This is a genomic window from Oscillospiraceae bacterium, from assembly GCA_025757985.1.
GTDB lineage: Bacteria > Bacillota > Clostridia > Oscillospirales > Ruminococcaceae > Gemmiger.
Genome location: CP107210.1, coordinates 2,643,442 through 2,874,127, shown reverse-complemented (window position 1 = coordinate 2,874,127; position 230,686 = coordinate 2,643,442). Strand labels below are relative to the sequence as shown.

At 60.5% G+C, this 230,686-nt stretch carries 187 protein-coding genes, 7 tRNA genes, 5 rRNA genes and 8 pseudogenes (2 of these 207 running past the window's edge); 68 read left to right on the top strand and 139 right to left on the bottom strand.

The window, feature by feature from the left end; genetic code table 11:
- The 4 genes from dnaK (OGM67_13565) to OGM67_13550 all read right to left on the bottom strand — a co-directional run.
- Positions 1–1,747, bottom strand: the 5' portion of a protein-coding gene (gene dnaK, locus OGM67_13565) for a molecular chaperone DnaK (protein UYJ34566.1). It extends 86 nt beyond the left edge of the window; 1,747 of the gene's 1,833 nt are visible here — the first part of the coding sequence; the start codon lies at positions 1,745–1,747; the stop codon falls past the left edge of the window.
- 81 nt (positions 1,748–1,828) lie between these two features.
- Positions 1,829–2,422 carry a nucleotide exchange factor GrpE gene (locus OGM67_13560; GenBank protein UYJ34565.1) on the bottom strand — a complete coding sequence of 198 codons (594 nt, stop codon included), beginning with the start codon at positions 2,420–2,422 and terminating at the stop codon, positions 1,829–1,831.
- Between the two features lie 21 nt (positions 2,423–2,443).
- Complete coding sequence (gene hrcA / locus OGM67_13555) at positions 2,444–3,457, bottom strand: heat-inducible transcriptional repressor HrcA (protein ID UYJ34564.1); 1,014 nt, start codon at positions 3,455–3,457, stop codon at positions 2,444–2,446.
- 277 nt (positions 3,458–3,734) lie between these two features.
- A complete protein-coding gene (locus OGM67_13550; protein ID UYJ34563.1) occupies positions 3,735–4,268 on the bottom strand; it encodes a stage V sporulation protein T in 534 nt (177 codons plus the stop codon).
- A 75-nt stretch (positions 4,269–4,343) separates the two neighbouring features.
- Here OGM67_13550 and OGM67_13545 point away from each other — a divergent pair, with 75 nt between their 5' ends.
- Entirely contained in the window at positions 4,344–4,817 is a 474-nt protein-coding gene (locus OGM67_13545; GenBank protein ID UYJ34562.1) for an 8-oxo-dGTP diphosphatase, read from the top strand.
- 189 nt (positions 4,818–5,006) lie between these two features.
- Here the strand turns inward: OGM67_13545 and OGM67_13540 are convergent, their stop codons facing one another.
- The 13 genes from OGM67_13540 to OGM67_13480 form a co-directional block, all read right to left on the bottom strand.
- Complete coding sequence (locus tag OGM67_13540; GenBank protein ID UYJ34561.1) at positions 5,007–8,453, bottom strand: SpoIID/LytB domain-containing protein; 3,447 nt, start codon at positions 8,451–8,453, stop codon at positions 5,007–5,009.
- A 179-nt stretch (positions 8,454–8,632) separates the two neighbouring features.
- A complete protein-coding gene (locus OGM67_13535) occupies positions 8,633–9,934 on the bottom strand; it encodes a competence/damage-inducible protein A (protein UYJ34560.1) in 1,302 nt (433 codons plus the stop codon).
- A complete protein-coding gene (gene thiI, locus OGM67_13530; protein UYJ34559.1) occupies positions 9,931–11,124 on the bottom strand; it encodes a tRNA 4-thiouridine(8) synthase ThiI in 1,194 nt (397 codons plus the stop codon). The genes OGM67_13535 and thiI overlap by 4 nt, the downstream gene beginning before the upstream one ends.
- Positions 11,125–11,370: 246 nt before the next feature.
- Positions 11,371–12,528, bottom strand: a complete 1,158-nt coding sequence (locus OGM67_13525) for a cysteine desulfurase (protein ID UYJ34558.1) — start codon at positions 12,526–12,528, stop codon at positions 11,371–11,373.
- Positions 12,529–12,648: 120 nt separating this feature from the next.
- The gene (locus OGM67_13520) at positions 12,649–13,098 is read right to left on the bottom strand and encodes a threonine/serine exporter family protein (protein ID UYJ34557.1); all 450 of its coding nucleotides are present in this window, start codon (positions 13,096–13,098) and stop codon (positions 12,649–12,651) included.
- Positions 13,098–13,871, bottom strand: coding sequence for a threonine/serine exporter family protein (locus OGM67_13515; protein ID UYJ34556.1), 774 nt, complete (start codon positions 13,869–13,871; stop codon positions 13,098–13,100). Before OGM67_13515 ends, OGM67_13520 begins: the two co-directional genes overlap by 1 nt.
- Entirely contained in the window at positions 13,864–14,625 is a 762-nt protein-coding gene (locus OGM67_13510; GenBank protein UYJ34555.1) for an acylneuraminate cytidylyltransferase family protein, read from the bottom strand. The genes OGM67_13515 and OGM67_13510 overlap by 8 nt, the downstream gene beginning before the upstream one ends.
- Complete coding sequence (locus OGM67_13505) at positions 14,622–15,575, bottom strand: Gfo/Idh/MocA family oxidoreductase (GenBank protein ID UYJ34554.1); 954 nt, start codon at positions 15,573–15,575, stop codon at positions 14,622–14,624. The genes OGM67_13510 and OGM67_13505 overlap by 4 nt, the downstream gene beginning before the upstream one ends.
- 236 nt (positions 15,576–15,811) lie before the next feature.
- Entirely contained in the window at positions 15,812–16,789 is a 978-nt protein-coding gene (locus tag OGM67_13500) for a Gfo/Idh/MocA family oxidoreductase (protein ID UYJ34553.1), read from the bottom strand.
- Entirely contained in the window at positions 16,786–17,973 is a 1,188-nt protein-coding gene (gene neuC, locus OGM67_13495) for a UDP-N-acetylglucosamine 2-epimerase (protein ID UYJ34552.1), read from the bottom strand. Before neuC ends, OGM67_13500 begins: the two co-directional genes overlap by 4 nt.
- Before the next feature lie 99 nt (positions 17,974–18,072).
- On the bottom strand, positions 18,073–19,068 hold the full coding sequence (neuB, locus tag OGM67_13490) for an N-acetylneuraminate synthase (GenBank protein UYJ34551.1): 996 nt from the start codon (positions 19,066–19,068) through the stop codon (positions 18,073–18,075).
- Between the two features lie 160 nt (positions 19,069–19,228).
- Positions 19,229–20,278: a nucleotidyltransferase family protein gene (locus OGM67_13485; GenBank protein UYJ34550.1), complete on the bottom strand. Its 1,050-nt coding sequence runs from the start codon at positions 20,276–20,278 to the stop codon at positions 19,229–19,231.
- A 343-nt stretch (positions 20,279–20,621) separates the two neighbouring features.
- On the bottom strand, positions 20,622–21,791 hold the full coding sequence (locus OGM67_13480) for a LegC family aminotransferase (GenBank protein ID UYJ34549.1): 1,170 nt from the start codon (positions 21,789–21,791) through the stop codon (positions 20,622–20,624).
- A 204-nt stretch (positions 21,792–21,995) separates the two neighbouring features.
- Between OGM67_13480 and OGM67_13475 the strand changes: the two genes are divergently transcribed.
- Together OGM67_13475 and OGM67_13470 are read left to right on the top strand one after the other, a co-directional pair.
- Positions 21,996–23,084 (top strand): DUF3810 domain-containing protein, encoded by a 1,089-nt coding sequence (locus OGM67_13475; protein UYJ34548.1) that lies wholly within the window; start codon positions 21,996–21,998, stop codon positions 23,082–23,084.
- 228 nt (positions 23,085–23,312) lie between these two features.
- Positions 23,313–25,331 (top strand): GH25 family lysozyme, encoded by a 2,019-nt coding sequence (locus OGM67_13470; GenBank protein UYJ34547.1) that lies wholly within the window; start codon positions 23,313–23,315, stop codon positions 25,329–25,331.
- A 202-nt stretch (positions 25,332–25,533) separates the two neighbouring features.
- On the opposite strand, the gene OGM67_13465 is transcribed toward OGM67_13470, so the two are convergent.
- The 3 genes from OGM67_13465 to proC all read right to left on the bottom strand — a co-directional run bounded on the left by OGM67_13465 (position 25,534) and on the right by proC (position 28,577).
- Complete coding sequence (locus OGM67_13465; GenBank protein UYJ34546.1) at positions 25,534–26,829, bottom strand: glutamate-5-semialdehyde dehydrogenase; 1,296 nt, start codon at positions 26,827–26,829, stop codon at positions 25,534–25,536.
- 15 nt (positions 26,830–26,844) lie between these two features.
- Positions 26,845–27,612 carry a glutamate 5-kinase gene (gene proB, locus OGM67_13460; protein UYJ34545.1) on the bottom strand — a complete coding sequence of 256 codons (768 nt, stop codon included), beginning with the start codon at positions 27,610–27,612 and terminating at the stop codon, positions 26,845–26,847.
- Positions 27,613–27,770: 158 nt separating this feature from the next.
- Positions 27,771–28,577 carry a pyrroline-5-carboxylate reductase gene (gene proC, locus OGM67_13455; GenBank protein UYJ34544.1) on the bottom strand — a complete coding sequence of 269 codons (807 nt, stop codon included), beginning with the start codon at positions 28,575–28,577 and terminating at the stop codon, positions 27,771–27,773.
- A 375-nt stretch (positions 28,578–28,952) separates the two neighbouring features.
- Here proC and OGM67_13450 point away from each other — a divergent pair, with 375 nt between their 5' ends.
- Complete coding sequence (locus OGM67_13450; GenBank protein UYJ34543.1) at positions 28,953–29,966, top strand: aldo/keto reductase; 1,014 nt, start codon at positions 28,953–28,955, stop codon at positions 29,964–29,966.
- 53 nt (positions 29,967–30,019) lie between these two features.
- Here OGM67_13450 and OGM67_13445 read toward each other — a convergent pair whose 3' ends face one another.
- From OGM67_13445 to OGM67_13410, 8 genes are all read right to left on the bottom strand, one after another.
- Entirely contained in the window at positions 30,020–31,219 is a 1,200-nt protein-coding gene (locus tag OGM67_13445; GenBank protein UYJ34542.1) for a hypothetical protein, read from the bottom strand.
- A complete protein-coding gene (locus tag OGM67_13440) occupies positions 31,216–32,439 on the bottom strand; it encodes a hypothetical protein (GenBank protein ID UYJ34541.1) in 1,224 nt (407 codons plus the stop codon). Before OGM67_13440 ends, OGM67_13445 begins: the two co-directional genes overlap by 4 nt.
- A 50-nt stretch (positions 32,440–32,489) precedes the next feature.
- Positions 32,490–34,250 (bottom strand): hypothetical protein, encoded by a 1,761-nt coding sequence (locus OGM67_13435; protein ID UYJ34540.1) that lies wholly within the window; start codon positions 34,248–34,250, stop codon positions 32,490–32,492.
- Positions 34,251–34,253: 3 nt separating this feature from the next.
- Positions 34,254–36,038: a hypothetical protein gene (locus OGM67_13430; GenBank protein UYJ34539.1), complete on the bottom strand. Its 1,785-nt coding sequence runs from the start codon at positions 36,036–36,038 to the stop codon at positions 34,254–34,256.
- Between the two features lie 159 nt (positions 36,039–36,197).
- Positions 36,198–36,938 (bottom strand): ABC transporter ATP-binding protein, encoded by a 741-nt coding sequence (locus OGM67_13425; GenBank protein UYJ34538.1) that lies wholly within the window; start codon positions 36,936–36,938, stop codon positions 36,198–36,200.
- Between the two features lie 12 nt (positions 36,939–36,950).
- Complete coding sequence (locus OGM67_13420) at positions 36,951–37,751, bottom strand: ABC transporter permease (GenBank protein ID UYJ34537.1); 801 nt, start codon at positions 37,749–37,751, stop codon at positions 36,951–36,953.
- A 21-nt stretch (positions 37,752–37,772) separates the two neighbouring features.
- Entirely contained in the window at positions 37,773–39,041 is a 1,269-nt protein-coding gene (locus tag OGM67_13415; protein ID UYJ34536.1) for a 5-bromo-4-chloroindolyl phosphate hydrolysis family protein, read from the bottom strand.
- 34 nt (positions 39,042–39,075) lie between these two features.
- On the bottom strand, positions 39,076–40,221 hold the full coding sequence (locus tag OGM67_13410) for a GDSL-type esterase/lipase family protein (GenBank protein ID UYJ34535.1): 1,146 nt from the start codon (positions 40,219–40,221) through the stop codon (positions 39,076–39,078).
- A gap of 217 nt (positions 40,222–40,438) precedes the next feature.
- Here OGM67_13410 and OGM67_13405 point away from each other — a divergent pair, with 217 nt between their 5' ends.
- Positions 40,439–42,100, top strand: coding sequence for a glutamine--tRNA ligase/YqeY domain fusion protein (locus tag OGM67_13405; protein UYJ34534.1), 1,662 nt, complete (start codon positions 40,439–40,441; stop codon positions 42,098–42,100).
- Positions 42,101–42,267: 167 nt separating this feature from the next.
- On the top strand, positions 42,268–43,434 hold the full coding sequence (locus tag OGM67_13400; GenBank protein ID UYJ34533.1) for a S8/S53 family peptidase: 1,167 nt from the start codon (positions 42,268–42,270) through the stop codon (positions 43,432–43,434).
- 36 nt (positions 43,435–43,470) lie between these two features.
- On the opposite strand, the gene OGM67_13395 is transcribed toward OGM67_13400, so the two are convergent.
- The gene (locus tag OGM67_13395; protein ID UYJ34532.1) at positions 43,471–44,835 is read right to left on the bottom strand and encodes an MATE family efflux transporter; all 1,365 of its coding nucleotides are present in this window, start codon (positions 44,833–44,835) and stop codon (positions 43,471–43,473) included.
- 36 nt (positions 44,836–44,871) lie between these two features.
- Complete coding sequence (locus tag OGM67_13390) at positions 44,872–45,126, bottom strand: hypothetical protein (protein UYJ34531.1); 255 nt, start codon at positions 45,124–45,126, stop codon at positions 44,872–44,874.
- 65 nt (positions 45,127–45,191) lie between these two features.
- On the opposite strand from OGM67_13390, the gene OGM67_13385 reads away from it, so the two are divergent.
- The 9 genes from OGM67_13385 to OGM67_13345 all read left to right on the top strand — a co-directional run bounded on the left by OGM67_13385 (position 45,192) and on the right by OGM67_13345 (position 52,687).
- On the top strand, positions 45,192–45,686 hold the full coding sequence (locus OGM67_13385; protein ID UYJ34530.1) for a prepilin-type N-terminal cleavage/methylation domain-containing protein: 495 nt from the start codon (positions 45,192–45,194) through the stop codon (positions 45,684–45,686).
- 274 nt (positions 45,687–45,960) lie between these two features.
- Positions 45,961–46,458, top strand: a complete 498-nt coding sequence (locus tag OGM67_13380; protein ID UYJ34529.1) for a prepilin-type N-terminal cleavage/methylation domain-containing protein — start codon at positions 45,961–45,963, stop codon at positions 46,456–46,458.
- 148 nt (positions 46,459–46,606) lie between these two features.
- Positions 46,607–47,038: a leucine-rich repeat domain-containing protein gene (locus tag OGM67_13375; protein ID UYJ34528.1), complete on the top strand. Its 432-nt coding sequence runs from the start codon at positions 46,607–46,609 to the stop codon at positions 47,036–47,038.
- On the top strand, positions 47,035–47,508 hold the full coding sequence (locus OGM67_13370; protein ID UYJ34527.1) for a hypothetical protein: 474 nt from the start codon (positions 47,035–47,037) through the stop codon (positions 47,506–47,508). Before OGM67_13375 ends, OGM67_13370 begins: the two co-directional genes overlap by 4 nt.
- 275 nt (positions 47,509–47,783) lie before the next feature.
- A complete protein-coding gene (locus tag OGM67_13365) occupies positions 47,784–48,521 on the top strand; it encodes a hypothetical protein (GenBank protein UYJ34526.1) in 738 nt (245 codons plus the stop codon).
- A gap of 416 nt (positions 48,522–48,937) precedes the next feature.
- The gene (locus tag OGM67_13360) at positions 48,938–49,111 is read left to right on the top strand and encodes a hypothetical protein (GenBank protein UYJ34525.1); all 174 of its coding nucleotides are present in this window, start codon (positions 48,938–48,940) and stop codon (positions 49,109–49,111) included.
- Positions 49,112–49,114: 3 nt separating this feature from the next.
- The gene (locus tag OGM67_13355; GenBank protein UYJ34524.1) at positions 49,115–50,650 is read left to right on the top strand and encodes an ATP-binding protein; all 1,536 of its coding nucleotides are present in this window, start codon (positions 49,115–49,117) and stop codon (positions 50,648–50,650) included.
- Positions 50,651–51,037: 387 nt separating this feature from the next.
- Positions 51,038–51,307: an ACT domain-containing protein gene (locus OGM67_13350; GenBank protein ID UYJ34523.1), complete on the top strand. Its 270-nt coding sequence runs from the start codon at positions 51,038–51,040 to the stop codon at positions 51,305–51,307.
- A 12-nt stretch (positions 51,308–51,319) separates the two neighbouring features.
- Positions 51,320–52,687, top strand: a complete 1,368-nt coding sequence (locus OGM67_13345) for a PFL family protein (protein UYJ34522.1) — start codon at positions 51,320–51,322, stop codon at positions 52,685–52,687.
- A 269-nt stretch (positions 52,688–52,956) separates the two neighbouring features.
- Here the strand turns inward: OGM67_13345 and OGM67_13340 are convergent, their stop codons facing one another.
- The 3 genes from OGM67_13340 to OGM67_13330 form a co-directional block, all read right to left on the bottom strand.
- Entirely contained in the window at positions 52,957–53,454 is a 498-nt protein-coding gene (locus OGM67_13340) for a hypothetical protein (GenBank protein UYJ34521.1), read from the bottom strand.
- Positions 53,455–53,584: 130 nt separating this feature from the next.
- Positions 53,585–54,286, bottom strand: coding sequence for a DUF4367 domain-containing protein (locus OGM67_13335; protein ID UYJ34520.1), 702 nt, complete (start codon positions 54,284–54,286; stop codon positions 53,585–53,587).
- Positions 54,273–54,815 (bottom strand): sigma-70 family RNA polymerase sigma factor, encoded by a 543-nt coding sequence (locus tag OGM67_13330; protein UYJ34519.1) that lies wholly within the window; start codon positions 54,813–54,815, stop codon positions 54,273–54,275. Before OGM67_13330 ends, OGM67_13335 begins: the two co-directional genes overlap by 14 nt.
- 210 nt (positions 54,816–55,025) lie before the next feature.
- On the opposite strand from OGM67_13330, the gene OGM67_13325 reads away from it, so the two are divergent.
- Positions 55,026–55,235, top strand: coding sequence for a DUF378 domain-containing protein (locus OGM67_13325; GenBank protein ID UYJ34518.1), 210 nt, complete (start codon positions 55,026–55,028; stop codon positions 55,233–55,235).
- A 34-nt stretch (positions 55,236–55,269) separates the two neighbouring features.
- Here the strand turns inward: OGM67_13325 and OGM67_13320 are convergent, their stop codons facing one another.
- Genes OGM67_13320 through OGM67_13310 form a run of 3 tightly spaced genes read right to left on the bottom strand, consistent with a single transcriptional unit; the run spans position 55,270 to position 56,085 of the window.
- Positions 55,270–55,695, bottom strand: a complete 426-nt coding sequence (locus OGM67_13320) for an FtsW/RodA/SpoVE family cell cycle protein (protein UYJ34517.1) — start codon at positions 55,693–55,695, stop codon at positions 55,270–55,272.
- The gene (locus OGM67_13315) at positions 55,671–55,886 is read right to left on the bottom strand and encodes a hypothetical protein (GenBank protein UYJ34516.1); all 216 of its coding nucleotides are present in this window, start codon (positions 55,884–55,886) and stop codon (positions 55,671–55,673) included. The genes OGM67_13320 and OGM67_13315 overlap by 25 nt, the downstream gene beginning before the upstream one ends.
- 37 nt (positions 55,887–55,923) lie before the next feature.
- A complete protein-coding gene (locus OGM67_13310) occupies positions 55,924–56,085 on the bottom strand; it encodes a hypothetical protein (protein ID UYJ34515.1) in 162 nt (53 codons plus the stop codon).
- 164 nt (positions 56,086–56,249) lie between these two features.
- Here OGM67_13310 and OGM67_13305 point away from each other — a divergent pair, with 164 nt between their 5' ends.
- The 6 genes and pseudogenes from OGM67_13305 (at position 56,250) to upp (ending at position 59,118) form a co-directional block, all read left to right on the top strand.
- Positions 56,250–56,399 (top strand): hypothetical protein, encoded by a 150-nt coding sequence (locus tag OGM67_13305; protein UYJ34514.1) that lies wholly within the window; start codon positions 56,250–56,252, stop codon positions 56,397–56,399.
- Between the two features lie 208 nt (positions 56,400–56,607).
- Positions 56,608–57,022: pseudogene (tsaE, locus tag OGM67_13300) on the top strand (tRNA (adenosine(37)-N6)-threonylcarbamoyltransferase complex ATPase subunit type 1 TsaE).
- A 243-nt stretch (positions 57,023–57,265) separates the two neighbouring features.
- The gene (locus OGM67_13295) at positions 57,266–57,496 is read left to right on the top strand and encodes a hypothetical protein (protein UYJ34513.1); all 231 of its coding nucleotides are present in this window, start codon (positions 57,266–57,268) and stop codon (positions 57,494–57,496) included.
- 263 nt (positions 57,497–57,759) lie between these two features.
- Entirely contained in the window at positions 57,760–57,978 is a 219-nt protein-coding gene (locus OGM67_13290; GenBank protein UYJ34512.1) for a hypothetical protein, read from the top strand.
- Between the two features lie 24 nt (positions 57,979–58,002).
- Positions 58,003–58,431: pseudogene (gene rpiB / locus OGM67_13285) on the top strand (ribose 5-phosphate isomerase B).
- A 57-nt stretch (positions 58,432–58,488) separates the two neighbouring features.
- Positions 58,489–59,118, top strand: a pseudogene (gene upp / locus OGM67_13280) (uracil phosphoribosyltransferase).
- A gap of 538 nt (positions 59,119–59,656) precedes the next feature.
- Here the strand turns inward: upp and OGM67_13275 are convergent.
- Positions 59,657–59,929 carry a hypothetical protein gene (locus OGM67_13275; protein ID UYJ34511.1) on the bottom strand — a complete coding sequence of 91 codons (273 nt, stop codon included), beginning with the start codon at positions 59,927–59,929 and terminating at the stop codon, positions 59,657–59,659.
- A gap of 44 nt (positions 59,930–59,973) precedes the next feature.
- Here OGM67_13275 and OGM67_13270 point away from each other — a divergent pair, with 44 nt between their 5' ends.
- Entirely contained in the window at positions 59,974–60,312 is a 339-nt protein-coding gene (locus OGM67_13270; GenBank protein ID UYJ34510.1) for a hypothetical protein, read from the top strand.
- Between the two features lie 105 nt (positions 60,313–60,417).
- Here the strand turns inward: OGM67_13270 and rpsI are convergent.
- The 5 genes and pseudogenes from rpsI to OGM67_13245 form a co-directional block, all read right to left on the bottom strand.
- Positions 60,418–60,817, bottom strand: a pseudogene (gene rpsI / locus OGM67_13265) (30S ribosomal protein S9).
- A gap of 19 nt (positions 60,818–60,836) precedes the next feature.
- A complete protein-coding gene (gene rplM / locus OGM67_13260) occupies positions 60,837–61,268 on the bottom strand; it encodes a 50S ribosomal protein L13 (protein UYJ34509.1) in 432 nt (143 codons plus the stop codon).
- Positions 61,269–61,591: 323 nt separating this feature from the next.
- Complete coding sequence (locus OGM67_13255; protein ID UYJ34508.1) at positions 61,592–61,813, bottom strand: HPr family phosphocarrier protein; 222 nt, start codon at positions 61,811–61,813, stop codon at positions 61,592–61,594.
- A 419-nt stretch (positions 61,814–62,232) separates the two neighbouring features.
- A pseudogene (locus tag OGM67_13250) lies at positions 62,233–64,403 on the bottom strand (RNA-binding transcriptional accessory protein).
- Between the two features lie 196 nt (positions 64,404–64,599).
- On the bottom strand, positions 64,600–66,945 hold the full coding sequence (locus tag OGM67_13245; GenBank protein ID UYJ34507.1) for a YfhO family protein: 2,346 nt from the start codon (positions 66,943–66,945) through the stop codon (positions 64,600–64,602).
- Positions 66,946–67,032: 87 nt separating this feature from the next.
- Between OGM67_13245 and yfbR the strand changes: the two genes are divergently transcribed.
- A complete protein-coding gene (gene yfbR / locus OGM67_13240; GenBank protein ID UYJ34506.1) occupies positions 67,033–67,635 on the top strand; it encodes a 5'-deoxynucleotidase in 603 nt (200 codons plus the stop codon).
- Positions 67,636–67,753: 118 nt separating this feature from the next.
- On the opposite strand, the gene dusB is transcribed toward yfbR, so the two are convergent.
- Positions 67,754–68,728: a tRNA dihydrouridine synthase DusB gene (gene dusB, locus OGM67_13235; GenBank protein ID UYJ34505.1), complete on the bottom strand. Its 975-nt coding sequence runs from the start codon at positions 68,726–68,728 to the stop codon at positions 67,754–67,756.
- Between the two features lie 312 nt (positions 68,729–69,040).
- On the opposite strand from dusB, the gene polA reads away from it, so the two are divergent.
- Positions 69,041–71,566, top strand: coding sequence for a DNA polymerase I (polA, locus tag OGM67_13230; GenBank protein UYJ34504.1), 2,526 nt, complete (start codon positions 69,041–69,043; stop codon positions 71,564–71,566).
- A 132-nt stretch (positions 71,567–71,698) separates the two neighbouring features.
- Entirely contained in the window at positions 71,699–72,706 is a 1,008-nt protein-coding gene (gene tsaD, locus OGM67_13225) for a tRNA (adenosine(37)-N6)-threonylcarbamoyltransferase complex transferase subunit TsaD (GenBank protein UYJ34503.1), read from the top strand.
- 52 nt (positions 72,707–72,758) lie between these two features.
- Here the strand turns inward: tsaD and OGM67_13220 are convergent, their stop codons facing one another.
- From OGM67_13220 to OGM67_13120, 21 genes are all read right to left on the bottom strand, one after another.
- Positions 72,759–73,727 carry a hypothetical protein gene (locus OGM67_13220; protein UYJ34502.1) on the bottom strand — a complete coding sequence of 323 codons (969 nt, stop codon included), beginning with the start codon at positions 73,725–73,727 and terminating at the stop codon, positions 72,759–72,761.
- A 2-nt stretch (positions 73,728–73,729) separates the two neighbouring features.
- Positions 73,730–74,560: a glycosyl transferase family 6 gene (locus OGM67_13215; protein ID UYJ34501.1), complete on the bottom strand. Its 831-nt coding sequence runs from the start codon at positions 74,558–74,560 to the stop codon at positions 73,730–73,732.
- Complete coding sequence (locus OGM67_13210; GenBank protein UYJ34500.1) at positions 74,553–75,833, bottom strand: ABC transporter ATP-binding protein; 1,281 nt, start codon at positions 75,831–75,833, stop codon at positions 74,553–74,555. The genes OGM67_13215 and OGM67_13210 overlap by 8 nt, the downstream gene beginning before the upstream one ends.
- A gap of 13 nt (positions 75,834–75,846) precedes the next feature.
- The gene (locus OGM67_13205; protein UYJ34499.1) at positions 75,847–76,704 is read right to left on the bottom strand and encodes an ABC transporter permease; all 858 of its coding nucleotides are present in this window, start codon (positions 76,702–76,704) and stop codon (positions 75,847–75,849) included.
- 14 nt (positions 76,705–76,718) lie between these two features.
- The gene (locus OGM67_13200) at positions 76,719–77,708 is read right to left on the bottom strand and encodes a glycosyltransferase (protein ID UYJ34498.1); all 990 of its coding nucleotides are present in this window, start codon (positions 77,706–77,708) and stop codon (positions 76,719–76,721) included.
- Between the two features lie 27 nt (positions 77,709–77,735).
- A complete protein-coding gene (locus tag OGM67_13195) occupies positions 77,736–78,710 on the bottom strand; it encodes a glycosyltransferase (GenBank protein UYJ34497.1) in 975 nt (324 codons plus the stop codon).
- Positions 78,711–79,817: a glycosyl transferase gene (locus OGM67_13190; GenBank protein ID UYJ34496.1), complete on the bottom strand. Its 1,107-nt coding sequence runs from the start codon at positions 79,815–79,817 to the stop codon at positions 78,711–78,713.
- A gap of 3 nt (positions 79,818–79,820) precedes the next feature.
- Positions 79,821–80,882, bottom strand: coding sequence for a glycosyltransferase (locus OGM67_13185; GenBank protein ID UYJ34495.1), 1,062 nt, complete (start codon positions 80,880–80,882; stop codon positions 79,821–79,823).
- 10 nt (positions 80,883–80,892) lie between these two features.
- A complete protein-coding gene (locus OGM67_13180) occupies positions 80,893–81,324 on the bottom strand; it encodes a GNAT family N-acetyltransferase (protein ID UYJ34494.1) in 432 nt (143 codons plus the stop codon).
- A 38-nt stretch (positions 81,325–81,362) separates the two neighbouring features.
- Positions 81,363–81,767 (bottom strand): FdtA/QdtA family cupin domain-containing protein, encoded by a 405-nt coding sequence (locus OGM67_13175; protein ID UYJ34493.1) that lies wholly within the window; start codon positions 81,765–81,767, stop codon positions 81,363–81,365.
- 14 nt (positions 81,768–81,781) lie between these two features.
- Positions 81,782–82,726 (bottom strand): glycosyltransferase, encoded by a 945-nt coding sequence (locus tag OGM67_13170; protein UYJ34492.1) that lies wholly within the window; start codon positions 82,724–82,726, stop codon positions 81,782–81,784.
- A 66-nt stretch (positions 82,727–82,792) separates the two neighbouring features.
- Positions 82,793–83,680: a glycosyltransferase family 2 protein gene (locus OGM67_13165; GenBank protein UYJ34491.1), complete on the bottom strand. Its 888-nt coding sequence runs from the start codon at positions 83,678–83,680 to the stop codon at positions 82,793–82,795.
- Positions 83,681–83,683: 3 nt separating this feature from the next.
- The gene (locus OGM67_13160) at positions 83,684–84,799 is read right to left on the bottom strand and encodes a DegT/DnrJ/EryC1/StrS family aminotransferase (protein UYJ34490.1); all 1,116 of its coding nucleotides are present in this window, start codon (positions 84,797–84,799) and stop codon (positions 83,684–83,686) included.
- Between the two features lie 248 nt (positions 84,800–85,047).
- Positions 85,048–85,356 (bottom strand): hypothetical protein, encoded by a 309-nt coding sequence (locus tag OGM67_13155; GenBank protein ID UYJ34489.1) that lies wholly within the window; start codon positions 85,354–85,356, stop codon positions 85,048–85,050.
- Positions 85,357–85,436: 80 nt separating this feature from the next.
- Complete coding sequence (locus OGM67_13150) at positions 85,437–86,999, bottom strand: FGGY-family carbohydrate kinase (protein ID UYJ34488.1); 1,563 nt, start codon at positions 86,997–86,999, stop codon at positions 85,437–85,439.
- 311 nt (positions 87,000–87,310) lie between these two features.
- Positions 87,311–87,385: transfer RNA gene (locus OGM67_13145), tRNA-Gln, on the bottom strand.
- 47 nt (positions 87,386–87,432) lie between these two features.
- A tRNA-His gene (locus OGM67_13140) sits at positions 87,433–87,509 on the bottom strand.
- A gap of 7 nt (positions 87,510–87,516) precedes the next feature.
- A tRNA-Arg gene (locus OGM67_13135) sits at positions 87,517–87,590 on the bottom strand.
- Between the two features lie 88 nt (positions 87,591–87,678).
- Positions 87,679–89,526: an asparagine synthase (glutamine-hydrolyzing) gene (asnB, locus tag OGM67_13130; GenBank protein UYJ34487.1), complete on the bottom strand. Its 1,848-nt coding sequence runs from the start codon at positions 89,524–89,526 to the stop codon at positions 87,679–87,681.
- A gap of 8 nt (positions 89,527–89,534) precedes the next feature.
- Entirely contained in the window at positions 89,535–90,749 is a 1,215-nt protein-coding gene (locus tag OGM67_13125) for a hypothetical protein (protein ID UYJ34486.1), read from the bottom strand.
- A 205-nt stretch (positions 90,750–90,954) separates the two neighbouring features.
- Complete coding sequence (locus OGM67_13120; protein UYJ34485.1) at positions 90,955–92,136, bottom strand: helix-turn-helix domain-containing protein; 1,182 nt, start codon at positions 92,134–92,136, stop codon at positions 90,955–90,957.
- Between the two features lie 123 nt (positions 92,137–92,259).
- Here OGM67_13120 and asnB (OGM67_13115) point away from each other — a divergent pair, with 123 nt between their 5' ends.
- Both asnB (OGM67_13115) and OGM67_13110 read left to right on the top strand, forming a co-directional pair.
- Positions 92,260–94,077: an asparagine synthase (glutamine-hydrolyzing) gene (gene asnB, locus OGM67_13115; protein UYJ34484.1), complete on the top strand. Its 1,818-nt coding sequence runs from the start codon at positions 92,260–92,262 to the stop codon at positions 94,075–94,077.
- Positions 94,078–94,083: 6 nt separating this feature from the next.
- Positions 94,084–95,556, top strand: coding sequence for a UDP-N-acetylmuramoyl-L-alanyl-D-glutamate--2,6-diaminopimelate ligase (locus OGM67_13110; protein ID UYJ34483.1), 1,473 nt, complete (start codon positions 94,084–94,086; stop codon positions 95,554–95,556).
- Positions 95,557–95,783: 227 nt separating this feature from the next.
- Here the strand turns inward: OGM67_13110 and glgB are convergent, their stop codons facing one another.
- The 6 genes from glgB to OGM67_13080 form a co-directional block, all read right to left on the bottom strand.
- Positions 95,784–97,553, bottom strand: coding sequence for a 1,4-alpha-glucan branching protein GlgB (gene glgB / locus OGM67_13105; protein UYJ34482.1), 1,770 nt, complete (start codon positions 97,551–97,553; stop codon positions 95,784–95,786).
- A 205-nt stretch (positions 97,554–97,758) separates the two neighbouring features.
- Entirely contained in the window at positions 97,759–99,123 is a 1,365-nt protein-coding gene (mgtE, locus tag OGM67_13100) for a magnesium transporter (protein UYJ34481.1), read from the bottom strand.
- A gap of 395 nt (positions 99,124–99,518) precedes the next feature.
- The gene (locus OGM67_13095) at positions 99,519–100,157 is read right to left on the bottom strand and encodes an RpiB/LacA/LacB family sugar-phosphate isomerase (GenBank protein ID UYJ34480.1); all 639 of its coding nucleotides are present in this window, start codon (positions 100,155–100,157) and stop codon (positions 99,519–99,521) included.
- 27 nt (positions 100,158–100,184) lie between these two features.
- The gene (locus OGM67_13090) at positions 100,185–100,766 is read right to left on the bottom strand and encodes a hypothetical protein (protein UYJ34479.1); all 582 of its coding nucleotides are present in this window, start codon (positions 100,764–100,766) and stop codon (positions 100,185–100,187) included.
- A 626-nt stretch (positions 100,767–101,392) separates the two neighbouring features.
- The gene (locus OGM67_13085; protein UYJ34478.1) at positions 101,393–103,639 is read right to left on the bottom strand and encodes a hydratase; all 2,247 of its coding nucleotides are present in this window, start codon (positions 103,637–103,639) and stop codon (positions 101,393–101,395) included.
- A 178-nt stretch (positions 103,640–103,817) separates the two neighbouring features.
- Positions 103,818–104,810 (bottom strand): isocitrate/isopropylmalate dehydrogenase family protein, encoded by a 993-nt coding sequence (locus OGM67_13080; GenBank protein ID UYJ34477.1) that lies wholly within the window; start codon positions 104,808–104,810, stop codon positions 103,818–103,820.
- Between the two features lie 283 nt (positions 104,811–105,093).
- On the opposite strand from OGM67_13080, the gene OGM67_13075 reads away from it, so the two are divergent.
- Together OGM67_13075 and OGM67_13070 are read left to right on the top strand one after the other, a co-directional pair.
- Positions 105,094–106,467 (top strand): citrate synthase, encoded by a 1,374-nt coding sequence (locus tag OGM67_13075; GenBank protein ID UYJ34476.1) that lies wholly within the window; start codon positions 105,094–105,096, stop codon positions 106,465–106,467.
- 395 nt (positions 106,468–106,862) lie between these two features.
- The gene (locus OGM67_13070; GenBank protein UYJ34475.1) at positions 106,863–107,606 is read left to right on the top strand and encodes a VTT domain-containing protein; all 744 of its coding nucleotides are present in this window, start codon (positions 106,863–106,865) and stop codon (positions 107,604–107,606) included.
- A gap of 44 nt (positions 107,607–107,650) precedes the next feature.
- On the opposite strand, the gene dnaK (OGM67_13065) is transcribed toward OGM67_13070, so the two are convergent.
- Positions 107,651–109,426, bottom strand: a complete 1,776-nt coding sequence (gene dnaK / locus OGM67_13065; GenBank protein ID UYJ34474.1) for a molecular chaperone DnaK — start codon at positions 109,424–109,426, stop codon at positions 107,651–107,653.
- A 395-nt stretch (positions 109,427–109,821) separates the two neighbouring features.
- Here dnaK (OGM67_13065) and hisB point away from each other — a divergent pair, with 395 nt between their 5' ends.
- Entirely contained in the window at positions 109,822–110,409 is a 588-nt protein-coding gene (gene hisB / locus OGM67_13060; GenBank protein ID UYJ34473.1) for an imidazoleglycerol-phosphate dehydratase HisB, read from the top strand.
- A 208-nt stretch (positions 110,410–110,617) separates the two neighbouring features.
- Entirely contained in the window at positions 110,618–111,850 is a 1,233-nt protein-coding gene (locus OGM67_13055; GenBank protein ID UYJ36239.1) for a serine hydroxymethyltransferase, read from the top strand.
- 171 nt (positions 111,851–112,021) lie between these two features.
- Here the strand turns inward: OGM67_13055 and OGM67_13050 are convergent, their stop codons facing one another.
- The gene (locus OGM67_13050) at positions 112,022–113,428 is read right to left on the bottom strand and encodes a PLP-dependent aminotransferase family protein (GenBank protein ID UYJ34472.1); all 1,407 of its coding nucleotides are present in this window, start codon (positions 113,426–113,428) and stop codon (positions 112,022–112,024) included.
- Between the two features lie 123 nt (positions 113,429–113,551).
- On the opposite strand from OGM67_13050, the gene OGM67_13045 reads away from it, so the two are divergent.
- Entirely contained in the window at positions 113,552–114,205 is a 654-nt protein-coding gene (locus tag OGM67_13045) for an ECF transporter S component (GenBank protein UYJ34471.1), read from the top strand.
- 359 nt (positions 114,206–114,564) lie between these two features.
- Complete coding sequence (locus OGM67_13040) at positions 114,565–115,839, top strand: GDSL-type esterase/lipase family protein (protein ID UYJ34470.1); 1,275 nt, start codon at positions 114,565–114,567, stop codon at positions 115,837–115,839.
- 43 nt (positions 115,840–115,882) lie between these two features.
- Here the strand turns inward: OGM67_13040 and OGM67_13035 are convergent, their stop codons facing one another.
- From OGM67_13035 to OGM67_12905, 27 genes are all read right to left on the bottom strand, one after another.
- Positions 115,883–116,422: a DUF5662 family protein gene (locus tag OGM67_13035; GenBank protein UYJ34469.1), complete on the bottom strand. Its 540-nt coding sequence runs from the start codon at positions 116,420–116,422 to the stop codon at positions 115,883–115,885.
- Positions 116,406–117,737 (bottom strand): hypothetical protein, encoded by a 1,332-nt coding sequence (locus tag OGM67_13030; GenBank protein UYJ34468.1) that lies wholly within the window; start codon positions 117,735–117,737, stop codon positions 116,406–116,408. The genes OGM67_13035 and OGM67_13030 overlap by 17 nt, the downstream gene beginning before the upstream one ends.
- Positions 117,734–119,356 (bottom strand): MBL fold metallo-hydrolase, encoded by a 1,623-nt coding sequence (locus OGM67_13025; GenBank protein ID UYJ34467.1) that lies wholly within the window; start codon positions 119,354–119,356, stop codon positions 117,734–117,736. Before OGM67_13025 ends, OGM67_13030 begins: the two co-directional genes overlap by 4 nt.
- Before the next feature lie 339 nt (positions 119,357–119,695).
- Entirely contained in the window at positions 119,696–122,458 is a 2,763-nt protein-coding gene (locus tag OGM67_13020; GenBank protein ID UYJ34466.1) for a GH25 family lysozyme, read from the bottom strand.
- Positions 122,459–122,671: 213 nt separating this feature from the next.
- Positions 122,672–124,048 carry an MATE family efflux transporter gene (locus OGM67_13015; GenBank protein UYJ36238.1) on the bottom strand — a complete coding sequence of 459 codons (1,377 nt, stop codon included), beginning with the start codon at positions 124,046–124,048 and terminating at the stop codon, positions 122,672–122,674.
- A gap of 6 nt (positions 124,049–124,054) precedes the next feature.
- The gene (locus tag OGM67_13010) at positions 124,055–125,620 is read right to left on the bottom strand and encodes a glucosyltransferase domain-containing protein (protein ID UYJ34465.1); all 1,566 of its coding nucleotides are present in this window, start codon (positions 125,618–125,620) and stop codon (positions 124,055–124,057) included.
- A 3-nt stretch (positions 125,621–125,623) separates the two neighbouring features.
- Complete coding sequence (locus OGM67_13005) at positions 125,624–126,568, bottom strand: glycosyltransferase family 2 protein (GenBank protein ID UYJ34464.1); 945 nt, start codon at positions 126,566–126,568, stop codon at positions 125,624–125,626.
- Between the two features lie 292 nt (positions 126,569–126,860).
- Positions 126,861–129,404 (bottom strand): leucine--tRNA ligase, encoded by a 2,544-nt coding sequence (leuS, locus tag OGM67_13000; protein UYJ34463.1) that lies wholly within the window; start codon positions 129,402–129,404, stop codon positions 126,861–126,863.
- Positions 129,405–129,610: 206 nt separating this feature from the next.
- On the bottom strand, positions 129,611–129,985 hold the full coding sequence (gene rsfS / locus OGM67_12995) for a ribosome silencing factor (GenBank protein UYJ34462.1): 375 nt from the start codon (positions 129,983–129,985) through the stop codon (positions 129,611–129,613).
- A 22-nt stretch (positions 129,986–130,007) separates the two neighbouring features.
- Entirely contained in the window at positions 130,008–131,930 is a 1,923-nt protein-coding gene (locus OGM67_12990; GenBank protein ID UYJ34461.1) for an LCP family protein, read from the bottom strand.
- Positions 131,931–131,956: 26 nt separating this feature from the next.
- Positions 131,957–132,523 carry a bis(5'-nucleosyl)-tetraphosphatase (symmetrical) YqeK gene (gene yqeK, locus OGM67_12985; protein UYJ34460.1) on the bottom strand — a complete coding sequence of 189 codons (567 nt, stop codon included), beginning with the start codon at positions 132,521–132,523 and terminating at the stop codon, positions 131,957–131,959.
- A gap of 129 nt (positions 132,524–132,652) precedes the next feature.
- Positions 132,653–133,252, bottom strand: coding sequence for a nicotinate (nicotinamide) nucleotide adenylyltransferase (gene nadD / locus OGM67_12980; protein UYJ34459.1), 600 nt, complete (start codon positions 133,250–133,252; stop codon positions 132,653–132,655).
- Positions 133,249–133,551: a YhbY family RNA-binding protein gene (locus OGM67_12975; GenBank protein UYJ34458.1), complete on the bottom strand. Its 303-nt coding sequence runs from the start codon at positions 133,549–133,551 to the stop codon at positions 133,249–133,251. The genes nadD and OGM67_12975 overlap by 4 nt, the downstream gene beginning before the upstream one ends.
- Before the next feature lie 331 nt (positions 133,552–133,882).
- Positions 133,883–134,512, bottom strand: coding sequence for an RdgB/HAM1 family non-canonical purine NTP pyrophosphatase (rdgB, locus tag OGM67_12970; GenBank protein UYJ34457.1), 630 nt, complete (start codon positions 134,510–134,512; stop codon positions 133,883–133,885).
- Positions 134,509–135,510, bottom strand: a complete 1,002-nt coding sequence (gene ftsY, locus OGM67_12965) for a signal recognition particle-docking protein FtsY (protein ID UYJ34456.1) — start codon at positions 135,508–135,510, stop codon at positions 134,509–134,511. Before ftsY ends, rdgB begins: the two co-directional genes overlap by 4 nt.
- A gap of 134 nt (positions 135,511–135,644) precedes the next feature.
- Positions 135,645–139,202 (bottom strand): chromosome segregation protein SMC, encoded by a 3,558-nt coding sequence (gene smc, locus OGM67_12960; GenBank protein UYJ34455.1) that lies wholly within the window; start codon positions 139,200–139,202, stop codon positions 135,645–135,647.
- A 150-nt stretch (positions 139,203–139,352) separates the two neighbouring features.
- A complete protein-coding gene (gene rnc / locus OGM67_12955; protein ID UYJ34454.1) occupies positions 139,353–140,018 on the bottom strand; it encodes a ribonuclease III in 666 nt (221 codons plus the stop codon).
- Positions 140,019–140,154: 136 nt separating this feature from the next.
- Positions 140,155–141,180 carry a phosphate acyltransferase PlsX gene (gene plsX / locus OGM67_12950; GenBank protein UYJ34453.1) on the bottom strand — a complete coding sequence of 342 codons (1,026 nt, stop codon included), beginning with the start codon at positions 141,178–141,180 and terminating at the stop codon, positions 140,155–140,157.
- Positions 141,177–142,490: a methylenetetrahydrofolate--tRNA-(uracil(54)-C(5))-methyltransferase (FADH(2)-oxidizing) TrmFO gene (gene trmFO / locus OGM67_12945; GenBank protein UYJ34452.1), complete on the bottom strand. Its 1,314-nt coding sequence runs from the start codon at positions 142,488–142,490 to the stop codon at positions 141,177–141,179. The genes plsX and trmFO overlap by 4 nt, the downstream gene beginning before the upstream one ends.
- A 46-nt stretch (positions 142,491–142,536) precedes the next feature.
- The gene (gene topA / locus OGM67_12940) at positions 142,537–144,621 is read right to left on the bottom strand and encodes a type I DNA topoisomerase (protein ID UYJ34451.1); all 2,085 of its coding nucleotides are present in this window, start codon (positions 144,619–144,621) and stop codon (positions 142,537–142,539) included.
- 142 nt (positions 144,622–144,763) lie between these two features.
- Positions 144,764–145,864 carry a DNA-processing protein DprA gene (dprA, locus tag OGM67_12935; GenBank protein ID UYJ34450.1) on the bottom strand — a complete coding sequence of 367 codons (1,101 nt, stop codon included), beginning with the start codon at positions 145,862–145,864 and terminating at the stop codon, positions 144,764–144,766.
- Positions 145,865–145,991: 127 nt separating this feature from the next.
- Complete coding sequence (locus tag OGM67_12930; GenBank protein ID UYJ34449.1) at positions 145,992–146,759, bottom strand: RNA methyltransferase; 768 nt, start codon at positions 146,757–146,759, stop codon at positions 145,992–145,994.
- Positions 146,760–147,047: 288 nt separating this feature from the next.
- Positions 147,048–147,401, bottom strand: a complete 354-nt coding sequence (gene rplT / locus OGM67_12925; protein ID UYJ34448.1) for a 50S ribosomal protein L20 — start codon at positions 147,399–147,401, stop codon at positions 147,048–147,050.
- 60 nt (positions 147,402–147,461) lie between these two features.
- Complete coding sequence (gene rpmI / locus OGM67_12920) at positions 147,462–147,668, bottom strand: 50S ribosomal protein L35 (protein UYJ34447.1); 207 nt, start codon at positions 147,666–147,668, stop codon at positions 147,462–147,464.
- 28 nt (positions 147,669–147,696) lie between these two features.
- The gene (gene infC / locus OGM67_12915; protein ID UYJ36237.1) at positions 147,697–148,227 is read right to left on the bottom strand and encodes a translation initiation factor IF-3; all 531 of its coding nucleotides are present in this window, start codon (positions 148,225–148,227) and stop codon (positions 147,697–147,699) included.
- Positions 148,228–148,484: 257 nt separating this feature from the next.
- Complete coding sequence (locus tag OGM67_12910) at positions 148,485–149,363, bottom strand: transposase (GenBank protein UYJ34446.1); 879 nt, start codon at positions 149,361–149,363, stop codon at positions 148,485–148,487.
- Between the two features lie 570 nt (positions 149,364–149,933).
- Positions 149,934–150,545 (bottom strand): type II secretion system GspH family protein, encoded by a 612-nt coding sequence (locus OGM67_12905; protein UYJ34445.1) that lies wholly within the window; start codon positions 150,543–150,545, stop codon positions 149,934–149,936.
- 107 nt (positions 150,546–150,652) lie between these two features.
- On the opposite strand from OGM67_12905, the gene OGM67_12900 reads away from it, so the two are divergent.
- From OGM67_12900 to argS, 5 genes are all read left to right on the top strand, one after another.
- Positions 150,653–150,973 carry a helix-turn-helix domain-containing protein gene (locus OGM67_12900; protein ID UYJ34444.1) on the top strand — a complete coding sequence of 107 codons (321 nt, stop codon included), beginning with the start codon at positions 150,653–150,655 and terminating at the stop codon, positions 150,971–150,973.
- Positions 150,974–151,573: 600 nt separating this feature from the next.
- Positions 151,574–152,683, top strand: a complete 1,110-nt coding sequence (locus tag OGM67_12895) for a D-alanine--D-alanine ligase (GenBank protein ID UYJ34443.1) — start codon at positions 151,574–151,576, stop codon at positions 152,681–152,683.
- On the top strand, positions 152,683–153,498 hold the full coding sequence (murI, locus tag OGM67_12890) for a glutamate racemase (GenBank protein ID UYJ34442.1): 816 nt from the start codon (positions 152,683–152,685) through the stop codon (positions 153,496–153,498). The genes OGM67_12895 and murI overlap by 1 nt, the downstream gene beginning before the upstream one ends.
- A gap of 185 nt (positions 153,499–153,683) precedes the next feature.
- On the top strand, positions 153,684–154,121 hold the full coding sequence (locus OGM67_12885; GenBank protein UYJ34441.1) for a DUF1934 domain-containing protein: 438 nt from the start codon (positions 153,684–153,686) through the stop codon (positions 154,119–154,121).
- A 138-nt stretch (positions 154,122–154,259) separates the two neighbouring features.
- Positions 154,260–156,017: an arginine--tRNA ligase gene (argS, locus tag OGM67_12880; protein ID UYJ34440.1), complete on the top strand. Its 1,758-nt coding sequence runs from the start codon at positions 154,260–154,262 to the stop codon at positions 156,015–156,017.
- Between the two features lie 1,456 nt (positions 156,018–157,473).
- On the opposite strand, the gene OGM67_12875 is transcribed toward argS, so the two are convergent.
- The 7 genes from OGM67_12875 to OGM67_12845 form a co-directional block, all read right to left on the bottom strand.
- On the bottom strand, positions 157,474–157,947 hold the full coding sequence (locus OGM67_12875; protein UYJ34439.1) for a GNAT family N-acetyltransferase: 474 nt from the start codon (positions 157,945–157,947) through the stop codon (positions 157,474–157,476).
- Positions 157,948–158,015: 68 nt separating this feature from the next.
- Positions 158,016–158,249 (bottom strand): methylenetetrahydrofolate dehydrogenase, encoded by a 234-nt coding sequence (locus tag OGM67_12870; protein UYJ34438.1) that lies wholly within the window; start codon positions 158,247–158,249, stop codon positions 158,016–158,018.
- Between the two features lie 98 nt (positions 158,250–158,347).
- Positions 158,348–159,139 (bottom strand): TatD family hydrolase, encoded by a 792-nt coding sequence (locus tag OGM67_12865; protein UYJ34437.1) that lies wholly within the window; start codon positions 159,137–159,139, stop codon positions 158,348–158,350.
- On the bottom strand, positions 159,136–160,074 hold the full coding sequence (locus OGM67_12860; protein ID UYJ34436.1) for a DMT family transporter: 939 nt from the start codon (positions 160,072–160,074) through the stop codon (positions 159,136–159,138). Before OGM67_12860 ends, OGM67_12865 begins: the two co-directional genes overlap by 4 nt.
- A gap of 9 nt (positions 160,075–160,083) precedes the next feature.
- A complete protein-coding gene (gene metG / locus OGM67_12855) occupies positions 160,084–162,099 on the bottom strand; it encodes a methionine--tRNA ligase (protein ID UYJ34435.1) in 2,016 nt (671 codons plus the stop codon).
- Positions 162,100–162,327: 228 nt separating this feature from the next.
- A complete protein-coding gene (locus OGM67_12850; protein UYJ34434.1) occupies positions 162,328–163,020 on the bottom strand; it encodes an amino acid racemase in 693 nt (230 codons plus the stop codon).
- Between the two features lie 703 nt (positions 163,021–163,723).
- The gene (locus OGM67_12845; GenBank protein UYJ34433.1) at positions 163,724–165,406 is read right to left on the bottom strand and encodes a recombinase family protein; all 1,683 of its coding nucleotides are present in this window, start codon (positions 165,404–165,406) and stop codon (positions 163,724–163,726) included.
- Between the two features lie 435 nt (positions 165,407–165,841).
- Between OGM67_12845 and OGM67_12840 the strand changes: the two genes are divergently transcribed.
- From OGM67_12840 to OGM67_12820, 5 genes are all read left to right on the top strand, one after another.
- The gene (locus OGM67_12840) at positions 165,842–166,768 is read left to right on the top strand and encodes a hypothetical protein (protein ID UYJ34432.1); all 927 of its coding nucleotides are present in this window, start codon (positions 165,842–165,844) and stop codon (positions 166,766–166,768) included.
- A gap of 342 nt (positions 166,769–167,110) precedes the next feature.
- On the top strand, positions 167,111–168,025 hold the full coding sequence (locus OGM67_12835) for a ParM/StbA family protein (protein ID UYJ34431.1): 915 nt from the start codon (positions 167,111–167,113) through the stop codon (positions 168,023–168,025).
- 4 nt (positions 168,026–168,029) lie between these two features.
- Positions 168,030–168,401: an adenylate cyclase gene (locus OGM67_12830; GenBank protein UYJ34430.1), complete on the top strand. Its 372-nt coding sequence runs from the start codon at positions 168,030–168,032 to the stop codon at positions 168,399–168,401.
- A 304-nt stretch (positions 168,402–168,705) separates the two neighbouring features.
- A complete protein-coding gene (locus OGM67_12825) occupies positions 168,706–168,912 on the top strand; it encodes a DUF3847 domain-containing protein (protein UYJ34429.1) in 207 nt (68 codons plus the stop codon).
- A 199-nt stretch (positions 168,913–169,111) separates the two neighbouring features.
- On the top strand, positions 169,112–170,680 hold the full coding sequence (locus tag OGM67_12820) for a MobA/MobL family protein (protein UYJ36236.1): 1,569 nt from the start codon (positions 169,112–169,114) through the stop codon (positions 170,678–170,680).
- A gap of 595 nt (positions 170,681–171,275) precedes the next feature.
- On the opposite strand, the gene OGM67_12815 is transcribed toward OGM67_12820, so the two are convergent.
- From OGM67_12815 to OGM67_12805, 3 genes are read right to left on the bottom strand one after another with little or no spacing between them, the layout of a single operon-like run.
- Entirely contained in the window at positions 171,276–171,728 is a 453-nt protein-coding gene (locus OGM67_12815; protein ID UYJ34428.1) for a hypothetical protein, read from the bottom strand.
- Positions 171,712–172,179 (bottom strand): hypothetical protein, encoded by a 468-nt coding sequence (locus tag OGM67_12810; protein ID UYJ34427.1) that lies wholly within the window; start codon positions 172,177–172,179, stop codon positions 171,712–171,714. Before OGM67_12810 ends, OGM67_12815 begins: the two co-directional genes overlap by 17 nt.
- Positions 172,172–172,561, bottom strand: a complete 390-nt coding sequence (locus OGM67_12805; GenBank protein UYJ34426.1) for a PadR family transcriptional regulator — start codon at positions 172,559–172,561, stop codon at positions 172,172–172,174. The genes OGM67_12810 and OGM67_12805 overlap by 8 nt, the downstream gene beginning before the upstream one ends.
- Positions 172,562–172,779: 218 nt before the next feature.
- On the opposite strand from OGM67_12805, the gene OGM67_12800 reads away from it, so the two are divergent.
- Both OGM67_12800 and OGM67_12795 read left to right on the top strand, forming a co-directional pair.
- A complete protein-coding gene (locus OGM67_12800) occupies positions 172,780–173,103 on the top strand; it encodes a hypothetical protein (GenBank protein UYJ34425.1) in 324 nt (107 codons plus the stop codon).
- Positions 173,104–173,106: 3 nt separating this feature from the next.
- The gene (locus tag OGM67_12795; protein ID UYJ34424.1) at positions 173,107–173,550 is read left to right on the top strand and encodes a hypothetical protein; all 444 of its coding nucleotides are present in this window, start codon (positions 173,107–173,109) and stop codon (positions 173,548–173,550) included.
- A 126-nt stretch (positions 173,551–173,676) separates the two neighbouring features.
- Here the strand turns inward: OGM67_12795 and OGM67_12790 are convergent, their stop codons facing one another.
- Positions 173,677–174,402, bottom strand: coding sequence for a hypothetical protein (locus tag OGM67_12790; protein UYJ34423.1), 726 nt, complete (start codon positions 174,400–174,402; stop codon positions 173,677–173,679).
- A gap of 63 nt (positions 174,403–174,465) precedes the next feature.
- Between OGM67_12790 and OGM67_12785 the strand changes: the two genes are divergently transcribed.
- From OGM67_12785 to OGM67_12740, 10 genes are all read left to right on the top strand, one after another.
- Entirely contained in the window at positions 174,466–174,885 is a 420-nt protein-coding gene (locus OGM67_12785; protein UYJ34422.1) for a hypothetical protein, read from the top strand.
- Between the two features lie 7 nt (positions 174,886–174,892).
- A complete protein-coding gene (locus tag OGM67_12780) occupies positions 174,893–175,267 on the top strand; it encodes a hypothetical protein (GenBank protein UYJ34421.1) in 375 nt (124 codons plus the stop codon).
- 3 nt (positions 175,268–175,270) lie between these two features.
- The gene (locus OGM67_12775; GenBank protein ID UYJ34420.1) at positions 175,271–175,873 is read left to right on the top strand and encodes a hypothetical protein; all 603 of its coding nucleotides are present in this window, start codon (positions 175,271–175,273) and stop codon (positions 175,871–175,873) included.
- A 3-nt stretch (positions 175,874–175,876) separates the two neighbouring features.
- The gene (locus tag OGM67_12770; protein ID UYJ34419.1) at positions 175,877–176,221 is read left to right on the top strand and encodes a hypothetical protein; all 345 of its coding nucleotides are present in this window, start codon (positions 175,877–175,879) and stop codon (positions 176,219–176,221) included.
- Positions 176,222–176,279: 58 nt separating this feature from the next.
- The gene (locus tag OGM67_12765; protein ID UYJ34418.1) at positions 176,280–176,540 is read left to right on the top strand and encodes a hypothetical protein; all 261 of its coding nucleotides are present in this window, start codon (positions 176,280–176,282) and stop codon (positions 176,538–176,540) included.
- Positions 176,541–176,922: 382 nt separating this feature from the next.
- Complete coding sequence (locus OGM67_12760; GenBank protein ID UYJ34417.1) at positions 176,923–178,116, top strand: reverse transcriptase domain-containing protein; 1,194 nt, start codon at positions 176,923–176,925, stop codon at positions 178,114–178,116.
- Between the two features lie 13 nt (positions 178,117–178,129).
- On the top strand, positions 178,130–178,483 hold the full coding sequence (locus OGM67_12755; GenBank protein ID UYJ34416.1) for a hypothetical protein: 354 nt from the start codon (positions 178,130–178,132) through the stop codon (positions 178,481–178,483).
- A gap of 1 nt (position 178,484) precedes the next feature.
- Positions 178,485–178,643 carry an XkdX family protein gene (locus OGM67_12750; GenBank protein UYJ34415.1) on the top strand — a complete coding sequence of 53 codons (159 nt, stop codon included), beginning with the start codon at positions 178,485–178,487 and terminating at the stop codon, positions 178,641–178,643.
- A gap of 3 nt (positions 178,644–178,646) precedes the next feature.
- Positions 178,647–179,456, top strand: a complete 810-nt coding sequence (locus OGM67_12745) for a GH25 family lysozyme (protein UYJ34414.1) — start codon at positions 178,647–178,649, stop codon at positions 179,454–179,456.
- Between the two features lies 1 nt (position 179,457).
- Positions 179,458–179,922, top strand: coding sequence for a phage holin family protein (locus OGM67_12740; GenBank protein ID UYJ34413.1), 465 nt, complete (start codon positions 179,458–179,460; stop codon positions 179,920–179,922).
- A 134-nt stretch (positions 179,923–180,056) separates the two neighbouring features.
- Here the strand turns inward: OGM67_12740 and OGM67_12735 are convergent.
- The 6 genes from OGM67_12735 to OGM67_12710 form a co-directional block, all read right to left on the bottom strand.
- A tRNA-Glu gene (locus OGM67_12735) sits at positions 180,057–180,131 on the bottom strand.
- A gap of 13 nt (positions 180,132–180,144) precedes the next feature.
- Positions 180,145–180,261, bottom strand: a 5S ribosomal RNA gene (gene rrf, locus OGM67_12730).
- A 100-nt stretch (positions 180,262–180,361) separates the two neighbouring features.
- Positions 180,362–183,193, bottom strand: a 23S ribosomal RNA gene (locus OGM67_12725).
- A 260-nt stretch (positions 183,194–183,453) separates the two neighbouring features.
- Positions 183,454–183,530, bottom strand: a tRNA-Ile gene (locus OGM67_12720).
- A 3-nt stretch (positions 183,531–183,533) separates the two neighbouring features.
- Positions 183,534–183,609: transfer RNA gene (locus tag OGM67_12715), tRNA-Ala, on the bottom strand.
- Positions 183,610–183,843: 234 nt separating this feature from the next.
- Positions 183,844–185,470 (bottom strand): 16S ribosomal RNA (locus OGM67_12710).
- Together the 16S, 23S and 5S rRNA genes with 3 tRNA genes alongside form the textbook arrangement of a ribosomal RNA operon.
- Positions 185,471–186,478: 1,008 nt before the next feature.
- On the opposite strand from OGM67_12710, the gene OGM67_12705 reads away from it, so the two are divergent.
- From OGM67_12705 to OGM67_12695, 3 genes are all read left to right on the top strand, one after another.
- Positions 186,479–186,607, top strand: a complete 129-nt coding sequence (locus tag OGM67_12705; GenBank protein ID UYJ34412.1) for a hypothetical protein — start codon at positions 186,479–186,481, stop codon at positions 186,605–186,607.
- A 68-nt stretch (positions 186,608–186,675) separates the two neighbouring features.
- The gene (locus OGM67_12700; GenBank protein ID UYJ34411.1) at positions 186,676–187,086 is read left to right on the top strand and encodes a peptide deformylase; all 411 of its coding nucleotides are present in this window, start codon (positions 186,676–186,678) and stop codon (positions 187,084–187,086) included.
- Between the two features lie 295 nt (positions 187,087–187,381).
- On the top strand, positions 187,382–187,630 hold the full coding sequence (locus OGM67_12695) for an AbrB/MazE/SpoVT family DNA-binding domain-containing protein (protein UYJ34410.1): 249 nt from the start codon (positions 187,382–187,384) through the stop codon (positions 187,628–187,630).
- Positions 187,631–187,710: 80 nt separating this feature from the next.
- Here OGM67_12695 and OGM67_12690 read toward each other — a convergent pair whose 3' ends face one another.
- The gene (locus OGM67_12690) at positions 187,711–188,409 is read right to left on the bottom strand and encodes a helix-turn-helix transcriptional regulator (protein ID UYJ34409.1); all 699 of its coding nucleotides are present in this window, start codon (positions 188,407–188,409) and stop codon (positions 187,711–187,713) included.
- Between the two features lie 380 nt (positions 188,410–188,789).
- Between OGM67_12690 and OGM67_12685 the strand changes: the two genes are divergently transcribed.
- Positions 188,790–189,425, top strand: a complete 636-nt coding sequence (locus tag OGM67_12685; GenBank protein UYJ34408.1) for a histidine phosphatase family protein — start codon at positions 188,790–188,792, stop codon at positions 189,423–189,425.
- 155 nt (positions 189,426–189,580) lie between these two features.
- On the opposite strand, the gene OGM67_12680 is transcribed toward OGM67_12685, so the two are convergent.
- From OGM67_12680 to OGM67_12670, 3 genes are all read right to left on the bottom strand, one after another.
- Positions 189,581–191,011, bottom strand: a complete 1,431-nt coding sequence (locus OGM67_12680; protein ID UYJ34407.1) for a DUF3048 C-terminal domain-containing protein — start codon at positions 191,009–191,011, stop codon at positions 189,581–189,583.
- A 303-nt stretch (positions 191,012–191,314) separates the two neighbouring features.
- Positions 191,315–192,799 carry a DUF3048 domain-containing protein gene (locus OGM67_12675; protein UYJ34406.1) on the bottom strand — a complete coding sequence of 495 codons (1,485 nt, stop codon included), beginning with the start codon at positions 192,797–192,799 and terminating at the stop codon, positions 191,315–191,317.
- Between the two features lie 199 nt (positions 192,800–192,998).
- Entirely contained in the window at positions 192,999–193,484 is a 486-nt protein-coding gene (locus tag OGM67_12670) for a CYTH domain-containing protein (GenBank protein UYJ34405.1), read from the bottom strand.
- Positions 193,485–193,727: 243 nt separating this feature from the next.
- Between OGM67_12670 and OGM67_12665 the strand changes: the two genes are divergently transcribed.
- The 3 genes from OGM67_12665 (at position 193,728) to OGM67_12655 (ending at position 198,401) form a co-directional block, all read left to right on the top strand.
- Positions 193,728–195,818: a glutamine synthetase III gene (locus OGM67_12665; protein UYJ34404.1), complete on the top strand. Its 2,091-nt coding sequence runs from the start codon at positions 193,728–193,730 to the stop codon at positions 195,816–195,818.
- Between the two features lie 509 nt (positions 195,819–196,327).
- The gene (locus OGM67_12660) at positions 196,328–197,638 is read left to right on the top strand and encodes a glutamine synthetase family protein (GenBank protein UYJ34403.1); all 1,311 of its coding nucleotides are present in this window, start codon (positions 196,328–196,330) and stop codon (positions 197,636–197,638) included.
- Positions 197,639–197,828: 190 nt separating this feature from the next.
- Positions 197,829–198,401, top strand: coding sequence for an ANTAR domain-containing protein (locus OGM67_12655; GenBank protein ID UYJ34402.1), 573 nt, complete (start codon positions 197,829–197,831; stop codon positions 198,399–198,401).
- 190 nt (positions 198,402–198,591) lie between these two features.
- Here OGM67_12655 and OGM67_12650 read toward each other — a convergent pair whose 3' ends face one another.
- Both OGM67_12650 and OGM67_12645 read right to left on the bottom strand, forming a co-directional pair.
- Positions 198,592–199,938 (bottom strand): MATE family efflux transporter, encoded by a 1,347-nt coding sequence (locus OGM67_12650; GenBank protein ID UYJ34401.1) that lies wholly within the window; start codon positions 199,936–199,938, stop codon positions 198,592–198,594.
- A 113-nt stretch (positions 199,939–200,051) separates the two neighbouring features.
- Positions 200,052–200,510, bottom strand: a complete 459-nt coding sequence (locus OGM67_12645) for a MarR family transcriptional regulator (protein ID UYJ34400.1) — start codon at positions 200,508–200,510, stop codon at positions 200,052–200,054.
- A gap of 185 nt (positions 200,511–200,695) precedes the next feature.
- Here OGM67_12645 and OGM67_12640 point away from each other — a divergent pair, with 185 nt between their 5' ends.
- Positions 200,696–201,685: an aldo/keto reductase gene (locus OGM67_12640; GenBank protein ID UYJ34399.1), complete on the top strand. Its 990-nt coding sequence runs from the start codon at positions 200,696–200,698 to the stop codon at positions 201,683–201,685.
- Between the two features lie 644 nt (positions 201,686–202,329).
- Here the strand turns inward: OGM67_12640 and pflA are convergent.
- The 3 genes from pflA to eno form a co-directional block, all read right to left on the bottom strand.
- Positions 202,330–203,091, bottom strand: coding sequence for a pyruvate formate-lyase-activating protein (gene pflA, locus OGM67_12635; GenBank protein UYJ34398.1), 762 nt, complete (start codon positions 203,089–203,091; stop codon positions 202,330–202,332).
- 329 nt (positions 203,092–203,420) lie between these two features.
- Positions 203,421–205,673, bottom strand: coding sequence for a formate C-acetyltransferase (gene pflB, locus OGM67_12630; protein UYJ34397.1), 2,253 nt, complete (start codon positions 205,671–205,673; stop codon positions 203,421–203,423).
- A gap of 222 nt (positions 205,674–205,895) precedes the next feature.
- Positions 205,896–207,191, bottom strand: coding sequence for a phosphopyruvate hydratase (gene eno / locus OGM67_12625; protein ID UYJ34396.1), 1,296 nt, complete (start codon positions 207,189–207,191; stop codon positions 205,896–205,898).
- A 423-nt stretch (positions 207,192–207,614) separates the two neighbouring features.
- On the opposite strand from eno, the gene OGM67_12620 reads away from it, so the two are divergent.
- The gene (locus tag OGM67_12620) at positions 207,615–208,094 is read left to right on the top strand and encodes a small multi-drug export protein (protein UYJ34395.1); all 480 of its coding nucleotides are present in this window, start codon (positions 207,615–207,617) and stop codon (positions 208,092–208,094) included.
- A gap of 1 nt (position 208,095) precedes the next feature.
- Positions 208,096–209,094: an acyltransferase gene (locus tag OGM67_12615; GenBank protein UYJ34394.1), complete on the top strand. Its 999-nt coding sequence runs from the start codon at positions 208,096–208,098 to the stop codon at positions 209,092–209,094.
- 663 nt (positions 209,095–209,757) lie between these two features.
- Here the strand turns inward: OGM67_12615 and OGM67_12610 are convergent.
- On the bottom strand, positions 209,758–211,413 hold the full coding sequence (locus OGM67_12610) for a putative manganese-dependent inorganic diphosphatase (protein ID UYJ34393.1): 1,656 nt from the start codon (positions 211,411–211,413) through the stop codon (positions 209,758–209,760).
- A gap of 273 nt (positions 211,414–211,686) precedes the next feature.
- On the opposite strand from OGM67_12610, the gene typA reads away from it, so the two are divergent.
- Positions 211,687–213,516, top strand: coding sequence for a translational GTPase TypA (gene typA / locus OGM67_12605; protein UYJ34392.1), 1,830 nt, complete (start codon positions 211,687–211,689; stop codon positions 213,514–213,516).
- Between the two features lie 299 nt (positions 213,517–213,815).
- On the opposite strand, the gene OGM67_12600 is transcribed toward typA, so the two are convergent.
- Entirely contained in the window at positions 213,816–215,042 is a 1,227-nt protein-coding gene (locus tag OGM67_12600) for a hypothetical protein (GenBank protein ID UYJ34391.1), read from the bottom strand.
- 225 nt (positions 215,043–215,267) lie between these two features.
- Between OGM67_12600 and OGM67_12595 the strand changes: the two genes are divergently transcribed.
- Positions 215,268–216,602: a sodium:alanine symporter family protein gene (locus OGM67_12595; GenBank protein ID UYJ34390.1), complete on the top strand. Its 1,335-nt coding sequence runs from the start codon at positions 215,268–215,270 to the stop codon at positions 216,600–216,602.
- Between the two features lie 751 nt (positions 216,603–217,353).
- Here OGM67_12595 and nagA read toward each other — a convergent pair.
- From nagA to OGM67_12535, 12 genes and pseudogenes are all read right to left on the bottom strand, one after another.
- A complete protein-coding gene (nagA, locus tag OGM67_12590; GenBank protein ID UYJ34389.1) occupies positions 217,354–218,481 on the bottom strand; it encodes an N-acetylglucosamine-6-phosphate deacetylase in 1,128 nt (375 codons plus the stop codon).
- A 19-nt stretch (positions 218,482–218,500) separates the two neighbouring features.
- On the bottom strand, positions 218,501–219,229 hold the full coding sequence (gene nagB / locus OGM67_12585) for a glucosamine-6-phosphate deaminase (protein UYJ34388.1): 729 nt from the start codon (positions 219,227–219,229) through the stop codon (positions 218,501–218,503).
- A 205-nt stretch (positions 219,230–219,434) separates the two neighbouring features.
- Positions 219,435–220,910, bottom strand: coding sequence for a PTS transporter subunit EIIC (locus tag OGM67_12580; protein UYJ34387.1), 1,476 nt, complete (start codon positions 220,908–220,910; stop codon positions 219,435–219,437).
- 304 nt (positions 220,911–221,214) lie between these two features.
- Positions 221,215–221,581, bottom strand: a pseudogene (locus tag OGM67_12575) (DUF1667 domain-containing protein).
- 2 nt (positions 221,582–221,583) lie between these two features.
- A pseudogene (locus OGM67_12570) lies at positions 221,584–222,840 on the bottom strand (FAD-dependent oxidoreductase).
- A gap of 15 nt (positions 222,841–222,855) precedes the next feature.
- Positions 222,856–224,294, bottom strand: a pseudogene (locus tag OGM67_12565) (NAD(P)/FAD-dependent oxidoreductase).
- A 252-nt stretch (positions 224,295–224,546) separates the two neighbouring features.
- Complete coding sequence (gene glpK, locus OGM67_12560) at positions 224,547–226,049, bottom strand: glycerol kinase GlpK (protein ID UYJ34386.1); 1,503 nt, start codon at positions 226,047–226,049, stop codon at positions 224,547–224,549.
- 204 nt (positions 226,050–226,253) lie between these two features.
- The gene (locus tag OGM67_12555) at positions 226,254–227,024 is read right to left on the bottom strand and encodes a phosphoribosyltransferase family protein (GenBank protein UYJ34385.1); all 771 of its coding nucleotides are present in this window, start codon (positions 227,022–227,024) and stop codon (positions 226,254–226,256) included.
- Complete coding sequence (locus OGM67_12550; protein ID UYJ34384.1) at positions 227,011–228,345, bottom strand: GGDEF domain-containing protein; 1,335 nt, start codon at positions 228,343–228,345, stop codon at positions 227,011–227,013. Before OGM67_12550 ends, OGM67_12555 begins: the two co-directional genes overlap by 14 nt.
- Positions 228,346–228,904: 559 nt before the next feature.
- Positions 228,905–228,979, bottom strand: a tRNA-Glu gene (locus OGM67_12545).
- A gap of 15 nt (positions 228,980–228,994) precedes the next feature.
- Positions 228,995–229,111, bottom strand: a 5S ribosomal RNA gene (rrf, locus tag OGM67_12540).
- Between the two features lie 97 nt (positions 229,112–229,208).
- A 23S ribosomal RNA gene (locus tag OGM67_12535) occupies positions 229,209–230,686 on the bottom strand (it continues 1,354 nt past the right edge of the window).

Here is a 230,686-nt window from a genome sequence, read left to right as displayed (position 1 = left end):
GGCCCTGTGCCTGAGCGGCCTGCTGGTAGACCTTCTCGCTGATGGCGTAGAAAGCCTTCTGCAGGTCATCCTGCTTTGCCTTGATGTCGTCAATGCTGCCTGACTTCAGGGCTTCCTTCAGGGCGGAGAGCTTGGTCTCGACCTCGCTCTTCTCCTCAGCGGAGACCTTGTCGCCAAACTCGCCCAGCGCCTTCTCGGTCTGGAAGACCATCTGGTCGGCGTTGTTGCGCACATCGACTTCCTCGCGGCGCTTCTTATCCTCGGCGGCATACTGCTCGGCGTCCTTGACAGCCTTGTCGATGTCGTCCTTGCTCATGTTGGTGGAGGCAGTGATCGTGATGCTCTGCTCCTTGCCGGTGCCCAGATCCTTTGCGCTTACATGCACGATGCCGTTGGCATCAATATCGAAGGTGACTTCGATCTGAGGCACACCGCGGGGAGCCGGAGCGATGCCGTCCAGATGGAAGGTTCCGAGGCTCTTGTTGTCGCGGGCAAACTCACGCTCGCCCTGCAGGACATTGACCTCAACGCTGGGCTGGTTGTCCGCAGCGGTGGAGAAGATCTGGCTCTTCTTGGTGGGGATGGTGGTGTTGCGGTCGATGATCTTGGTGCAGACACCGCCCAGCGTCTCGATGCCGAGGCTCAGCGGGGTGACATCCAGCAGCAGCAGGCCCTTGACATCGCCCTGCAGAACGCCGCCCTGAATGGAAGCGCCGACAGCAACGCACTCATCGGGGTTGATGCCCTTGAACGGCTCGCAGCCCAGCTCCTTCTTGACAGCGTCATAGACGGCGGGGATACGGGTGGAGCCGCCGACCATCAGCACCTTGGCGAGGTCGGAGGCCTTCAGGCCGGCATCAGCCAGAGCCTTGCGGACGGGGGTCATCGTGCGCTCGACCAGATCAGCGGTCAGCTCATTGAACTTTGCGCGGGTCAGGGTCATATCCAGATGCTTGGGGCCGTTGGCGTCAGCCGTGATGAACGGCAGGTTGATGTTGGTGGTGGTGGCGCTGGACAGCTCGATCTTAGCCTTCTCAGCGGCCTCCTTCAGGCGCTGGGCAGCCATCTTATCCTTGCGCAGGTCGATGTTGTTCTCGCGCTGGAAGTCCTCAGCCATCCAGTTGATGATGCGCTCATCGAAGTCATCGCCGCCCAGATGGGTATCACCGTTGGTGGCCAGAACCTCGGTAACGCCGTCGCCCATCTCGATGATGGAGACATCGAAGGTGCCGCCGCCCAAGTCGTAGACCATGATCTTCTGGTCGGCTTCCTTATCAATGCCGTAGGCCAGAGAAGCGGCCGTAGGCTCGTTGATGATACGCTTTACATTCAGGCCGGCAATGGTGCCTGCGTTCTTGGTGGCCTGACGCTGGCTGTCGTTGAAGTATGCAGGGACGGTGATGACGGCCTCGGTGACAGGCTCGCCCAGATAAGCCTCGGCGTCAGCCTTCAGCTTGCTCAGGATCATAGCACTGATCTCCTCGGGGGTGTAGTCCTTGCCGCCGGCGTGAACCTTCTCGGCGGTGCCCATCTTACGCTTGATAGAGGAGATGGTATTCTCGGGGTTGGTGATGGCCTGACGCTTTGCGACCTGACCGACCAGACGCTCGCCGGTCTTGGTGAAGCCGACGACAGACGGGGTGGTGCGGGCGCCCTCGGCGTTCGCGATGACAACGGGCTCGCCGCCTTCCATGACAGCGACGCAGCTATTGGTAGTACCAAGGTCAATACCGATAATCTTACTCATAAATAAAACTCCCTTCAAATTTGCTTTGAACAGTAGTGAATGTCAATGTATGTGGAAACGGATCTTGCGATCCGGTTCGCCTTATTCTGCGACAACGACCATTGCGTGGCGGATGATCTTGTCACCGATCTTGTAGCCCTTCTGGAAAACCTGCACAACGCTGCCGCTCTCCTGCCCGTCAGCGGCGGGGGCCTGCGAAACGGCGTTCATGAGGTTGGGGTCAAACGGCTGGTTCAGCGCTTCGATCTCGGTGATGTGCAGCGCCTCCAGCGCCTTGGCGGCCTTGTCGAGCGTCATCGTGACGCCCTTCTTATAATTTTCATCGGCACAGGCGGCGTTGGCGGCCATATCCAGCGTATCCAAAATACCCAAGATCTGGGTCACGGCGTGGGACACACCGTCATTGAATTTCTGGTCGGCCTCGCGCTGGCTACGCTTGCGGTAGTTATCATACTCGGCGGCGGTGCGCAGCAGCTGGTTCTTCAGCTCCTCGTTCTTTTTCTCCGCCTCGTCCAGCTTAGCCTGCAAGGCCGCTGTCTCGTGGTGATGCTTACCCTCGTGCTTTTCCTCGGGCTTCTCGGCCTTGGGGGTCTCCTGCTCAGGGGCCTTGGCCTCGGTCTCAGGCGCCTTGGTCTCTGCGGCGGGCGTCTGCTTGGTTTCTTTTTCGTGGCTCATTGCGGGTCTCCTTCTTTCCAATTATTGGCCCTGCCCGGCCATGCTCTGTCCCAGCTTTGCGGCAAAGTAGTCGAGGATTGGCAGCAGCCGCTGATATTCCATGCGGGTGGAGCCGATCAGCGCTACCGAGCCGGTCAGGCCGCCGCCGGCAAGATACCGCTTGCTGACGATGCAGGCGCCCGGCATCTCGGGGTCAAGGTCGCTGCCGAGCGTGGCCGTGATGCGGTTGCCCTCGGGGCGGATCAATTCGGTCGCAGTTGCATTGTCGGAGAAGATCTCGAGCAGTGTGCCGAGATTCTGGCGCACATCGGGCATCTTTGCCAGATATTGCGCGCCCTCCAGACAGGCCTGCGGGCCGGTGGTGACAAGTGCCTGCGCGGCCATGACCACGGGGGCCAGCCGTTCACCCGCTGCCAGCACCATGCTGGCCATCAGCATCGGGCTGAGGTCCTGCGGGGCCACAAAGGTCAGCCCCCGGTTGAGCAGCTGGGCAAGGTTGGCGGCATCGTCGCGGGTCAGGCCGGTATCAACGCGGGCCACACGGGTCCGCACGCCGCCTGCGCTGGTCACAGCCAGCACAGCGGCGCTGTAGCGGCCTACCTGCACGACCTCAAAGTGTGCGATGCAGAGATCCGGTGCCTGCGGTGTTGTTGCAGCGGCGGCGCAGCCTGTCAAATCTGCCAGACTGCGGGCGGCGGCGGGCACCAGCTTTTCCGGCTCGGCGTCCATGGCGGCGAAAAGCTCGTCAATGTGGCGGCGGTCTGCCTCCGGCAGGGCGCAGGCCTTCGGTGCATCGATCAGGTGGTCGAGGTAGTACCGGTAGCCTTGGGCGCTGGGTACGCGGCCCGCACTGGTGTGGGGCTGCTCCAGCAGGCCGAGCTTTGTCAGCGCGGCCATCTCATTGCGCAGCGTCGCACTGGACAGTGCCATGTCAAAGTAGTTCGCCAGCAGGCCGGAGCCGACCGGCTCACCGCCGTTGGCGTACAGGGCAACAATGGCTTCCAATATACGCTGCTTGCGCGCATCCATCGCCATGCTGCTCATCTCCTTTGGTTTGCTTTCGGTTTGTTTAGCACTCCTTATCTCCGAGTGCTAAGTTTATTATAGTACCGTTTTGCGAACTGTCAAGAGGTTTTCCCGATTTTTCTGTAAGTTTAACAGTTTCGTCACAATCGGCTTGTGCAGTTTCCCTATTATATAATATGTAGGGGCCGGGCATGCCCGGCCCGCAGCATTACGGGGGCAACCCGTTCACGGGCAATCGCACCAACCCCCGGGCCGGGCATGCCCGGCCCCTACAGCGCTCTGCCCCTCACTCCTCCATCCACCGCGCCAGAAATTCCGCAGCGGTGGCCGCCGCGCGGATGACCTCGGCCTCGGGCAGCGGGTCCCGGGCGCTGCCGGGCAGCAGCACACCGCCCTCAATATCGCCGTGTACCAGAATCGGCGCGGCGCACAGCAGCCACCGCCCGCCCAGCCTGATCCGCCGGTCGGGGTTTGCGGGGGCGGTGTAGAGCCGCCGCTTTTTCAAAAGACGGTCCAGCTCGGGCGGCAGCTCACGGTGGAGCAGCTCATTCTTGCCCGCACCGGCTGCCGCCACGATATGCTCCCGGTCGCAGACCAGCACACCACAGCCGAGCCGCCGTGCCAGCACATCGGCGTAGACGGCGGCCGGTTCGCCCAGCTCCGCCAGCGGAGAGTATTTTTTAAAGACGACCTCGCCGTTTTCCTCCATAAAAATTTCAAGCGAATCGCCCGAGCGGATATGCTGCACGCGGCGGATCTCCTTCGGGATGACCACGCGCCCCAGCTCGTCGATCCTGCGCACGATGCCAGTGGCCTTCATACCAATTCCTCCCTGGTTTTTTATGGTAGTATCTGCGGCGGGCGGTATAAATATGTAGTAAGTAAGGAGCCAGCCATGGAATTTCTGCAGACGACCCTGTGTTATCTTGAAAAGGACGGTGCCTATCTGATGCTGCACCGCATCAAAAAGAAAAACGATGTCAACCACGACAAATGGGTCGGGGTCGGCGGCAAGTTTGAACCGGGCGAGGACGCGCTGGCCTGTGCCCTGCGCGAGGTGCGGGAGGAGACCGGCCTGACGATGCGCACGCCGCAGTACCGCGGCATTGTGGACTTTTACTGCGCCCCGTGGCCGGCCGAGCGGATGCACCTGTACACCTGCACGGATTTTTGCGGCGAGATGACCGACTGTGACGAGGGCTGTCTGGAATGGGTGGACAAGGCCGCCGTGCAGGACCTGCCGATCTGGCAGGGGGATAAAATTTTCTTTAAGCTGCTGGCTGAGGACGCGCCGTTTTTTCATCTGGAGTTGACGTATGAGGGGGACGTGCTGGTGAAAGCGGTGCTGGATGGGGAGGAGTTGCTATAACCACCGCGCGGCGGAATCCCCCAGTCACCTCCGGTGACAGCCCCCTTTAACAAGGGGGCCTTTAAAGCCTCCCTTGTCAAAGGGAGGTGGCCGAGCGAAGCGAGGTCGGAGGGATTCCCGCCGTGCGGTGGATGTTACTGCCAAAAAAGAGCGTGTGCCATTTCTTGCACACGCTCTTTTTCTGTACTATCAATAGGTCGTAATTGTCGTACCCACGAAATAATGCGTCAAAATATCCTGATAGCCCCAGCCGTTGCGGGCGTAGCCGATGGCACCCCACTGGGACATGCCGCAGCCGTGGCCGTAGCCGTAGACATCAAAGATAAAGCAGTCCAGCTCCGCATTGTAGCTGACCGTGAAGCACTGGCTGCGCAAGCTGCGCCCGTCAACGCTCTGGCGGGCCAGCAGATTCTCGCGGAACCAGCGGCCGCTGACGGTGCCGACGCCCGCATCCGGGCCGACCTGGATCTTGGCGACCCAGCCGTACTGGTTGGCGGACTGGATCGTGAACCAGCTGTTGGGGTCCACGCCGGACAGGTCAATGTCCATCACATCGCGGATGCGGTCCTGCAGTGTCTGGCGGGAGAAGCGGGCTGTGCCGCTGGAATTGCCGTTCGTGTTCCAGTTGGTGGCCACCTGCTGGTCGTAGGGGCTGTCCACCGCCTGCAGCCATGCGCGCTCATTGCCCCAGACCTCGGCTGCGGAGGCCGTGCCCGTGCTGGCCGACGCAAAGTACGGGGTGAAACAGACCTGCCCGTTGTAGGTCACCAGCACATGGGCGACCTCCTGCGCAGCGGCCAGCGCCGCAGCGCCCGGCTCTGCGCCCAGCACGGACGGGTAGCCAGATTGGCTGAGTATCCAGCAGTGGGTTGCCACGCACTGCGCCTTGTAGGCCTCGGCGGGGGCGTTGGAGCCAAGCTCATTCTGTGCGACCATGGCAAGGCAGCGCACCAGATCCATCGTCTGGGCCGTACCATTCATCGTCACATTGATGGTCTCACCGGCGGCACCGCCGTTGTCAGGCTGCGGGGCCTCGGTCGGCGCGGGGGTGCTGTCACCCTCCGGCGCGGATTCGGGCGCGGGGGGCGCGGTCTGCTCCGGTGCGGGGGTGGGCGTTGCCTTGAGCTGCTCCACCGTCACCGTCTGCTCAGGCAGGCTGCCCTCGGCACCCTTGTTCAAGTCCGCCTCGGCTGCAGTGGTGGAGCCTGCCACATCGGTCAGGCCCGCCAGCATCTTGTCGGTGCTGGCCAGCAGGCTGTTTGTGAGTGCCTGCAGGTCGCTGGCCTGCTGGGCCAGATCCGCCGCGTTGGCGGCAAGATCACCGGTCGTGCTGCCGCTCTTTTTGGCAGCCTGAATGGCGGCGCTCTGCTGCGCGTAATGCTCCACGCTGGCTTGAACGAGCGCCTGCACGGTCGGCATCGGCTGGCCCTTGCTCTGGTACTGCGCCGCCGTCAGCAGCGGTTCCTCCGCTGCCGCGATGGCCGAGGTGTTCAGGATCTCCGCCTCGCCCTCCTCGATCAGACGGCCCGTGATGCAGAGCAGCGCACCGCCCTCATCGCTGTGGCTCGTTACCGTCAGGAAACGGGAGCCCTCCCCCGCCTCCACGCCGGTATCATACAGGCTGCGGGCACGGATGCCCGCCACAAAGGTCAGGTAGTCGTAGTAGTCGGACAGGTCGGTGCTGCCGTAAAGGTTGAACGCGCCCTCGCCCTGCTCCTCGGGGTCGTAATAGTAGACCGCGATCGTCTTGACGCGGTAGGTCTTTTCTGCGGTGTAAAGGGTGAACCCGCCGTTGCTGCGGAGCGTCTCCTCCTCGGCGAGGGTCTTGTAGGTATCGCCGGTACATTCCAGCACGGTGTTGCCGGGGGCGGCGGCGTCCAGCGCGCTCGGGGTCGCAAACCGCACCAGCGGCTGCGGGGCCTCGCCCGATTCCGGCGTTTCCGGCGCGGGGGTGTCGGCGGCGTAGACCAGTGTGCCGTCCATACCGGGCCAGCCGAGGTATCCCACCACACCGGGGCGGCGCACAAGCGCCTTGCCCAGATAGCTCTGCGCGGTGCTGTCGTAGAGGGCGGTGCCGTAGCTCTTGGCGGCGGGACGCGCCCCAAGGTCGCTGCGCAGGAAGATCCACACCCCGCCGCCGACCAGCAGCAGAAGCAGCGCCAGCGCGGCCAGCACCAGTGCGACCGTGCGCCGGCGGCGGCGCTCGCTCTTTTCGATCATTTCAAGGCTGCGGTTGCGGATGCTGCCGGGCACCGGCTGGCGCGGAGGCAGCTCGTCGGGCGGTGCGGCGTTCTTTTTCTGCTTTTTCCGGGTGCGCTCCTGCGCGGCCTCCTCCATGGCGCTGGTGTCAAACAGCTGGGTGGCGGCGCGGGTAAACTCCTCGACATCGGCGCTTTTGCCGGCAGCCTCGGCGGCATCATCGGCCGCCTGCGCAGCCGCAAGGGCGGCGGGGTCGATCTCGGCAGAGAAGTCCGGGATGTCACCGTCCAGCACGCTGCGGGCAGGGGGTTCCTGCTCGTCCGGCGCTGCTGCAGGCGGCTCGGCCGTGACGGGTCTTGCGCGGCGGATGCGGGCGCGGCGGGCACCCTCGGCCCCCATCGTCTGTATATCGGCGGGGGCGGCGTCCTGCGGCGCCGGGTCCTCCGTCTCAAACCGGATAACTCCGGTCGGCTCCGATGTCTCGGGCGGCAGGGTCGGCGCGGCGTCATGGCGGCGCAGTGTGCGGTGCTGCCCCGCCTCACCCGCCGCAGGCAGAGTGGCCGGGGGCGGTGCCACCGGCGCAGGGGCGTCAAAGTCCAGCATCGGCTCAAAATCAGCCGTGTGGTCTGCATCTCTGGTGGGCGGTGTGCGGCGGCGCAGTGAGAACCGCACCGTGTTTCCGCGGCTCTTGGCGGCCTCCGACACAACAAGCAGCGGGCGGTCATGCCCCGGGCGGAAGGTGATGCAGGAGTCGGTCAGCTGCAGGCCGAACAAACGGCGGCGCAGCAGATCCAGGATCTGGTTGCCGATGAAGGTGTCGTTCATATCGGGCGGCAGGGCGCAGGCCACCGCCCCGCGGCGGTCGCAGACCAGCACAAAGGGGCATTGGCCGACGCTGGCGGGCATGTAGGCGGCGGCGTAGTCCGCACCGGTCACCTGCATGGCGGCCAGCGCGCGGCCTGCCGTGGCCTGCACGACATCACCGGGGAAGCGCTTGAGCAGCTGCTCCGGCACGGCGATGCGGCGGGCCTTCTGGGCATCGGCATAGCTCTCAGTGCCGAAGTCAAAGACGGCCTCGCTGTGGGGCAGGGGCTGCAGCAGCGCGCCCAGCAGGCGGCCGGTCGTTTCGTCCACAGCCACCAGCAGCCTGCGCTTTTCCAGCAGGGCGTCCAGCGTGGCCTGCGCAAGGCTCGTCTCGCCCTCGGCAAAGACATCATCGCCGAACTTGGTGCGCAGCCGCGCGGCCCATTTTTCACAGTATTGCTCCGCCATGGCGCGGTTGGGGGCGCTGACCTGCACACAGATGGCAAATTCGCCGTCCCGCTCCAGCAGACGCAGGCCGGGGCAGCCGTCATCCCGGATGCCCCGCAGCACAGAGGATACCTCCGCGCCCGTAGGCCCGAAAACACGCAGGATTTTCAGTTGAGTGTTGACCATGGTGGAACCTTTCTTATGTTGAATTGCCTTCCCCCTTGGGGGGAAGGTGTCTGCGGCCCCGACCGCAGACGGATGAGGGGCAGCCTTGCCGTTATATCCCGCAAACAAGCGGCGGCAGAAACCCGCACCTCATCCGCCGCTGCGGCGGCACCTTCCCCTCAAGGGGAAGGCTTGGGGTTTTAGATATCCAGTTCGTTGTTCGCCGTCTCCGGGGTAAATTGTACACTCTCCGGCACCTCCAGCCCCAGCGCCATGCGGCGCAGAAGGTCGAGTGCATAGAGCGCGGCGCGGGTGCGGATGATCTGGCGGTCCTGATAGCCGCCCAAAGTAAGGCGCATCAGGTACCCGCGGTTCGTGCGGGTGTCGGCACCGGCCAGATAGACCGTGCCCACCGGCTTGCCGGGCAGCGCCCCGCCGGGGCCGGCCAGACCCGTAATGCCCACGGCCAGCTCCGCGCCGGAGCCGCGCGCCGCACCAAAGGCCATGGCGGCTGCGACCGGGCCGGACACGACATTGTACTGTGCAATGACAGCGGCGTCCACGCCCAGCAGCTTTTGCTTGGCGGCCTCGGCGTAGGTGACATAGCCGAAGCCGAACACCTCGCTTGCGCCGGGGACATTCGTCAGCCGCTCGGCAATCATGCCGCCGGTGCAGCTTTCCGCCGTGGCGGCGTGGAGATGATGCTCGCGCAAAGCGCGTACCACGGTGTATTCCAGTGCAGGCACATCGACATCGTAGGCGGCTGCGCCCAGAATCTCTTTGAACTCCGCAATGCGGGCGCTGCAGGCGGCCTCGGCAGCCTGCTCGGTGGCCTCGCGGGCGGTCACGCGGATCTCGCACTCGCCGGTCTTGCAGTAGATGGCTGCCGTAGGGTTTTCGGCCGCAAAGAGCGGCGCGACCTTGCTGGCGATGGCGCTCTCGCCGCCCAGTACCCGCAGCGTGCGGCTGTGGATCGTGCAGTTCTGGCGGCGCAGCAAAATCGGACGCACCTGCTCGGCCCACATTGCCTTCATCTCACGCGGGACACCGGGCATCAGTGCGGCGCAGCGGCCCTGCTCATCCTCAAACCACGCACCGGGCGCGGTGCCGTGGTCGTTGATAAGCTTGTGGCCCTTGGTCGGGCACATAGCCTGCTTGCGGTTGTTGTCGGTCGGGCGGCGATTGGTGCGGGCGAAAAAGTCCAGTATCTTTTGCCACTCGCCCTCATCAAAGGCCAGCGTATCGCCGAAGGCCTCGGCGACCGTCTCCTTGGTCAGATCGTCCTCGGTAGGGCCGAGGCCGCCCGAAAAGACAAGCAGATCGCTGCGGCCTTTGGCCTGCAGGACCAGTTCCTTCAGCCGGGTGGGGTTATCGCCGATGACATGCTGGTGCAGCACGCTGATGCCCAGCTCGGCCAGCTCGCGGCTTAAGAACTGCGCGTTGGTGTTTACGATGTCCCCCAGCAAAAGCTCTGTTCCTACGCAGATAATTTCAGCAGTCACAGCAGTTCGTCCTCTCCCATGCGGATGTAGATCTTCTCAACATTCTCGGCGGCCTCAGCTTCCAGCGCAGCCAGCTCGGGCATGGCGGCCTCGGCGGCAAGGATCTCGTCCAGCGTCGGGTTCGTCTTGGGGTGCGGCGGGGTAAAGATCGTGCAGCAATCCTCATACGGCTCGATGGATGTCTCAAAGGTGCCGATCTTGCGGGAGATATTGATGATCTCGATCTTGTCCATGCCGATGCAGGGGCGCAGCACCGGCAGATCCTGCGCCTGATCGGTGCAGGCCAGCGCCGCCATCGTCTGGCTGGCCACCTGCGCCAGACTCTCGCCGGTGATAAGCGCCTGCAGCTCGAGCTTTTTGGCCACCTGATTTGCGATGCGCAGCATGCTGCGGCGCATCAAAACCGTGAACAGCACATCGGGCGCATGGTCGCGGATATACTCCTGCGGCTTGGTGTACGGCACGACGAACAGTGTGCAGTTGCCGGTGTACTCCACGATTTCCCGCGCCAGATCGCGCACCTTCAGCTTGGCACGCAGGCTGGTGTAGGGCGGGCTGGCAAAGTGGATGTGGTGCAGCGCCAGACCGCGCCGCGCCATGCACCACGCCGCCACGGGGCTGTCGATGCCGCCGGACAGCAAATTCAGCGCACGGCCGCTGGTGCCGACGGGCAGACCGCCCGCAGCCTCGACCTTGGGGCCGTGGACATAGGCGGCATGGTCACGGATCTCGACCATGATCTCCAGCTGGGGGTTGTGGACATCGACCCGCAGGTGATGGTGTTTATCCAGCAGGTAGGCGCCCAGCTCGCGGCAGATCTCGGGGCTTTTCATCGGGTAAGCCTTGTCGGCGCGCTTGGCCTCGACCTTAAAGGTGCGCACGCCGCGCAGCGCCTCGCCAAGGTAGGCCTCGGCAGTCTCGCAGACGGCGTCAAAATCCTTGGGACACTCGACCGCACGGCTGAGCTTGACGATGCCGAACACATGGGAAACGCGGCGGAACGCCTCGTCCATGTCAAGGCCCTCCTCCTTCGGCTCGATGAAAACGGTGCTTTGCGCCTGATAGACCTTGAACTTGCCCAGAGGCTCCAGCCGCCAGCGGATGATCTTGGCGAGCCGTGCCTCAAACTTGGCGCGGTTCAGCCCCTTCAATGTCATTTCGCCCTGATAGGCGAGGATGATTTCTTTCATAGGAATATTCCTTTCCTTATAGCTCTTGGCTTCCCCCCGAGGGGCTGCGCCCGCAGGCGCGTGTCGGAGCGCAACCGCCGAAGGCGGCTCTTAGCGCGGAGACTGAAGCTGCCGCCCGCAGGCGGCTGATGAGGGAAAAGTTTACTGCGGCAACCCGTTCACAGGTCACACCAGCAAGGCCGCCCCTCATCCGGCTGTGGTCGGGGCCACAGCCACCTTCCCCCCTCGGGGGAAGGCTTTTCTATTTCAAATATGCTGCAGTTCCTTCAAGCCATCTCTTACCCCCGCCAGCAGCGCGTCCACATCCTCGGCGGTGTTATCCGCGCAAAGGCTGACGCGCAGGGCGGTGCGGACGGTCAGATCGCTGCAGCCCATGGCCAGCAGCGTGTGGCTCGGCTCGCCCTTATCACAGGCAGAGCCGCCCGAAACATAGACCGCGCGGGTGTTCAGATAATTGATAAAGGTCTGGCTGTTGATGCAGTTGGTCGAGAAGTTGACGATCTCCCCCACTGCATCGGCGGGTGAGTTGAGGGTGATGCCGTCCAGCGCGGCCAGCCCCGCGCGGAGCTTGGCGTTCAGCTCCGCAATGCGGGTCATGCGGGTGCGCAGCTTTTGCTGCCCCAGCGCCGCGGCCATGCCAAGCCCCACGATATAGGGCGTGTTCTCGGTGCCGGGGCGCAGGCCGCGCTCCTGATGGCCGCCGATGTAGGGCGGCTTGAGGGTCTGGCGCTGGCTGTCCCGGATAAAGAGCGCGCCCACACCCTTTGGCGCGTGGACCTTGTGGCCCGACACGGAAAGGCTGTCCACCTCGCGCCATTTTTGCAGGTCGATCGGCATACGCAGCCACGCCTGCACGGCGTCCACATGGAAGTGGGTGCGGCTGTTACGCGCCTTGATGCCCTTGCCCAAAGCTGCAATGTCCTGCACCGCGCCGGTCTCATTGTTGACGGCCATGCAGGCGGCCAGCACGGTGTTTTTGTCGATCTCCTGCAGGAATTTCTGTGTGTCGATGCGGCCGTCCGGACCGGGCAGGATCTCCACCACCGTGAAGCCCTCGTCCTTTAAGGCGCGGATGGGCCGCTGCACGCTGGGATGCTCAAAGCCGGTGACGACAATTTTGCTGCCCCACGCCCTGCGCGGGCGGGCCGCGCCGTAGACGGCCATATTGTTGCTCTCGCTGCCGCAGGCGGTGAAGTAGATCTCATCGCTGCGGCAGTGCAGCGTTTTGGCAACGCGGGCGCGGGCCGTCTGGATGGCGTCCTGTGCGGCCACGGCCGGGTCGTACAGGCTGCTGGGGTTCGCCCAAAGCTCCGTCAGGGCCGTGCCGATGGCCTGTGCCACCGCCGGGTCCACCCGGGAGGTGGCGGCGTTATCGAGATAATGCAGCTGGGGGTCGGAAAGCATACCACTCATTCCTCACATTTTACACAAAGTTATACAGGTTAAATTATACTCGTTTGCCCTGCAAAAAACAATATTTTCACGCAAAAAAGTACCCCGTCCTTTGCAGAACGGGGTATGGGGCTACTTTTTGGGTTCGTGGCTTCCCGGCAGGGGCAGGCTGCAGACCAGCGCAATACCGAGTGCCAGCGCCAGCGCGACCTTGAAGGTCTCGGCACCCTTGCTGGCGAAAAGGACCTCCTCGCCCTGCAGGAAATAGTAGGCGGTGTAATAGATGCCCGCCCCCGGCACCAGCGGGAAGATGCCCGGCAGCAGAAAGATCGTGACCGGGGCCTTGTGGCGGATGGCAAAGAACCGCGCGCAGCCGGTCAGCGGCAGCGTGGCGACCAGCGTTGCAATCGCCGGGCTTAACGCGAACAGCTCCACGCCGAAGATGTAGACCATCCAGCCCACCGCGCCGGTCAGGCCGCAGGCCAGGTAGTGCCGCCGCGGCATCTGGAATGTGATGCCAAAGCTGATCGTTGCAATGACGGCCACCACAAAATGGGCAAAATAATGTGTCCAGACCGGCATCACGCCACCCCCAATCCACGGGCCATGATCCAGCCAAGCACAACGCCGCCCGCAATGCTGCCCGCGATGAGCAGCGCGTCCAGCAGGCGGATTGAGCCGGACAGATAGTCGCCGTTCAGAATATCCCGCACGCCCATCGTCAGGGCAACGCCGGGGGTCAGCACCATCAGCGCGCCGATGATGGCCGCGTTGGCGCTGACAAGGGGGAAAGCCGCCTGTGCGGCGGCGGCCCAGAAGGTGCAGCAGAACGCCGCCACAATGTCGGTGAATATCCGGTTGATGCCGTGCCTCGCAAACTGCTGGCAGACAAGCGCCTCCAGCAGGCCCGCCACCGCGGCCACCGGCATGTCTGCCAGCGTGCCGCCGAACAGGTACGCGAACCCCGCTGCCCCGACAACGCAGGCCAGAATTTCCAGCTGCGGTGTGCTGCGCGGCAGCGTGCGGGCCGTGTTCAGCCGTGCTTCGGCCTCGACGACGCCCAGCCTCCCGGCGGCCAGCTCACGGGAAAGCTCGTTCACGGCCTCGACCCGGCCCAGATGGACCGACACGGTGGGCACGTGCCGCACCAGCGAGACGGCATCCCGCCCCGGCAGGTGCGCCGACGCAAAGATGCCGTTGGTCAGAACATAAACGTGGAAGTCCCGCACGCCGAGGCTGGCGGCCATGATCTCCATAGTCTGCTGCGCGCGGAACACCTCGCCGCCGTTTTCCAGCAGCGTCTGGCCCGCGTCCATGACCAGCTCCAGCGCCCGGTCAAAGATATCCTCAGCCACGAATATTCTCCCGCACTGCGTTAAATTCCGGATAATGCGCGTAGAGATGCTGCGCGATTGCCTCCATGAGCAGGTAGTCATGCTCCGAATCGATGTCGATGATGCCGGTGTCCATCATCACGCTGACGCCGATTTTGCCGCGCCAGAGCATGCCGTCGGTGTTCTCAGCCAGAAAATCCCGTTTGAAGACGTAAATTGACGCATTGACGTCATACACATCGGGTGCCTGCTGGCGGCCGGTGAACTCGCTGCGGCAGACCTGCTCGACGTGGTCGTCCACGGTCTTCACCATGTTGAACCACGGGTTGCGGCGCGCCTCGCAGACGCTGAACACGAGGTCGAGGTCAGCGCGCTTCTGCTTTACGGCAAAGGCGTTCTCGATGTCGGCGGCGGTGCGCAGCGGGCTGGTGATGTCCAAGTCCATATGCCAGTCGTAGGGCTGTCCGGCGCGCGCCTCCATGCGGCGCAGGCTGTCCTGATAGACGGCCATCTTCGGCACGCGGTCGCCGCCCAGCTCTGCGCCGCGCGGCAGGTAGACGACCTCCGGGTACTCGGCGGCTACCAGCTTTGCGAGGTCTTCGCTGTCGGTGTTCAGCGCGATGTCGACGGTCAGCTCCGGGTGGTTCTTGATAAACAGCTCGGCGGCACTGAGCGAATAGTAAACCAACGGCTTACCGCAGAAAACCTTCAGATTTTTGTTTTTGAAGCCCTTGCTGCCGGCGCGGCCGCAAATCGTGATGAGCAGACGATTCATTGTACATTCTCCCCCAAAGTCAGTTTCAGCACCTTCAGTGCCAGTGCGGGCGGGTTGCAGCTTTCGCCGCAGCCGGTCAGTGCGTAGTCAACAAAATACTCCATCTCCCGCTCATAGCGGCGGTTCACATCCTCCTCATAGTGCTGCACCGTGCCGTCCGGCAGGGTCAGCGTGCCCTTGCCGAAGTCGGCCAGATAGCTGCCGTCCCGGCAGAAAAGCTCGATGCTGCGCCGGTAGCCGCGGCCGAAGTAGTCCAGATGCACCTCCGCCAGCAGCGTGGAATATTTTGCGATGTAAACAGAAAGATCGTCGGAATCGATCTCCAGCTCGGAGTAGGTCCCCTTGAAATTGTACAGCTTTTCCGGCACACCGAAAAGCTCGACCAGATAATCCCACTCATGGATCAGGTCGATGGTGACGCCGCCGCCCAGCGCCTTGCGGGCACTGTAGACCGTGCGGTAGTCCACGCCGGGCCGCCAGTCGGGCAGATAGCTTGAGCAGATGACCCGCGCGCAGTAGGGGTGCAGCGCGGGCAGCCGATCCTTGAGGGCCAGCATGGCACCGCACCACCGCATCGGCGCTGCCACATAGGCCTTTTGGCCGGCGGGCAGCAGCTCGTCCAGCGCAAGGCCGGTCTGCTCGGCCGAGAAGATCGGTTTTTCGATAAAAAGCGCCTCGCCGCGGCCCTTGACCTGCCGCAATGCCTCGGCGTGCAGGCTGGTGGGGTTCGTGATGAACGCCATATCATAGTGTGCCGGGGCGGCGGTCAGGTCGGTGTACTGGGCGTGCAGCAGCTCCGCCGCGCCGGGGCGCAGCGGGCGGGTCAGGTCACTGCGCAGAGCATCGGCCTGCAGGGTCCAGCCGCGGTCGGCGCAGAGGTTGGCAAGGTTTTTCAAATGGCGCGTCCCGATGGAGCCAAGCCCCACGAACAGCGCGGTGATGGTACGCATAGGTGTCCCCCTATTGCATAAATTTTTCTGGGGCTCTGTAGGGGCGAACATCGTTCGCCCGAGGGCGTGTGCGGCAAAGGCAAAGTGCCCGGGCGGATATGGAATCCGCCCCTACGCGCAGGGGGCGATGCCTGCATCGCTCCGGGAACCCGGCAGCCGCCGCACAGTGGACGGGCGAACAATGTTCGCCCCTACAGTCTCAGCAAGGCAAAAAGCAGTTTTGATAGGAAAAAAGCTTACGAATTTTCAATTTTGTCCATCAGCTCAATCGCTTTCAGGTCTTTTTCAAAGCTCCAGCGGGGCTGCTCCTCGCCCTTCAGCACGGCGAAGAAGTTCGTCAGCTCGTCCACATAGGCGTTCTCCACAATGTTGTCGCTGTAGCGGCTGTCGTGCTCAAAGCTGGCGTAGGTGTCCACCGGCTGCTTATCCCCATCGCGGAATTCATACAGCGCCTTGGGGTTGCCCTCCCAGAAAAGGTGGATGCCGTCACCGAAGCACTCAAAGCTGCGCACGGCCTTGCGGCTGACAACATCGGCTGCCAGCACGCCCTGCGCACCGCCCTTGTGGCGCAGCAGCAGGGTCACGCAATCGGGGTACGGCAGACCGAGATCGCTGATCGTGTCCTTCTGCACCGTGACCGACTCCACATCGCCGAAGGCATCGAGCAGCCAGGGCAGATCAATGCCGAAGATCTCGCGCACGCCGCCGGTGCGGGCGTTGCCGACAAAGAAATTCTTATAGTTCTCCCACGGGTGCCAGTCGGGCAGATACTGCCCGATGTGATAGATATAATGCACCGGCTTGCCGAACGCTGCGACCTGCTGCTTGATATACTGCGTCTCGCGCCGGTAGAGCATGGTGGAGGAAAGGAAGAGCGGCAGCTGCTTTTCGGCAGCCTTGGCCATATTCTCGGCGTAGCCGTCCCGGACAAGGTTCAGCTCGGTAAAGACCGGCAGGCCGTTGTCCAGCAGTTCGCCGATGACGGCAGCGTGGGACAGCGGCGCCGTGCAGACCAGCGCGGCGTCCGGGTGCGCGGCGGCCACAGCCTCGGCGATGGACGGGTAGGCCTCGTCCGCCAGCGCCAGCTGCTTTGCCTCGGCGCGGCGGTTCTCGGCTGTGTCAACGCCGACGATCTGTATGGCGGCATCAATGCCCTTGGCCAGCCGGGCGCGGCGTTTGCCCATGCTGCCTAAGCCAACGATGAGAAGTTTCATACCAAAACGCTCCTTTGGGGGTCAAATTCAGGCACAGGGCCGTCATAAAATATTTTAGGTCTTGCAAAGTCAAAATTTTGCAGCACTGTGCAGATCTTTTCGCTTGTATTGCCGCCGTTGTAGGGGCTGCGCGCCGATGCCGCCACAGGGGCGAACGCCTTGGACAGCGCCTTGCGCAGTGCAGCCTCGATGGCCGCGCGGTCAGCATCGCAGCAAAGCACATTGGCGCAGACGGTGCGCCCTGCCTGCCGCCTGCCGATGTTGACGGTCGGCACCCGGAAGGTCGGCGTTTCGACCACGCCTGACGAGGAATTGCCCGCGACCAGCGCGGCGTACTCCATCGCGGAGAGATAGCGCCTGAGGCCAAGGCTCTGCACAAAGCCGGCGCGGTCCGGGTGGGCAGCGGCGAAATCCTGCATCATGCGGGTGCAGACCTCGCCGCCTGCATCGGCGTTGGAGCCGGTGATAAGCCAGAACACACCGTCCACGGCGGCCATAGCCGCGCACAGGGCCTGCACCTGCGCCGCCGGGCTGCCCGCATCGGGGGCGGTCTCGGGGTGGTAGGTCACGAGTGCAAAGGGCTGCATCAGGGGGAATCCTGTCGAATCGCACAATTCCCGGCGGCCCATTTTGGGCATTGTGCGGATATTTTCATCCCCCAGCCCGCCTACGCAGAACACTGTGCCGGGGGCCTCGCCCATACGGACGAGCCGCGCAGCGCTGTCGGCGCAGGACGGAAAATGCACCGCCGCCATCTTGGAGATGCAGTGGCGGTAGTATTCATCGGCCGCGCCCAGCGTAACATCCCCGCCCGAGATATGGGCGATCGGGATATGCCGCGCGGCGGCCGCAGCCGCCACAGCGAAAATTTCAAACCGGTCGCCCAGCAGCAGCACAGCATCGGGCCGGTGGGCGGCAAAGTAATCGTCAAAGACGGTCAATGTGCGGGCGATAGTTTTTGCAACAGGCTCCCCGGCGTCCTCGGTGAAGATGGGGAGCCTTGCCGCAATGGGAAAGCTGTCCCGTTCGATCTCCTGCACAGTCTCACCCAGACGCGGGCAGAGGTGCGCGCCAGTCACAACAAGCTGCAACGCCAGCATGTCCGACTTCGAGATTTTCTGTACCACCGGCCGCAGCAGGCCGTATTCCGCCCGCGTGGCGGTGACGATGCAGATGGTGCGCATAGAAATCTCACTTTCTCGGGGGACTGCCCGTATGGTTTTTTGCCGCCGCAAGCGGGCACGGCGGCCAGAGGGCTGGCCGCCCTACAGAACGGCGCTGCATCAAACTTCTATTTTTTCATCCTCCGCAAAATCGCGTTTTGCGGTTTGGCCCAAAATCTCATGCCAGCGCATGGGGGAGATGCCGTCACCGGGGCGCTTGGTGGTGAGGTTTTCCTCGGTAAAGACCTCGCCTGCTTTGATCTGCCGTGCGGCCACGATGCTCTTGCGCGCAATAGCCTTGTTGGGGGCCTCGCTCTCGGTCAGGTGCTTGTGGCCGTCCCCGAGCGCCGCCTCGACATGGCGCACGGCCTCGACCATCGCCTTGAACTCGGTGGGGTCGAGGCTGGCCTTCTGGTCAGGGCCGGGCAGGGATTTATCGAGCGTGAAGTGCTTTTCAATGACCTGCGCGCCCAGCACGGCGGCGGCCACATCGCACTCCCACCCGGAGGTGTGATCGGACAGGCCGACCGGCAGGCCGAACTGCTCATACAGCTCAATCATCGCAGTCAGGTTGGCGTCCTCATACGGGGTGGGATATTGGGTGTTGCAGTGCAGGATCGTAACCTCAGGGCAGCCGCCGTCATCCAGCACGCCAAGTGCATCGGTGATCTCGTCAAGGCTGCTCATGCCGGTGGAGAGCAGGACCGGCGTTTTCAGCGCGGCCATTGCCTCCAGATACGGCAGGTTCGTGATCTCGCCCGAGGGGATCTTGAGCAGCGGCAGCCCCAGCGTGCCGAGGAACCGGACGCTGGGCAGATCGAACGGTGCCGAGAGATACTGGATGCCGATGGAGTCGCAGTATTCCTTCAGCTCCCGGTGGGCATCGAATGAGAAATGCAGCCGGCGGATCATCTCCAACTGGCTCTCGGCGGCATCGGTGGTCTGCTTCTGGTACTCTGCCTTTTGGGCAAACTTACTCACAACCAGCTCCGGCACGGCAGTCTGGTATTTTACAATATCCGCGCCGCACGCCTTGGCCACGCGGGCCATCTCCTTGGCCATCTCAAGGCTGCCGTTATGGTTGACCCCGGCCTCCGCAATGATCGTTACAGGCATTTTCAATCTCCTTCCGCTTTGGCTTCTCCCTCTGGGAGAAGCTGTCCGCGAAGCGGACTGATGAGGGGGGCCTTTCCACCGCAGACCGTTCACGGGCGGTTGTGGCCAGCTCGTCCCTCATCCGGCGCTTCGCGCCGCCTTCCCCCGCAGGGGAAGGCTTTTACTGCTGGTTTCCCAGCTTTCTGCGCATCTTTTCCAGCTCCTCCAGCTGGCCCATATCCATCCAGCTGCTCTCGCTGATGGGATAGACGCCGACCTTCTCACCGGCCTGGCGGTACCGCTCGATCACATCGGGGAAGCCGATGAACTCGCCGTCGCGCATCTCCTCAACAACGCGGGGCTCCACAACATAGACGCCGGTGTTCGTCAGGAAATCCAGCTCTGGCTTTTCGCGCATGGCGGCAATGCCGCCGTCCTCGCCCAGCTCCACCACGCCGTAGGGCACCGTGTAGTGCTTGAAGGCGCAGATCATCGTGACAAGGTTGCCGTGGGCGCGGTGATACTCATAAATATCGCCGAAGTCCACATCCAGCAGCGTGTCGCAGTTTGTAAAAAAGAACGGCGTACCGATTTTTCCCTTCAGCAGGCAAAGCCCGCCGCCGGTACCCATAAAGACATCCTCATCGGCGAAATCGACATGGTAGTCCTTTTCCAGCTCGTTGAAATAGGACTTGATCATCCCCTTTTTGTAGTTGACGATCATCGTAAAATCATGGCAGCCGAAATCCCGGAACCGGTCCATGATCATCTCGGCGATGGGCTGCTCCCCCACCGGGATCAGCGGCTTGGGCAGGATCTTGGTGTAGGGGTACAGCCGGGTGCCCAGACCGCCCGCCATCATGACAACGGGGATATCGACCTGCTTGCGGTTGTCCACATCAAGGCCGTGGGCAAAGATAATATCGGTGATGATGCCGCGCTTGTTCAGCACCGGCAGCGCGTCAATGCAGTATTTCTGCAAGATGCCGCGCGCCTTGCCGCGCTCCGCCACCGAGACGCTGAGCGGGTGGTAGTTCGCCGCATTGTCAACGGTCTGGTCGGGCGTGCCGCCCCGCAGAAAAAACTTGCGGATGTCGCCATCGGTGATGACGGCCTTCAGCTTGCCCTCCGGCGCGATAAACAGAATGCGCTGGCCGGTCTCATCCAGCTTGCGCAGTGTTTCCAGCACCGTGGCGGTAGGTTCAATGAAGAGTTCTTCAACTTTGATCAAGGGTGATCCCCCTTTGACGTTTAGTAAAGGCAATACCGCATAATTCTAAGTGCCGATACGGCGAGCGAGGTGCGGCAGCTGCTAAGCCAAAAGCGCAGATAATACTTTGTGTATTATCGAGCATTTTGGCAACGCAGATGTCGTGCCGCAGCCGCCGGAGCGGTGCTTAAGCCGTTAGGCGGGAATTGTGCGGTGTTGCCTATAGCCTTCCCCTGAGGGGGAAGGTGGCGCGCAAGCGCCGGATGAGGGGCGGCGCTTGCGCGATTGCCCGTTCACGGACTGCTGCGGAAAGTCCGCCCCTCATCAGTCCGCTTCGCGGACAGCTTCCCCCTCGGGGGAAGCCTTATTTCAGCAGCCCCAGCACCGCTTCGATCACGCGGTCGCAGTCCTCCATGCTCAGATTGGTCGAGCAGGGCAGGTTGACAATATACTTGCGGTAGTCCAGCGCCTTGTCCAGACCGTAGGCCTCGTTGCGGGGGTAATCGGCCTGCTCATGGATGAGCGCCCACACCGGGCGGGTCTGGATCTGCTGCGCCTGCAGCTTTTCAATCACGGTGTCGCAGTCGAGGCCGGCATCCTTCACATACAGGCTGAAGAACCAGTGGTTGGAGCGGCACGCCTCCTCACGGAAGGGCAGGATGCGCAGCCCCTTGACGCCGTCCAGCGCCGCCACATAGCGGTCATACAGCGCTTTTTTGTGGGCGATGAATCCCTCAAGCCGCTCCAGCTGGGCAATGCCGAGGCTGGCCTGCACATTGGTCATGCGGTAGTTGTAGCCGACCTCATCATGCAGGAACTGCAGCATATCGGCCTTGGCCTGGGTGGAGAGGTGCTTGGCATGCTCGGCCCAGTCGGCGTGGTTGGATACCACCGCGCCGCCCGCGCCGGTCGTGATGATCTTGTTGCCGTTGAAGCTGTAGCAGCCGATGTCGCCGATGGTGCCTGCAAACCGGCCCTCATAGGGACCGTCGGTGCAGCGGGTGCCGAGGGCCTCGGTCGCGTCCTCGATCACAATAAGGCCGTACCGCTCGGCAATGGCCATCAGGCGGGGCATGTCGGCCAGATTGCCAAAGACATGCACGACCTCCAGCGCCTTGACATGCGCGCCGGTCTTTTTATTGTACAACTTGCCGTCCCGCAGCGTGCAGTGCTCCGCGCAGAAGCGCTCCACGGCGTCGGGGTCGATGCACAGGCTGTCGTCGCAGCCAATGAAAATCGGCTCGGCCCCCACATAGCGGGTCAACGGGTTGACGGCGGCGATAAAGGTCAGCGTCGGGACGATGACCTCATCCCCGCGGGTAATGCCGGCAGCCATGGCCGCCAGATGCAGCGCGCTGGTACCGGCGTTGCAGGCCACGGCGCGGGGCATACCCACATAGGCGGCGAGCTTTTCCTCAAACTCGGTGACCTTGCCGCCGCTGGTCGATACCCAGCCGGAAGTGATGGCCAGCCCGGCGAGCTCGGCCTCACGCGCGCCGAAATTCGGGACAGAAAGCGGGATAAATCCAGACATAGCAAATGCCTCCATACTATAGCAGTCCGGCCGGACAGCCCGGCGGACACAATTTTACAAATATTCTATTGTATTATACCGCTTTTTGGGCAATAGGGCAAGAAAAAGATATGTCTGCCCTCTGCAAAACGGCAATGCGCGTTTTTTGACAGCGGGGCCCGCTTCCCTGTATAATGGTACAAAAACCAACGGGGGCTTTGCCTTATGAAAAAACTTTCTGGCTGGTGCCGCGCCCACCGGGGCGGGCTGGCCGCGCTGGCGGGCGGCGGCGCTGCGCTGGGGGTATTTGCGGCGGCACGCAGCAGCCGTACTGCCATGGACTGGTGGCTTGCGCATATTTCGATGCCCGTCAAGCGGGGCATCTCGTTTGCGGTGGACCCGCTGCCCTTCAGCGCCTGCGAGCTGGGCGCCACGGTGCTCTGCCTCGGTGCGCTGGCCCTGCTGGTGCGGGCGGTGCGCCGCCGCAGGCTGGCCGACTGGGCGCTGCACACCGCTGTGCTGCTGGTCTGGGGCTATGCCGGGGTCTGCGCCCTGTGGGGCACCCAGTACTACGGCACCGGCTTTGCCGAGAAGGCCGGTATGACCGCGCCGCCCGTCAGCACCGAGACACTGGCCGCCGTGACCGACTGGTTTGCCGAAAGGGTCAACGAAACAGCCCCCTTGACCGAGCGGGACGCAGACGGCCTGTTTGCCGTTAACAAGGCTGAGATCTTTGCCGGCTGCAGCGGCCTGTATGACCCGCTGACGGAGCGCTGGCCCTTTCTCTCCGGGCCGGAGCGCCACCCTAAGCCTGCTGTCTACTCCAAGCTGATGAGCGCATGGGGCTTCACCGGCTATCTCTGCCCGCTGGTCGGCGAAAGCACGCTGAATGTCGATTGCCCGGCGGTCTTTCTGCCGGTGACGATCGCCCATGAGCTGGCGCATCAGCGCGGTGTCGCGCCCGAGCAGGAGGCAAATTTTGTCGGCGTGATGGCGGCCACCGCCAGCGGCAGGGCCGCGTATCGGTATTCCGGGTGGCTGTTCGGCTATCTGCATCTGTCCAACGCGCTCTACACGGCCGACCCGGCGCGCGCCGCTGAAAGCTACCGCCTTTTGTGCGCCGAGGCCCAAGCAGACCTTGCCGCCAACAACGCCTACTGGAAGCAGTGGGAGGGTCCCGTGCGCGAGACCGGCGAAAAGGTATACACCACCTTTTTGCAGGGCTACGGCCAGACGCTGGGCATGCGCAGCTACGGTGCCTGTGTGGACCTGTTGGTCGAAGAATTTTTGCCCAACACAACCACTGGTGACTGACCGGCACCCCAACCGCAATATGACTGAAGAAATGTTTCCGGCGTGTCACATTTTCAACATCCGTTCCGCTTCTTTGTGGAAAATTTCGGCGTTTTTCTGTACAGCTTTTTCCCCCTGCCCCCTTGCGGCGGGGGGATTTTTCATGGTATGATGCACTATGTAAAGTTTTATCCAAAAACAGCGCCGCAGGATGCGGCCATACCACGATGACCACTGTGAGGAACAGGAATGTTTAATAAAAAGAACCCGATGCGGTATTTCTCCGGCAGCACCTTTGTGCGGCTGCCGCTGTACAAGCTGGCGGCCGGCGGCACGGCGGTGGCGCTGACGGCCAGCATTGGCCTGGGCGCATTTGCCGCAGGCTTTACGCCCTTCACCACCCCCGAGCCGAGCCCGACACCCGTTGTGACCGCCACGCCCGAGACTGCGGCCACGCCGACCCCTTCCCCCTCGCCAAGCCCAACACCGGAGCCGGACAAGCCGCTGACGCTCGAGGCCAGCGTGATCCAGCAGGATGTCGGCGTGACGCTGTTTGTTGAGCCGGTCACCGATGAGGCAGCCCCCGCACAGACCGCCGCCCCCGACCCGGATGCTGAAGAAGAACCGGACAAGACCCCGCTGCTGGGTGTGGAGGCCACCGTCACCCTGACCGATGCCAAGGGTCAGGCCACCGACTACCCGCTGGACACCGAGACCGGCACAGCGCTGGCCGAGGATGTGACCCCCGGCGACTACACCGTGGCGGTGCAGCCCATTGAGGGGTACATAATGCCTGAGGCGCAGGCCGTGACCGTCAAGGAGAAGGTCGTCTACAAGGCCGATGTGCAGGCCGTCAAGGAGAAGATCGTGCAGGCCAGTCAGGTCAACGAGAGCGCCGAGGACTCCGGCGTCAGCAACGCCGGGTCAGCCCCCATCGCCAACGAGGTGACCGACACCGTCACCTACGCCGACAGCGCCCGGACGGAGGTCGGCACCAAGACCACCTACACCGCAAAGCTGAGCAGCAGCGGACATCTGCTGCTGGCTGACGGCAGCGAGGCCCCCTACTGGCCCGTCTACCGGGACGGCACCAAGGAGCTGATCGGCGCGACCCGCGACACAAGCTACGCCGCAAACAGCAACACCGCCGCCTGGGCAGCAGGCGCAAGGGATTCCATCACACTGCTGGGCGCTGCCAGCCAGCGCATGGCGTGGGTCCACCGCGAGGACGCCCCCGGCGAGAGCACGGCCCTGAACGAGAGCGCCACCACAACCCCCGCCGCCGAAACGACCCCGGAGCCGACCACCGAGCCGACTGCGACCCCCGAGCCCACACCGGAGCCGAGCAATGAGCCTACTGCCACGCCCGAGCCGACCGCAGCACCGACCCCGGAGCCGACCGCGACACCCGAGCCGACTGTTACCCCCACACCGGAACCGACCGCAGCGCCGGCCCCCGTTGACCCCACCGCCGGCTGGCCCAGCGACATCGAGGCCAAGGATCTGGCCGGGTACGGCTTTGCCGTGACAAGCACCGACACCACCCAGTATGAGTACACCGGCTGGCAGGATATAGACGGTGTGACCTACTATTACGACCCCGCGACCCACCAGCCGGTCACCGGCCAGCAGGTCATTCAGGGCAACATCTACACTTTCGGTGCGGACGGCGCGCTGAACCGCACGGCGCGCGGCATTGATGTCTCGAAGTTCCAAGGCAGCATCGACTGGAACGCCGTCAAAAATGACGGCATCACCTTCGCCATCATCCGCTGCGGCTACCGCGGCTACGGCAGCGGCGCACTGGTCGAGGATTCGACCTACCGCCGCAACATTCAGGGCGCCATCAACGCCGGGCTCAAGGTCGGCGTCTACTTCTACAGTCAGGCCGTCAATGAGCAGGAGGCCGTCGAGGAGGCCAGCATGGTGCTGAGCCTTGTCAGCGGCTACAGCCTGCCGCTCGGCGTCTATTACGACACCGAGAGCGTGAGCGGCGGCCGCGCCAACGCGCTGAGCGCGGCTGAGCGCACCGCCTGTGCGGTCGCCTTCTGCGAGACGATCCGCGGCGCAGGCTACCGCGCCGGCGTCTACTCCTACGCAAGCTGGTTCTACAACGCATTGAATTTTGCGAACATCAGCAAGTACAACATCTGGATCGCCCAGTACCGCGACAAGCTGAGCTTCAGCTACAAGTACAACATCTGGCAGTACACCGGCTCCGGCCGCGTCAACGGCATCTCCAAGCCCGTGGATATGAATATCGGATAAAATAAAAGCACCTGCGTTTTCGGACGCAGGTGTTTTTACGTTATGGAAGCCTTCTCCCTCGGGAGAAGATGGCCGAGGCTCCGACCGAGGCCGGATGAGGGCAAAGCCCGCCATAGCGGCCGGTGAACGGACTACAGCGGTAAGGTCTACCCTCATCAGTCAGCGGACGGGGCCGCTGACAGCTTCCCCCAAGGGGGAAGCCTTATTTGTTTGTATAGCAGCTCATCTTGGCGCTTGCACCGCCGCGGATCTGGCCGCTGCCGCGGATGATGTACTTGTAGGTACACAGCTCCGCCAGACCCATGGGGCCGCGGGCGTGGAGCTTCTGGGTGCTGATGCCCATCTCGCAGCCGAGGCCGAACTCTCCGCCGTCGGTAAAGCGGGTGCTGGCGTTGACATAGACCGCCGCGCTGTCCACACAGGCCGTGAACCGCTGGGCTGCAGCGGCATCGGCCGTGATGATGGCCTCGCTGTGGTGGGTGGAGTGTCTGGCAATGTGGGCGATCGCCGCATCGACATCCTCCACGACCGCCACGCTCAGCTTGTAGTCGAGATACTCGGTGTCAAAATCCTCGGCCGCAGCGGGTACGCCATCGATGATGGCGGCGGCCTGCGCGTCCAGATGCAGCTCCACCGGGGTCAGCCCCGCCGCAATGCGGTCCGCGACAAGGCGCTGCGCAAGCATTGGCAGAAACTCGGCCGCCACATCCCGGTGTACCAGCAGTGCCTCCTCGGCGTTGCAGACGCTGGGGCGGCTCGTCTTGGCGTTTTCCACAATATCGACCGCCATCGCAAGGTCGGCGGCCTTGTCCACATAGACATGGCAGATGCCGGTGCCGGTCTGGATGCAGGGCACGGTGGCATTCTCGACACAGGCGCGGATCAGCCCGGCACCGCCGCGGGGGATCAGCAGATCCACCAGCCCGTTGGCGGTCATCAGCTCGTTGGCACTGGCGTGGGATGTATCTTCAATCAGGCTCACGGCGCACTCCGGCAGGCGGGCCTTGCGCAAACCCGCGCGCAGTGCCTCCACAATGGCGTGGCAGCTGGCCCAGGCATCGCGGCCGCAGCGCAGCACGCAGACGCTGCCCGCCTTGAGGGCAAGCGCGGCGGCATCGCTGGTGACATTGGGGCGGCTCTCATAGATGATGGCGATGACCCCCATCGGCACAGCGGTCTTTTCAATGACAAGGCCGTTGGGGCGCACAATTTTGCGCAGTACATCGCCCACCGGGTCCGGCAGCGCCGCGACCTCCCGCATGCCCTTGGCCATGTCGGTCAGGCGGCTGCGGGTCAGGGCCAGACGGTCCAGCATTACATCGCTGACACGGCCCCGGGCGTTTTCTACATCCTGCTGGTTGGCAGCCAGAATCGCATCCGATGCGGCAATCAGCGCGACCGCCATCGCCTCCAGCGCGGCATTTTTGGTGTCGGTGTCGGCCAGCGCCAGCGGCATACGGGCTGCCTGCGCAGCTTGCAGAATTTCCTGTGTAGTCATGGGGTCAGACCTCCCTTATGCTTTACGGCCCACAAAGCGGGTGCCCACGGGCTTGCCCTCCACAATATCGTAGAGCACCTCGGCGTGGGCGCCGTTGGTGATGATCATATCCACACCCGCAGCGGTCGCGCGCTTGGCGGCCGTGACCTTCGTCAGCATGCCGCCGGTGCCCAGCGAGGAGCCTGCGCCGCCCGCCAGCAGCTCGATCTCCGGCGTGATCTCCTCGACCACCGGGATCAGCTCTGCCTCGGGGTGGGTGTGCGGGTCGGCGGTGTACAGCCCGTCAATGTCGGACAGCAGCACGACCAGATCGGCGTGGATGCAGGTGGCCACCAGCGCGGCCAGCGTGTCATTGTCACCCAGAGAGTATTCCTCGCAGGCGACCGGGTCATTTTCGTTGATGATGGGGATGGCACGCAGCTGCAGCAGCCGCTCCAGCGTGTTCTGCAGGTTGCGGCGGCGCTGCTCATGGTCAAAATCCTCCCATGTCAGCAGCATCTGGGCCACGGTATGGTTGTACTGGCCGAACAGCCGGTCATAGGTGTACATCAGCTCGCACTGGCCCACAGCGGCCGCCGCCTGCTTGGTCGTGATGTCGGACGGCTTTTCGATCTGCAGCTTGCCGACACCCAGTCCGGTCGCCGCCGAGGATACCACGATCAGTTGGTGACCGGCATTCTGAATATCGCTCCACACCTTGACAAGATCCTCGGTATGGCGGATGTTGAGCAGCCCGCCGGGGTGTGCCAGCGTGCTTGTGCCTACTTTAACGACGATACGCATAAAAGTTCTCTTTCTATTCCCGCTTGGCAAACGCTTTGTAGGGGCGAGCATTGCTCGCCCGTCAGGGCGTCTGCCGTGCGGGGTATTTTCCCGGAAAAGCGCTGCTTTCCGTCAGGTCTGCGGGTGAGCAATGCTCGCCCCTACATTCTCGGAAGGGTTTATTTCTTTCCCAGATCCTTTGTTTTCTCATAGGCGGCCAGCACGGCATCCGTGACAGCCCCGCGGAAGGCGCGCTCCTCCAGCAGGCGCACGCCCTGAATGGTCGAGCCGCCGGGGCTGCAGACGGCGTCCTTCAGCTCGCCGGGGTGCTTGCCGGTCTCCAGCACCATGCGGGCGCTGCCCAGCAGCATCTGGGCGGCATACTCCTGCGCCTTGGCGCGGGGCAGGCCGGCCGCCACGCCGCCGTCAGCCAGTGCCTCGATAAACTGGTACGCCCACGCGGGGCCGCAGCCGGACACGGCGCTGGCCGCGTCCATCATGCCCTCAGGCACGGCGTCCAGACGGCCGGCGGGGGCCATTGCGGCAAGCCACTCGGCCATTTTTTCAGGCTCCACATCATCGGAGCAGTACTGGATCATGCCATCGCCCAGCGCCACGGGGGTGTTGGGCATCATGCGGATGATCGGATAGCCGCTGCCCGCCATCATCCGGATCTGCTGCATCGAGAGACCGGCCGCCATCGTGACCAGCACAAAGGGGCGGCTCTCGGCGCGGGACTCCAGCGTGGCAGAAAGCTCGTCCAGCATGTCGGCCATCATCTGGGGCTTGACGCCCAGAAAGATAAAGTCACAGATGCCCGCGACCTGCTCATTCGTACCGCAGGCGCAGCCCAGCTCACCGGCCAGCTTCTCCGCCTTGGCGGGTGTGCGGTTGGCCAGCAGCACATCCCCTGCTCCGGCGCCCTTGCAGACTGCGCGCGCCACGGCACTTCCCATATTGCCGCAGCCGATAAAACCGTATTTCATCGTGAACCCCCTATACCTTATTCTTATACAGTATAATGGTAGTACAGCGGGGCCGTTTTGTCAACGGAAAAAAGGCTTCTCCCTTGGGGCAGCGATGCAGGGGCTGCTTTGCCGTACACACGCCCGGCTTCCCCCTCGGGGGAAGCTGTCAGCGGCCCCGACCGCTGACTGATGAGGGGCGGACTTGCCGTTATGACCCATACATGGGTTGCCGCGGCGAACTCTCCCCCTCATCCGGCCCTGCGGGGCCACCTTCCCCCTCCGGGGAAGGCTTTGGGTCTGGATTTTTGCGGTGGATTTGCTATAATGTGGGTAACGGACAATTTGTAGGGGGCGCGTCCCCGACGCCCCGCAGCAGAGCAAAAGGAGCACACTATGCAATATGTCAACTTTGGTCAGACCGGCCTGAAAATTTCCCGTCTGGGGTTCGGCGGCATCCCGATCCAGCGCATCGACCAGCCCGGCACGCGGGAGCTGCTGATTGCCGCCCACAAGGCCGGCGTCAACTACATCGACACTGCGCGCGCCTACACAGTCAGCGAGGCGTGGATCGGCCAGTCCCTCGAGGAGGCCGGCCTGCGGGATGACTTTATCCTTGCTACAAAATGCCGCGCCCTGACAAAGGCCGACATGGAGGCCGAGCTTGCCACCAGCCTGAAGAACCTGCGCACCGACCACATCGAGGTGTTCCAGTTCCACAACCCCAGCATGGAGGGGCTCAAGACCATCCTCGCGCCCGGCGGTGCGATGGAGGCCCTGCTGGAGGCAAAGGCACGCGGCGTTGTCGGGCACATCGGCATCACGGCGCATCTGGCCGCTGTGTTTGAGGCCGCGCTCGACATTCCCGAGATCGAAACGATCATGTTCCCCTACAACATCGTGGAGCAGCAGGGCAAGGCGCTTATCGACCGCTGCGCCGCAGCAGGCAAGGCGTTCATCGACATGAAGCCGCTGGCCGGCGGTGCGATCGAGGACGGCCGTCTGGCGCTGCGGTATGTGCTGTCCAACCCGGCGGTGACGGTTGCCATCCCGGGCATGGCAACGGTGGAGGAGCTGGAAAACAACGCCGCGGGCGCGGCCAACATTGCCCCGCTTACCGCTGCGGAGGAGGCCGCCTGCCAGTCCGTCCGCGATGCGCTGGGCACCCAGTTCTGCCGCCGCTGCAACTACTGTGCCCCCTGCACGGTGGGTATCTCGATCCCCAGCGTCTTTCTGTTTCAGGGGTACTTAAACCGGTACGGCCTGCAGCAGTGGGGCCGCGAGCGGTACGCCACCCTGCAGACCAAGGCCGGGGCCTGCATCCAGTGCGGCGCCTGTGAGCCGCGCTGCCCGTACAACCTGCCGATCCGCAAAATGATGAAAAAAGCCGCCGAGGATTTTGGGGAATAAGCAGCCAAACTGCATATACGCAAAAGAGCATGCCGCAGCGGCATGCTCTTTTTTTACCACAAATTATAGGTCAGGATCGGCACATTGTAGGACACGCCGCACAGCAGCATGACAAGGAAGCAGATGCCGCTTGCCAGATGCCAGACCAGCGCCAGCCCGCAGAGGACCAGCCGCCACCGCGGTGCTTTGGCGCGGCACTGCGCAAGGAAAACGCTGACCGATTCCAGCCAGAATGCCCAGAAGCAGATGAACGGCCCCCACCAGAGATTGGCGTGGTAGAGCCTCTCGCCGCTCTCAACCAGCAGCAGGGCCTCGGCCATCGAGACCGCAAAGGTGAACAGGCTGAACCGGTAGCGAAAGCTTTTCCACGCCGCACGGCCCAGCAGCAGCCCCACAGCCGCCGCAAAGACGAAGGAACGGGCCAGCCCCAGCACACCGGCCTCGTTGAAGGGGCCCCACAGCATACGGTGATGGTCAAACGGCACCGTGAAGATAAGCCGGATGCCCGAATCCTCCGCCGCAAACAGCACCCTTGCCTGCACAAAGCAGAGCGCCACACCGGGGAAAACGCTGCAGCCCATAAGGATCTCGTTTTTCAGGTTTTTAGCACGGCTGTGCACAAAATCCGCAATCAAAAGCACAAGCAGTGCCGGGGCAAACGCAAAGATCAGGTTGGCCTTAAAGCTGGTGGCCACCGTCAGCAGCACGGTGTACACCGCATAGCTGCGCAGATCCAGCCGGCCGCGCACCGTGGGCCAGACGCGGTAAAACGCCAGCATCGTCAGCAGCGCAAAGGGGGCCAGCATGATGTAGGTCGTGTTATGGTAGATCGTACCGCCCACCGTGCCCTGATACCAGTAGCCGCCCCGGGGCATCCAGACCGCCGTGGCCAGATTGACCGCAAGGCTGACGAGCAGCCGTACCGGGCGGGGGCTTTCCGGCAGGGCCGCCCGCAGCCCCCACGCAAACACCGCGACCGCCGCCAGATGGAACACCGCCAACAGCACGGCAATGCCGATGCGCCCGGCGACATTGTAGGCCGGGCCGATGAGCAGCGACACGGTGGAGTAGATCATGCCCTGCTGCGCAAAGTACAGATGCTGCCCCAGATCGGAGGTGTACGGGTCATCGCCGCCGCCGGGGCTGCACAGCTGTTGGTAATGCAGCCAAACCATCGCCGCGCCGAACACCGCTAGCGCCAGCACGCATAAAATCGTCAGCAGGGCGTTTTTCTGTTGCTTGTTCTTCGTCACAGTACAATGCCCCACATTTCTTGCAGCAGGTAGCTTTCGGTGCCGATCATGACCGCATAAGAGATACCGGCCAGCATCAGCCCCAGGAACACAATGCCGCTGGCAATATGCCAGGCCAGCGCCCCGCAGCACAAAACCGACGTGCCGGTCTCCACCGGGGTGCGCGGCTTTTTGTGCAGGCGGCGCAGCAGCTGAATCAGCGATTCCAGCAGCAGAATGTCATAGCAGATGAACGCGCCCCACCACAGGTTGCCGTCGTACATACGGCTGCCTGTCTCGGTCAGGCAGATGCCCTCGGTCAGCGAGATGGCAAACAGAAGCAGGCTGAACTTATAGGCGTAAGCGCCGCGCCACTGCCGGAACAACAGCAAAACCACCGCACCCACGAACACCAGTGAGCGCATCAGGCCGTGCCTGGCGCTGTAATTAAAGACACCCCACAGCACTTTTTCGGGATCGAAGTCGGTGGTGAAGATCAGTGCCATGCCGGAATCATCCCCGCCGGTGAACAGCACCTTGGCCTGAATGATGCAGAGCAGAATGCCCGGCAGCACCGTACAGCCGAGCCAGACTTCCCATGGGAGGGCCTTGCCGCGGGTACGGATCAGGTCAACGACCAGCGCCACAAGCAGGGCCGGGGCAAAGGCGAAAAGGTAGCTGGGCTTGATAGCCGTTGCCACCGTAAGCAGCACCGTCAACGCGGCCCAACTGCGCCATTGCAGCTGACCATGGTGCTCTGCCAGCGAGAGGAAGAGGAAAAACGCGATAAGCGCCAGCGGTTGCAGCATAATGTAGGTAGTGTTGTGGTAGATCGTGCCGGTGATGGCACCAAAGTACCAGTAGCCGCCGTTTGGCATCCAAACCGCCTGACAGAGGTTCGCAGCCAGCGACCAGAGCAGCGCTGCGCCAGGGCAGACCTGCGGCACAGCCTTACGGATGGCCCAGGCAAATATCAGCAGCGTCAGCAGGTTGACAGCTCCCAGAAACACCGCTGTACCCAGATTACCTCCGATACCAAATACAAACCGCAGCAAAATTGTGACCAGCGAAAAGCCTGTGTTGCCCATGGCACGCCCCGCCATGTGGGCCGGAATATCCGAGTAATAGTATCCGGTGGAAATCAGCTGTTGGTAGTGCAACCAAACCATCAGCAAGGAAAATACCGCTGTACCCAGCAGCCCCAGCCCCCACAACAGCCGTTCTTTTTTGTTCTGTGCCAAAGGTAGAACCTCCTTGCGTTTTAGGATTCAGCATGTCCAGAAGCTGCACTTTATTCCAGCCGGATGCTGTCGGCCAGGATCGTCTCGCCGGTAAGCGTGAGCAGCGTGGCTTCCTTGGCGGGGTAGACCTCGGTGCGCTTCTGCTCGCCGTCCGCTGTTGTGTAGTACAGCACGGCATACTGCGCTGTACCGGCGGGCAGGCAGACCGTCACATCGGTCAGTGCATCGGGGTTTGCGCCATAGCCCAGACCGCACCACGCAATGTCGTAGTGCTTGTCCTGCCCCAGCGTAAAGCCCAGCCGGTAGACCTCCTCATCGTCGGCGTGATCCTCGGTACGCCAGACCTGCAGCGCATGGGCATCGGCGTCCTGATCGTGATACCGCAGGAAGAAGGCGTTTTCCGCCACGGGATGGCCGCCCCAGATCATGAAATCGGTCACGACCGGCGTGTCGGTACCGGCGGCATCGGCCAGACCGGCGGCGACACCCTCGCCAAAAACCGTGTAGGCACGGCCGCCCGCCTCATAGGCCGAGCGGGTCGCGGCGCGCTGCCAGACGACCGAGCCCGCCATGCAGACAGCCAGCAAAGCATACAGCACTGCGCGGTGCTTCGGCCACCAGGCCTTGCCGCGCGCCCAGCGCAGCAGTGCGGCCAGCACAGCCAGCGCCATCAGGCCGACGCCGTAGCTTTCGACCGTCTGGGGGATGTAGCCGTGCCGCCAGTCCACCTGACCGGGCTGCTGGTATTTGGGCGAAAGTCCGATCAGCAGCGCCGGGGCGGAGAGCATGGCAAAGCCGGTAAGGAACAGCAAAAGGTTCTGCTTTTTGTTCGGCAGCGTATCCAGTGCGGCCAGCGCGGCCACGGCGGCCCCTGCGACCATAACGCCGCAGAGGACATCCGCCGGATGGATGCTGCCCGGGCGGACGCGGCCCGCCAGCATCGCGTTGAGCGGGAAGCCCGCCGACATCTGCATCAGCCAGGTGCGCAGCAGCGCGGGAATGTCAAAGTTCGGCGATATGCCGTCAATACCCTGCACATCACCCGCAAGGATGCCTGCGGCCCGCAGCGTGTTGGCAAGCCGCGCCCCCATGTTGAAGGCCAGCGTCACGCACTCGCCCAGGAACACCGGCACCGTCAGCCGCAGCGCGTCGCGCGCCTTATCGGTGTACAGCCACGCAAGGCCGAAGATCGGCACGATATAGGTAAAGCCGATTTCAAAGGTGGCACAGCACTGGAAGGCGCAGTACCCTGCCAGCACGGCCCAACGCTTGTGCCCGGTGTCCTGCCAGCGCAGCACGGCCAGCCCTGCCACAAGGGCGGGCAGCAGCGTGCTTTGCACCAGCGCACCGTAAGAATACAGACTGTTGCCCGTAGAGTCCTGCCAGACGCTGAACATCATCGGCAGCAGGCAAAGGCAGGCGATGCCCAGCTTTTTGCTGCGGGACGCCTTGCCGACCAGCCATGCGGTCAGTACAATGTCCGCGTAGGTCCACGCCAGAATGTACAGGCGGTAGCCGACCAGATCCCCCAGAAACCAGCTTGTCAGCCCGCGCACCGGCGGCGAGGAGAACGGCCGGAACCGCCCGTTCTGCAGCGTGAACTGCACCCACAGATCGCCGAGGTAATCCAGCACACTCTGCCCAAAGGAGGTATGGGTAATATAGTAGTAGTTCTGCAGGTTGATCAGCTCATCATCGCCGCCGAGCGGGGCGCAGGTCGTGATGCTGAGATACCACCAGCCGAACACAACCGACACTGCGCAGAGGGCAGGCCAGAACCATCGCTTTTCCGTCAGTTTTTGCAGTTTCATCCGTCACTCCTGCCCGAGCGGGATATAGCAGAGCATCCCGCTCTCACTTGTGATGACATCGCCCGGCGCACAGCCTGCGGCGGCGGTCAGCCCCGCCAGCGTGGCCTGCTGGTCCTCCACGGCATAGCCGTCCAGATCCAGATAGATGCCGGTCATGCCCTGTGCGCGCAGCTCGGCAACCATTGCCTCAGGCTCGAGCGCGCTGGTCTCCTTGTACCAGAGATCATTTTGGGTGCCGTAGCCCGCACCGTAGGTGAATTTGAGGGTCCTGCTGTGCAGCGGGCCGCGCAGCAGCGTGTAGTCCCACATATTGTTGAGCGAGCCGTTCTCAAAATTTTTCATATACGGCAGCGTAAAAAGCATCGCGCCCTCCCCCGCTGCGTCCTCGACCTCCGCCATAAAGGCAGCGTCCTGATACCAGATCTGCTGGACCTTTTCGTAATCCGGGGTGAAAAGCCCCTGCTGCTCCCAATAGCCGTAGCCCAGCAGCAGCACCGCTGCCGCCAGCAGCGCCCCGCGGCGGCGGCCAGTAAACTGCGTCAGCAGCTTTTCCGCCGTCAGGCCCACGGCCAGCAGCGCAAAAAACGCAATATAGGGGCTGATGCGGTTATAGCCGCGGATGAACCGCACAAGGATGCCGATGATGCCGCCGAAGCCCGCAATGGTCGCCAGCAGCAGCGCCATGACATTCAGACGGCTCAGCAGCCAAAGACGGTCGCCAAGGCGCGGCGTCCCGGTTTTGCCGGCCTGCCAGTCCCAGTTGCGCAGCAGCAGGACAAGCAGCGCCAGAAAGCCCAGCACACCCACAATGCCGAGGTAGCCGTAGGCATTCTCGTTGTACATGGGGCCTTCATCAGTGGTCAGGATACGGAAGTAACGCCCCAGCCAGTTTGCAAGCTTCTGCACGCCGTACCCGTTGGGGGAGAGCAGCAGCGAGCTGATGCGCAGGCTGTAGATGTCCGCGCCGACCGGGCTGCGGTAGACGCCGTTGGTCAGCGTGCTGCCCTGCCCGTTGAGGATGCCCAGCACCATCGGGAAGAAGTCGGGGATCATCCAGCCGACGATCTCGGCGATCGTCACAAGGCAGGGCAGGCCCACGCGCCAGCTGCGTTCCCGCAGCATCAGGCAAAGCGCCGTGACGCAGAGGAAAAAGCAGGTGAAATACGGGTAGTAGGCCGCGCCGTTGTTGGCAATGCCCCACGCCATGGCCAGGGCCAGCCAGTTGCGCTTGTTCCTGAAAAAGCCCCTGCCCGGGCGGTTGAAGGCGGGGTCCTCGGCACACCAGAGGCAGAGCAGCACCGAGAACGGCACGAACTCGCAGGCGGCCAGCATCATATGGCCCGCCATCCGCTGCTGCACATAGGGCGTCATGCCGAAGGTGAGGCCGAACGCGAAGCTGAGCCACCGCCGCAGCCCCACCATCCGGAACACCGCATAGGCCGCCAGCGCGTTGGCAAAGGGGATGACCAGCACATAGAGGTTGAACACCGTGCCAGTGTCCTTTGTGAACAGGCCGACAAACCAGACAAAGATATCGTAGATCAGGTCGTAGTTCGGGTTATACTTGCCCGCGACCTCATAGAACGGCCAGCCGAGCGAGCCGGTCAGCTCGCCATAGCTGCGCTGCACCTGCCCGACCCAGTAGATGCCGTCACCGCCGTAAAGCATCGGTGCGTGCCAGTCCAGACGCCACAGCTGGAAGAACCAGTATTCACTCAGGGCCACCGCCGCCAGCAGCAGCGCGATGGTCAGAATTTCCCGGGTCAGGTTTTGTTTTGATTTTGGCATGGGGTCTCCTTTAAAAGTTCTGCCTTCCCCCTTGGGGGAAGGTGGCCCGCAGGGCCGGATGAGGGGCGGGTGTATCGTTATTGCCCTGTAATGGGTGCCGCGGAAAGCTTGCCCCTCATCAGTCCGCTTCGCGGACAGCTTCCCCCTTGGGGGAAGCCTTTATTCTCCCCGCTCCATCGCCTCCACATAGGCGTCGCAGACCTCCGCCGCCGGGCCGTCGCCGCGGATGCGGCCGCGGTCGATCCAGATGGCGCGCTTGCAGAGCTGCTTGACCTGCTCGATGCTGTGGCTCACAAAAAGCAGCGTTGTACCGCCGGAGAGCATCTGCTCCATCCGCTCATGGCATTTGTGCTGGAACATAAAGTCGCCGACCGACAAAATCTCATCACAGACAAGGATGTCGGCCTTAACCTCGGTCGCAATGGCAAAGCCAAGGCGCGCGATCATGCCGCTGGAATAGTTTTTGACCGGCACATCGACAAAATCCCACAGCTCGGCAAAGTCGATGATGCTGTTGAAATGCTCCTGCATATAGGCACGGTCATGGCCCAGCACCGCGCCGTTCAAAAAGACATTTTCCCGCGCGGTCAGGTCCAGATCAAAGCCCGCGCCCAGCTCGATAAGCGGCGCGATCTCACCGTTGACGGTGACCGAGCCGGTCGTGGGGTACATAACGCCCGCAATCAGCTTGAGCATCGTGCTTTTGCCGCTGCCGTTGCGGCCGATAAGCGCCACCGACTCGCCCGGCTCCACGCGGAACGAGACATTCTGCAGCGCATAAAACTCATTGAAAAAGAGCTGATGCTTCATCAGCTTGACGGCATATTCCTTGAGGGTCTCGGTTTTCTCCTGCGCAAGGTTAAAGCGCATCGAGACATCCTCCACCTGAATGATGGACATGGGGGAAACTCCTTACAGATACAGAATAAAATTGCGCTGCAGCTTGCGGAAGGCCGCAAGCCCCACGCCCATCATGACGAGCGCACTGCCGATGCAGGCAAACCATGTGTTGGGGCCGGGCACCGTGCCGTACATGACGAGGCACCGCATACAGTTGATATAATGGTACAGCGGGTTGAGCTTGATGACCGGCACCATGAACGGCGGCAGCGCCGAGATGGGGTAAAACAGCGGCGTGGCGTACATCCATGCCATTGTCAGGATGCCGTACAGGTATTGCAGATCCCGGAAGTAGACCGCCAGCGCACTGAGCAGCACCGCCATGCCGGCGCAGAACACCAGCAGCAGCAAAAGCGGCGCCCAGACGAGCAGGATCGTCCAGTAAAACGGCGAGCGGGTGATCACCATGACCAGCACGATCGCCGCAAGGCTGAACAGCAGGTTGACAAAGCTGGACATGACGCGGCTGATGGGGAAGATGAATTTGGGAATGTACACCTTTTTGATCAGGGACGCATTGCCCAGCACGCTGCCCATGCCCATGTTGGTGCTTTCGTTAAAAAAGTTGAACAGGGTATTGCCGCAGATCAGGTACAGCGGGAAGTTCGGGATGTCGAACCGGAACATATAGGAGAACACAAGCGTCTGCAGCAGCATCATAAGCAGCGGGTTTAGGATGCTCCACACATAGCCCAGCACGCTGCGGCGGTATTTGACCTTGAGGTCACGGGTCACCAGCTCGCGGATCAGCGGGCGGTATTTCGAGAAATTGTGCCAGCTGTTATGCAGCTGACCCTGGGTGGATTTCGACATGGGGTAATTGGCTCCTTAACATTACAACTTAAACGGGGTATCGTCCGTCAGGCCGTCGGCGCGCAGCATGTTCTGCATGACATCAATGTCGGTGCTGACATCCAGCGCATCGCTGGCAAACAGGCGGTCAAGCTGGTTCTCAAACGCCTTGACCAGCGTGTCCATCGTCTGCTCAATGCGGCGCTTTGACTCCGAAATGTTCTCCCCTTCCACGCCCTGATTATCCAGCTCGGCGTAGGTGTTCAACAACTTGAGCGAGGTGGGCAGGTAGTAATCCATGAACTTGCGCATCTGGGGCAGCTTGTCGGGGTCGGACTTGGCCTGCTCAAAAATTTTGGCCGAGACCGCTTCCAGCCGGCTGATCTTGTCGCTCATCTCCTCATCGGGGATGGCATCGTTGACCCGGCGCAGCTCGTCCAATATCTTCTTGTACTGGTCCCGCTCGGGCATATCGGTCTGCTTTTCAGGCTGCTTTTCGGGCTTCGGGGCGGGGGCGGGCGTCGGCTCGGGCGGGCGCTGGCTGACCACCAGACATTTGCAGCGCATGTCCAGATAGGCATCGGGGCCGAACAGCCCCTCGTCAATGCAGTTTTCCAGATGCTTGCAGCACTTGTCATAGCTGCAGGGCAGTGCATCGGCAATGTCCTGAATGTACATATACTTTGCATCGCCGACGATCTTGTCGATCTTGCGGCGCATCCGGCGGGAGGTGCGGATGTGCCAGCCGCCGAACAGGCAGCCGATGCCGCCGGTCAGCGACATCAGCATCGGCATCGAATCCTCGACCAGCCAGGTCCAATAGCTGCCGCCCTCCGTCAGGGCCTCGGGCAGCCAGTAGATGGCATCGGGCAGCGCCGCCAGCGCGCAGATAAGCAGCAGCACGCCCGCCACCGTCAGGCCGGTGGCCAGCGCCGCGCCCTTCAGCCTTTTGGCGGCCGGCTGCGCGCCGGGGTCGGCGCTGCGGCGCAGCGCGCTGTCGTTGAGGGGGCGCACCTCGGCATCATAGACCGGTGTTGTGTTGACACGGCCAAAGCTCTGTGTGCGCACCCGGGCCTTTTCCTCAAAGCCGCCGAGCTTGCCGTTCTTCATGGCGCTATTCAGTCCGATGAAGATGAATCCCAGCGGCCACCATACCACAAAGCCGATGACAATGGCCCACCACGGGAACTGGAACGGGCCGTCCCCGGCGTGGTATTCGCTGCGGTTGTAGTTGTTCTGGTAGCGCGGGCCGCTGCCGGAGTAGGGGTGATCCGGGTCCGTGTACTTGGGTCGTTCGTTTTGGTTGGGCATGAATGGCTCCTTCGGCGATCCTATCGCCTGTGCATTACGGGATGTCCGCCAGCAGGTTTTTCATATCCTCGCTCAGATAGTAGGTGCTGCCGGCCTGATAGGGATTGTTTTTGCTGTAGGGCAGATGGGTGCAGAGGTAGCTGACCCACCGGCTGTAGCCCGACACTGTAAGGTGTACGCCGTCAGGCTGGGCAAAGTCTGTCATCAGGCAGCCTGCAGCATCGGCAAACTCGGCGTTCAGGTCAAGGTAATAGCAGCCGCGCTCGGCACAGAGCTGCTGGATGGCCGCGTTGATGACCGCCAGCCGGTCAGGCGCAAGGCCGGGCAGCGTATCGCCGATCTTCTCCTGCGTGGCGGGCAGGACCGACTGCACATAGAATGCCGTGTTGGGCAGCGCCGTGCGCAGCTCGTCCAGCATTTTGCCGTAGTAGGCCAGAAAGCTGTCATCATTGCCGGGCTGGACCAGCGCGTTTGTGCCGATTAGGATATACAGCTTGGCGGGCTGGGCGGCAGTCAGCACATCCAGCGGGACCTCCTCGCCGCGGTCGGGGCTTGAGACGGTCGTGCGGTTGACGATGGTGTTGGGGCTGATGCCCTCATACCCGCAGACGAGCGCGCCGCCCACATCAATATTGTACTCATTGACGCAGAAGCCCGCTGTCAGCGAATCGCCCAAAAATGCAGCGTCCGCAAACCAGCTGGTATCCACCCGGCCAAACTCCGGCAGGGCGGCCGGCTTTTGCGGCAGCGCCGTGTAGGTGTAGCCGCCGTCCGCCGTCTGGCGCTGCGGGCCTACGGTACCCCAGTTCAATGCCGGGGCAGCGGCGCTGCTCTCCCCTGCGCCGCCGTAGGGCACGGGGGCCACCAGCCGGGTGCTGCTCGGCTCCGCCGTGGCGGCGGGGGTCTCCGGCTCCCCCTTGGCGCTCTTGGGCAGCACCGCCGTGATGACACCGGACAGCACAAGGATACCGCACACCGTCCCCGCAAAGGCAAGGCGGCGGCGTCTGCGGCGCAGCTCTCTGCGGCTGCGGGCGGCGGCCCGGCGCTGCTCCTGCGTGGGGGTGCGGCGCTGCGGTGGCGGCGCTGCCTGCTCCCGGTCGGGGACGGCCCAGTCCCCTTCCATGTGATAGCTTGTATTCGTGCGCGGACGGCGCGGTCCGCGGTCATTCGGGGTCGGCATAGGGATGCCCCCTTTCGTGGCTAAGGCTTGTAGTAGGGACAGCAGTCCCCTAGGCATTGTAAATCAGTATTGATTATAGCACAAAGCTTTTATAAATAACAGTAGGTGAGAGCAAGTTTTTGGCTCTTGCTAAATAGGAAACGGCATTGTATAATAGGAAAATAAATAAAAAGCGCCGCCGTCTGCGGGGGTCGCTTACAATTTTTGGGGTGTAATCATGGCAGAAGAGAAATTTTCCAACTTTTTGACGGATATTATCGACGCCGACCTCGCCGAGGGCAAGGTCGATGTTGTGCATACCCGTTTCCCGCCGGAGCCGAACGGCTACCTGCATATCGGCTCCGCCAAGGCGATCTTCATCAACTACACGATCGCCAAGCACTACGACGGCCTGTTCAACCTGCGGTTTGACGACACGAACCCCGCCCGCGAGGGTGACGAGTATGTGCAGAGCATCCTGCAGGACCTGAAGTGGCTGGGTGCCGAGCCGAACGGCGGCATTTTCTACGGCAGCGATTATTTTGAGCGCTGCTATGAGTACGCCGAGCAGCTCATCAAAGAGGGCAAGGCCTATGTCGATGACCTGACCCGCGAGCAGATGCAGGAGTACCGCGGCAACGACGCCGGCAAGCCCAGCCGCCCCAGCCCCTACCGCGACCGCACGCCCGAGGAAAACCTCGACCTGTTCCGCCGTATGCGCGCTGGTGAGTTTGCGGACGGCGAAAAAACGCTGCGCGCCAAGATCGACCTTGCCAGCTCGAACATGAACATGCGCGACCCGACTATCTACCGCATCAAGCATGTCGAGCATCACCGTCAGGGCGACAAGTGGTGCATCTACCCGATGTACGACTTTGCGCACCCCATTCAGGACGCCATCGAGGGCATCACCTTCAGCCTGTGCAGCCTTGAGTTTGAGAACCACCGCCCGCTGTACGACTGGGTCATCACGAACCTGTTCGGCAAAGAGTTTCCCAAGCAGCGCGAGTTTGCCCGCCTGAATGTGACGAACACCGTCATGAGCAAGCGCTACCTGCGCGAGCTGGTCGAGAAGAACATCGTGGACGGCTGGGATGACCCCCGTATGCCGACCCTGTCCGGTCTGCGCCGCCGCGGCTACACGCCGACGAGCATCTTCAAGTTCGTTAAGGACGCCGGCATCTCCAAGGCGGATAACCTTGTGGATATGCGCCAGCTGGAGGCCGTGCTGCGCGCCGAGCTGGAGCTGAACGCCCAGCGCCGTGTGGCCGTGCTGGAGCCTGTCAAGCTCATCATCGACAACTACCCCGCCGACCAGTGCGAGTATTTTGACCTGCCCAACAACCCGAACCGCGATGCGAACGATACCACCACCCGCCCCGTGGCCTTTACCAAGGAGCTGTGGATCGAGAACAGCGACTTCTTTGAGGTACCGCCGCCGAAGTTCAAGCGCCTGACGCTGGGCAGCGAGGTCCGCCTGATGGGTGCGTACCTTGTCCGCTGCACCGGCGTGGACAAGGACGAGAACGGCAAGGTCGTGGCCATCCACGCCGAGGCCGACCTTGAGACCCGCAACGGCAACCCCGCCGACGGCCGCAAGGTGCGCGGCACGATCCACTGGGTCAGTTGCGCCCACTGCATCGAGGCTGAAGCCGAGCTGTATGATAAGCTGTTCACCGAGGCCAACATGAACGGCATCCCCGATGATGCCGACTTCAAGGATTATCTGAACCCCGACAGCGTCAAGGTGCTGCAGGGTGCCAAGCTGGAGGAGAGCCTGAAGGACGCCAAGCCCGGCGACCGCTTCCAGTTCGTGCGCAACGGCTACTTTACGCCGGACAGCAAGCACGAGGGCGTCTACAACCGCATCGTCACACTGAAGGACAGCTTCAAGCTGTAAGCCCTGTAATAAAGCCCGATCTACCCCCGCTTTCCGGGGGACAGACCGGGCTTTTTGCAACAAACAGAACTTGTAGGGGCGACTAATGGCCGCCCGCCAACTTAGCGCAACAACGCATTTTCCGGGAAAGCTTTTTGATAGCCTAAATATAGAGAAGGAGGTCCACCATGAACCGCACCGCAATGCTGCCGCTCTGCCTGCTGGCGCTGTGGCTGACGGCCTGCGGCACTGCCGAGTCCGCAGCCCCTGCCGCCGCGCCCACCGCTGCGCCGGAGCCGACACCCGCCGAAACCCCCGCCCCGCCCGCCGAACCGGCTGCGCCGTACAGCGACCTGCGCTATCTGCCCTGGCTGGACGAGTACGCCCAACAGACCTACCAGCCGGGCGAATACACGGCCGAGGACCTGTATACCTACACCTACAACACCGGCACCGTCTTTGCGGGGGCCGAGGACGAGGCCGCCGCACTTCTGGAGGAAGATAAGGACCCCGGGCTGGGGGTGCGCGGCCTGCAGGCGCAGGGCATCACCGGCAAGGGCGTGCGCGCCGCCATTATCGACCAGCCGCTGCTGACCGACCACCCCGAATTGTCCGGGCGCATCGCCGCCTACTATGATACCGGCTGCGAGGGGGAGACCTCCTCGATGCATGGCCCGGCCGTGGCCAGCCTGTTTGCGGGCGAATCCATCGGCATTGCGCCGGATGCAACCCTTTACTATGCGGCCTGGCCCTCTTGGCTGATGGACAGCCGCTATGCCGCCGAGGCGCTGGACTGGGTGGTTGCGCAGAACGAAGCACTGCCAGATGGCGAGAAGATCCGGGTCGTTTCGGTTTCCGCCGCACCGGGCAACGCAGAGATGTTCCAAAACGCCGACCTCTGGGATGCCGCCGTGGCGCGTGCCGAGCAGGCCGGGCTTCTGGTCCTGACCGCGGAGGGCGCAGGCGTGGAAAAAACCCGCCTTGTACCTTACCCTGCCGTCCTTGCCCGGAATGACCGGGACAATCCCGCCGCCTGCCGGACCGGCTTTGCGGACAGTGACGAACGCGCAGAAACCGGCAGCAACACCCTTGCGCTGCCCTGCTCCTACCGCACGGTGGCCGAGGAATACACCGCCGGGCAGTACAGCTACACCCACGATGGGCACGGTGGCCTGAGCTGGGGCATCCCCTATTGCGCCGGGGTCATGGCGCTGGGCTGGCAGGTGGACCCCACCCTGACGGGCGAGGAAATGATGCAGTACCTGCTCTCCACCGCCGCCACCGGCACCGATGGCAGCCGCATCATTGACCCGGTGCAGTTTATCCAAACGCTGCAGACCGAGCGCGGCGCATAACAACAGCCGACCCCGCAAAGGGGTCGGCTGTTTTACTTACTCCAGTCCCTTCGCTGCCTTGCAGCGGTTGAGCCAGCCGCCGCGCTTGTAGTAAAGGATAAAAAGCAGCGAGGCCAGCGTCCATGTCAGCGGGTAGCTAAGCTCCACCGCGGCGATGGTATGATACCGCGGCACCATCAGGGTCAGCCACAGCACACGCAGGCCGCAGACGAAGAACACCGTGATCAGCGTCGGCACCCGCACATCGCCGCAGCCGCGCAGCGCACCGGAAAGCACCTCGATGCTGATATAGGTAATGTAGACCGGCGTCAGCACATGCATCATGCCCACGCCCACCGCAATGACCGCATCGTCCTGACTGAACAGCCGGAACAGCGGCTCGGCCGCGTTGTAGAATACCGCGCTGATGACCAGCGTGACACCCGCCGCCATCGCCATGCAGACCCGCACGCCGTTGCGCACGCGGTCGTACTGTCGCGCACCGAAGTTCTGCCCCGCAAAGGTCGTGATCGCAATGCCCAGCGAGTTGATCGTCATCCAGAATACAAAGTCGATTTTGCCGTAGACGCCCCACGCCGCGATGGTGCTGGTGCCGAAGCTGTTCATGCTGCTCTGGATCAGCATATTGCTGACATTGTACATGGCGCTCTGGGCCGCCGCCGGGATGCCGATCATGCAGATGGCGGCCAGCACCTCGGTGTGCAGGCGCAGCTTTTCCGCCCGGATATGCCACGGCGTGCCCTCGGACCCGGCGATGCAGCGCAGCGTCAGCACCGCGCTGGCGACCTGACTTAGCACAGTGGCCAGCGCCGCGCCCGCCACGCCCCAGCCGAACACCGCAATAAACACGACATCCAGCACGATATTGACGAGTGAGGCCGCGATCAAAAAGTAGAGCGGCCGCTTGGAATCGCCGATGGCACGCAGGATATTGGTACCCATGTTGTAGAGCATCTGGGGGATCATGCCAAGGGAATAGATGCGCAGATACAGCGCCGAATCCGCAAGGATCTCCTCCGGGGTTCCCATCAGGCGCATCATCGGCGTGGCGCTTGCAAAGCCAAGCACCGTCAGCAGTGCGCCCAGCCCCACGCTGAGCACAAGCGCCGTGTGTACCTGCCGGTCCACAGCCTCGGGGTCATGCGCGCCCCAGCTTTGGGCAATGACAACGCCCGCGCCGCTGCACAGGCCGACAAACAGCCCCACCAGCAAATTGACGAAAGCGCCCGTGGCCCCCACCGCCGCCAGCGCGTTTGTGCCCACAAAGTTGCCGACGATCAGCGTATCCGCTGTGTTGTACAGCTGCTGGAACAGCGTGCCGAACCAGATCGGCAAAAAGAAGAGCAGCAGCTGCTTGGGGATGCTGCCGGTCAGAATATCCGTTTGTTTTAGACTTCTCATAGCACACTCGCTTTCTCACACTTCCCCTATTCTATGCTATTTCCCCGCACAATGCAACCCCGCCCCGCCGGGGCACGGTTTTGTGTGAATTTGCAACAAATCAGGCAATATACATGCGATTTTATGCGAAAATTTTGCCGCACCGGGCAGTTTTTTTTGCACAAAAGCAACGGCACAGCGTTGTGCAGCGCCGCAACTTGTTATTTCGCCCAACAATGCTATGGGATTACGGCAAATTTCGTGCATTTTTTGCATTGTTTTGCTGCAGCGATTGAAAAAAATAAATACCATGGTAAACTAGAAGTAAGACAATTAGGGGTGGAGTGCCCCCAAAAATGAATTGTGGAGGATTTATTATGTTCGAGAAAATTCGTAACCTCAAGAACAAGAAGGGCTTCACGCTGGTGGAGCTGATCGTTGTTCTGGTTATTCTGGCCATTCTGGCTGCCCTGCTCATTCCCGCTCTAACCGGATATATTGACAAGGCAAACAAAGAGAAGGTTGTTGCCGAAACTCGTATGATTGTTATGGCCGTACAGACTGAAGCAAGCACCTATTACGGTGCTAAAGGCAGCACCGGTGCTATTCCCACTGGTACAATTGCAAACAAAGATGGTACTGCCAACACCGCCGAGAAAGCCATGTACGATGAAATTGTTAAACTTGCGGAGGTGAAGGGCCTTACCGGTACAGCAAGTTTTCAGGCAGAGGTAGGCACTAACGGAGCTGTAAAAAGTGTCAGCTATTGCAATGGCACTTATACTTGTGTTTACACTGCATCCAGCTCTACCTACACGGTGGAAAAGCCTGATACTGCACCTACTTATGCGGGCACTGTTGTAGTCAACTAATTAGAAATCTGTTAAATCCCGCTACTGTATCCGGTGGCGGGATTTTTTATGCTCTCCAAGCCTTCCCCCTTTGGGGGAAGGTGGCCCCGCAGGGCCGGATGAGGGGGAAGTTTTCCCAGCCTCCCCCTGCCCAAATCACGGCTTGCATACACACCCAACATCACATAACCTGCTGTGTTTTCGCCGCACGGTTGACAAAGTATGACACATATTATAAAATAACGATACATAACCCGTCCGCTGAAAAATCCCGCGGAAAAACGGAGGAAATAGTGTGTTTGCAAAAGTAAAAAACAAAAAAGGTTTTACGCTTGTTGAGTTAATCGTAGTATTGGTCATTCTGGCCATACTGGCCGCCCTGCTGATCCCGGCGCTGACAGGGTACATCGACAAGGCAAAAGAGAAAAAGATTGTTGCCGAGACTCGCATGGTCGTTATGGCTGTCCAAACTGAACTAGCCACCGCACATGGCGAGGGTTGGGAGAAGCAACTACCAGCCGATTGGTTCTCTATACCCAGTATTTCCTCTAGTTCACCCTCCTATGAAGGCAAGCATATTACCGAAATCAAAAAGCTGGCAGAGGTGTTTGATACAAATCCGAAAGCGACATTTACTGCGAAATTTGACGAGAATGGTAAACTAGTCTTTGTAAAATTCAATGACGGTGTATACACCTGCACCTATACGGCAGAAAATGGAACTTATGAGATCGAAGAAAGCAAGAAACCTTTAAACAATTCTATTGATGACGGTAGCTCCTCAACCCCCTAAACTCGCACCATCTTCCCCGCCACCCTTACCCGGTGGCGGGATTTTTTTTTACCAGCCACCGCCTCCGCAATTCCTGTGCGGCGGCGGTGGTTTTTCTTTTGCGTTTAAGGGGGTTCTATGCTATAATGCCCTGTAAAGGAGTGATTTCATGTCGATCATATGGGAGCCGTGCGCTGCGGGGGCCCGGGTGCTGCGGGTGCTGGGGGACAGCCCCTGCCCTGCCGTGCCGGAAACCGTGGAGGGTCTGCCTGTCACCGAAATTGGGCCGTACTGCTTTGCCGACAAGCCGGTCAAGGCCGGGGCGCGGCGCAGCGGGGCCGACACCCATGAGATCACCGGCAATTTTGTGGAGGAGGTCACCCTGCCCGACACGGTGCGCACCCTGCACAGCGCGGCGTTTTACAACTGCCGCCGCCTGCGCCGCCTCAGCCTTGGGGCCGGGGTCGAGGGGCTGGGCAGCGACCTGTTCACGAACTGCCGCAGCCTTGCGCGGCTGTGCCTGCGCGCCGCGCCCGATGCCCCCCACCGGCCTGAAAAAGCTGCTGGGGGCCATCAGCGCCGACATCACCGCAGAATTTGACGGCGCACGGCTGTTTTACCCCCGAATATTCCGAATTTCTTGATGAGAACACGCCCGCGCACATCTTCAACCATAACATTGAGGGCGAGGGTTACCGGATGCGGCAATGCTTTACGGCGGCCGGTGCGGTGGACTACGCCGCGTTCGATGCGTCCTTTGCGCAGGCCTGTGTCGGCGAGGGCGAGGGTGCGCTCTGCCGGCTGGCGCTGGGGCGGCTGGTGCTGCCGTTTGCGCTGGGCGGGCAGGCCCGCGCCGACTATGAATTTTACCTGCGTGCCCACCCGGCGGCCGCGTTCCGCCTTGCCATCGACACCCGGGACGAGGCCGCCCTGCGGCTGCTGGTCGGCTTAGGGCTGCCCACCGCCGAGGCCGCCGCCTACTGCGCCCGCGCCGGTTGGAGCGCCGGGGCCGCGATTTTGTTGGGCCGCGCCAAACGAGCGAAAAAATCATACAGCTTTGATGACCTGTAGCGCCGTTGCAGGGGTCGGCGGGGATGAATCCCTCCCCTACGGATTGATTGTAAAAGGGATATGGCGGTAAGCTGCGGGCCGGGCATGCCCGGCCCCTACAGGGCGGCGATGGGGAAACGGGATATGGCGGTAAGCTTCGGCGGGGTGAGGGCACCCCGCCCTACACACGGATTTGATGTGGGGTCGTAGGGCGGCCAGCCCTCTGGCCGCCGCGGCCGTTTGCGGCGGCGGAAGGTGCCCGGCCCCTACATTCAGCAGTGAAAGAAGGTGTCTTAATGTCCAAGCATATCCAGACCCAGACCGAGTGGGAGCAGACCATGGCACGACGGGTGATGGAACAGCTGCGCGGTGAGCTGTATCTGGACCAGCGCTACCTGACTGCGGCGCTGGGTGCGCTGCCCCCTGCCCCGCAGCAGGGCGGCAGCAGCTTTGCCACGGACGGCGGGCGGCTGTACTACCCCACCGCATGGCTGCTGGACACCTACCGCAAAAACCGCCGCTACCTGCCGCGCGCCTACCTGCACAGCCTGTTCCACTGCATCTTCCGCCATCTCTGGCTGCGGGATAAGCGCGACCCCGACCTGTGGGGCCTCGCCTGTGATATTGCGGTGGAAAGCACGCTGGACGCCCTGAACACCCCCGCTGCAAAGCGCCCCGTTGGCTGGGTGCGGCAGCAATGCTATGCGCAGCTGCGCACACAATGCCGGTTTTTGGCCGCCGGGCCGATCTACCGCGTGCTGGCAAAAACCGATGCCGACACCCTGAACAAATGGCAGCGGGAATTTTATACCGACAGCCACCGCCTGTGGCCTGCCGACCCCGACAGCCCCGAAGCCCAGATGCAGGGCAGGCAGTGGGAGGATCTGGGGCCGCCAGACAGAGCTAAGCATGGAGGAAAACGGCCGCCGCGCCGGGCAGGACACCACCGCCCAGGCACTGCAGGCACAGCTGCAGGCCGGACGCAGCCGCCGCACCTACAAGGATTTTTTGCGCCGGTTCGCCGTCTGGCATGAGGAGCCGCACCTTGACCCCGATGAGTTTGACCTTGGCTTTTACAGCTACGGCCTGCGCACCTACGGCAAGCTGCCGCTGATTGAGCCGCTGGAAAGCCGCGAGGTAAAAAAGATACGCGACTTCGTCATTGTTGTGGACACCAGTGAGTCCACAGCCGGTGAGCTGGTGAAGTCCTTCCTGAAGGAGACCTTTGCCCTGCTGACCAGTCAGGACAGCTTTTTCCGCAAATGCCGCATCCTTGTCATGCAGGCGGACAACGCCGTGCGCGAGGAAACATGGCTCACCGATCTGGACGCGCTGGGACCGCTACACTGCCCGGTTCACGCTGGTGGGCGGCGGCGGAACGGACTTCCGCCCCGCGTTTGCCCGCATTGCCGCGCTGCGCCGCGAGGGGTCGCTGCGCGACCTGCAGGGCGTGCTTTACTTTACCGACGGCAAGGGCATCTACCCGGCCAAGCGCCCGCCGTTTGAGGTTGCTTTTCTGTTTTTGGAGGACGGCACCCCGCCGCCCGATGTGCCCCCCTGGGCCATGCGCCTGGTTTTGCAGCCGGAGGAGTTTACCCCCGACACCGACCCGAAAGGACGATGAACTATGGATATTCAACGCGCCAAAGAGGAAATCAAACGCGCCGTGCAGGCGTATCTGGCAGCGGATGACATCGGCCGCCCGCTGATACCGCCCGTGCGGCAGCGCCCTATACTGCTGATGGGCCCGCCGGGTGTCGGCAAGACCCAGATCATGGAGCAGATCGCGCAGGAGTGCGATATTGCGCTGGTGGCTTACACCATCACCCACCACACGCGGCAGAGCGCTGTCGGCCTGCCCTTTATCCGGGAGCGGAATTTCGGCGGCAAGACCCGCAGCGTGACCGAGTACACGATGAGCGAGATCATCGCCAGCGTGTACGCTGCGATGGAGCGCACCGGCAAGCAGCACGGCATCCTGTTTATTGATGAGATCAACTGCGTCAGCGAGACGCTGGCCCCCACAATGCTGCAGTTCCTGCAGTGCAAGACCTTCGGCAATCAGGCCGTGCCGGAGGGGTGGGTCATCGTGGCCGCCGGCAACCCGCCGGAGTACAACAAGAGCGTGCGGGAGTTTGACCTTGTAACGCTCGACCGTGTGCGGCGCATCGACATTGAGCCGAAGCTGAGCGTCTGGCAGGACTATGCCCGCGCCCACCGGCTGCACCCCGCCGTGACCGCCTATCTGGAGCTGCGCCCCCAGCACTTTTACAAGATCGAGACCGATGTGGACGGCGTGCAGTTCGTGACCGCGCGCGGCTGGGAGGATCTTTCTGCCTATCTGCAGGCAGCCGACACGCTGGGGCTGCCCGTGGACGAGGGCGTGATCGCCCAATACCTGCGCCACCCCGAGGTATCGCGGGATTTTGCCGCCTACTGGGTGCTGTACCGCAAGTATCATCAGGACTACGGTGTCGAGGATATTCTGCAGGGCAAGCCGTTTGACGCCGTGGTTGCCCGCGCGATGGATGCCGGCTTCGATGAGCGCATCAGTCTGGTAAGCCTGCTGCTGGCGGGGCTGAACACCCGCTTTGCCGCCGCACGCGCCGCAGGTGCCGTAACAGACGCCTGCTACCAGCAGCTGCGCAGCTTTAAGCGGGCGCTGGGCCAGCAGGCCGAGGCGGACCCCGCCGACCTGTTTGCCGAGCAGCGCGACCGCTACCGCGAGCGGCTGGAGGCCGACAAGCGTGCCGGCAGCCTGCTGCCCGATGAGGCTGCCGCCCGCACCCGCACCGCTGCCCTGCTGACAGCGTGGGGCCACCAGCTTGACAACGGGCTGGACCCGGACGATGCGTTCGACACGGTGCGCAGCGGCTTCAACAGTCAGGTGCAGCGCCGCGAGGAGGCTGTTTCCGCCGCCGCGAACGCGCTGGAATTTGCCTTTGACTTTATGGAGCAGGCGTTCGAGGACGGGCAGGAGATGGTCGTCTTTGTCAACGAGCTGGCTCTTGGCCCCGACTCGGCCCCGTTTTTGGCCGAGAACGACTGCGAGCGCTTTGAGCAGTACAGCCAAAAGCTGCTTTTGCAGGGCGGCGAGGACGAGCTGCTGGCCGAGCTGCAGCGGGACGATGTACGCGCCGGGGAACATTCGGCGGAGTTTTGACATTTCCGACGCCCTGTAGGGGCCGGGCATGCCCGGCCCGCGCGTGAAAGGCAAGCGGTCGCCCGCCGTACAGTTGCGGGCCGCACATGTGCGGCCCCTACAAAGCGGCAGCTTGTTGACTGTTCGCCTAAAAGCCGCGGACATAACCGCCGCCGTCAGGTCCCGCGGGCGGATATGGAATCCGCCCCTACGGAACTACGGTAGGGGGCGGCGTCCCCGACGCCCCGCAGGCAGCTGCCCGCTCAAAAAGTATTACTTTTCGTTATATTCTTTACTCCTACTGCAAACTTTGTTATAATAACTCTAATCCGGTTGAACACTGGGGCGGGGCGTCGAGGACGCCGCCCCCTGCATCCCTGCCGGACAGTATTCAGAGGGGGTCATATTATGAAAGCTGTTATCACCGTTATCGGCCGGGACACCGTGGGTGTCGTTGCCAAAGTCAGCGCGGTCTGCGCCGAACTGAACATCAACATCGAGGATGTCTCCCAGTCCATCATGCAGGATATGTTCTGCATGATCATGCTGGTGGACCTGAGCAAGGCCACTGCCGAGGCCGCCGCTGTGCGCGACCGCTTTACTGCGCTGGGCAAGGAGATGGGTATGCAGGTCACTGTGACCCGTCAGGAAGTCTTTGACGCCATGCACACGATTTAAGGGGGCTGCGCTATGAGGATCATCAACAGCCGCGACATTATGGAAACGATCGAGATGCTCACCGCCGAGAATCTCGATGTCCGCACCGTCACGATGGGTATCAGCCTGCTGGACTGCATCGACCCGGACCCTGACAAGGCATGTGAGAAGATCTACAACAAGATCACCCGCTTGGCGGGCAATCTCGTCCCTGTTGTGAACGGCATCAGCGAGGAGTACGGCATCCCCATCGTCAACAAGCGCATCAGCGTAACGCCCATTGCCATGCTGCTGGGCGCCGCGCCCGACGCCGACCCTGTGCAGTACGCCAAAACGCTGGACCGCGCAGCCAAGGCTGTGGGGGTCAACTTCATCGGCGGCTTCGGCGCGCTGGTGCATAAGGGCTTTTCTGCGGGCGACAAGCGGCTGATTGCCGCAATCCCCCGCGCGCTGGCAGAGACCGATATTGTATGCTCCAGCGTCAATATTGGCTCCACCAAGTCCGGCATCAACATGGACGCCGTCAAACTGATGGGCGAGGTCGTGCGCGAGACCGCCGAGCTGACGAAGGACAACATGTGCATGGGCGATGCCAAGCTGGTCGTCTTCTGCAATGCGCCCGAGGACAACCCGTTTATGGCGGGCGCGTTCCACGGCGCGGGCGAGCCGGACTGCGAGATCCATGTCGGCGTTTCCGGCCCGGGTGCCGTGCGCGCCGCGCTGGCCAAGCTGCCGAAGGACGCCCCGATGGACGAGGTAGCCGAGCTGGTCAAGCGCACCGCCTTCAAGATCACCCGTCTGGGCCAGCTGGTGGCAAGCCTTGCCAGCGAGCGGCTGGGTGTGCCGGCCGGTATCATTGACCTGTCGCTGGCACCCACGCCCGCCATCGGCGACAGCGTGGCGAACATTCTGGAGGAGATGGGCCTTGAAAGCTGCGGCTGCTGCGGCACCACGGCATGCCTGGCCCTGCTGAACGATGCCGTCAAGAAGGGCGGCGTCATGGCGTCCAACCATGTAGGCGGCCTGTCCGGCGCGTTCATCCCCGTGTCGGAGGATGACGGCATGATCAACGCCGCCAACTGCGGCAGCCTGACGCTGGAAAAGCTCGAAGCCATGACGGCCGTCTGCTCGGTCGGCATCGACATGGTGGTCATCCCCGGCGACACGAGCGCCGAGGTCATCAGCGGCCTGATTGCGGATGAGGCCGCCATCGGCATGGTGAACAGCAAGACCACTGCTGTGCGCGTTATCCCCGCCATCGGCCACAAGGCCGGCGATGTGCTGGACTTCGGCGGTCTGCTGGGTCACGCGCCCATCATGCCGATCAGCCAGTACAGCCCTGCGGTCATGATCCACCGCGGCGGCCGCATCCCCGCCCCGATGCAGGCGCTGAAGAACTAATTGCAATACAAACACCGCCCATGCCGGGATTGGCATGGGCGGTGCTTTTTTGTGTACTCGGAGGGGGCAAGCTCCCTACAAAATGTCGTTCACGGGTGCTCTGTAGGGAGCGGTCTTGACCGCTCCGGGGAAGTTTCCGGCTGCCGCAGGGTGCCACGGGACGCATATGCGTCCCCTACAAACCGTCCGTTCACGGCATACTGTAGGGGCGGCATATATGCCGCCCGGCAACATTGCGGCAGACGCCCGTTCAAAATTCACCGCCCGTTTCAGCCGCAATCTTCAATGCCCAGCCGTTCTACCAGCCCGCCTGTCGTCCCTTCGTCCAGCTCGCGTTCCAGCTGCGCTTTAAAGGCCGCCTTGTCCAACTGCAATGTGTCAAGGTAATCCGCCCGCGCGGCAAATTTCCCCGCACCCAACTGAAAATTTTTGTACCGCTCAGCGTTAATTTTCTGCAGTACGGCCATAGCTTCCCCAGCGGTGTTGACAAACTCGTCGGCGGTGCGGGCGTCGTTCAGGGCTTTGCGCTCGGGGGCATCGGCAAAGTCCGCCGCGAACCACGCTTTCAGCTGGCGCGCCGTCAAGCCCTGCGCCTGCGTTTCTTGCCAGACGTAGGCTTTGTAGTCGGCTGTGTCTGGCACCTCGATGCCGTATTCCGCCACCGCACGGTCGACAATGCGGTCGCACTGCCACTGTGTACACGGCGCGCGCCAAACCGCAACGCCCAACACCGCCGCAAGACACACCCCTGCAAGGATCTTCTTCATATGCGCTTCACGCTCCCTTCTGCCTGTACAACGCAACTGCCCGGTTTTGTGTGACAGGATTTTATTGCTTTCTCTCTTTTTACCAAAAAAACAAAGGGCGTTTTGTCAAAAACAGACAAACGCCCTTTGCTCAGTTTATATTCTCTGCCACACGCTGTAATTCTTCACGTAACACATTTCCTACCACCGTACACGCAACACCATCTTGCTCCCAAAAAAGATAATAAGTTGTCGAACCGTCAAAGTTTGAACTTGTCCCCAACGTTGCGGGCTTGTCGTTGACGGTTGTTTCAGTGTAGACCGTGTGTTCGTTGTCCATGATCTCCTCCGACGCAACTGGTCCGATGGCATAGCAACTCACGATGTAATTCTGCCCATTTTCGGCATCGTACCCATGGAAAAACATTTCCGGCGTGTCGATATACTGCACCTCGTCCAGTACAAAGCCCGGCGGCGTGTAGCGGTCAGTGAACCCCTCCGGCAAAGCTGTCAGCGTATCGCCATCCGTCTCATAAGTCAGGTGCATTTCGGTCGGCAGCCATTGTATAACGGCTGTGTAAATTGCGTGGCGCAGTTCGGCGTTTGCGGCAAAAACGCCCGCCGCAAGCAGCGCTGTCACCAGCAAAACCATCACAAGCCGCTTGCGCATATGGCTGTGCCGTGTCTGCCTTTTCAGGGCGGCGTACAAGCGCGCGTCCCAGCGCGACGTATCGGGGTACTTCCGTTTCAGTTCCGCCGGGGATGGTGTCTGCGCTAGTTCATGGTCGATCTCGGCGCGCAACGCCATTTCCAGAGCCGCGTCGAAGAAAATTTTTGTTTCATTTGTTTCCATCGTGCAGTTCCTTCCACAAAATTTTCCGCCCACGCACAAGGCGCTGACGCACGGTGCTTTCCGTTAAACACAGCGCTGACGCGATTTCACTGTTCGTATAGCCAAGCGCCTTCAACTGCAATGGTGCTTTGTAAATTGGCGCAAGTTTTTCCAGCAGTGCTGTCAACTGCGCAGCGCTCTCCGCGTCAATGACAGCGTCCTCCGGCAGCGGAGCATTATCCGCAACGGTGTCAAGTGCTGTATCTTCTTCGCCTACGGTCTCCTGCTGCGCACGCAGCAGGTCAATGGCGCGGCTTTTGGCGCAGATGGCAAGATACGCCGCCATTTTATGTGCATCATCCCGATAGACCCGTGTAAAATTTTTCGCCAGCTGCAAGAAAACCTCCTGCAACACATCCTCAGCTAAATAGCTGTCCTGCACGACCTTGTACGCCGTGTGATATACCAGCCGCTTACAACGCTCATATACTTGGGTAAACAGCTCTTCGTCAGAGCTGTTTTCCAGTGCTTCCAGATAAAGCCCCAGCATCTCGGCCCCACCTTCCTTTATGTCGATTATACACGTCCTGTGCTTGCTTTTGCAAGACGCACCACCCGGCAGTTTCTACGGAGGGCATGTCGCCTTGCGGGGCGACGGGGACGCCCCCCTACAAAGGCATACGGCGAATTTGCGATAACGGGGGATGTGCATAACTTTCCCGTTATCCGCACATACTCTCCCACAGAGGAGGGATCATCCATGTCTTGTTTTAAAAAGGTTTTGCTGCTGCTTGCCATCATCGGCGGCATCAACTGGGGCATTTACGGCATCTGGGGTTTCAACGCCGTGGGCTGGCTGCTGGGCGGCAGTATGAGCTGGCTGTCCCGCACAGTGTTCATCGTTGTCGGCGCAGCGGCACTCTGCCTTATCCCCGGTTTGTTCGCGCCTGACCCCAAAGCTGCTGAATAACACAAAAGCGGGTGCCGCACAGCACCCGCTTTACTTATATGATCCGCTGCATATCCAGATCCAGCTTGCTGCGCCTTGTGTTCATGCCCACGCTCAGCACAATGCCGATGCAGAGATACATCATGACAACGCTCGACCCGCCTGCCGAGAAGAACGGCAGCGTCACGCCGATGACCGGCAGCACCTGTAAATTCATGCCAAGATTGATGACGCACTGCATAAACAGCGCCGCAAAGATGCCGACACAGATATTGCAGCCAGCGCATCGGGGCAGCGCAGCCCGGGTCTGCAGCGTGCGCAGGCAGAGCGCCAGCAGCAGCACCAGCACCGCCGCCGCGCCGAGGAACCCCAGCACATTGGCAAGATACGCAAAGATAAAATCGTTCCATGCGTTCGGCACAAAGATATGCTCGCCGGAGAACAGCCCCTGCCCCGTCAGCCCGCCGGTGCCAATGGCCATTGCACCCTTGTTCTGCTGGTAGGTGATGTCCGCCAGCGCGGGATCGTCCGCGTCAGCACCGCCAGAATCCGCTTGAACTGGTAACCCTTTAAAAGCCCGGGGCGCAGCGCCAGCAGCGCCGCACCGCCCACGATGCCCGCCGCCAGCCCGCCGGCCGCCAGCCAGTGGGACAGCCCGCCCGCATACAGCATAATAAACCCGATGCCCAGAAATACCAGCGCCGTGCCGTCATCCCCCCTGTATGTGGATGGCCGCAGCGGGCAGCAGTATGTGCAGCAGCACAAGCAGCAGGTTCCGCGGCCGGTTCACCTGCCCGCGCACCCTGCTCAAATGCAGCGCCAGCGTCAGGATAAAGCTGATTTTCGCCAGCTCGGCGGGCTGAAAGGTCATGCCGCCCACACGGTACCAGCTGTAGTTGGAGGTGCCGCCCGCGTCGTAGCCCGACCGTCAGAAGCCCGGTGTTGACATTGTGCAGAAAGAGGGTGGGCAGCACCAGCCCCCACGCCACCACGCCATGCAGCGGCCAGGCCCGCGCCAGCGCATGGTAGTCTGCCGTGGAAAAGACAGCGGCAAGCATCATCCCCAGCAGGCTGGCAATAAGCTGGACCGAGGCCTTGTTGTTGGAGCCCAAGCTGCGTCTGGCCGATGGACATCAGCACCACAACGCTGAGCACCGAGCAGGCCGCACAGAGCAGCAAGCATAAACAAATCTACCCGGCGCAGATACCGGCGTATAAGCGGATACATAGGCGGCCTCCCTCCCCTGCAGATACTTTGTAACTGTAAGTATTATACCGCATCGCGGCAGATCTTGCCAAGTTACAGATTAAATTTTACAAATCGGGATTTCTGTACTATAATATATATGAGTGCGGCCATCGCTTTATTCGGCCGCAGACAGGGAGCGTACCTATGCAGGAATTTGTGACCCATTCGCGGGAGGAAACCGTTGCCGCCGGCCGCGCGCTTGCCGGGGACACTGCCCCCGGGCGCGCTGATCGCGTTCACCGGCGGCTGGGGCGCGGGCAAAACCGCGTTCTGTCAGGGCATTGCCGAGGGGCTTGGCTGCACCGACCCGGTGTCCAGCCCGACCTTTGCCATCGTCAACTATTACCGCGGCCCGCGGCCCTTCGCGCATTTTGACCTCTACCGCATCCATACCGAGAATGATCTGGCCGCCGCCGGGTTCTATGACTACCTTGACATGGGTGCCGTGGTCGCCTGCGAGTGGAGCGAGAACTGCGCCGAGCTGCTGGCGCTGGAAAATCCCATCAAGATCCACATTGAACGGGTGGACGAAACGACGCGGAAGATTACGATACAATAAAGGCTTCCCCCGAGGGGCTGCGCCCGCAGGCGCGTGTCGGAGTGCAACCGCCGTAGGCGGCACTTGGCACGGAGACTGAAGCTGTCACCGAAGGTGACGGATGAGGGCGGAGCTTGCCTCTGTAGCCCATTTACGGGCAATCCCGGCGCACTCGCCCCTCATCCGCCCTCGGGCGGGGCCTCGGGCACCTTCCCCCAAGGGGGAAGGCTTTATACTCTATTACATTTTTAAACAGGTGATCCTATGAATATCCTAGCTGTAGATACCGCTGGCAAAACAGCGGCCGTGGCCGTGCTGCGGGATGACACCCTGCTGTATGAGGCACAGTGCAACAACGGCCTGACCCACAGCGAGACGCTGCTGCCGATGATCGACACGGCGCTGAAAGCCAGCGGCCTGACGATGGACGAACTGGATGTGCTGGGCGTCACGAACGGCCCCCGGCAGCTTTACCGGACTGCGCATCGGGGCTGACCGTCATCAAGGGGCTGGCACTGCCGCGTCAGCTGCCCTGCGCAGGGGTGTCCACCATGGCCGCACTGGCCTGGGGCCTTGCGGGCGAGGGGACGGTCATCGGCGCGCAGGACGCCCGCCGCCGGGCAGGTCTATTGGGGGCGCGTTTGACCTTGCAAGCCACCGCCGCCTGACCGAGGGACGCCGCCGCACCGGTCACAGAGCTGGAAAATTTTGTCCAAAGCTGTAAAAAACCGCTCTTTTTTGTTGGCGATGGCGCAACTTTGTGTTACAATACATATAAGAGTGTTCCGGGCGTGGTCATGCACGCCCCCCTGCCCTGCAGGTTTTTGCGGGGTGCGGGCGTGGCGCTGGCCGCCAAGGCCCTTTGGGAGAACGGCGAATGTGTGCCGCCTGCGGCGCTGCTGCCGGACTACCACCGGCTGAGTCAGGCCGAGCGTGAGCGCGCGGAACGGGAAAAAACAAAAGGGGCATCAGAATGAAATTTGACAAACCGATCGCACTGGCTGCCGACCCACGGCGGCTATGAGCTGAAAGAGGCCATCAAGGCCCATCTGGACGAGCTGGGCATCGGCCTATACGGATTTCGGCACCGACTCCACCGCCAGCGTGGACTACCCTGACTATGCCGTCAAGGGCTGCCGGGCCGTGCAGGACGGCAGCTGTGCGCTGGCGATCCTCTGCTGCGGCACCGGCGTGGGCATCTCGATGTGTGCCAATAAGATGAAGGGCATCCGCGCATGCTGCTGCAGCGATACCTTCAGCGCGGAGCTGACCCCGCCGCCACAACAATGCCAACGCCCTGTGCATGGGCGGGCCGCGTTGTGGGCGCAGGCCTTGCCTGCAAGATCGTGGACGCCTTCCTGAACGCTGAGTTTGAGGGCGGCCGCCACCAGACGCGCATCGACAAGATGATGGCGCTGGAGAACCTCTAAGTTTCACATTGCCTGCCCTGCAGGCTGAATAATTTTGAATTGCAAGGAGATCCTACCATGAGCGTTGTTGAAATTGTTGACCATCCCCTGATCCAGCACAAATCAGCCTGCTGCGTGACCGCAACACCGGCACCAAGGAGTTCCGTGATCTGGTAAGCGAGGATTGCGATGCTGCTCTGCTATGAGGCCACCCGCGACCTGCCGACCGAGGAGGTCGAGGTCGAAACTCCCGTGGCGCTGGCCCGCACCAAGGTTCTGGCCGGCCCGCAAGCTGGCGCTGGTCCCCATCCTGCGCGCCGGTCTCGGCATGGTGGACGGCATGCTGAACCTGATTCCCGCTGCCAAGGTCGGCCACATCGGCATGTACCGCAACGAGGAGACGCTGGTGCCGGTCGAGTACTACTGCAAGCTGCCCAGCGACATCAATGAGCGCGAGGTCTTTGTTCTGGACCCGATGCTGGCCACCGGCGCAGCGCCTGCGACGCCATCGGGCCAGATCAAGAAGCGCGGTGCCAAGCACATCAAGTTCATCGGTCTGGTCGCTGCCCGCAGGGTCTGAAGGCTCTGCATGAGGCCCACCCCGATGTGGACATCTATGTCGGCGCACTGGACGAGAAGCTGAACGAGAACGGCTACATCGTCCCCGGTCTGGGCGATGCCGGTGACCGTATCTTCGGCACGAAGTAAGATCGTACAAAAACAGGGTCGTGAACCGCAACGGTTCACGACCCTGTTTTTTTGTCTGATGCTTTTATCTGCCGACCACCGTGTCGGCCTCCAAAATCGCATCGTTCTGCTCCTTGTACTTGGCGGCGGTCTCCTCATCGAGCAGATAGACCGTGACCGGGATGACCGCGCTTGCGACCGACTCATCGTAGGTCTCATAGTACAGGTCAACGAAGGCCTGCCCTGCAGCATGGCGGTGCCGGTGTCCGCCGCGTAGGCGTAGCCGTAGACAAAGCGGCCGTCATCGCTGGTGATGTACATCAGCGAGCCATAGGGAATGACGGCAGGGTTGACTGCGACCGTGCCGTAGGTCAGGCGGCGGCCGCTGGCCCCCTTGGCCGTGGCGGACGCCGAATAGCCTGTCGAGCGCTGCCCCGTGTAGACCTCGGCAACGCCCTCTGCCGGGGCGCCGTCCACGATCTCGGGGCCGACAAACGGCGACACCGGCGCCTGCTCGCCGTAGATCTTCTGCACGGTAGGCACCATGCCGATCTGCGTCTCACGGCCGGTCTCCTCGGTGCCGGGTCCATGCACCGTCCACCCAGGTTTCCCGGTATTGACTACGGTGTCCCAGACCGTCACTGCCCTGCTGCACGGTGACGGTATTCTCCGGCTGACGGTAGAACAGGCTGGAGGGGATCTCCTCCAGCTCGGTGGGGATGACCTCGTTCTCTGCGTGTAGTCCACATAGCTGACCCGCTGCAGCGTCAGGGTCTCTCCCTCGGGGACCTGCTCCCCCGGCGCGCAGCTGAGGATATCGTCCTCCGTCCATGTCAGCCCCGGCCTGCGCCAGCAGCTCTGCCGCCGTTGCGCCGGGTGGTAATGATCTCCTGCGTGGTGCCGTCCGCCCGTGACCGGCACGGTGTAGGCGCGCAGGATGTCAAGCCGGGTGCCGTCATCCGTCTGGGACCAGATCGCCTTGTCATTCTCGCCCAGCGGCGGCGTTTCCGCCTGCCGCAGCACAGTGGCAAGGTCGGTGGCCGCTGTCAGGATGCGCACACGGCCGCCGTGGGTGTCGGTGACCGTCGTGAAATGCAGCGCCGACCCGGTAAACCCGATCGAGAGCGCCAGCGCCGCACCACCGCCCAGCAACGCCCCCCATTTGGGGACGAGCAGCGCCGCCGCGCGGAGGATATGCTCTTTGGTTTTCAGTGATAAAGCCATAGAAACTCCTTGCAGAATCACACAAAAAGTGCCGACCCGGCCAGCGGATCGGCACCATAAATGCTGGGGTAAAAGCTTTTGCTGCGCAGCAAGAAATCAGCGCTTGCTGAACTGGGGAGCGCGGCGGGCAGCCTTCAGACCGTACTTCTTACGTTCCTTCATACGAGGATCGCGGGTCAGGAAGCCAGCCTTCTTCAGGGTGGAGACGCAGCTCAGGGTTGAACTGCAGCAGGGCACGGGACAGGCCGTGGCGGATAGCGCCAGCCTGGCCTGCGCAGCCGCCGCCAACCACGTTGACGACGACATCGAACTTGCCCTCGTTCTCGGTCAGGACCAGGGGGCTGTTAGCGAGCAGCTTCAGGGTCTCCAGACCGAAGTAATCGTTGATGTCACGACCGTTGATGGTCATTTTGCCGGTGCCGTTGTAAACGCGAACGCGGGCAACGGAATGCTTACGACGGCCGGTGCCGTAGAAATAAGGTTTGGTTTCGTACATCTTCTATTGCACTCCTCACTCAAATCTCAACAGCTTCGGGCTTCTGAGCAGCATGGGCATGGTCAGCAGCCTTGTAGCAGTGCAGGCGGGTCATAGCCTTGGCGCCGATGGTGTTAGAGGGGATCATGCCCTTGACAGCGTAGGTCATGGCCTTGTCGCTGTTCTCAGCCATCAGGGTCTTGTACTGGGTCTCCTTCAGGCCGCCGATCCAGCCGGAATGAGTGCGATGGAACTTCTTCTCCAGCTTCTTGCCGGTCAGGACAGCCTCATCGCAGTTGATGATGATGACATTGTCACCGCAGTCAACATTGGGGGTGAAAGTGGTCTTGTTCTTGCCGCGCAGGATGACAGCAGCCTTGGCAGCAACGCGGCCGAGGGGCTTGCCGGCGGCGTCGATCACATACCACTTGCGGTCAGCCATTTCAGCGGGCTTAGCGAGAGTCGTGCTCATAGTAGGAACCTCCATTGAGAAATTAACACGTCCGTCTTGTAACGGTATTTAACAGCGCCCGGCGGGGCGCTTTTTCGCGCAAGTGTGATTATAGCAGAAAAGCCGTGCAGAGTCAACGGTTTTTGGCAAGAATTTTAATTTATTCCGTGCTTACTCTCAAATACTCTTAAATGCTCTTGTTTTCTCTCGTTTTCAAAGTTCCTATTTCAGAAAATTTTACGCAGCGGCGTGATGCGCTCCTTGCCTTCCCCCGCGGGGGAAGCCTTTTTGCACCAACAAAAAACCGCCCTGCGGCGTTTTGCTGCAGGGCGGTTGGTTTGCTTTTACTGCTTGATCGCATTGACGATGCGATTCAGGTCATGCTCGTCCTCGCAGACGATCTTGACGGGGTGGCTGTAATCCAGGCTCATCATGCCCAGAATGCTCTTGGCATCGGCGATGCTGCCCTTCATGTCATGCACGCCGACATCGTTATAGCACTTGGCGGCAGCAGACACGATTCCCTTGACCTCAGTAAAATTGGAAACCTTGACTTGTTTCACCATAATAAATGACCTCCGAAATAATCCCACGCAATCTGCCGCATCTTCAGCACCGGTGTCCGGGGCGGAACCGGGCGTGCAGCCCTGCGGTAAGGAGGTGAGCCACCATGCTCTATCCGCTCCTTACATTGTGCATTATAGCACAATTATGTGCCGTTTCTTTGTTCACAATGCACAAATCCGATTTTTTCCATTTCCTGCACAAAAGAGAAAATCCTTCATTTTGGCTTTTGGTCAGAATGACAGCTTTTGGCTGGGTCGGGGGTCGTTTGTTCACACCATTTATGTTTTTAAAGTTGTTTTTTTATGTTTTTTGAAAGTATTTGTCGTTTTTCGATGCCATTGTATGACATGTCCCTCAAAAATTCATACCCCGTGTAAATTCGCGTGCAACAATTGTATATGTTCGTGCCGGTTTAGTATCAGTTTTGCTGCGGCACACCCTTCATGGTCAGGGCAATGCGCTTTTTGCCGGTATCCACGCTCAGCACCTTGACGCGCACGATGTCGCCCACCTTGAGCAGCTCGCGCGGGTGCTTGATGAATTTATCACTGATCTGGGACACATGGACGAGGCCGTCCTGATGCACGCCGAGATCGACAAAGGCACCGAAGTCGATGACATTGCGCACGGTGCCGGTCAGCTCCATGCCGGGCTTGAGGTCGTCCAGCCCCATGACATCGCTGCGCAGCAGCGGCTTGGGCAGGCTGTCGCGGACATCGCGGCCCGGCTTGCAGAGCTCGGCCACAATGTCGTTCAGGGTCGGCTCGCCCACGCCCAGCAGCGCACAGAGGGTCCCGGCGCCCTTGGCCTTGACGGCGCCGGGCAGCCCCGCCAGCCGGTCAGTGCCGATCTCAGCGGCCGTGTAGCCGCAGGCGTCCAGCAGCGCCTTGGCGGCCGCGTAGCTTTCGGGGTGGACGGCGGTCGCATCCAGACGGTTCTTTGCCTCAGGCAGCCGCAGGAAGCCCGCGCACTGCTCATACGCCTTGGGGCCGAGGCCCTTGACCTTTTTCAGCTGCGCGCGGGAGGTGAACGCCCCCTCCTCCTCACGCCATGCCACGATGTTTTTGGCCGTGGCCGCGCTGACGCCCGCCACGCGGCGCAGCAGCGGCGCAGAGGCGGTGTTCAGGTCCACGCCGACACTGTTCACGCAGTCCTCGACCACGCCGTCCAGCGTCTCGTTCAGCCGTTTCTGGGGCATGTCGTGCTGGTACTGGCCGACGCCGACCGCCTTGGGGTCGATCTTGACCAGCTCGGCCAGCGGGTCCTGCAGGCGGCGGGCAATCGACACGGCGCTGCGCAGGTTGACATCATACTGCGGGAACTCCTCAGCGGCCAGCTTGGACGCCGAATAGACCGAGGCACCGGCCTCGCTGACGACCATATACTGCAGGTGCAGGTTCTTTTCCTCGGCCAGCTCGCGGATGACCTCGGCGGCAAATTCTTCCGTCTCGTGGCCGGCCGTGCCGTTGCCGATGGCCATGACCTCGACACCGTTCTTCAAAACCATCGCCTTGATGGTCTTTTTTGCCTGATCCACCCGCTTGAACTCAGGCACAGGGTAGACGACATTCGTGTCCAGCACCTTGCCGGTGGGGTCAACGACCGCCACCTTGCAGCCCATGCGGTAGCCGGGGTCCAGCCCCATGACCGTTTTGCCGCGGATGGGCGGCTGCAGCAGCAGCTGGCGCAGGTTGTCGCCAAAGACCTTGATCGCACCCTCAGCGGCGGCGGCCGACAGCTCGCTGCGCAGCTCGTTTTCAAGGCTGGGGTGGATCAGGCGGCTGTAGGCATCGCGGGCGGCGGCATCCACAACCGCCGCGCTGGCACCGCCGGTCTTTTTGCGGGCAAACATCCAGCTGACAATGCCCGCTGCGCGCTCGGCATCGACCTGAATGCCGACCTTCAAAAGCCCTCGCGCTCACCGCGGTCCAGTGCCAGCACACGGTGACCGGGGATCTTGTTCAGCGGCTCGGCAAAGTCGTAATACTGGGCGTAGACGCTGTCCTCGTCCTTGGCCTTGGCGCTGGCGATGCGGCCAAACGCGCGGTAGTAGCGGCGCAGCTCGGCGCGGCAGGCAGCATCATCGGAGACAGCCTCGGCAATGATGTCCTGCGCACCCGCCAGCGCGGCGGCGGCATCGGGCACCTCCTCGTTCAGGTAGTCGGCAGCGGCCTTTTCGGGGTCGAACGCGGCGTCCTGCTTCAAAATCGCATCGGCCAGCGGCTGCAGGCCGCGCGCCTTGGCAATGCTGGCGCGGGTCTTGCGCTTGGGCTTGTAGGGGCGGTAAAGATCCTCGACCTCGGCCAGCGTTTTTGCCTTGGTCAGGGCAGCGGTCAGCTCGGGCGTCATGGCACCCTGCTCGGTGATGGAGGAGGTGACCTCGTCCTTGCGCTTATCAAGGCCGCGCAGATATTCCAGACGGTCGCCCAGATCGCGCAGCACCTGATCGTCCATCGAGCCGGTGGCCTCCTTGCGGTAGCGGGCGATGAACGGAATGGTATTGCCCTGATCGATCAGCTCGATCGCGCCCTGCACATTTTTGACGCTCAGGTTCAGTTCTTGTGCTAATTGTTCAGCATGGTTTGGCATGGGTGGGTTCCTCTCTTGTCAGGTTTAAAATATATCTATTATCACGCTTTTATTTTGCTCTGTAGGGAGGGGTCTTGACCCCTCCGTTGAAACTTGGCGGCTACCGCCGCACTGCCCGGAGCGGTCAAGACCGCTCCCTACAAATCGCACCGTAAGGTTCAGTGCTATGAAAAAGCGGCAAAGTCCCTCTGGCAGCTTACGCCTGCTGCCGCTTTGCCCTCTTTCTCAAAATCAGCAGGTATATTCCATGCGCCGCGATCCCCGCCACACTCACAATGGCCGATACCTTCAGCCCCGGCGTATGGTAGGTAAATTCTATCTCATTTTCCCCGGCAGGCACATACACGGCCATCATGCCGTTATCGACCTTTTCGATGGCGGCTGGCTCGCCGTTGACAGCGGCGGTGAAGCCATCGTCATAGGGCACGCTGAAAAACACCAGCGCATCGGTATCATAGGCGGTTTTGGCGGTAAAGCCGGTTCTTGTGGCGGTAAACTCCGCCACGGCGGCCGCGCGGCGGTCGGCACAGTCGGCGGCGTAGGCCTCCTCGCTGCGGCGGGTCAGTTCCGCATCGGGCAGGGGGCGCAGCAGGCTGCCGAAGGCCGAGATCTGATCCTCATCCAGCAGCAGGGCGCGGCAAAGGATCTGGGCGCGCTCCTCCTCCCCCACCCGCTCCAGCTGGTCGGCGGTCACATAGTAGTCATAGGTAAAGCCCATCGGCACCCAGTTTTCATTCTCATAAATCAGATAGGCGTCTGTTTCGGCGTATTTTGTCCAGCCGGGCAGGGCCTGTTTCTCCCAGTCGCTCACCTTGTCACGGGCGGTCAGCGTGTAGCGCACGCTGAGCAGGCCACGCAGCGCGTAGTTGGCAGCGTCCGGCTTGGAATTGACATCGCGCTTGACGCCCACAGCGGGGTAAAACTCCATGATGCTCGGGGCTACGGTCGAGTTGAAGAACTGCAGGCAGCTGCGGTCGAACCACAGCCCCAGATTGTTGTGCGCGCCGTAGGCATCGATCCGGTAGAAGGCATCGTCCGGCAGGGCGGCCGCGACTGCATCGGCGGAGTCGTATGTCTCGGCAATAAGGCTGCCGTCCACATCCCACTGGGCGTATTTCGTCAGGGAGAGATGCAGCGAGCCGTACACAAGGCTGAAGCCCAGCACACCGGCCAGCAGGACCCGGCTCCACTGCCGCTTGCGGCGGCAGAAATGCCAGAGCAGCCCAAAAAGGACGATGCCCAGCACCGTCACGCCGAACAGCGCCCAGAACCGGGCAGGCTCCTCCAGCACGCCAAGGCAGAAATTTCCGTCACTGTCCTTGTTGGGCAGCACGGCAAAGACCGCCGCCGTCAGCGTGATGAAGGTCGTCAGCCCAAAGGCGCGCGGCAGGCTGCGCTCGGCCAGGGGCGGGCGGGAGAGCAGGCAGCAGGTAGCGCCGCACAGCACAAGGATCGGCATATAGTACCAACGGGCGTAAAAGCTGGAATTAAGGGCGTAGAACGCGCTGTTCAGCACCGGCACAAAGGCGCAGACCACGCAGACCTTCAAAATACGGGTGAAGGGGTGGCGGTCCTGCGTGCGGCAGAAGGCCAGCCCGCCCGCAGCGCCCACCAGCGGCAGATAGGCCGTCAGGCTTGTATGCTTGAGGATGCCCTCCTGAAACATATCCTTGAAATAGGGCGCGTCCGGCATCAGAAAGGGGCTGTAAAAAATAGCCCCGTACTGCTGGGATTTGCCGTAGAACAGGTAGCCGTACCCAGTAAACGGGTCGATGGTGCGCGGGTTCTGCAAAAGCGAAAGCCCGGCGGGCAGCAGCAGCAGACAGCCGCACGCGCAGCCGAGCGCTGTCTCCCACGCAAGGGCGGCAAAGCGGCGCAGGCCGATCCTGTACCGCCGCCCTGCGACCATACAGAAAAAATAGATGATGAGGAACACCGCCTGCCCGGCAAAGAAGAAATAGTTGTTGAGCAGGTTGAGCGCGACCCAGAACGGGAAGCGCCCCTTTTTGCCGTCGATGGCGGCGTCATCCAGCGCAGCCAGCAAATAGGGAAAGAGCGCCACAACATCCAGAAAGTGGTTGAAGAAGATGTTGTAGATGCTGAACCCCGAAAACGCATACAGGCAGCCGGCCAGCATCGACCAGCCTTCCTCCCGCACCCAGCGGCGCGCCCAGAGGTAGGCACCGCCGCCGGCCACCGCCATTTTCAGGCAGAGCAGCGGCACCATCGCCCACGGCATAAGCCGCGCAGGCACCGCCAGCGACAGCCAGAAAAACGGGCTGCCTAAAAGATAGAACGAGTAGGAGTTTACAAACCCGCTGCCCAGATCGGTAGCCCAGCTGAAGGTGCCGCCCTGCTTGACAAAGGCGTTGGCGTACTGGTAAAAGTTGATCTGCTGGTCGTTAAAGTCCCCTGCATAGTGGAAATACCCGCCGCCCGCAGCCGCATCTATGATGCAGTGCGGCAAAAACAGCAGCACCGCCGTTAAAAAGCAGAGCGCGAACACCCGCCAGTAATTCGATTTTGTATCAGATTTTTTCATAGTACCCTTTATGGGGCCTCACATTTCAAAAAGTTGTGGTATACTGAAAGCAACCCCAGTATACCACAAACCGGAGGTCAAGTGAAGATGAAAACCTATCCGTTCAGTGCGCTGTTCAGCCGCATGAAATACATTACACGGTGGAGCCTGATGCGCAGCACCCGGGCCGAATCGCTGAGCGAGCATACCGCCGATACGGCGATGCTGGCGCACACGCTCTGCCTGATCGGCAAAAGCTGCACCGGCACCGGCGCAGCCCTGCGGCCCGAGGTTGTGGCCACGGCGGCTGTCTACCACGATGCGCCGGAGATTCTGACCGGCGACATGCCCACGCCCGTCAAGTACAAAAACGATGCTCTGCGCACTGCCTACAAGGCAGTGGAGCATGAGAGCGCCCGCGTTATGGCCAGCCTGCAGCCTGCTGAGCTGCAGGCCGAGACGCAGGCCTGGCTGACCGGCAGCGTGCTGAACGATGCCGAGCGCAAGATCCTGAAGGCGGCAGACCGGCTGTCGGCCATCATCAAGTGCATTGAGGAGGGCCGCGGCGGCAACCGCGAGTTTGAGGCCGCCCGCACCCAGCAGATGGACGCCCTGCACGCCATGAACTGCCCCGAAGCAGAATATTTTATCGCGCACATGCTGCCCTGCTATGAGCAGAATCTGGACGAATTGACAAGAGGACGGTTCTGACTGCCTGCGGGGCGTCAGGCACGCCGCCCCCCTACAAGATGGTTTGTAGGGGAGGCATTCATGCCTCCCGGGCCGTTTGCGGCAGCGGGAACACGCACGGGAGGGATGAATCCCTCCCCTACTGTAATTTATACACCGCATCGATCAATGTGTCTACATCGGTAAAATGCTCCAGCATCGAGCAGTAGCGCCGCAGGGCGGCGGCCCCGCGCAGCCCCTTCATATAGTGCATGGCCTGGCTGCGGGCCTGCGGCATGGCGGCCCACTCGCCTTTTTCCTCGCACATTTCATAGATCTGCGCGCGCAGGGTGCTCATGCGCTGGTTCAGCGTCGGCTCGGGCGGGCGCTCCTCGCCCAGAATCGCCGCGCGGACCTGCTCAAACAGCCATGGGTCGCCCAGCGCGCCGCGGCCGATCATAACGCCGTCACAGCCTGTCTCTTTTAATAAGGTGAGCGCACCGTCGGCGGTGGTCACATCACCGTTGGCCAGCACCGGAACGGACACTGCCTGCTTGACAGCCGCGATCGCCGCCGTGTCGATGGGCGGGATATACATCTGCTCCCGCGTGCGGCCGTGTACGGCGATGAGATCCGCACCGTTTGCCTCGACCTGCTTTGCAACCTCCACGCCGGTCAGGTGGTCGGCGTCCCAGCCGATGCGCATCTTGACGGTCAGCGGGGTATCCTCGCCCAGCGCCCGGCGGGCGGCGGCAACCATCTGCCCGCAGAGCGGCGGGTCCAGCAGCAGCCTGCTGCCCGCGCCGCCGCCGGTGATCTTGGGCGCCGGGCAGCCCATATTGATGTCGAGCATATCAAACCGGACGCCCTTTTCCCGGACAAAGAGTATCGCCTTTTCCAGTGTTTCCGGCTCTGCGCCGAAAAGCTGGATGGCATACAGGCCGTGGGGGTGCTTGTCCTGCAAAAGCTCCAGAGATTTGCGGTCGCCGAAGTTCAGCGCCTTGGCGCTTGCCATCTCGCTGACGGTCCAGGCCGCGCCGTGGTCCGCCATTAAATGGCGGCACGCCGCATCGGTCAGCCCCGCCATCGGTGCAAAAACCGCACCTGCGGGGATTTGTAGGTTGCGTAGCTGCATAAAAATATGCCCTTTCTATAAAAATCGCGTTGTAGGGGCGGGGCTCTGCTCCGCCCGTGCAGAGTTGCGGCAAGGCTAAATCTTCGGGCGCATATGGAATGCGCCCCTACGGGTGTAGGGGGCGGCGTCCTCGACGCCCCGCTGACGTTCCCACCGCAACCCGTTCACGGGTTATCACAGCAAGTTCGCCCCTCATCCGGCGCTTCGCGCCACCTTCCCCCTAGGGGGAAGGCTTTTTTGTAATCTATTCTACCATATTTTCCGCAAATGTGGTATACTGAAATGTAGATTGTCTGTAAGGAGAATAGCTTTATGAAACTCATGGTTCTGGACGGCAACAGCCTTGTCAACCGCGCCTTCTTCGGCATCAAGCTGCTGACAACCAAGGATGGCCGCTACACCAACGCCATCTACGGCTTCCAGAATATTCTGCTGAATCTGCTGGCAGCCCACCAGCCCGATGCCGTGGCCATCGCGTGGGATGAGCGCGCCCCCACCTTCCGCCACAATGCCTACGATGGCTACAAGGCCACCCGCCACGGCATGCCGGAGGAGCTGGCCCAGCAGATGCCGGTCCTGAAGGAGCTGCTGACCGACCTCGGCTTTGTGCAGGTCAGCAAGGCCGGCTGGGAGGCTGACGATATTTTAGGCACGCTGGCCGCTGCCTGTGAGGCTGCCGGCGGCACCACGCTGCTGGCGACCGGCGACCGGGACAGCCTGCAGCTGGTGGACGATGCCACGACCGTTCTGCTGGCGACCAACAAGGAGACCATCCCCATGGACCCCGCCGCCATCCGGGAAAAATACGGCATTGAGCCGCCCCAGCTCATTGATGTAAAAAGCCTGATGGGTGACTCGTCGGATAACATTCCCGGCGTGCCTGGCATCGGCGAAAAAACCGCGCTGGCGCTGATCTCGAAATTCGGCAGCCTGCAGGGCGTGTACGACAACATTGAGGACAAGGCCGTCAAGCCCGGCCAGCGCGCCAAGCTGACCGCCAACCGCGATAAGGCTGATCTTTCCTATATGCTGGGCACCATCCGCAGGGATGCCCCCATTGAGACCGACCCCAACGCCTATATCCGCCGCCCCGGTGACCCGGCTGCCGCCGCGCAGCTGCTGGCCGCGCTGGAAATGCACAAGCTGGTCGACCGCTGGGAACTGGAAAGCGGCGCCGCCCCCGCTGCGGCCGCCGACGCCGCCCCGGTACAGGCAGTGGAGCCTTCTCCCCTGCCGCTGCTGCTGGAGGGCCGCTTTTACGCCGCGCAGAATGTCACCAAGACCGGGGACGGCAGCTGGTATCTCGTGCAGGGCAGCGAGGTCTACCTGCCCGACACCGACCGGCTGGCCGCCCTGCTGGACGGTGATGCCGAGATCTGGGCTTTTGACGCCAAGCCCCTCTACCGGCTAGCGCTTGCACACGGCGGCGTCGGCAAGGCGCTGCGCTTTGACGGCAAACTGGCCGCCTACCTGTTGAATCCGTCCGCCAGCGGCTATGAGGTCAAGTCTCTGGCCGCCGAGTACGGCGTACACGCCGCCTTCCACTGTGAAGACGCCCCCGATGCGGGCGTGCTGGCCGGCCTTTGCGACACCCTTGCCGCCGCACTGGACGAGAGCGGCCAGCGCAAGCTGCTGGACGAGATGGAGCTGCCGCTGGCCCGGGTGCTGGCGGACATGGAGCGTATCGGCTTTGCAATCGACGCCGCCGGTATCCGCGCCTTTGGCGACAGCCTACGGGGCGAGCTGGACGGTATCCTGCACAATATTTATACAGAAGTCGGTTACGAGTTCAATGTAAACAGCCCCAAGCAGCTGGGCGAGGCGCTGTTCGACAAGCTGGGCCTGCCGCCGCGCAAAAAGACGGCGCGCGGCTACTCCACCGATGCCGAAACGCTGGAGAGCCTGCGCCCCTACAGCCCGGTCATTGACGAGATCTTAAAATACCGCACCTACGCCAAGCTGCTCTCCACCTATGTGGACGGACTGCTGAACGCCGAGGCCGCCGATGGCCGGGTACACTCGACCTTTATCCAGACCGAGGCCCGCACCGGGCGCATCTCCTCGACCGAACCGAACCTGCAGAACATCCCCATCCGCACCGAGCTGGGCAGCCGGCTGCGCGGTTACTTTGTGGCGGGCGAGGGTGAAACGCTGGTGGACGCCGACTATTCTCAGATCGAGCTGCGCATCCTTGCCCACATCACCGGCGATGAGCACATGCAGCAGGCGTTTTTGAACGGTGCGGACATCCACCGCTCGACCGCCGCCAAGATCTACCACATCCCGGAGAGCGAGGTCACGCCGCAGCTGCGCAGCGCCAGCAAGGCGATCAACTTCGGCATCATGTACGGCAAGGGCGCGTATAGCTTGAGCAAGGATCTGGGTATTTCGGTCAAAGAGGCGGACAGCTTCTTAAAGACCTACCTTGACACCTTCCCGAAGGTGGACAGCTATATGAAGGACTGCATCGCCCACGCCAAGGACAAGGGCTATGTGGAAACGCTGTTCGGCCGCCGCCGCGCCCTGCCGGAGCTTGCCAGCTCCAACTTTCAGGTGCGCGCCAGCGGGGAGCGGATGGCCCGCAACACGCCGATCCAAGGCACGGCCGCCGACATCATCAAGCTGGCGATGGTCCATGTCTGGCAGCGCCTGCGCGAGGAAAAGCTGCAGGCCCGCCTGCTTTTGCAGGTCCACGATGAGCTGATTGTCGAGGCGCCCGAGGCAGAGTGCGATGAGGTAAAGCGCATCCTGAAAGAAGAAATGGAAAACGTTGTGCATTACAGCGTCCCCCTGACGACCGAGGTAGGCACCGGCAAGACATGGCTTGCCGCCCATTAAAACAGCAGCACGACCGTAGGGGCCGGGCATGACCGGCCCGCAGCCTGACGGAGGCTGCACTTTTCCGGGAAAATAGCAATCGAGAAAACGCTGAGGGGCGGGCATGCCCGCCCCCTGCATAGAGGTTTTTGTATGTATGTTTTAGGAATCGAGTCCACCTGCGATGAGACTGCGGCGGCGATCGTGGAGGATGGCCGGAAGGTCATCTCCAATGTGATCTCCACCAGCGTGAAGGAGCAGGCCCTCTACGGCGGTGTCGTGCCGGAGATCGCCAGCCGCCGCCACGCGGAATATATCAGCGCCACCGTTGACAAGGCGCTGGCCGATGCCAATATGACCATTGCCGATGTGGACGCTGTGGCCGTGACGTTTGCGCCGGGACTGATCGGCGCGGTGCTCGTTGGCGTAAACTTTGCCAAGGGGCTGGCCTATGCGGCAAACAAGCCGCTGGTGCCGGTGCATCACCTGCGGGGGCATATTGCGGCCAACTATTTAACGCATCAGGATTTGAAGCCGCCGTTTTTGTGCCTCGTTGCCAGCGGCGGCCACAGCCACATCGTACTGGTCGAGGACTGGTGCCGCTATAAAATTTTAGGCCGCACCGTCGATGATGCTGCGGGCGAGGCCTATGACAAGGTTGCCCGCACGCTGGGCCTGCCCTACCCCGGCGGCCCCAGCGTGGCCGCCGCTGCCCGCGGCGGCGACCCCAAGGCCTACAAGCTGCCTGTCCCCCATGTGGAGGGCAAGTACAATGTCAGCTTCAGCGGCCTCAAGACCGCCGTCATCAATGAGGTCCACAACGCCGAGCAGAAGGGGCAGGGCGTGAATGTGGCTGACATGGCCGCCAGCTTTCAGGAGCGCATTGACCAGATCCTGGCCAAAAAGCTGCTGGCCGCCGCAGCCGACACGAACGCCCAACAGGTGGTTTTAGCGGGCGGCGTGGCCGCCAACGGCCGCCTGCGCCAGCTCGTCAATGACGGCGCACAGAAGCTGGGTGCCCGTGTCTTTTTGCCCGAGCTGAAATACTGCGGCGACAACGGCGCCATGATCGCCGCACAGGGGTATTATGAATTCCAAGACGGGAATTTGGCCGATTGGAGTTTAAACGGTTTGCCAACGCTGCCGATTGATTATCGGTAATCCTTCAACAAAACCTCCGCCCCGCGGTTTTTGAACCGCGGGGCGGAGGTTTTTATCGCTGCATAGGTCCAAAAAGCAGCTTTTTGCCTGTTTTGTTTTGCAGATCCGCTTTGCGCTGCAGATAGTGGAAATAGTCCTCATCCACAGCACAATGATTCTTCCACGAGTACAAATTGCACCGGCGGCAGAAAACGAAATAGGGAAGAAGGTATTGTGCGCCAAGGCAAGACCGCACGCGGGCATACCGCTCTGCCCTGTCCACTCCGTTATTCAGACTGGCCGGGCGATTGTTCAGGTCTACAAAACCGCGTTTGGCAAAGTCCACCTGAATCCCCTCTTTGGCAAAAAGGGGAACCACATCCGCTTCGACCCATTTTCCATGGCAGATTCCCATCCACTGTCCCTTACGGTAGCCATAATCCAGAAAGCGCGCTTCCTCATTCAGTACACAGTAGAACTTATCACGGGGATGGGCTGCCGTCAGTGCATTACAGCGTTCCTCCCAGTCCCACGGGCTGACCTTATGCTGCCAATATTCAGAAAATTTTTCTGTACGCCAAACAGCAGCCTGCAGATTCAGCGTATATCGGTTGCCCGCAGGCAGTCGGCGATAACCGGGATAGCGCCCCACTTCCAGATCGCAGACAGCCTCTGTCACATCGCTGTTAAAATAGACAATATCCCTGTCGGCATCCATCCAGCGGACAATATCCTCCAGCCGTCCAATATCCACCGGCTGACGCAGAAAAAAATCATCCAGCAGCAGCAGCGTGTACTCGGTCTTTACCTGCTTCAAGGCCTCTGTCATCCGCTCACCATAGGTGGGGGCATTGCTGTGTACACAGCGGAGCTTTACACCGTCCAGATGAAATTCCTTTGTTTCTGTATTCAGCAAAATTTCATCTGGCAGCGGCACAAAATAGCGTGTAAGCAAGGTGAAAAATGGCTGCCATAAATCTGCATAGGCATCACAGCTGTTGACCAGCAGTGTCACACGGCTTTGCCAATTTGTATCATTCATTGTCATTTCCCTTTTTTGAAAATGTGGTTCTGCGTCCAGCGGGCGGCACGCATAGCAAAGCGGTTCCATCTCTCTGCTGCCGGCGAGAGCTTTGTCTGCGGCGCATCCTTGCGCAGCGCCGGAATGTCCAGATAACGCGCCTTGCTGCGAATGAGGACAATGCAGGGGAACGGCAGATGATTCCAGTCCTCCGGATAGCAGAAGGCCGGGGACAGCACCCGTATATCCTTACGGAACAGGATATATCGATTGATTTGAGATTCATCATGCCACAGGGCAATGACATTTTTATGCAAATCCTTTCGGATGCGTGCATCCAATGTATGACAAAGCTTCAGAAATGCTTCGGCTGTACCGCCATTGACACCGCCGCAGACATAATATCGCCCCATTCCGTACGGAATGCAGGCTGTACTGCGGGGATTACGGTCATATGTGAACTCGTAGTTAGGCTTGGCATAGAACGAAGGATGCTGTACGACCAGCAGCTTTTCCCCTTTTTCAGCCCGCGGCAGGAACATTTCCTGCGTTACAGGCTGCATGAGCTGCGCATTTGCATTAAAAAAGAAGATATAGTCGAACGCTTTCAGCGCCTGCTCCTGCTTTAGAAATATCTCAAACCGGCGCAATGTCGCAAACGGCCATGAGTAAGCCTCCTGCGGACAGATATGCACCCGGGGCTCTTGCGCACTGGTCAGGTCATCTGCATCGGTAAAGACAAAGTAATGTACCTCGCAGTCCTTCAACAAATATTTCTCAGCACTCTCATAAAACTCAGGCCAGAACACTGTATATTTACCGGTAGCAATATAGAGCACCGCAACCTTAGTCATGGCAAACCTCCGATACCACTGCATTAGGCAGCTCAATAGGCCCCCATGCAGCAGCATTCCACTCGGTCTCGCCCTCCGTCAAGGTATCCACCATACGGAACATCATACCGGGAACCCAATCCTCCACCGTATGGGCACCACCTTCGCCCTGTGTAATTACAGTAAAATAGCTGCCGTATTTGCCGGGTGCCAGCACTGTCAAATCGTACCGCGCCACAAAGCTTGTATACCCCGGCTGCAGATCCAGCCCATACACGCAGGTAGCCGCCAACGGATTCCCGACTTCATCACGCATCTCCAAACGCAGCCCTACATCGCTGGCTGCCTCATTCGCATAGACGCGGTAGCGAACCTGCACAGGCTTACGGCGTTCCAACACTTCATTATCTGTGTCTATCAGTTCCACACTCTGCAGTCGGATATTATCGCGCTTGAACCAGTTATCACGCTTCACCTTCGAATAATCAATAAAGGCCGTTTCCTGCGACTTAGTGGACAAATACAGTGCAATGCCCTCATCGACGCCGCCGTCAAAGACGACCTTGCCCTTGTCCAAAACAATGCAGCGGTCACACAGGTCGCGGATCGTGGCCATGTTGTGGCTGACATACAGCACGGTCTTGCCGTCGCGCTGGGCGGCCTGGCGCATCTTAGTCAGACACTTTTTCTGGAACTTCATATCACCGACAGCCAGAACCTCGTCCATGATCATGATCTCGCTGTCCAGATGGGCCGCCACGCTGAAGGCCAGCTTGACGAACATACCGCTGGAATAGCGCTTGACCGGCGTGTCGATGAAGTCCCGCACCTCGGAAAACTCGATGATCTCATCCATTTTGGCGTCGATCTCCGCGCGGGTCATGCCGAGGATCGCGCCGTTCAGATAGACATTCTCACGGCCGGTCATCTCGGGGTGGAAGCCGGTGCCGACCTCCAGCATCGAGGCCACACGGCCGTACAGGTCAATGTCGCCCTCCGTGGGCGCAGTGACATGGGTCAGCAGCTTGAGCAGCGTGGACTTGCCCGCGCCGTTGGAGCCGATGATGCCCACGGCCTCGCCTTTGTTGACTGTAAAGCTGACGCCGTTCAGCGCCATAAAGGTCGTGCCGATCAGGCGCTGGTCGGTGCCGATCAGGGTGTTGGGGTCCTCCTTGCCGCGCTTACGGGCCCACCAGCTCTGCAGGTCGCCGCGCAGCGTGCCGCCGCCGATCTGGCCGAGGCGGTACTGCTTTTTGACATCCTTGACGCGGATCATCAGTTTATTTTCACTCATCACACGCGCCCCCTTATACGGTATCGACAAAGGTCTTTTCGACCTTGCTGAAAAGCGACAGACCCAGCACCAGCAGCACCGCCGTCCATGCCAGCGATGCCGCCCACATCACGCCCGTCACCTGCCCACTGCCGAAGAAGATATACCGGAAGGTCTCCATCGGTGCGGTCATGGGGTTGGCGATCATGACGCCGCGCAGCAGCGGGTTTTCGATCATCGACAGCGGATAGACCACCGGCGAGCCGTACATCCAGAGCTGCACGCCGAAGGTCACCACGACCATCAGATCGCGGTAGCGGGTGGTCAGGCTCGACACGATAACGCCGCAGCCCAGCCCCAGCAGACCGACCTGCAGCACCAGCGGCACTGCCAGCGGCATCAGCGCCCACTGCGGGCTGACCTCGCCCTTGGCAAGATAGACAAGCAGCAGGGCAAAAAACAGGACAAACTGCACAAGAAAGTTGATCAAGCCTGACAGCATCGTGGAGAGCGGCATCGCCAGCCGCGGAAAATACACCTTGCTGAAGATGTTGGAGTTCGTTGTAAAGGTACCCGACACCTTGTTGATGCAGGCCGCAAAAAAGCCCCACAGCGCCGTGCCGGCCAGATAAAAAAGGATCTGCGGCACACCGTCCGTGGACAGTTGGGCGATTACGCCGAACATAACGCAGTACATAGCCGTGGACAGCAGCGGGTTGATCAGAATCCACGCCGGGCCCAGCACGGTCTGCTTATACATGACATTGAAGTCGCGCTTGACAAACAGCCAGATCAGATCCTTGTAGCGCCACAGCTCATGCAGGTCCACCTGACTCCAGCCCTGAGCCGGGCCGTAGTGAACATGATAATTTTCCAGTTGTGATTTTTCCATGCGCGAAAGCTCCTTTAGTTTTTAGGCGATGCCGCCTTGCCCTTATGCCGCAGAAAGGCCTTGTACACCGGCAGACCCATGCGCAGCAACGCAGCCCGCAGCCACATGCTGCGCTGCCCTGTAGTGCGGGCCAGAAGGCGGTAGGCATCCGCACAGCCGCGGCAGGCGGCGCGGTAGCGGGCCTGCTGGGCCGGGGTGGTCAAATCAAAGCGCTGCTTTTCCGCCAGATTGTCGATGGCATCGTTCAGCAGGCCCTCTGCCCGCAGGCAGTCCCCCCGCCGGGCAAAGCAAGCTGTCCATTCCAGCAGAAATTCAGGCCGATCCAGATAGTTACGGCTCGACCCCGCTGCCATGATGCTGCCCTTGCGCTGCACATAACGATAGCCCGGATAGGCAAGGCAGACGATGGTCCCGCACTGCCCGAGCAGATACGGCAGCAGAAACTGATCCTCATACCGCTTGCCGGGCGCATAGCGCAGCGTGCGGAAAAGGCTGCGTCGGTACAGCTTATTCCATGCGACCACATAGTAGATCCGTGTTTCGGCCAGCGCAAAATAGCGCGCCCAGACCTCGTCCTCGCACAGGACCTCATCCCGGAAGCCGCTGAAATCCGGCTGCGGGAGCGGACGGTTTTCCTCGTCCACATAGGTCAGATTGTACAGCACGAGGTCAGCGTCATATTTCCGCTGAGCCTCCACCGCGCGGCGGACGGCATCCGGTTCCATCCGGTCATCGCTGTCCGCAAAAATCAGAAATTCGCCGCTTGCCGCCTCAATGCCGGTGTTGCGCGCAGCGGAAAGACCGCCGTTTTTGCGGTGTATGACCCTGATGCGTGGGTCCTTTTCTGCCCAGGCATCACACATCGCCGGGCAGCAATCGGGGCTTCCATCATCGACCAGCAGTATCTCAAGATCAGTGTAGGTCTGGCCGATGACGCTTTCAACGCAGGCATCTAGGTAGCGTTCCACCTTATAGACCGGGATAATGACGCTGACAGTCGGCATGGGAAGCTCCTTTTTGTTGGTCGGCGTTTACCGCCGTGCTTTCAGATAGCCCGCAAACACCGGCAGGCCGATGTGCAGGGCGGCAGCGCGCAGCTTCAGCGATGCTGCGCCCTTTTGCGCCGCCAGTGCATCATAGACACGGCACAGCTCCCGCTTGGTTTCGGCAAACTCTGCCCGGTGGCCGGGCTTTGTCAGGTCATAGGCATGCTTATTGCTGTGCAGGAAGAGCGCCGCATCGGTCAGCGCCCCCTCGGCGCGGTCGTACCAGCCGTTCGCCAGAAAATACTCTGCCCGGTGGATATCCCCCCGGGTCATCGCCAAACGCACCTCGTGTCTGGCACCGTCCGTGATGCTGCCTGCATGGCGCAGGACATAGTAGCCCGTATAGGGCAGGCAGGCGATCCTTGTGCAGCCCGCGATAAGGTCGGGCAGCAGGTAGTAATCCTCATGCAGCATGCCCAGCGGGTAGCGGGCATGCGCAAACAGCCGGGCGGCGTACAGCCTGTGCGCCGTGCCGGTGAACTGGTTGATCCATGGCGTGCCGAAGGCGTCCCAGAAGGCTTCCACCCCGAGCAGCGTTTCCTCTGTAAAACGCTCGTTTTCCGGCAGCGGGTGCCGTGCGCCGTCCTCTGTCACGGGGCAACAGTTGCAAAGCACCAGCTCCGCGCCGGTGCGCTCTGCACCTGCCAGAAGTGTTTCCAGCAGGTCCGGCGCAACCGTGTCATCGCTGTCCACCATCGTGATCCAGGGCGCCGCTGCGGCATCCAGCCCCGCATTGCGTGCGCCGGACGGACCCGGGCCGGTCTTGGCCGGGTGCAGCGCATGGATGCGGGGGTCTTTTTCTGCCCATGCATCGCACATCTGCGGGCAGCGGTCAGGGCTGGCATCGTCAATAAGCAGAAGCTCAAAGTCGGAAAAGGTCTGGGCGAGTATACTCTCTACACAGGCGTCCAGCGTTTTTTCCGCCTTGTAGACCGGCACTACAATGCTGACAGTCGGCATTTACTTGTCTCCTTCATCGTCGACGCCGGGCAGATGAATCAGACTGCCCATGTAGGCGTTGGCGTCCGCCGGATGCCACGGCGCAATACCGCTATAGGTCGTAAAGGTCATCTCTCCGAATTTGATGGAGCCATCATTCAATGCATATAGATCAACGCGCACAAAAGGGAATCCCTTGCTCAAAGTGCGGGCGATCTCAACCATCTTTTCCAGATTTTTCGGACGCGGGATGTCATCAGGCTGCTCCAGCGGGGTGAAAATGTTGAAGGGCAGCAAATTCCAGTCCGTATCAAAGCAGACAATCCGCTCATCGGCATCGACATAACGATTCATGATGTAGATGATGACTTTCGGCTCGCCATCAAAGCAACAGAACTTATAATCGTACAGATCTCCGCCGTCATTCTCAATAAACTGCTCGGCCAAAATTTTGGGCTTGATATGCTCATACTGCAATTCCAGTCCGCCGAGGTAGTAGGTAAAGTTCAATTTTGTCCATAGATCAAACTTTTTCTTTGCATCTTCCTTATCCAGCTTCGATTTATCCGGCACAGGATAGTTCCAGCCCGCACCGTGGTTCGTTTTGAGCATAAACTTATCGGGCAACTTGTCAAAGTCGATCTGGTCAAAGCGATCCCAGACGCCCAGCAGCGGAATGAGGTACTCCTCGCCGATCTTCTCCTTGACCCACGCGCGGACAGCATACTTATCCACAAGGTCCTGCTGCTTGTTTAGCCCTCCGTAAATTTTCATCCATTGGGTCTTTTCGCTGAAGGTCTTGGGATGCTCCAGATCAAGCGGCGTGTGGGTGTAGTTATTCTCCAAAAACCATTGCTTCAATGCCGCCGGATAGTCTTTTTCCTGCAGGCAGGCCCAGTAGGCATAGTTTTTGTTTGCGATTTTATGATACTTTGCATAGGTATAGATATATTTTGCGCTGATAATCGGGCCGTTGTGCAAAAGATATTTCAGGCCGCGCTTTGCATTGCGGGGCAGCCAGGTCACGGCGCGGCCGATCCTGTACGATGACGAGCCGTAGACAGCTTCCAGCTCATGGCGCAGGATGTCGGCCTGCTCCTCCGCGGTCAGTTCCTTCATATCTTCCATGCTTCAGCACTCCCCTTTTTTGGTTTTTGCGCGTGCTTCCTCCAGCAATGCGCGAACATGCGGCTTCCAAATATAATGGCGGCAGACTTTCGTCACAAAGAACCAGAACGGATTCTCGATCTCACACCAAAGGCGAGACAGCGCATTTTCATTGTTATAGTTCACAATGCGGCGCAGCCGGCCCGCACGGTAGCGGTCAATGTTCGGCAGGTAGGTCTTAGCCTCCTCCGTCAGCTTGGGGTCGCGGCGGTTTTCAAACAGCTGGGTGTACTCGTACACAGTCCGCACCAGTCCCGCGCCGAAAAGCCCGCGCAGTATGGCCTTTTGCTGGTAAAGCATCAGCGCGTTTAAGATATAGTTTTGATAGACGCTGCGGCGGTGGTAGGTGCTGCCCTCGATCTGGCGGTAGTTGAACATGCAGTCCGGCAGATAGTAGACCCCGCCGTAGGGCAGGAACATATAGGTCAGCATATTGTCAATGATCTGCACGCCGCTGGTGTAAGGATCTATCCCCTGCAGCCCGACATTGCGGAACATCATGGCATTGGTGTGGATATAGAAAAAGCTCCAATACTCTCTGGCCGTCAGCGCACACTCCCGGACAGGCTTTTCGATGGGCTGTGTCCTGCCGGTGCTTTCCCAGTAATAGCAGCCGTTGTGGCCGCAGGCCACATATCTGTGCGCAGTGTCTGCATCCAGAATATCCGCCTGCTTCTGCAGCTTGCGGTCATCGGTATAAAAGTCATCGCCGTCCAGATAGCAGACATACTGCCCCTTTGCCTCATAGAAAAGCCGCCCACGGATTGCGTTCATCCGCTGGATGCGCTCATTGCCCTCATATTTTTTGCCCGGTATGCGGTCCATAACGAATACCCGCACACGGTCGGGGTATCTTTTTTCCCAACCGCGCAGGAGCTCTACGGTCCCGTCCTCGGAGCCATCATCCGCGCAGAGGATTTCGACCGGGAAATCCGTTTTCTGGGCAAGGACGCTTTCCATTGTCTGATCCACATACGGTGCCAAATTGTAGAATGAGATCAGTACACTGACCTTGGGCTGCTGCATGACAAACTCCTTATCCGTTCAACACCTCAAACCAGAGCAGACCGTTTTCGTCCGGCTCCGGCTTGAGGGGGGTATATCCCTGCTTTGCATAAAAACGGCAGGCCCGCACATTCTGCGGAGCAACGCACCAGTAGATACGGCGCAGCCCCAGCTGCGAAAAGCCGAGCTGCAAAATTGCCTGCATTCCCCATGCGGCCACACCATGGCCCATGGCACAGCGCCGCACCGCAATGGCAAACTCAGCCTCCCCACGGTCTGCATCGCGGTTTTTCAGGCTTACCGTTCCCTGATAAATACCCGCCCCATCTGCCACCGCGCGGTGGAGACTGGGGGTATCCTGCTGTGCCGCAGCAATAAAGCGCTCACAATCCGCAAGCGTCATGCCTGAAAAATCAGCACGCATATACCGCACCGCGTCCGGATCATGCATCCATTCCAGCATGAGGGGGGCATCCTGCGGCTGTAAACAACGAAGCTGCATCATTCTTCTTCCACCCACCGGATAAACTCATCATAATCCCGGATATAATCCTCTGCCTCGTAGTAGGAATCCGCGGCAACACAAAGCACAGAGTTTTCCTGCTGCCAGATCATCTCCCGCCACATATTATGCTCGACGATCAGCCCCTTGGCGGGATCGTTGAGCAGGACTTCGCTCTTTTCGTGACCATCGTCCAACCGGATCAGGATGCTGCCGTAGGGGCACCACAGCACCTGCCGCAGTGCCTTGTGGGCATGGCCGCCGCGCTGGGTGCCCTGCGGCGCACCGTGGATATAGTAGATGCGCTTGATGTCAAACGGCACATCGCGGCTGCCCTCAAATACCGAGAGCGTTCCCTGTCCTTCCGCCGTGACGCTTTTCATATGGATTGTCTGGATAATCATAGTGGACGCCTTTCTCACTTTTCCGCAAACGCGCAGATGGCGCGCAGGATGGTTATGTCGCCGTTTGTGGGCGGGGTCCATGCACGCTGCGCTTTTTTGAAGGGGGCGCTCTGCGGCACGATGAGCCGCCCGACCAGCCCCCGGACCAGCCGGGATTTCCTGCGGTCATTGAAGTAGTATTCATAGGCCAGCCGCACCGTGAGGTCGCGGGGGAACTTCTCCCGCAGCAGCGCAAGCATGGCGCGCCATTCGCCCAGCATCCGCTCACGGGCGCGGGCATCGGTCGAAACACCGCCGCCGTACTCATACCAGACGGTCAGGCGGTCATAGCGGGTGATCTGTATCCCCTGCACGGCGAACATCCGCAGCGAAAAATCCTCCGCCAAGCGGACGCGCCCGGCCATTGTATCCATCGCGGTCTGCAGCAGCGCCCGCTCATACACAAGGCCCGCGCCGCTGATGCCGTCATCATAGAGCAGCAGATTGCGGCGGACGGTCCTTGCATCGTAGTGCGCCGGGTCGTAGGGGGTACGGTCAAAGGGGGTCTCGCCCGGAACCGGGTGCGGGTCGCTGCCCGGCGCAAAGTAGGCCTGCCGGCCGAAGGCCACGCGCGGCGCATCTGCCTGCAGGCGGCCGAGCCACCAGCGCAGCGTTTCACTGTCATAGAGGAAATCTCCCGGCGAAAGGGTCAGCACCCACCGGGTGGTGACTGCACACAGGGCGTTCTGCATGTTTTTCACAGTGCCGCCGTTCGGCATCAGCTTGACGGTCTGCACATCGGTGATGCCGTGGGCTGCAAGATATGCGCGGCTCTCGGCAAAATAATCCTGCGGTGAACCGTCATCCCCCAGCACCACGGCGAAATCGCGGGTGTCCTGCATGGCCAGTGCCGCCAGTGTGCGCCGCAGCGCCCCGGCGTCCGGGCGGTATTGCAGGATGACGATGGTGAGTTGCGGCACAGTGGGCCTCCTTTCGGCTTCACAAATGTACTAAAGGCAGCGATGCCCCGTCAGGTTTGCCGCTGCTTATCCTTCCATCCGCCCCATCTTCCCGTTCCAGAAATCCACGGCGCCTCTGAACGCGCCGTAGCTGCGTCCCTTTTTTCGTCCAAGCGCCTTTGTCAGCGCGTAGCGGGCCGCGCCGGTGAGGAGCGGCAGAATCGTTTTCAGCCTTGCATAGGCGGTGCTTCTGCCCTTGCAGGTCAAATACAGTGTGTTGCGCGTGATGTAATACACCGACAGCATACCGCCGGCACTGCCGCCGGCCTTATGGTGGATGACCGCATCGGGCAAAAACCACAGCGGCACGCCCGCGCGGGTCAGCCGCAGGCAGTAATCGACATCCTCGCAGTACATAAACAGCGTTTCATCGAGATAGCCGACCTGTTCAATGACCGCGCGCGGCAGCAGCACACAGCAAAAGGTGATAAAGCTGACCTGCTTTTTCTCCGCAAAGCGCGGGCCGTCCTTTTCATGGCCGCCCAAATGCTTCACCCTGCCGGTCTTGGGGTCCAGCGCGCCGCCCGCAAACCAGATCTCGTCCGGCGGGTCCATAAACAGCATCTTCGGGCAGCTGACCGCCCCGGCCGGGGTTTCGGCCAGCAGCTTTTCGAGAAAATCCGGCCGTGCGGCCGTGTCATTGTTGAGCAGCAGCGCAAAATCACAGCCATCGGCCAGCGCGCGGCGGATCCCGATGTTGTTGGCCGCCGCAAAGCCGACATTCCGCTGCTGCGGCAGAAACACCGTGTTCGGCGGCAGTTTGTCCTGCAGCTGCGCCACCGAATCATTGGGCGAGGCGTCATCGATCAGGATGATCTCAAAATCGGTAAAGGTCTGCCGCTGCAGGCTTTCCAGACAGACCAGCGTGTCCTGCCAGCCGTTGTAATTGGAGATGATGATTCCGACCTTCGGCATGGTTTACCCCTCATACTCGTTCACGGCGTCAATGACTGCCTGCACCTGCGCCTCGGTCATGCCGTAATACATCGGCAGGCTCAGCTCGGTGGCGGAGATCTCCTCTGCCAGCGGCAGTGCGCCCTGCGCAAGGCCCAGCTCCCGGTAGGCCCCCTGCAGATGGATCGGTGTCGGGTAGTGCTTGTTCGTGCCGATGCCGCGATCTGCCAGATGCTTTTCCAGCGCATCGCGGGTCTTGCAGCGCACGGCAAAGATATGCCAGACATGCTCACAGCCGGGCTGCACGGTGGGCAGCGCCACGGCGGGGTTGTGTATCCCGGCGAGGTAGCGCGCGGCGATGCGGCGGCGCTCGGCGTTCATGGCATTGAGATGCGGCAGCTTGGCCGCCAGAAAAGCGGCCTGCAGCTCGTCCAGACGGGAGTTCTGTCCTTTATAAATATGGTGGTATTTGTAGTCGCTGCCGTAGTTGCCCAAGGCGCGGATCTTCTCGGCCAGTGCATCGTCATTCGTTGTCACGCAGCCTGCATCGCCCAGCGCCCCCAGATTCTTGCCCGGGTAGAAGCTGAACCCGGCGGCATCGCCGAGGCTGCCCGCCCGGCGGCCCTTGTAGACTGCGCCGTGGGCCTGTGCCGCATCCTCAATGACCTTGAGACCATGTTTTTTTGCAATAGCGTTGATTTCATCCATCGGGGCACACTGGCCGTAGAGATGCACCGCCATGATGGCCTTTGTGCGCGGCGTGACGGCGGCCTCGATGCGGGCGGGGTCGATGTTATAGCTTGCAAGCGTGGGCTCGACCAGCACGGGGGTCGCCCCGGCGTAGCTGATGGCCAGCACCGTTGCAATAAAGGTGTTGGAGGGGGCGATGACCTCATCGCCCGGGCCGATGCCCATCGCCTTGAGGATCAGCACCAGCGCGTCCAGTCCGTTGCCGCAGCCGATGCAGTGCCTGACGCCGCAGTAGGCGGCAAATGCCTTTTCAAAGGCGGCATCCTCGCGGCCGCCGATGTACCAGCTGTTGTCCAGCACGCGGGCAAACGCCCCGCGCAGCTCGGCATCCAGCTCCCGCTCCATCGGGCGGAAAGAGACAAACGGCACCGTGACAGGGATCTCGGACATAGAGTGACACCTCATTTTAAACAGCAAATTTATCGTAGGGGCGCATTTCACATGCACCCGTGCAGCCTGCGGCAGCGATGCAGACGGATACGGCATCCGCCCCGCACGGCACCCGCACCGCCGCGCTTACCCCGCAAAAGGGCGTACACGACCTACTATATCGTCTTATTATACAACAAAATATACCCTTTCGCAACACAAAAGAGGGCACCGCCCAAAATAAGCGGTGCCCCTGACAATACCTTAGTTTATTCGTTGTTTTCCTTCGGGGCGCGGGTGGCGCACTCGGGGCCGCAGCTGCACTCGTCAATGCTCACATGGTCCGCGCAGCAGCAGCGTCCCTCCAGATAGCGGCAGCCCTTGTCGTCACAGTGGATGTCGGTTTCCGGCGAGGCGGGCGGGTTGTCGGTGGCGACATTGCCGCATCCCTCGCTGTTGCGGTAGCTGCTGCAGACAGCATCCCCGGGGCCGGTGTGGCGGACCTGAATGCTGTTCAGGCAGCAGCAGCCCGCCTTATTATGGCAGCAGTCATACTGCGCACAGTCAAGATAGTTCATAGCTAAACACCTCCGTGCCAACAGTATGCGCAGGGACAGGGGTGTTTATGCAGGGACATTCGTTCAAAAGAGCGCTTGCCTCAGACTACCGCCCGCTCTGCCTTGAGTGCCCGCTCATACTCCCGGAGGAAGGCGGTAAACCCGGCCCTGTCGGCGGCATCGGGGGTCACGGTCGTGCTGCTGGCCCCGGCAAAGACGCGGGTCTTGAGGTAGTCGGCCAGCGTCTCACCCTCGGCGCGGTGCAGGCGGTAGGCCGCAAGCAGGGCCATGCCGTAGGGGCCGCCCTCGCCCGCCGTCTCCATGCAGGTGACGGGTGCGCCCGCCGCCGCTGCCAGATACCGCTGGGCAACGCCCGGCGTCTTGAACAGCCCGCCGTGGCCCAGCAGGGTATCCACGGCCACATCCTCGTTCTTCAAAATTTCCAGCCCCATAGCCAGCGTGGCAAAGGCCGAGTAGATGTTGGCCCGCATGAAGTTGGCCAGCGTAAAATCAGCATCGGGGCGGCGCAGCAGCAGCGGCAGGCCCGCGTCAAAATGGGTCACGCTCTCGCCGGAGAAGTAGTTCACCGGGGTCACGCCGCCGCAGTCGGGTGCGCCCCTGAGCGACTCATGGAACAGCTTTGCAAAAAGCGTCCCCTGATCGACCTGCGCCCCGCAGAGAGCCGCGCTCTCGGCCAGCAGGCTGACCCATGCGTTCAGATCGCTTGTGCAGTTGTTGCAGTGGACCATGGCCACAGCCTCGCCGCTGGGGGTCGTGACCATGTCGATCTCGGGGTAGACGCGGGAGAGCGGCTTTTCCAGCACGACCATTGCAAAGATGCTGGTGCCGGCGCTGACATTGCCGGTGCGCGGGGCCACGCTGTTCGTGGCGACCATGCCGGTCCCGGCATCCCCCTCCGGCGGGCAGAACGGCACGCCGGGCTGCAGTGTCCCCGTGGGGTCCAGCAAGCGGGCACCCTCCGCCGTCAGCGCACCGGCATCGGCACCGGCGGGCAGCACTGCGGGCAGCAGCTCGGCCAGCTCACGCCCGAAGCCGTGACCGGCGATCAGGCGGCTGCAGGTCTTGAGCATTTCGGCATCATAGCCGCCGGTGGCGCTGTCGATGGGGAACATGCCGCTGGCATCGCCCACGCCCAGCACTTTTTGCCCGGTAAGCTGCCAATGGACATAGCCCGCCAGCGTTGTAAAGAAGGCCAATTCGCCCAGATGTCCCTCCCCATTGAGAAGCGCCTGATAGAAATGCGCAATGCTCCACCGCTGGGGAATGTTGAAGCCGAGCGCCTCGGTCAGCTCGGCCGCTGCCGGGCCGGTCATCGTATTGCGCCATGTGCGGAAGGGCACCAGCAGACGGCCGGCCCCATCAAAGGCCAGATAGCCGTGCATCATTGCAGAGATCCCGATGCAGCCCACCGTTGTAAGGGGCTGCCCGTATTTCGCCTGCACATCGGCGGCCAACGCGGCGTAGGCGTGCTGCAGGCCGGTATGCACAGCCTCCAGCGGGTAGGTCCAGACGCCGTCCTTCAGCTGGTTTTCCCAAGTGAAGTCCCCCTGCGCCACCGGGGCATGGCTGCCGTCCACCAGCACCGCCTTGATGCGGGTCGAGCCGAATTCAATACCGAGTGCGCACTGTCTGAGGTCGAGCATGGTATCACTCCTTGCCAAATTCTGTCTGTTTTGTATGCGGGCATTCTGCCGCCAGTATCGTGCTTTTATTATAACAGACAGCGCGGCCGCCGACCAGTGCCTGCTGTTTTAAAAGGTGGATTTTTGTTCAAAAAAGTGCAGTCGGTCCTGCAGGGATTTGTAATAGAGCCTACCGTGGCAGAGACCCTCATACCGCGGGTCTGCCATCCGGCTTTTAAGGCAGCACCGCACAATTCCCGCCTTGCCACAAAAAAAATCCCCCCAGAAGAATGCCGCAAACCAACTTGGCTGCGTCATTTTCCAGGGGGATTTGGTTGGGCCGGCCGGATTTGAACCGACGGATGGAGGAGTCAAAGTCCTCTGCCTTACCGCTTGGCGACGGCCCATTATAAAAAGAAAAGACCGCGCAGGAACGGGCCTGAACGGTCTTTGGTGGGGTGCCTAGAGAGATTCGAACTCTCGGCCTCCAGAGCCACAATCTGGCGCGCTAACCAACTGCGCCATAGGCACCACATAATGCGCCCGAAGGGACTCGAACCCCCGGCCCACTGCTTAGAAGGCAGTTGCTCTATCCAGCTGAGCTACGGGCGCTTATTGCGGGTTCTGCCCACAAGGGACATACTGCGTAAGTTATTATAGCAACGCAATCGGTCTTTGTCAAGCTTTTTCGGTAAGTTTTTTACAAAATCGGCGGTTTTTGCTCTACAAAGTACACCTCATACCATTCTATAAAGCAGTAAAACGCCCATATCTTCGTCATAGCGTTTGTTTTCCCTGCCCGGTGGTCATCCAGCAGGGCGCAGAGCGCCCCGGTGTCAAAAAAGCGCTCGGCCGCCGGGCCGGTGAATTTGGCCTTCACCCGCGCATAGTATTCGTCCTGCCGCAGCCAGTCGGCCAGCGGCACGGGGAACCCGCGCTTAGGCGCGCCAGCCAGCGCCCGGGGCAGGCGGCGTGCCGCAGCGGCGCGCAGGGCGATTTTGCCCCGCCGCGCGGTACAGCGGTACCGCCGGGGCAGCCCCAGCGCCACAGCCAGCACCCGCCGGTCCAAAAACGGCACCCGCAGCTCAAGGCTGTGGGCCATACTCATCCGGTCCGCCTTGCGCAGAATGTCCCGCGGCAGCCATGTCTGCAAATCCACCCACTGCAGGGCCGTCGGCTCATCCAGACTGCGCACCTTATCAAAATACGGCTTGCAGCGGCGGGCCGGTTCGGGCGTGTTGGGCGAGCGCTTCAAATATTTATCGCGCTCCTGCGGGGTCTCAAACACATAGTTGGCACGGGCGCAGCGCTGCCAGCGGGGCTGTGCGCCCCGGCGCAGAAAGCCGCACCCCGGCAGCAGTGCGGCCAGCGCACGGCGCAGCGGGCGCGGCATCCGCTGCCAGCCCTCGGCCCAGACGGCCTGCCGGTACAGCGGGTAGCCGCCGAACAGCTCATCCGCCCCTTCGCCCGACAGCACCACTTTTACACGCTGCCGTGCGGTTTTGCACAGAAAATACAGCGGCACCTCCGCCGGGTTGGGCATCGGCTCGTCAAGATACCACTGGATCGCGCGGTTGGCGTCAAAGAACGCCTCGGCCGTAACGGTCGTTTCGGTCAGTGGCACGCCCAGCGCCGCCGCAGCCGCGCGGGCGGCGGGCAGCTCGGAATATTTTTCCTCCCGATAGCCGACCGAAAAGCACTGCACCGCAGGCTGGTTGCGCGCCGTCTCCCGCACGACCAGCGAGGAATCCACCCCGCCGGAGAGAAAGCACCCGACCTCCACATCGGCGATGCGGTGGGCGGCGGCGCTGTCCGCCAGAGCATCGCCGATCGCTTGCGCCCAGCTGCGCAGGCTGCGGCCCCGCTGCACCCGAAAGCGCGGCGCGGCGTAGCGCTGCAGGGTCACGCGGCCGTTTTGCCAGCACAGCGTATGGGCAGGCGGCAGCTCATACACGCCCGCAAACAGTGTTTCCCGGTCGGGCAGGTACTCCATGCTGAGCCAGTCGGGCAGGCGGGCCTCGTTCAGCTGCTTTTCAAAGGCCGGGTGCGCCAGAAACGCCTTGATCTCGCTGGCAAAAAGCAGGCACGCCCCCTTTTGGTAATAGTACAGCGGCTTGATGCCGAAAAGATCCCGCGCGCAGAACAGGGTACCGGCGGCGCGGTCCCACAGAGCAAACGCGAACATCCCGCGCAGATGCCGGGGCAGCGCCGCGCCCCATGCCTCATACCCGTGCAGCAGGACCTCGGTGTCGGAGTCGGTGGCAAAGGTGTGGCCCAACCGGCGCAGCTCTGCGCGCAGCGGCTTATAGTTGTAGATCTCGCCGTTGAACACCACCACAAGGGTGCCGTCCTCGTTGAACATCGGCTGGCCGCCGCCGTTCACATCTATGATCGACAGACGGCGGTGGCCCAGTGCGGCGCGCGTGTCGGCGTAATAGCCCTCGCCGTCCGGCCCGCGGTGGCGGATAAGCTCCGCCATTGCCTTGGCCGTTTGCCGGGCCGATGCAGGGTCAAGGTATTCTGCCGTAAAACCGACGATGCCGCACATGGCTGCTGTCACCCCTTTTCCAATCGCTGTCGCTGCCCCTGCAGCTTGCGGGCATACCCGCATTGCCGCATCACAAACCAGATCCGCCGGGGCGCGCCCTCCCCTGCCGCCAGCAGATGGGCGCTGGCTCTGCCGCGGCGCCGCAGGAGAGCGGCGCGGTGCAGCAGCAGCCTGCTGGGGCAGTGCCGCCGCACCACGCACCACGGCGCAGTGTGCCAGACAGCGGGGCGCAGCTTAGGCGGTGTGACAGAGCCGCAGCAGAGCAGATCCTCCACCAGCGGCCTTGCCAGCGGCGCACCCGCGGCATCACAGTAAAACGATGCGCGGCCCGGGCGGGGGTTCAGCTCAAACAGAACCGGCGTCCCGCTGCGGTCGTACTTCAGGTCAAAGTTGGCGTAGCCGCGCCAGCCCGCCGCCTGCAGCAGCCCCCGCAAGGTGTCCAGCAGGGCGGTGTCCTGCCGGACAGGCTCCACCAGCACGGCGGCATAGTTGCCGGTGCCCTCGGGCGTGCGCTCCTGCAAAAGGGGCTGCCCCTGCACAAGCCACGGCACGCTGCCGTCCCGCGCACAGTAGGCATTCACGACCCCCAGACGGGTATCCGGGCCGGGGATGTACTCCTGCAGGAGCATAGCGCCGCAGTAGCTGCTGCGGCAGACTGCGTCCAGAACAGTGCGCAGCGCGGCGGCGTCCCCTGCCAGATACACCTTGCGTTTCCCGGGAAAACGGCAGCGCGCCCACGCATCGGAGTCTGCCGGCTTGACGATGACCGGCCAGCCAAACGGCAGGTCCGGCACCGTGCCGCCGGGGCAGAATACCACCGTTTGGGGCGTGCGCAGCCCGGCAGCGCGGCAGGCGGCGGCAAAGCGCTGCTTGTCGCTGAGCGCTTCAACGGCATCGGGCGGCGGGCAGGCAAAGCGGTAGGCCCCGCGCAGGGCATCGGCATGGCGTGCCAGCAGGCGGGTGTAGCCGTCCGCACAGGGGACGAGCAGCCGCGTTTTGCCGGGGTGCTGTGCGGCCAGACCGAGCAGCGTGGCGGTGAACACGGTATCCTGCGCAAACGCCGGGTCCTGCACAGCAACGCGGACAAGGCGGCTGCAGGCCAGCGCCGGCAGCGCACGGCGGCAGACGGCAAGGCTGCGGACACCGCAGGTTTCATAAAAGCTGCGGGCCATGCCGTAGACATTGGCATCCCCGCCCAGCAGCACCGGCAGAATCTGCGGCATAAAAATCCCCCCTGTGGCAGTATATGCCGCAAGGGGACGTTTATTCTTTTTGCCTTCTCCCATAGGGAGAAGGTGGCCCCGCAGGGCCGGATGAGGGGCAGGTATACCACAGCCGCCCGGCAAATGGGTTCTGTTGGCAAGGCTGCCCCTCATCCGCCCTCGGGCGGGGCCTCGGGCACCTTCCCCCAAGGGGGAAGGCTTTCTATTATTTCTTCGTCAGCGGCATTTCCTCCGTCCAGACGCCGCCGTTGGTGTCGGTCACCCGCACCACATACTTCGGAATTTCCTTTCCATCGTAGGGCCAGCCATCGGCGGGGGCACCGTCATAAAATGTGCCGCTCCAAACGCCGCCGGTGCGGTCAGCGCCGACATAGCTGTACGACTCCGCACATTGCAGCACGGCGGTGGCGGCAGGCTCGCCCGCATCGCCGTTCAAACGCAGATCGACCTCGACGGCGGCCACCTCCATCCACGCCGGGGCGTCCACCTCCAGCTCCACCGGGTAGCAGGTAAGGGTCAGGTAGTTAGTTTTTCCGGTGCGGCGCAGGTAGTACCCGTAATCAAGGCTGGTATAGCCGGTGGCCCAGATGATCGTTGGCTCGGTCATCTCCTCATTAAAGTTCACGGTGCCCAGCGCTTCGCTTGTTGTAACGCCATCGGCGGTCCACTGCACGCTCAGCGCATAGTTATCCCCGTCTGTAAACACAAGACCGTCCGCCCCAAAGCTGCCGTCGGGCGCGGCGGTCATCTCATACAGCTGCGTATCATCGCCGCAGCGCACGGCCAGCCGTGCGGTCGTGCCCGCGGCGGCTGTGCGCGGCGTGACCTGCACCTGCACAGGCATCCAGCTGCCCGCCGCGTCCCTGTGCAGCTTATCGGCGGGCAGCCAGCGCCAGTCCAGCACCGTGGTCTCCCCCATGCGGACGGCATCCTGCAGCTCTGAAATCTGCGCCGAAAGGTCCGCCTGCTGGGCCGCGTAGCTGGATTGAATCGCGGCGTAATTCTGGTTCAGCGCGTTGATCTGCCGCTCATACTGCAGCGCCGTTCCGGCCAGCAGCCCCGCCAGCACAAGGAAGGCCGCGCCCGCGGCACCGCCCCACAGCCGGCGGCGGCGCTTTTCCTCGGCATCGCGGGCGGCCAGCAGGTCCCGCAGGGCGTCCAGCGTCACGGCGGGGGCAGCCGGGCTTTCAGCCTGTGCGCCCAGCAGCGCGTCCACGCCGGTGCCCAGCTCCGCCGCCAGCGCCTGCAAATTGTCCAGCCCGGGCAGGGCGGTGTCCTTCTCCCACTTGCCCAGCGCCTGCCGGCTGACGCCGATTTTTTCGGCCAGCGTCTCCTGACTCATTCCCTTTGCCTTGCGCGCGTTCTGGATGTTCTGTCCCAGTGTCATTGTCTCGCCCTCTTTCCGCTTTGTTCTGACAAGATTTTACCACAGCCTGTGGTAAAATGCCAGCAAGTCGAGTGTACAAAACGGTAACGGCAGGTTGCTCTGCCGGGAAAGGACAATGATCTCATGTGCGGAATTGCGGGATTCATCGCCGGGCAGGGCGCGGCCGATGCCGGGGCGCTTGCCCCCATGCTGGCGCGCATCGCCCACCGCGGCCCGGACGGTCAGGGCACCTTTGTGGAGGGGCCTGCCGCCCTTGGCCACTGCCGGCTGGCGATCATCGACCTTGCGGGCGGTGCCCAGCCGCTGTACAGCGAGGACAAAAATCTGGTCATCGTTTTCAACGGCGAGATTTACAACTACAAGGCTCTGACCGCCGAGCTGACGGCGCTGGGCCACTGCTTTGCGACCCGCACCGACACCGAGGTCCTGCTGCACGGATGGGAGCAGTGGGGCCGCGAGCTTTTGCCCCGGCTGCGCGGCATGTTTGCCTTTGCGCTGTGGGACCGCCGGGCCGGGACGCTGTTCTGTGCGCGGGACATGTTCGGCATCAAGCCGCTGTACTACTGCCGCTGTGCGGACGGCACGCTGCTGTTTGCCAGCGAGATCAAGGCATTTCTGGATCACCCGTCCTTTGAAAAGCGGCTGAACGCGGCGCAGCTGCCGCTCTACTTATCCTGCCAGTATTCGCCGGGGCGGGACACCTTTTTTGCCGGGGTGGAGAAGCTGCTGCCCGGGCATTTTCTTATCTTCTCTGACGGCATCGTGCGCACAACGCGGTGGGTGCAGCCCGCCTTTCTGCCCGGGGAGACGCCGGTCCCGCCGTCCGAGCTGGAGGCTGTTCTGCAGGACAGCACCGCCGCCCACAAGATCGCTGATGTCGAGGTCGCAGGCTTTCTGTCCGGCGGGGTGGATTCCGCCTACATAACGGCGCTGGCGCGCCCCGGCCGCACCTACACGATCAGCTACGCCGAGCCGCGCTATGACGAGTCCTTCCCCGCCCGGACGCTGGCGCGCAGCCTCGGCGTGCGCAACCGGGTGCGGCGCATCAGCCCCGGGGAGTTCTGGGACGCCGTGCCCGCCGTGCAGTACCACATGGACGAGCCGCTGGCCGATGCCGCCGCCGTGGCGCTCTACTTCCTGAACCGCGAGGCCGCGCGGGAGGTCAAGGTCTGCCTGTCGGGCGAGGGCGCAGATGAGCTGTTCGGCGGGTACAACATCTACCGCGACCCCTTTACCGCACAGTGGTACAACCGTCTGCCGCCCTGGCTGCGCGGCGGTCTGGGCGCGGCGGCCGGGCTGCTGCCGCCCGGGCCGGGGGTGAATTTTCTGGTGCGGCGCGGCTGCCCGCTGGAGGAGCGGTATTTTGGCCCCACCGCCCTGATGACCGAGCGGGAAAAGCGCCGCCTGCTGGCCGACTATGAGGGGGACGGCGACCCGATGTTCCTGACGGAGGCCCTGTGGGACAGCACCGAGGGGCTGGACCCGGTGAGCCGGATGCAGCAGGTGGACATAAACCTCTGGCTGGCCGGGGACATCCTGCTCAAGGCGGACAAAATGAGCATGGCCCACAGCCTTGAGCTGCGGGTGCCGTTTCTGGACAAGGAGGTGTTTGCCCTGGCCGCCGCCCTGCCCGCCGCCGCCAAGGCCGATGCCCGCATGACGAAGATTGCCCTGCGGCAGGCGGCTGCACGCACACTGCCCCCGGCCAGCGCCGCCCGCAAAAAGCTGGGCTTTCCTGTGCCGGTGCGGGACTGGCTGCGGCAGGAGCCCTACACCAGCCGGGTGCGCGCCGCCTTTGCCCGCCCGGCGGCCGCGCAGTTCTTTCGGCCGCAGGTGCTGCATAGTATGTTAAACCGGCACCTGCACGGCGGCGACTGCTGGCGGCAGATCTGGTGCGTCTACAGTTTTCTGATCTGGTATGAGCAATTTTTTGGAGCGTGATGCCGAATGGATCTGCGCCGCCTTATCCGGGATACCGGCTGCCGGCTTTTGCGGGGGGATGCCCTGACCGAGATCACCTGCGTCTGCTGCGACTCCCGCAGTGCGGAACCGGGGGCGCTTTTTGTCTGCCTGCCCGGCCGCCACACCGACGGCAGCGTCTACGCCGCACAGGCCGCCGCAGCCGGGGCGGCGGCCGTGCTGTGCGCACCGGGCTATGCCGGGAGCGATCTGCCCGACCGCTGTGCCGTTTTGCAGGCAGACGACCCGCGCCGCATGATGGCCGTGCTTTCGGCGCGGCTGTACGGCGACCCCGGCGGGCGGATGACGCTGGTGGGCATTACCGGCACCAAGGGCAAGACGACCACCGCCCACCTGCTGGCGGCCATCCTGCAGGCGGACGGACGGCGGGTGGGGCTGATCGGCACAAACGGTGCCTGCTGGCCGGGGCACCGCCACGATCTGAACCACACCACGCCCGAGAGCTGTGACCTGCAGGCGCTGCTGCGCCGGATGGCCGATGACGGCTGCGACACCTGCATCATGGAGGTGTCCAGCCTCGGGCTGAAGGCCGACCGGGTCGCGGGGCTGGCGTTCGCCGTCGGCATCTTTACGAATTTTTCCCCCGACCACATCGGTCCCGGGGAGCATGCGGATCTGGCGGAGTATCTGCACTGGAAGGCGGCGCTCTTTCCGCACTGCGCGGCCGGAGTTTTCAACAATGACGATGCGTGGGTGGGGAAAATCCAGCAGGGTGCGCCCTGCCGCGCCGTGACCTACGGCATAGACCACCCGGCCGATCTGCGCGCGGACGCCGACATCACACTGACCCGCACCGGCGGACGGCTGGGGGCAGCCTTCATGGTGGACGGCGTGCCGTACACAGTGGGCATGCCCGGGGCGTTCAGCGTTTACAACGCGCTGGCGGCGCTGGCGGCGGCGCGGCTGCTCGGCGCCGGGGAGCAGGCTGTCCGCCGGGGGCTGGCCGAGGCGGTCGTGCGCGGCCGGGTCGAGCCTGCCGCAGTCGGCGCGCCGTTCACGGTGCTGATCGACTACGCCCACAACGAGGCCGCCGCCGAGAGCCTGCTGCGCACACTGCGGGCCTACAAGCCCGCGCGGCTGATTGCCGTGTTCGGCTGCGGCGGCGACCGCAGCCGGCTGCGCCGGTTCGGGATGGGCAGCGTCTGCGCGCGGCTGGCGGATTTCTGCGTCATCACCGAGGATAACAGCCGCACCGAGCCTGTTGAGCAGATCCTGGCCGACATCCGCGCGGGGCTGCGCTTAGGCAACCCGGCCACACCGTTTGCGGAAATACCGGACCGGCGGCAGGCGATTTATTACGCCCTCGACCACGCCCAGCCCGGGGATATTATTGCGATTTTAGGCAAGGGCCACGAAACAACCATAGAACGCAACGGGGTAAAGGAGCCGTTTGTGGAAATGGAGATCGTGGAGGAGTATTGGGAGGTGAAGAAGATATAAAGGCAAGGTTGCAAAGCCGGAGGGGCTTTACCCGTTCACGGGCGCTTGTAGGGCGGCCAGCCCTCTGGCCGCCGCGGAGGGGTCAAGGCCCCTCCCTGCAAATCTACCGCAAAAGGGGTTGCAACGGCAAAGTTACGGGCCGGGCATGCCCGGCCCCTACCGCACAGCAAAAAAACACCCCTGCGCCGTCCCAAAACGGCGCAGGGGTGTTGCCTATCCTTGTAAAATCAGACCAGCTTATACAGCCGGCCGCTGAACGGGGCCAGCGTCACCTTCAGCGTACCGTCGCACGCCTTGCCGGCAGCCCGCTTCGGCTTTTCGGTCTTGCCGCCGAAGCACTGCCAGTCGGTGTCCAAAAGCAGGGTCAGCTTGCCGGCGCGGGGCAGGGTCAGGGTGTAATCCTCCAGCGCGGTATCGCCAAAGTTGAACGCAGCCAGCACAGCCCCCTCGTTCCCCTCGCGCCAGATGGCACAGGCGTCCAGCTCGGGGTGGGCGCAGTCAAGCCACTGGAACGCTGCCGGGTCGTACTCGCGGCTCCAGAAGGCCTCGTTTTTGCAGTAGGCCTCGTTCAGCGCTTTGCGGTAGCGGTGGAAATCATCGTGGTTGGGGTACTGCAGCACCATCCAGTCCTGCTCGCGGCTTTCATTAAATTCACGCAGCTGCGCAAATTCGTTGCCCATAAAGTCGAGCATCTTGCCGGGGTGGATTGCCATATACAGATACAGCGCCCGCGCCTGCGGGAACTTGCCCTCGTAGTCGCCGTACATCTTCTGTACGATGGTCGCCTTGCCGTGGACATTCTCGTCATGGCTGAACGGCAGGATGTAATGCTCGTTCCATGCATACATCATCGAGAAGGTCAGCTTGCCAAGGTTTTCCCGGCGCTCCTCGCTGGTCTTTTTAAAGTAGTCCAGCGTGTCGTTCATCCAGCCGAGATCCCACTTGTAGTCAAAGCCGAGGCCGCCGTACTCCACAGGGGCAGTGACCTTCGGGAAGCTGGTCGAGTCCTCGGCAATCAAGATCGCTGTGGGGTGGCGCTGCTGGAGCCCCTGATTCATGCCCTTCAAAAATTCCAGCGTTGAGCCGTTCACGCCGCGGTTGGGGTCGCCCTGCCAGTAGATCAGGCGGGACACCGCGTCCATGCGCAGGCCGTCCGCGTGGAACACCCGCAGCCAGTAATCGGCGCAGGACTGGATAAAGCAGCGGATCTCCCCGCGGGAGTGCATAAAGTTGCAGCTGCCCCACTCGCTCTGGCCCACGGCGGCGGCCGGGTACTCATACAGCGGTGTACCGTCAAATTCCTTCAGGCCGTAGGCATCCACGGCAAAATGCACCGGCACAAAGTCGAGGATGACGCCGATGTCCTGCTTGTGGCAGGCATTGACAAATTCGGCCAGCTCGTCCGGCGTGCCGTAGCGGCTGGTCGGCGCAAAAAAGCCGGTGATCTGGTAGCCCCAGCTGCCGTCAAACGGATGCTCAGCCAGCGGCATCAGCTCAATATGGGTGAAGCCGTTCTCCTTACAGTAGGCGGGCAGCAGCTCGGCCAGCTCGGCATAGGTGTACCAGCTGCCGTCCTCCTTCTGCCGCCAGCTTCCGGCGTGGACCTCATAGATATTCATCGGCTTATCAAAGCATTTGGTGCGGCTCTGCATCCATTTGTCATCGCTGAAGCCCTTGGGCGTATCGGTGATGATGCTGCGGCCGTCGGGGCGCAGCGTCATGGCGGTGCCGTAGGGGTCGCAGTGGGCCACGGTCTGGCCGTTTGCGCCGCGCACCCAATACTGGTAGACCATGCCCGCGTTGACGCCGGGGGCATCGCACTCCCACACACCGGGCTGGGTGCGGTGCATGTCAAAGGTGCCGGCCTCGGTCTCGACCGCGATATGCTGGGCGGACGGTGCCCACAGCGCAAAATGTGTGCCGCCGAAGTAGGTGTGCGCCCCGAAAAATTCATACGCATCAAAGGCGTGCCCGGTGTAGAAATCCTGCATGTTCATGATGAAAGTCTCCTGCTAAGAAGTCATGTATAATTCTATAACGCAGTAGGGGCGGGGTTTTACTCCGCCCGTGCCCACTCGCGGCAGCTGTACCGTTGCCGGGCGGAGCAGAGCCCCGCCCCTACGTTCTCAATTTTTCTCTAAAAAAATTGTACCACACCCAAAGGTGTGGTACAACCTACAATATTGAACACGGTGTCTAAAATTAGATTTTCAGCAGCGTCCGTGCGATGTTGAAATAGACGAGCAGCGTCGTGGTATCGACAATGGTGGTGATGAGCGGCGATGCCATGACGGCGGGGTCCATCTTGAGCTTCTCGGCAACGACCGGCAGCAGACCGCCGATCAGCTGGGAGAGGATGACCGTGCAGAGCAGTGTCAGGCAGACGACCGCTGCAACCGGGGGCAGGATGCCGTCCAGAAAGATGAGCTTTGCAAAGTTGCAGAGCGCCAGCGTACCGCCGCAGAGGATCGCCACGCGGAACTCACGCCACAGGATCTTGGGCAGGTCGTGCGGCTCAATGTCGCCGACCGCCATGCCGCGGATGATGGTGGAGGTACTCTGGCTGCCCGCGTTGCCGCCCGCGTCGGTCAGCATCGGAATGTAGGCGGTCAGCACCGTCACGGCGGCGAGGGCATCCTCATACCCGCGGATGACCATGCTGGAGAAGGTGGACGAGATCATCAGGAACAACAGCCACGGCGCACGGCTTTTGTACAGATCCAGCATAGACTGTTTAAAATACGGCTTGTCGGACGGGCCGATAGCGTTCATCTTGGCGATATCCTCGCTGGCCTCGTCCTGCATGATCGAGATAGCATCGTCGATCGTGACGATACCGACCAGACGCTTCTCGTTGTCCACAACAGGAATAGCCAGATAGCCGTACTTCTCGAACATCTGGGAGACATCTTCCTGATCGGTCGTGGTGTTGACGCTGACCACATTGTCATCCATCATGTCGCGGATCAGCTCATTGTCCGGGTCCTTGGAGAGGACGAGTGCGCGCAGGGAGACGACGCCGATCAGCGTGCGGTCGCGGTCGGTGACATAGCAGTTGTTGATGGTCTCCTTGTCAAAGCCGTTCTTGCGGATGGCGCTCATCGCCTGCGCCACCGTCCAGTCGGGGCGCAGCTCCATCAGCTCGGTGGTCATGACGCCGCCGGCGGAGTCCTCGGGATATTTAAGCAGTTCGTTGATCATGCGGCGGGTCGCAGGATCGGCCTGACCCAGAATACGCTTGACTACATTGGCAGGCATTTCCTCGACAAGATCCGTCGCATCATCGACGAACAAATCATCTACAACGGCCTTCAATTCCTTATCGGTCAGGCCGTCGATCAGGTTTTGCTGGGTTTCGGTCGTCAGTTCGGCAAAGATCTCGGCCGCCAGATCCTTGGGACACAGGCGGAACAGCACCGGGAGCTTCTCCGGCGGGAGATCCTCAAACACGGCGGCCAGATCGGGCGCGGGCAGGGTGGACATAACATCGCGCAGGCTCTGGTACTTTTTGGCATCATCCAGATTGGCGAGCATGGCGCGCAGGGTTGCGATCGTGGTGTCGGACATAAAAAAGCTGCCTCCTTTTCAGGCGGCAGCCGAGCACATTTAATTTTAGGCAATGCAAAGCACAGCAATACCGTGCGTTACTTTTAACGCGCAGTTTGCCTCAGGTTGCCCGGTATAAACATGGTGGCTGCCTTATTCAAGATACATCGGTACACAGGACTGGGACTGGGGGTATCCATTGCAACAACCACCTCACCTTTGTTTGAATTTTTACAAAGCGGTGCTATTCGCACCTATACTTACTTTACCATCTGGCACGGCATTAGTCAACGGTAAATTTCGGTAATTTGCGCAAAAAAACAAAAAAGCCGACCTCCGGTAAGCTGTAGGGGTCGATGCAAGCATCCGCCCCTACAACCTGCCGGAGGTCGGCAGTTTTTATTTCACAGCAAAGCTTACGCCATCAGTTCCTTGACGGTGGCGGCCAGCTCTTCGTCCTTGCAGGCGGGGAAGAAATACTCGGCGAAGTGCTCACCGGCGAAGGCGCCCTTGACGAGATCGCGGTCGAGGTCCTTCAAGATGTCGGACAGGTCGCGGAACGCAACGGCGCGCACGCCGTCCAGAATCTTCTTGTTGCGCTGCTCGGGCACAACGCGCTCCTTCGGGTAGCCCTGACCGTGGCCGAAGCCGAACAGCTTCTCAAAGATGTACTCAAGGTTCAGCTCGCCGCCCCAGCCGAAGCCCTTGGCAAAGGGCAGCGCCACGGCATTGCCGTCGTTGACATGGGCGAAGGTGTAGGCGTCCACGGGATCCTCGACATGGCCGCAGATCACACCGGGGAAGCTGTTCAGTGCCAGCATGGCACCCTCGCCGGTGCCGCAGCCGGTGATGACATAGTCGGCTGCGCCGGAGTTGAGCAGCACAGCGGCCAGAATACCGTTCTGGACATAGGTCAGCTGGGCGGCATCGTCGGCGGCATACATGCCGTAGTTGACGACCTCATGGCCCATCGGCTCCACGACCTTGCGCAGCGTGGATTCGATCAGTGCGTTCTTAGCAGCCTGGCTATTCTCATTGATCAAAGCGATTTTCATAATTTTTTCTCCCTTTATCGTTGTATATCAGCGGACAAGCTGACGGAAATATGTGGTATTGATGCTCTTGTCGTTCTTGGCCATCTTGGCAATGCAGCCATCCAGCGTGCGGGCCACATCGTCAAGGCTGCGCCAGTCGGCAGCCTGAGGCTTGACCTCCTCCTCGAGCCAGAGGGCCACATCGGTGTGGGAGCAGGCGCCCTCGATGAGGTAGGCGCCCGGGCGGGCGGCCTGAGTCTGCGGCTCGTAGCCATCGGCGCTGCCCAGCATCGTCATAACGAACTCGCCCTTGCGGTTGCGCCCACCCACGATGAGCCGGACGCCCACCGGCTGCACCTGCACGGTGGCGGCCTTCTCACGCAGGATCTTGACGACCTTTTCCAGCGTCAGGTACTGGGTCTGGTACTCGTCCACGGCATTGATGATCTGTACGGCGGCCAGCGTATCGCCCGCAAAGCCGACCACCACATTGCGGTTGATCTTGCGGACCTTGGGCAGGTCGTTTTTGATGACATGGGGTGTATCGCCGGTGATAGGCTCCTCGACAAAGCGGCCATCGCTGACCATGGCGCAGAAGCCGTCACCGCACACTGCTAAAATCGCACTCATTGCTTTTCGTCCTTTGCTGTTTAATGATAAGGCTATTGTAGCACGAAATTTGCGCGGGTGCAATGGGCTTGACTTAACCTGTGGTGTGCGGTATAATAATAACAGAAAAGGCGCTGCGACAAGCGGTTGGCCCGATCAAAATGGGATTTAGGAAAACCTAAGAACCGTCACTTTGCCGAGTGGCGGTTCTTGCTTTTTACGACTAAACTTAATGTGATGGTCTTGCGGCCAACATAAAAAGTAAATGTAAATCGCATGGTCTCACCTCCTTTCGGGGGTGGGGCCAACCGCCTGCCGTTGTGTGCAGCGCCTTACCGCCTGTTGAAACAGGCGGCTTTTGTATTATAACAGGGTTTTCGACGGTATGCAAGAAATTTTGCGGCGATTCGCCGGACGCTGCGGGCGGATATGGAATCCGCCCCTACGGTGTAGGGGGCGATGCTCGTCATCGCCCCGGAAGCGTTGTGACCGCCGCCATGTGCCGCGGGCGAACAATGTTCGCCCCTACAGCACCCCTTTTGAATTGCATTGTAGGGAGGGGTCTTGACCCCTCCGCGGGCCGATGCAAGCATCGGCCTCTACAGAAACGGCCCGCCGGGATTTTTTTCCCAGCGGGCCGTTTTTCTTTAGTTATTCTTGTAATAATTGATGAGGCAGCCGTCCGCCAGGATCTGCCGCTCGGCATCGGTCATAGCGCCGAGGCTGACCGTAAAGCGAACTACGCCGCCGTCTGGCTTTACGGCGATGGCAGTCAACTCGTCATCGGCATTCAGCAGCGCCTTGCGCACACCGGGCAGGTAGACGTAATCGCCGTTGGCCAGCACGTTGGGCGTATCCAGCAGGAACGGCAGCATGCCCCAGTTGATGCAGTTGGAGCGGTAGCGCTTGGTGGCGTACTCGCAGGCAAAGTTGGCTGCGCCGCCCAGCACACGCTGGCAGCTGGCGGCCTGCTCGCGGGCGGAACCATCACCGGGCTTGTTGGCGAAGATGGCCGAGCCGATGTTGGTATTTGCCGCATCGGGCGTGTAGCCCAGCTTCTTCAAATCATCGTAGACACGCGCGATCTCAGCGGGCAGAGCGCCTGCGCGGCGCTCGGCGTCCAGCGCCTTGACGGCCTTGGCGTTCGGCACATAGGCCGGATCCTTGCGGGAGAGGGTGAACTCCGCCAGACGCAGCGGGTTCGACCGGAAGGACGACGTCTCGCCCGAGGGGATCAGCTCATCGGTCGTGGTGACAGGGTCGGTGATATAGCTGACGATCTTGACAAGCAGATCCTCGGTCAGGGCGGGCTGTTCGGGCCAGTCCTTGATGTTCGGGCCGAATTTCAGCGCGTAGTCCGGCTCGGGGCGGCCCCAGCCGTTGTAGACGCGCTTGTCGTAGACGCCCTGCTCAAAGTGGTATTCGGGCAGGGTGTACTCTGCATCGGTCAGCTCACTGGCAGCGGTCAGGTAGCCGCCGTTGGCTGCGGTGGCCGCAATGGAGCGGGCGTCCATCAGCGCCACAGCGCTGATCTGACCCTCGCCGGGCTTCGAGCCCTCGCGGTTGGGGAAGTTGCGGGTCGTGTGGCGGATCGAGAATTCGCCGTTGGCGGGGGTATCGCCCGCGCCGAAGCAGGGGCCGCAGAAGCACTCTCGGAAGATGCCGCCGGCCGAGACAATATCGGCCACTGCGCCGTTTTTGACCAGCTCCAGATAGGTCGGCATACTGTCGGGGTAGACGCTGAGCTTAAACTCGCCGTTGCCGCAGCTCTTGCCGCGGATAATATCCGCGACCGCGCAGATATTCTCATAGGTGCCGCCGGAGCAGCCGGCCACAACACCCTGATCCACATAGATGCGGCCATCGTCGCAGATCTTGCCGACCAAGTCCATCTCGACCTTGCCGCCCAGCTGCTTATTGGCCTGATCCTGAGCAGCCTGCAAAATCTCTTTCGCGTTGGCTTTCAGTTCGCGGATCGGGTAAGCGTAGCTCGGGTGCATCGGCAGGGCGATCATGCACTCAACGGTGGAGAGATCCAGCTCAATGCAGCCGTCATAGTAGGCCACATCGGCGGGCTTCAGTTCCTTATAGGCCTCGGGGCGGTTGTGCTGCTCAAAATACTGCTTCGTGGTATCGTCTGTCTGCCAGATGGAGGACCAGCAGGTCGTCTCGGTCGTCATGACATCAATGCCGTTGCGGTAATCAGCGCTAAGATTGGCAACGCCGGGGCCGACAAACTCCATGACCTTGTTCTTCACATAGCCGTTGGCGTAGGTGGCGGCCACCAGCGCCAGCGCGACATCATGGGGGCCGACACCGGGGTTGGGCTTGCCGGTCAGGTAGATGGCGATCACGCCGGGGTAGGCCATATCGTAGGTGCGGCCGACCATCTGCTTGACCAGCTCGCCGCCGCCCTCGCCGACGGCCATCGTCCCCAGCGCGCCGTAGCGGGTGTGGGAGTCAGAGCCGAGGATCATCCGCCCGCAGCCGGACATCATTTCCCGGTTATAGCTGTGGATGACCGCCATATTCGGCGGGACATAAATGCCGCCGTACTTGTGCGCGGCGGACAGGGCAAACTGGTGGTCGTCCTCGTTGATGGTACCGCCGACAGCGCAAAGGCTGTTATGGCAGTTCGTCATGACATAGGGCAGCGGAAATTCCTTCATGCCGGAGGCGCGGGCCGTCTGGATGATGCCGACATAGGTGATGTCGTGGCTGGTCATCGAGTCGAATTTCATGCGCAGATCCTGCATGGAATCGCTTGTGTTATGGGCTTTCAGGATGCCGTAGGCGATGGTCCCTTTTTTGGCTTCGGCCTCGGTCACGCCCGCCGGGGCCGTGGTCTGGGGGACGCCGTTTACAAGATAAACGCCATGGTCGTGCAGTTTCATGGGAGAACCCTCCGTATTATATGTATCGCAAAAGCCTTCCCCTTAGGGGGAAGGTGGCGCGAAGCGCCGGATGAGGGGCAAGCCTGCCATATTTCCCGTTTACGGATTCTTGCCGGAAGGTCTGCCCTCATCAGTCGGCTTCGCCGACAGCTTCCCCCCGAGGGGGAAGCCTTTTAGGTTACAGTCGTGCAATAACCGCCTGCGTAAACTCCTTCGTCCCTGCAGTGCCGCCGATATCCGCGGTCACAACCTTGCCCTCGGCGACCTGGGCCAGGATGGCGGCGTTCAGGCGGGCGGCCTTTTCCGTCTCGCCAAGGTCGTTGAGCATCATCGCAAAGGCCATCAGGATCGCACTGGGGTTGGCCTTGTCCTGCCCGGCAATGTCGGGCGCAGAGCCGTGGACGGCCTCGTAAATGCGCGTGTTATCGCCGATGTTGGCGCTGGGCGCAAAGCCCAGACCGCCCACAAGCCCCGCGCAGAGGTCGCTGATAATATCGCCGTAGAGGTTCGGGGCCACCAATACATCGAACTGCTCCGGCTTCTGCACCAGCTTCATGCAGAGCGCATCAATGATGCAGTCATCGGCGGTGATTTCGGGATAGTGGGACGCCACCTCGCGGAAGGTGCGCAGGAACAGGCCGTCCGTCAGCTTCATGATGTTGGCCTTATGCACGGCCGTGACCTTTTTGCGGCCGTTTTTGCGGGCATAGTCAAAGGCAAAGCGGCAGATCCTTTCGCACGCAGGGCGGGTGATGAGCTTGACGCCGTTGGCCATCTCATCGTTGACCATATACTCGATGCCCTTGTACAGATCCTCGGTGTTCTCGCGCACGATGACGAGGTCGACATTGTCAAAGCGGGTGGGTACGCCCGGCAGCGTGTGCACAGGGCGCAGGTTGGCGTAGGTGGAAAAGCGCTGGCGCAGCTGCACATTGATGCTGCGGAAGCCCTTGCCGATGGGGGTAGCCGTGGGGCCCTTGAGCGCCCAGCCGCAGGCCTCGATGGCGTCCAGCGCGCCGGGGGCGATCAGCTCGCCGCTCTCGGCGGCATACTCGGCACCGGCGGCATATTCCTGCCACTCGATGCCGGTGTCCAGCGCGGCGGAGACGGCGCGCACACTCTCGGCGATTTCACGGCCGATGCCGTCGCCCGGAATCAGAACTGCTTTCATAAAAATACTTTCCCCTTTCCCTGTGTTTCTTACAATATACATAATAGTAACCGGTTTGGGGGCGGTTGTCAATGCGCATTTTTACACATTTCGCGGCAATCTGCCCACCAGCTTAATTATTTAAAGTGCCAACTTGGCAATTTTGCAAAATTTTTAAGTTTTCCTTGACGAAAGCGCCAATATACTATAAAATCAATCTATCAGGCGCTTGGTGTAAGGGAAGGCCCGCAGGGGTATGCGTCTGTATAAAAATGCAAAGCGTATAGAGAGAGGGGTATCTGCGATGTATTACCCGGACGTCCCGGCTTTGGAGCCGGATGAGTTGAACCTGCTCTGCAATGAATATTTAGAGCATAACGCCACGCTGGACCCGCATCTGGCGGATCAGATGGGCGTCAAGCGTGGCCTGCGCAATCTGGACGGCACCGGCGTACTGGCCGGCATCACGAATGTGTCCAACGTCATTGGCTATGACAAGCGCCCGGACGGCACCATCGCGCCCATCCCGGGTCGGCTGGTCTACCGCGGCATCGACATCGACACGCTGGCCGCCGCAGCCGATGCCCACGACCGCTTCATGTTTGAGGAGGTTATCTGGCTGCTGCTGTTCGGCTCTCTGCCCACGCAGGAGCAGTACGCCAAGTTCCGCAAGCTGCTGGAGCATCACCGTGAGCTGCCGCAGGGCTTTGCCGACGACATGATCTTAAACTCGCCGTCCCCCAACCTGATGAACAAGATAGCGCGGAGCGTGCTGGCCATGTACAGCTACGATGAGCACGCCGAGGACAACAGCCTGCCCAACATCCTGCGCCAGAGCATCAACCTGATCGCCGAGCTGCCCACGATGATGGTCAACGCCTACCAGATCAAGCGCCGCGTCTACGACCGCAATAGCATGTACTTCCACCTGCCCACCGAGGGACAGAGCACGGCCGAACATATCCTGTCCACCTACCGTGCCGACCAGAAATTCACCCATGAGGAGGCGCGGCTGCTCGACCTTTGCCTGCTGGTCCACGCCGACCACGGCGGCGGTAACTGCTCGACCTTCACCTGCCGCGTGCTGTCCAGCTCCGGCACCGACACCTACGCAGCCATCTCGGCGGCCATCGGCGCGCTGAAAGGCCCCAAGCACGGCGGCGCCAACCTGAAGGTCATGCACCAGCTGGACTATATTTTGGAAAATGTGGAGGACCCCACCAACGACGACGAGGTGCGGGAGTTCTTGCGCAAGATCCTCCGCAAAGAGCGCGGCGATGGCAGCGGCTTAATTTACGGCATGGGCCACGCGGTTTACACATTGAGCGACCCGCGTGCCCAGATTCTCAAGACCCACGCCAAGAGCCTTGCCTATAAAAAAGGCTATGATGAGGAATACGAGATGCTGTGCAGCATCGAGCGGCTGGCCCCGCAGGTCTTTGCCGAGGAAAAGCACGGCCCCAAAAAGGTCTGCGCCAATGTGGACCTGTTCAGCGGCCTGATCTACCGCATGCTGGGCATCAGCGAGGATCTGTACACCCCGCTGTTCGCCATTGCCCGTGTGCCGGGCTGGTGCGCCCACCGCGTGGAGGAGGTCGAGTTTGCCAACCGCATCATCCGCCCCGCCTACCAGTATGTCGGCAAACCGCAGGAGTATGTGGCGCTGGAGGAGAGATAAGATTGCCATTTCCCCGGTGCAAGTGTGCACCGGGATTTTTTTGTTCGCCGCAGTTGTCGGGGCCGGGCATGCCCGGCCCGGGGCCTACCCGACATTGCCCTTTTATGTTTTACATGTAGGGGAGGGATTTATCCCTTCCGGGAACGCCGCGAATGCTGCAAAGCCCCTCAGGCCTCGCAAGCTCGGCCAGCTCCCCGCAAAGCGAGGAGCCTTTCTGGCGGCCTTTGGCCGCAAAGAGCCTCCTCACGTAAGTGGGGAGGTGACCGAGCGAAGCGAAGGTCGGAGGGGCTTTGCCCGTTTCCCGCCAGAAGCACGCCCCCCAAAATTCCCTTGCATTCCTCCGCTGTTTTTGGTATAGTATTTTCTGTTTTTATTCGATAAGGAGATATTTACCCATGTCCGAACATGCCAATACAAGGGAAAAGCGCCTTGCTGCGCTCGCGGTGGCGGTGGTCGTGCTGGTGACGGTGCTGCTCATCGTGGAGACCTTCCGCCTGCTGCTGCCCGGCCTGTGGAGCGCGTTTTCCGCCGGGGACGAGCAGGCCCTCAGCGCCTATCTGACGAGTCAGGGGCGGCTGCGCAGCTTTCTGACGCTGTGGTTTCTGGCCGTTGTGCAGGTGCTTTCCCTCGTCATTCCCGCCATGCCGGTACAGCTGGCGGCGGGCCTTGCCTATGGGCCGTGGCTCGGCTTTGTGACGAGCTTTTCCGCCTCGGCCGTTGCCAACCTCACCGTCTTTCTCGCCGCGCGGCGGCTGGCACCGGTCATCCGCCGCCTGACCGCCGACAATGCCAAGGCCACCAAGCTGCTGAACAGCGTGCGCAGCAGCAAAGACCCGTGGTTCTACACGATCCTTGCGTTCATCACACCGGGTCTGCCCAACGGCATCATCCCCTACGCCGCCGCCAACGCAGGCATGCGGCCGAAGCATTTTATCGCCGCCATCTTTATCAGCCTGCCCTTTCCCACCCTGCTGACCTGCGCCGCAGGCAGTTTTATTCTGGAGGGGAACTGGCTGTTCACGGTTCTTGTCGGCGTGGTTCTGTTCAGCTTTGTGGGTGTTCTGTTCTTCAACCGCACAAGGCTCATCGCACACGCGCACGACCTCAAAAACAGGCATACCAAAAAGGCCGAGGCATAAAGCCTCGGCTTTTTTAAGGCTTCCCCTGAGGGGGAAGGCAAATATCATTTTTTACTCTCCCACTGTGCCACCAACGGCGCAGCCACGGCAGAGAGTGCCTCGCGCGCATTGGTGATGGCGGCGACATCGGCCGGGGTCAGGCGGTCGGCCTTTTTGTGCCGCAGCACACGCTCCAGCACGCGCTCGGCTTCTTTTATTTTGCTGCGGGTCGCGCGGTCCAGCGCCTTGCCGGCCTTGCTGCCCAGCGCCGTGTTCACACGGTAGAGCGCAGCCTCCCCAGCGTTCAGCGCCTCCAAGGCAGCCTTGCGCTCTCTGTCCTGCCCGGCAAAGGCGGCGGCGTCCCGCATGGCGCGGGTGATCTCGGCCTCGCTCAGATTGGAGGTGCCCGAGATCGTGATGCTCTGCTCCTTGCCGGTGTCCATATCCCGCGCCCGGACCATCACAATACCGTTGGCGTCAATGTCAAAGGTCACCTCAATCTTCGGCACGCCCGCCCACGCCCGCTTGATGCCCCGCAGCGTAAAGGTGCCCAGCAGCTTGTTGTCCCGGGCAAACTCACGCTCGCCCTGCAGGACCTTGATCTCCACGGTATTCTGGAACGGTGCCGCGGTGGTAAACACCTTGCTGAACCGTGTCGGGATCGTGGAGTTCCGCTCGATCAAATGCGTTGCCACGCCGCCGACGGTTTCAATCGAGAGGGTCAGCGGGGTCACATCCATCAGCAGCAGGCCCTCGCCGGGGCCGGTCAGGGCCACGCCGCCCAGACGCCCCGCCTGCACGGCGGCGCCCAGCGCCACACACTCGTCCGGATTCAGTGAGCGCGATGGTTCCAGCCCGGTCATCCGCATGACCTTGGCCTGCACGGCCGGGATGCGGGTCGAGCCGCCGACCAGCAACACCTGATCCAGATCACTTGCGGAGAGGCGGGCATCGCTCAGGGCATTGCGCACCGGCAGCGCCGTCCGCTCGATGAGATCGGCGCACAGCTCCTCAAACTTGGCGCGGGTCAGCGTCAGCTGCAGATGCAGCGCGCCCTGCGCCGTTGTGGTGAGGAACGGCAGGCTCAGCTCGGTCTGCTTGGCGCTGGAAAGCTCCTTTTTGGCCTTCTCGGCCTCCTCGCGCAGGCGCTGCATGGCCACGCGGTCCGTGGTCAGGTCCACGCCGTGGCTGGCCTTGCACTGCTCAGCCATCCAGTTTACGATCCGCTCATCAAAATCATCGCCGCCGAGGTAGTTGTCCCCGCAGGTGGAAAGCACCTGCACGATGCCGTCCCCGATGCGGATGAGCGATACATCAAAGGTGCCGCCGCCCAGATCGTAGACCATGACGGTCTGGGTGCGGCCGTTGTCCAGCCCGTAGGCCAGCGCGGCAGCGGTCGGTTCGTTGATGATACGGCGCACATTCAGCCCGGCGATGCGCCCGGCGTCCTTGGTGGCCTGCCGCTGGGCATCGTTGAAGTAGGCGGGCACCGTAATAACCGCCTCGGTCACGGCCTCGCCGAGGTAAGCCTCGGCGTCCGTCTTGAGTTTTTGCAGGATAAGGGCGCTCAGCTCCTGCGGCGTATAGCATTTGCCATCGATGGGCACGCGGGTCTCGCTGCCCATAAGCCGCTTTACGCTGGTCACGGTGCGCGGGGCGTTGGTCACGGCCTGACGCTTGGCAGGCTCGCCCACCAGCCGCTCCCCCGCCTTGGTGAAGGCCACAACAGAGGGCGTTGTGCGCTGGCCCTCGGCATTGGAGATGACGACCGGCTTGCCGCCCTCGACCACAGCCACACAGCTGTTTGTGGTCCCCAGATCAATTCCGATCATTTTTGCCATGGTGGTATTTGTCCTTTCAAAAAAGACAATTTTGATTCTTGCTTCTATTGTAGCGTTTGCCGCGCCGAAAAGTGTTGCGATTTCGTAAATAAATTGGGGCGAATTTTATAAACCTGCGGGGCTTCCCCCTCGGGGCTGCGCCCGCAGGCGCGTGTCGAAGCGCAACCGCCGGAGGCGGCTCTTAGCGCGGAGACTGAAGCTGTCAGCGGCCCCGCCCGCCGACTGATGAGGGCAAAGCTTGCTGCCACAACCCGTTCATGGTCTGTATCCAGAAAGCTTTCCCTCATCCGGCCCTGCGGGGCCACCTTCCCCCCAGGGGGAAGGCTAAGAAAATGTTGACGCACACGCCCCAACGTGCTATAGTTAGTTTAAAGCACTAAAGAGGAGGGCTTCTCATGGCACGCACCGCGACTGTGACCCGCAACACGCGGGAAACGCAGATTACGCTGACCCTTGCCTTGGACGGCACCGGCAAGACCGACCTGCACACCGGCATCGGCTTTTTTGACCATATGCTGGACGGCTTTGCCCGCCACGGCCTGTTTGATCTGAGCGTGACCTGCCACGGCGATCTGGATGTAGACTGCCACCACACGATCGAGGATATCGGCATTGCGCTGGGCACCGCCCTCAAGGAGGCGCTGGGCGACAAGGCCGGCCTTGTGCGGTACGGCAGCTGTATGCTGCCGATGGACGAGACGCTGGCGCTCTGCGCCGTGGATCTGGGCGGGCGGCCGTATTTCGTCTACGATGCCGCCTTTGCCGGGCAAAGCTGCGGCGGCATGGACACCCAGATGGCGCGGGAGTTCTTCTACGCCGTATCCTACAGCGCCATGATGAACCTGCACCTGAAGGTGCTGTACGGTGAGAACGACCACCACAAGCTGGAGGCCATGTTCAAAGCCTTTGCCAAAGCTCTGGACGCTGCTACCCGCAGGGACGCGCGGATCGACGGGGTTTTGTCGACAAAGGGGACATTATAATCCGCCTTACGGATTGTATCTATGTAGGGGCGGGGCTCTGCTCCGCCCGGCAGCCTTGCGCGGTATCCTTTTTCCGGGAATGTATCGCGCATGGCAAACGGCCACGGGCGGAGCAGAGCCCCGCCCCTACGTTCACAATACGATGTAAGGCGTGATTTTATTTCTAAAATGGAGGGAAAGCAGTATGTACAAGGACATCATCGACACCATCGGCTATGTGGAAAAGGTCGACCCAGAACTGGGCGCGGCCATGGACCGTGAGCTGGGCCGCCAGCGCCAGAACATTGAGCTGATCGCCAGCGAGAACATCGTCTCCCCCGCCGTGATGGCGGCCATGGGCAGCGTGCTGACCAACAAGTACGCGGAAGGCTACCCCGGCCATCGCTACTACGGCGGCTGCCAGTTTGTGGACGAGGTCGAGCAGATCGCCATCGACCGCGCCTGCAAGCTGTTCGGCGCCAAGTACGCCAATGTCCAGCCCCACTCCGGCGCACAGGCCAACCTCGCCGTCTACTTTGCGCTGCTGAACGTGGGCGATACCGTCATGGGCATGGACCTGTCTCAGGGCGGCCATCTGACCCACGGCTCCCCCGTGAATATGAGCGGCAAAAACTATAACTTCGTCTCCTACGGCGTCTCGGCCGAGGACGGCCGCATTGATTACGCCGCGCTGGCCAAGCAGGTGGCGAAGGTCCGCCCCAAGCTGATCGTGGCCGGTGCGTCCGCCTACCCGCGCGCCATCGACTTTGAGAAGCTGGCCGAGATCGCCCACGGCTACGGTGCCATGCTGATGGTCGATATGGCCCACATTGCCGGTCTGGTCGCAGGCGGTCAGCACCAGAGCCCTGTGCCCTACGCCGATGTCGTGACCACCACGACCCACAAGACGCTGCGCGGCCCCCGCGGCGGCCTGATCCTGACGAACAACGAGTACCTGATCAAGCGGATCAACTCCGCCATCTTCCCCGGCACGCAGGGCGGTCCGCTGGAGCATGTCATCGCCGCAAAGGCCGTCTGCTTCGGCGAGGCACTGAAGCCTGAGTTCAAGGAGTATGCCCGCAAGATCGTTGAAAATGCGAAGGCACTGGAGGCCGAGCTGACGGCCCGCGGCGTGAAGCTGGTTTCCGGCGGCACCGACAACCATCTGCTGCTGATCGACCTGACTGATGAGGACTGCACCGGCAAGGAGCTGGAGCATAATCTTGACGAGGTACACATCACCGCCAACAAGAACACCGTCCCCGGTGAGAAGCGCAGCCCGTTTGTGACGAGCGGCGTGCGCATCGGCACCCCCGCCGTGACGACCCGCGGCATGGGTGTTGAGGAGATGAAGATCATCGCCGACTGCATCGCGGACTGCATCTTTGACTTTGCCGCCAAGAAGGACGACATTGCCAAGCGCGTTGCCGATTTGACCGCGAAGTTCCCGCTGTACGAGTGATTCTGAGCAATAAATAAACCGTCCCGCCGAGGTGTGAACCCCGGCGGGATTTTTTTGTGGGTGGTTTGGGCAAGGCTGCAAAGCCCCTCAGGTTTCTGCGCGGGCTTCGCCCGCGGGAAGCCTCCTCGCTTTGCGGGGAGGTGGCCGAGCGAAGCGAAGGTCGGAGGGGCTTTACCCGTTGCCGGGTGCGCAAAGCCACGCCCTTGCCAGCGCCTGTGCCACGGCCTGCACATCCTCCTCCCGCAGTGCGGAATAACCCGCAACCACGGTATCGGGCCGGCACAGCTCCGGCCGGGCCAGATAATACTCGCTCAGGCCGCGCAGCCGCACGCCCTGCCGGGCCGCTGCCTCGACCATGGCGCGCTCGCCGCCCGCGCCGGGCAGCGTCAGCAGAAAGTGCAGCCCGCTGTGTACGCCGTCCAGCTCTGCGCCGGGCAGCGCGGCCCGCAGCGCCGCCGCGAACGCCTCCATCCGGCGCTTGTAGGCAAGGCGCATCCGGGCGAGATGCCGCGTGAAGTAGCCCCCCGCCATGAACTCGCAGAGGGTCTGCTGCTCAAACCGGCTGACCGTGTTGGCGTAGGTGGCAAAATCGCGCCGGTAGCGCGCCAGCAGGCTTTGGGGCAGCACCATGCAGGCGATGCGGATGCCCGGCGCAAGGCTCTTGGAAAAGGTCGTCAGGTAGACGACCGGGCCGTTGGGGCCTGCCATGCCCTGCAGGCTGGGCAGCGGCCGCGTATCAAAACGGAACTCCGAGTCGTAGTCATCCTCCAATATATACCGCCCGGGCCTGGCCGCCGCCCACGCCAAAAGCTGTGCGCGGCGGGGGGCGGGCATCGTGACGCCGGTCGGGAAATGATGGCTCGGCGTCAGGTAGCAGAGGTTTGCGCCGCTTTTTTCCAGCGCATCGGCAGGCAGACCCTCGCGGTCGATGTCCACCAGCGTGCAGGGGATGCCGCTGTTCTGCAAGACCGTCCGCGTGCGGGAGTAGCCGGGGTTCTCGATGGCCGCCATGCCGTCCCCGAACAGATGTGCAAGGCAGCCGAGCAGATACTCGATGCCGGCGCCCACCACGATCTGCTCCGGGGTACACTCGACACCGCGGTAGCTTGACAGATACGCCGCAATCTGCGCGCGCAGCGGGGCATCACCCTGCATCTCGCCGCGCTGCAAAAGCTCGGGCCGCTGGTAGAGCAGCTCCTTCTGGATGCGCCCCCAGCTGCGCGCCGGAAAAAGCGCCGTGTCCACGCTGCCGGTCGAAAGATCGTACAGCGGCGCAGGCTCGGCCGGGGCGGCAGCGGCGGGCGTGGCGGCGGCGCGGCGCACCCGGCTGTGCAGCATGCCGTAGGTCTTTTGCACATAAAAGCCGCTGCGCGGGCGCGGCTCGGCCAGCCCCTCGGCGGCCAGCATCTGGTAAGCGGCATCCACCGTGTTGACGCTGACCCCCTGCTGGGCGGCCATCGTGCGGCGGCCCGGCAGCGGGGTGCCGGGCGCGCGCTGCCCGGTGCGGATCTCATCGGCCAGGGCGGCATACAGCTGCTCATACAGGGGGGTCTTTGTGCCCGGGTCCAGTTCTATCATGGCAAGCCCTTTCTTCTGGCCCCATAAAAAAGTTTAAAACTGGGCATTTATTCAGAGCCAGAAATCAGTATAATAAAAACATACCTTCCCGGAAGGAAAATGTCAATAGAGGAGTAAGGAATCATGTCTACCGCAATGATCTGGCTGCTGCTGTTTATCGTAGTGGCTCTGGCACTGCTCATCGCAGCGCTGACAAAAACCAAATTCACCGTGCAGAAGATCAGCATCATCGGCATCATGGCCGCGCTGAGCTTTGTCGCGTATGAGTTTTTCCGCATCCCGAATGTGCTGGGCACCGGGTCCAGCTTTCATCTGGGCAACACCTTCACGGCGCTGACCGCCCTGCTGCTGGACGGCGTTTCCGGCGGTCTGGCCGGTGCCATCGGTCTGGCACTGGCCGACATTATGGCCGGTGACCCGGGCTATGCCGTCACAACCTTTATTTTGAAATTCATCATCGGTCTGGTCTGCGGCGGCGTGGCGCACAGGGTCATCCACCTGCGCAGCTTCCCGACCGACAGCAAGCTCAAGTACATCGGCGCGGTCACGGCCTCTGCGTTCAGCGGCCTGCTGGTCAATGTCTTTACCGACCCGTTCATCGGCTACTTCCGCAACCGCTATATCTTCGGCCAGCCTGCCGAGTTTGTCAGCGTTGTGACCAAGATCTCCAGCGGCGTCACCCTTGTCAACTCGCTGCTGTCCACCGTCTGCGCCGTGCTGCTCTATCTGGCACTGCGCCCCGCGCTGGAAAAGGCACACCTGCTGCCGAAGGAATGATTCTCCCAAAGCCTTCCCCCTGGGGGGAAGGTGGCCCCGCAGGGCCGGATGAGGGGGAAGTTGCCGGATACAGACCGTAAACGGGTACTGCTGGCAAACTCCGCCCTCATCAGTCCGCTTCGCGGACAGCTTCAGTCTCCGCGCTAAGAGCCGCCTCCGGCGGTTGCGCTCCGACACGCGCCTGCGGGCGCAGTCCCTCAGGGAGAAGCCTTTATAAACAACGCTATCCTCATTTCTGTTTGCCCCCGCCCCGGCGGGGGTTTTTGTTTTTGCCGTCAAATTATGTAAAAATTGCAAAAAGACTGGCGCTCGGCGGCGAAATGGTGTAGAATGGGTTTATATGTTTTGCAGCAGACACTATGCTTGACCGCGAAAGGACCCACTACATGGCAGGAAAAACCAAACCGAAAAAAAAGCAGCCGCTGGATATGCGCAGCAAAATGTATCTGGTGCTGGCCCTGTGCAGTGTGATGCTGCTGGTCTGCATCGGCATTTCGCTGGCGCTCATCGGCTGGCTGCCGTTCGGCAGCGCCGCTCCGCAGAGCGTTTCGACCGTGGACAGCGAATCCATGGTGACCGAAAGCGGCTACAACAAAGAGGAAAACACCATCGACACGCAGGCCTACACCTCGACCATTCTGGAGCAGAGCGCCGATGCCGGCGAGAGCTACATAGACGAGACCCTCTTTCTGGGGGACAGCAACACGGCCCGCATGTACCGGATGTTCGATTATTGCAGCTATGACAACGCCATCGGCTCGGTAGGCATGAGCGCCAAATCGCTTGCAACCTTTGCCTGCGTACAGCTCAGCACCGGGTCCGGCTACCTGACGATGCCTCAGGCCGTGGCCAAGCTGCAGCCCCGCCGGGTCATCCTGACCTTCGGCACGAACGATCTGAATCCCAGCTATAAGACCGCCGATTTCATAAAAAACTACCAGACCGGCATTGAGGCGGTCGTCACCGCCTACCCCAGCGCGGACATCATCGTCAACGCGATCCCGCCGATCGGCCAGCAGCATTCCAACCAGAGCCTTACCCAGACACAGGTGGACGAATTCAACAAGGCTCTCGTGGAGATGTGCAAGAAAAAGGGCTGGAAGTTTCTGAACAGCGCCGAGGCCCTCAAGGACAGCACCACCGGCTACGCCAAGGCCGGCTATGTGGAGACGAGCGATGGCATCCACCTGACCCGCACGGCGATGGACGCGCTGTTCAGCTACATCCGCACCCACAGCTATATCACGGAGGATGACCGTCCCGCGCTGACCACCATCCCCAAGCATACCGGCGATAAGGACGCTGTGGTCTACACGGTGCCGGTCATTGTACCGGCCGAAACCGCCACCCCCGAGCCTGAGGCAACCGAGGCACCGGCCAGCAGCGAGGCCGAGGCCACCGCCACCCCGGAGCCTGAGGTGACCGCGACACCTGAGCCCACTGCAACGCCGAGTCCCACACCCGAACCGACTGCAGAGCCGACACCGCCCCCCACGCCTGAACCGACCGCCGCCCCCACGCCCGAGCCGACCGCGGAGCCGACACCCATGCCCCTTGAGCCGACACCCATGCCCCCGGAGAGCACCTCCAATGCAGATGTTCCCGCCGGGAATGACGGAACTCAACCCACATAAAACACCGACCCCCGCAGCACCTGACGCTGCGGGGGTCTTTTTCTTATGCTTTTTTGCCGAGCAGCTCGGTGCGGATATACCGGAAGCAGGCATCCTCGCCCTCATCGCGCAGGATCAGCAGGCAGGTCTCCAGCTGGCGGCGGGTCTCGGGGTGCAGGATGTAGTGATCCTTGCTGCGGTCGTAATACTCCCATGCGGCGGCATCGGTATAGTTCGCGCCCTTGTAGTTTTTGCTGGCGGCGATCCGGTCGCAGACCATCTCGGCCACATACCGTTCCGGCATACGCATACCGGCCATGGCATGGTCGCCGTTTGGGGCGTAGTCGATCCAATATTCCAGATGGTGCTTATTGCGGCCCTTGTGGTGCAGCCATGCGGCGCTGTAGCCCTCAGTCTGGCGTTGGGCGTTGTTGGGGCTGCAGGTACCCTGCCAGTATTTGGCCCCCGCCCAGAACTCGACCGGGGCCAGCTTGCTCAGGTCATGGGTCAGGCCCTGCCAGTACAGCCCGCAGCGGAAGCAGTTCTTCATCACCAGCATTTTATGGTGGTGGATGGTCCTGTAATGTTTAATGGGATGCCACAAGATCTTTTTTCCTCCCCCGGATAAGCAGTGCGGCCAGCGCCGGCAGCAGCATACAGCTGACCGGCACAAAGGCAAAGTGCCACAGCATCGGCACAAGATGGGTATGTATGGCGGCGTGCGCCTTGGAAAGCACCATCCACGAGGCCGGGGCCGCAAGGCTGAGCAGCCATACAACGCCCAGCGGCACAAGCTGCGCCGCCACGCCGCGCCGCAGCCCGATCACCACGCTGACCGCGCCGACCGCCAGCCCGAAAAGAAGCAGCTGCCCCGCCGTGACGGCAGCCGGCCCCAGCTGCAGCACCGGCTCGGTATCCAGCACAAAATACTGCGCCAGCACCTGCCCGATCGTGACAGCCCGCACCGCATCGTCCGTCAGGCTGATGCGGTCGGTGATGGCCTCGGCCATATTCTGCCAGGCCGCCGCCGTGCTGCCGAAGCAGAGACACTCCTGCCCGAACCAGAGCGCCAGCGCCGCTGCCGCACCGGTCAGTGCAGCCGCACCCGCACCCACGGCACGGCCCAGCCAGCGGCAGGCCCGCTGCGGGGCCTTTGCCACACAGTATGCCTTTGCCGCAGCGTAGCAGAGCGGTATCTCGCACAGGATCAGGAAGGTCGTGATAAACTCAAACCCGCACATGCAGCGCACCAGCACGGCAAGGCTGACCAGCGGCCAGCACCAGCGCGGGGTGCGGCCCCGGGCGCAGGTGCAGCGGCAGAGCAGCAGCACGGCCAGCAGCGGCAGCTGCCAGGTCCATGGCACCCAGTACAGGTCCTTCATGCCGCGCTGCAGCCATGGGGCCAGCAGTATGGCTGCCATCCAGAACGCGGCCGGCAGCACGCCAAGCTCCTGCCAGACGGCCAGTGCCGTCAGCAGCTGCACAGCGTAGAACAGGGTGCTGTTCACCCAGTAGAGCGCGGTCTCCCGGGCGGTGCCCTCCGGCAGGAATACGCGCAGCAGCCGGTTCAGCCCGCCCAGCGCCCAGCCCTGCAGGCCGGACTGGTGGGTGTAGGGGCGGAACTGCGCCGCATCGGCGGGAGTATCCTCCCGGAACCAGCTGCGGTTCTGGTCATCGCTCCAATCCTCGGTATACACGCCCAGAAAGCCGCCGGGCGCACGCTGGCCCTGCTCCATCTGGTGCATACGGCCATAGATCAGCGTCTGCGAGCCGGTGTCCCACACGCCGGTGCGGTAGGCGCTTGCATTGTGGCGCACAGTCGTCAGCAGTGCCGCCAGCGCCAGCACGGCCAGCAGGGTGAGCACCGTGCGCAGGGCGGCGGGCAGGTTTTTCCATTTTTTCTGCAGCATGGCGATCATCTGTCCCACTTATCGCACAGCGCCGCGATCTGGCCCGCAAATTTTGCAAGGTCCTTGTTGGCACCGCCCTGATTGTGGCGGATGACCTCCAGCAGGCGCTGGCCCATATTGTAAAGTCGGTCGTAGGCCGCGCTGGTGCGCACGGTCTCGGCGGATTTCGTCTTGATGATCTTCCGGGTGTTGCCTACCTCGGCGCAGGCGACCCGCCCCTCGGCCGCGATCCAGATCGAGCCGTTGTAGGGGGCCTCGGCCTCGTAGCCCTCCTCCTTCAGATGGTTGGCCCAGTGCTCGGCGACGGCGTCCTCGCCGTGGTTGACAAAGACGAACTTCGGCTTTTCGTCAAAGGCGCGGAGCCATTCCTCCAGCCCGTCCTTGTCCGCATGACCCGAAAGCCCGCCCAGCTGGGCGATGCGCGCCCGTACCTGCACCGGCTCGCCGAAAAGCTTTACCTCCTGCGCACCGTTGACCAGCGCGTTGCCCAGCGTGCCGGGGCTTTGGTAGCCCACAAACAGCACCGTACACTCCGGCCGCCAGAGGTTGTACTTCAGATGATGGCGGATGCGGCCCGCATCGCACATGCCGGCCGCCGAGATGATGACCTTGGGCGTTTCATCGCCGTTGATGGCCACCGACTGCTCCTTCGTCTCGCTGATATACAGGCCAGGGAACTGCAGCGGGTTTTCACCGCTCTGCACCAGTGCAAGCGCCTCCTCGTCATAGCACTCGGCAAAATTTTCGCGGAAGATCGTGGTGGACTTGCTGGCAAGCGGGCTGTCCACAAAAACCGGGAAATTGCCGTGGCCCTTGATGCGGCCCTCGGCCTTGATCTGGCGGATAAAATAGAGCAGCTCCTGCGTGCGACCGACCGCAAAGCTGGGGATGACCACATTGCCGCCCTTGTCAAAGGTGGACTGCAGTATACCGCTCAGCTCGCCGAGGTAGTCCGGCTTTGGCCCGTGGCTGCGGTCGCCGTAGGTGGACTCCATGACCAGATAGTCGGCATGGCCGGGGTTGGCCGGGTCACGGATGAGCGGCTGATGCCTGTTGCCGATATCACCCGAGAAAACGATGATCTCCGGCGCGCGGCCCGCCTCTGTAATGCGCAGCGAGATCGACGCGCTGCCCAACAGGTGGCCCACATCGGTAAAGCGCACCTCGATACGCCCCTGGGGGCCGTCGAACAGGGTCTGCCATGCCTCATAGGGGCAGGGCACGAACTGCTTCATGACGTTTTGGGCATCCTCGACCGTGTAGTCCGGCTCGATCATTTCTGCGCCGCTGCGCATGGCCTTACGGTTTTTCCACTCGGCCTCCTGCTCCTGAATGTGGGCGGAGTCCTCGAGCATGATGCCGCAGAGGTCGCGGGTGGCCTCGGTGGTATAGACCGGGCCGCGGTAGCCATTTTTGTACAGGTACGGGATGCGTCCCGAGTGGTCGATGTGTGCATGGGTGAGCAGCAGGGCCTCATAGGTGCCGGGGGCATACGGCAGGTCGGCGTTTTCGTAGACATCGCGGCCCTGCTCCATGCCGCAGTCGATCAGGATGCGGTGGCCCGCTGCCTCCAGCTGGGTGCAGCTGCCGGTGACCTCACGGTCAGCACCTAAGAATGTGAGTTTCATATAGGTCCCCCTTTTCAGTGAAGAGAGTAGAAAGAAGAGAGATGCTTGCAGGGAGAATGGGTAGTGATCGTGCGGTGCGCAAAGCCCCTCAGGCCTCGCAAGCTCGGCCAGCTCCCCAGAATGGGGAGCCTTTTACACGGGCTTCGCCCGCGTGAAAGCCTCCTCGCATAGCGGGGAGGTGGCCGAGCGAAGCAAAGGCCGGAGGGGCTTTGGCCGGTGGTGTCAGCCAAGAACCTGCAGGCAAGACCGCGGGGCGTCGAGGACGCCGCCCCCTACAGCTAAAGGATAAAGGAGTTCTAAAGGCACAGTGCGGCGGCCAGAGGACAGGCCGCCCTACATTTAACTTTTGCGCCCCACGCCGTACTGCGGGGCCTCGGGCAGGGTAAAGTTCTCGGCAAAATTGTTTGTCAAATCGTTGATGTTCATCCGCACCGCCCAGAATACATCGCCGTAATCCCGCAGGACGGTGTAGTCCGCGTTCAGCGCCGCCAGCGTGGCCGTGTCGGTGACGATGTAGGCGGTGTCCCCTGCCGGCGTGTACTCGGTCAGGCTGCTCTGGTAGACGCGGCTCACGCTGCCGCTGTCCGCCAGTGTCTTGGCGGCATCGGCGGGGATGCTGACAAGCTGGATGCGCGCCGTGGCGGGCAGCGCTGCCATCAGATCGCCGCGGGTGATCTCGCCGTACTCCGGCTCGGTCACACCGCCTGCGAGAGCCTCGACCGCAGCCCCCTCCGGCAGACCGCTGGCTGTATCGTTGGCCACAGCCTCGGCGTAGAGCGCCGCCAGATAGTTGCCGAAGCTGATCGTCCGGCTCGCGTCCGGGTTTTCCGCGTAGGTGAAAAGCGGCGTGTAGAGGATGCTCTGGTCATCGGCATCCAGCGCGGCGATCTTGGCCGCCGCGTAGACATAGGCATCTGCACCGGCCTGCCGGGCTGCGTCCGCCGTCTCGGTAGGGGCAGCGGTGTCCTTGCCGCCCGCAGCGGCGGTATCCTTGCCGGGGTCGGCGGTATCGGCGGCGGCCTCGGTCTGGGCCTGCGCCGCGGCCATCTCAAGCCAGGTGCTGCGGCTGCTCTCCATCGCCTCGGCCGTCACCGCGCTCTGCAGCACGGCGCGGCAGCCGCCACCCTGGGTGAACACCAGATCCAGCCGGGCTATGCCGCCAAGCCCCTGCGCCGCCCCCAGCACATTCGTGCCGTTTTCGGCGGCGGTGCCGTCAATGATGGCGGTGACGCCGCTGTTCAGCAGCGCCTTCTGCCAGTCACCCCCGGGCGCGGTGGCCGCAATGGCAATAATGGCATCACACCCGGCGTTCTGCAGCGCCGCGATCTGCTCGTTGGCAGTATCGGTCCAGTCGCGGGCCGTGATAAACTCGCCGTTGGCCGCCGAGATCCCGGCGGCCTGCGCCGGGTCATTCAGCGCAAAGAAGCCGATCTTGTACCCCGCGCGCTCCACGATCGTATACATGCCGTTCGTAACGCGGTTGCGGTTCCAGCTGGTGGAGCGGTAAAATACGGCGGTGGCCTCGTTGTTCAGCAGGTTGGAGGCAAGCGAGGGGCCGCTGCCCATGTTGGCATCGCTGACAAGGCGGGTCGTGCCGTAGGCAAAGTCGTTCAGCGCCATTGCCTGCAGGTCATACCCGGCCGCCGAGAAGGCCGACAGCATATCCATGCCGCCGGTCAGGCTGGCGCTCTGGGTGCCGTGCAGGGCATCGCCCGCATCCAGCAGGATCGAATCCGGGGTGGAGGCCTTCAGCGCGGCGGCGTCCGCCAGCGTGGTGCGGTCCCCCCGCAGCCCCGCCGTGGCAAAGATCGGAACCGTGATGTCCCCCACCCGCACAAGGCAGGTGCGGCTCTCGGTTCCATCGGCCAGCGTGGCCGTGATCGTACACTCGCCGCTGTCGGTGCGGGCGCGGACCGTGCCGTTTTTGTCCACCGTGGCAACGCTCTTATCGCTTGTTGTCCAGTAGACCCTGCGGCCGCCCGCCTCCTCGTCAGGTTCGTTCGTCTCAAGGGTGGCGTAGGCGTCCTTGCCGTCCATGTGCAGCTCATCGGTGCGGGTATCGTTTTGCATCACCGGCGCGGCAGTCTTGCCGTTGCAGGCGCTCACGCCGGTAAAAGTAAACGGCCGCATGACAAAATCAAGGTCCACCGTCTTGCTCTGCACGCCGTAGTCCGCGCCGGGGGCGCTGTAGGTGGACTGCCACATGTCGTAGGTGCCGGCGTAGCCCAGCTCGTCAGAGAAGCGGGCGATCCAGAGGTTGTCGCGCCACGGGTCAAACCCGGGGTCGCTGAACCGCGCGCGCACCCAGTTCAGCGAGGCATAGACGCCCTGCTCGCCGGTGTAGCCATGCTCCTGCAGGCGGTCGAAGAACGCCTTGGTGATCTCGGCCATCTCGGACGGGAAAACGCCGCTGATGTATTTATCCTCCAGATCATAGTAGACGGGGTAGCTCAGCCGGTACGGACTGGCGGTGTAGTCGTCCAGCCCCTCCTGCGGGGGCGCAGTCAGGCCCAGCAGCCGCGCCACATGGTCGGCCTCGCTGCGGGCCTCCTCCACCGTCGTCGCGTAGGAGTAGAGATAGGTGCCGAACGGGATGCCCAGCCGGGTGCATTCATCGGCATTGCGCCGCCACTGCGGGTCATCCTGCGCCCAGTTTTCCTCGGCGCCGTCCCACTCACCGCCGAAGCCGCAGCGGATGATCGCAAAGTCGATACCGGCCGCCTTGGCGGTTTCCCAGTTGACCTCTCCCTGAAATTTAGAGACATCCATACCCTTCAGCACCGCCGCCGGGATCGCCCCGCCGCTGGCGTTGAAGTAGTAGCCCAGCTCGTTTTTCTGCCATGCGGCGGCAGGCGTGCCGAAGTCAGCCTCGGCCGGGCCGCCGGGCTCCGCCGTGCAGCGCACCATCACAACGGACACCACCAGCACGACCGCCAGGCATAGCAGACACAGCCCCAGCACAATACGGCTGCGGCGGCGTTTTGCACTGCGGCGCTTTGGTTTTTGGGGCGGCTGCGGCGGGCGCGGTGCCGCCGTTTGGGCCGGTCTGGCCTTGGTGGCAGCGCGGGCGGGGCTGCGGTAGACTTTGCGTTCTTCTGGCACGGCGGTTTACCTCTCTCCGGGTAGATTTTATGCAGGGATAGCTATTATTAGTGTAGCATTTTGTCGAAGAAATTACAATCAGCCGCAGCAGATATTGGGGAAATTTTACACAAAAAAGCCTTCCCCAATTGGGGGAAGGTGGCCGAGCCCGCGAGGCCGGATGAGGGGCGCGTCTGCCCGGCAAATGGACAATACCGGCAGCGCCGCCCCTCATCAGCCCGCTTCGCGGACAGCTTCTCCCATGGGAGAAGCCTTTTTCAAATTTTGCTTTTTACATGTCCAAAAATAGTACGGAACCTCAAAGGCCAGCATGACGCACCAGCCGAAGGCGCAGGCAAAGGCGATGCCCGGCAGCCCCACGCGCGGGGCCAGCACAGCGGCCGCAGCGGCCCGCAGACCCGCCTGCAGGCAGGTGCCGACCAGGGTGGTCGTCATCTTGCCCATGCCGCGGTAAAAGCCCTGCAGGCTGTTCGTCAGGGCGGGCAGCGCGTAGAGCAGCGCCATATACCCAAGGTAGCGGCTGCCCAATGCAATGACCTCGTCCGCGCCCTCCCCCGCCACAAACAGCGAGAGGATCGGCCGGCGCAGCGTCAGCGTCACGCAGCCCACCAGCAGCCAGTAGCCCAGCTCAAGCCGCAGCCCCACCGCAAAGCCGCGGCGGATGCGTTCAGGCTGCCTTGCGCCGCGGTTCTGCGCAATGTAGGTCGTGATGGCCGTGGCGATGCTCTGCTCCGGCGTGAAAGCGAAATCATCCACCCGCGTCACCGCGTTGAACGCCGCGATGGAGCCAACGCCCAGCGCGTTGACCTGCCCCTGGATCAACACCTTGCAGATCGGCTGCACCGCCTGCTGCAGGGCCGTCACCGAGCCGTAGCGCAGGATCGGGCCGAGCAGTGCGCGGCGGATGCGCCACTGGCCGCGCTCGGGGCAAAGCTCCGGCACGCGGCAGGCCATGTAAACAGCGGCCATCACGGCGCTGGCAGCCTCGGCCACCACGGTCGTGACCGCACTGCACACGATGCCGAAGCCCAGCCCGCCGATCAGGACGAAATCCAGCACGGCATTCAGCACTGCCGAGAACGCAAGGAATTTCAGCGGCGTTTTGCTGTCGCCCACACTTTTCAGCCCCGCCGCGAGCGCGTTATAGAAGAAGGTGAACGGCGCACCCAGAAATGTGATGCGCAGGTAGACACCCGTGATCTCAAAAATCGATGACGGCACGGCCGTTGCCCGCAGTATCCACGGCGTCAGCAGACAGCCCGCCGCAGCCGCACCGCAGCAGAGCAGGGCGCCGAACAGCAGCGTTGTGGCCAGCGTTTCTTTCAGCCGGTCGGTTCGTTTGGCCCCGAACGCCTCACTCATCAGCACGCCCGCGCCGATGCACAGGCCGCTGATTGCAAGGATCACAAGGTTCATGACCGGCCCTGCCACACCCTCGGCGGCCAGAGCATCCTGCCCGATGAACCGCCCCGCGATGATGGAATCCACCGCATTGTACGCCAGCTGCAGCCAGTTCCCCAGCAGCAGCGGCACCGCATACAGAAAGAGGTGCCCCAGCGGGGCACCCTTGGTCATATCACGCATCATTATCAGCTCTCAAAACGGAAAATCTGCCACCTTCAGCGTGACAACGCCGTCGATGGTCTGGATACAGCCATCTGCCGGGTAGTTGGGCATGGCCTTGAACGCGTCGGAATTGCTGATGACGCGGACAGTCTCGTCCGCGCATTCGTTGAGCTGGACGCCCAGCTCGTCCCACACCAGCACATACCAGCCGTGGGCGTTGAACGTCGGGTCGTAGGAGAGCGGGCCGAACTGCGCCAATTCCCCGGCCATAGGCTTGAGCGGGGATTCCTCCGGGTACGCGCCGCGCTTCGGCTCGCCCAGGATCACGACCTCGGCGCCGTTCTGGTAGTCGGCGTTTTCTTCCAGCCGGGTACACAGGCGGTTGGCGAGGTTCACAACGGTGGTCTTTTGTTTCAGCATGACCGCCGCATCGTTGTTGACCTGCACGGCAAACCCACGCAGCAGCACCGCACAGAACGCCGTGCAGAGCGCCATCCCCCAGGAGAGTGCCCGTTCCGTCAACGCGGGAGCCGCGTCGATCACGGCGATGGCAAACGGTACCACGATGGCCAGCGAGCCCGCCATCCGCAGCGCCACAGTGGCCCCGGTGTTGATAACGTCGGTCACATTGGCTGCGGCGGGCAGCAGGGCCACCAGTACCACCGCCGCAGCGGCGGCCTTGCGGTCATGCAGCACGACGAGCCACCGCAGCCCGGCCAGTGCCGCCAGCACAAACAGCAGCAGGTAGCCTGCGATCTGCCCATAGTGGTTTTGGGCAATGCCGTGGGTGAAGAAGTAGGCGTAAAAATCAAAGTAGGCGTTTTTCAGGCCCAGCGGCAGACTGCGCAGCGTGTCCAGCCCCACAGCGTTGATGCCATTCACACCGGACAGGCCCACATCGTACAGCCGCAGGAACACCTTTAAAATCAGCATATACAGCACCGCGCCGCTGCCGCCCATCAGCACCATGCGCAGAGCGGTCAGGCCGGTGGCTTTCCACGCGCCGGGGCGGCGCAGAACCGACAGAATCAGCAGCATGACGCACAATCCTGCCGCCGTACCCAGGTTGGCCTGGTACATACCCAGCGAGAACGCCATACAGACCGTGCCCGCCAGCCAGGCAAAGCGTACACCGCAGACAGCGGACTGCACCGCCAGCACAGCCAGCAGGAAGGACAGCGCATAGGACACGCTGCAATAGTGGAAAAACTCGATCTCCGCCACATAGGGCGCACAGACCAGCGTGAGGGGAATCAGATATTTTGCCGTGCGGCTGCGCACGCCGAACAAATCCGTCAGCAGCACACCCGCCAGCGCGTAGAGGAACAGCATCAGCAATGCAGAAAGTGCAGGCTGGTTGATGCCGCCGCGCAGCATATCCACCAGGCGCAGTGCCCAACGGCCCTGCTCGGTTTCCCAATACAGGTGCTCGGGCCAGCCGTCGGCAATGTACAGTGCGCCGATGTGTACGGCATCCATCGTGCCCAGCTGGTTAGCGTAGATCGTGTAATGTACGCCGCAGCCGACCAGCAGCGCCACGACCAGCGGGCGGAAGTTTTTGGCCCACCACAGGCTTACTTTTTTCTGCCAGTCCATCGTTTATTTTTTATCCTCTTCGGTCTCGGCCACGATGTAGATAGGACGGTGCTTGACCTCTAAGTAGGTTTTGGCCAGATACTCGCCGACGATGCCGGTGCAGAACAGCTGGACGCCGCTGCACAGCAGAATGATGCAGACAAGGCTCGGCCAGCCGGAGGTCGGGTCGCCGAACATCAGCGCCCGGACGATGACAAAAATAATGCCGATGAACGCCAGCAGGCAGAACAGAACGCCCACGCCCGCCGCCATCAGCAGCGGCGTGGTCGAGAAGCCGACAATACCCTCGATGGAGTATTTGAACAGGCCCCAGAAATTCCACTTAGTCGTGCCGGCCACGCGCTCGATGTTCTCGTAGTCGAACCATTTGGTCTTAAAGCCGACCCAGCTGAAAATGCCCTTGCTGAACCGGTTGTACTCGGCCATGCTCAGCACGGCATCGGTCATCTTGCGGCTCATCAGGCGGAAATCACGCGCACCATCAACGATCTCCGTATCAGACATCTTGTTGATGATCTGGTAAAACTTGCGGGCAAACCAGCTGCGCAGCGGCGGCTCGCCCTTGCGGGTCGTGCGGCGGGTGGCGGCGCAGTCGTATTCGCCGGTCAGCAGCGTGTCCAGCATCTGCGGCAGCAGCGCAGGCGGGTCCTGCAGATCGGCGTCCATCGTGGCGACATAATCGCCTCTGGCCGCCTGCAGGCCGGCGTAGATGCCGGCCTCCTTACCAAAGTTGCGGCTGAACGAGACATACCGCACGCGGGGGTCCTGCGCGTGGAGCTCGCGGGCCACACGCAGCGTACCGTCGCGGGAGCCGTCATCCACAAAGATGAACTCAAAATCCGCGCCGTGGCTGGCTTTCATCTCCGCCGCCACGCGGGAGGCTTCTTTATAAAAAAGCGGCATCGCTTCTTCTTCATTGTAACAGGGTACGATCAAACTGATGAGCATGGTGTGGACCTGCTTTCGTCAAAGTATTTGTTGGTTTTATTATAGCGTAGTTTGGCGGGTTTGTAAACAATGGATGTGGCGGGGTTTATAAAGCCTTGGCCCCGCAAGGCCGGATGAGGGGCGCGTGTGCCGCAGTCACCCAGTAGCGGGTTGCAAGGCAAGGCCGCCCCTCATCAGTCAGCGGTCAGGGCCGCTGACAGCTTCCCCTAAAAGGGGAAGCCGCTCTGACGGAATGGCTTCTGCAACACAAAAAAGGCAGAGCTTTCGCTCTGCCTTGGGTTCGTGCTAAAAATCAGCCTTTGACCGCGATATTGACCAGCTTGCCCTTGACGTAGATCTCCTTGGCAATGGTCTTGCCGGCGATGGCCTCGGCTACGGCGGGCTCGGCCTTGGCGGCGGCGATGGCGTCCGCGTTCTCGATGGCGGCGGGCACCTTGATGCGGGCCTTGACCTTGCCGTTGACCTGCACGGCGATCTCGATGGTCTGCTCAACGCACTTGGCCTCATCGTAGGCAGGCCACGGGTAGTAGGCCAGCTGCTCAGTGTGGCCCAGCTGCTGCCACAGCTCCTCGGTCATGTGGGGGGCAAACGGGTTCAGCAGCTGCAGCAGCAGCTCGTACTCGGCCTTGTTCGCACCCCCCTGATCGCTCAGCGCGTTGACATAAATCATCAGCTGGGCAATGGCCGTGTTGGCCTTGAGGGCGTCAATGTCCTCGCCGACCTTCTTGATGGTGCGGTTGGCAACGGCTTCCAATTCAGGGCGCACGCCCTCGCCGGGGACAAGCTTCTCGCTCATCGACCAGATCTTATCGAGGAAGCGCTTGCAGCCCTTGATGGAGGAGGTGTTCCACGGGGCGGCCTTCTCAAAGTCGCCGATGAACATCTCATACAGGCGCAGCGTGTCGGCACCGTACTCGGCCACGACATCGTCGGGGTTGACGACATTGCCCAAGGACTTCGACATCTTGACGATCGGGTGCTCGGCCATCTCGCCGTACTTCTCGACAAGGGCCTTGCGGGCGCCCTTCTCATCGCCGTACTCAGCCAGCAGGCGCTTGCGCTCGGCATCGGGCTGGTTCTCAAACGCATGGGGGTTCAGGCCCAGGATCATGCCGTGGGAGGTACGCTTCTGGTACGGCTCCTTGGTGGGCACTACGCCGAGGTCATACAGGAATTTATGCCAGAAACGGCTGTACAGCAGGTGCAGGGTGGTATGCTCCATGCCGCCGTTGTACCAGTCCACGGGGCTCCAATACTCGAGCGCCTCCTTGCTGGCCAGCGCCTCCTTGTTGTGGGGGTCGCAGTAGCGCAGGAAGTACCAGCTCGAGCCGGCCCACTGGGGCATCGTGTCAGTCTCGCGCTTGGCGGGGGCACCGCAGCACGGGCAGGTGGTGTTGACCCACTCGGTGTGGCGGGCCAGCGGGCTTTCGCCGTTCTCGCCCGGCTCAAAGTCCTCGATCTCGGGCAGGCGCAGGGGCAGCTCGCTCTCGGGCAGGGGCACCCAGCCGCACTTCTCGCAGTAGACCATGGGGATAGGCTCGCCCCAGTAGCGCTGGCGGCTGAACACCCAGTCGCGCAGCTTGAAGTTGACCTGCTTGTGGCCCTTGCCGTTCTCCTCCAGCCATGCGTACATCTTATTCTTGGCGTCCTCGACAGACAGGCCGTTCAGGAAATCAGAATTGACCAGCGTGCCGGTGGCCACATCGGTGAACGCCTCCTTGTCAAGGTCACTGGGGGTATTGCCCTTGACGACCTCGATGATGGGCAGACCGAACTTCTTGGCAAACTCCCAGTCGCGGGTGTCGTGGGCAGGCACGGCCATGATGGCGCCGGTGCCGTAGGTGGCCAGAACATAGTCGGAGATAAAGATGGGGATCTCCTTGCCGTTGACGGGGTTGATGCCCTTGACGCCCTCGATGACGACGCCGGTCTTGTCCTTATTCAGCTCGGTGCGCTCGAAGTCAGACTTGCGGGCGGCCTCCTCCTGATAGGCGGCAACGGCGTCGGCGTTCTTGATGAGACCCGCATCAACCCACTTCTTGATGAAGGCGTGCTCGGGGCTGATGACCATGTAGGTCGCGCCGAACAGCGTATCCGCGCGGGTGGTGTAGACAGTCAGGGTATCACCGGCGGTGGTGGCAAAGTTGATCTCGGCGCCGTGGCTGCGGCCGATCCAGTTGCGCTGCTGGGTCTTGACGCGGTCGATGTAGTCCACCTCGTCCAGATCGTCGATCAGGCGGTCGGCGTAGGCGGTGATCTTCAGCATCCACTGGCTCTTGTTCTTCTGCACAACGGGGCTGCCGCAGCGCTCGCAGACGCCGTTGACGACCTCCTCGTTGGCCAGAACGACTTTGCAGCCGGTGCAGTAGTTGACGGTGGTCTCCTTCTTGTAGGCCAGACCCTTTTTGAACAGCTGGATGAAGATCCACTGGGTCCACTTGTAATACTCGGGGTCGGTGGTGTTGATCTCACGGTCCCAGTCGAAGGAGAGGCCCAGCGCCTGCAGCTGGCTCTTGAAGCGGGCCACATTCTGGGCGGTGACGATCTCGGGGTTGATGTGGTTCTTCAGGGCGTAGTTCTCGGTCGGCAGGCCGAAGGCGTCCCAGCCCATGGGGTACAGGACGTTATAGCCGCACTGACGCTTTTTGCGCGCAACGATGTCCAGTGCGGTGTAGCTGCGCGGATGGCCGACATGCAGGCCGGCCGCAGACGGGTACGGGAACTCGACCAGTGCATAGAATTTAGGCTTGGAATGGTCGATCTCCGCATGGAAGGTCTTTTCGTCCGCCCACACCTTCTGCCATTTGGCCTCAACGGTTTTAAAGTCGTATTTCATAATTCTTCTCCCCACAGATGAATTTTAGATGGGTCGTAACCTTCTTAAAGCCTTCCCCTTGGGGGGAAGGTGGCCCCGCAGGGCCGGATGAGGGGCGTGTGTGCCGCCGCTGCCCGTTTATAGGCTGCCGCGGCAAAGACGCCCCTCATCAGTCAGCGGTCGGGGCCGCTGACAGCTTCCCCCGAGGGGGAAGCCATTCCGCATTTTTACTGCTCGTCCGCACTTTCGTCCGCCATCCACTCACTGGCGGGCACGGGCTTGGCGTCGGCCCAGAGATGCTCCAGATCGTAGTAGTCGTGGGCCTCTTGGGTAAAGACATGGACGATGACGCTGCCGTAGTCCAGCAGCACCCAGCGCTTGCCATCGTGCCCCTCGGTGCGCAGGACCTTGACGCCCTCGCGGTCCAGCTGGAACTCGGCCTCATCGGCCAGAGCGCCGACATGGGTGGTAGACATACCGGTGGCAATGACAAAATATTCCGTAACGGTGGTCAGGTCCTCAACCGCCAAAATATGGACGTTGACGGCCTTCTTGGCGTCCAGCGCACGGGCCAGACGAATGGCAAGTTCTTTGCTTTCCATAAAGTAACTCTCCTAGTATAAATTACGCTGCGGGCTGGCTTTCGGCCTCGGTGCTCTCGCTTTCGCTTTCAGCGGCGGACTCGGACGCCATGACATCCGTGACCTGATTCGAGCCGTCCAGATTCTCGTCCTTCTGCGCCTGGTCGGCCTCCGACATCAGGCTGCCCATCCACTGGATGTTCGGGTCGGTGGCCGCATAGCCGGAGACATCCACGGCATTGTCGCACAGGTTCAAGGCGCTGGCGTCCACGGGGCCGGTATTCTCGCGGAAATACTGGTTCAGCAGATCCGCGTCCGCCTGACGCGCCGGGTAGAGCAGATCCTGCTTGTTGTACTTAGGACCGCTGATGACCGGCATCTGGCAGATCATGATCTTGCTGGAATCAATTTTCAGCATACTGATGGCAAAGCTGATAAGGTCAGACGCGCTGAGGTTCGTCTCCATATAATTCAGCACAGCGGGGGTCAGCTTGGCCACATCCCAAATGTTGCCGATGCTCTTGAGCTTGCGGAACAGTGCGGCATAGAACTGGCGCTGCATGTTCAGGCGGCCGATGTCGCCGTTCGGGTAGACATGGCGTGCGCGCAGCAGGAACTCGCAGGCATCGCCCTTGAGCGTCTGGTAGCCCTGATTCAGATGGCTGCCTTCATAGCCCATCTCCATCGGGACATAGATCTCCACGCCGCCGAACAGATCGACCAGCTCGGTCAGCATTTCAAGGCGGATCGTGATAAAGCCGTCGATCGGGATCTGGTACTGGTCGGCCACCAGCTCACAGAGGGCGGCCATATTGTTGTTGCTATCGCTGCCCTGCGTCTTGGCCACGCCGTTGATGCGGTAGTTGCCCGAGACACTTGTGTCGGTCGTGACCATTGTGTCGCGGGGGATCTGCAGCATCTTCATCTCGCCTGTCTCATTGTTGAAATGGACATAGAGGATCATATCGGTCATGCCGTCATTGACATTGGAGTCATTGGCCGAGCCTGCGGCCAGCGCCCCGGTGCTTGAGCGGTCAACGCCGGTGACAAGAACATTGAATTCCTTGCCCTGGAACTCCTTGGGGGTGTTGATGAGCTGATTAAGCTTGATGTTGCCGCCCTCCGGGGTGATGGCCCCCATGATGAGGGCGAACGCGCCGCCGAAGATCAGCGCGATGACCAGCAGCGTGATGAGCAGGATCTGCCACCAGCGGATCCGCTTCTTTTTCTTGCCGCCCTTTCCATCGCCGCCTTTTTTGCCGCTCTTTTTGCCGCCGGTCTTACCCTTGCGCGGGGCTTCGGCTGCGTCATGGCTGCGCGGGGGCTTATGGCCGCCGCCGCTGCCGCCTGCGGCGGTCTTGGGCTTGCGGGCCACCTGCGGGGCCTCGGTGTGCGGGGCGCGGCGGGGCTGCGCGGCAGCCTCCTCCATCTGGATGCCGCCTGCGGCTGCATCGTAGTTGTACATCGGCTTGCTGCCCTGTACCCCGTTCAGGTCCATCTGGCGCACCTGCGTGCGGGGCGCGGCGGCGGGCTTCCGGTCTGCGGGCTGCTCATACAGGCGGTTAGCGGCCTGCCGGGCCTGCTGCTCGGCATCGGCCGGGCGGTTGACCGTGCGGCGGGGGCGCTGCACCTGAAACTGCAGGGTATCGCCGTATTTGCGCTCAGCCGCAGCGCGGTAGGCCATGGCCTGACGCTGGGCATAGGTCAGCTCACGCGGGGCCTCCGGCTGGGGGGCAGGCTGCTGTACCGGCTCCTGTACGGGTTCCTGCACCGGTTGCGGTGCAGGCTGGGCCGCCGGGCGCTGACTGATGTGGCGGCCCTGGGCCGTGCGCATCGGCTGCTGCACCGTGCGGCGGCGGGCGTTCTGTTCGGCCAACTGCTGGGCGCGGCGGCGGGCAGCCTCATACTGCTCCTGATCCAGCCCGCCGGAGGCACTGCCGGTATACAGCTTACGCGGTTCGCTCATGGTTTTTCCTCCCTGTTTCTGGAGTATTACTTCAGATGTGCTTTTGCATACTCATAGGCAGCCACGCTCTCAGGGTCCAGCGCGCCGCCCTTTTCTTCGACAAAATCAATGCTCTGCTTCAGGGCCTCGCACAGGGCACGGTCAAGGTCCTCCATCTCCAGCGCACGCAGCGTCTCTACGCCGGGCCAGTCGCGCTCAGCGCTGGTCATATCGGCCAGATAAAGGATCTTGTCCTGCAGCGACATATCCGGCTTGCCGGTGGTATGGCAGCGGATTGCGGACAAAATTTCCGGGTCCTCGATGCCCCAGCAGGTCTGGGCAAGGATCGCTGCGGCGATGCCGTGCCATACCGGCGCAGGGCGTGCGGGGGCATTTTCTGCTATTATAGCATTATCGGCAAAAATCTGCAACAACTCCTGCTTGGGCAGTTCCTTGGCGGAATCATGCAAAATTGCCGCCATAGCGGCCTTTTCCGGGTCTGCCCCCCAGCGCTTGGCAAGCTTTACCGCCATTTTTTTTACATTTTTCGTGTGCGTCCAGCGCTTTTCACTCAATCTGGACTTCACAAGCTTCTTGGCTTCGGCGTAATCCATGCTATACATTTTCCTCTCTGAACCGGGCTGTAGGGGCCGGACATGTCCGGCCCTCAACCTTGCCTTACCTGCCCTTGAACGGCCAGCAGCTTTTATGCGGAGGGCCGGGCATACCCGGCCCCTACAGTGCTACAAGCTGCCGTAAAGCCGGTTTTGGCGGATAACCGCCAGCGCCTCCTGCGGCAGGACCTCCGGCCACTTTTCCGGCGGGAGCTTTCCGCTGCGGATGTCGCTGGATGCGCAGGGGTAGCTCTCGGCCTCGGCAAACAGGACGCGGCCGCCGGCCTGCTCCAGCGCTGCTGCGGCGGCGTGCAGGGCGGCTTCATCGGTGCCGGTGCGGCTTTCCACCACAAGGGCTGCCATGCTGAGCATATCCTGCCAGCGGTACCACTGGGTAAAGGTCAGCAGCATATCGCTGCCGACACAAAGGTACAGCTCCGCCGCCGGGTCGCAGCTGCGCAGCCATTCCAGCGTGTGTACGGTGTAGCTGCGCCCACCCCGGCGTATCTCCCAGTCGCTGACCTCCACCACGGGGGAAAGCGCCGTAAAGCAGGCACACATTTGCAGACGCAGCGCCGCCGGGGTGGTGCTGGCCTGCTTGTGGGGCGGCGTGCCGGCCGGCATGACGATGGCGCGGTCCGGCCGCACCAGCGCCAGCGCCGCGCGCAGGTTGTTTATATGGCCGTTGTGGGGCGGGTCAAAGGTCCCGCCGTAGAGCATGATTTTCATTTTGCGAGCAGGGCGGCGTAGGCGCTCTCCTTTTTCTTTTGCTTAAAAAGGACGAACTTGCGGCCGATGACCTGCACGCAGTCGCAGTCCAGTGCCTCGCACAGGATGTCGGCGGCCTCGCGGGGGTCGTACTCGCTGTTTTCCAGCACCTTGACCTTGATCAGCTCGCGGGCGGCGATGCAGTCTGCGATGCCCTGCTTGAGGGTATCGTCGATCTCGCCCTTGCCGATCTGGTAAACGGGGTCCATGGTGTTGGCTGCGCCGCGCAGTGCAGCGCGCTGTTTGCTGGTAAGTGCCATAAGGGTGCTCCTTTTTTATTATTGTATATTGTATGTATTTTTTGTAGGGCGGCAGCGTGTGGTGCCCCCTCATCCGGCCCTGCGGGGCCACCTTCCCCCAAAGGGGGAAGGCTTCAAGAGGCTTCCCCCGAGGGGCTGCGCCCGCAGGCGCGTGTCGGAGCGCAACCGCCGGAGGCGGCTCTTAGCGCGGAGACTGAAGCTGCCGCCCGCAGGCGACTGATGAGGGCAGAGTCCACGGCAGCCTCCCGCTCACGGGTACTCGCCGCAAGGCCGCCCCTCATCCGGCCTCGGTCGGGGCCTCGGCCACCTTCCCCCCAAAGGGGGAAGGCTGTTATCCCAAAAATTCGGGCAGCTTTTCTGCCAGCTTCTCCATTGCACGGCCTCTATGGCTGATGGCGTCCTTTTCCGCCGGGGTCAGCTGGGCATAGCTGCAGCCCTCGGTATTGGGGCGGCAGCCATCGGGCGTGCCGTATGCATCGGGGATAAACAGCGGGTCATAGCCAAAGCCGTAGTCCCCGTTCTGCAAGCTGAACGCAATGCGCCCCGGGCACTCGCCCTCGACCTCGAGCGCACGGCCGTCCGGCAGCATAAAGCAGACGGCGGACACAAACCTTGCGCCGCGCTGCCCTTCCGGCACATCGGCCATCTCGCGCAGCAGCTTTTCGTTGTTGGCATCGTCATCGCCGTGGTGCCCGGCATAGCGGGCGCTGTAAACGCCGGGCGCACCGTTCAATGCATCGGTGCAAAGGCCCGAATCGTCCGCCACGGTGGGCAGGCCGCTGGCCTTGCAGAAGGCCTCGGCCTTGATGCGTGCATTTTCGGCAAAGGTCGTGCCGGTTTCCTCGGGGTCGAGCGTGATGCCCAGCTCCCGCAGGCTTTTGACCTCATGGCCCATCCGCTCCAGAATGCGGCGCAGTTCCTTCAGCTTGCCGGTATTGTTGCTTGCAGCGCAGACGATCATGCTTCGCCCTCCTCTGTGTTATCGGCCTTTTCTTCCTTCTGCAAAGCCGATTCCGGCAGCAGGCTCTCGACAAAGGTCTGGGCGTCAAACTCCATCAGATCGTCGATTTTTTCACCCACACCGATGAACCGGATCGGCAGGCCGAGGTTCTCCCAGACGGAGACCGCACAGCCGCCGCGCGGTGTGCCGTCCAGCTTGGTCAGCACCACGCCGGTGGCGCTGGCAGCGCGGCAGAACTCATGTGCCTGACTGATGGCGTTCTGGCCGGTGATGGCGTCCAGCACCAGCAGCACCTCCAGACTGGCCTCGGGGCTGGCCTTTTTGACGCTGCGGGAGATCTTGGACAGCTCGTCCATCAGGCCCTTTTTGTTGTGCAGGCGGCCTGCGGTGTCGGCAATGACCATGTCATAGCCGCGGGCCGTGGCGCTCTTGACGGCGTCAAAAATGACGGCGGCCGGGTCGGCGCCCATGCCGGCCTGCACCAGCGGCACCTCCGCCCGCTCGGCCCAAAGCTCCAGCTGCTCACTGGCGGCAGCGCGGAAGGTATCGCCCGCTGCCAGCATGACGCGGCGGCCCTGCTTTTTGTACAGGCTTGCCAGCTTGGCGATCGTGGTCGTCTTGCCCACACCGTTGACGCCGATGACCAGAATGACAGCGGGCTTGCCGTCCAGTTCCATCGGGTAGCGGGGGGTCAGCTCCTGACAGATGATGCCGCGCAGGGCGTCCAGCGCCTCCTGCCCGGTCTTGAGGTGCTTTTCCTCGACCTGATCGTGCAGCTCATCCACAAGGCGCACGGCGCAGGCGGGGCCGACATCGGCCAGAATGAGCTGCTCCTCCAGCCGGTCATACAGGTCATCATCGATCTGCGCGTTGGTCAGCGTATTGACGATGCTCTGGAAAAAGCCGGTGCGGGTCTTTTCCAGACCGCGCTTGACCTTTTGCTGCTCCTGAAACTCCTCTTCCGTAATATCGCGTTTGAAAAAGTTGAAAAAGCCCATAGCTGGCCCTCCTTACTTTTGATTTGCCGCCCCGTAGGGGCCGGATATGTCCGGCCTGCGGGTTTGTGTGGCTTCCCATTGGCGGGTGGTCGTATTTATGTGGCGGGCCGGGCATGCCCGGCCCCTACATGCCATCAGGTAATCAGCTCCGCGTTCACCTTATCCAGATCAAGGCGCAAAATCTTGGAGACGCCGTCCTCCTGCATCGTGACGCCGTAGAGGACATCGGCGGCCTCCATTGTGCCGCGGCGGTGGGTGATGACGATAAACTGGGTGTTATCGGTCATGCGGCGCAGATACTGCGCGTAGCGCGCCACATTCACATCGTCCAGCGCCGCCTCGATCTCATCAAGGAAGCAGAACGGTGCCGGGTTGACACTCAGAATGGCGAAGTAGATCGAAATTGCGACCAGCGCCTGCTCGCCGCCGGAAAGCGCGCTCAGATTCTTGATGACCTTGCCGGGGGGCGAGACCTCGATCTCGATGCCGGATTCCAGCACATTCGCCTCGTCCGACAGATACAGCCGCGCATGTCCGCCGCCGAACAGCTCCTTGAAGATCTGCTGGAAGTGGGTGTTGATCTGCTTGAAGCTTGTTGTAAACAGCTCCTCCATCTCGCTGCACAGCTCGGCAATCATCTTTGTCAGCTCGGACTTTGCCTTTTCGACATCGGTGACCTGCGCCTTCAGGAAGTCGTAGCGCTCCTTGACCTCCTTGTACTCGTCGATGGCGCCCACATTGACATTGCCCAGACCGCGGATCTTGCTGCGGACCTCGGCCACGCTGCGGCGCAGCTCGGTCAGGCTCTCAAACGGTACGCAATGGCTGCGGGCCTCACCCTCGGTCAGCTGGTACTCCTCCCACAGCTTGCTGTTGGTATCGTTCAGCTCGGTCTCGGCGGCGGTGCGGCGCTCGGCCAGACGGGCCATCTCGCCGCTCATCCGCTCGCGCTCATCGGTCAGGGCGCGATTGTCGCGGTTCAGCTTTTCAACAGCGGCCTCCTTCTCCATGCGGGCCGCGTTTGCGGTGCGGATGGTCTGCTCGGCCGCCGCAATTTTCTGCAGGTTGTCGCCGCGGGTGCGCTCCATCTCGGCAATTTTCAGGGCGTTGGCCTCGATCTTTGCCTTAGCAGCCTCAATAACGGTCTGCAGCTCGCGGGCGCGGGCATCGGCCTCGCCAGTGCGGCTCTGCAGGCCCTGCAGCGCAGCCTCGTGCAGGCCGATGTCCTTTTCATCGGCCAGACGCTGCAGCTGCTTTTCGGACAGCTCTGTCGTGATGTGCTCCCGCTCGGCAGTCAGGCTGCCGGTGCTTTCGCCCAGTGCTGCCAGCTCAGCGGTGTACTTTGCCATCTCGGCTTCGGCGTCGGCCTGTGTCTTTTCAGCCTCGGCGCGGGTGGCCTCGTTCTGGGTCACGGCGGCCTGCTGGGCGGCGATCTCCTGCTCAATATTGCGGGCCGTCTCCTCGTTCTGGGCGGTGGCCTTTGTCAGGCGCTCCACCTCCAGCCCGGCGCGGACATGCTCGGTCGCGGCGTTCATGCCCTCGCCCTCGGCACCGGCCAGCTGGGCGGAGAGGTTATCGACCTCCGCCTTGCGGGCGGCCAGCTCCTTTTCGGCCTCGGCGCGGCGGGCTTCCAGCTTAGTCAGCCTGCTGCGCAGCTCGTCCAGCTCCTGCTTGCGGCTGAACACGCCGACACTGCGGGCAGTGGAGCCGCCGGTGAAGGAGCCGCCGGCGTTGATGACCTGTCCGTCCAGCGTGACGATGCGGTTGCGGTAGCCTAGGCTGCGCGCCACGGCGGACGCCTCGGTCAGATCCTCGACCACGATGATGCGGCCGAGAAGATTGTCGATGATATGCTGATATTTCGGGTCTGCTTTGACAAGGTCGGCAGCAACCTCTGCCGTGCCGGTCAAGCGGCCCGTAAAGCGGGTGCCCTGCACGGTGTCCAGCGGCAGGAAGGTGGCGCGCCCGGCGCGCTCATCCTTCAAAAAGCCGATGGCGGCGCGGGCACAGCCCTGATCCTCGACCACGATGTTCTGCAGCGCAAAGCCGAGTGCGGTCTCGATGGCGGTCTCGTAGCCCTTTTCGACCGTGAGGATACCGGCCACAGGGCCGATGACGCCCCGCAGGCGGCCTGCCCCGGCCGCCCGCATGACCGACTTGACGCTCTGCTGGTAGCCGTCCATGTTGCGCTCCAAGTCCTCAAGGATATGGATGCGCTGGGCGGCGGCAGATTTTTCGCGGTCGGCCTTCTGCAGGGCCTCGGCGGCGTCCGCCTGCTGGCGGCGGCGGCTGTCCAGCTTGAGCTTTAAGCCGGCCTTGATGTTGTCGCTGCGGGTCACGGCCTCCTCGGCGTCCTTAAAGCGGCGCTCCGCGCGGCGGCGTTCCTCCTCGGTGGCGGCGGCGGCGTTCTGCAGCGCCTCGGCCTGCGCGCGCGCCTCGGTCAGGCGGTCGGCGGCGGCCTGCCCCGCCGACTGGGCCGATGCGGCGCGGACCTTCGCGGCAGTGGCGGTGTCCTGCAATCGGGCCATGGCGGCGTCAATGACATCGCGCCGTTCGCCGCTGGCGGCAGCCTTTTCCTCCAGCGCGTGCAGCGCCTCGCGCAGCGCGGCCACACGGGCATCCAGCGCGGCCATACCGGTGCGCAGCGCCTCGATGGCGGCGCGGTGGTCAGCGGCCTCGCGGTCGATGCTCTCCCGCCCCTGCCCGGCGCGTTCCAGCTCGGTGTTGGCCTCGTCAATGCGGAAGCGGCTGTGCTCGCTCTCGTTTTTCAGGACAGCGATCTCACTCTCGCTGCCGGCGTTGGCCTCGGTGATGGTGCGGATGTCGGTGTTGGCCTGCTCGACCGTCAGCATCAGCTGCTGGGCCTCCTCCCGCAGGGCGGCGCTCTGCTCGTCAAAGGCGTCCAGCTGGCGGCTCAGGCGGTCGTAGTCAGCCTGGGCGGCCTCGTACCGGCGCTGCTGGTCGCGCAGCGCGTCATTGGCGCGGCGGATGGCGTCCACCCAGAGGGTGATCTCCAGCCCCTTGCGCTTTTCGCTCAGCTCCAGAAACTGCTGGGCCTTCTCGCTGTCCCGCTTGAGCGGGCCGACCCGCCGTTCCAGCTCGCTGAGAATGTCGCGCAGACGCTCGAGGTTGCCCTCGGCGGCGGCCAGACGGCGCTCGGCCTCGTTTTTGCGGTAGCGGTATTTGGCGATGCCGGACGCCTCCTCAAATATCTCGCGGCGCTCGGCGGATTTGGCACCGACGATCTCGGCAATGCGGCCCTGCCCAACGATGGCGTAGCCGTCGCGGCCGATGCCGGTGTCGAGCAGCAGCTCATACACATCCTTGAGGCGGACATTCTGACCGTTGATGGAATATTCACTCTCGCCGCTGCGGTAGTACCGGCGGCCGATCGTAACCTCATCGGCGTCCATGTCAAGGCCGTGGTCGCTGTTGTCGATCGTCAGTGCGACAGAGGCAAACCCCATAGCGCCGCGGGACTGGGTGCCGCCGAAGATGACATCCTCCATCTTGCCGGTGCCGCGCAGCTGCTTGGAGCTGGTCTCGCCCAGCACCCAGCGGATGGAGTCGGATATATTCGATTTGCCGGAGCCGTTCGGCCCGACAACACCGGTGATGCCCTCCCCGATGGCGATCTTTGTCTTATCGGGGAAGGATTTAAAGCCTTGGATTTCCAGTTCTTTCAGGCGCATGAAGTGGTGTACCCTTTCGATTCTGTCTGGTCGTAGGGGCCGGGCATGCCCGGCCCTCAACCCCGCCCTGTATACCCGTAAACGGGCTGCGATTTTTATGCCGCGGGCCGGGCATGCCCGGCCCCTACAGAGCATCATTAAACGGCAATATTACTGCAATTTTTCCAGCGCCACCTTTGCAGCGTGCTGCTCGGCAGCTTTTTTGCTGCGGCCCTTGCCCTCGGCCAGCAGCTCGCCGTTGCGCCAGACGCAGACGGTGAACTGCTTGTTGTGGTCGGGGCCGGTCTCGCCGGTGACCTCGTATTTCAAAACGGCGGAGGGGTCCTGCTGGACGACCTCCTGCAGGCGGGTCTTGTAGTCGTCCTCGGCGGTCTTGCCCTCGGTGATGAAGGGCAGGATGAAATTGCGCGCGACCTCCATGCCTCCGTCCAGATACAGCGCGGCGATGAGGGCCTCAAACGCATCGGAGACAACGCTCGGGCGGTTGCGCCCGCCGCCGAGATCCTCACCGTGGCCGAGGCGCAGATACTCGCCGAGGTGGATCTCCTGCGCGAACTGGAACAGCGCCTCCTCGCTGACGAGGCTTGCGCGCATCCGGGTCAGCTCGCCCTCGGGGCGGCCGGACTGGTGGAACAGATAGTCCGCCACCACAACGGACAGCACGCTGTCGCCCAGAAATTCCAGCCGCTCATTGTGGGTCGTGGCGACCTTGCTTTCGTTGGCATAGCTGGTATGGGTCATCGCAATGCGCAGCAGCGCAGGATTTTTGAATGTATACTGCAGGACCTCCTGCAGTTCTTCCGGTTTGTGAGCCATATTCTTTCACCTTTCCGGCTGGTCCGTAGGGGCCGGGTATGCCCGGCCCTCAACCTTATCTCGATTGCCCTTTTACGGGCGGTATTTTTTATGCCGCAGGCCGGACATGTCCGGCCCCTACAGGGCGGCTTACCTTTTAAGCGTCTGCTTCTTCCTTCTGCGCGGCCACCTCGCCCAGCGCCTTCTCCATCGTGCCGCACAGGTCGTTGGCAACGCAGAGCTTGGCCTGACGGATGGCGTTCTTGATGCCCTTGGCGTGGCTGGAGCCGTGCGCCTTGATGACCGGCTTGGCGGCACCCAGCAGCGGCGCGCCGCCGACCTCCTCGGAGTCCATCATCCGCTTCAGCTCACCCAGACCGCCCTTGATGCCCAGATAGCTGAGCTTGGTAATGATATTCTGCAAAAAGATCTTTTTCAGCATCCCCAGCAGCGTCTTGGCAACGCCCTCGGTCAGCTTGAGGACCACATTGCCGACAAAGCCGTCACAGACCACGACATCGATCTCGCCGTCCATGATATAGCGCGGCTCGATGTTGCCGGCAAAATGGATGCAGGGGTTCGCCTTCAGCAGCTGGTGCGCCTCGCGGTAGGTGGGGGTGCCCTTCGTGTCCTCGGCGCCGTTGTTGACGAGTGCGACCTTCGGCGTTTCGCGGCCCATGACCTTTTCGGCGTAGACGCTGCCCATCGTGCCGAAGGCGTTGAGCATCTCGGGGCGGCACTCGACATTCGCGCCGCAGTCCAGCAGCAGGAAATTCTGCTTGGCGCCGGGCATCGGGGTGGCCAGCGCCGGGCGCTTGACCCCCTTGACGGTGCGCACAATGAGACTGGTGCCGACATGCAGCGCACCGGTGGAGCCGGCGGAGACAAAGGCATCGGCCTCGCCGTTCTTCAGCATGGTCAGGCCCTTGACAAGGCTGGAATCCTTCTTGTGGCGCACAGCCTTGACCGGGTCATCGTGCATGTCGATATTCTCGGTGCAGTTGACGATTTCAAACGGTGCAAGGTCAATTTTATTCTCTTTTGCGCAGTCGCGGATGGCTTTTTCCTCGCCCAGCAGCGCAAGCGTCATGCCGTCCCCAAACTCCGCCGCAGCCTGACTTGCGCCCTGCAAAACGCACAGCGGGGCGTTGTCACCGCCCATGGCATCCACTAAAATTTTCATGCTTTATATTCCTCCGTCCATGCATGCATGGCGTCCTGTGCGGCCTGCGAAAGCGCCATATAGCGCTCCCGCTTGTCGCGGATGGCGTTGATCTCCTCGGTGCGGGGCAGTATGCCCATGTTCGCACCCATCGGCTGGAAATCCTTGTTCGGGGTCGTGATATAGTCGAGCAGCGAGCCGCACATCGTGGCCGCCGGGGGCGGCGGCAGTTCGCGGCCCTGCAAGCGGGCGTAGATCTGGCGGGCGGCCAGCAGGCCGGATGCCGCGCTCTCCATATAGCCCTCGAAGCCGGTGATCTGCCCGGCGAAAAACACATTGGGGTGGTCGGCCAGAAACTGCTGCTTTGTCAGCACTCTGGGGCTTTCGAGGAAGGTGTTGCGGTGCATGACGCCGTACCGCACAAACTCGGCGTGCTCCAGACCGGGGATCATGCTGAACACCCGCTTCTGCTCGCCCCATTTCAGGTTCGTCTGGAACCCGACAAGGTTGTAGAGCGTGCGGGCCGTATTCTCGGCACGCAGCTGCACAGCCGCCCACGGGCGGTGGCCGGTGCGCGGGTCGCGCAGGCCGACCGGGCGCAGCGGCCCGAACCGGATCGTATCTGCGCCGCGCGCAGCCATGACCTCGATCGGCATACAGCCCTCGTAGACGGTCAGATCGCCGTCAAAGTCGTGGAGCGGTGCGCGCTCGGCGGCGATGAGCGCCGCGTGGAAGCTCTCGTACTCCTCCTTATTAAAGGGGCAGTTCAGATAGTCCGCCTCGCCGCGGCCATAGCGGGACGCGGCAAAAACCTTGTCATAGTCAAGGCTTTCGGCCGTCACGATGGGAGCCACCGCGTCATAAAAGCTGAGCCGGTGGTCCCCGGTCAGCGCTGCGACCGCCTGCGCCAGCGCACCCTCAGTCAAAGGGCCGCTGGCAACGAGCACCGGTGCGCGCTCGTCCAGCGCCGTGACCTCCTCGCGCCGGACCGTAATGTTGGGGTGATTTTCCACCATTTCGGTCACGGCGGTGGAAAACACATCGCGGTCCACGGCCAGCGCACCGCCCGCCGCCACGCGGGCGGTCTCGGCCGCGTCCAGCAGATGGCTGCCCAGCAGCTTCATCTCGATTTTCAAAAGGCCCGATGCGGAGTCGGGGCGCTCGGCCTTCAGCGAGTTCGAGCAGATCAGCTCCGCAAAGCCCGCGCTTTTATGGGCCGGGGAATATTTTGTAGGCTTCTGCTCGTACAGCTCGACCTGCACGCCGCGGTCTGCCAGCCAGAGTGCCGCCTCGCACCCGGCCAGACCGGCACCGATAATGTTAAGTTGCATACTTGTCCTCTCTCAGGCTCCCCTTTGCGGGGAGGCTTTAAAGCGGTCATTTCTTCTCAATCGCCTTCACAAACCCGCAGCCCTCTTTAGCGCAGTAGAGCTGGCCCTTCTTTTTAAACAGGGTGCTACCGCACTGGGGGCAGCGCTCGGGCACCGGCTCGTCCCATGTCATATAATTGCACTTGGGGTAGTTGCTGCAGCCGTAGTAGACGCGGCCCTTGCTGCTTTTGCGCACCAGCATGTGGCCGCCGTCCAGCGGGCAGAGGCCGCCCGTGTCCTTGACGAGCGGGTGGGCGTTGCGGCACTCCGGGAAGCCGGAGCATGCCACAAACTTGCCGTAGCGGCCCGACTTGATGACCATGGGGCGGCCGCACTTCTCGCAGATCTCATCGGTCGGGATATCCTCGACCTTGATGCGCTTGCCCTCCATGTTCTTCTCGGCCTGCTCTAGGCTCTTCTCAAAGCCCTGATAGAACTCGTCGATCGTCTTGACCCAGTCTGCCTCGCCGGCCTCGACCACATCGAGCTTTTTCTCCATGTCAGCGCTGAATTTCACATTGACAATGTCGGGGAACTGCTCCATCATGACCGTGTTGACGGCCTGACCCAGCGGGGTCGTTTTCAGCTTTTTCTGGTCCTTCTCGACATAGCCGCGGTCCACGATGGTCGTGATGATCGGCGCGTAGGTGGACGGGCGGCCGATGCCGTTCTCCTCCAGCGCATGGATGAGCGTTGCCTCGGTGTAGAGCGGCGGCGGCTGGGTAAACTTCTGGTCCACCGTCAGCTTTTTGAGTGCCAGCTTCTGGCCTTCCTCCAGCGGGGGCAGGGCGGTCTCCTTTTTCTTCGTGTCGTCAGTGGATTCCTCATACAGCGCCGTGAAGCCGTCAAACGACACCCGGAAGCCGGATGCGCGGAAAAGATACTCCCCCGCCGTGATGGATGCCGAGACCGTGTCCTGAATGCAGTCGGCCATCTGGCTTGCCATAAAGCGGCTCCAGATCAGGCGGTACAGCTTGGCGGTATCGCCGCTGATGCTCTGCTCGACCTCATCGGGGGTCAGCTCGGGCATCGAGGGTCGGATGGCTTCGTGGGCGTCCTGCGCCGCCGTGGCGGAGCGGCTCTTCCACTTGCGGGGCGTCTTGCAGACATAGCCCTCGCCCCAGCGGTCGGCGATAAAGGTCTTGGCGGCGGCCTGCGCCTCGGCAGCGATGCGCAGCGAGTCGGTACGCATGTAGGTGATCAGACCCACCGTGCCGTGCCCCGCAATGTCAACGCCCTCGTACAGGGTCTGGGCGGCGCGCATCGTCCGCGTGGCCGAAAAGCCGAACGCGCGGCTCGCGTCCTGCTGCAGCGTGGAGGTGATGAAGGGCGGCGCGGGCTGACGGCGGCGCTTGCCCTTTTCGATTTTGGTAATGGTGTAATCCTTGCCGTCCAGCGCGGCCAGCACTGCATCGGCCTGCTGCTTGTCCGTGACCGTCAGCTTTTTGCCGTCTGCCGTCGCCGCCAGCCGGGCGGTGAACTCACCCTTTTCGCCCTGCGGGTGCAGCAGCGCATCAATATTCCAGTATTCGTCCGGCTTGAAGTTCTCGATCTCGATCTCGCGGTCGCGGATGAGCCGCACGGCCACGCTCTGCACACGACCGGCGGAAAGGCCCCTGCGGACCTTTTTCCAGAGGAACGGGCTGAGCTTGTAGCCGACCAGACGGTCCAGCTCACGCCGGGCCTGCTGCGCGTTGAAAAGGTCGATATTGATGGCGCGGGGATGGGCCATGCCCTCCTTGACGCCCTTCTTCGTGATCTCGTCAAAGGTCACGCGGTTGGGCGCAGCGGGGTCCAGCCCCAGAATGTTCGCCAGATGCCAGCTGATGGCCTCGCCCTCGCGGTCCGGGTCGGTCGCAAGCAGGACGCCATCGCACTTTTTGGCCTCGGCCTTCAGCTCCTTAACAAGCTTCTGCTTGCCCTTGATCGTGATATATTTCGGCTTATAGCCATTTTCGACATCAATGCCCAGCGTACTGGCGGGCAGGTCGCGCACATGGCCCATGCTGGCCGTGACCTTGTAGCCGCGGCCCAGATACTTGCCAATGGTCTTTGCCTTGGCAGGGGATTCCACGATGACTAATTTTGGCATAAGTTACCTCAATGAAAATTTTTTAGATAATAGATAAGAGATAAAAGATAAGAAATATTGTGGATCGCAGGCCGTTGGCCTGCTCAAAATTGTGCGCTGCGCGCACTCCTTTTTTATTATCTATTATCTTTTATCTATTATCTTATATTGCAATGTACCGTCTCCCCGGCTGCGCCTGTGCGCCGCCCATAAGCTCCAGCTCCGTGCAGGCCGCCAGCACGCGGCCGGCGGGCAGGCGGGTGGCGGCGCACAGGGCATCCATGCTCTGGGGCGTGGGCTTTAGGGCTGCGTAGACCTGCTGTGCGTCCGGGCTGACGGCAGCGGGGTCAAACCGCTGCTGCTCCGGCGCGGCCGTCTGCACCCCGATGCCCAGTATCTCCAGCACATCGGCCGCCCTGCACAGCGGCTCGGCGCGGTGGGTCCGCAGCAGCTCGTTCGTGCCCTCACTCAGCGCGCTGTAGATGCTGCCCGGCACGGCCAGCACCGGGCGGCCCAGCCGCTCGGCGTGGTGTACGGTGTTCAGCGTGCCGCTGCGGGTGCGGGCCTCCGCCACACAGAGCGCCTCGCTCTGGGCGGCAATGAGCCGGTTGCGGGCCAGAAAAGTCCCGGTCGTGCGGCCCGTGTAGCCGGGCGGGTACTCGCTGCAGACAGCGCCGCCGCCCTTCTCGATGGCGGTGCGCAGCTTGGCGTTGGCGGCCGGGTAGGTCTTGTCAATGGCCGTACCCAAAAACGCGATCGTGGGGCGGTCGGCCTGCAGCGCGGCGCGGTGGGCCTCACTGTCCAGCCCGTCCGCCAGACCGCTGACGATGACCGCGCCCGCCTGCGCCAGCGCCAGCGACAGGTCAAAGGCCGCCTGCCGCCCGTAAGCGCTGGGGCGGCGGGTGCCCACCATGCCCACACAGCGCTGCCCGTTCAGGCAGGCCGACTCGCCGGTCAGATACAGCACCAGCGGCAGGTCGGGCAGGTCGCGCAGCGCGGCGGGGTAGGCGTCCTCGTCGGGGGTCAGCAGCTCGATCCCGCTCAGCAGGCAGTGGTCGAGCCGCTCCTCAAAATCAAAGGGGGTCGTATCCTGCAGCTGGGCAAGGGCGCGGGGCGTCAGGCAGGTCGGCGGGGCCTCAGTGCCTGCGCGCAGCAGGTCATACAGCTCGGCCGGGTCGGGGTAAAGCGCAAGCAGCTCCTGCGCATACTGACACGCCGAGCCGACGGCGTCCGCCAGCCAGAGCCAGGCCAGTGTTTTGTCCATGGTGGATGCCCCCTTTTATCCTCTCGGCTGCATAGCGGCGGGCAGAGGACTGCCCGCCCTACGCCCGCTGTTGCCCCGTAGGGCGGCCAGTCCCCCGGCCGCCGCGCAGCAGCTTCCGGATGTCTGCTTACACGCCCCTGAAATGCCACAGCAGCACGCTGCCGGCCACGGCGGCGTTCAGGCTCTCCACCCGGTCGGTCATCGGGATGCGCACGGCCATGTCGCAGGCCTCAACGGTCTGCTGCGTCAGGCCCTGCCCCTCGCTGCCGATGACCACGCAGACGCCGTGCGGGAAGTCGTTCCCGGCCTCGTCCAGCGGGCGCGACCGGTAGAGCGCCGCCGCCAGCGTTGTGACGCCGCGGCTGCGCAGCTGCGCCAGTGCGGCTGGCAGGTCGGCGCTGTGCAGCGTCGGCAGCCGCCCGGCCGCCCCCATCGAGGAGCGCAGTGTCTTGGGCGACAGGGGCGATGCACACCCCGGCCCCAGCACGACCGCATCAAACCCGAACGCCGCCGCGCTGCGCAGCAGCGTACCGACATTGCCGGGGTCCTGCACACCCTCCAGCATCAGGATGCGGCGGGCGGTGTCCAGCGTATCGGCGGGCGGGGTGGGCGTTTCAAACAGGGCAAAAACGCCCTGATTCGACTTGGTGCCGCTGAGCTTTTCCGCCACATGGGGCGCGATCTCAGCGGGGGCCAGCGTTGCCAGCTCAGGCGTTTTGGCCAGTGCGGCCGCCGTGGCGTAGACCGTGCGCGGCGTACAGCTTTTGGCAAGCTCCAGACAGAGCTTTGGCCCCTCGGCAAAAAACAAGCCGTCAGCGGCGCGCTGCTTTTCTGAGTCGCGCACCGCGCAGGCGTATTTGATCTTGGCGTTATCACGGCTGGTGATCGTTTCCATTGTAGCGCCCCTTTTGTATAAAATCAACTAAATTGTGTGAATAACGGGAAAGTGACCGCCAAAGGCGGGCGGGTAAAGCCCCTCCGGCCTCGCAGGCTCGGCCAGCTCCCCACACTGTGGGGAGCCTTTTTTCGCGGGCGAAGCCCGCGCAGAGAGCCTCCTCACGCAGTGGGGAGGTGGCCGAGCGAAGCAAGGCCGGAGGGGCTTTGCCGTCTGGCCGCCGCACCGCAAACTTCCCCTTAAACACAAAAGGACTCGCGCGTGTGCGCGAGTCTTTTATGCAAGCTATTACAGGGCCTTCTTGGCGGTCTCAACCAGCGCGTTAAAGCTGGCGGGATCGTGGATAGCCATCTCAGACAGCATCTTGCGGTTCAGCTCGACGCCGGCCTTCTTCAGGCCGTTCATGAAGGTGGAGTAGTTCATACCCTGAGCACGAACAGCGTTGTTGATGCGGGTGATCCACAGGTTGCGGAACTGGCGCTTCTTCTGCTTACGGCCAACGAAAGCATAGTTGCCGCTCTTCATAACGGCCTGCTTAGCCATGCGGAAGTGCTTGGACTTAGCACCGTAGTAACCCTTTGCCAGCTTGAGAGTCTTAGCACGACGCTTGTGCGTCATGGTAGCGCCTTTAATACGAGCCATGTTTTATATCTCCTTTTGTCTATAACAGGTAGTAACTGACCTTTAAATGTCCCGGGCAGATCAGCCGCCGTAGGGCATCATTTTCTTGACGGCAGCCTCGTTGGTCTTGTCAACGTACTTGGGCATACGCAGGCCGCGGGTCAGCTTGGTGGTCTTCTTGGTCAGAATGTGACGGCGCTTGGACGCATTGCGCTTGATTTTGCCGGAAGCAGTCATCTTGAAGCGCTTCTTGGCGCCGGAAAGGGTCTTGAGCTTCATTTTAGCCATTGTTGTTTCCTCCTGAGAGTTTACTTTCTTACTTGTTGGGAACGGGGGACATGAACATCATCATGCTGCGGCCCTCAAGCTTGGGCTGCTTGTCGATGACGGCCTTGCCCTCCAACGCCTCGGCAAAACGCTTATGGACATCCAGACCTAAGCTGGTATGTGCCATTTCGCGGCCGCGGAACCGGATGCTCACCTTGAGCTTATGGCCCTGCTGCAGGAACTTGGCTGCCTGGTTCACCTTGGTGTTGAAGTCGTTGGTGTCGATGTTCAGGGAAAGGCGGATCTCCTTGATCTCAACCACTTTCTGGTTTTTCTTGGCTTCCTTTTCCTTTTTCTGCATCTCGAACCGGTATTTACCGTAGTCAAGAATTTTGCACACCGGCGGCTTAGCCTGCGGTGCAACCTTAACAAGGTCAAGATCCTTGTCAATGGCCATCTTCAGTGCATCGCGCGGGCTCATAATGCCCATCTGCGCGCCATCCGCCCCGATCAGGCGGATTTCCTTGTCGCGGATCTGCTCATTGATTTCCAGTTCGTTGGATTTGCTGTTGCTGGCGATTGTAACACACCTCCCACAAGTGTATGATAAAGACAAAAGCGGCTGCCATTGAAAGCAGCCGCCGAACATACGAAGTTGCGCACCTAGTGCGTATCATGGTATGACCCGGGGTTTTGACAAACCCTGCAAGGTGAGCCGACGGCCTACTGCCGGTTGCTGCTTTTTTTACAAGGGATAGTTTATCATAAAAGCAGGGGCGTGTCAAGGGGATTTGGAAAGTTTTTTGCAGCGTTGTAGGGGCCGGGCATGCCCGGCCCCTACATCCTCGCCAGATCAAACAGAATTTTTGCAATCACGCACCAGCTGTACCCGGCGCGGCGCAGCAGGGCGGGCAGGGCGTCCGGCACGCCCGCACACCGGGCCACCCATTTTTCTGCGGCGTCCTCATTGCCGGGGGCCACGCGCGCCCACTCCCCCTCCGGGCCGGGGTCATCGGTGGGGCCGCGGCGGTCGTTCATGCCCAGCCAGCCGTCCTGCAGATAGCGCTGCACCCACCGGTAGACCTGATGGTACGCAACGGCGTATTTCTGCGCCATAGCGCCGTAGTTTTTCCGGTTTTCCAGACAGTCCAGCACAATGACAAGGCGCTGCATCGGCGCCACGGCGCGCGCACGGCCCTTGGCGCGGCGCGTTCCCTCGCTGCTGTGGCGGCTGCCGTGCAGGGCCGCCGGGCCGTGGGCGCGGTACCGCCCCACCCAGTTGACCAGTGCCTTGTAATCCACATTATATTTCAGCGCCGTTGCGCCGTAATCGCAGCCGTTGGCAAGGCAGTCCTGCACGATCTGCACGCGGTCGGCGGCGGTGGTGTAGGCATCGCCCCTGTGCCGGGACGCACCATGGTAGCCCCGCAGCGCACCGCCCTGCTTGGCGGTCTCCACCATTTTTTCAAGGTTCTGGGGGCTGCGGATGCCGTACTTTTTGCAGATTTCAAACAACGAGCCCTCGCCCGCCAGATAGTCCGCAACGGCGGCCTGCTTTTCCTCGGCGGTGAGGTGGCGGGATTTTTCGCGCGGGGTCAGCCCGCCGGGGCCTTCGGCCTCATAGATGCGCAGCCACTGGCGCACGGTAGTGTTGCTGACGCCGACACTTTGCGCGGCGGCCTGACGGCTGATCTCGCCGGATATTATTTTTTCCACAAGCGCGACCTTTTGTTGTGGAGAAAGCTTTGGTGTCTGGGGCATGGTAACCGCCTTTCGGAGGTTGTAGGGGCGGATTGTCGAAAGGCCTCCCTTGTCAAAGGGAGGTGCCGAGCGTAAGCGAGGCGGAGGGATTCCTGCCCGGCTGCGGGGGGGACGGCGTGCAGGGCAAGGCCCGTCAGAATCCCTCCGGCCGCCTTCGGCGTCCACCTCCCTTTGACAAGGAAGGCTTTTCTGCGGGAGGGATAAATCCCTCCCCTACGGATTGAACCGTAAAAGGGATTTGGCGGCAGGCTTCGGCGGGGTGAGGGCACCCCGCCCTACACACGGATTTTCAAGTGGGGCCGTAGGGCGGCCAGCCCTCTGGCCGCTGTGGCCGTTTGCGGCGGCGGAAAGTGCCCGGGAGGGATAAATCTCTCCCCTACGGCTGACCCGGGGCTGCGCGGCTATGGCAAGGCTGCGGGCCGGGCATGCCCGGCCCCTACAGAGCGGGTATTATAAGGTAGAGGGTATAAAAAATCCCACCACGGGAGGTGGTGGGATAATACACATCAGGTGTACAAATTTCTATTAGCCGGCAATGTCGTTAATTTTGCTCGTTGTAACCTTCGCAGTTCCCTCTTCACCATCGCTGCTGGATTTGCTAACCTTACTATAAGAACCCTCACCAGTAGAGGTATCCTTCTTATAGGTTACCATGTTGGTGCCGTCATCAAAGACAACCTGCGTAACAACATTATTTTCATCATTTGCTGTACCAATGGTAATCAGATAGTGCCATACAGGTTCCTTCGTTGTAGCACCTGCAGTACCCGTAGTTTTGGTAGGAACTTCCGCCAGCGTCTGAATCTGGGCCAATGCAGTTTTAACATTGTCTGCATCTTTGGTCGAATCCTTCAATCCCTTATTCAAGCCGTAATACTCAGAAGCGGTAGTCTGTGCAGCCATAACAACAGAACGGCACTCCGCAATAACCTTTTCCTGATTTGCCTTGTCAATGTAACCAGTCAGAGCCGGAACCAGCAGGGCGGCCAGAATAGCCAGAATGACCAGAACGACGATCAGCTCGACGAGGGTGAAGCCCTTTTTGTCCTTCAATTTCTTGAACATCTTGTTTTCCTCCAAAAATTTTCTTTGATGTATGCCGACTTCACAAACCCCATCGACATTTCGTATTGTCATTTTATAACACAATTTGTGCTTTGTCAAGCCGAAATGTGCTTTCAAAACCCGTTTTGTGTTTTTCTGGTATTCTCTAGCTGACACTATAAAGAAATCAGGCTGTTCTTATGGAATTTAACGAGCGTTTACGCTATTTAATAGATTGCGAAGAAATCAAAATTAAGGATTTAGCCCCCAAGCTATGCCTCAGTGCGTCCACCCTGAGCAACTACGCACAGGGAATCCGCGAGCCGGACTATGACACCCTGCGGCGCATTGCGGATTATTTTGGGGTCAGCATCGACTATCTGCTTGGCCACAAGACCCCCGCCGAGGACGATGAGCGCCAGCTTTTGGCCCGCTACCGCAGCTTTACCCCCAGCCAGAAGCGCCTTCTGCTGGATCAGGCCGAGCTGATAACCCGTTACAAAGTAAAAGCAAACGATTGACCCGCCGGGAGCCGGCGGGTCGATTTTTTATGGGCAGCCGCCTGCGGGGCGTCGGGGACGCCGCCCCCTACAATTATCCGCGCCGCGCGACACCCGCCGCACCGTAGGGGCGCATTCCATATGCGCCCTCAGACTGTCGAAAAACCACCTTACCCCCGGATAAGAATATCGTCTTTGTTGCGGATTCGTAGGGGCGGGGCTCTGCTCCGCCCGCCGACCTGACGTAGCAACGCTTTTTCGGGAAAGTTTCTCACATGGCAAACGGCCACGGGCGGAGCAGAGCCCCGCCCCTACCGCGTTTTTTGACAAACTGGGGGCGCATTCCATATGCGCCCTACAGCTAATGTAGGGGCGAGCATTGCTCGCCCGTGCCCGTTTATCTGTGAAAAAACCTTTCCCGGAAAACGCATTGCTGCGCCAAGTCAGCGGGCGACCAATGGTCGCCCCTACACTTTCAATAGGCCAATGGGTGCCCCCGCATGAAAATACATTTTTTCAAAAATAATCTAGCCAACGCACGCATAATATGTTATGATAATAAGCTGAAGACTTGTAGTGTGCCCCAAGGGGCCGCGCAATTTTACAAAGGGAGTCTTTTTGATGAAAACTACTACCAAGCTGCGCGTGGCGCTCTTCTTCGGCGGCGTATCCAGTGAGCATGAGGTCAGCTGTGTTTCGGCCTCGGCCTGGCTGCGCGCGCTGGGTCAGTCCCCCTGTGCAGAGCAATATGAAGCATTTCCTGTCGGCATCACCAAGGACGGCCGCTGGCTGGCCTGCAGCCCCACGCCCGAGGCCATGGCCGATGGCAGCTGGGAGCAGGGCGACTGCACGCCCTGCGTGCTCAGCCCCGACCGCCGCGACCACGGCCTGTGGCTGCTGAAGGACGGCAGGGCCGAGCTTGTCCGCATCGACATCTGCGCCCCCGTCATGCACGGCAAAAACGGCGAGGACGGCACGATCCAAGGCCTGTTTGAGCTGGCGCGCATCCCCTATGTGGGCTGCGGCGTGCTGGGCAGCGCGGTCTGCATGGATAAGGCCGTGGCCAACGCCCTGATGGACGCCGCCGGTGTCCCCCACTGCCGCTGGGCCGCCGCCAGCCGCGCCGACCTTGCACTGAACGGCCCCGTGGTGCTGGACGCCGTGGAGGCAAAGCTGGGCTACCCCATCTTTGTCAAGCCGGCCAACGCCGGCTCCAGTGTGGGCATCAGCAAGGCGGCCGACCGCGCCATGCTGGAGCAGGCGGTTGAGATCGCCCTGCGCGAGGACGACAAGGTCGTTTTTGAGGAGTTCGTGGACGCGCAGGAGGTCGAGTGTGCGGCCATCGGCAACCCCGATGACCCGTCCACCGTTGCCACCACCCGCCCGGGTGAGATTCTGGCCGGGGCGGAGTTCTACACCTACGATGACAAGTACAAAAACGGCGTGTCCCAGACCGTCATCCCCGCCCATTTGAGCGAGGAAAAGCTCGACGAGGTGAAGGCCGAGGCCCGCAAGGCCTATCTGGCGCTGAACTGCGCCGGGCTGTCCCGCTGCGACTTCTTTGTGGAGCGCGGCACCGGGCGCGTTTTGTGCAACGAGCTGAACACCCTGCCCGGCTTTACGCCCATCAGTATGTACCCCAAGCTGATGGAGCACGAGGGCTACAGCTATCCGGCGCTGGTCGATAAGCTGCTGCAGCTGGCCCTGCACCGCCGGAAGGGGGCCTACTGATGGACCCGCGCCCCATCGGCGTTTTTGACAGCGGCCTTGGCGGGCTGACCGCCGTGCGCCAGCTGCGCCGCGTGCTGCCCGGTGAGGATATCGTCTATTTCGGCGATACCGGCCGCGTGCCTTACGGCAGCCGCGGGCGGGATACCATCGTGCAGTATGCGCGGCAGGATATACGCTTTCTGCTCAGCCGGGATGTCAAGTTCATCATCGCCGCCTGCGGGACCGTGTCCTCGACCTATCCGCCGGAGGAGGCCGCCCGGCTGCCGGTGCCCTACACCGGCGTGGTGGGTGCCACCGCCCGCGCCGCCGTGGACGCGACCCGCAACCACCGCATCGGTATCATCGGCACGGCCGCCACAGTGCGCAGCGGCTCCTACGCGGCGGTCATCCGCGATATGCTGCCCGATGTGCAGATCTTTGCGCGCGCCTGCCCGATGTTTGTGCCGCTGGTCGAGAACGGCTATTTCAATGACGGCAACCCCGTGACAAAGCTCATCATTGCCGAGTATCTGCAGGAGCTGAAGGACGCCGGTGTTGACACGCTGATCCTTGGCTGCACCCACTACCCGCTGCTGAAAAAGATGATCGGCGATTTTATGGGCGATGCGGTGCGGCTGGTGGATTCCGGCAAGGTGACCGCGCAGGCCACCGCCGCCGCGCTGGCGGATCTGGGGCTTTTGAACGGCAAAACGGACGGCGGCACCGCCCACTACTATGTCAGCGACACGCCCGACAACTTTGCCGAGCTGGAGCAGATGTTCTTAGGCGAGTACGCCGGCGGGCCGGTAGAGCGCATTGCGATCGAAACATATTGAGCGCTGTCACCGAAGGTGACTGATGAGGGGCGGGTTGCCGTGGCCGCCCATTTACCGGGCAACGACGGAAGGTCTGCCCTCATCCGGCCCTGCGGGCCACCGCACCCCTTCTGGCGCTGCGCGCCACCTCCCCCGTATCGGGGGAGTCTGTCCCCGAGGGGGAAGGCTTTTAGTAGAGGTACACCATGGAAGAAAAATATCTGATCACCATCAAGGGCACGATGGAGCAGCGGGGCGACACCGATACAGTGGAGCTTATGACCCGCGGCTCGCTCGTCCACAAGGATGGCGCGTACTATATCGTTTATAAAGAGACCGAGACCACCGGCTATGAGGGCTGCACCACCACCGTCAAGGTGGCCGACGACGCCCGCAAGGTTTCGATGCTGCGCTACGGCAAGCAGTCGAGCCAGCTTATCATCGAGAAGGGCACCCGGCATCTCTGCCATTATGAGACCGGCTACGGCGCGGTAAGTCTTGGCGTGGCCGCCGATGTCATTGAGCACGCGCTGAGCGAGGAGGGCGGCAAGCTGAAATTCAGCTACACGCTGGATTCCGGCGCGGAAAATTTCATCAGCCGGAATCTGGTTGACATTACGGTCGATAAGCTGCCAGAAGCTTAAAAACGCGCTGTCCCGTAGGGGCCGGGCATGCCCGGCCCTCAGCCTACCGGAAAGCGCTCTGTAAAGGCAAAGCCGCGGGCCGGGCATGCCCGGCCCCTACAACGTTATCATAGAAAAATCCCCCACAGGAGGTTCATCATGGAATATAAAAACTACAACCCCCGCGCGGCGGCGCTGGCGCAGGCCCGCACCCTGCTGACCGATGCCGTCAAGGCTGCCATCGCTGACGGTACCCTGCCCGAAGCTGCGCTGCCCGACTTCATCGTCGAGATCCCGGCCGATGTCAAAAACGGCGACATCGCCTCCAATGCGGCCATGGCCGGTGCCCGCGCCTTCCACAAGGCGCCGCGCCAGATCGCCGAGGCCATCACCGCCAAGCTTGCGCTGGACGGCAGCCTGTTCGACCGGTTTGAGATCGCCGGTCCCGGCTTCATCAACCTGTTCCTTGCGCAGGACTGGTTCACCAGCGTTGTGCGCGCCGCCGTGGCCAACCCCGAGTACGGCCGCACCGATGTCGGCGCAGGCAAGCGCTACAATGTCGAGTTCGTCTCCGCCAACCCCACCGGCCCGATGCACATGGGCAACGCCCGCGGCGGCGCTTTGGGTGACGGTCTGGCCGCCTGTCTGGACTGGGCGGGCTACGATGTGACCCGCGAGTTCTACATCAATGACGCGGGCAACCAGATCGAGAAGTTCGGCAAGAGCCTTGCCATCCGCTACCTGCAGCTGTACAAGGGCGAGGATGCCTGCCCCCTGCCCGAGGAGTGCTATCAGGGCGCGGACATCATCGCCCGCGCGAAGGAGTTTGCCGAGATTCACGGCGATTCCTATGTGGAAAAGGACTTTGACGAGCTGAAGAAGGCCATCGTGGCCGATGCCCTGCCCAAGAACATCGCCGGTCTGCAGCGCGACCTCGGCAAGTACCGCATCGAGTACGATGTCTGGTTCCATGAAAGCGACCTGCACAACTCCGGCGCGGTCAAGGCCGTGGTGGACAAGCTGCTGGAGAGCGGTGCCTGCTACAAGGCCGAGGACGGTGCCATCATGTACCGCAGCGCCCAGTACGCCGCCAAGTACGGCGTTGTGAACAAGCGCAAGACCGACGACGGCAGCGAGGAGGAGGCCAAGGACGAGGTGCTGGTGCGCGCCAACGGCATCCCCACCTACTTTGCGGCCGACATCGCCTACCACTACAACAAGCTGGCCGTGCGCGGCTTTGACAAGGCCATTGATGTCTGGGGCGCCGACCACCACGGCCATGTCGCCCGCATGAAGGGCGCGATGGACGCCATCGGGCTGGACGGCAGCCGCCTTGACATCGTGCTGATGCAGATGGTCAACCTGATGCGTGACGGCAAGCCGGTCCGCATGAGCAAGCGTACCGGCAAGGCCATCACCCTGACCGACCTGCTGGACGAGGTGCCCATTGATTCCGCGCGGTTCTTCTTCAACCAGCGCGAGAGCTCCTCCACGCTGGACTTTGACCTTGATCTGGCCGTGCGCAACGACAGCGAGAACCCCGTCTACTATGTTCAGTACGCCCACGCGCGCATCTGCTCGGTGCTGAAGAAGCTTGAGAGCGAGGGCGTGAAGTTTGAAGGCGCCGAGGCCGTGGACGCCAGCGTCCTGACCGACCCCGCCGAGCAGTCACTGATCCGCCTGCTGGCTGCCTTCCCCGCTGAGATTGCTGCTGCCGCCGAGAAGTACGACCCGGCCCGCATCACCCGCTACTGCATTGATGTGGCATCCGCCTACCACCGCTTCTACAACGCCTGCCGCATCCTTGATGCGGAGGGCACCGTGCAGCAGGGTCGCATTGCGCTGTGCCTCGCCGTGCGCGGCGTCATCCACAACATCCTGACGATGTTCAAGGTCACCGCACCGGAGACGATGTAACTCCCATGCCTTCCCCCGAGGGGCTGCGCCCGCAGGCGCGTGTCGGAGCGCAACCGCCGAAGGCGGCTCTTAGCGCGTAGACTGAAGGTGGCCCCGCAGGGCCGGATGAGGGGCGAGTTTGCCTCAGCAACCCGTTCATGGGCAATTACAGTAAGTTTGCCCCTCATCAGTCGGCGAGCGGGGCCGCCGACAGCTTCCCCCTCGGGGGAAGCCAATATAGCGAAAAACCGCTGCTTCTTTTTTCCAAGAAGCAGCGGTTTTATGTTGGCGTACACGCGCCCAACATATTTATTATACCACAAGCAGCATGTGTTATTCAATCCTGAATATGCACAAATATTGCACAGCAAGATTGTGGGGTCTGCGAATAGACGAAACACTAAGGCTGTGATATAGTATAGTCACAGAAAGAAAACAGCCGGAGATAAGGAACTGGAAGTTCCAAGAGATGCCACTTTCCAGAAGTTTCTTCATCAAAGACCGATCGTGAACAGACCGACATCTTAAAGCTTAACTTTAAGGACTCCGATCCAGCAGCACGAGGGCGGAAGAAGAAACCGGAAAGAGATCGTAAAGGCCGCCGGCAGTATTTCGTAAGGAAGGAGGCTCGAGTCCAATGGCAAACTTTAAAGATCCCATTCATCACCGGCGGGCCTGGGCCTGCTAACAAAAAAGAACCGCATCCGAAGCCGCAGGTCATCACCTGTAAAAGATTTATAAAAACGCGATGTCCGGTTACTTAGCTAATGTTTAGCAGACTCAGGGGCCGTCACAACAGACCCCCGCATGAGATATAGATTAGGATGAAAGAAGGCTGGTAGAGATGACCGTCACCACTCCGCCGAACAGGATTTACCTGAACTTCACCTGATCAACAAGGAGACACTCCGATGTACAAGAGTTAAGAGGCTTTGGTCCTCGGCATCAGACCCATTACCCCAGGAACGATCTTAATAACCTTAACAGCAAACTTTACTCCGTTCTACAAATGCTTTTCAGCAAATAACGAACCCGAGGGTAAGTCCAATGAACTGTTAGTAAGATCCTGAAAGGGCAATCAAAATTCGCAAACGATAGGATGATTCCCATGACGATGTGGAAGCAGTCCGAAAAATAACGAAAAGGGTTATGAGGCTATGACTCCGAAGAAGTAAGACCGCCGGGGCGAACGAAATGTTCGCCCCGGCTTTTTTGTGTTGTGCAGCAATATGGGCGCACAACCCGGGAGGGATGAATCCCTCCCCTGCAAACCTAATTCACGGGAGGGCGTAGGGCGGCCAGCCCTCTGGCCGCCGTGCCTGTTTGCGGGAGTGAGAAACTTTGCGGGTTATGCCTGTAGGGGGCGGCGTCCCCGACGCCCCGTAAAGGGGTCAAGCCCTGCCCTGCAAATCAACCGCGAAAGGGGTGCAGCCGTAAACCTGCGGGCCGGGCATGCCCGGCCCCTACAGAGCGGTTTTCACAGCATACACCGCATAACTTTCGTTGCCTCGACAAAATCCTGCGACTCATACAGGTGCTGCGCGCCCTCGTTCTGGGCCAGCACCTGCAGCTCCAGATATTCCAGCCGCCGGTTGCGGGCCCAGCGCTTGGCCGCAGCCAGCAGCTGGTTGCCAATGCCCTGCCCGCGCACACCTGCGTCCACGATCAGATCCCCCAGGCAGGCATACCGGTGGGGCAGCACACAGCTGAACGCCGGCGTCCAGCCCGCATAGTAGACCAGCGCAAAGCCCACGGCGGTGCCGTCCTGCTCCGCCAGCAAAAAATCCGCGTCATCGGCCCTGACTGCCTTGCGGATCTCGTCCACCTCACGCGGGGCCTCGCAAAAAAACTCCGGCTGCAGCGCGACCATGGCGCTGTCAAGCTGGCGGTACAGCGCAATAATGGCGGGGATGTCCTCCTCCGCCGCCGGGCGTATAACTGTCTTTGCCATCCCTGTTTCCCTCTCTGGCAAAATGTACGAACAGAAAACCGGCGGACGCAGTTGTCCGCCGGTTTTGATCACTTGGTTTCCTGAATGGTGTAGTTGAAACCGTACTCCTCCTGCAGCTTCTTCACAGCAGGCTCGCAGTCCTCAATAAAGGTCACAGAGTAAACGCTCTGGCCGTTGTGGGCCTTTTTGTACTCCTCCACGATCTCGTTCAGCTTGGTCCAGCCCTCGTCAGCCTTGGCCTGATCCATATCCTGCGGGAAATCAATGATAAATTCACGATGCTTAGGGATGCGTGCTTTCATAGTAAGTCACTCCTGAAAATTTTGTTTCTATATTTGTAGGGGCGGCCATCGGTCGCCCACAGGCGGGCAATGCCCGCCCCTACAGATACGCTAACGGTTCACACACCAAAACAGGTGCGCGCGTTTTCTGCGGTCACATCCAGCACGGTCTGGGCGTCCATATCCCAAATCGTGCCGATGTAGGCGGCCACATGGGCAATGTTGCGGCTGTCGTTGCGGGTGCCGCGCACCGGCTCGGGGGCCATATAAGGGCAGTCGGTTTCCAGCAGGGCGCGCTCGTGCGGGATGGCGGCCAGCACCTTGGCGGCGCGCTTGGCTCCCTTATAGGTCACTGCCCCGCCAAAGCCCAGATACAGCCCCTGCTCAACCAGCCAAACCGCGTCCTCGGCGCTGCCGCTGTAGCAGTGCAGTGCGCCGCGCGGCTTATATTTGCGCAGCAACTCGTACATTTCGGCGTGGGCCTCGCGGTCGTGGACCGACACCGGCAAATCCAGCTCTTTCGCAAGTTGTAATTGTGCCTCAAACAGGGCGTACTGCTCCTCGCGCGGGACCGGCCAGTGATGATCAAGCCCGATCTCGCCCACGGCCACTATAGCCTTGTCCTCAAACAGGGGGCGCATGGCGGCCAGCTCGGCACGCCAGTCCCCATGATAGACTGCCACGGTGGCAGCGTCCTCCTCGATCAGGCTTTCCGGGTGGATGCCGATCGCCGCATGGATGTAGGGCGCGGCATGCGCCAGCTCCAGCACGCGGGCGGCATCGCCGGAGTGGGTGGCACATTCCAGCACCCCCACCACGCCGCCCTCGGGCAAGGCCTTCAGCAGCGCGGCGCGGTCAGCGTCAAACTGACGCGAGGAATAGTGCGCGTGAGTGTCAAAAATATGGTTCATGCCTGCTTCTCCTGCGGGGCGCGGTTGACGAGATAAATGCCGATGCAGACCAGCAGCAGCGCGGCGAGGTAGTTCCACTCAAACAGCGGCTCGCCGTTCAGCAGTGCCGACAGCAGCACATTCATGACCGGAATGATCAGGCCAAACACCGCAATGCGGGAGACCGGGTTGTTTTTCATCAGAAGCGCCCAGATCACATACCCCGCACCGGAGATAAACGCCAAAAACAGCAGCACCGGGATACCTGCGGCACTCTCGGGGTGGAGGCCGCCACCCATGGCAAAGCCCATCACAGCCAACGCCAGACCGCCGACGCCGAGGTTCAGCACACAGACCGAAAAGCTGTCCGCATGCTGGGTCACGGCCTTGTTCCACGGCCCGGCCAACGCAAAGATGACCGACGCGATCAGCATAAAGGCCATACCCTTGACGCTGCCGCCGCCGTGGTTGCCCAGCGTGGCGACAAGCACACCGCCGAAGCCGAGCGCGCAGCCCAGCGCCTTGCGCGGGGTCATCCGGTCGGCCTTGCCGTACAAAAAGTGCGCCAAAATCACGCCCATAAAGCTCTGGGTGCTGTTCAAAATGCCGCCCATCGCGCCGGTCAGCAGCGCCACGGCGGAGTAGTAGAAGAAATACTGTGCAGCGGTCTGCCACAGGCCCAGCCCGCAGGCCGAAGCCAGCGTTTTGCCGTGCGGCATCGGCAGCGGGCGGCGGTTCAGCGCCAGACCGGCCAGCCAGACCAGCGCCGCGCCCATCATAAAGCGGACACCCGCAAAGCACAAAATCGACGCGGTATCGGCGGAATCAATCGCAAACAGGCGGTAGCCCAGCTTGATGAAGGGGAACGCCGACCCCCACAGCACATTGCAGACAACGGCCATCAAAACGGCCGCCGCCGGGATGGAGAAAAATTGGTCTAACTTAGATTTTTGCATAGCGCTGCCTTAGTGGATGCGCGCACCGGCGGGGGTGTTGTCAGGGAAGAACGCGATGGAGCAGCCGCCGTCCACATCGGTGTCAGCGGCAAAGATCATGCCCTCGCTGACATACTTGCCCTTCATCATCGGGCGGGGGGCCAGGTTGGCGACAATGCCGATCTTCTTGCCGATCAGATCCTCGGGCGCAAACCACTTCGCAATGCCGGACAGGATGCAGCGCTCGCGCTCGCCGTCAAAGACGGTCAGGTGCAGCAGCTTCTTGCTCTCCTTCATCCGCTCGCAGGCGCGGACCTCGGCCACGCGCAGCTCGACCTTGCAGAAGTCGTCAAAGCTGATTTCTTCCTCGTGCTCGCCAATCAGCTCTGCGGACGCAGCGGCACTCTCAGCGGGCTTTTCCTCCTCAGCGGGGGCGTTGGCAGCCTGTGCGGCGGCCTTCTGGGCAGCCTCAAGGGCCTCCAGCTCAGCCAGCTCCTTTGCGGCGTCAATGCGGGGGAAGATGTTCTCGCCCTTGTGCAGGGTGGCGTTGGCAGGCAGGGTGCCGAAGGTGGCGGCGCTGTCCCACGTCTTGCCGTTGGCGGCCACATTCAGCTGCGCAAAAATTTTCTCGCAGGTGGTGGGCATGAACGGCTGCAGCAGCACGGTGCAGATGCGCAGCGTTTCGGCCAGATTGTACAGCACGCGGGCCAGACGGGGCTTGGATTCCTCGCTCTTGGCCAGCACCCACGGTGCCGTGGCGTCGATATACTTGTTTGCGTTGTCAATGACCTCGAACACATCGGCCAGTGCATTCTGGAAGGCATAGGCCTCCATGTCGGCCTCATAGCGGGCGCGCAGGGCGGTGGCCTTCTCGATCAGGGCAGCGTCCTCGGGGCCCTCGGCCTGCTCGGCGGGCAGCTCGCCGCCAAAATACTTGTCCGCCATGGCAGTGGTGCGGCTCAGCAGGTTGCCGAGGTCGTTGGCCAGATCCATATTGATGCGGTTGATCAGCAGCTCATTGGAGAAGTTGCCGTCCGAACCGAACGGGAAGTCGCGCAGCAGGAAGTAGCGCAGGGCATCGGCGCTGTAGCGCTCGGCCAGCAGGTAGGGGTCAACCACGTTGCCCTTGGACTTGGACATTTTGCCGCCGTCCAGCAGCAGCCAGCCATGGCCGTAGACATGCTTGGGCAGGGGCATATCCATGCTCATCAGCATGGCAGGCCAGATGATGGAGTGGAAACGGACGATCTCCTTGCCGATAAAATGCACGTCAGCAGGCCAGAAGGTCTCGTAATCACTGTCGGGGTACTTGTCATTCATGAAGCCCAGCGCCGTGGTGTAGTTGAACAGCGCGTCGATCCAGACGTAGACGACATGCTTGGGGTCAAAGTCGACCGGGATGCCCCACTTGAAACTGGTGCGGGAAACGCACAGATCCTCAAGGCCCGGGGCTATGAAGTTGTGGACCATCTCGTTGACGCGGGAGCGCGGCAGCAGGAAGTCGGTGTTGACGAGCAGATCGCGCACGCGGTCGGCATACTTGGACAGACGGAAGAAGTAAGCCTCCTCCTCGGCGTCCACAACGGGGCGGCCGCAGTCAGGGCAGCAGCCGTTGACGAGCTGGCTCTCGGTCCAGAAGCTCTCACAGGGGGTGCAGTATTTGCCGACATACTTGCCCTTGTAGATGTCGCCCTTCTCGTACATCTTCTTGAAGATTTTCTGGATGGCGGCAACATGGTAGTCATCGGTCGTGCGGATGAAGCGGTCATAGCTGATGTTCATCAGCTTCCACAGATCCTTGACGCCCTTGGGGCCCTCCACGATGTTATCAACAAACTGCTGCGGGGTGACGCCGGCCTCCTTGGCCTTCAGCTCGATCTTCTGGCCGTGCTCATCGGTACCGGTCAGGAACTTGACATTGTAGCCCTGCAGGCGCTTGTAGCGGGCCATGGCATCGGTTGCCACAGTGCAGTAGGTATGGCCGATATGCAGCTTATCGCTGGGGTAATAGATCGGCGTAGTGATGTAGAATTTTTTCTGATCCATCTGTGATTTCTCTCCTTATATACACAAACCGTTTTGGTGTGTTTTTTTGCGTTTATGCTGGATTTTATATTCTGGGCATTCGGGCGAAGCCCGCAAAAGCCTCCCCTTACAGGGGAGGTGGCCGAGCCCGCGAGGCCGGAAGGGCTTTGCTCGTTCGCCGCCGTCACGCACCTCCCGGGCAATCTCGCCACTCCGTAGGGCGGCCAGTCCTCCGGCCGCCTCATGCCTTTAGAACCCCACCGGCTCCACCCCGCACGCCTGTAACGCATGCCGGCACAGCACCTCGGTGCTGTCAATGAAGAACGCTCCCAAATGCTCGTCCCGCTTGACAAGGCTCAGCTCCGTGCAGCCCAGCACGGCCATGTCGCAGCCCTGCTTTTTCAAATCATGCACCGCCGCGCCGAACTTCGTCATATCAGCGCGCTTGCCCTGCTTGATGTCATCATAAATGACTGACATGACCTCCTGTTGATGCTCCGGTGACGGCACGGCCCAGTCGATACCCTGTGCCCGGCAGGCAATCTGGTAGGTCTCTGCCGCCAGTGTGCCGTCCGTGGCAAGGATGCCCAGCTTTGTGCAGCCCGCCGCCTTGGCATCGGCCACCGTCAGACGGGGCATGTTCAGCACTGGCACAGGCAGCGCTTCGGCCAGACGGTCATAGAAGTAATGCGCTGTGTTGCAGGGGATTGCCAACACCGTGGCGCCGTAGTGTACCAGGCTGAAGCCGTCCTGCTCCATCACGGCAAAGGGGTCATCCTTACTTTTGCCCATGATGAACGCCGTGCGGTCGGGTGTGGACGCCCGGGACGAAATAACAATGTCGATGTGGTCCTGATCGCAGCTGGCCGGGGTGTGGTCGATCAGCATTTGGTACAGGTAACAGCTGGCAGCTGGCCCCAGCCCGCCCAGTATCCCCAGCACCTGTTTTTGTGGTTTGGTCTGCGCCGTGGCACACCCCTCCTTATAACAACAGTTATATTATATTATAAGGCCTGCAGCAAAATTATGCAAGCACCACCGCCCGGTTTTGTGCCATTTTCCATCTTCCCATCGACACCCCGTGTAGGGGCCGGGCATGCCCGGCCCGCAACCCGACGCCATATCCCTGTTGCGGTCAATTCGTAGGGGAAGGATTCATCCCTCCCGGGCAACTTCCCGCCGCCGCAAGCCTTTGGCGGCGGCCAGAGGGCTGGCCACCCTACGGCCCCACTTAAAATCCGTGCGTAGGGCGGGGTGCCCACACCCCACCGAAACCTACCGCCATCCCTCATTTCCCCATCGCCGCCCCGTAGGGGCCGGGCATGCCCGGCCCGCGCACTTCCGAAAGCCTCTACGCCAATCTTAAACAACAGCCCCCGCCACCACCCCGGCCACATCAACTTTCCGCTCGTGCGGGAATCTCCCCCGCCCTAAAAACGCCCCGCAGGGGCGTTTTTACCCCGCGGTACGCTGGACGCGGGGCCCGGGCTTTTCGATTCCCGCACGGGTCACCTTTTACGCCCGACACCTATTAAAAAGCGCATACCGCATACAAAGAAAAAAGCACTACCTCAAATGAAGTAGTGCTTTCTGGTGACCCGTGCGTCCATCTCCCGGGCGCTTTACTTTTTACGCACCACATTCGTCAAGCAATAGAATCCGTTGCAACGACGGATTCTGTTTTTGTTTTTATGGGGGCTACGGAGCGATTGAGACAATCGCTGGTTTTGCCGATGAAGCGGTAGTAGATTTCGATGCGCATAACCGTTTCACCGTCAATTATCTCTTTCTCGTGGACGATGATTTTCTCAATCAGCGTGTGAACCAGTTCCTCGTCCAACTCCGTAATATCGGCATACGGGGCGACCAAATCGGCGAAATCCTGTATGCCCTGCGTTTTGGTGGTTGCTTCTGTAAGCAACGCTTGAATTTCTGCGGCGCGGGTTTTCAATTCTTTTGTTTCCGCTTCATACTTGGCAGATAGGGTCTGATAGAGGTCATCCGAGAGCCGTCCGAACACGTTATCCTCGTAGATGCGCTGCACCAGCGTGGTCAGTTCGGACAGGCGGCGCTGGGCTGCGTCCAACTCTTTTTTCATGGCTTTCTGCTCGTTCAGCTGCCCGGCCTGTGACAACCCCATCAGATAGTCCGCATACGCATCAGTATCCTCGGCAGCCAGCATAGCGTGGCGGCGGATGTCCGCCAGAACGATAGCCTTGACCTGTTCCAGCGAGATATAATGCGTGGTACACACCTTGCCGCCGTAGCGCCGATTGGCGTTGCAGCTGAATGTACCCAGCGACTTACGGCGTTCATCTTTTTTGCGGCTACAAAATGCCATGCGCTTGCCGCACTCCCCGCAGAACATGATGCCGCGAAAGATGTTATTCTCGCTGCGCTTTTTGCCCGGCTGCTTGACCTTGATGCGTTCCTGCACCGTCCAGAAAGTCTCGGCATCCACCAGCGCTTCGTGCGTTCCCTCCACAACGACCCAATCCGTTTCGGGCTTCCAAATCATCTTTTTAGATTTAAAATTTTGTGTGCCGGTGCGGAAATGCACCATATTCCCGATGTAGACTTGATTCATCAGAATGGCACGAACCGTGCTGTGATCCCACGCATACGGATAGGTCAGAACAATATCTGACGCAAAAGTTCCAAACTTTTCGTGCAGGTACGCCTGTGGGCGGAGAACTTGCTTTTCGCCCAGTTCCTTTGCAATGATGCTGCAACTTTTACCCGCAAGCGCCATTTGAAAAATTTCCTTGATGACCCATGCGTACTGATTCGGAACGAGCTTGTGGCGGTCATTGGGGTCACGGTCATAACCATACGGCGGGTACGCGCCCGTGTATTCCCCACGCAGTGCCTTTGCCTTGAACGCCGACTTGACCTTGCGGCTGATGTCCTTGGCATACCATTCATTGATGATATTTTTGAACGGTGCAAATTCGTTATCTCCGGCAGCGGAATCCACGCCATCCGTGATGGCAATGAACCGCACCTTATTCTCCGGGAAGATTACTTCCGTGTAGCGCCCGACTTCCAGATAGTTGCGGCCAAGGCGCGACAGGTCTTTTACAATAATCGTTCGCACCCGCCGCTGCTCGACCAGTTCCATCATTTCAGTAAATGCAGGGCGGTCAAAGTTTGTGCCGGAGTAGCCATCATCCATAAAGAACTGGCAATTCGTAAAACCGTGTTCCTTGGCATACTGCCCCAGAATGGCGCGCTGGGATTGGATGCTCATGCTTTCGCCGCCGACTTCATCATCGCGGCTCAATCTGCCATATAAAGCGGTAATATCCTGTAGCTGTTTCTCTTTCATTTTCCATCCTTTCCGAACAGCGATTCAGGATGTCTGCCAGCTGTAGTATAACTCTCTTTGCACGATTTGTGTAGGGGCTTTCGACACATTTTTTGCTGAATGGCGGTTCTTTTTTGCTTGATTTTTTCAAGTATACGGACTGCCGCCGCAAAAGTCATTGAGCGGGAATTGTGTGCAAATTGCACATCGCGCAAATGCTAATATTTGAAACTTTTGTGAATAATCATCGTCATCTCTCGCAATATGGCGGAGAACTTGCTATACTATGTATTGTTCATCTCTATCGGCATCCATGCAGGAAACGCCTCAAAATACGGAGAGTTCCGTAATCAGATGATTGGGTAACGAAAGATTTCCGCCTGCTTGCAGAAAGAATGACGCTTATTTGAATTTGAAAGAACCTTGAAAACCGAATTACAGTTAGGGGGTACGCGAATGGAGCGTTTAGACTTCTGCTCGTTTGTGGTGACCCTGCGCAGATACATTTATGCGGATGCGCTGGGAAACCAATTAGACTTACTTTGTTTGCTGTTCGGCAGCTTTCTGCAAAGTACAGATGCCGAAGATTTCACCTTCGACAACGGACAGGTCTGCCGCTGGCTCAACGGCACAGCGCGGGTCAGCCCGAAGATCACATCCTTTTACCTTGTCGGTGAGAACCAAGAAAAGCTGACGCAGGACATGGAAACAAAAATACTTACCATTATGTCGGACCCCGCAATGGCAGCGCAGAGCGAGTGTGACTTGTTGATGCAGGATGTTTCCATTTCCACCAGCAAGAAAAAGTCATTATACGCGGAACGGGATTTCTCCGTTTCCGCGCAGGTCGCAGAGTTTTTGTCCTTACTGCTGTGCTTCGCAATGCAGCGTGAGTTTGTAAAACGCGAAGCACGGGCAAAGGTCTGCGAACAGATCATCTTGCCGCCGGACTATGACCCGGTAGTTTTTACCGAGGCCCGGATGTCCAAATGTATCGTGATCCAGCCAATGACCGGGCCTTACAAAATTGTAAAGGCGGAGAATATTTTTAAAGAAATCCCATTTGCACTCGAAAAAATATTCCCACCTGTAAGTGAGGATTCCGAAGATGCTGTGGAACATGCCGAGCAGATGAAAAAACGCCGGAAAATGCTTTTGGCTTTGGTGCAATATCTAAAAGAAACTTATCAGCTTGGCATTATGGAAATCGAAACCGGCAACGAAGAAAAAGGTCATGCTCTTGTGCGGGAAGTTCAGAATATTTACCGACAACTGTATGGTGAAATGCCTGCCCTTATGGAAGAACAACGTCAGATGTATCGGGAGTATCTGGAAAGCAACGGAATCCGATTTTTCCAAGAACCCCATAAACTAACAGGCTGACGGCACAGCGGTTCTCTCACGAAAGTGAGAGGGCCGCTTTTTCTATGTTCATTTTCCTGCGCTCAATTTCCGCACAATTTCCCATCAATGCTAAAGCAGCCCGCTTTCGATAAAATGAATCTGTAACCCGATACCAAAATCGGTGTCGGCAGCAACATTCCGAAAGGGGCTTTTTTATAAGGCAAGAGAAGAAAATTTTATCAAAAGCCTATCGGCACAAAATCGGCAGGGTGACGTTTGAGGTCACATCCTACGACAACCCGGCAGGCATGCAAACATCGCAGGAAATGCTTTTGCAGATGATGGAGCAGAAGATACACGGAGAGAGGAGATGATTCCCCGATGAAGCAATTCAATGACATTACAATTATCGGCATCGACCAAGGGTATGGCAATATGAAAACCGCCAATACCATTTTCCCTACGGCTATTACCGCTTACGACACCGCGCCCATGTTCAAGGGTGATGTGCTGGAATACGGCGGTAAATTCTACCGCGTGGGAGAAGGTCACAAGGGCTTTGTGGCAGACAAGTCAACGGACGGCGATTTCTATCTGCTGACGCTGGCGGCCATCGCCAAAGAGTTGGAGCAATACCGGCTGTTCACCGCCAGCCTGTGTCTGTCGGTGGGGCTGCCGCTGAGCTGGGTCGGCAGCCAGCGTGAGAGCTTCCGGCAGTATCTGATGCAGAACGAAACGATACGTTTCCGCTTCAATGGGAATCTGTTTCAGCTTCGCATCGTGGGCTGCAAGGTGTATCCGCAGGGCTATGCGGCCATTGTTCAGCAGCTGGCAGACTTCGAGGGAGAGCATCTGTTGGCTGACATCGGCAACGGCACAATGAATCTGCTCTACTTGACGGATTCTCAGCCGCAGGAAAGCCGCTGTTGGACGGAGAAAATCGGTGTGAACCAGTGCATGATCCGCGCTAAAGAAGCGGTGCTTCGGCGTTTTGGCAGCAAAATCAGCGACAGCACGGTGGAGCAGATTTTGCGGACAGGCACGGCAAAAATCGATGCCGACTATCTCGCCTGTATTCGAGAAGTTGCATCCGGCTATGTAGCCGAACTGTTTGCAGCCTTGCGCAGTTACGAGTACGACCCTGCCACCACGCACTTGACCATCGTGGGCGGCGGTGGGCAGTTGGTCAAGCACTTCGGCAGCTATGACCCGGAGCAAGTCACCATTGTGGATGACATCTGCGCCGCTGCCAAGGGGTACGAGTACATGGCCTACCGCCAGATGCTCCGAGGGTGAAACCGTGTCGGAGATACGGACGACCAACCTGCGGTTCAACCTTGGCAAAGAGCCGCAGCGGAAAGCATGGCAGTATTTGCAGACGATGGATAAATCGGTGTTCAAGTCGTACAACCAAGCGGTCGCCACAGCGGTGGTGGACTACTTTGACCGCTACTACCAGACGCAGGATGACCCTTATCTGGAGACGCGAGCGCGCGAGGAACAGTTTGTGCAGCAAATCGTGGATGCAGTGCGGGATACTTTGCGGGAGACGATGCCGGTCTTTCTGGCAGGGTGCATAACCGGGATGGCGCAGAACCCTGCCGCTGTTTCTCCCCAGCCTGTAAAAGAACCTGTGAAAGACAGCATCAACTGGGATTTTGTGGGTGGCTGATATGCCTGTGCGGACTTTACAGGAATGTCTGGACGAGTTTGTGGCAGAACGCCCGCTCCAGCCGGATGAATATCCCGATGCTGTCAGTGGGCTGGCTTACTGCAAACGCTGCCGTTCCCCGCGCAGGACGCGGCAGATGTTGTTCGGAAAAGAGAGAATCCTCCCGATAGGGTGCAGATGCCAGATGGAAGATGCTGCTTTTGTTCAGAGCAGCAGTACAAATGGCGATAAGCAGCGGCAGAATTTCAGCCCCAAAACGCAGACACCCAAACAAGGCTGATTTTCACACCAAAAAGGAGAAAGCATGACCGAAGATGAGAAAAAGTTGATACAGGCACGGCACAGGCTGGAAGCTGTGCAGGCACGCAACCGCCAGAAAGAGCGCAAGGCGCGAACCCGCCGACTTATCCAAGAGGGCGCGATACTGGAAAGTGTATGGCCGGAGATACGCGACATTCCGATGGCTGACTTGCCACGCAAGCTGCACGATAAACTGAGCAATGCCCCGTGAGGGGCAGCTCTCCCTCACCGAAGTGCGCACTTACTCACCACCGGCAAGCCGGCGGTGGTATGTGCGCCCGCTGAGGCGGGAGGACTTTTTATCGCGGAGGTGATATGCTGTAGCTATCTATCATTTCGAGTCAAAAATCATCAGCCGTGGAGCAGGCCGTTCTGCTATCGCCGCCGCTGCCTATCAGAGTGGAGAACGGCTGTACAACGATTATGACGGCCTTACCCATGACTACACCAAGAAAGGCGGTGTCCTCTATACAGAAATCTTACTGCCGCCCCAAGCCCCGGCAGCGTGGAAAGACCGACAGACCCTGTGGGCAGCGGTGGAGTCTGCCGAGAAAACCAAGGACAGCCGCCTTGCTCGCCAGTTGATCGTTGCCCTGCCCGTTGAACTTGGGCGGGATGATTGGCTGCTGCTTCTGCGCGGCTTCATCCAAACGGAATGTGTAGACAAGGGTATGTGCGCCGACTTCGCCATCCACGACCCGGATGGGCATAACCCCCATGCACACATTATGCTGACGATGCGCCCGTTGGATGTCCACGGAAAATGGCAAGGCAAAACGCAAAAAGAATACCTGTGCCGCAAAGCCGATGAGGAACGTGGCTTTACAGCACAGGAGTTTTTGCAGGCAAAAGAGAACGGCTGGGAAAAGCAATATAAGTACAAGAACACAGCGGGCGTATCGGCGTGGCTGACGCCCACACAGGCCGCCCGCGAACCGGGGTGGAAACGCTGCTCGAAGCAGCCGAAAGCGGTGAAATTAGGGCGACAAAACCCGCTGTGTGCGCGATGGAACAGCCCGGAGCAATTACTGGACTGGCGGGAAGCGTGGGCAGATGCCGTGAACCGCACACTGGAAGAAAAACAGCAATCCGTCCGTGTAACCCATCTAAGCCATGCGGCGCTGGGGCTGGATGAGCAGCCCACAGTGCATGAGGGCAGCCAAGCCCGAAACCTTGAATTGCAGGGCATCAAGGCAGACCGCTGTGAACTGAACCGCCAAATCCGCGCGGACAACAAGCTGCTGCGCGAACTGAAAGCCCAGCTTGCCAAGCTGTCCAAGGCCGTTGAGAATACCGTAGAGCATATTGCGGAAACGCTGGAACGGCTGCGCAGCAGTTTGATAATGCTGCAATACCGCCTGTTGGTGAACAACAAACAGGTCGATACATGGAAACGTCAGGTCAACTATTACCGCCCCATTCTGCAAGATTATCATGCGGTAACACAACAGCTTGCTGACAAGAAATCCGAGCAAGAGCAACTGCAAACCACTCGCAACACCGCATCCCTGTTGCAAATTGCCCAGCGCCGTCAGCTTGCCGAGCAAATTGCCGCGCTGACCGAGAAAATCGAAGAACTCCGCAGCCGTCAAGCAATGATTCTGCACAACCTCGATTGCAAAAATAATGGTGAAGCCCAGCGCTTCGGCAGTTACTTGGACAAGCTGGAAGAAATGCAGGAGAAGCTGGCAGCGCAGAGAGAAAGCCTTACACAGCAGCTTTCCGCCACCATAAAACAGTACCTTGAAATTGAGAATATGATTCAGCCGGAAGACGAGGACAGCGTTCGACAGCGCCGTACTGCTCTGCGGCCAGATGTAGCCTTTGAACGAGAGCAGCAGCTATCCCATAATGGATATATCGACAACATATCTATTCAAATTGCACAGCAAATAGTTGATGTTCAAATCGTTGGAGACAAAATATCTGAAAAAGTTCAAACGTCTATGGCCCAACATAAAGAGGTGCCAGATCGATAAGTATAAATCGAATAATAATATTTGCAACAATATGTGACCATCACAGGAGATATAGAGGCCACTGATTTGATTATTAAGGCCGGATAAGAATGCAATTCTGATATAGATATTGACAAATTAAAAAAAGCGATACAATGATAGCATTAGATATTAAACCCTGTCACATGAGGAATACGATGATGAGATTAGTACAGATGATTTGGCAAGTACTTATGATTCTTATTTCGGTGTACATTGGTTGGTTATTTATACGCTGTATGAGAAGATACAGTGATTCACATAAAGAGAAAAAAGGTGATAAAAAGTAACACCGCCTCAAACTGAGGCGGTGTTACTTTTTATCAATGAATCGCGAAGCAGTAACTTTTTTATAAAATTTCTCCTTTGAAATTGCGTAGAATTAGAGTACATGGGAAATGACTCAATTGTAGCTTATAAATAAAATAAGTAGGAAAAACACGCGAAATCATCAACTCGTAAATAGGAAGAAAGTTAATGGGAGAAATAGACCTTATTGTGAGTATATCACTCAAATCGTACTGGTCATTTTACGGATTATTTTTGTTTGAATGACCAAAAGACATCGAATGGTTTTTCAAGAGACATTGCCGCGAGCATCACAGCGCAGTGCGAGGCTTACGGGGATAAACGTTCCGTTTTTGGACAGCGTTGCATTTAAATAGGCACCGTTTCCGCTAGTCCATGTCTTTTGATCTCCATAGCTCCACCCGTTAGAACCTGCTCCCGCTCCGCTTGCTGCAGTAGCACTGGCAGAAGAACCATCGTAATAGAAGGATGCGTATAAAGTAGCTACACCTATGTAAGTTCCATCTTTATAATATTCTTTTGTAACGTTATAGGTTTTTGAACTCCGGGCCATGCCGTTTGTTTCTGATAATGTGACAACCGCAGTAATGCCATCCCCTAAATCTTCAGTATAAATCTTTTTGGCAGAACTGTTTTCCTGTGCAAAGCAAGAAAGTGAAAAAAGAGCCATGAACATAGAAACAGACAGCAGTGCGATAACCCGTTTAAGTGTTTTTGTCATATTGACACTCCTTTGCAATTTGTTCAAGTTTTTGTTTTGCCATTTTATCGAGTTCGTTCTGTGAGTAATCTTCTCCACCTAAATCTGTATAGGTAGTCTCGGTGTTGACGATCATCACTCCTTTCGTTGTCGTGAAAAAGATTACTACAGAAAAAAGAACCACTACAATTATTCCGACTAATAATTGCAAGCCATATTTGTAACGATGTGCAGAGCGATTCCACCGTGATATTGTTTGCGGCGATTGACTTTCCACGAAATCTGCAGCGACTTGTTTAGGCGTGGTTCCCAACAAGCTTGCAACAGTAGCAAAGTCGGCATCTGGATTTTCAATGCTTATATCGTGCGCCACGTTATGTACATAAGAAGAAAACTCTTTGCGGGCTTCACGACAGGGCAGTGCTGATGCCGCAACCTTCAAATAGGATTGCAAATCCTTTTCACTAACCATTCTTGCCCTCCGCGTATAAATGTCCATCCATATTCATTAAGGTTTCTAATGTCGCTGTAAATAGCTTGTACTCTGTTCGAAGCTGATCGTAATAGCATTGTCCTGAAGATGTGATACCTAAGTAAATGCGTGCTCTCCCATCTTCAATTCGTTTTTCGGCTTCTTCAATAAATCCATTTTCCTGAAGTCGATATACAGCAAGATACATTGTATTGTAGGTGAGAACCCCTTGTGTTAGGCGGCTTACTTCTTGAGCCATCTGGTAAGTATACATAGGCTTTTGACGTAGCATAAATAAAACCAACATTTCAGTAGTGGCTTTCTTCATGGCATCCCGCATACTCTGAGTGGGGTTCACCTTTGATCTTTTTTCCTGTTCCATGAGCGAAACCACCTTGTCTTTTGTTCAATATCACTATAACAGATTATATATATTTGTCAACACTTTTCATTGACAAATATATATAATTCTGGTATTCTCTTATTAGAAAAATCTTCACTATTATGAAAGGCCTTGGTGATTCCTATGCAGAGAGAAATGCCCATAAAGATGAAAATATCGCCGCAATATCATTAACATATAATTACAAGGAGTTTATCATGAAAAAAATCATTAGTTCTCTTATGACGGTTTTCTGTGTTGCTATTTTCAGCATGTCTGTTTTTGCAGAAAACGAAGCAATTAAACCTCATCGTCTTGAATGTCCTAACTGTGGGCGCTTCTCGGTAGTCTCTGTCAAAAATCATACGAGAACAGCGAACAATCGTCAGGAACCCTGTGATCACTATACCCAAGGAACAGATGAGGTGATGGATATCATAGCGTACTATCAAGATATTTGCGGCTCGTGTGTGTACAAATCCGCAGAATATAGCGTTGATACAGGCGAGGATGTTAGAATTTGTCACGGCTGGAATGGGTGAGCCATGGCTATGTATATGAGATGGAGCCTTTTTTTGTTAAGTGTATGTGTTGCGCTTTCGGCTTGCTCGATGACACCAGAGAATCCATCTGAGACATCAGAAATCTTCTCAGGCCTTAACGAAGACCTAGAAGAAAAGCCCTTGGAAGTTTTATATCATGGTGGTAACCCTCTGACTCCTGAGGATACTTTATCCAAAGTTTTAATCGAAACCTCTGAAAAAGTCCCGGTATGCCCAACTTGTAAAGCCGAAATGCGTGCAACTCTAACTAACAGCGAAAAGCTCCCTGTTCAAGAACAAAGCTGTCTCAGCATGGCTCAAGGAACTGATGGTGTATACAATTTTCTTCTTTCTTATGAGTGGAAATGTCCTTCTTGTGGATACACAGAAGGGGCCTACACTTCAGAAGGTACATATGCTATAATCTGTCATGGCTGGAATTCGTGACTAAATGTTCCATAAAATACTAAGAGCAAAAAGGGAATTCATCGATGGATGAATTCCCTTTTTGCGCAAACATCTTAATCGCTGCCTTTGCATCGTGAGGTGCGTAAAAAGTAAAGCACCCGCGGACTAAAAAACAATCCGCAGGATTGTTTTTTGCCGCCTGCGGGCGGCCGTCCTGTTCGATTCCTCGCACGGAAGCACCAAAAAAACTCCCCAGCCTAAGCTGGGGAGCATTTTTTGGTGAACCAAACCCGAACAAAAACGAACCGCGCTCTCGGTCGTTTGTTCGGTATTTTTTCCGTGTAAAAATCTCTCTTTGCTATTGCTTGCGGCGGTTCCGTTATCGGGGCCGCCGCTTTTTTCGTTTTTCGGGCCCGGAGGGAGGGGCTCGACGTCGCCAGCACTCTCAAGCATTTCGGCGTAACTGATTTGTTTACCGCCGCGCACGTTGAAATAAATAACGATTCGGTCGTCGTAGACGTACACGGAATTTATGAACGTCTCGACAATGCGCCGCCGAAACTCGGCCTCAAGGGGGTCGCCATTGCAAAATTGCTTTAACCACGCAACGACATCGCCGCGGGTGTACGTTATAGCCGCCGCGATCTTGAGCCCGGAGAGCTCGGCCTCGAGCTCGCCTTTCTGCGCCTCAAGCTCGACGACGTGCTTATTTATACGATCGACCGCCGCCGCGCTGGGCGCCGCAAAGAGCAAGTCGGTCGTTTTGTCGAGATCGCGGTCGAGCTTTGCAATGCGGGCCTCGAGGACGCTGACACGCTGCCCGTCAAAACTCTCTTTGTAGCACTCGACGACGCGATCGGCGATATACTCGAGCCGTTCCGGGGCCAGCACATCACATACCTGTCAAACGTAGACCGTACCGCGTGGACGATCAAGGAACTAAGCCGCGCCGCCTTGCGCGACGTCGGTAAATTCGTCTGCAACACCGCCCGAAAGCAGACGCGCGAACGTTTCGGCAGAGCTCTCGGAAAGACACCCGGAGGGCGAAAACGTGCATACTCGGCGTTCGGCTACTGGGTGCGCAAAATCGAAACCGATTTACAGGTCGGCTCAAAACCTAACACATGGTACGGCGTCCTGCAAGAGCTCGGCGACGAGTTTCGCGGCGCCAGAAAAACAAAGGCCGGGGCGCTTTTCTCGTTTACAGCGCGGCAACCGAAACGGGCGATCTTGACGACGACCGTGCGCGAGCACATCGACGAAATCAGGTTGATCGAGGGTCAATATCTTTCGGCAGTCGAGGACGAGAACAGGGCTCTCGGACTTATTAACGAGGGGGAATTAAAAGACGATGGCTCGAGCGGCGAAGAATAAAACCGAGTTGAACGAGAGTTTCAACACAGTTTTCAACAAAACCGTCGGCGGATTGCTGAAAAACTCGTCGGGCGTCGCAACGTACAGCAATACGGCGACAGCGGCGAGCTACCCTCGAATTGTGTTCTTTTTTACAACATGGGCCGAGGATAATCTCAAAAAAGGCACGTTGACGGTTCGCATTGCGGGCAATACAGGCGCGGCCGAGGTTGAGAAAATCGTTCAAAATGTTCTGTTCGATCTCGACGGTGCGGTCTACAATGATGAACACATTTATTTGCACCTCTACGGCGGGCGATCTTCCCCCGTTGAGGACACAGACAAAACAATCACCCGGCGGCTCGTGACGCTGGATTTTCAAGCACTTGTGAAAGGGGTTTAACCTATGAGCATTTTTAACACTAAGCGTATGACGGGAATGACCGAAAAGACCGTCGAGCATTTTGTGCTCGGCGCGGGCGTTTTTGCAAAAGACTTTATCCCGGGAACGGACACCTACGAGAGCGCAAAGACGGCGGGCAAACTTCTCGGCGCCACCACGGGCGGCGGCGAGTTTAAGGCCGCCAAGGTCGGCCATTATTCACAGGTTGACGGGGCCCCGGAGAACACGAAGGGGCTCTATATCCTCGACTACTGGACGACCACCATGCAGGCGACCGTAAAGGAATTGACCGCCGACACGATCGTCGAGGCAATGACGGCAGCCAAAAAGACGACCGAGGAAAGCGTCACGGGCTACGACGTTATCGTTCCGAAATCGGCTATCGAGCTCGATGATTACACCGAAAACGTCACCTATATCGGACGCCTCGTCGGCAGCGAAAAACCGATCATCATTCAGATTTTCAACGCTTTCAACACGAACGACCTCTCGATTCAGCCCAAGGACAACGACGAGGCGAGCGTTCAGGTCATTTTCGCGGGCCACTATGACCCGAACGATCTCGAAGCGCCGCCCTATAAAATCTACTGGCCCAAGGAGGCGTAAACCATGCGTAAACTCATTGCATCGGACGTTTTCGCCGCATTGCGAGTCGTTTCTGCGATTGAAAAAAAGCAGGGCATTGAAACGACTATCAAAGACCTCGTCAAGAACGCGGAAAACGAAACAAAAGCCGACGGAGACGACAAAACGGCCAAGGAACGCAACGACGATTTTATTGTCCGCGTCGGCGTGAGCGGAGTTTTCAAGATCATCGAAATCGCAACCGAGGCCCGCGTAGAGGGCCGCGTTTACGAGTTTCTCGCGGGGCCTTTTGAAATGACCCCGGCGGACGTCCAGAATTTGCAAAAAGGCGAGCGAGATCACGAACAACGCAATCGGCTCGGCCTATAAGGCGCTTTCGTATAGTCTCACGCCGCCGACCTCGGCAGGGTGGCGCTATATCTCAAGCATGGGATTCGACCCGGCTCACCCGTGCGCCAACTTCCCGGACGGCCTCGACGCGAACTCTAACACGGGCTATCGCGCGGGCTTTTATTCGGAGAACGCGACGAACGCCTTGCGCGAATGGCGGGCCGTCGGCTTCCTCTGGAACGGCGCGAATGCCGCCCTCGGGTGCGCTGACTCGGTCAGCGGCCTCGGCAACGCGTGGTGGGGCATCTCGGGCCGCGCTTGTGGAACGGCCGGGAACAGGGGTGAATTTGCGGCATAAGGCCGCAAAGAGGGGGCCCGGCCCCCTCATGAGCTTATAAGCAAAATCAAAATAGGGATATGTCGCCAGCGTCCGCGGTTTTCTTTCTCTGCCCGGCAGGCCGTCGGCAACCTCAGGAACGGCACGAATGCCGCCCTCGGGTGCGCTAACTCGAACAACGGCCTCGGCAACGCGAGGTGGAACATCTCGGGCCGCGTTTTTGGTGAACAAAGTATTTATACCTTGCGGCATATTCCTCGGGAATACCCGAAAATTGAGTTGAAACCGGCACGGCCCCGCGCGGGCCGGGGCGAGGTCGTGGGCCTCGTTCGTTGTTAGTAGTAAAGGCGGAAACGCCTAACCGAACGCTACTGCGCTCACCAAAAGACTTTTTTACAGGCGAATGAAAACATATTGCAAAGACATTGACATAACAGACCCGGAACAGATCGAACCGTTCATCGCTCTGTGCTTTGCAGGGAAAACGGGGCGCCGCAACTTCCAGCGCCTCGCCATGAGGCACAGCGACCTCACGCAAGGCCAGATCGACGAGGCTATTAGAAAGCACGACAACGGGGCATTTGCCCCGGCAATCAAGGGCGTCGCCGTAGAGATTGCGGCCAGAATCCGCCGCCGCTCGCTCGACCTACTGCCGATACGCTACTACGAGCGGGCGGACGAGAGCAACGGGAAAATTCGTCTCATAGGCGTCGAGAGCACGTTGCAACAGTGCATGGACTACGTCGCCGTTTGGGCCCTCATGCCTCTATTTCGGGCAAAAATAGGGCGCTATCAATGCGCGAGCATACCGGGCCGCGGCCAAGTGGACGGGAAACGGGCTATTGAGAGATTTATTCGGCGAAAAGACCCGCACGGCACAAAAAGCAAGTATTTCGTAAAGATGGACGTTCGGCATTGCTACCAGAATTTAACGCGGCGGGCCGTAATGCGCCGCCTACGGCGTGACGTTCACAAGAACCCCGTTCTCTTATGGTTCGTTGACGCATTGCTTTCGACATTTCAGCACGGTTTTAGTATCGGCTCTTTTTTGTCGCAATTTCTTTGTAATTATATGCTTTCATACGCCTACCATTTCGCAACCGAGCAACTATATAAAATACGCAAGCGCAGGACAGGCAGGGCGGCGCGGGTGCGCCTCGTGGGCTTTGTATTGTTCTACATGGACGATATACTATTCATCGGCGCAGCTTTCAAAGACGTCAAGAAAGCCGCCCGTCTGTTCTGCGCATATCTGCGCGACGAGCTCGGCCTCGAAATAAAACCTATATGGCACGTCAAGGCCCTCGCAAAAGAACCTATCGACATTATGGGCTTTGTCATTCGGCGCGACCGCACAACCGTGCGTGCGCGTATTTTTGTACGCGCACGGCGGCAATTCTTGCGGGCGTGGGCGTATTTGGAGACGGGCGGCTATATCACGATCAAGGCGGCCCGCCGCATTATAAGCTATCGCGGCTACTTCTCACACACGGACAGCGTCGGAATCAGTGCAAAATTGCACATCGTCGAAGTATCGCGGGCCGCGAGTAACGTTATATCAGCCGCCGCGCGAGCAGAGCTCGCCGCCGCAGCTTGAAAGGAGCGAAAACATGATCGAGAAACGTGTTCAGTACGCGACAGAGCCGCCCGAGGTTGAATTTTTCGAGTTGCCCGGGGGGCTCGCCGACGTTTGGATTGCTCGCAACGTCGAAAAGGTTGAGGACGTTGCCGACAACGGCCCCGACCCTGCCGCCGCCGTGCCGTGCGTCTATTACACGGCAGACGTCGCCTATATGCGGGCCGCGGTAACGCTCGAGGAAATTACCGCGGACACCGACGCGGCCTATAAGCGGGCCGCCGCATGGGCGCCGGAGGCCATCACACTGCCGACAACGCTCGAACGCATTGAGGCGCTCGAGGCGTTGGGGAACGATATTCTTGCGGCTATGTTTGGAGGTGAGTAAAATGTTCCGCTTTTTAAAAACGCAGTACCGTTTGCAACAGACAGAGGAAAAGCGGGCCGCGTACAAAGAGAAATTGCGCTCGTACTGTCCTAAGATCATCACGCCCGAGCAGTACGAGGAAATCACGGGCGAGAAATTCGAGAACGATTCGGAGGTCTAAACTATGAACGTCTACGGTATCGACACAAACTATCATCACCCGATTAAGAACTGGGCCAGCGTCGCCGCGTGGCTGAAACGCATGAACAACGGCGCCCCCGGCTTTGACATGGTGAGAATCGGCTATTCCTCGCGCAGCGGCAAGGGCGGGCTCATTCTGGACAATATCGCCCTCGCAAGTCTCAAAAAGTGCAACGAGCTCGGAATCCCCGTCGGCGTGTTCGTCTACTGCTACGACACGACGCCCGCCGCCGCCGAGAAAACTATCCGCGACGTTATCGCCGCGATCAAGCCGTACAAAATCGAGTACCCCGTCGCCTACGACATCGAGTACGGAACACACGACGGCAAGGCCACGGGGTACAAGTACGACAAGAAAGCGAACGCCGCGAATAATACGGCAATCGTCGCCGCCGCGCTCAAGGCCATCGAGGCCGCGGGCTATTACGGCATGATCTATTGCTCGCGCGACTTCTATCTCAACTACCTCGAGGGGGCCAAGCTGTCCGCCTATGATGTTTGGGAGGCGGCCTATACCTCTAAGGACACCGCCGCCGTCGTAAACGGTATTTGGCAGTACACGAGCACAGGCGGCGTTCCCGGCATTACCGGGAATGTCGATCTCGACGTCGCCTATAAGGACTACCCGGCAATCATCAAGACCGCGGGCCTCAACGGCTTTACGGCCAGCAAGCCAACGACCGACACCACGCCCACGCTCAAGACCATCAAGGCCGGGCCCATGAGCGCGGGCGACTACAAGAAACACACCGCGGCGCTCGCCGCCGACGGCATTGCATGGGAGGACTGCTAAAATGATGAACGAGGCAAGAACTGCATACTATGGCGCGTTGACCGCGTTTTCTCTCGTCGGCACGGCTATCGCCGAGGCCCTCGGCGGATGGGACGGGGCCCTCAAGGCCCTCGTCTGCATTATGGCCGTCGATTACATTACGGGCGTCGTCTGCGCCTTGATCTGGCACAAGAGCCCGAAAAGCGCCGACGGCACTTTCGAGAGCAAGGCCAGCATCAAGGGCCTGTTCAGAAAAGGCGCGATTTTGCTCGTCGTGCTGGTCGCCTATAAGGTGGACTTGCTCGCGGGAACGGAGGGCGTTACGCGCACGGCGGTAATTCTCTTTTTCTGCGCAAATGACGGCATGAGTATCGTCGAAAATCTCGGCATTATGGGCGTTCCCATGCCCCCGGCGTTGAAAGACGCTCTCGCCGTCTTGCGGCAGAAATCGGGCGGCGAGGAAAGCGCAGCCGACGAAACTGAATAATAAGGCATAGAAAAAGCCCCTCACTCGTCTATATCGACGGTGAGGGGCTTTTTTAGTTGCCCGGCTCGCGGGCGACGACAATACCGAACACGCCATTCACAAATATAAATGACTGGTTCGTTTTTGTCTGTGTTTGGTGACCCGTGCGGGAATCGAACCCACGTTAACGGCGTGAGAGGCCGCTGTCTTAACCGCTTGACCAACGGGCCATAATAAAAGAGAAGCCGGCATCTACCTATTTTCACAGGCCGTTTCCAGCCAACTATCTTCGGCACAAGTGAGCTTAACTTCTGTGTTCGGAATGGGAACAGGTGGAACCTCACCGTCATCGACACCGGCCAACGCGTGACCTTCGTCATGCTTCTCTTTTTGTTGAGGATGTACCCTCAAAACTGAATATCGAACTGCTTTCTTAGCAAATAGAGTATCTGATCAAGATGGGGTCAAGCCCTCGACCTATTAGTACACGCTAGCTGAATGAATCACTTCACTTACACTGTGTGCCTATCAACCTTGTAGTCTTCAAGGGGTCTTACCTGATTGACTCAGTGGGATATCTTATCTTAAGGCCGGCTTCACGCTTAGATGCTTTCAGCGTTTATCCGATCCGAACATAGCTGCCCAGCTGTGCCACTGGCGTGACAACTGGTGCACCAGAGGTTCGTCCATCCCGGTCCTCTCGTACTAGGGACAGCGCCTTTCAAATATCCTGCGCCCACGACAGATAGGGACCGAACTGTCTCACGACGTTCTGAACCCAGCTCGCGTACCGCTTTAATTGGCGAACAGCCAAACCCTTGGGACCGAATTCAGCCCCAGGATGCGATGAGCCGACATCGAGGTGCCAAACCTCCCCGTCGATGTGGACTCTTGGGGGAGATCAGCCTGTTATCCCCAGGGTAACTTTTATCCGTTGAGCGATGGCATTTCCACTCACATACCACCGGATCACTAACTCCGACTTTCGTCTCTGCTCGACCCGTCAGTCTCGCAGTCAGGCTCGTTTATGCGTTTGCACTCATTCATCTGGTTTCCGTCCAGATCGAACGAACCTTTGAACGCCTCCGCTACTTTTTAGGAGGCGACCGCCCCAGTCAAACTGCCCACCTGACAATGTCCCCCGCCTCGATTCAGAGGCGCAGGTTAGAATTCCAATGTCGCAAGGATGGTATCCCAACGTCCACTCCACGAACGCCAAAGCGCTCGCTTCCCAGTGTCCCATCTATCCTGTGCATGCAACACCGAAACCCAATATCAGGCTACAGTAAAGCTCCATGGGGTCTTTCCGTCTTGTCGCGGGTAACCGGCATCTTCACCGGTACTACAATTTCGCCGGGCGGGCTGTTGAGACAGTGCCCAGATCATTACGCCTTTCATGCGGGTCAGAACTTACCTGACAAGGAATTTCGCTACCTTAGGACCGTTATAGTTACGGCCGCCGTTCACTGGGGCTTCAATTCAATGCTTGCACATCTCCTTTTAACCTTCCAGCACCGGGCAGGCGTCAGCTCGTATACGTCATCTTTCGATTTAGCACAAACCTGTGTTTTTGGTAAACAGTTGCCTGGGCCTATTCTCTGCGGCTCACTCTCGTGAGCACCCCTTATTCCGAAGTTACGGGGTCAACTTGCCGAGTTCCTTAACAACCCTTCTCCCGTTGGCCTTAGAATCTTCTTCCTACCTACCTGTGTCGGTTTGCGGTACGGGCACCTTAGATATACACACAGCTTTTCTCGCCTCTCATCCAGCCGGACTTCGGTACTAAATTTCCCTCGATCACTACCAGAACCAACACCTGGCTCCGACCTTCTAAAAGTGTCCCTGTGCTTAAATCTTTCGGTGGGGACGGAATCTCTACCGTCTGTGCATCGGCTACGCCTTGCGGCCTGACCTTAGCTCCCGCCTAACTTGGAGCGGACGAACCTTCCTCCAAAAACCTGAGGTTTCCGGCCATGTGGATTCTCACCACATTCGCGCTACTCATTCCGGCATTCTCACTTCTGTAAACTCCACAGCCGCTTACGCTACTGTTTCTCCGCTTACACAACGCTCCCCTACCCCGCATCTTACGATGCAGCCTAAGCTTCGGTTTGTATCTTAGCCCCGTTAAATTTTCCGCGCAGAGACGCTCGACCAGTGAGCTATTACGCACTCTTTAAATGAGTGGCTGCTTCTGAGCCAACATCCTGGTTGTCTGCGTATTTCCACATCGTTTTCCACTTAGATACAATTTGGGACCTTAGCTGTAGATCTGGGCTGTTTCCCTTTTGACAATGAGATTTATCTCACACTGTCTGACTCCCATACATCAATACTCCGGCATTCTTAGTTTGATAGGCTTCGCTACCCTCTCGGGCGCTAGGCCATTCAGTGCTTTACCTCCGGGTATCTAATATGAGGCTAGCCCTAAAGCTATTTCGGGGAGAACCAGCTATCTCCGAGTTCGATTGGAATTTCTCCGCTACCCACAATTCATCCGCCGCCTTTTCAACGGAGGTCGGTTCGGCCCTCCATGAAATTTTACTTTCACTTCAGCCTGATCATGGGTAGGTCACCCGGTTTCGGGCCCATTGCATGTTACTGAACGCCCTGTTCAGACTCGCTCTCGCTACGCCTCCAGTCCTTAAGACCTTAAGCTCGCAACATACAATCGCTCGCCGGACCGTTCTACAAAAAGTACCATATCACACGTTGATGTGCTCTATGTGCTTGTAGGCACAAGGTTTCAGGTTCTATTTCACTCCCCTCCCGGGGTCCTTTTCACCTTTCCTTCACAGTACTATACGCTATCGGTCACTGGGTAGTATTTAGGGTTGGAGGGTGGTCCCCCCATCTTCCGACCAGGTTTCACGTGTCTGGCCGTACTCTGGAACTCGCGCAGCTCTCATCGTTTTCACCTACGGGATTCTCACCCTCTTTGATTGGCCTTCCCATGCCATTCGGTTAACAACTCAAGTCCTAAAAGCGGTCCATACCCCGGAAGGATTTCTCCTTCCGGTTTGCCCTCTTCCGCGTTCGCTCGCCACTACTAACGGAATCTCGTTTGATGTCTCTTCCTCGCCCTACTTAGATGTTTCAGTTCAGGCGGTTCCCCTCCTGTACCTATGGATTCAGTACAGGATAACAGAGTATGAACTCTGTTGAGTTTCCTCATTCAGAAATCTCCGGATCAAAGGATGTTTGCTCCTCCCCGAAGCTTATCGCAGCTTACCACGTCTTTCATCGGCTCCCAGTGCCAAGGCATTCTCCTTGCGCCCTTTGTAGCTTGACCGTTGTTTATCTTTCGATAAACATATCTTATTTCAGATTCTCCATTTGCCAACGAGATTTTACCATTTACTGTCGCTTATTGCTAAGCTCCAGTTCCGCTTGGTGAAATTATAGATTTTTATTAAAATCAGGAATTTTACATAGCTAATAAAATCTCATTTCGCAGTTCTATATTCAGTTTTCAAGGTACATCCGTCCTTCAAATGAAGGACTTCATAAGGGATTTGTAGGGATTTGTGGGTTGCCCTCACAGGCAACCTGTGGTGGGCTGAAATGGACTCGAACCATCGACCTCTCGGTTATCAGCCGAGTGCTCTAACCAGCTGAGCTATCAGCCCAAATGGTGGAGATAAAGGGATTCGAACCCTTGACCCCCTGCTTGCAAAGCAGGTGCTCTCCCAACTGAGCTATACCCCCGCGCTACTTGCGTTTCGGGTTTCGCTGTCCCTTATGCTTTTGAGGTTATCTGCAGCCTTTATTCATGGTCGCCTGTTCGGCTCCCTCTAAACAAGGCTATCGGCTCGCTCATCGCTCCGCCGACTTTTGGCCTTTTGAGGCCAAAAGCAAGACCCTCAAAATTGAACAATACTGAAACTGTGTTCCTGTCCGAAATAATTTAGACCAGCTAGATCATTTCGTCTGACTCCCTAGAAAGGAGGTGATCCAGCCGCACCTTCCGATACGGCTACCTTGTTACGACTTCACCCCAATCACCAGTTTTACCTTCGGCGGCGTCCTCCTTGCGGTTAGACTACCGACTTCGGGTCCCCCCGGCTCTCATGGTGTGACGGGCGGTGTGTACAAGGCCCGGGAACGTATTCACCGCGGCATGCTGATCCGCGATTACTAGCAATTCCGACTTCATGCAGGCGAGTTGCAGCCTGCAATCTGAACTGAGACGTTGTTTTTGAGTTTTGCTCCACCTCGCGGTCTTGCTTCTCTTTGTTAAACGCCATTGTAGTACGTGTGTAGCCCAGGTCATAAAGGGCATGATGATTTGACGTCATCCCCACCTTCCTCCGTTTTGTCAACGGCAGTCTCGCCAGAGTCCTCTTGCGTAGTAACTGGCAATAAGGGTTGCGCTCGTTGCGGGACTTAACCCAACATCTCACGACACGAGCTGACGACAACCATGCACCACCTGTCTCGATGTCCCGAAGGACTTCATGCATCTCTGCACTATGCATCGGATGTCAAGACCTGGTAAGGTTCTTCGCGTTGCTTCGAATTAAACCACATACTCCACTGCTTGTGCGGGCCCCCGTCAATTCCTTTGAGTTTCAACCTTGCGGTCGTACTCCCCAGGTGGATTACTTATTGTGTTAACTGCGGCACTGAAGGGGTCAATCCTCCAACACCTAGTAATCATCGTTTACGGCATGGACTACCAGGGTATCTAATCCTGTTTGCTACCCATGCTTTCGAGCCTCAGCGTCAGTTGGTGCCCAGTAGGTCGCCTTCGCCACTGGTGTTCCTCCCGATATCTACGCATTCCACCGCTACACCGGGAATTCCACCTACCTCTGCACTACTCAAGGCCAGCAGTTTTGAAAGCAATTTATGGGTTGAGCCCATAGTTTTCACTTCCAACTTGCCGGTCCGCCTGCGCTCCCTTTACACCCAGTAATTCCGGACAACGCTTGCACCCTACGTTTTACCGCGGCTGCTGGCACGTAGTTAGCCGGTGCTTTCTTGTTAGGTACCGTCATTATCGTCCCTAACGACAGGAGTTTACAATCCGAAAACCTTCTTCCTCCACGCGGCGTCGCTGCATCAGGGTTTCCCCCATTGTGCAATATCCCCCACTGCTGCCTCCCGTAGGAGTCTGGGCCGTGTCTCAGTCCCAATGTGGCCGTTCAACCTCTCAGTCCGGCTACCAATCGTCGCCTTGGTGGGCCGTTACCTCACCAACTAGCTAATTGGACGCGAGTCCATCCTGAAGCGAATAAATCCTTTTCCCGCAGATCCATGCGAATCCGTGGGCTTATGCGGTATTAGCAGTCGTTTCCAACTGTTGTCCCCCACTCCAGGGCAGGTTACTCACGCGTTACTCACCCGTTCGCCACTAAGTTATTTTCTTCACTCCCAACTCTCTGCCCTCTGTGTTAGTCTTACTTTATGAGCCTAAATCGGTTTTGCTTTTTATGCTGGGCAAAACCGATTGCCGCTCCGGCTAACTGGCAAAAAGCTCGGAGTGAAGAAAATAACTCCGTTCGACTTGCATGTGTTAGGCGCGCCGCCAGCGTTCGTCCTGAGCCAGGATCAAACTCTTTATAAATGGTATTTAATCACTTACAAAGTGTTAAATCGCTGTAATCACTCAGACACAATCGCTTGCGTCCTGTATGAATTACTTGTAAATTTGGAATTGATTTACGTGGGTTTCCAAACCCACGATCAAGGTTCCACAAGTTTCAGTTTTGTTCAATTTTCAAGGTCCTGCTGCGCTGTCTGCTCTCGCTGACAGCTTGTATATTATATATCAGAACCGCTTGATTGTCAAGGGGTTTTCTGAAAGTTTTTTGAAGAAGTTTTCTTCAAAAAACGCGTACAAGCTGTTGATAGAAGGGCTTGCCGCGGCTTCCGCCGCGGGACAGCTTGCTTATTATAGCAATGTGTATGACTATTGTCAAGGGGCGTTTTTGATTTTTTCGACAAATTTTGAGGGGGATTTTTGGGCAAGGTGCATGTTGGGGATTTGCTGTGCGATGGATACAAGCTGTAGTATCGGGTAGGTTGCGGGCCGGGCATGCCCGGCCCCTACGGGGTAGCAGGTGGGTAGGTTGGTGGTATTGGCGTGGTGCGCGGGCGGCATGTATGCCGCCCCTACGGGTGGGCCGTTGGGTGGGTGGTTGCGTTGGGTATGCTGGAGGGATGAATCCCTCCCCTACGGGGTTAAGATGAACGGGATGTGATGGCAAGCCTGCGGGCCGGGCGTGCCCGGCCCCTACAGGGTGGTGGAGGGTGAGGTTGGTGGTATAGGCAAGGTGCGCAGACGGCATGTATGCCGCCCCTACGGGGTGGTGGGGGATTTGTGAGCGATATAGGTTGGGCAATACTTACAAAGCTTTACAGGCTCCTTACAGGTTTCCCCTTGATGTGACATGCGGAATGGTGTATACTATAGGCATAAAAACGGTTCTTTTCTACTATATCTTGTACCAGCTGATTTCTGACTCTGTTACCTGATCCACTGAAAGGAGCGTGTTTTTCCATGCTTCCATGCCAGAAGAACTGTCATTCGTACTGCCAGGGGTGCCACAAATCCTGCCCGCATTTCCGCGCGATGCAGGAGCAGCAGCGCCGCGATCTGGCCCGCAAGAAGGAATATCTGCGCCGGGCCGATGAATCCTGCCGCACGGTACTGCTCCAATGCCGGCAGGTTGGCGGATACTTAGGCCCCCTGCCTTACTGACATTTACATTTGTGCCTGCCCTGCGCTATAATAAAGGTATACTATTCTATTCCGCAGGAGGTTTTTCTATGGTTCGTCCCCTGATGACCGATGTGGTCTTTCTGGCGCAGAAGGCGCTGCCCGCAGATGCCGGTGACCTGTCGGTTGCCGATGACCTGCTCGACACGCTGACCGCCCACAAGGATGGCTGTGTCGGCATGGCTGCCAATATGATCGGCGTGAACAAAGCCATCATTGTTTTTGACAACGAGGGCACGCCTTGCGAGATGTTCAATCCGGTCATCGTCTACCGCAAGGGTCCTTACCTCACCGAGGAAGGCTGTCTTTCTCTGCAGGGGCAGCGCAGGGCGCGGCGCCACAGGACTATCAAGGTCCAGTGGCAGGACCGTGCGATGCAGACCCATGTAAAGAATTTCACCGGCTGGACTGCCCAGATCATCCAGCATGAGGTGGACCACTGCAACGGCATCCTTATATAATAGGTATACGGCGATGCGCCCCGCGCGGGCGCATCGCTTTTTTGTACATATGTTCAACCCGTGTCAAAACTGTTGTAATGTAAAAATGTTGCAATATATGAAAAACTCGTCCGTTTTTTCGTTTTTTCATTGTAGCTTCCAAAAATAAAACGATGTATCTACATATTTTATTTTTGCCAAATATTGACAACGCTGCCAACAACTCGTATAATAGGGGTACACGCTTCGACAGTTCTATCAGTCGAGCATCGTTTTTCGACACACTGTGCCGGAATACAAAACAGGAGGTACCAAAATGATTTCTACCGGTATCGTTCGCAGCATTGACAGTCTGGGCCGCGTGGTCCTGCCGAAGGAACTGCGCAATACCTACGGCATTACGCCGGACACCCCGCTGGAGATTTTTACCGATGGGGAGGCCATCGTTCTGCGCAAGTACCACGCCCAGGGCAGCTGCGTATTCTGCGGCGACATTTCGCCCGATGCGGTGCTGCTGCACGGCAAGTATATCTGCCCCGCCTGCCGCAAGGCGCTGTCGAAATAAGCGGCCGCGTCCTTAAAAAGAGAGCGTACCAGCCTGCAGGCCGGTACGCTCTCTCTTTGGTTTGTATCGTACAGCGGGGGTCACTCGCCCTTTTTCAGGCCGCGCATCGATTCCTCGGCATTTTTGACGAGGTTGAACAGGCTAGTCGCGTGGCGCGGATAGTCCCGTGCCAGCTGATCGGTGCTGAGGGCCAGCGTGGCAGGCTCAAGGCTGTCGCGGGTGCCGTCCTCCCCGGTCAGGGCGGCGGACAGATCACCCTCTGCCACGCTCATGGCGGCATCGGCGCTGCTGCTCCACCGCGCCGAGCCGATGCGGAACATGCCGCTGACATTCTTGGGCGAGGCCTCGTACATCTGGCGGAACATCTTGTAGACGGCCAGCATCAGGTACTCACTGACGCCCACAACAAGCTGCTTGTCGCGGCTTTCCTGCAGCTTGTCATAGAGGATGTCCAGCGAGTTTTCGATAAGCTTTTTGTACATCGTGGGCAGCACACTGCCGCGATAGACGCTGCCGCCGGTGGCGGAGTTTCCCTCTGGCAGTTCCTCGACTGAGATGGTCTGCCCGCTGCGCTCTGCACTGCGGCCCAGCAGATAGTCACAGCTGACATCGTAATAGTCCGCCACCTGCACCACAAACGCAAGGCCGCACTCGCGGATGCCCTTCTCATAGTGAGAGAGCTGTGCCTGACTGATGCCAAGATCCTGTGCCGCCTGCTTCTGGGTGATGCCGCGCTCCTTGCGCAGCAGCGTGATAATGCGATTGAATTCGATCCCCATGATCCGTATATCCTGTTCCGGGGCAGTGCCGGCATTGCTGCCGGGCCGCAGTAGTGCCCCTGCCGTATTTTCTACACGCTGTATATTATAACGGGTGGAAAACACTTTGTAAACCAGAATTTTCGACAGATTTTGTGCTGCCTTGGTTGTCAAAACGCCGAACTGCGCGTTTTTTCCTACATTTAGTCATTCTACAGCGGGTACAGCTATAAATATTGTGGCCAAAATTTGGCAGTTCGGTGTGCCTTATCTCGGTTGTAACCAAATTGTAACCTTTTGCGGTTGCGCAGGGGCTGATTTTAGGGTATGCTGATAATGCAGTACTGTGCAGCCGCGCAGCACCGCCATAGGTGAAACCATGAGGAAAGCGAGAACATACCGTGAAATATTATAAGCTTCACTTGATCCGGCACGGCCTGACGGAGGGCAACCTGCAGGGGCTTTACATCGGCAGCGGCAGTGATCTGCCGCTCTGCGCCGAGGGCCGCGCCCAGCTGAAAACGCTGAAGAAAGATTTCGACTACCCGCAGGTGCCGCTGGTGTTCACCAGCCCGATGAAGCGCGCCACCGAGACGGCGGAGATTTTGTTCCCGGGCGTGCGGCAGATCGAGCTGGACGACCTGCGTGAGATGGCCTTTGGCAAGTTTGAGGGCCGCGCCATGCAGGAGTTGGTAAAGGACCCGGAGTTTGCCCAGTGGATGGACCCCACCAGCCGCACGGTGCCCGAGGGTGCCGAGGACCGGCAGATGTTTTTCAACCGTACCTCGTCGATGCTGATGAAGATGTTTGAGTACATGCTGCGCACCCACACCGAGGAGGCTGCCTGCGTGACCCACGGCGGCGTCATTATGAATATGCTGTCCCAGCACGCCCTGCCCTTCCGCAAGCCGGAGGAGTGGATGACCGACCCGGGCGCGGGCTACAGCGTGCGGCTGGACGCCGAGATGTGGATGCGCGACCATCTGGCCGAGGCTTACGATGTTGTACCGCACGGCTATCTGGACGGGATGGAATAACGCGGGGTTTTGTTCCTTCTTTACAAAGAAGGAAGCAGAAATTCCAAACAAAAATGCACCTGCTTTGGGTAAAGCGGGTGCATTTTTTATTTGCAGGTGGCGGCGTCCTCGGCGTCACGCGGGCGGATGCGGGCAGCCGACCCTGCAAGTTGTTTTTATTCTGCCGGTTGTTCTTCCTCGGCGGGTGCCTCCGGGGCCGGGGTCTCTGCGGGGGCGGCGTCCAGAATGGCCTGCTTTTCGGCGATGGTCTGGTTCAGCTCGTCTACGCGGGCCTGGGCGGCATCGCGGGCGGCAAGCAGGTCCGCGTTTTCGCTGTCGGCGTCCAGCGCGGTCTGGGCCTGTTCCAGTGCGCTCTGGGCCTCGGCCAGATCCGCGTTTGCCTGATCCACGGCCGCCTGCGCGTCAATGCGCTCCTGTGCGCCGCGCAGCTCGGCCTCGGCGGCCGCTGCGGCGTCATCGGGGACACCGCTCTCCAGCAGGGCGGGCTTTTCGGGCAGGGTCTGTGCGCTGCCATCGGCGGCAGTCAGGCTCAGGCTCTGGCCATAATAGCCGCCCCAGATGGCGATAAAGCTCTTGCCGGGGGTCACGGTCAGCGGCGTGCCGTCGGCAGCCGTCAGACTGAACGGGCCGGTGGCATCCTCCTTGGTCCAGTGGATCTGCTCCCACGCGCCGCCCTGCAGGTAGAGGCCGGTGCCGCCGGTCATATCGTACTGACGGGTGTAGCCATCATCCTTGATGCCGCTGGACGCATACAGCACGAACACATTGGTGAAGGCCGCCTGCTGGCCGTTGTCGGCATCGGTCATCGGGGAGCCGTCGCTGTTCAGCTTTTCATACAGGCCGGTGCCGGTGTTGTAGTTCAGCTGCTCACTGTCCGACGGCGAGAAGGTCACAGTCAGGTTCATACCGTTGCGGTTCTCAGGGGTGACCTCGGGCCGGAGACCGAAGCGGAAGATCGGCGTGTTGCTGCCCTCCGGCGCGGTGCCGTAGCTCGTCAGTCCGGCGCGGATCAGCTCTCCGGTGGTGTAGAAGCAGTTTTCCTCGCGGTAGCCCGCGTCCTGACGGCCCTGATCAAAGGCGAAGGCCGCCTTGCCGATGTGATAGCCGTCCAGATCCTGATACGAAAGAGTGTTCAGCAGGTTGGAAGCATAGATGTTCTTGTCGATGTGGACCGGCACGGCGTTGAGCGGCAGTGCCACCTGCAGAAACAGATCCCGGCCGGGGCCGACCGGCCCTGCCTTGCTGATGCGGTCCACATCCGCGTAGAGTGCCATCAGCCCTGCGGTATTGCCCTCGGTCACACCCTCGACCAGCACATCGGCGGCAGCCACACCCCACTGGGGCTGGGCACCGTCCAGCGTGCGCAGCGTCACAGCGACCGGGCGTTTGCCGGTATAGTCCCCGTCCTCCAGACCGGTCAGCGGGTTGCCTGCCGGGGCCGGAACGGGGGTCGGCTCTGCCGTAGCTGCGGGGGAAGGCGTGGCCGCCTGCTCCGGCGTGGCCGCTGCCTGCTGCCCGCTGCAGCCCCCCAGCAGCAGTGCCGCCAGCAGCGCTGCAGCGCTGCCCAATGCCTGCCATTTTCTCATAGTGTACCTCTCTCATAAAAACAACGCGGCCCGCCGGGCGAGCCGCGTTGTCGATGGATGCTTAGGGCAACACCGCACAATTCCCGCCTGACGGCTTAAGCACCGCTCCGGCGGATCTCCGCGCCAAGAGCCGCCGCAAGCGGCGGTTGCGCTCCGAAGCGCCTCGCTGCGGCTCGGTGTGCGGCACGGCATCTGCGTTGCCAAAATGCTCGATAATACACAAAGTATTATCTGCGCTTTTGGCTTTGCAGCTGCCGCACCTCGCTCGCCGTATCGGCACTTAGAATTATGCGGTATTGCTGCTTAGCCTTGGCTGCCCTCAGCGTTCTCCGTGTTTTCCTGCTGATCGGGAGCCTGCTCCGGTGCGGGAGCCGACTCCTCGGCGGGGGCCTGCTCCTCAGCAGGGGCCTGCTCCTCTGCGGGGGCCTGTTCCTGCGCGGGGGCCTCGGTGACGGTCTCGGCCTCACCGCTGCCGGTGGCGGCGGCGGTCAGGTCATCGGTGGAAGAGCCCAGCGTCTCGCCGGCCTTGGCGGTATCCTCCACATAGCTCTTTTCATAGGTCTGAGTCGTGGCGGTCGTCAGATCGACATTGTCCAGCGTGCTGTGGACAAAGTTTTCGGCAAAGTCTACGTCGGTCACGGCCACATAGCTCTTGCCGGTGTTGATCTCCAGCGGGGTGTCGCTGCAGGTGCCGTCCTCGTTCAGGTAGTACAGGCGCAGGGCCTCCAGCGGGGTGCCCTTCTGCCAGTAGATCTTCTCGCACTTGCCGCCGTAGCAGTAGTAGCCGACGCCGCCCCATGCGTACTCAACGTACTGCAGGTCCGTTTTCTCGTGGCCGGGGTAGGTGTGGATGTCGGTGTAGAGCACGATGACATTGGGGAAGGTCAGCACCTTGTTGTCGGCGGCCTCGTCCACGGTATCGCGCCACTGGCCGTCGGAGTAGTTCTGCTGCATCTTGTACTGGTTCGTGGCCTCGTCATAGATGAAGCGGGTCTTGTAGGACTGGCTGTGGACGATCTCGACATACTGGCCGTCAGAGACAACAGGGCCGTACTTATCGCTGTAGGCACTGTCGATGCTGTTGGACAGGTCGCGGGTGGTGCCGAGGCGGTAATCCACAAAGTTGAAGAAGGTGGAGTTGTAGGTGCGGCTCATATCCACGTTCTGGCTGCTGATATAGTTTGCGATGTTGTCGGAGTTGGTGTACATCGTATGCTCCAACGCCAGCGTGCCGTTGTTGTAGCTCTTGCCGGCCCAGTTTACGCGGCCGTAGTCGCGGTAGCCGTTGGCACCGTCGTTATTGTTCAGCTTGCCGTAATCAAAGTCGATGGCGTACTGCTGCATGACAACGGACTGGCCCTCGTGGATATACAGGGCCTGCCAGGGCAAAATCAGGCGGAAGAACTGGTCACGGCCGGAGCGGACGGGGCCGACCTCGCCGATCGTCTTATAATCGGTAAAGACAGGCATAAAGCGGGTGATGCCGCCCTCGACCTTGATCTCAAACAGGATATCGGCCTTGGACAGGCCGCGCTGGGGGCGGGCTGCCACGATGTTGTTGACCATGACGGCCGTGATGCGCTGCCCCTCGGGGTAGTCGGCACCCTTGGGCTCACCGGTCAGGACATTGGCCTCATAGGGGGGCAGCTCGGTGGGGGCGGGGGTGGCCTGTGCAGCGGTGCTGTCCGATGCAGCGGGCGTCGAGATCGTATCGCCGTCCTTTTTACAGGCCGTCATCAGCACCGTCAGGGAGAGCAGCGCCGCGATTACAAGCAGAAGACGTTTCATACCATTGCTCCTTTTTCGGATTTCCTGTTAAGAAGTATAAATTACTTATTATTGTAGTCGTTTTCCACCCGTTTGTAAAGCGAAAGCGGGGAATTTTACAAATGCAAATTTTCGCTTTCCCCTGCGGGGCTGCGCCCGCAGGCGCGTGTCGGAGCGCAACCGCCGAAGGCGGCTCTTAGCGCGTAGACTGAAGGCTTCCTTATTTTCGTGTCTGCAGCCAGTATTCGCCCATGCTGCTGCCGGGCTTGCCGGTGCATTCCTCGTGCAGGTAGTCGGCCAGGCCGCAGCCGGCAGGGTCCCAGGCAAGGGCCTGGGCCTCGGTCTCAAATTCGACCTCGGCATACCAGAAGGCGGTGGGCAGGTCTGGGTCTACGCAGTTGACCTCCAGCGTCAGCCCGCCGGGCAGCTGATAGCCGCGGCGTTCCTTGTGGATCAGGGGCTTGCCGATCAGATGCTCAAGCCGCGCAAACAGTGCGGCGTCGATCTCGGTCTCGATCTCCTCGCGGCTCAGGCCGCCCTCGCCCTTGAAGCAGAGCACCAGCGCCGTGCGCCCGCCCTGCAGGGCCTCGCGCCGGATGCGCACCGTGGGGCGCACACTGATGTAGCCCTGATCCATATTATATACGGAGGTCTGCTCCAGCCCCGCCGGCCAGCCCGTGACCATCCATTTGCGTTCGATTTCCATGTTTATCCTTGCCTCCCCTGCTATCTTTTATCTCTTATCTGAAATTATACCACATTCCGTCCGCCGCACGCACCTCACAATCCTGCCAGTTTTCCACTGAAAATCCCACCCTGCTTTCGTCAGATTGCCACTTGCATTTTGCAGACTTACCCCGTATAATAGAGGCATAACAGCAAGGGCGCTGCGAATGTGTTTTCGCAGCGTCCTTTTTCTGTAAATAGAGGTAACAAAGGAGTAAGAAGTATGGCAGCAACCGTTATGGAGCTTTACGGCAGCAAGGTTTTCAACGAGCATGAGATGCGTGAGCGTCTGCCCAGCTCGACCTACAAGAGCCTCAAGGCAACGATCGAGAAGGGTCAGCCGCTTGACCTTGAGGTCGCCAATGTCGTGGCCAGCGTCATGAAGCGCTGGGCCATCGAGCAGGGCGCCACCCACTACACCCACTGGTTCCAGCCGCTGACCGGCATCACCAGTGAGAAGCATGACGGTTTTGTCAGCCCCCAGCCGGACGGCACTGCCATCATGGAGTTCTCCGGCAAGGAGCTGATCAAGGGCGAGCCCGATGCCTCCTCCTTCCCCTCCGGCGGCCTGCGCGCCACGGCCGAGGCCCGCGGCTACACCGCCTGGGACCCCACCAGCTACGCCTTTGTGAAGGACGATACGCTGTGCATTCCCACTGCGTTCTGCTCCTACACCGGCGAGGCGCTGGACAAAAAGACCCCGCTGCTGCGCTCGATGCAGGCCATCTCTGATCAGGCCTGCAAGGTGCTGCACCTGTTCGGCAAGGATGTTGAGCGCGTGGCAACCACCGTCGGCCCCGAGCAGGAGTACTTCCTGATCAAGAAAGAGGACTACTTAAAGCGCCTTGATCTGGTGCTGTGCGGCCGCACGCTGTTCGGCTCTGCCCCGTCCAAGGGTCAGGAGCTGGAGGAGCACTACTTCGGCACCATCCGCCCCATCGTCTCCGGCTTTATGAAGGAGCTGGACGAGGAGCTGTGGAAGCTGGGCATCCCCGCCAAGACCAAGCACAACGAGGTCGCCCCCTGCCAGCATGAGCTGGCCCCCATCTACGACACCACCAATGTCGCCATCGACCACAACCTGCTGACGATGGAGATGATGAAGAAGATCGCCGACAAGCACGGTCTGGTCTGCCTGCAGCATGAGAAGCCGTTCGAGGGCGTCAACGGCAGCGGCAAGCACAACAACTGGTCCCTCAGCACCAAGCACGAGAACCTGCTCGATCCCGGCGATACCCCAATGGAGAACCTGCAGTTCATGGTGTTCCTGTCCGCCGTCATCAAGGCGGTCGATGAGTACGCCGACCTGCTGCGCACCAGCGTTGCCACCCCCGGCAACGACCATCGTCTGGGTGCCAACGAGGCACCCCCGGCCATCATCTCGATCTTTGTGGGTGAGGAGCTGGAGGCCGTCATCGACGCCGTCTGCTCGGATTCTCCCTACGCCGGCCCCGTCAAGATGAAGATGGACCTCGGCGTTGATGTCCTGCCCAAGTTCAGCAAGGACACCACCGACCGCAACCGCACCTCCCCCTTCGCCTTCACCGGCAACAAGTTTGAGTTCCGTATGCCCGGCTCTGCCGAGAACCTGTCGGACTGCAACACCATCCTGAACACCGCCGTTGCCAAGGCGCTGAAGGAGTTCGTGGCCGAGACCAGCGGCGCTGCCGACTTTGAGTGCGCCGCCGCCGCATGGGTCAAAAAGACGCTGAACGCCCACCGCCGCGTGATCTTCAACGGCAACGGCTACAGCGAGGCATGGGAGATCGAGGCCGAGCGCCGTGGCCTGCCCAACCGCAAGAACACCCCCGATGCAATGATCGCCCTCAAGGAGGACAAGAATGTTGCCCTGATGGAGGAGTTCGGCGTTCTGACCAAGACCGAGATGTTCAGCCGCTACGAGGTCGAGATGGAGCATTACTCCAAGATCCTCAACATCGAGGCCCGCACGATGCTCAAGATCGCCAACAAGCAGCTGATCCCCGCCGCGACCGCCTATATGGGCGAGGTTGCCGGCAGCGCTGCCGCCAAGACCGCCGCTGTCGAGGGCATCTCCACCAAGGCCGAGACCAAGGTGCTGACCGCGCTGAGCAAGTACACCGATGAGATGTCCGACGCCGCCGATGCCCTCAAGACCGTGACCGACAAGGTCACCGCCATGACGGACGAGAGCGCCAAGGCACACGCCTTCCACGATGAGGTCATCCCCGCGATGGATGCGCTGCGCGCCGCCGCCGACAAGGCCGAGGAGATCACCGACGAGGAGTACTGGCCGCTGCCCTGCTACAGCCGCATGCTGTTCTATACCGAGTAATGTAAGGGCATTCTCCGCGCGGCTCTGTAGGGGCGGATTCCATATCCGCCCGCAAGGGGCTGCCTGTTGACGGGCTCATATAGAATGTGCCCCTACGGGATGGGCTGCTTCCCCGCAAGCAGCAGCCCGCCCACACCACGCCATTTTCCTTACTGGCCGCGCCCCCGCCCCGCACAGTGAAGACGCAGCCGGGTGTAAGGTTACACCATTTTACAATCGCCATTCTCCTTTTCCTATTTCTTACACCAGCTCGAAAGGCCCGCCCGCTCAAGGTGGGCCTTTCGAGTATCTGCGGCTTCCCCCTTGGGGCTGCGCCCGCAGGCGCGTGTCGAAGCGCAACCGCCGGAGGCGGCTCTTAGCGCGGAGACTGAAGCTGCCGCCCGCAGGCGGCTGATGAGGGGCAGCCTTGCCATACGACCCGTTCACGGTCTGCCGCGGCACACTCGCCCCTCATCCGTCGCTTCGCGCCACCTTCCCCCGCAGGGGAAGGCTTTTACAGGAGGTTCCCTATGAAACGCACCGCACAGGACATTCTCAATTTTGTTGAGGACAACGATGTTAAGTTCGCAAAATTGACATTCTGCGATATTTTCGGCAACCAGAAAAATGTCTCGCTCTTTGCCAGTGAGCTGCCCCGCGCCTTTTCCGAGGGTGTCAGCTTTGACGGTTCTTCCATCGCCGGGTTTATGAATGTGGAGGAGAGTGATCTGGTCCTCTGGCCTGACCCCGACACCGCCACAGTCCTGCCCTGGCGCCCCACCGAGGGGCGCGTTATCCGCATGTACTGCGATATCACGCTGCCCAACGGCAAACCGTTTGAGGGCAACTGCCGCGGCTACCTGCAGTCGGTCGTCAAGCGCGCCCGCGCCATGGGCCTGACCTGCAATGTGGGCTGCGAGTGCGAGTTCTATCTGTTTGAGACGGACGAGAACGGCAACCCCACCCGCATCCCGCTCGACATGGGCGGCTACTTTGACATTCCGCCGCTGGATAAGGGCGAGAACATCCGCCGCGAGATCTGCTTTGCCATCGAGGAAATGGGCCTGCACCCCGAGCACAGCCACCACGAGAGCGGCCACGGCCAGAACGAGGTCTGCTTCCGCTACACCACGGCGCTGAAATCCGCCGACAATCTGAACACTTTCAAGAGCACCGTCAAGGCCATTGCGGCGCGCAACGGCCTGTTTGCCAGCTTTATGCCCAAGCCCCTTGCCAACCAGCCGGGCAGCGGCCTGCATGTCAATATCTCGCTGCTGCGGGACGGCAAGAACCTGTTTGACGGTGACTTTGCCCCCGACAGTGAGGCCGGGCATTTTGTGGCGGGCATTCTGGCCCACGCGCGGGAGCTGACGGCCTTCTGCAACCCGGTGCCGAACTCCTACGCGCGGCTCGGTGCCAACGAGGCCCCGCTCTATGTCAACTGGAGCCGCCAGAACCGCAGCCAGCTGGTGCGGCTGCCCAGCGCCCACGGCGAGTTCTGCCGCGTGGAGCTGCGCGGCCCCGACCCTGCGGGCAACCCGTATCTTGTCATCGGGCTGATCCTGGCCGCCGGTCTGGACGGCATCGAGCGCAAGCTGCCTCTGCCCGAGGCCGTCAACCGCAACCTGTTCCACCCCAGCGCTGCCGCCGGTCTGGAAAGCCTGCCCCGCACCCTGCGGGAGGCCATCACCGTGGCGGGCCAGAGCGAGTTTATCAGCGCCGAGCTGCCGGTCGCGCTGCAGAACAAGTATTTTGAGTACCAGACCCAGCTCTGCCATGACGCCGAATCCGCCCCCGACACCGAGGCATGGGAACGGGCGCACAGCTTCCTGATTATTTGATTTTGTGAAATGTTGGGGTCGATGCTTGCATCTGCCCCTACAGCACCGTGAAGGCCGCTATGTAGGGGCGGGCAGTGCCCGCCCGCGGGGCGTCGAGGACGCCGCCCCCTACAACCACCCGTAGGGGCGCATTCCATATGCGCCCGCACACGGCAGGCACAAAAAATCCATCAGGAAGGGAGGGCAGCCCATGGGAAAAGCATTGATCGTTTCGGCCGGAAACAACGCCAACGAGTATCTGGCACGGCACATCGGGGAGTTGGGCTACACCCGCCCCACGATCGCTGCCAGCGGCGGTGAGGCACGCCGCCGCATGGACACAAACGACTATGAGGTCATCATCATCAATACGCCCCTGCCTGACGAGTTCGGCCATGAGCTGGGCACCGACGCGGTGCAAAAGACCGATGCCGGCGTCATTCTGCTGGCCAAGACCGGCACCGCCGAGCAGATTGCCGACAAGCTGCAGGATTTCGGTGTGCTGGTGCTGGGCAAGCCGTTCACGGCGGTCCAGTTCCGGCAGGCCGTACAGATCGCGGCCAGCAACTACAAGCGGCTGGCCGTGCTGCGCGCCGAGAATGCAAAGCTGCTGGATAAGATCGCCCAGCTGCGGCTTGTTGACCGCGCAAAGTGCTACCTGATCGAGAAAAAGGGCATGACCGAGACCGAGGCCCACCGCCTCATCGAGAAGGGCGCGATGGATACCCGCCGCAGCCGCGGCGAGGTCGCGCAGGAGATTTTGGAAGCTGACGAGGAGGAATAATACCTCAAGCCTTCCCCCTTCGGGGGAAGGTGGCCGAAGGCCGGATGAGGGGCAGGTTTGCCGATATTGAGCCGCAAAAGGGCAACAAGGCAAGCTCGCCCCTCATCAGTCCGCTTACACGGACAGCTTCCCCCGAGGGGGAAGCCTTAGAGACGCAAAAAAGAGGACGCTTTCGCGCCCTCTTCTTTATTTACAGGTACCCGTACTTCTTCCGTCCCCACACAACAAACCCAGCCGTACACACCAGCGCCATGGCCTCGGCGGCAACGACCGCCAGCCAGATGCCGTCCACACCAATGAGGAGCGGCAGGGTCAAAATCGACACGATCTGGAACAGCAGCGTGCGCAAAAAGCTGATGGCCGCCGACACCGCGCCGTTGTTCAGCGCCGTGAAGAACGCCGAGCCGAAAATGTTGAACCCGGACAGAATAAAGCTGATGGAGTACAGCTTCATGCCGTGTATCGTCAGCGCCAGCAGGCCCGCATCGTAGCCGACAAAGATTTTTGCCAGCGGCCCGGCCAGCAGCTCACTTGAGACCAGCATGGCAACGCCCGCCACAGAGATAATGGTCAGACTGCGGCGCAGCAGGTTTTTCAGTTCGTCCTTATTGTCCGCGCCAAAGTGGTAGCTGACGATGGGCGCACAGCCCTGCGCATAGCCGATGAACACCGCCGCGAACACAAAGCCCACATACATAAGCACGCCGTAGGCCGCAACGCCGTCCGCGCCGAACAGCTTGAGCAGCTGCATGTTGTACAGCGCGCTGACCAGCGACATGGAGATGTTCGTCATCAGCTCGCTCGCACCGTTTGTGCAGGCCTTGAACAGCTCCCACAGGCTGAACAGCGGCTTTGTGAAATACAGGCGGCAGCCGGGGCGGCGCTTCATAAAATAGAAGATTGGGGCCACGCCGCCGACCATCTGGCTGATGACCGTGGCCGATGCCGCGCCGACCAGCCCCAGCCCCGCCACACCTACAAGGACAAAGTCCAGCACCATATTGGTCGCACCCGCTGCCACCGTGAAGCAAAGGCCCAGCCTCGGCTTTTCGGCTGCAATAAAAAAGCTCTGGAACAGATACTGCAGCATGAACACCGTTTGGAATGTCAGCAAAATGCGGCCGTAGGTCAGGCAGCTGGGCAGCAGCTCCGGCGTTGCGCCCAGCCGCAGGGCCACAGGCTCCAACAGCGCAAGGCCGAAAGCGCTGAACAGCACACCCAGCACGGCGGTTGCAACCACCAGCATACTGAACAGCCGGTTTGCGCGCTTCTCATCGCCGGTGCCCAGCGTCATGGCAACAAGGGCGCTGCCGCCTGTGCCGATCATAAAGCCGAGGCAGCCCAGCATCTGAAGATACGGGTAAATCAGGTTCAGCGCCGTAAACGCCGTTTTACCCGCATAGTTCGAGACAAAGAAGCCATCCACAATCGTGTAGATTGACGTGAAGATCATCATGATAATGGGCGATGCCGTGAATTTCAGCAGCCGCCCCGTGGTAAAGTGGTCGGATAATTGGATCTGGTTTGATTTTGACATAAATGCTCCTGTTTTTGCGGCAAACACGCATGTAGGGGCCGGACATGTCCGGCCCTGCACCTTGCCTTTACCTCCCTGTTTCCATTATGCTGTGGGCCGGGCATGCCCGGCCCCTACCGCGCAATTTTTTCAAACTCCTGCCGTAAGCATTCCAGATACCGCTGGGTCAGGCGGCAGTTCTGCTCGACTTCGGCAAGGCCCTGACGGGTCATGGCCTGCTGCTCGGCTGCGATAACCGGCCCCACTGTGCGCTCGGCCAGGGCACGGCCCTCGTCCGTCAGGGTCACGAGCTTGCCGCTGTGTGCGCCTTTTCCCGGGCAAAGCGCCACCAGACCCTTTTTCACCATGGCGGCAACGGCAGAGTTCAGCGTCTGCTTGGGCTGCCCCCACTCTGCCGCCATACGGTTCTGGGTCTGCGGCTCATGCGTAGTGCACAGCGCATACAGCACCCAGAATGCTGCGTCCGACAGGCCGCACCGCTGCGCCGCCGCGTGGTACAGGGCGTTGCACTCATTGAACTGGCGGTTCGTTATTTCAAGCAGGTCATATACCTGCCGCTCTTTCTCCTGCATAGGGCGCCTCTTTTCAAAATCCGATTTCGGATATTTATTATAGTCCGATTTCGGATTTTTGTCAATCTCCCAAAAATTCGTGCGCGTTTTTGCACGGATTTTTCCCGCTGCTGCCTTGCAAAAGCGGGCCGCTGCTTTTATAATGTAGACAAAACCATACCGAAAACAAAGGGGGATCTGTAACCATGTACCAACCTGCTCAAAACCGCTATGATGTGCTGCCCTACCGCCGCTGCGGCGACAGCGGCCTGCTGCTGCCCGCTGTCTCGCTGGGGCTGTGGCACAATTTTGGCGATACAGCGCCCTATGAGAACATGCGTGCGCTCTGCCGCACCGCGTTTGACAACGGCATCACCCACTTTGACCTTGCCAACAACTACGGCCCCGAGCCGGGCGCAGCCGAGCGGAATTTTGGTAAAATTCTGCGCGATGATCTCGGCGTCTACCGCGATGAGCTGATCATCTCCACCAAGGCCGGGTACGAGATGTGGGACGGCCCCTACGGCAACTGGGGCAGCCGCAAGTACCTGCTGGCCAGTCTGGACCAGAGCCTGCGCCGCATGGGACTGGACTATGTGGACATCTTCTACCACCACCGCATGGACCCCAACACCCCGCTGGAGGAGACGATGGGCGCACTGGCGCAGGCTGTGCGCAGCGGCAAGGCGCTGTATGCGGGCCTGTCCAACTATGACGGCCCTACGCTGGAAAAGGCCACGGCCATTCTGGACGAGCTGCATGTGCCGTTCATCATCAACCAGAACCGCTACTCGATCTTTGACCGCACGATCGAGAGCAACGGCCTGAAGGATACCGCCGCCCGCCTGCACAAGGGCATCATCACCTTCAGCCCGCTGGCACAGGGCCTTCTGACCGACCGGTATCTGCACGGCATCCCGGCCGACAGCCGCGTCCACACCGATGGGCGTTTCCTGAAGGAGACGGACCTCACACAGGAAACGCTGGCGAAGATCCGTGCGCTGAACGAGATGGCCGCTGCCCGCGGCCAGACGCTGGCCGAAATGGCGCTGGCATGGCTGCTGAGCCACGAGGAAATCACGACCGTTTTGATCGGCGCGTCCAAGACGCAGCAGATTCTCGATAACATCAAGGCCGTGCAGAACACGAGTTTTACCGCCGAAGAACTGGCGGAGATCGACAGGATCAGCAAATAAACTCTATTTACGCGCAATAAACCGCCGCCCGCCGGGGAAGTTTTCCACGACGGGCGGCGGTTGTTGTTGAAAGATGGGCTTGCGGGATGTACGCCCGCGGTACCCCGCCCTACATACAAACCGCAAAAGGGGCGGCAGCGATTTCCCGTAGGGGCGGATTCTATATCCGCCCGGGGTGGTTCCCGCAGACGGGCGCTTTCGTCAGGCCGAGGGCCGGGCATGCCCGGCCCCTACAGGGTTGCAATAGTCCCGGGAGGGATGACCTTTTTGCGGGCGTCTGCCATAGCGGGAAAGTTCGCGGTTCGCCACTGTAGGGGGCGGCGTCCCCGACGCCCCGCGGAGGGGTCAAGACCCCTCCCTACAAATCCCTTTTATAAGGGGGCGCACAAATAAAAAAAGCCCCATCGTCCGGAGCAGAGAACGATGGGGCGAAACGCAATAAGCAGACCGCAAAAGGCGCAGAGCAAAACGCCGAAACGGAGGCGCAGCCTGTTATTGGCAGGAGCCGCGCCGGAGAGGCAAAACAGCCGGCGGGCTCGAGGTTGGTTATGGTTAGTAGCTGCTAACCACGCATATACTTTACCATACTAAAGCTGTAATGTCAAGCGTTTTCCCAAAAATAATTCCCACTATTTTTGTAGAATTTAATCCTTGGGCGCATCGGGGTAGTCGCGGACATGCAGCAGCTGCTCCGCTGCGGCGATCTCCTCGGCGGTGGGCACCCGCACACCGTCCAGCGGATAGGGAATCCCCAGATTCTGCCACTTGAACAGCCCCAGCGTGTGGTAGGGCAAAATCTCCACCCGGCGCACGGTGGGCAGCGTCTTGATAAACGCATCCAGCGCGCGCAGGCCGTCGGCGTCATCGGTCAGGCCGGGCACCAGCACATGGCGTATCCACAAATGCACGCCCCTGGCCGCCACATACTGCGCCATCGCCAGAATATTTTTGTTGCTGTGGCCGGTCAGCTTTTTGTGCTTTTCCTCGTCAATTTCTTTCAAATCCAGAATGACGAGGTCAGTGTTTTCCAGCAGGCGGTCAAAGCGGGCCATCCAGTCGGCGTTGTCGGGCGCAAAGGGCTGGGCGCTGGTGTCCAGCGCGGTCTGCACCTTTTTGGCGCGTGCCAGCCGGAACACCTCGCTGACAAAATCCATCTGCAGCAGCGGCTCGCCGCCGCTGATCGTCAGGCCGCCGTTGCTGCGCCAGTAGTTGCGGTAGCGGTAGGCGGCAGTAAAGGCCTCCTGCGGGGTCTTGGCGGTATCTTTGGTAAAGGCCCACGTCTCGGGGTTATGGCAGTATTGGCAGCGCATGGCACACCCCTGCAAAAAGATGATATACCGCACGCCGGGGCCATCGACAAGGCCGAAGGTCTCAACAGAATGGATGTAGCCTAAGGTTTCGGACATAAAGTGTGCCTCCGTTTATTGGGAAAATGAATTGGTAGGGGGCGGCGTCCTCGACGCCCCGCGGCTGCCGCACACGTCCCGGGAGGGATAAATCCCTCCCCTACGCATTCCTTTTGCGGGCGCTTGTAGGGCGGCCAGCCCTCTGGCCGCCGCGGAGGGGTCAAGACCCCTCCCTACAATGCAATTTGAAAAGGGGTGCTGTAAAACGTGAACGGGTAGCTTTCGCAAACCTGCGGGCCGGGCATGCCCGGCCCCTACCGGGTGGTATAACACAGTATACCACAAAAAAGCCCGCAGCCGCGGCTGCGGGCCTTATTCAGCTTAGAAAATCACAGGACCTTATGGCAGGTACGCGCAATAACATCCAGCTGCTGCTCCTTGGTCAGGTCGATGAACTTGACCGCGTAGCCGGAGACACGGATGGTGAAGTTGGCGTACTCCTCCTTCTCGGGGTGCTCCATGGCATCCAGCAGCTTTTCCACGCCAAAGACGTTGACGTTCAGGTGGTGGGCACCCTGGTCAAAGTAGCCGTCCATAACCTGCACAAGGTTGGTCACGCGCTCGTCCTCGCTGTGGCCCAGCGCATCGGGGTTGATGGTCTGGGTGTTGGAGATGCCGTCCAGCGCCCAGTGGTAGGGCAGCTTGGCAACGGAGTTGAGGGACGCCAGCAGACCGTGGGTCTCGGCGCCGTAGCTCGGGTTGCCGCCGGGGGCAAACGGAGTGTACGCCTTGCGGCCGTCCGGCATGGCGCCGGTGGCCTTGCCGTAGACAACATTGGAGGTGATGGTCAGGATCGAGGTGGTAGCCTCGGAGTTGCGGTAGGTGTGGCGGCGCTTGATCTTCTCGAGGAAGCTGCGCAGCAGCTCAACGGCGATGTCGTCAGCGCGGTCATCATCGTTGCCGTACTTCGGGAACTCGCCCTCGATCTCGTAATCGGTGACAAGGCCCTGCTCATTGCGGATGCACTTGACCTTGGCGTACTTGATGGCGGACAGGGAGTCAACCACATGGCTGAAGCCGGCAATGCCGGTAGCGAAGGTGCGGCGGACCTCGGTGTCGATCAGGGCCATCTCGGCAGCCTCATAGTAGTACTTGTCGTGCATATACTGGATCAGGTTCAGGATGTTGACATACAGCCCGGCCAGCCAGTCCATCATGACATCGTACTTGGCCATGACCTCGTTGTAGTCGAGGTACTCAGCGGTGATGGGGGCGTAAGCGGGGCCGACCTGCTCGCCCAGCTTTTCATCCACGCCGCCGTTGATGGCGTAGAGCAGGCACTTGGCGAGGTTGGCACGCGCGCCGAAGAACTGCATCTCCTTACCGGTCTGGGTGGCGGAAACGCAGCAGCAGATGGAGTAGTCATCGCCCCAGACAGGCTTCATGACATCATCGTTCTCATACTGGACACTGGAGGTGTCGATGGAGATCTTGGACGCATAATCCTTGAAGGTCTTGGGCAGGGCGCTGGAGTACAGCACCGTCATGTTCGGCTCGGGGGCGGGGCCCATGTTCTCGAGGGTGTGCAGGAAGCGGAAGTCGTTCTTGGTGACCATGGAGCGGCCGTCCATGCCGATGCCGCCGACCTCAAGGGTCGCCCAGACGGGGTCGCCGCTGAACAGCTGGTTGTAGCTGGGGATGCGGGCGAACTTGACCATGCGGAACTTCATGACCATATGGTCGATCAGCTCCTGCGCCTCGCTCTCGGTCAGAGTGCCGTTGTCGAGGTCACGCTGGATATAAATGTCAAGGAAGGTGGACACGCGGCCAACCGACATGGCAGCGCCGTTCTGGGTCTTGATGGCGGCCAGATAGCCGAAGTAGAGCCACTGGACAGCCTCCTTGGCGTTGGCAGCAGGCTGGGAGATGTCGAAGCCGTAGGCGGCAGCCATCTCCTTCATGCCCTTGAGGGCCGTGATCTGCATGGCGATCTCCTCGCGCTGGCGGACGACCTCCTCGGTCATGGTGCCGTCACCGCAGTTGGCAAAGTCATTCTGCTTGGCCTTGATGAGGTAGTCGATGCCGTACAGCGCCACACGGCGGTAGTCGCCGACAATGCGGCCGCGGCCGTAGGTGTCGGGCAGACCGGTGACGATATGGCTGTGGCGGGCCTTCTTCATCTCGGGGGTGTAGGCATCAAACACAGCCTGGTTATGGGTGCGGCAGTATTTGGTGAAAATCTCGTGCAGCTTCTCGCTGGGCTGGTAGCCGTAGGTCGTGCAGGCCTGCTCCGCCATCTTGATGCCGCCGTAGGGCATGAAGGCGCGCTTGAGCGGCTTGTCGGTCTGCAGGCCGACGACCTTTTCAAGGTCCTTCAGCTCGGGGTCGATGTAGCCGGGGCCGTAGGCGGTCAGGCCGGAGACGACCTCGGTCTCCATATCCAGAACGCCGCCCTTGGCGCGCTCGGCCTTCTGCAGCTTCTGCAGAGCGCCCCACAGCTTGTTGGTAGCGTCAGTCGGACCGGCGAGGAAGCTCTCATCGCCGTCATAAGGGGTGTAGTTCTTCTGGATGAAGTCACGCGTGTTGACTTCCTCTTTCCAAATGCGGCCTTCAAAGCCTTCCCACTGTTTGAAATCTGTCATTATGCACCTCTTTTAAGTTATGGACAGCCGGGTTTTCCCACCCGGCAAAGATACTATACCAGAAAATCAGGGTTTTCGTATGTTGTCTCGGCAACATTACAGAAATTTTACAAATCTTCTTGCGTCAAAAACGCGCGATCTTTTCTACAAATGCGTAGGGGCGTGGCTCTGCTCCGCCCCTACCGCACGCTTTTTGTCGAGCCCGGAGATTTTTCCCTGTTATTACTTTTTGATGTTAAACGCCCCAAATCCCGGATACTGCGCGGCGCGGCCGAGTTCCTCCTCGATGCGGAGCAGCTGGTTATATTTGGCAACGCGCTCGCTGCGGCTGGGGGCGCCGGTCTTGATCTGGCAGGTGTTCAGCGCCACAGCCAGATCGGCGATCGTGGTGTCCTCCGTCTCGCCGGAGCGGTGGGACGCAATGGCGGTGTAGCCCGCCTTGTGCGCCATCTTGATCGCCTCGAGTGTCTCGGAAACAGAGCCGATCTGGTTCAGCTTGATGAGGATCGAGTTGCCGCAGCCCAAGCCAATGCCCTTGGCCAGACGCTCGGTGTTGGTGACAAACAGGTCATCGCCGACCAACTGGACCTTGCCGCCCAGTTCCTTCGTCATCTGCTGCCAGCCCTCCCAGTCCTCCTCATCAAGACCGTCCTCGATGGAGTAGATGGGGTACTTCTCGACCAGCTGCTTCCAGTGTGCGACCAGCTCCTCGCTGGTGAACACCTTGCCGCACTTGGGCAGCTTGTACTCGCCCTTTTTGCTGCCCTTCCACTCGCTGGACGCGGCGTCCATGGCCAGCACAAAATCCCTGCCGGGCTGGTAGCCGGCCTTCTCGATGGCGGCAAGGATATACTGAATGGCCTCCTCATCGCTGGCAAGGTCGGGCGCAAAGCCGCCCTCATCACCGACAGAGGTCGCAAGCCCCTTCTCCTTCAGCAGCGCCTGCAGCGCGTGGAACACCTCGGTACACCAGCGCAGCCCCTCGCGGAAGCTGGGCGCACCAGCGGGCATGATCATGAACTCCTGCACATCCACGGTGTTGGCGGCATGGGCGCCGCCGTTCAGGATGTTCATCATCGGCACCGGCAGCTTGTTGCCGGACACACCGCCCAAAAAGCGGTAGAGCGGCAGCTCAAGCGAGGCGGCCGCCGCGCGGGCCGCTGCGATGGACACCGCCAGTATGGCGTTTGCGCCGAGGTTGGACTTGTCCTTTGTGCCGTCCGCCTGCAGCATGGCGGCATCCACGGCGTAGGTGTCGGCGGCATCAAGGCCGACCAGCGCCGCGTTGATGACGGTGTTGATGTTCTCCACCGCCTTGCTGACGCCCTTGCCGCCGAAGCGGCTTTTATCGCCGTCGCGCAGCTCCAGTGCCTCAAACTCGCCGGTGGATGCGCCGCTGGGGGCCGCGCCCCGGCCCACGGTGCCGTCCGCCAGCCAGACCTCGGCCTCCACCGTGGGGTTGCCGCGGGAGTCGATGATCTCACGGCCAATGACCTTTTCAATTTCAAGATAGCTCATGGTGCAAAATCCTTTCTATGAATACTCTTTTCCAGTATGCCCGGAATGGGACATTGCGATACTATTTGGTTAGTTTTTTCTAACCACTTATAAGATAGCATAGACTAACCGCCTTTGTCAAGGGGGCGTCCCTGCGGGCCATCACCGTAGGGGGCGGCGTCCCCTACGCCCCGCAGGCCAGCAGTCCTTCCCGGGTCATGCGTAGGGCGGCCAGCCCTCTGGCCGCCGTGCCCGCTTGCGGCAGCAGTAAACCTTACGGCCTGCCCCCTCTTTGCAAATCCATTTGAAACTGCACAGTTTGCACCAAACCGCAGGGGGATTTTGCCGCCGATTTTACACTGCGCCCCCTTGCATGGGGCGGCAATCTCCTGTATAATTAATTTTGTCTGTACTATTGTTTTAACGACTAAGCGAGGTTTTCAAATGCTGTCAAAGTATCTGAGCGTTTTCTTCATTTCGATGGTTCCCATCATTGAGCTGCGCGGCGCGATCCCCGTCGGCGTGGGGCTGGGCCTGCCGCTGTGGCAGGTGTACATCATTGCCATCATCGGCAACATGATCCCGGTTCCGTTCATCTTCTTCTTTGCACGCAAGGTGCTGGAGTGGGGCGCGGATAAGCCGGTCATCGGCAAGTTTTTCACCTTCTGCCTTGAGAAGGGCCACAAGGGCGGCGAGAAGCTGAAGGCCAAGGCCGGCCGCGGCCTGCCGTGGGCGCTGCTGCTGTTTGTCGGCATTCCGCTGCCCGGCACAGGTGCATGGACCGGCACACTGGCCGCCAGCCTGCTTGACATGGACTTCAAGTCCAGCGTCCGCGCCTGCATGGGCGGCGTACTGCTGGCAGGCTGCATCATGGGCGCGCTGAGTGTGCTGGGTGTATCCGCCTTCGGCGCTGTCGCTGCCTGAGATGCCCATGCATTATCGGCCCGGCCTGGATGTAGTTCGTCTGGCGGCGCTGCTGCCGGTGCTGTGCTATCACTATTGCATCGAGGCCGCGCGCCTTGGCTTTGCAGTGCCCACGGCGCTGATCAGCCGGGGCATGGCCGACTGGGTGGAGCTGGGGCTGGCGTGGTTCTTTCTGCTTTCGGGCGCGGCGCTCTGCCTGCAATGGCAGGGGCGGTTTGCCCTGCGGCGCTATCTTGCGGGCCGTGCCGCCGCCACCTACCCGGCGTTTTGGCTGGGCTTTGCGGCGCTGTTCCTCTACGGCGAGGTGCTGCACGGCAACAACGCCGACATCCCGCGCTGGCGGGTCATCTTCTCGCTGCTGGGGCTGGACGGCTACCTGACCCCCGTGACTGTCACCTTCTACAAAATTGGTGAGTGGTTTTTGGGCGTTATCCTGATTTTGTATCTCGTGTTCCCGCTGCTGTTGTGGTGTATGGAGACGCAGCTGCGCCGCAGGGGGCTGGCCGTCTGCATGGCAGCGCTGGCCGTTGTCTGGCCGCTCATCTGCCCCGCCCCGTGGGAGGCCGGGCACACCGTGCTGGGCCGCCTGCCGGCGTTTGCGCTGGGGGTGTGGTTCGGCAGCTTTTTGCAAAAAGACGCTGCACCGCCGAAATGGCTGGCCGCCGGGCTGCTGACGCTGCCGCTGCTCCGGGTGACGGCCGTGCCGCGGCTTGCCGTACTGCTGGCGGTGGCGGCGGTGCTGTTCTGGGCGGTATACGCCGCCGGGCAGCGGATGCCTGCGCGGTTCTGTCCCGCCCTGCGGCGGCTGGCAGGCTGGTGCTACGGGGTGTATCTGGTTCATCATGTCTTGCTGACACTGGTGTTCCTGCGGTTCGTGGCGCGGTTCAATTTGCCGCTGGCCGGGATGTTCCCGGTGTATCTGGCGGCCAGCTTTGCGCTTGCCGCCGTGCTGACAGCGGTAAGCCGTCCGCTTGGCAAGGCCATAAAAAAGCTGGCATAAAAATAAAGGACGCATGACCTTTACGGTTGTGCGTCCTTTTTTGTGTAATGGGTGGTGATGGGAAGGTGTGTGTGAGGAATGAATCCCTCCCCTACGGATTGAACCATAAAAGGGATTTAGCGGTAAGCTGCGGGCCGGGCATGCCCGGCCCCTACAGGGCGGCCGGAAGGTTTACGGCAATGGAATGTAGGGGGCGGCGTCCTCGACGCCCCGCGGAGGTGCGCGGCGAGGCGAACGACCCGGGAGGGATGAATCCCTCCCCTACGGATGAACCGTTGACGGCAATTTAACGGAAGGTAGCGGAGGGGTCAAGACCCCTCCCTACGATGTAACATACAAGGGGGCACAAAGCGAAACCGGGAGCTGACGCAAGGCTGCGGGCCGGGCATGCCCGGCCCCTACAGGGCGATAAGAAGTTTATCCCTGCGGGGGGTTCGGGGGAACACCCGAATTTAAAGTGGAGGAAGGGGCGGGGGCGTTAAGAACGGACAGTAATACTGCGTCCGTTTAGCCGCCGAAGCTTCCGACTTCCTCTTTGGGGTTCCTAGGGGCGTGCAGCCCCTAGGTCGCGGGTCCGCTGCGTCGAAACAGCGGCAGTTTTCTTTGCAAGCTTTCTTTTGCTGTCAAAAGAAAGCGACCTCCCGGGAGGCTGCCGTTAATCGGTCACTGCCGGGCCTGCAGCGCCGCCAGCAGCGGGGGGATCAGCTGCTTTTTGCGGCTGACAACGCCGGGCAGGCGCGCCATGCTGCCCTCCGGCTCGACATGGAACGCATCGCGGATGATCTCCTCGGCGTTGCGGCCGTAGCACATCAGGTCGGTGCTTTGGGTCTTCATGTCGGTGAACATGTAGAAGATCAGCGGCAGCCCCTCGCGGCGGCTCGCCTCGGGCAGATACGGCTCCACAAGCGCCTCGGCGGCGGCGCGGGACTTGTCGGTCATGTAGGTGGACTGCCCGACACCGAACTTGACATCGCCGCGGCTGAATGCCTTGAAGTCCGAGCTGAATACATCCTCCGCCGTGCGGCCGGTCAGGTCGGCGCCGGCCTCAAACATCTGCTCGGCATATGTCGGGATGTCCTCGCCTGCCAGCGCGGCCAGCGCCTTAGCGGCGGCTTCGTCCTGCGGGGTGGAGGTCGGGGACCGGAACACCAGCGTATCGGACAGAATTGCCGACAAAAGCAGGCCCGCGATCTCGCGGCTGGGGGTCATGCCCTGCTCCTGATACATCTGATACAAAATCGTGGCCGTGCAGCCCACCGGCACATTGCGGAAATACACCGGGCCGGTCGTTTCCAGATTGCCGATGCGGTGGTGGTCGATGATCTCCAGAATCTCCGCCTCGTCCAGACCATCCACGGCCTGGGTGCGCTCGTTGTGATCGACCAGAATCAGCTGCTTGCGGTGGAGGTTCAACAGGTTACGGCGGCTGACGACACCGCAGTATTTGCCGTTCTCGTCCAGAATCGGGAAATAGCGGTGGCGGACACTCGCCATGACCTTCTGCGCGTCCTCAATCGGCGTATTGACGCTGAATTTCAGCAGCTCCTTCGTGCGCATAAAGTGGCGCACCGGCGCTGCGGTCGAGATGAGCCGCGCGGCGGCGTAGGTGTTGTAGGGGGTTGCCAGCACCGCGCAGCCCTTCTCCTGCGCGCGGGCAATGATGGTGCGCGGCACCGCAGAGCCGCAGCAGACTACGATGGCCTGCGCGCCGCAGTCGATGGCGCACATCTGGGTCTCGTACCGGTTGGAAACAAGCACAATGTCCCCGGGCTTGACCAGCTCCTCCATGATTTCCGGGCTGGTGCCGATGCAGATATTGCCGCTGTCAATGTGGGCGTCGGCGCTGCCGACCACCAGCTCAGCCTCCAGCGTTTCCAGCAGGTTCGTGCAGCGGGTGTTGGCCGCGGCCAGCACTGCCGTGTCGAACAGGTCCATGTTCGCATCGGCAATATCCTTGATCGTGATCAGGCCCTGCAGCTCGTTGTCGCTGTCCACGATGCAGAGCGTGTCGATCTCGACATCGCGCATCAGGTTCCATGCGGCGCGCACGCTCATCTCGCCGTCAATGCCGGCCTGCTTGCGGATGTCGATGTCCTTGATCTGCGGGCTGACATCGGTGCAGAGGCGAGGTGCCTCGATGCCGAAATGCTGCAGGACAAACCGCGTTTCACGGTTTACATGCCCGGCGCGGCGGGCCTCATACAGACCGTTGAGGCTGCCGCGGTTTTTCAGCCATGCATACGCCAGTGCGGAGCAGATCGAGTCCGTATCCGGGTTCTGGTGGCCGATGATATTGATGTGGCGGGTCGCGTTTGCCATAGGTGTGTTCCTCTCTTATTGCCCCTCTTATCCCCAGGCTGTTCGTAGGGGCGGGGCTCTGCTCCGCCCGCGGGCGCATATGGAATGCGCCCCTACAAGCGTATTCTTGGACAGCCTGCCTATAATATTGATTATTATAGCACACATTTTTGCTTTTTGCGATTCTTGACAAATAAGACATTATAGCGTATTATAAAATAGTATGTGGATATTGGGGCTTTGCCCCTGCAAATATCAGTCTATCGGCATTTTCATTTTTGAGAGGGAACGTATATGATTCAGGAAAATCTCCGCAATGTTGCGATCATTGCTCACGTTGACCACGGCAAGACCACGCTGGTCGACCAGATGCTGAAGCAGTCCGGCGCTTTCCGTGCCAACCAGCAGGTGGCCGAGCGCGTCATGGACTCCGGCGATATTGAGCGTGAGCGCGGCATCACCATTCTGGCCAAGAACTGCTCCTGCGAGTACGAGGGCGTCAAGATCAACATCGTTGATACTCCGGGCCACGCCGACTTCGGCGGCGAGGTCGAGCGCGTTCTGAAGATGGTCAACGGCGTTCTGCTGCTGGTCGATGCAGCCGAGGGCTGCATGCCCCAGACCCGTTTTGTTCTGCAGAAGGCGCTGCAGCAGAACCTGTCTCTGGTCATCGCCGTCAACAAGATCGACCGTCCTGATGCCCGCATTGCCGAGGTCATTGACGAGATCCTTGAGCTGCTGATGGATCTTGGCGCCACCGATGAGCAGCTGGACAGCCCGATGGTGTTCTGCTCCGGCCGCAACGGCACCGCCAGCTACGACTGGACCGATCCCAGCGCAGGCACCGACCTGAAGCCCCTGTTCGACACGATCCTGAAGTATGTCAAGGCCCCCGAGGGCGAGCCTGATGAGCCGCTGCAGATGCTGGTTTCCAGCGTTGACTACAACGACTTTGTCGGCCGCATGGGCGTCGGCCGCGTGCAGAACGGCGTCATCAAGGTCGGCAGCCCGATTCAGGTCTGCGACTGGCACAACCCCGATGTGCATATGAGCGGCCGCATCACCAAGCTGTTCGACTTCAAGGCCAACGGCCGTGAGCCGATCGAGAGCGCACAGGCCGGCGATATTGTTGCGTTTGCTGGTCTGCCCGATATTTCCATCGGCAACACGATCTGCGACCCCAGCAAGGTGCAGCCCCTGCCCTTCGTCAAGATCAACGACCCCACGGTCGAGATGACCTTCTCGGTCAACGATTCCCCGTTTGCCGGCAAGGAGGGCAAGTATGTCACCTCCCGCCAGATCCGTGACCGCCTGATGCGCGAGCTGCTGAAGGATGTTGCCCTGAAGGTGGAGGATTCCGCCACGAACGATTCCTTCCGCGTCATGGGCCGCGGCGAGATGCACCTGTCCATCCTGATCGAGACGATGCGCCGCGAAGGCTATGAGCTGCAGGTCAGCCCCCCGCATGTTCTGACTCATGAGGAGAACGGCAAGGTCATGGAGCCTATGGAGCGCGTTGTGATTGATGTGCCCGAGATCTATCAGGGCAATGTCATGACCGCACTGGGCGCCCGCAAGGCCATCCTGATGAACATGCAGATGATGAACAGCCGTTCCCGCATCGAGTTCCGTATGCCCAGCCGCGGCCTGTTCGGCTATCGCAGCCAGTTCCTGACCGACACCCACGGTGAAGGCATCATGAACACGATTTTTGACGGCTACGAGGAATGGTGCGGCGACATCCAGACCCGCTCCACCGGCTCCCTGATCAGCTTTGAGACCGGCGATGCCGTCACCTACGGCCTGTTCAACGCCCAGCAGCGCGGCACCCTGATCGTCAACGCCGGCGAGAAGGTTTACGCAGGCGAGGTCGTGGGCTACACCCCGACCGGCGAGGACATCACCGTCAATGTCTGCAAGACCAAGCACCTGACCAACACCCGCGCCTCCGGCAGTGACGACGCCCTGCGTCTGGTGCCCGTTTCCAAGTTCAGCCTTGAGGGCTGCCTTGAGTTCCTGGCTCCCGATGAGCTGCTTGAGGTCACCCCCGAGAACCTGCGCATCCGCAAGCGCATTCTGGACCACGACCTGCGCATGAAGGCCGCCAGCAAAAAGAATAAGTAATTTTATCCATACAGCAAGAGCCGCCCCGAGTGGAGCGGCTCTTGCTTTTTTGTTTGTAGGGGAGGGATTTATCCCTCCCGGGTACCTTCCGCCGCCGCAAACGGCCGCGGCGGCCAGAGGGCTGGCCGCCCTACACATGACCCGGGAAGGGCTGCTGACCTGCGGGGCGTCGAGGACGCCGCCCCCTACAATCGTTGCCATAAACCTTCCGCCTGCTTGTAGGGGCCGGGCATGCCCGGCCCGCAGCCTGACGGCGCATCCCTTTTGCGGTTCATCTGTAGGTAGGGAACGCCGCACCCCTACTGATCCTGCCACATCTGTACCGGGGTATAGTCGGTGCTGCCGGAGAGGTAGGCGTCAAGGTCGATCAGGCCGTAGGCATCTGCCGGGTAACCGTCCCGCTGGACATAACCATCCGTTACAAGCACCCGACCATCGCCGGTCAGGGCAATGGGGCGGCCGTAATTTTCGGCATTGCCGTAGGCCGCATCCAAAGTCGGGTCGTGGTAGGGCACCTTGTACACCTGTCCGTTGGCTGTTTTGTAAATATGCAGCGTGTCTGATGTGCTTTGCAGAAACAAAAACTCCAGCTGCCCACTGCGTGTAAATCCCTGTGGGGTGCTATAGCCGCCCATACATCCGGTCGATTTCTCTGCGTATAACTCCTGCAATGTCCCCGCCGAACAGTCGTACCCCCACAAAACCTTTGTGATGTCATCGCCATCCGGTCTCGACTGGTCAAAGTACAGCATATCACCACGGTATCCCAAGTAGGATTTCCGGCTGCCGCCTCCCTCCGGGTAGTACGGCTCATCAAATAGTTTTTCCAATGTATTAGACGATACATCGTATAGATCGTATTCCATCAGGGAGTTTTGAAGCACAGCCTCACACATTTCATTGTCTGTAGGCAGCGGCATATCGGATACAATGCGGGTCAGCACTACCTTGTTGTGCGCAACGCCAAGTATCTCGCTTATCTGCGGGATAGATGCGCTCCATGTCGTAACCTCCCCGGTCTGCCAGTCCAGTCTGGCGACATACTTGTCGCGCAGGACATAGGCCGCGTACTCGTCATAAATAACTGGCGTAATTTCCTGACTGGCAGTCCGTTCTTCACTGCGGCCATCCGGGTAAAAGCTTTTAAAACGAAACTCCGATCCGTCCTCGTCTGCTAAAAATACGCGAACCACATTATCATTTGTGACAAACCAATCGGAGTACAAAGCATCGTTGGCTAAATCAAGCGACATTACCTTGGTCTGCACACCGTTGGCATAGTCCAACTTCAGCCCTACAATATTTGTTGTGCCCTCTTGGCTATACAGCGTGTAATAGGCTGTGTCTGTGCAGTGCATCCAGTCGTTATATGCGCGCAGTTCCCCAATGGGGAACGCTGCTGCGCTTTCCTCGCCGGTAGCGTTCTCTGCAGCAGGTGTCTGCATCGGTGCGGGGGTAGATTCAGGCGCAGCGCTGCAGGCGGTCAGGGCCAAGGCGGCTGCAAGCAAGGGCAGATACTTTTTCATGGAGCATTTCTCCTTTCCTGTTTGCGGCCAGTGTACCATGCAGTTGTGTCCCCGATGTTACACGGAGGAGGATCTGCAAAATATTTTTTATGCCTCAGGCTGCCAAGTTGTACGCGAAGCAAATACACTTGACTTTATACGCAAATCATTGTATAGTTATTAAGTCACTCGCCCTGCGGCGGCGGTGGCACGGAAAGTAAAATGGTGTAATAACAGGGGGAAAACATGGCAGTATTTACGGCATGGATCGAGCAGTTCAGCGATGTTCTGTGGAACTCGCTGCTGTTGTTTTTGTTGGTTGGCACGGGCCTCTATTTTACCGTGCGGCTGCGCGGCGTGCAGGTGCGCCGCTTTGGCGAGGGGGTTCATCGGGTGTTCGGCGGCTTTACGCTGCGCGGCAAAAAGGCTGACGCCGAGGGCATGAGCAGCTTTCAGGCGCTGACGACCGCCATTGCGGCGCAGGTTGGCACCGGCAACATTACGGGCTGCGCCACCGCACTGGTCAGCGGCGGCCCGGGCGCGCTGTTCTGGACATGGGTGTCGGCGTTTTTCGGCATGGCCACCATCTATGCAGAGGCCGTGCTGGCGCAGCACTACCGTACCACGGTGAACGGCCATGTGACCGGCGGCCCGGCGTTTTATATCCGCGCCGCGTTCAAGGGCAAGGGCGGCAAGGTGCTGGCAACCGTCTTTTCGGTGCTTATTATTCTGGCGCTGGGCTTTATGGGCAACATGGTGCAGTCCAACTCGATCGGCGATGCGTTCCACAACGCATTCGGTGTAAACCGGCTGGTGGTTGGCGTCATCGTGGCAGCCATTGCGGCGTTCATCTTTCTGGGCGGCGTGCAGAGAATCGCCGCTGTAACGGAAAAGGTTGTGCCGGTCATGGCGGCATTTTACATTTTGGGCTGCATCGCCATTCTGGTCATCAACGCCAAGGCGCTGCCCGGCGCGCTGGCGCAGGTGTTTGTGCTGGCGTTTGAGCCGCAGGCCATGGCGGGCGGCATCGCGGGTGTGACCGTGCAGCAGGCCATGCGCTTTGGCGTAGCGCGCGGGTTGTTCTCCAACGAGGCGGGCCTTGGCTCCACGCCGCATGCCCACGCGCTGGCCAAGGTCAAGCGTCCGCAGGATCAGGGTGCCGTGGCGATTCTGGGTGTGTTCATCGACACCTTTGTGGTTCTGACGCTGACCGGTCTGGTGCTGATCACCTCCGGGCTGGTGCCGCAGGGTCTGACCGGCACGGCGCTGACGCAGGCTGCGTTCAGCCAGGCATTCGGCGGGTTTGGGCCGGTGTTCATCGCGGTGTGCATGTTCTTCTTCGCTTTTTCCACGATCATCGGCTGGTATTTCTTCGGCCAGTCGAATTTTAAGGCGCTGTTTGGCGAGAAGCTGCTGCCTGTGTACAGCGTCATTGTGGTCGCGTTTATTCTGGTCGGCTCGACCTTGAAGGTCGATCTTGTCTGGGCGCTGGCCGACCTGTTCAACGGCCTGATGGCGATCCCGAACCTGCTGGCGCTGCTGGCACTGTCCGGCGTGGTTGTGGCGATTGACCGGAAGTGATTTTTACATGAGCGGGGGTTGTTCCTTTTCTTAGAAGAAAAGGATCCGAAAAGAATTTTAAAATGATACAAAAATATCCTGTCTGCGAGAGGTCGCGGGCAGGATATTTTTGTTTGGGGGCGCAGGGCGGTTATGCGAAGCCCTGTGGTTTGCCGCTGTAGGGGGCGGCGTCCCCAACGCCCCGCGGAGGGGTCAAGACCCCTCCCTACGATGCAAAGGATACGGGGTGGTAATGGCAAGGTGGAGGGCCGGGCATGCCCGGCCCCTACGGACTGCCGTAAACGGCTTGTGGACGAGAGGGGCAAGGGAGGGCGGCAGCCCTCTCCTGACGGCGCGGGCGGAGCAGAGCCCCGCCCCTACGCACATCCCATTCCCACTGCGGGGGTTCGGGGGCGCTTGGCGGCGCACAACGAGCGCCGCCAGCCAGCAAAGCTGGCCCGCTCGTGCGGTTGTTTGCCCCGCAGGGGCAAACATTGCTCGCTCCCCAGTTTCGCTGCGCTCAACTGTGGCCCCGCGCTCGCAACCCCGCAACTCCCGACTCAAAAGTGGAGGAAGGCCCACAGGCGTTAAGCGCGAACAGTAATACTGCGTTCGCGTAGCCTGTGGGCCTTCCGACTTCCTTATTGGGGTTCTTAGGGGCGTGCAGCCCCTAAGTCGCGGGTCCGCTGCGTCGAAACAGCGGCAGTTTTCTTTGCAAGCTTTCTTTTGCTGCCAAAAGAAAGCGAGTTTCCGGGAGGCTGCCGCTAATCCTTTAGCCGATAACCTCTCCGTGGCGGATCACTTTGACAATATCCAGCTTGTCATTGACCAGCACGACATTGCCGTAACGGCCGGCGTCAAGGCTGCCGTAGTCGGCATCGACACCGATACTGCGCGCCGGGTTCAGGGTGGCGGCGCGGACGGCGCTTACAAGGGGCACGCCCATCTCCAGAACGGCGCGCTTCATGCAGTCAAACAGGCAGGTCGCGCTGCCGGCAATCGTGCCGGGCTGCTCGGTCAGGGTGGCGCGGGGTCCGCGCACCGTGACGGCCTGACCGCCCAGACTGTACTCGCCGTCCGGCAGGCCGCAGGCCATCATACTGTCGGCGATCAGAATCACATGGTCATCGCCAAAGGTGTTGAAGGTGAACCGCACCATGGCGGGGTGGATGTGTACATTGTCGGTGATCAGCTCGACCTCGGCACCCTCCTCCAGCGCGGCGATGATGGGGCCAGGCTCACGGTGGGTGATGCCGGGCATCGCGTTGTACAGGTGGGTCATGTGGGTGGCACCGGCGGCAAAGGCAGCCTTGGCTGTCTCATAGTCGGTGCAGGTGTGCGCGATGGAAATGCGCACCTCATCGTGACATTCCTTGATGAAGTCGAGGTTTCCCGGCTCCTCGGGCGCCACATCGACCAGCTTGATCAGCCCGCCGCTGCGCGCCTGCAGGCGGCGGAACATGGCTGCGTCCGCCCCCATGACATACTTGGGGTTCTGGGCGCCGACCTTGCGGGGGCTGATGTAGGGACCCTCCATATTGATGCCGACCAGATCTGCGCCGCGCTCGTTCCTGTGCGCTGCGGCCACATCCATGATGCCGTTCAGGATCTCCTCGCTGAAGGTCATCGTGGCGGGGCAGATGGCCAGAACGCCCTTGCTCGCCTCAAAATCCGCGATGGCCTGCAGGCCTGCCGCATCGGCGTCACAGAAATCATGGCCGACCGCGCCGTGGAAATGGATGTCCACCAGACCCGGCAGTGCGTAGGCACCGTCCGCGTCGATGACTGCCTCCCCTTCCAGCGGGGCTGCGCCAAAGACGATGCGGCCGTCACGGATGATAAGATCTTTTTCTACAAAGCGGCAGCCGTCGCTGTAAACTTTTGCATTTTTGATGATCATAGCAGTATTCCTCCGCTGATCAGATCTCGCTCAGGGCTTCCTCGTCACCAACCAGAATGAAGTCGGGGTGCATCTGCAGGATGCTGGCGGGGACCTCCGGCGTGACAGGGCCGAAGAATGCCTTCTTGACGATGTCGGCCTTGCCCTTGCCGTTGGCGACCATCAGGACCTTGCGGGCCTGCATGATGGTCTTGATGCCCATGGTGTAGGCCTGCTTGGGGACCAGATCGGCGTTGCCGTCAAAGAAGCGCTTGTTGGCCTCAATGGTCTCCTCTTTCAGGTCAACGCAGTGGGTGCCCAGCTCGAAAGCCTCGTTCGGCTCGTTGAAGCCGATGTGGCCGTCGTTGCCGATGCCCAGCAGCTGCAGGTCAACGCCGCCGACACTGTGGATGATGGCGTCATAGCGGGCGCACTCGGCCGCAGCGTCGAGGTTCGTGCCATCGGGCAGGTTGATGGCCTCGGGGCGGATGTTCACATGGTCAAACAGGTTGCGGTGCATGAAGCTCCAATAGCTCTCGGGGTGCTCCTTCGGCAGGCCGCGGTACTCGTCCAGATTGACGGTCGTGACCTCGGAGAAGTCGATATCGCCCTTGTTGTACCACTCGACCAGCTGCTTGTAGGTGCCCACGGGGGTACCGCCGGTGGCCAGACCCAGCACGCAGTTGGGCTTCATGATGACCTGCGCCGAGATGATGTTGGCGGCCTTGCGGGACATGTCGTAATAATCCTTAGCACGGATGATCTTCATAAGAAAATACCTCCTGATATTTCGGAGCGGGCGCGCTCCGTTATTCTTATTTGCATTATACCACGCTGCGCCATGATATACCATGACCTAAATTTAAATTTTATACCAAAATTTCGTTTCCAAACAAAAGGCCGTGGGCGGGCGTAGGCCCGCCCACGGCGGATTTGATAAAGGGAACCAGACCTTTACCGAAAGATGTCAGAAATTACAGCATCTTCTTCAGCTCGTCATAGACAAACTGAACCTTGGGGCCGATAACGACCTGGCAAGCGGTCTTGCTGGGGCGGATAACGCCGGCAGCACCAGCAGCCTTGACGGCCTTCTCGTTGACACCAGTGCTGTCCTTGACCTCGAAGCGCAGACGAGTGGCGCAGTAGTCAACGTTGGCAACATTGTCCTTGCCGCCGACAGCAGCCAGAACGCCGGAGGCGATGGCGGTGAAGTCGTTGTTGGCGAGGGTGATGTTGGCCTCAGCAGCCTCAGCATCCTCATCCTCACGGCCGGGGGTCTTCAGGTCGAACTTGGTGATGGCGAACTTAAAGACGAGGTAGAACACGACGAAGGCAGCGATGCCCAGAGGAATGATCATCCAAGTCTTAGCAGCAGCAGGCAGGCTGGCGGAGAAGATCAGGTCGGTAGCACCAGCGGAGAAGCAGAAGCCTGCGCGGAAGCCGGTGTAGTAGGTAATGATGGTGAAGATGCCGTACAGAGCAGCATAGACAACATACAGGGGGAAGCAGAGGAACATGAAGCCGAACTCGAACGGCTCGGTAACGCCGCAGACGAAGGCGCAGATAGCAGCGGAAACAACCAGACCGATAGCAGCCTTCTTGTTCTTGGCAGTCTGGACCATGGCCAGAGCAGCACCGGGGATACCGAACATCATGCAGGGGAAGAAGCCGGACATGTACATGCCGAGGTCCCAATTAACACCATTCTGACCGGTGACATCGCCAGCCCAGAAGTGCTTCAGATCGCCCAGACCGATGGTGTCGAACCAGAACACGTTGTTCAGAGCGTGATGCAGGCCGGTGGGGATCAGCAGACGGTTCAGGAAAGCGTAGATGCCGGCGCCGATGCCGCTCATCTTGGCAATGCCGTTGCCGAGGGCAACCAGAACGCCGAAGATGATGGGCCAGACAAACAGCAGAACAACGGAAACCACGATAGAAACAACCGCGGTCACGATAGCAACGCTGCGCTTGCCGCTGAAGAATGCCAGCCAGTCAGGCAGCTGGGTATTCTTGAACTTGTTGTAGCAGGCAGCACCGATGATGGCGGCCAGGATGCCGATGAAGGAGTTGCCGGCGATCTTGCTGAAAGCAATGTAATCGACGGTGCCTTCCTCCAGCGTGCGGACAGCGCCGACAACGCCGGGGCTGAGCAGCTGCTGCATCATCAGGAAGCTGACCAGACCGGCCAGACCGGCAGTGCCGTCGTGGTCGTCAGACAGACCCACAGCAGCGCCGATGGCGAACAGCCATGCCATGTTGTCGATCAGGGCGCCGCCGGCCTTGATCAGCAGGAAACCGAGAGTGTAAGCGAAACCGGAAGTTGCGCCCTCAGCACCCATAACAGCGGGAGCGAAAGCGTAACCGATGCCCATCAGGATACCACAGACGGGCAGCGCAGCAACGGGAAGCATAAGAGCTTTGCCGAGCTTCTGCAGATACTTCATCATAAAAGCATTCCTCCAAATTTTTGAGTGGGTTTCTCCCAACTCGGTGCCGGGGCTGTCTGGTTCTGCAGCCGAAGCACTTTGTTAATTAGATATTAACATATTCTTCATAAAAAAGAAAGTATTTTTAGCAGAATTGTCGAAAAGCCGAAAAAACGACAGTTTTTTTGTGCATTATTCAAACACACCGTTGATTTTTGCCCAAAATTCTTGAAATATTTAACCTTTTCGGGAAAGTTATTTTCATAACACAGCGACTGTGAGCACCGGAATGAAAGAAGCCCCCTGACAGAGGGGGCTTCTCCGCTTACTTTACTGCCACATTTTTTGTGGCGATCACATCCACGCCGGTGTCGGCGGCGTTGGGCAGCACGACCTGCCCGATGGTCACCGGGGCGGCCACGGTCACAGTCTTGAGCGCCCGCACCACGGCAAAGATCTTGTCCTTGGGAATGTCCGTCTGCGTCTTACAGCTCACAGCGGCCAGTACGCCGCCGGTCACCCGCACCGTTGTCGTCACAATGCGGGTCGGTGCGGTCACCTCCCTTGCGGGCGTAGGCATCGCCGCGCGGGCAGGTGTTGCCGTACACCGCCGTGACCGCGCCGTTTTCCAGCTCTACGGTCAGGGGGCAGCCCATAGGACAGCCGATGCAGGTCAATTCACGCTTTTCCATCGTCAGCCCTCCTCCAAAGTTACGGTCACGGCTTCGCCCGGGCCCTGCAGCAGCTCGGCCTTTAGGCGGACGGTCTCCATCTCGCCGGGGGCCAGCACGGGCCGCTTGCGGCTGTAGATGCAGGTATCACCGCGATACACCGCGATTTTCTTGTTTTTGTAGACATTGCCCACCCGGAAGCGCAGCGTCACGGTATCCCTGCGCAGGCCGGGGCGGATGGTCGTGGGCACCGTGTACCGCACGCCGTTTTCGCACCGCACGGGCAGCACCGTCCCGCCGGGCTGCTCGCCGCTGCGGATGAAGTCGGCAGCGTGCGCGCCGGCTGCCGCAGCCTCCTCGGAGACATAATCGACCAGATCATGCACATGGCAGCACATTGCCCGCCGCAAACACGCCGGGAAGGTTCGTTTCAAGGCTCTCATTGACCGCCGGGCCGCCGGTGACCGGGCTGAGCGCCACGCCTGCCGCGCGGCTCAGCTCGTTCTCGGGCAGCAGCCCGCAGGAGAGCAGCAGCGTATCGCAGTCGTAATGCTCCTCCGTGCCGGGGACGGGCTTGCCGTTTTCCACGCGGGCCAGCGTAATGCCGGTCACACGCTCCTTGCCCTGAATGTCCACGACCGTATGGCTCAGCCGCAGTGGGATGCCGAAATCATCAAGGCACTGTACAATATTGCGTTTCAGGCCGCCGGAATAGGGCATCAGCTCGGCCACGCACAGCACCTTGGCGCCCTCCAGCGTCATCCGCCGCGCCATGATCAGGCCGATGTCGCCCGAGCCGAGAATGACCACCCCGCCGCCCGGGCAGGTAACCCTCCATGTTGACAAGCCGCTGGGCCGTGCCTGCGGTAAAGATACCCGCCGGGCGGTAGCCGGGGATGTTCAGCGCGCCGCGCGGCCGCTCCCGGCAGCCCATTGCCAGAATGACCGCCTTGGGGTGCAGCTGGAACAGCCCGTCCGTCTTATTCATGGCGGTCACGGTCTTGTTCGCCGCCAGATCCAGCACCATGGTATTGAGCTTGTAGGCAATGCCAAGCGCCTCGACCTGCTCGATAAACCGGGCCGCATACTCGGGGCCGGTCAGTTCCTCCTTAAAGGTATGCAGGCCGAAGCCGTTGTGGAGTGCATTGGTTGAGGATACCGCCCAACTCGCTGTCGCGCTCAAGGATCAGGATATCCTGCACACCGCCCTTGCGGGCCGCCACCGCCGCCGCAAGCCCTGCCGGGCCGCCGCCGATGATGACCAAATCAACATTTTTCATTGACGCAGCCCCCTTTTAAAATGTATCCTTGTTCGTGCCGACGATGATTTTGAATCCCCGCCGGATTTTGTGATCTCGCTCTGGTCCACGCCCAGCTCCCGCGCCAGAATCTCCATGACGCGCGGGCTGCAGAAGCCCGCCTGGCAGCGGCCCATGCCCGCGCGGGTGCGCCGCTTTACGCCGTCCAGACTGCGCGCGCCCGGCACACGGTGGATGGCATCCACGATCTCGCCCTCGGTCACGCTCTCGCACCGGCAGATGATCTGACCGTAGGCCGGGTTCTGTTTAATAAGCGCCGCCCGCGCAGCAAAGTCCAGTGTCTTGGGGTCCAGAATGCCCTTGCGGGTCGGATCAAAGGCCGGGTTTTCTTTTAAGTGCAGGCTGTCCCGCACAATATCCGCCACCATTGCGCCGATGGCCGGCGCGCTGGACAGGCCCGGGGATTCGATGGCCGCGCAGTCCACAAAGCCGGGCGCGATCTCCCCGATGAAAAAGTCGTGCCGCGCCTCATGGGCGCGCAATCCGGCAAAGCTGGTGATGGTCTGGCGCAGCGGCAGATCCTTGACCGCCAGCCCGGCCTTGGCGCGCACCTCATCAAGACCTGCCGCCGTTGTAGCGGTGGCCTCCTTGTCCTCGACATCAATGGCAGTCGGGCCGATGAGCAGGTTCCCATGCACCGTGGGGGTGACCAGCACGCCCTTGCCGTACTTGCCCGGCAGCTGGAACACGGTATGCCGCACATGCTGCCCGGCCGTGTGGTCAAGCAGGAAGTAATCGCCGCGCCGCGCCGTGATCTTCATGGGGTGGTCGGCGTCCGCCATATTGTGCAGCACATCGGCGTAGACGCCCGCCGCATTGACGATGCAGCGCGTCTCCAGCGTGCCGCGGTCGGTTTCGATGGCCCAGCCGCGTCCGTCCGCAAGGGGGTGCAGCCCCGTGACCGCCGTGTTGAACTGAAACTGTACGCCGTTCTTTGCGGCGTTTTCTGCCAGCGCGTAGGTCAGCCCGAACGGGCAGACGATGCCGCCGGTGGGCGCCCAGAGCGCTGCCACCGCCTGATCGGAGACATTCGGCTCCATCGCAGCAAGCTCGTCCCGCTCGATGATGCGCAGCCCCTCCACGCCGTTGGCGCAGCCGTTTTCGTAGAGTTTTTGCAGCGCGGGGCGGTCCTCCTCGCTCAGGCAGACGACCAGACTGCCGCACTGGGCGTAGGCAAAATCCAGCTCCTTGGCCAGCGCGGGCATCCGGCGGCTGCCCTCGACATTGAGTTTCGCCATCAGGCTGCCGTGGGCAGCATCATAGCCGGCATGTACAATAGCGCTGTTGGCCTTGGAGGTGCCGCAGCAGACATCCTCCGCCTTATCCAGCACCAGAATATCCGCGCTGTAGCGCGAAAGCTCCCGTGCGCAGGCACACCCGGCCACGCCCGCGCCGATAATGATTATATCATGCATATGTTGTACCTCGTGTTGTTGGTTCGTGCGGTTGGAATGGCTTCCCCCTTGGGGCTGCGCCCGCAGGCGCGTGTCGGAGCTCAACCGCCGTAGGCGGCTCTTAGCGCGGAGACTGAAGCTGTCAGCGGCCCCGACCGCTGACTGATGAGGGGCAACGCCGCGGCTATAACCCGCTAAAGGGCCGCCACGGCAAGCCTGCCCCTCATCCGGCCCTTCGGGCCACCTTCCCCCTTGGGGGAAGGCTTTAGGGAGTCAATCCTCCTTCGCCCAGCCGTAGGAGCAGCGCACCGCCTTGTTCCAGCCCTTGAGCCGCTCGGCGCGCTCGGCCTCGGTGATGGCGGGGGTAAACTTGCGATCCACGGCCCAGTTCTGCAGCACATCCTCGGTGGACTTCCAGTAGCCGACAGCCAGCCCCGCCAGATAGGCCGCGCCCAGCGCCGTGGTCTCCACACAGCAGGGCCGCTTGACCGGCAGGCTGCTGATGTCCGCCATCGTCTGCATCAGGTAGTTGTTGGCGCAGGCGCCGCCGTCCACCTTGAGCGCCGTCATCGCAATGCCGCTGTCAGCCTCCATCGCGGTCAGCACATCGTTGATCTGGTAGCACAGACTGTCGAGCGTGGCGCGGATAATGTGGTTTTTGTTGACGCCGCGGGTCAGCCCCACAATCGCGCCGCGCGCGTACTGGTCCCAGTGGGGCGCGCCCAGACCGGTAAAGGCCGGCACGACATAGCAGCCGTTCGTGTCCCGCACCTTCTGCGCCATATACTCGGAGTCCCTGGCATCCTCCAGCAGATGCAGCTCATCGCGCAGCCACTGGATGGCCGCGCCCGCCACAAATATCGAACCCTCCAGCGCATAATTCACCTTGCCATCCAGCCCCCATGCCACGGTGGTGACCAGCCCGTTGTGAGAGAACACCGGCTTTTCACCGACATTCATCAGCATAAAGCCGCCGGTGCCGAAGGTGCTTTTTGCCTCGCCCCGCTGGAAGCAGGTCTGCCCAAACAGCGCCGCCTGCTGGTCACCCGCCGCACCGGCAATCTTGATCTCACCGCCGAAGTGCATCGGGTCGGCGTACTCGTAAAACTCGCTGTTGGGCACGGGGTTGGGCAGCATGCAGCGCGGTATGTCAAGGATCTGCAGGATCTCATCGTCCCAGTCCAGCGTGTGGATGTTGAACAGCATCGTCCGGCTGGCGTTGGAGTAGTCGGTCACATGGATCTTGCCGCAGGTCAGCTTCCAGATCAGCCAAGTCTCGACCGTGCCAAAGAGCAGGTCGCCCCGCTCGGCCCGCGCGCGCACGCCGGGCACATTGTCCAGAATCCATTTCAGCTTTGTTGCCGAGAAATAGGCGTCAATGACAAGGCCGGTCTTTTCCCGGATCTTGTCGGTCAGGCCCTGCGCCTTGAGCGCATCGCAGTATTCGCTTGTGCGGCGGCACTGCCATACGATGGCATGGCAGACCGGCTCGCCGGTGTCGCGGTCCCAGACGATCGTTGTCTCGCGCTGGTTTGTAATGCCAATGGCGGCAATATCCTCCGCCGAGGCGCCGATCTGGTTCATGGCCGACAGTGCCACGCCCAGCTGGGTGGTCCAGATCTCGTTGGCATCATGCTCCACCCAGCCCGGCTGGGGGAAGTACTGGGTAAACTCCTTTTGCGCCACGCTGCACATCTCGCCCCGGGTGTTGAAAAGGATGCACCGGTTGGAGGTCGTGCCTGCATCCAGCGCCATAATGTACTTTTCGTTTGCCATCGCAATTCTCCTTGTGGTTCGGAAAACCGATTATGTTGCCTATATTATACAGGATGTCTAAAAATAAATCGCGTGGCAAATGTACCAAAATTTTGCAAGGTTTTTTGACAGAAAAACCGTCCGGTAGGCGCAGCCTCCCAAGGCGCAAAAAAGGGCCGCAGCCTGCGCAGTCTGTCGGCTGGCGGCCGCGGTCCTTTTTTCTTTTCAACGCTCTTTTTTCTGCTGCGCCTTGGGCAGCTCCTCTGCTGCGGCAATGGCTGCGGCAGTCACCCCGATGGCACCGGCCTGCAGCAGCGCCGCCGCGCAGGCGGACGCCGTGGCCCCTGTCGTGATAATGTCATCGACCAGCAGCACCCGCTTGCCGGTCAGGTCGGTGCCGGGGCGGCAGGCAAAGGCCGCTTTCGCGCGGCGCAGCCGCTCCTCACGGGTCAGCTCCTTCTGCGGGCGGCCCGGATTCTTTATGTAGAGCGGCGTCACCACCGGGATACCCAGCACTGCGCTCAACCGGCGCGCCAGCAAAAGCGGCAGACCCGGTACGCCGGGCCGCGGCTTGTTGGGCGGCACCGGCACAATGCAGCTGTACAGCGGCAGCGTATGCAGTCCGCGGTACTGCGGCAGCTCCCCCACCCTGCGGGCGGGCAGCGCGCCGAAGATCAGCACCGCCATCCGGTCGGCCAGCTCCTGCGCATACCACGGGCAGCCTCCGCGCTTGCAGCGCAAAATCGCGCTGCGCACTGCATCGGCGTAGTAGTAGGCGGCTGCCGCCTCCCCCAGCGCGTAAAAAGCATGCTCTCCTTCCGGCAGGCGCGGCGGCAGATGCTGCAGCCGCATCTCCTCCGGCAGGCAGGCCGGGCATACCGTCCCCTGCACGGCATCCACCCCGAGCAGCGCCCCGCAAAAGGGACACCGGCGCGGAAACAGCAGCGCCAGCAGCCGTGCGCGCGTCACCTCCGCGCGCCGCTCAACAGAAGCCACAATCGTGCTTACCGTTCTGTTTTACACGGTACATCGCCTGATCGGCATCCTTAAAGATGCTCTCGCCGGGGTTTTCGCGGTCGGTAAAGGCCACGCCCACGCTCAGCGAAACTGCGGGCAGTCCGTCCGTGGGGTTGGACAGCGTGTCATTGATCAGCTCGATCTTGTCGCTGACCGTTTGGCTCAGCTCGCGGCCGACATCCACCATGATCACGGCAAACTCATCGCCGCCGATCCGGCAGACATAGTCAATGCTGCGGAAGGTGGTCGTCAGCAGGCGCGTCACCTTCTTTAAGATCAGATCGCCGACCGCATGACCGTGCAGGTCGTTGACCTGCTTAAAAATATCAATATCGCAGATGATCATTGCAAAGGGCTTTTCGCCGCCCTCATAAATATTCAGGATCTTTTCAAACGAACCGCGGTTCAGCGCATCGGTCAGCGCATCGTGCTCGGCCTCATGGCGGATAAGCTTCTGCGTCTCCTGATTTTCGCGGTAGACCTCATTGTAGGTCAGCGCCAGCTCCTGCAGCTCGGCGGCGCCCACCACCGGGAAGATTTGCCCGCGCTGGATGCTCTGGCTGTATTGCACCAGCGGCTTCACGACCAGATGGCGGGTGATGATGCAGATCTCAAGCATCAGCGCGACCAGCACAGCCGCGCAAAGCTCGATCTTGCGGTAGACATCGGTAAAGATCTGCTCGGCACGGTTCTGGCGTGAGCGGGTCAGCTCGATCAGTGCCGCCAGACTCTCGGAGATATTGTTCGTCACATCCTCACGCATATTCTGGTACTGGCTGTTGCTGACCAACTGCTGGGCCTTGCGCATCTTATCGGCGTCCGACATCGTCAGGTCGCTGTCATGCAGCGAGACCGTCTGTATCTCGGCCGGCCAGTCGGCGGGGTCGGCCAGCGTGGCCTGTGCCATCAAACGCATGGCATAGCGGTCGGTATAGCTCAGATACTGCGAGGTGGACATGGCAGATTTCAGCAGGGTAAACGCATCGGTGTCGCTGTAATTCTCGGCGAAATACTCCAGCGCTGTCTCGCGGCGGCGGGTCGTGTTCAGCTCCTCAAAGTAATTGTCCATGTACTCCCGCTGGCCGGTCGCGGTGTACATCCGCACCTGCTCCACCAGATAGTCCGACCCGCTCTGCAGCTGGCGGGCCAGCGTTTCACACTGGATATAATCGTCCGTGGCGCGCTGCATCTGCGTAAGCTCCCCGGTGCCCTGCAGCGAAAGGGCAACAAAAACCACCGCAAGCGCCAGCGTAATGATGATGTCAAACGCACTGACCCGTTGTATCCTAATTTTTTTCACCGCACAACCAACTTCCCAACCAGAATTTCAACGAAATTGCATGGCAACACCACACAAACCCCGCCCTGAAGCCGTCCCCGGCCCAATGGTTGAGAATTGCGCGATGCTGCCTTTGGTTATATAGTATGTTGTAACTAAGTATACAGAATCTGCGCAAACTTTTCAACGAAAACTGTTAGTCATTACCAACAAAAATGCACTCGGAAATTCTACACCCACAACATTGATTTGCCGCCGTAAACCTATTATTATATCCCATTTACCCATCGACACCCCGTGTAGGGGCCGGGCATGCCCGGCCCGCAACCCGACGCCATATCCCTCTTGCGGTTCACTTGTAGGGGCCGCATATATGCGGCCCGCAACAGATACTCTATTAAAAACTGTGCGGGAATCTCCCCCGCCCTAAAAACAGCCCGCAGGGCTGTTTTTGCCTCGCGGTACGCTGGACGCGGGGCCTGGGCTTTTCGATTCCCGCACGGGTCACCTTTTACGCCCGACACCTATTGAAAAGTAAATAAAAAGAAAAAAGCACTACCTCAAATGAAGTAGTGCTTTTTGGTGACCCGTGCGGGAATCGAACCCACGTTAACGGCGTGAGAGGCCGCTGTCTTAACCGCTTGACCAACGGGCCATAATAAAAAAGAGAAGCCGGCATCTACCTATTTTCACAGGCCGTTTCCAGCCAACTATCTTCGGCACAAGTGAGCTTAACTTCTGTGTTCGGAATGGGAACAGGTGGAACCTCACCGTCATCGACACCGGCCAACGCGTGACCATTGTCATGCTTCTCTTTTTGTTGAGGATGTACCCTCAAAACTGAATATCGAACCGCTTTTGCAAATAGAGTATCTGATCAAGATGGGGTCAAGCCCTCGACCTATTAGTACACGCTAGCTGAATGAATCACTTCACTTACACTGTGTGCCTATCAACCTTGTAGTCTTCAAGGGGTCTTACCTGATTGACTCAGTGGGATATCTTATCTTAAGGCCGGCTTCACGCTTAGATGCTTTCAGCGTTTATCCGATCCGAACATAGCTGCCCAGCTGTGCCACTGGCGTGACAACTGGTGCACCAGAGGTTCGTCCATCCCGGTCCTCTCGTACTAGGGACAGCGCCTTTCAAATATCCTGCGCCCACGACAGATAGGGACCGAACTGTCTCACGACGTTCTGAACCCAGCTCGCGTACCGCTTTAATTGGCGAACAGCCAAACCCTTGGGACCGAATTCAGCCCCAGGATGCGATGAGCCGACATCGAGGTGCCAAACCTCCCCGTCGATGTGGACTCTTGGGGGAGATCAGCCTGTTATCCCCAGGGTAACTTTTATCCGTTGAGCGATGGCATTTCCACTCACATACCACCGGATCACTAACTCCGACTTTCGTCTCTGCTCGACCCGTCAGTCTCGCAGTCAGGCTCGTTTATGCGTTTGCACTCATTCATCTGGTTTCCGTCCAGATCGAACGAACCTTTGAACGCCTCCGCTACTTTTTAGGAGGCGACCGCCCCAGTCAAACTGCCCACCTGACAATGTCCCCCGCCTCGATTCAGAGGCGCAGGTTAGAATTCCAATGTCGCAAGGATGGTATCCCAACGTCCACTCCACGAACGCCAAAGCATCCGCTTCCCAGTGTCCCATCTATCCTGTGCATGCAACACCGAAACCCAATATCAGGCTACAGTAAAGCTCCATGGGGTCTTTCCGTCTTGTCGCGGGTAACCGGCATCTTCACCGGTACTACAATTTCGCCGGGCGGGCTGTTGAGACAGTGCCCAGATCATTACGCCTTTCATGCGGGTCAGAACTTACCTGACAAGGAATTTCGCTACCTTAGGACCGTTATAGTTACGGCCGCCGTTCACTGGGGCTTCAATTCAATGCTTGCACATCTCCTTTTAACCTTCCAGCACCGGGCAGGCGTCAGCTCGTATACGTCATCTTTCGATTTAGCACAAACCTGTGTTTTTGGTAAACAGTTGCCTGGGCCTATTCTCTGCGGCTCACTCTCGTGAGCACCCCTTATTCCGAAGTTACGGGGTCAACTTGCCGAGTTCCTTAACAACCCTTCTCCCGTTGGCCTTAGAATCTTCTTCCTACCTACCTGTGTCGGTTTGCGGTACGGGCACCTTAGATATACACACAGCTTTTCTCGCCTCTCATCCAGCCGGACTTCGGTACTAAATTTCCCTCGATCACTACCAGAACCAACACCTGGCTCCGACCTTCTGAAAGTGTCCCTGTGCTTAAATCTTTCGGTGGGGACGGAATCTCTACCGTCTGTGCATCGGCTACGCCTTGCGGCCTCACCTTAGCTCCCGCCTAACTTGGAGCGG

Excerpts from the sequence above, each read along its gene's own strand:
- OGM67_13560 (UYJ34565.1), bottom strand. The coding sequence starts at position 2,422 with ATGAGCCACGAAAAAGAAACCAAGCAGACGCCCGCCGCAGAGACCAAG.
- hrcA (UYJ34564.1), bottom strand. The coding sequence starts at position 3,457 with ATGGCGATGGATGCGCGCAAGCAGCGTATATTGGAAGCCATTGTTGCC.
- OGM67_13550 (UYJ34563.1), bottom strand. The coding sequence starts at position 4,268 with ATGAAGGCCACTGGCATCGTGCGCAGGATCGACGAGCTGGGGCGCGTG.
- OGM67_13545 (UYJ34562.1), top strand. The coding sequence starts at position 4,344 with ATGGAATTTCTGCAGACGACCCTGTGTTATCTTGAAAAGGACGGTGCC.
- OGM67_13540 (UYJ34561.1), bottom strand. The coding sequence starts at position 8,453 with ATGGTCAACACTCAACTGAAAATCCTGCGTGTTTTCGGGCCTACGGGC.
- thiI (UYJ34559.1), bottom strand. The coding sequence starts at position 11,124 with ATGAAAGAAATCATCCTCGCCTATCAGGGCGAAATGACATTGAAGGGG.
- OGM67_13525 (UYJ34558.1), bottom strand. The coding sequence starts at position 12,528 with ATGCTTTCCGACCCCCAGCTGCATTATCTCGATAACGCCGCCACCTCC.
- OGM67_13520 (UYJ34557.1), bottom strand. The coding sequence starts at position 13,098 with ATGCCGGTCTGGACACATTATTTTGCCCATTTTGTGGTGGCCGTCATT.
- OGM67_13510 (UYJ34555.1), bottom strand. The coding sequence starts at position 14,625 with ATGAATCGTCTGCTCATCACGATTTGCGGCCGCGCCGGCAGCAAGGGC.
- OGM67_13505 (UYJ34554.1), bottom strand. The coding sequence starts at position 15,575 with ATGCGTACCATCACCGCGCTGTTCGTGGGGCTTGGCTCCATCGGGACG.
- OGM67_13500 (UYJ34553.1), bottom strand. The coding sequence starts at position 16,789 with ATGAAACTTCTCATCGTTGGCTTAGGCAGCATGGGCAAACGCCGCGCC.
- neuC (UYJ34552.1), bottom strand. The coding sequence starts at position 17,973 with ATGCGCACCATCTGCATCGTCACCGCCACGCGGGCGGAATACGGCCTG.
- neuB (UYJ34551.1), bottom strand. The coding sequence starts at position 19,068 with ATGCCTGTAACGATCATTGCGGAGGCCGGGGTCAACCATAACGGCAGC.
- OGM67_13480 (UYJ34549.1), bottom strand. The coding sequence starts at position 21,791 with ATGTCTGGATTTATCCCGCTTTCTGTCCCGAATTTCGGCGCGCGTGAG.
- OGM67_13475 (UYJ34548.1), top strand. The coding sequence starts at position 21,996 with ATGAAAAAACTTTCTGGCTGGTGCCGCGCCCACCGGGGCGGGCTGGCC.
- OGM67_13470 (UYJ34547.1), top strand. The coding sequence starts at position 23,313 with ATGTTTAATAAAAAGAACCCGATGCGGTATTTCTCCGGCAGCACCTTT.
- OGM67_13465 (UYJ34546.1), bottom strand. The coding sequence starts at position 26,829 with ATGACTACACAGGAAATTCTGCAAGCTGCGCAGGCAGCCCGTATGCCG.
- proB (UYJ34545.1), bottom strand. The coding sequence starts at position 27,612 with ATGCGTATCGTCGTTAAAGTAGGCACAAGCACGCTGGCACACCCCGGC.
- proC (UYJ34544.1), bottom strand. The coding sequence starts at position 28,577 with ATGAAATACGGTTTTATCGGCTGCGGCAATATGGGAAGTGCCGTGGCG.
- OGM67_13450 (UYJ34543.1), top strand. The coding sequence starts at position 28,953 with ATGCAATATGTCAACTTTGGTCAGACCGGCCTGAAAATTTCCCGTCTG.
- OGM67_13435 (UYJ34540.1), bottom strand. The coding sequence starts at position 34,250 with ATGAAACTGCAAAAACTGACGGAAAAGCGATGGTTCTGGCCTGCCCTC.
- OGM67_13430 (UYJ34539.1), bottom strand. The coding sequence starts at position 36,038 with ATGCCAAAATCAAAACAAAACCTGACCCGGGAAATTCTGACCATCGCG.
- OGM67_13425 (UYJ34538.1), bottom strand. The coding sequence starts at position 36,938 with ATGTCCATCATTCAGGTGGAGGATGTCTCGATGCGCTTTAACCTTGCG.
- OGM67_13420 (UYJ34537.1), bottom strand. The coding sequence starts at position 37,751 with ATGTCGAAATCCACCCAGGGTCAGCTGCATAACAGCTGGCACAATTTC.
- OGM67_13415 (UYJ34536.1), bottom strand. The coding sequence starts at position 39,041 with ATGCCCAACCAAAACGAACGACCCAAGTACACGGACCCGGATCACCCC.
- OGM67_13410 (UYJ34535.1), bottom strand. The coding sequence starts at position 40,221 with ATGCCGACCCCGAATGACCGCGGACCGCGCCGTCCGCGCACGAATACA.
- OGM67_13405 (UYJ34534.1), top strand. The coding sequence starts at position 40,439 with ATGGCAGAAGAGAAATTTTCCAACTTTTTGACGGATATTATCGACGCC.
- OGM67_13400 (UYJ34533.1), top strand. The coding sequence starts at position 42,268 with ATGAACCGCACCGCAATGCTGCCGCTCTGCCTGCTGGCGCTGTGGCTG.
- OGM67_13395 (UYJ34532.1), bottom strand. The coding sequence starts at position 44,835 with ATGAGAAGTCTAAAACAAACGGATATTCTGACCGGCAGCATCCCCAAG.
- OGM67_13390 (UYJ34531.1), bottom strand. The coding sequence starts at position 45,126 with ATGGTATTTATTTTTTTCAATCGCTGCAGCAAAACAATGCAAAAAATG.
- OGM67_13385 (UYJ34530.1), top strand. The coding sequence starts at position 45,192 with ATGTTCGAGAAAATTCGTAACCTCAAGAACAAGAAGGGCTTCACGCTG.
- OGM67_13375 (UYJ34528.1), top strand. The coding sequence starts at position 46,607 with ATGTCGATCATATGGGAGCCGTGCGCTGCGGGGGCCCGGGTGCTGCGG.
- OGM67_13365 (UYJ34526.1), top strand. The coding sequence starts at position 47,784 with ATGTCCAAGCATATCCAGACCCAGACCGAGTGGGAGCAGACCATGGCA.
- OGM67_13355 (UYJ34524.1), top strand. The coding sequence starts at position 49,115 with ATGGATATTCAACGCGCCAAAGAGGAAATCAAACGCGCCGTGCAGGCG.
- OGM67_13350 (UYJ34523.1), top strand. The coding sequence starts at position 51,038 with ATGAAAGCTGTTATCACCGTTATCGGCCGGGACACCGTGGGTGTCGTT.
- OGM67_13345 (UYJ34522.1), top strand. The coding sequence starts at position 51,320 with ATGAGGATCATCAACAGCCGCGACATTATGGAAACGATCGAGATGCTC.
- OGM67_13340 (UYJ34521.1), bottom strand. The coding sequence starts at position 53,454 with ATGAAGAAGATCCTTGCAGGGGTGTGTCTTGCGGCGGTGTTGGGCGTT.
- OGM67_13335 (UYJ34520.1), bottom strand. The coding sequence starts at position 54,286 with ATGGAAACAAATGAAACAAAAATTTTCTTCGACGCGGCTCTGGAAATG.
- OGM67_13330 (UYJ34519.1), bottom strand. The coding sequence starts at position 54,815 with ATGCTGGGGCTTTATCTGGAAGCACTGGAAAACAGCTCTGACGAAGAG.
- OGM67_13325 (UYJ34518.1), top strand. The coding sequence starts at position 55,026 with ATGTCTTGTTTTAAAAAGGTTTTGCTGCTGCTTGCCATCATCGGCGGC.
- OGM67_13320 (UYJ34517.1), bottom strand. The coding sequence starts at position 55,695 with ATGGCCATTGGCACCGGCGGGCTGACGGGGCAGGGGCTGTTCTCCGGC.
- OGM67_13315 (UYJ34516.1), bottom strand. The coding sequence starts at position 55,886 with ATGCTGTATGCGGGCGGGCTGTCCCACTGGCTGGCGGCCGGCGGGCTG.
- OGM67_13310 (UYJ34515.1), bottom strand. The coding sequence starts at position 56,085 with ATGACCTTTCAGCCCGCCGAGCTGGCGAAAATCAGCTTTATCCTGACG.
- OGM67_13295 (UYJ34513.1), top strand. The coding sequence starts at position 57,266 with ATGAATATCCTAGCTGTAGATACCGCTGGCAAAACAGCGGCCGTGGCC.
- OGM67_13275 (UYJ34511.1), bottom strand. The coding sequence starts at position 59,929 with ATGGACGGAGGACGATATCCTCAGCTGCGCGCCGGGGGAGCAGGTCCC.
- rplM (UYJ34509.1), bottom strand. The coding sequence starts at position 61,268 with ATGAGCACGACTCTCGCTAAGCCCGCTGAAATGGCTGACCGCAAGTGG.
- OGM67_13255 (UYJ34508.1), bottom strand. The coding sequence starts at position 61,813 with ATGGTGAAACAAGTCAAGGTTTCCAATTTTACTGAGGTCAAGGGAATC.
- OGM67_13245 (UYJ34507.1), bottom strand. The coding sequence starts at position 66,945 with ATGAAAAAATCTGATACAAAATCGAATTACTGGCGGGTGTTCGCGCTC.
- yfbR (UYJ34506.1), top strand. The coding sequence starts at position 67,033 with ATGAAAACCTATCCGTTCAGTGCGCTGTTCAGCCGCATGAAATACATT.
- dusB (UYJ34505.1), bottom strand. The coding sequence starts at position 68,728 with ATGCAGCTACGCAACCTACAAATCCCCGCAGGTGCGGTTTTTGCACCG.
- polA (UYJ34504.1), top strand. The coding sequence starts at position 69,041 with ATGAAACTCATGGTTCTGGACGGCAACAGCCTTGTCAACCGCGCCTTC.
- tsaD (UYJ34503.1), top strand. The coding sequence starts at position 71,699 with ATGTATGTTTTAGGAATCGAGTCCACCTGCGATGAGACTGCGGCGGCG.
- OGM67_13220 (UYJ34502.1), bottom strand. The coding sequence starts at position 73,727 with ATGAATGATACAAATTGGCAAAGCCGTGTGACACTGCTGGTCAACAGC.
- OGM67_13215 (UYJ34501.1), bottom strand. The coding sequence starts at position 74,560 with ATGACTAAGGTTGCGGTGCTCTATATTGCTACCGGTAAATATACAGTG.
- OGM67_13210 (UYJ34500.1), bottom strand. The coding sequence starts at position 75,833 with ATGAGTGAAAATAAACTGATGATCCGCGTCAAGGATGTCAAAAAGCAG.
- OGM67_13205 (UYJ34499.1), bottom strand. The coding sequence starts at position 76,704 with ATGGAAAAATCACAACTGGAAAATTATCATGTTCACTACGGCCCGGCT.
- OGM67_13200 (UYJ34498.1), bottom strand. The coding sequence starts at position 77,708 with ATGCCGACTGTCAGCGTCATTATCCCGGTCTATAAGGTGGAACGCTAC.
- OGM67_13195 (UYJ34497.1), bottom strand. The coding sequence starts at position 78,710 with ATGCCGACTGTCAGCATTGTAGTGCCGGTCTACAAGGCGGAAAAAACG.
- OGM67_13190 (UYJ34496.1), bottom strand. The coding sequence starts at position 79,817 with ATGGAAGATATGAAGGAACTGACCGCGGAGGAGCAGGCCGACATCCTG.
- OGM67_13185 (UYJ34495.1), bottom strand. The coding sequence starts at position 80,882 with ATGCAGCAGCCCAAGGTCAGTGTACTGATCTCATTCTACAATTTGGCA.
- OGM67_13180 (UYJ34494.1), bottom strand. The coding sequence starts at position 81,324 with ATGCTGGAATGGATGCATGATCCGGACGCGGTGCGGTATATGCGTGCT.
- OGM67_13175 (UYJ34493.1), bottom strand. The coding sequence starts at position 81,767 with ATGATTATCCAGACAATCCATATGAAAAGCGTCACGGCGGAAGGACAG.
- OGM67_13165 (UYJ34491.1), bottom strand. The coding sequence starts at position 83,680 with ATGCCGAAGGTCGGAATCATCATCTCCAATTACAACGGCTGGCAGGAC.
- OGM67_13160 (UYJ34490.1), bottom strand. The coding sequence starts at position 84,799 with ATGTCCGAGATCCCTGTCACGGTGCCGTTTGTCTCTTTCCGCCCGATG.
- OGM67_13155 (UYJ34489.1), bottom strand. The coding sequence starts at position 85,356 with ATGAACTATCTTGACTGTGCGCAGTATGACTGCTGCCATAATAAGGCG.
- OGM67_13150 (UYJ34488.1), bottom strand. The coding sequence starts at position 86,999 with ATGCTCGACCTCAGACAGTGCGCACTCGGTATTGAATTCGGCTCGACC.
- asnB (UYJ34487.1), bottom strand. The coding sequence starts at position 89,526 with ATGTGCGGCATCGTCGGTTTTACGGCAGAATACCTTGACCCTGCATCG.
- OGM67_13125 (UYJ34486.1), bottom strand. The coding sequence starts at position 90,749 with ATGCCGCAGATTCTGCCGGTGCTGCTGGGCGGGGATGCCAATGTCTAC.
- OGM67_13120 (UYJ34485.1), bottom strand. The coding sequence starts at position 92,136 with ATGACACTGGGACAGAACATCCAGAACGCGCGCAAGGCAAAGGGAATG.
- asnB (UYJ34484.1), top strand. The coding sequence starts at position 92,260 with ATGTGCGGAATTGCGGGATTCATCGCCGGGCAGGGCGCGGCCGATGCC.
- OGM67_13110 (UYJ34483.1), top strand. The coding sequence starts at position 94,084 with ATGGATCTGCGCCGCCTTATCCGGGATACCGGCTGCCGGCTTTTGCGG.
- glgB (UYJ34482.1), bottom strand. The coding sequence starts at position 97,553 with ATGAACATGCAGGATTTCTACACCGGGCACGCCTTTGATGCGTATGAA.
- mgtE (UYJ34481.1), bottom strand. The coding sequence starts at position 99,123 with ATGTCCGACACCACGATCGCAACCCTGCGCGCCATGCTCGCCAATCTG.
- OGM67_13095 (UYJ34480.1), bottom strand. The coding sequence starts at position 100,157 with ATGAAAATCGCTTTGATCAATGAGAATAGCCAGGCTGCTAAGAACGCA.
- OGM67_13090 (UYJ34479.1), bottom strand. The coding sequence starts at position 100,766 with ATGAGTGCGATTTTAGCAGTGTGCGGTGACGGCTTCTGCGCCATGGTC.
- OGM67_13085 (UYJ34478.1), bottom strand. The coding sequence starts at position 103,639 with ATGAAACTGCACGACCATGGCGTTTATCTTGTAAACGGCGTCCCCCAG.
- OGM67_13080 (UYJ34477.1), bottom strand. The coding sequence starts at position 104,810 with ATGAAAGCAGTTCTGATTCCGGGCGACGGCATCGGCCGTGAAATCGCC.
- OGM67_13075 (UYJ34476.1), top strand. The coding sequence starts at position 105,094 with ATGTATTACCCGGACGTCCCGGCTTTGGAGCCGGATGAGTTGAACCTG.
- OGM67_13070 (UYJ34475.1), top strand. The coding sequence starts at position 106,863 with ATGTCCGAACATGCCAATACAAGGGAAAAGCGCCTTGCTGCGCTCGCG.
- dnaK (UYJ34474.1), bottom strand. The coding sequence starts at position 109,426 with ATGGCAAAAATGATCGGAATTGATCTGGGGACCACAAACAGCTGTGTG.
- hisB (UYJ34473.1), top strand. The coding sequence starts at position 109,822 with ATGGCACGCACCGCGACTGTGACCCGCAACACGCGGGAAACGCAGATT.
- OGM67_13050 (UYJ34472.1), bottom strand. The coding sequence starts at position 113,428 with ATGATAGAACTGGACCCGGGCACAAAGACCCCCCTGTATGAGCAGCTG.
- OGM67_13045 (UYJ34471.1), top strand. The coding sequence starts at position 113,552 with ATGTCTACCGCAATGATCTGGCTGCTGCTGTTTATCGTAGTGGCTCTG.
- OGM67_13040 (UYJ34470.1), top strand. The coding sequence starts at position 114,565 with ATGCTTGACCGCGAAAGGACCCACTACATGGCAGGAAAAACCAAACCG.
- OGM67_13030 (UYJ34468.1), bottom strand. The coding sequence starts at position 117,737 with ATGATCGCCATGCTGCAGAAAAAATGGAAAAACCTGCCCGCCGCCCTG.
- OGM67_13025 (UYJ34467.1), bottom strand. The coding sequence starts at position 119,356 with ATGAAACTCACATTCTTAGGTGCTGACCGTGAGGTCACCGGCAGCTGC.
- OGM67_13010 (UYJ34465.1), bottom strand. The coding sequence starts at position 125,620 with ATGGACTGGCAGAAAAAAGTAAGCCTGTGGTGGGCCAAAAACTTCCGC.
- OGM67_13005 (UYJ34464.1), bottom strand. The coding sequence starts at position 126,568 with ATGCTCATCAGTTTGATCGTACCCTGTTACAATGAAGAAGAAGCGATG.
- leuS (UYJ34463.1), bottom strand. The coding sequence starts at position 129,404 with ATGAAATACGACTTTAAAACCGTTGAGGCCAAATGGCAGAAGGTGTGG.
- rsfS (UYJ34462.1), bottom strand. The coding sequence starts at position 129,985 with ATGGAAAGCAAAGAACTTGCCATTCGTCTGGCCCGTGCGCTGGACGCC.
- OGM67_12990 (UYJ34461.1), bottom strand. The coding sequence starts at position 131,930 with ATGAGCGAACCGCGTAAGCTGTATACCGGCAGTGCCTCCGGCGGGCTG.
- yqeK (UYJ34460.1), bottom strand. The coding sequence starts at position 132,523 with ATGGATTACGCCGAAGCCAAGAAGCTTGTGAAGTCCAGATTGAGTGAA.
- nadD (UYJ34459.1), bottom strand. The coding sequence starts at position 133,252 with ATGAAAATCATGCTCTACGGCGGGACCTTTGACCCGCCCCACAACGGC.
- OGM67_12975 (UYJ34458.1), bottom strand. The coding sequence starts at position 133,551 with ATGGCACTTACCAGCAAACAGCGCGCTGCACTGCGCGGCGCAGCCAAC.
- rdgB (UYJ34457.1), bottom strand. The coding sequence starts at position 134,512 with ATGATCGTCTGCGCTGCAAGCAACAATACCGGCAAGCTGAAGGAACTG.
- ftsY (UYJ34456.1), bottom strand. The coding sequence starts at position 135,510 with ATGGGCTTTTTCAACTTTTTCAAACGCGATATTACGGAAGAGGAGTTT.
- smc (UYJ34455.1), bottom strand. The coding sequence starts at position 139,202 with ATGCGCCTGAAAGAACTGGAAATCCAAGGCTTTAAATCCTTCCCCGAT.
- rnc (UYJ34454.1), bottom strand. The coding sequence starts at position 140,018 with ATGGCTCACAAACCGGAAGAACTGCAGGAGGTCCTGCAGTATACATTC.
- plsX (UYJ34453.1), bottom strand. The coding sequence starts at position 141,180 with ATGAAAATTTTAGTGGATGCCATGGGCGGTGACAACGCCCCGCTGTGC.
- trmFO (UYJ34452.1), bottom strand. The coding sequence starts at position 142,490 with ATGCAACTTAACATTATCGGTGCCGGTCTGGCCGGGTGCGAGGCGGCA.
- topA (UYJ34451.1), bottom strand. The coding sequence starts at position 144,621 with ATGCCAAAATTAGTCATCGTGGAATCCCCTGCCAAGGCAAAGACCATT.
- dprA (UYJ34450.1), bottom strand. The coding sequence starts at position 145,864 with ATGGACAAAACACTGGCCTGGCTCTGGCTGGCGGACGCCGTCGGCTCG.
- OGM67_12930 (UYJ34449.1), bottom strand. The coding sequence starts at position 146,759 with ATGGAAACGATCACCAGCCGTGATAACGCCAAGATCAAATACGCCTGC.
- rplT (UYJ34448.1), bottom strand. The coding sequence starts at position 147,401 with ATGGCTCGTATTAAAGGCGCTACCATGACGCACAAGCGTCGTGCTAAG.
- rpmI (UYJ34447.1), bottom strand. The coding sequence starts at position 147,668 with ATGGCTAAAATGAAGCTCAAGACCCTTTCCGGCGCCAAGAAGCGCTTC.
- OGM67_12905 (UYJ34445.1), bottom strand. The coding sequence starts at position 150,545 with ATGACAATACGAAATGTCGATGGGGTTTGTGAAGTCGGCATACATCAA.
- OGM67_12900 (UYJ34444.1), top strand. The coding sequence starts at position 150,653 with ATGGAATTTAACGAGCGTTTACGCTATTTAATAGATTGCGAAGAAATC.
- OGM67_12895 (UYJ34443.1), top strand. The coding sequence starts at position 151,574 with ATGAAAACTACTACCAAGCTGCGCGTGGCGCTCTTCTTCGGCGGCGTA.
- murI (UYJ34442.1), top strand. The coding sequence starts at position 152,683 with ATGGACCCGCGCCCCATCGGCGTTTTTGACAGCGGCCTTGGCGGGCTG.
- OGM67_12885 (UYJ34441.1), top strand. The coding sequence starts at position 153,684 with ATGGAAGAAAAATATCTGATCACCATCAAGGGCACGATGGAGCAGCGG.
- argS (UYJ34440.1), top strand. The coding sequence starts at position 154,260 with ATGGAATATAAAAACTACAACCCCCGCGCGGCGGCGCTGGCGCAGGCC.
- OGM67_12875 (UYJ34439.1), bottom strand. The coding sequence starts at position 157,947 with ATGGCAAAGACAGTTATACGCCCGGCGGCGGAGGAGGACATCCCCGCC.
- OGM67_12870 (UYJ34438.1), bottom strand. The coding sequence starts at position 158,249 with ATGAAAGCACGCATCCCTAAGCATCGTGAATTTATCATTGATTTCCCG.
- OGM67_12865 (UYJ34437.1), bottom strand. The coding sequence starts at position 159,139 with ATGAACCATATTTTTGACACTCACGCGCACTATTCCTCGCGTCAGTTT.
- OGM67_12860 (UYJ34436.1), bottom strand. The coding sequence starts at position 160,074 with ATGCAAAAATCTAAGTTAGACCAATTTTTCTCCATCCCGGCGGCGGCC.
- metG (UYJ34435.1), bottom strand. The coding sequence starts at position 162,099 with ATGGATCAGAAAAAATTCTACATCACTACGCCGATCTATTACCCCAGC.
- OGM67_12845 (UYJ34433.1), bottom strand. The coding sequence starts at position 165,406 with ATGAAAGAGAAACAGCTACAGGATATTACCGCTTTATATGGCAGATTG.
- OGM67_12840 (UYJ34432.1), top strand. The coding sequence starts at position 165,842 with ATGGAGCGTTTAGACTTCTGCTCGTTTGTGGTGACCCTGCGCAGATAC.
- OGM67_12835 (UYJ34431.1), top strand. The coding sequence starts at position 167,111 with ATGAAGCAATTCAATGACATTACAATTATCGGCATCGACCAAGGGTAT.
- OGM67_12825 (UYJ34429.1), top strand. The coding sequence starts at position 168,706 with ATGACCGAAGATGAGAAAAAGTTGATACAGGCACGGCACAGGCTGGAA.
- OGM67_12815 (UYJ34428.1), bottom strand. The coding sequence starts at position 171,728 with ATGACAAAAACACTTAAACGGGTTATCGCACTGCTGTCTGTTTCTATG.
- OGM67_12810 (UYJ34427.1), bottom strand. The coding sequence starts at position 172,179 with ATGGTTAGTGAAAAGGATTTGCAATCCTATTTGAAGGTTGCGGCATCA.
- OGM67_12805 (UYJ34426.1), bottom strand. The coding sequence starts at position 172,561 with ATGGAACAGGAAAAAAGATCAAAGGTGAACCCCACTCAGAGTATGCGG.
- OGM67_12800 (UYJ34425.1), top strand. The coding sequence starts at position 172,780 with ATGAAAAAAATCATTAGTTCTCTTATGACGGTTTTCTGTGTTGCTATT.
- OGM67_12795 (UYJ34424.1), top strand. The coding sequence starts at position 173,107 with ATGGCTATGTATATGAGATGGAGCCTTTTTTTGTTAAGTGTATGTGTT.
- OGM67_12775 (UYJ34420.1), top strand. The coding sequence starts at position 175,271 with ATGAGCATTTTTAACACTAAGCGTATGACGGGAATGACCGAAAAGACC.
- OGM67_12770 (UYJ34419.1), top strand. The coding sequence starts at position 175,877 with ATGCGTAAACTCATTGCATCGGACGTTTTCGCCGCATTGCGAGTCGTT.
- OGM67_12765 (UYJ34418.1), top strand. The coding sequence starts at position 176,280 with ATGGGATTCGACCCGGCTCACCCGTGCGCCAACTTCCCGGACGGCCTC.
- OGM67_12760 (UYJ34417.1), top strand. The coding sequence starts at position 176,923 with ATGAAAACATATTGCAAAGACATTGACATAACAGACCCGGAACAGATC.
- OGM67_12755 (UYJ34416.1), top strand. The coding sequence starts at position 178,130 with ATGATCGAGAAACGTGTTCAGTACGCGACAGAGCCGCCCGAGGTTGAA.
- OGM67_12750 (UYJ34415.1), top strand. The coding sequence starts at position 178,485 with ATGTTCCGCTTTTTAAAAACGCAGTACCGTTTGCAACAGACAGAGGAA.
- OGM67_12745 (UYJ34414.1), top strand. The coding sequence starts at position 178,647 with ATGAACGTCTACGGTATCGACACAAACTATCATCACCCGATTAAGAAC.
- OGM67_12740 (UYJ34413.1), top strand. The coding sequence starts at position 179,458 with ATGATGAACGAGGCAAGAACTGCATACTATGGCGCGTTGACCGCGTTT.
- OGM67_12705 (UYJ34412.1), top strand. The coding sequence starts at position 186,479 with ATGCAGGAGCAGCAGCGCCGCGATCTGGCCCGCAAGAAGGAATATCTG.
- OGM67_12700 (UYJ34411.1), top strand. The coding sequence starts at position 186,676 with ATGGTTCGTCCCCTGATGACCGATGTGGTCTTTCTGGCGCAGAAGGCG.
- OGM67_12695 (UYJ34410.1), top strand. The coding sequence starts at position 187,382 with ATGATTTCTACCGGTATCGTTCGCAGCATTGACAGTCTGGGCCGCGTG.
- OGM67_12690 (UYJ34409.1), bottom strand. The coding sequence starts at position 188,409 with ATGGGGATCGAATTCAATCGCATTATCACGCTGCTGCGCAAGGAGCGC.
- OGM67_12680 (UYJ34407.1), bottom strand. The coding sequence starts at position 191,011 with ATGAGAAAATGGCAGGCATTGGGCAGCGCTGCAGCGCTGCTGGCGGCA.
- OGM67_12675 (UYJ34406.1), bottom strand. The coding sequence starts at position 192,799 with ATGAAACGTCTTCTGCTTGTAATCGCGGCGCTGCTCTCCCTGACGGTG.
- OGM67_12670 (UYJ34405.1), bottom strand. The coding sequence starts at position 193,484 with ATGGAAATCGAACGCAAATGGATGGTCACGGGCTGGCCGGCGGGGCTG.
- OGM67_12665 (UYJ34404.1), top strand. The coding sequence starts at position 193,728 with ATGGCAGCAACCGTTATGGAGCTTTACGGCAGCAAGGTTTTCAACGAG.
- OGM67_12660 (UYJ34403.1), top strand. The coding sequence starts at position 196,328 with ATGAAACGCACCGCACAGGACATTCTCAATTTTGTTGAGGACAACGAT.
- OGM67_12655 (UYJ34402.1), top strand. The coding sequence starts at position 197,829 with ATGGGAAAAGCATTGATCGTTTCGGCCGGAAACAACGCCAACGAGTAT.
- OGM67_12650 (UYJ34401.1), bottom strand. The coding sequence starts at position 199,938 with ATGTCAAAATCAAACCAGATCCAATTATCCGACCACTTTACCACGGGG.
- OGM67_12645 (UYJ34400.1), bottom strand. The coding sequence starts at position 200,510 with ATGCAGGAGAAAGAGCGGCAGGTATATGACCTGCTTGAAATAACGAAC.
- OGM67_12640 (UYJ34399.1), top strand. The coding sequence starts at position 200,696 with ATGTACCAACCTGCTCAAAACCGCTATGATGTGCTGCCCTACCGCCGC.
- pflA (UYJ34398.1), bottom strand. The coding sequence starts at position 203,091 with ATGTCCGAAACCTTAGGCTACATCCATTCTGTTGAGACCTTCGGCCTT.
- pflB (UYJ34397.1), bottom strand. The coding sequence starts at position 205,673 with ATGACAGATTTCAAACAGTGGGAAGGCTTTGAAGGCCGCATTTGGAAA.
- eno (UYJ34396.1), bottom strand. The coding sequence starts at position 207,191 with ATGAGCTATCTTGAAATTGAAAAGGTCATTGGCCGTGAGATCATCGAC.
- OGM67_12620 (UYJ34395.1), top strand. The coding sequence starts at position 207,615 with ATGCTGTCAAAGTATCTGAGCGTTTTCTTCATTTCGATGGTTCCCATC.
- OGM67_12615 (UYJ34394.1), top strand. The coding sequence starts at position 208,096 with ATGCCCATGCATTATCGGCCCGGCCTGGATGTAGTTCGTCTGGCGGCG.
- OGM67_12610 (UYJ34393.1), bottom strand. The coding sequence starts at position 211,413 with ATGGCAAACGCGACCCGCCACATCAATATCATCGGCCACCAGAACCCG.
- typA (UYJ34392.1), top strand. The coding sequence starts at position 211,687 with ATGATTCAGGAAAATCTCCGCAATGTTGCGATCATTGCTCACGTTGAC.
- OGM67_12600 (UYJ34391.1), bottom strand. The coding sequence starts at position 215,042 with ATGAAAAAGTATCTGCCCTTGCTTGCAGCCGCCTTGGCCCTGACCGCC.
- OGM67_12595 (UYJ34390.1), top strand. The coding sequence starts at position 215,268 with ATGGCAGTATTTACGGCATGGATCGAGCAGTTCAGCGATGTTCTGTGG.
- nagA (UYJ34389.1), bottom strand. The coding sequence starts at position 218,481 with ATGATCATCAAAAATGCAAAAGTTTACAGCGACGGCTGCCGCTTTGTA.
- nagB (UYJ34388.1), bottom strand. The coding sequence starts at position 219,229 with ATGAAGATCATCCGTGCTAAGGATTATTACGACATGTCCCGCAAGGCC.
- OGM67_12580 (UYJ34387.1), bottom strand. The coding sequence starts at position 220,910 with ATGATGAAGTATCTGCAGAAGCTCGGCAAAGCTCTTATGCTTCCCGTT.
- glpK (UYJ34386.1), bottom strand. The coding sequence starts at position 226,049 with ATGGCAAACGAAAAGTACATTATGGCGCTGGATGCAGGCACGACCTCC.